We start from the raw sequence: 227734 nt of genomic DNA, 5'->3' as shown, positions 1-227734 counted from the left end.
GACCGTGCCGCGCTGCCTTGCCCGGACTTCGACGACGCGGACGAGTTCCTCGCCCCACGCACCGACCGGGAATCGGTACTGGCCAAGATCGTCGCCGAGATCGTCGGCGCCGACCGGATCAGCGTCGCGGCCGACCTGTTCGACATCGGCGTCAACTCGCTCACGGCCGCCCAGATCGCGGCTCGCGCCGAAGCCGCCCTCCAGGTGCGCGTCGGGGTCCGTGACATCTTCGAAGCCCTCACCGTCGGCGCGCTGGCCGAGCGGATCGCCGTGCGTGATCGCTACGCGGGCGTGCCGCTCGTGCGGCGCACCGACCTCGCCGAGATCCCCCTCGCGGCGGCGCAACGGCGCATCTGGATCCTCAACCAGCTCGACCCCACCTCCGGTGCCTACAACATCGGCTTCGCGGCCAGACTGACCGGACCACTGGACGTGGCGGCGCTGCGAGCGGCGATGGTCGATGTGGTCACTCGCCACGAAACCCTGCGCACCGTCTACCCCGCGGTGGACGGGCAACCGCGTCAGCTCGTCCAGGACAGCACGGTCGGCGCCGATATCGAACTCGCCGCCCTCGACGATCCGGCACAGCTGGCAGACCGCCTGCTCGAGACGGTGGAAGCGGGCTTCGATATCGCGACGAGCACACCGGTTCGCGCACGGCTCTATCGCACCGGCACCGAGGAACACGTATTGGTCCTGGTCGTCCACCACATCGCCGCGGATGGTGCGTCGATGGCGCCGCTGGCCCGAGATGTGTTCGCCGCCTATCGATCTCGTCGAACAGGTACGACACCAATGTGGCCCGCACTGCCCGTGGACTATGCCGATTACGCGGTCTGGCAGCGTGAGCTGCTCGGCGCCGAGGACGACCCCACATCCATGTCCGGCCGCCAAATCGCCTACTGGCAGCGGATTCTCGCCGACGCGCCCGAGCTGCTCGCACTCCCGACCGATCGCCCGCGCCCGGCGGTGCTGACCATGGATGGCGGCCGCGTCGGCTTCGCCGTCGAGCCGCGATTGCACGACGCCGTCGTCGAACTCGCCCGCCGCGAAGGCGTTTCGGTGTTCATGGTCCTGCACGCGGCGCTGGCGATCCTGCTCTCGCGCACCGCGCACAGCGACGACATCGCGATCGGCACCCCCGTGAGCGGTCGTGGTCGTCCCGAACTCGACGATCTGGTCGGCATGTTCGTCAACACGGTGGTCTTGCGGACGCGGGTCGAGGAGCAACTGTCGTTCCGTGAGTTCCTGGCGGAAGTGCGCGGCACGGACCTGGAAGGGCTCGCGCATGCGGACGTCCCGTTCGAGCGGCTGGTCGAGGTACTCGATCGGCAGGGCTCGACCGCGTATTCGCCGCTCTATCAGGTGATGCTCGGCTTCCGTAATGCCGACCCGACGCGCTTCGTCCTCGATGACATACGCGTCGATGTTCTCGATCCCGGTGTGGCACAGGCCAAAACGGATCTCACGTTCCTGCTGAACGAACGTGCCGACGGCGCGGGTATCGACGGCGAGCTCGTCTACGCCACCGACCTGTTCACCGAGGCCACCGCGACCCGCTTCGCCGACCGCCTGCTGCGCGTCCTCGAGGCGATCACCGTGCGGCCGGACACGACGATCGAGGCCATCGACCTGCTGAGCGCGGACGAGGCCGCGCACCTGCTCCCCGCCGGGCGCGAGAGCGCGGTGGTGCCGAAAACACTGCCCGCCCTGCTCGCCGTCGCCGCCGCCGACCCCGTGGCGACCGCCCTGATCGGTGACGACGAAACCCTGACCTACGGCGAACTCGACCGCCGATCCGACCGGCTAGCAGCACGGTTGTCGCAGGCCGGTGCCGCGCCGGGAACCTTTGTCGCACTGGCTGTTCCACGGTCGGTGGCCTTCCATGTGGCACTGTGGGCGATCACGAAAACCGGTGCCGCGTTCATGCCGATGGATCTGCGCTACCCCGCCGATCGGCTCGCCCACATGGTCGAGGACTCCGGGACCATGCTCGGCGTGACACTGAGCGCGGCCCGTTCGGCGTTGCCGGACACGGTCGACTGGGTGTGTCTCGACAACGACCAGTTGCTCGATGAAATGCCCACCGCGGAACTGTCTTTCCCCTCGGCGCGCCTCGACGACGCCGCCTACCTGGTGTACACCTCCGGCTCGACCGGCAAGCCGAAGGGTGTTGTCGTCACGCACGCGGGGCTGTCGGCGTTCGCGGCGGAGAAGCACCAGCACTACCAGGTGGATCGGCACTCGCGGGTGCTGCAGGTCGCCGCACCGGCGTTCGACGCGGTGATGATGGAATCGCTGATGACCTATGCGGCGGGCGCCACGCTGGTCGTTTCGCCCGCCGACGTCTTCGCCGGTGCGCAACTGACCGAACTCATTCGCACGCATCAGGTTTCGCACGCGTTCCTGACACCCAGCGTGCTCGCGACGCTGCGTCCCGATGGCCTCGACGCGCTCCGGATGCTGACTGTCGGCGGCGAGGCGCTCTCCGCCGAACTCGTCGCCGCCTGGGCGCCGGGACGACGCTTCCACAATGTGTACGGGCCCACCGAGGCCACGGTCGCGGTGAGCGTCAGCGACGAGTTGCAGCCCGGCGACCCCATCACCATCGGCGCGCCGATCCGCGGTGTGTACGCCGCCGTGCTCGACAGTCGGTTGCGGCCGGTGCCGGTCGGTGTGGTCGGTGAGCTGTATCTGTCAGGCAATGCGCTGGCCCGCGGGTACCTGAATCGACCGGGACCGACTGCGGGTGCGTTCGTCGCCGATCCCTACGGCAACCCGGGCACCCGGATGTACCGCACTGGCGACCTGGTGCGATGGAGTGCCGAGCACACCATCGAGTACGTGGGTCGCGCGGACTTCCAGGTCAAGATCCGTGGTCAGCGCGTGGAACTCGGCGAGATCGACGCCGCGCTGGTGGCCTGCCCGGACGTCGCCTCGGCGGTCACCGTGAGCAGACGCGGTCACGCCGGGCAACCGATGCTGGCCGCCTACCTCGTGCCCGACGACGGTGCGACGATCGACACCGCCGCGATCCGCGACCGGATCGCCGGTGCGCTGCCCGAACACATGGTGCCCGCGGTGATCACGGTCATCGACGAGATGCCGGTGTCCTCGACCGGCAAGGTGAACCGGCGCGCACTGCCCGAACCTGTTGCCGAGGTAGCTGATTCGGCGCCGAGCGGCGCGTCGACGGAGCTGGAAGCGACCATCGCGGGGGTCTTCGCCGAGGTGCTCGGTGTGGGCGCGGTGGGCATCGATGAGTCGTTCTTCTCGCTGGGCGGCGACTCGATCATGTCGATCCAGCTGGCCTCGCGTTTGAAGACCGCCGGTGTGGTCGTGACAGCACGAGACATCTTCCAGCACCGGACTGTTCGCGGACTGGCCGTCGTCGCGGAGGAGGCGGGGCGCGTCTCTCTCGACGAACTGCCCGGCGGTGGCATCGGGGCGGTCGCTCGGACACCGATCGTGTCCTGGTACCTGGACCGACCGGCCGGTGACCGGTTCGCGCAGTCGCTGCTGGTCGAGTTGCCCGGCGACGCACGGCCGACCGATGTGATCGCCACGGTCCGGGCTGTGCTGGATCGGCACGACATGCTGCGTGCGCGGGTCGTGCGCCCCGATGTGGCCCCCGGGGCGAGGTTCGGTGCGACCGGATCGTCCGCAGCGGGCGACCTCCCGGCGCGACCGTACCTCGACGACCTGGATGGGTTGTCGCAGGAACTCGGTGACTTCGCTTCGCCGCCAGCGGATTCGGTGGGTGCCGACGATGCAGTGGGCGCGCCGGGGTTCCCGTATCTTGAGGCGTTGCCGCGCGGCGCTGTCGATGCCGAGCGAATGGTGTCGGTGCGTATCTTCGGTGCTGAGAGTGCCCCCGGTAGTGCGGGTTTCACGTCACTGATCGAGGATTCCCTGGAAGAAGCGTCGGCCGCGCTGAACCCGGCGGACGCCGCCATGGTGCAGGTCGTGTGCCTGCTGCCGGAGCCCGGCGTGGTGTCGCGGGGCCGCGCGCTGATCGTGATCCACCACCTGGTGGTCGACGGTGTCTCCTGGCGCATTCTGATCCCCGACTTCGTGGCCGCGTGGCAGCAGGTCAGCGTAGGGCGAACGGTCGAACTGCCCGAGGTCGGCACGTCGATGCGCCGGTGGGCGGCGGCCGTGTCGACCGCCGCAGGCAGCCGGGCCGACGAGCTCGCGCTGTGGCAACGGATGGGGTCGCGCTCGGAGCCGCTGCTCGGGCGCGAACCGCTCGACCCCGCCGTCGACGTGCACGCCACCGTGGAACGGCTGACCGTGACGTTGCCCGTCGACCTGACGACCGCGCTGCTCGGCGCGGTGCCGCGAGCCGCACATGCGACCACCGACGACGCTCTGCTCGCGAGTCTTGCACTGGCACTCGGCCGTTGGCGTGCGCGTCGCGGAATCACCCACTCCGGTGCGCGCATTCTCCTCGAAAGCCACGGCCGCGAAGAACAACTCGCACCCGGCGCCGACCTGTCCCGCACCGTCGGCTGGTTCACCAGCGCTTACCCGGTCGACCTCGACCTCGACGGCACCGATCCGCGCGCGGCCGTGAAGTCCGTCAAGGAACAGCTGCGGGCCGTGCCCGACAAGGGCATCGGCTACGGCATGCTGCGCTACCTGAACCCGGAGACCGCCGACCAACTGGCCGCACTGCCCGCACCGCAGATCAGTTTCAACAACCTCGGCCGGGCGGGCGTCGACCTCTCCGCACTGTCCGGGATCGCTTGGATTCCCGCCGACGAGGAATTCGACCACCAGGGCTCCTTCGATCCGAACATGTCCGCAGCCGCCACGTTGACCGTCGACACCAGCATCATCGACACCCCCGCCGGTCCAACCCTCGCCGCGCAGATCGGGTACGCCGCAAGACTTCTCGACGGTGAGGACGTCCGCGAACTCATCGACGAGTGGACGTCAGCTTTGGTGGAGATCGCGAAAGCCGCCGCACGAGAAGAGGACTGGGGTCTGTCGCCATCCGACGCCCCGCTGGTCGCACTGACCCAGCAGGACCTGGACAACTTCACCGAACGCTACGGACCGATCGAGGCCGTGTGGCCGATGGCACCGTTGCAGGCGGGACTGCTGTTCCACGCCGAACTCGCGGCGGGCGAACTCGACGTGTACACCGCGCAATCCGAGATGAACCTGACCGGTCCGCTCGACGAGGCACGCCTGCGTCAGGCCGCAGCCGACCTGCTGCGACGGCATCCGAATCTGCGGGCCGCGTTCACCCGGACGATCGACGGTGTTGTCGCACAGGTTGTTCCGGTGAACCCACCGCTGCACTGGCGCCACGTCGAGGCTTCCGAGTCGGCACTGCCGGAAATCCTGACGGCCGAACGCGAGACGGCGTTCGACCCCGCGGATCCGCCCCTGGTGCGTTTCGTCCTCGCGGCCGTCGCACCCACCGAATTCCGGCTGATTCTGACCGCACACCACCTGCTGCTCGACGGCTGGTCGCTACCGCTGCTGCTGCGCGACCTGGTCGGGCTGTACGCGGCGGGCGCCGACGCGGGTCTGCTGCCGCCCGCGCCGTCCTACGGCGACTACCTGAGCTGGCTCGACCAGCGCGACACCACCGCCGGCCTCGGGATCTGGCGCGACACCATGGCGGGCTTCACCGAACCCACGCTGATCGCCGAGACCGTCGGCGAGGCCACCGTCGAGGTGCCGACCGACCTGAGCATCGACCTCGACGACGCCACCACCACCGCCCTGACCGAACTCGCCCGCACCTGCGGTGCCACGATGTCGACCATCGTGCAGTTCGCCTGGGCGACGGTGCTGGCCAACCAGCTCGGTCGCGACCGGGTCGTGTTCGGCGAGACCGTCTCCGGCAGGCCGGCCGAGGTGCCGGGCGTGGAGTCGATGATCGGGTTGTTCATCAATACGCTGCCGGTCCCCGTCCACGTGCGTGGCGACCGGACCATCGTGGCCGCGCTGGAACAGTTGCAGGCCGACAAGACTCGGCTGCTCGACCATCACCACATCGAACTGTCCGCCGTCATGGCCGCTGTCGGTGGCGGGCAACTCTTCGACACCCTGGTGGCCTACGAGTCCTATCCGGTGGACAGCAGCGGGCTCGGCGACGCCGAGATCGACGGTGTGCGGGTGACGGAGGTGGTCGGCACCGATGCCGCGCACTACCCGATCACCGTCCAGGCCCACCACACCGACACCCTGCACATTCGTGTGCGCTATCAGGCGGCCCGCGTCGACGCGGTGACTGCCACCGGGCTGGCGGATCGGATCGAGCGCGTCCTGCGCGCCATCGCCACCGACCCGTCGGCGCGTGTCGGTGCCGTCGACCTGTTGTCCGACGTGGAGCGCGCGGCGCTGGTCCCGGCCAGGGGCGCGGAGCGGGTGGCACCCGAGGCGTTGACGGATCTGTTGCGGCGCGGCGTGACCGAGCGGCCCGACGGTCCGGCGGTGATCTGCGGGTCCGAAACGGTGAGCTTCACCGAATTGGACACACGGGCACATCGATTGGCGCACTGGCTGATCGAGCACGGCGTCGACACCGGCGACACCGTCGGCGTGGTCATGCCGCGCTCGACCGCGCTGATCACCACCCTGTGGGCGCTGGCCGAGGTCGGCGCCGCCGCTGCGCTGCTCGACCCGCGTAACCCAGGGGAGCGGCTGGCGGTCATGCTGTCCGACAGCGATGCCCGTGTCGTATTGACCGTCGCGGACGTGAGTGCTGGTGTGCCGGAAGGGGAGTGGGAACGCCTTGTCGTCGACGAACCGGCAGCAGTGCGGCAGATAGCGAACCAGCCGGGCGACGCGATGCGACGGACGGTCCGCGACACCGACCTCGCCTACGTCATCTACACCTCCGGCACCACCGGCACCCCGAAGGGCGTCGCAGTCACCCAGGCCGGACTGGCGAATTTCGCTGGCGAGCAACGGGACCGATATGACGTCACCCCGGATTCGCGGGTGCTGCAGTGTGCCGCACCAGGATTCGACGCCGTCATGCTCGAAGTCCTGATGGCGCACCCGCACGGTGCCACGCTGGTCGTCTCGCCGCCCGATACCTACGCGGGCACCGAGTTGGCCGACATCATCCGACACCACGCCGTCACCCACGCCTTCCTCACCCCGACCGTGCTCGCGACCTTGACACCCGACGGGCTCGACAGCCTGGCGGTCCTGGTCGCCGGTGGTGAGGCAGTACCAGCCGAACTCGCCGCCCTCTGGGCACCGGGCCGCCGACTGTTCAACGGCTACGGCCCCACCGAGACCACGATCATGGTCGCCATCAGCGACCCGCTGACCCCGTCCGAACCCATCACGCTGGGCGGTCCGATTCGCGGAACCACCGCGGTGGTGCTGGATTCGCAGTTGCGCCCCGTGCCCATCGGGGTGACCGGCGAACTGTATGTCGGCGGTATCCAGCTGGCGCGCGGCTACCTCGGCCGCCCCGGCGCCACCGCCGCGAACTTCCTCGCCAACCCCTACGACCCGGGCACCCGCATGTACCGCACGGGCGACCGGGCGCGTTGGACCGCCGACCACACCCTGGACTACGTCGGGCGCACCGACCACCAGGTCAAGATCCGTGGCCAGCGCATCGAACTCGGCGAGATCGAGGCCGTGCTCGCCGAGCACCCCGCCGTGACCCACGCGGTGGCGCTGCTGCGGGCCGACGACAACGGCACCGAGCGCCTGGTCGGCTACCTCCTCGGCGACACGATCGACCCCGAGCAGGTTCGGGCAGCGGCCCGCCGCCGGCTCCCCGCCCATATGGTTCCCGACATCTGCGTTGTGCTGCAGCAGCTTCCACTGACCACCACCGGAAAACTCGACCGCGCCGCACTGCCGACACCGGCCTTCGCCGTCACCGGGTACCTGGCACCGAGCGATCCCACCGAGCAACTCGTCGCCGATATCTGTGCCGAAGTCCTCGACGTGCCCCGAGTCGGCATGCGCGACAACTTCTTCGACCTCGGCGGCAATTCACTGACGGCGACGAGATTGACCGCACGGTTGAGCTCGGCACTCGGCATCCGGGTCGCACTGCGCGACCTCTTCGACAATCCGACGATGGCTGATCTCGCCGCTCGGGTCACCGGCCGCGACCAGGTCGAACGCCCCGTCCTGACCAGGCGAACCGGCAACGGTCCGGTACCACTGTCACCGGCCCAGCAGCGCATGTGGTTCCTCAACCAGCTCGACGCGTCCGTCGGCGCCTACAACGTGCCGCTGGTGATCCGGCTGACCGGCGAACTGGACACCTGCGCGCTGCGCACCGCGTGCGCGATGGTGATCAGCCGCCACGAGTCGTTGCGCACGAAATTCCCTGTGGTCGACGGTGTTCCGCAGCAGGTGGTCGTCGACGCCGACGAGGTGCTACCCGACCTGGTCCCGGTCCACACAGAGGAATCGGTGCTGCCGAAAGCCGCCGCGGCGGTGCTGTCGGCCAGCTTCCAGGTCACCGAGGCGCCGCCGGTGCGGGCCGAACTGTTCGAACTCGGCCCCGACGATCACATGCTGGTGATCGCGGTGCATCACATCTGCGCCGACGGCCTGTCGATGATCCCCCTGGCCCGCGACGTCGCGGCCGCCTATCACGCCGTGACCAGCGCGAGCGAGCCCGAATGGCCGCCGCTGACGATCCAATACCCCGATTACGCACTGTGGCAACGTGATCTGCTCGGTGACGAGCACGATCCCGAGTCGCTGCTGTCGCGTCAGCTCGACTACTGGCGTGAGGCTCTCGCCGGGCTGCCGGAACTCCTCGAACTGCCCACCGATCTGCCCCGTCCGCCGGTCGCGTCGATGCGCGGTCGGATCGTCGACTTCACCATCGAGCCACGGTTGCAGGAGCGGATCGGCGCGGTCGCGCGGGCCGCCGGTGCGACGCCGTTCATGGTGGCTCACGCCGCGCTGGCGGTCCTGCTCGCCCGGCTGGCGGGCACCAGCGATGTCGCGGTCGGCACCCCGGTGTCCGGGCGCGGGGAACGCGAACTCGATGACCTGATCGGCATGTTCGTCAACACCGTCGTCCTGCGGACCGCGGTCCCCGCCGACAAGCCGTTCGACGCGCTGCTGGCCGATGTCATGGCCGCCGACCTCGCGGCTCTCGCGCACGCGGAGGTCTCCTTCGAACAGGTCGTCGAGGCACTGAACCCGCCGCGATCGACCGCGCACCTGCCGCTCTACCAGGTGACCATCGACTACCAGAATCTCGATCAGGTGGTCCTCGAACTACCCGGGATCACGGTGCAACCGGTCGAGGACTACGTCGAACAGGCGCAGTCGGATCTCAATGTGAAGCTGGTCGAGCGGTTCGACGCCGACGGCAATCCGCTGGGCACCCTGGGCCGATTGACTTACGCCACCGACCTTTTCGTCGAAGAGTCGATGGAACGGTTCGCACGCTGGTACCTGCGGATCCTGGAGGCCGTCACGGCCGATCCCCAGGCCGTCGTCGGTGACATCGAATTCATGGAACCGCAGCAACGCCACGAGGTGCTCGAGGCGGCCGGTGTGGCGGGTGCGCAGGTCCCCGAGGAAACAATCGGGGGATTGTTCACCCGGCAGGTCGAGGCCGCCCCGGACGCGGTCGCGGTAACCGATGGCGCGACAGTTCTGACTTACGGCGAACTGGCTCTGCGGGCCAAGGCGGTTGCCGCCCGACTGATTGCGTCCGGTGCCGGGCCGGAGACCTTGGTCGCCGTCGCGCTGCCGCGTTCGGCCGACCTGGTGGTCGGATTGCTGGCGGTGGTCATGTCGGGTGCCGGATACCTGCCGTTGGATGTGGCCTATCCGGCCGAACGGCTCCGCTTCGTACTCGACGACGCCCGACCCGTGGCCATGCTGACCGACGCGGCGATGGCATCGGAAGTCCCCGAATTCGCCGGGCCGACAGTCTATGTGGATGATGTTGACGTCGAGAACGGCCATGGCGTCGCCGCGCTGCCGGACAACATCGCCTACATGATCTACACCTCGGGCTCCACCGGGCGGCCGAAGGGTGTCGCGGTCACCCACCGCGACGTGGTCACCTTGCTCACCAACACCGCCGAGAAATTCGATATCGGACCCGACGACGTGTGGACGCTGTTCCATTCCTACGCTTTCGATTTCGCGGTGTGGGAGATGTGGGGCGCACTGCTCTCGGGCGGACGCCTGGTGGTCGTCGACTACGACACCACCCGCACCCCGGACGCCTTCGTCGACCTCGTCGCACGCGAACGGGTCACCGTGCTCAGCCAAACCCCGTCGGCGTTCTATGGTTTCGTCGATGCCGAACGCCGCCACCGCGGCGACGATCTCGTCCTGCGTTATGTCGTGTTCGGCGGTGAAGCGCTCGACCCGGCCCGGCTGACCGGGTGGTTCCTCGCGCATCCGGCGGGCACACCGCTCCTGGTGAACATGTACGGCATCACCGAAACCACAGTGCACGTCAGCTACGCCGAGGTCGATCAGGCGGGCACCGGCGGCATCGGGCGCGCACTACCCGGCATGACGGTCTACGTGCTCGACGGGCGGTTGCGGCCGGTCCCGGTCGGTGTCGCGGGCGACCTCTACGTCGGCGGCGGACAACTCTCGCGCGGCTATCACGGTGCCGGCGCGCTCACCTCGGGCCGATTCGTGGCCGACCCGTTCGGCGCGCCTGGCAGCCGCCTGTATCGGACCGGCGACCTGGGCCGCTGGCGTCGTGGCGGGCACGGACTGGAACTGGACTACCTCGGCCGTGCCGACGCGCAGATCCAATTGCGTGGCTTCCGTATCGAATTGGGCGAAGTGGAGTCGGCGCTGCTCGGCCATCCCGGTGTCGCCCAGGCGGCCGCCGCAGTGCACCGCCACGCCAAGGACGTCGATCAGCTGATCGGTTATGTCGTCCCCGTCGACGGTGGCGAACTCGACCCGGCGCAGGTGCGCGACACCGCCGCCGAACTGCTCACCGGGTACATGGTGCCCTCGGCCATCGTGGTGCTGTCCGAGCTGCCGGTGACAGTCAACGGCAAGCTCGACCGAAAGGCCCTGCCCGCACCCGACTTCGAGCGCACCGATGACGAATACCACGTGCCGCGAACACCTTCCGAGGTCGCGATCGCCGAGGTCTTCGCGAGCACCCTGAACGTGCCAAGGGTCGGCGCCGGTGACGGCTTCTTCGACCTGGGCGGCAATTCGCTCCTGGCAACCATGGCGGTCGCCGAACTCCACAACCGCGGCATCCCACTCGAGCTGCCGTGGATGTTCGACGACGCGACACCGCGGGCGCTGGCCCGCCGGGTCGACGAGTCCGAGGCCGACTCCGGTATGCAGGTGCTGCTGCCCCTGCGCCCCACCGGTGAAGCCACACCGCTGTTCGCGATCCACCCGGCGGGCGGGCTGGCCTGGTTCTACGGCGGACTCGTCGGCCATCTGCGCGGTGACCGGCCGGTCTTCGGCCTACAGGACCCGCACGTCGTCGCCGACGAACCCGTCGCCACCTCGATAGCCGAGCTCGCGCACCGCTACGTCGACGAGATCCGCCGCACCCAGCCCAGTGGGCCGTACCACCTGCTCGGCTGGTCGCTGGGTGGCGAGATCGCCCACGCGGTCGCGACGCGACTACAGGAGCGCGGCGAACAGGTCGCACTGCTGGCGATGATGGACAGCGCGGCAGGCGCACCACCGATCACCCCCGAGACCGGCTCGGCTCCGGGCGAGTTGATGGCCGACCTGCTCGGTGGCTGGCGGGAACTGTTCGACCTCGGCGACGCCGTCACCGCGAGCACCACCGAGCAGGCCTGGCAGGTGGTCCGCGATCAGATCACCGGCACCGGCTTGTTCAGCGCCGACCAGATCGACCGGGTGATGGAAAGTTTCGCCACCGCAGGCGAACTCGCCGACAACTACCGGCCGGGGACCTTCGACGGTGACCTGATCTTCTTCACCGCGGGCAAAGACCGTGACGACACCGATGCCATCGCGCAGACGTGGCAACCGCACATCACCGGCCGCATCCACAACACTGTGCTCGACGCCCGCCATCTCGAACTGACCCATCCGTCCGCGCTGGCCGTGATCGGCCCGATCCTCGAAGGATTCATGAACTGATGACTCAGCAGCAACTGCGCCTCGACGACGGCCGCACCGTCACCTGCACCAGCCCCGCCGAGGCCCGCATGCTCTGGAACGAGATGATCGCCGACGGGTACTACCGCCAGGCCGCCGCCACCCTGCGGTCCGGCGACCTCGCCGTCGACATCGGCGCCAATATCGGCCTCAGCGCGATGATGTTCGCCGAAACGCACCCCGGAGTCCGGGTGATCGCCGCCGAACCCGCACCCGCCACCTACGACTGCCTGCACCGAAACATGTCCGCGCACGTACCCGGCGGAGTCGCACTCGAAGTCGCGGTGGGCGCGGCGCCCGGGGTGCTGCCGTTCACGTGGTACCCCCGTGCCACCGCGAACTCGAGCCTCTACGCCGATCGCGAAGCCGACGACGACGCGACGAAAACCTTCCTGCGCAACAGCGGCCTACCCGACGACGCCATCACCCTCATCACTCGCGGACTGCACGACGGCGAGCAGATCGATGTGGAGGTCACCACGGTGTCGGCGATCCTGGCTCAGCAGGACCCGGCGGCCGAGATCGGGGTGCTGAAGATCGACGTGGAACGCGCCGAATTCGACGTCCTGCTCGGCATCACCGAATCCGACTGGTCCCGCATCCGCTCCGTCGTCGCCGAAGTCCACGACCGCGACGGTCGCCTCGCCGAATTCTGCGAGCTCCTCAACCTCCACGGCCTCACCCCACGCACCCGCCAGGACTCGTACCTGGCAGGCACCGAACTGCACGAGGTGTATGCCGTGCGGGCGTGAACGCGCGGTACGCGCAGGAGAACTCAGCTTTCTCGCGGTGTTCTGGCGAGCGCGGCGGCGACGTCCGCGGCGCGGCGGGCCTGCTCGGCGGTGACCGGTTCGTGGGTGATGAACAGCCGGTGGAACAGCGGTGCGATGGCGAGCCGGACGACTTCGTCCGCGTCGATATCCGGCTCGACCTCGCCACGCTCGACTGCTCGCGCCACGATCACCGCCGCCTCGTCATGACGCGCGGCATAGAAGCGGCGTAGCGCGGCGGCCGCATCAGGATGCTGCATCCCAGCCGTAACGAAAGCTGTTGCCACCGGGCCGGATTCGGGATCATCGAAACCCACGCGCACAAGCTCGGCTAGCCCACGCAGATCACCGGCGAGAGTGCCCGTATCCGGGATCGGCCACGGCTGTTCCGACGCGCGTTCGAGCGCATCCGCGACCAAGCCCTCCGGTCCGCCCCAGCGCCGGTAAACGGTGGTCTTGTGGACCCCGGCGCGCTGAGCGACGGAATCCACGTTGAGGCCCTGATAGCCCCTCTCCGCGAGTTCGGCGGTCGTCGCGTCGAGCACAGCTTCCCTGACCCGGGCACTGCGTCCGCCGGGCCGTCGTTGGGGTTCCAAAAACAACTCCTGTTGCGTTAGTTGAGGCGCGTATGTACTTTAAAGCTACATTAGTTGCGATTGGTGCACAGTTCGGCCACGCGACGGCCTTCCGGGGAATGGAGAACTTTGACTGAGATCGTGCAAGTACTCGACGTACCGGGGGCGCCGTACGGCGTGACAGTCGGACCCGACGGGGCGCTGTGGTTCACGCTGGTCGCGCAAGGGGTGATCGGACGATATGGGGACGGGGTCGTGGACACCTATCCGCTCGAACAGTCCGACGGACAGCCGACCGTGATCGTCGCAGGTGCCGACAAAGCGTTGTGGTTCACCGAGTTCCACGGGGGCAGACTCGGGCGGATCACCACGGAGGGAGTCCTCACCAGCAGGGAAATGCAAGGTCCCTACGGTGTCTGTGTCGGGTCGGACGGCGCGCTCTGGTTCACCGAATTGCAGGCGGGCAGGGTCGGGCGACTCGCCGCGGACGGCACCGTCACCGGCGTCGAGGTCGACGGTATGCCCTCGATGATCACGCCGGGACCCGATGGGGCACTGTGGCTTACGGTGAATCAGGGCAACGCGATCGCCCGCGTCGACACCGATCTCGCGCTCCGAGTCCATCTGCTCCCCACACCCGCGGCCGGTCCGGTCGGCATCACCGCGGGCCCCGACAACGCGTTGTGGTTCACCGAAATCGGTGCCGGTGCCATCGGCCGCATCGACCTCGACGGCAACGTCACCGAATTCGCCCTGCCGAACACCGAGGCCCGCCCGCACGCGATCGTGGCAGGTCCCGACGGTGCGCTGTGGTTCACCGAATGGGCGAGCTGCCGACTCGGCCGGATCAGCACCGACGGCGCGATCACCCACCTCGACCTACCAGGCGCCGAACCGCACGGACTCACCGTCGACGCTGCCGGATACCTGTGGGTCGCGATGGAATCCGGTGCACTGGTGAAGGTTTCGCTGTAGTGGGTCGCGGTTCCCGCCGGCGTGCCGCGGTCAAGGCGTGGTGAGTGCCTTGACCACCGCGGTGCCGAAGCCGAGGTCGTTGCTGGTCGGCATGCGGGTGTAGGTGCCGCCGGTTTGTTCGGCGAGAGTCTGCAGGGTCTGCGTGCCCTCGCCGCCGACCACGACGACGTCGATACGGACGGGCTTGTCGGACCTGGTCGCCGCGGTGATCTCGCTGACGAGCGCGGGGCCGGTCAGCGACGAATCGTCGTCGGGACCGTCGGTGATCAGCAGGATCGAATTCGTCCGGCCGGGGGAGTAGCCCGCCACGGCGGCACGGTAGGCGGCGAGCAGGCTCGGGTAGGCCTGATCGGCGACGACCTGGCTCGGCTTCACGGACGTGACCGCCGAGCCGACGGCGTTGCGCTGGGCATCGGTGAGCAGCTCGGTCTCCGCCTGCACCTTGTACGGGTTGGTGCCGTCGAGGTTCTTGCCGAACGTCCACAGGCCGAGCCCGAAGTCGGGCGGCATCACCTGCAGTGTCGAGGCGACGGCGGCGATCGCGTTCGACAGGCGGGTGGTCGAGCCCTCCGCGGTGCCCATCGACGACGACACGTCGAGCAAGACTGTGCCGTTCACGCCGAGGACCGGGTTCGCCAGTGTCGACTGCACCTTTTCCAGTGCCGCGCGGGGCGGATTCGCCGGTGCGGAGCCGATGGCGGGACCGAAGCCCGCGGTGGCGAGCGCGCCCGCCTGCTCGGGTGCGCGCAGGAAGTCGATGAACCGCGAGGCGATCAGATTCTGGGTCTTGTCGACCCACGGCCCCGACAGCAGCGCCGCCGGATAGTCGGCCAGCGGCGCGGTGCCGACGGGCCGGTACGCGGTGAGGCCACCGGTGCCGAGCTGCTGCTGGGTGGCGGCGACCGCGTGCACGTCGTCGCCGGCGGGATTGGCGCTGATCGCCGACTTGGCGGTCATCAGGTCGGCCGGAGTCTGGGCGTCCGCGGCGAGCCCGGAAATCGCGGCGACGACCTGACCGGAGCCCGCTGCCTGCTCGGTGAGCGGATCGGTTCCCGAGATCGCGGCACCGATCGATGCGGCGGCGGCGGTCGTGGCGTCACCGGCGGGCAGCGCCATCCGCAGCCCACCCCAGCCCGACAGACCGAGCTCGTCGAGCGAGCCCTGCTGCAGGCGCGGCAGGTCGGCCCAGGAGATCTGATGCTGCTCGAGCACTTGACGCAGGGCATCGGGCACGGCCAGCACGATCGGACTGGTGGCGATCGAGGCGGGCGTGCCCTCGATCAGGCCGGGCACCCGGACCAGCTCGATCGACCGGCTCGAATCGGCGATCCACAGTCCAGGCAGCGGACCCAGCGCCGGATCCCACTTCGCGGTATCGGCGAGACCTGCGACGAGCGCACTCGCCGGGTGAGCCGACACCGCCACCTGCGCGCAGTGGTCGCGCACCCGTGGCTTGGAGGCATTGAACCGGTCGGCCGCGGCCTGCACCGGGCCCGCGATCGCCGGGTCGACGGTGACATCGAGCTGCGCTGCGCCCTCGACACACTCGGCGGCGGCGGCCACGTCGGTCGAATCGGCGCGATCACTGAGCTGGAACCACGCGAAAACGGCGACGATCACCAGGACGAGTGCCGATGCCGCGATAACCGGACCCTTGCTGATACTTCGAGAACTGGTCCCGTTGCGATGCGTACCCACGCGGCAAGTTTAAGGACACCGGGCGCAACCGCAGCACAGCGCATACAGGTGCGCATCGCCGCAGGTCAGAACCGGTGAGGCGGCGCACGCAATCATGCAGTGTGTGCCGAACGCCGCAGAGCCGGGTGCCACAGTGGACACCCGGCTCCGCCGAACGTTGCGCGTCTGCGCCCTTTATGCGCGGATCACGCGGCCGCGGTCGTATTCACGACCACCCCACACCCCCGACTGACCCGTCTGCGCCGCATACTCGGTGCACCCCGCGAGCAACGGGCAATCGGCGCAGATCTTGCGGGCGTAGTCGAAGTCCTGCGACGGGTACGGAAACCACGCCTCGTGGTTGGGGTCACCGCGGCAGGCGGCGCGGTGCCATTCTCCGGAATCGGACAGGGTCAGCAGTTCGGTCAGTGCGAGGTCGGTGGTGGTCACGGCGCGTACTCCTTCCAGATCCGGCGCTGCTTGCGAGCGAGCGGGTCGGGAGCCTTGGGCTCCCACAACAGCCGCATCCCCGCCTCTTCCGGGGTGCGGTCGGCCTTGCCCGAATTGCACGGGGCGCAGCAGGCCACGAGATTGCTCCAGGTATTGGGCCCGCCCCTGGAACGCGGGCGGATGTGGTCGACGGTGTGCGCCCAGTCGGCGCAGTACCCGCACCGGTGCTTGTCGCGACGCAACACCCCGGCGAGGGTGGCGCGGCTGTCGTCACCGATCGGCCTGACATGCGCCAGGTACACGTACCGCACCAACCGGATGGTCTCGGGCAACCCGATGACGAGGTGCTGCGACCGAATGGGGAAGTGCGGGACCCGCTCGATGACCGTCTCCGCCGCACCACTGATCAGCAGTGTCACGGCCCGATCGGCAGTGATTTCATCGAGGGCCTCGTAGCTGGCGTTCAGCACGAGCACCCTCTGGTGTATCCAGTCCTCGGATGCGGGCACCGTCGAGTCGACGGCAGGACGAATCATCATGGGAATCACCATGTTTTCCAGAGAAGCGAACGTCGGAGGTGGAAGGGGCCGGTCAGGCCACGAACAGGAGACGGCCGAAGCCATCGATATCCAGGCGCATCGCGCTATGGACCGATTCCGCGCGGCGATATGTCTTATCCGAATCTCGCTGTGGCGCTTGTTGTTTCACGGCCGTCTCCTCCTCTCGATGCTGCTCGTCGGTTCCTCGCCCGATGCGGATCACCTGCTGAAATGATGGTGACATATCGCGCCCGAAATGTCGGCTGATTTATTTTCGGTGCGCACCGTGGGGAAACCCGGCGCGCGTTGTCATGCGGACCTGACATCCAATCGCGCACTCGTGACCTGGCTCTGATCTGTGTGCGATCGCGCCGCTCGAGGTGCTGGCGAAACTAGCTTCTCGGCCAACACATTGGTGCCAGACGAGGGATGCGGGAGCCGGAATGAGCTCGAAGGTCAGTGGATGGTCGGTGGCGTTCGTCGCCTGCGCGGTGGTCGTGGCCACGGGGTTGTCGGGTCATGCCGCGACCGCCGAGCCGGCGCCGACGCAGCAGCAACTGGCCGATCTCATTGCCGAGGGGCTGAAAGACCCCGCCGCGAAGCCGATCGTCGGTACCGGGTCGGCGTGCACCTCGGGCAGCGGTGCGGGCTCGGGCAACGGGTCCGGTGACTGCCTCGGCGGTTCCGGCTCGAGTTCGGGATCGTCGGGCGGGTACGCCTCCGACACCGTGGGCTTCGGACCGCATCAGACCTCCGGGCTGGCCGCGTTCGGCTACGGCCTGCTCAATCCGGAGGCGGCCCCCGCAGGCGCGAACGACTGGAACTGCCAACCCACCGAGCGCAATCCCGAACCGGTGGTGCTGTTGCACGGCACCTGGTCCAACGCCTACCTCAACTTCGCGTATATGGCCCAGCCCCTCCACGACGCCGGTCACTGCGTCTTCACGCTGAACTATGGGCAGGCAGGCCCCCTCGAAGGCGGCGGAGGCGGCTCGGTGCTGCCCTCGGTCAACGCCACCGGCTACATTGAGGAATCGGCCGCTCAGATCGCGGCCTTCGTCGACCGGGTGCTCGCCGCCACCGGGGCGAGCAAGGTCAATATGGTCGGCCACTCCCAGGGCGGCACGGTCGGACGGCAGTACCTGAAATTCAACGGTGGCGCGGACAAAGTCCAGCAGATGATCACCCTCGGTGCCACCAATCACGGCACCACGTTGCTCGGGATCGCGGCACTTGGCCGGGCGATCAACAACATGGGCATCGACATTCTCGGCTTCCAGGAAATCTTCATCGGCCACGCAGGCATCCAACAGACCGTGGGTTCGGACTTCATCAACCGCCTCAATGCTGGCGGCGACACGATGCCCGGCGTCGACTACACCGTGGTCGGCAGCCGCTGGGACCAGGTCTCCACCCCCTACGACCAGACGTTCTTGAAGGCGGGCCCTGGCGCCACCGTTCGCAATATCACCCTGCAGGACGGCTGTGAGCAGGACCTGTCCGACCACATCACGATGGCCTACTCGCCACGAGTGCTCTCGATCGTCCTCAACGCCCTCGACCCGGAGCAAACCCCCGCCCTAGCGTGCACCTTCCAGCCCTGGCTGCTGAGCGGGGTGTAATCGCTACACCCCGCTGACCAGATCATTCTCGAGCGGCAGCGACCAGTTCCGCGCAGCGTTCGCCGACGAGCATGACCGTGATGTTCGGATTGACCGTGGTGTGCTCGGGGAACACCGAGGCGTCGGCGACCCGCAGACCGTCGACGCCCTTGACACGCAGTTCCGGGTCGAGTGGGCTCATCGGGTCGTCGACCGCGCCCATGCGGACCGTGCCCGCCGGGTGGTAGACGGTGTTGTGGGTGCGGCGCACGTAGTCGGCCAGTTCGGCATCGGTCTGCACGTCCGGGCCCGGGTACAGCTCCCGCTCCACCCAGTCGGCGAGTGGCTCCGTCGCGGCGATCTCGCGGGCCTTGCGCAAGCCTGCGATCATCACGCGCATGTCGTGACCCTCGGGGTCGGTGAAGTAGCGGGGGTCCACCTTCGGCTTGTCGCGGAAGTCGCGCGAGCGCAACCGCACGGTGCCGCGGGAGCGGGCGTGGGTGACGTTCGGGGTGAGGCAGAAGGTGTTCTCGGCGGTCGGGTAGCCCTGGCGCAGGGTGTGCATGTCGAACGGGACGCTGCCGTAGTGCATCATCAGGTCCGGTCGGTCGAGACCGTCCTCGGTCGGGGTGAAGATCCCCGCTTCCCACCATTGCGTGGAGTTGTCGACCATCGGGCGGGTTGTCTCGAAACCGATCACGCTCTCCGGGTGGTCCTGCAGGTGCGCGCCGACCCCGGGGGAGTCGACCACTACGTCAATTCCTATCTCGCGCAAGTGATCCGCGGGTCCGATGCCCGAGAGCATGAGCAGTTTGGGTGAGTCGATGGCGCCCGCGGAGATGATCACCTCACGATCGGCACTGATCCGGGTGGTGCGGCCGAACGCGTTGTCGGTGATGTCGACTCCGACTGCCCGCCCGTTCTCGATCACGATCTTCTTGACCCACGCACCCGTCTGGATGGTGAGATTCGGGCGGTCGAGATTGGGGTGCAAGTAGCTGACCGAGGACGACGACCGCGTGCCGTCGGTGCGGCTGTTGATCTGAAAGAAGTTGGCGCCGTTGACAACCGTGCGTCCGGCATTGAACTCGGCGCGCGGAATGCCGACCTCCTCGCAGGCGTCGAGCAACGCGACACCGCACGGATCGTTCGGCGGCACCGTCATGATGTTCACCGGGCCACTGCGACCGTGATGCTCGCCGGGAGCGTCATTGGTTTCGATCCGCGGGTACAGCCGATACACCGAATCGGCGCCCCACCCGGTGGCACCGTGGTCGTTCTCCCACGAGTCGAGATCCTCGCGCGGTGCCCAGAACGCGATGCAGCTGTTGTGCGAGGAGCAGCCGCCCAGCACCTTGGCGCGGGCGTGGCGCATGAACGAATTGCCGTTCTCCTGCGGCTCGATCGGGTAATCCCAGTCGTAGCCCGATTCCAGGAGTTCCATCCACCGGTCGAGCTGCAGGATCGCCGGGTCGTCGACATCGGACGGTCCCGCCTCGAGCAGGCACACCGTCACCGACGGATCCTCGGACAGCCGTGACGCGACGGCCGCGCCCGCCGAACCGCCGCCGACAATCACGTAATCGTAAGTGGTCATCGCTGTCCCTCCCGAACGGTGAACCAGCCGGTGACCCCCGGCCGGAGATTCTCGTAGACGTGTTTGGCCTCGCGATACTCGTGCAACCCGGACGGCCCGAGCTCCCGGCCGACCCCGGAGCGACCGAAACCACCCCACTCGGCCTGCGGCAGATACGGCCCGAAGTCGTTGACCCACACCGTGCCGTGCCGCAACCGGGCGGCCACGCGGCGGGCGCGCGCGGCATCGCTGGACCAGACCGCGCCCGCGAGACCGTATTCGGTGTCGTTGGCGATCTCGACGGCTTCGTCCTCGGTGGTGAACGTCTCCACGGTCACGGTGGGCCCGAACGCCTCGTCGTGCACGCACGCCATCGCACGGGTCGCCTCGTCGATGACCGTCGGCAGGTAGAACCAGCCGTTGTCGAGATTGCCCGAGCCTTCGTCGCCGGTGGCGAAGGCACCGCCGGTGCGGATGACGGCACCGTCGGCACGGGCCTGTTCGACATAGGCATTCACCTTGTCGCGGTGGGCGGCCGAGATCAGCGGGCCGGCTTCGGTTCCTTCGGCGAAGGGCAACCCGAGCCGGATCTGCTCGGCGCGGCGGACGAGCTCGTCGACGAAACGATCGTGCGCTGATTCCTCGATCACCAAACGCGCACCCGCCGAACACACTTGGCCCGAGTGCAGGAAGGCCGCGTTCAGGGCGTTGTCGACACTGGCGGCCAGGCGTTCGGAGGTGTCGCAGGCGTCGGCGAAGATCACATTCGGATTCTTGCCGCCGAGTTCCAGGGCGACCTTCTTCACGGTGGCGGCCGCCTCGCGCGCGATGATCTTGCCGGTGGCCAGCCCGCCGGTGAACGACACCAGGTCGACATCGGGATGCTCCGACAGTGGCGCACCCGCGCTGGCACCCGCACCGAGCACCAGATTGGCCACTCCCGCAGGCACTTCGAGCTCGTCGAGCACCGACATCAACAGAATCGCGGTGTGGGGCGTCAGTTCAGCCGGTTTGAGCACGAAGGTATTACCCGCCGCCAGCGCGGGCGCGACCTTCCATGCCGCCTGCAACAGGGGGTAGTTCCACGGCGTGATCAGCCCGCACACCCCGACCGGCTCGTAGACGATTCTCGAGTCGATATCGGGCGAACCCGCGTCGACCACCCGGCCCGCGTCGTCGGCGGCGAGCTTGCCGAAGTATCGGAAGCAGTTCGCGATGTCGGACATGTCGATCTCGGACTCGTACGGCCGTTTGCCGGTGTCGAGAGTCTCGGCGTTGACGAATTCCTCCCGCCGATCATCGATCGCGTCGGCAACCTTGAGCAGCAGGTCACCACGCTCGGCCGCCGACGTCTCGCGCCACGGTCCGTGGTCGAAGGCATTGCGGGCCGCGGCAATGGCCGCGACAGTGTCCTCCGCGCTCGCCTCGGCGACGATTCCGACTACGGAATCATCGGCCGGACAACGTATTTCGCGGGTCTTCCCGGAGGCTGCTGCCCGCCAGGTTCCATCGATGTAGAGGGTCTCGCTCATGATGTCCCTTCACAGTTCGCTGTCGGTGCTCGCTTCGGGATCGTGGTGATCGGTGGCCGCGCGCCGCAGGTGCAGATAGCCGAGATGGCGTTCGTACTGGTCGAGAATGTCGCCGATTGTCTGTTCCTTGGTGTAGCCGTTGAGCGAGTACCCCTGCGAACCCTCCGAGAGGTAGACCTCGCACCGGAAATAGCGGTCGTCGGAGCGCTGGGCGAGCACCGCGTAACTCGGCGTGGGTGCCGAGACCGGATACACGCCGTATTCGAACCGGGGCTCATTGGCTTGATCGACGATCAGGCGCGGCGCGGGCAGCCCCTCGTTGAGATCGGTTTCGTCGACCGTGGCGGTGACTCCCATTTTCGCGAATTCGGCCGAGACGTCGTGCATCGCCGGAATGACGGTGTTGCTGACGAACTTTCGGGTGGCGGCCGGACCCGGATAGTGGATGGTGCCGATGAGCCTGCGCCGCCAACTGGTCTGTTCGCTGGGCCCGCGCCCCGCCGCGATGGCATTCGGCAGCGCCGCGCGGTAGCTGTCGATCTTGTACGACTCGTTGTGCAGCGAACGCAGCAACGCGACGCCGATGAGCGCCAGCACGAACGAGAACGGCAACCCCATGATGATGGTGGCGTTCTGCAGGGTGGTGATCGAACCGCCCGACCCCGCGAACAGCATCGACAGGGTCAGCACGCCGATCGCGACGGCCCAGAAGATGCGGGTGCCGCGGGCGCAGTCGGCCATCGGATCGGACAGTTTCGAGGTGAAATTGCCCATGACCAGTGATCCCGAGTCGGCGCTTGTCACATAGAACAGCAGTCCGGTGATGGTCGCGATACCGAGCAGGAAGGTCGCGCCAGGGTACTGCTCGAGCAGTGAGTAGAAGCCCAATTCGGCTCTGGCAGCGGTCTGTTCGGCGAATTCCTTGTCTTTCCTGGCGACCTCCAGGGCGCTGTTGCCGAAGACCGAAATCCACAACACGGTGAAACTGAACGGCACCACCAGCACACCGAAGATGAACTGGCGCAAGGTGCGTCCGCGCGAGATCCGGGCCAGGAACAGGCCCACGAACGGTGCCCAGGCCACCCACCACGCCCAGAAGAACAGGGTCCAGCTGTCGAGCCAGGTCGAGGGCTGGTTGGCTGTTTCCGGGTTGCGCTCCCACGCGAACGTGTTGAGCGTGCGGTCGAGGAAGGTCGAGATGTAGTCGCCTGCGTTCTGGGTGAAGCCGTTGAGCAGGAAGTCGGTGCGGCCGGCGAGCAGGATGTAGATCAGCAGCGCGATCGCCATGATCACATTGAGCTCCGACAACCGCCGGATGCCCTTGTCGACACCGGTGGTCGCCGAAATCGTCGTGATGACCACTGAGAGGGCGATCAGTCCGATCTGGGCGGCCTTGCCCTGCGAGATCCCGAACAGCTCGTGCAGCCCGTAGTTGAGCTGCACGATGCCGATGCCAAGCGAGGTGGCGATGCCGAAGATGGTGCCGAGCACCGCGGCTACGTCGATCGCGTCGCCCCACCGGCCGTGCACGCGCTTGCCGAAGATCGGGTACAGCGCCGCCCGGATCGTGAGCGGGAGATTGTGCCGGAACGCGAAATAGGCCAGCGCGCCGCCCATCAGCGCGTACATCGCCCAGCCGGTGATGCCGTAGTGGAAGATCGTCCAGGTCACCGCGTCGCGGGCGGTCTGATCGGTCTGCGCCGGGCCCGACGGTGGGTGCAGGTAGTTGTAGACGGGCTCGGCCACGGAGAAGAACATCAGGTCGATGCCGATACCCGCGGCGAACAGCATCGACGTCCAGGAGAACAGGCTGTATTCGGGCCTGGATTCCTCCGGCCCGAGCCGGTAGCGGCCGTACTTGCTCGCACCGAGGAAGACGACGAGTCCGAGAATGGCTGTGGCGAGCAGAAAGTACCACCAGCCGAACCAGGTCGAGATGAAGGTCTTCACCTCGCCGACCACCGTTTCGGCGCTCGACGGTGAGATCAGCGCCCAGATCGCGAACGCGAGCACGATCCCCGCGGCGGTGAGGAACACCGGTTTGTTGATCGAGCGCGCGTCCGCCACGGGGTGTGCCGGGACGGCGTCCTGCTCGGTCGTTCGGTCAGAACTCTTGTCGTGCCCGGCGCCACGCATACGAGGCAGGCTAGTTCCTGCACCGCCGCGGATCGTGGACCTTTACAGGTTGCCGACCTCGTGTTCGAGACGACGCGCGACCAGATCGCGCGCTTCCTCGCGCAGTGCGGGCCGGTAACCGCTGGGGTACACCGGATCGCCCGGGGTGTAGTTCTTGAGCACTTCCTTCGCGAGGGTGATCTTGTGGACCTCGGTGGGACCGTCGGCGATCGCCATGACCTCGGCGTAGGTGGTCATGTCGAGGAACGGGAGGTCGGTGCTCACGCCCATCGCGCCGTGCAGATGCAGTGCGCGGCGCGCGATGTCGTTCATGACGGTCGGCATGGCGATCTTGATGGCGGCGATGTCCTTGCGCACGGCGCGATAGTCCTGGGCCTGGTCGATGCGCCACGCGGTACGCAGGACCAGCAGCCGGAACTGTTCCATCTGGATCCAGCTGTCGGCGATGCGTTCCTGGGTCATCTGGAAGCCGCCGAGCACACCCTTGCGGGCCGGGCGCGACACCGCGCGTTCGCACATCATGTCGAAGGCCTTGCGTACCAACGCGACTGTGCGCATCGCGTGGTGCACGCGCCCGCCGCCGAGTCGGGTCTGCGCGACGATGAAGCCCGCGCCTTCGGCGCCGAGCAGGTGATCGGCGGGCACCCGGACATCGGTGAAACGCAGGTGCCCTTCGTGTTCGCTGAACCCGGGCACAGTGAAGTTGCGCACCAGCTCGAGCCCGGGCGCATCGGCGGGAACGATGAACATCGACAACCGCTGATGCGGTTCGGCCTCGGGATCGGTCACCACCATCACGATGTGGAAGGTGGCGAATTCGGCGGCGGAGTTGAACCACTTCTCGCCGTTGATGACCCACTCGTCACCGTCGCGGACCGCGGTCGTGCGGAACGCGGTCGGGTCGGAGCCGCCGGTGGGCTCGGTCATCGCGTAGCAGGAGCCGATCTCGCCGTCGAGCAATGGCTGCAGGTACTTCGCCTTCTGCTCCTCGGTGCCGAAGTGCGCGAGGATCTCGGCGTTGCCGGAATCCGGTGCCTGACAACCGAAGACGAGCGGCGCCCACATCGACGTGCCCAGCACTTCGTTCAGCAACGCCAGTTTCAGCTGCCCGAAACCGGGCCCGCCCAGCTCGGGACCGAGATGGCAGGCCCACAGGCCCTGCTCCTTGACCTGCTGTTGCAGCGGCCGCATCAGCGCCCGGATCTCGGGGTCGGCCCGGTCGTAGGGATTGGGGTAGAGCAGATCCAGAGGCTCGACCTCGGTGCGAACGAACTCCGCCACCCAGTCGAGCTTGCGCTGGTACTCCGGATCGGTCTCGAAATCCCAAGCCATGGTCAGCCTTTCGTGTTGTCGTCCGTGGCGATGAGCCCGGACAGGACGGTGTCGATGAGGATGTCGGCGATCTCGGCGGGGGAGTGGGTGCCGCGCTCGCGATACCAATAGCCCAGCGAATTGAGCATGCCGAGCAGGCCGTTGGTGACGATGTGGTCGGCGGTGCGCAGTTGCCCGGCCGCGTGGCCCGCGTCGATGACGTCCTGCCAGAGTCGCTGGATGCGGTCGCGCAACTGCTGCAGGACCACCGCGTGTTCGCGGGTGAGGGCGTCCGCGTCACGCAGGTGCACGGCCACCGCGCGACGATGGGTGACGATCAGTTCGACATGGCTGCGGGTGAGTCGACGCAAGGTTTCGACGGGGTCGGTGCCCGCGGCGACGATGCGTTCGGCGTCGGCGAGCAGCAGCCGGGTGTAGTCACGCAGGATCGCCCACAGCAGGTCTTCCTTCGAGCCGATGTGGTAGTACAGCGCACCCCGCTGGACGTCGGCTTTCGCGCCGATCTCGGCCACGCCGGTGGCATGGAAACCGCGTTCGGCGAACAGCTCGAGGGCCGCCTTGTTGATCCGCTCGCGGGTGTCGGCGCGCTCGGTGGCGCGGGGACGGCCGCGACGACGCATGGGAGCAACGGGTTCGGGTGTCACGGCGCCTCCGTTCGGTCCGGTCCGCGACTTAATGTTCCGGTCAGTACATTAATTGCCCGCGCACCTACAATCAAGGGAATGGTTCGAGCCCGCAGGGCGTTCGAACCCACACGAGGTGTCACCTCTACCCACGGGTAACATGACATCGACTTTTCCCACCCGGTTTTCACCAAAGTGAGGCAGTAGATGACAGAGCGGATTCAGGTCGGCGGGCTCCAGGTGGCGAGCGTTCTTCACGATTTCATCGAGAACGAGGCGCTCCCCGGTACCGGCGTAGATTCCGCCGCGTTCTGGGCCGGCGCCGAGCAGATCATCAACGACCTCGCCCCCCGCAACCGCGCGCTGCTCGCCGAGCGCGACGAGTTCCAGGGCAAGCTCGACGCCTGGCACGGCGAGAACCCGGGCGCAGGCTACGACAAGGCCGCCTACAAGCAGTTCCTGACCGAGATCGGTTACCTGAAGCCCGAGCCCGCGCCGTTCCAGATCACCACCGAGAACGTCGACACCGAGATCGCTTCCACCGCGGGCCCGCAGCTCGTGGTGCCGGTGATGAACGCGCGCTTCGCGATCAACGCCGCCAACGCGCGCTGGGGTTCGCTCTACGACGCGCTCTACGGCACCGACGCCATCCCCGAGGCCAACGGCGCGGAGAAGGGCAGCGGCTACAACCGTGTGCGCGGCGACAAGGTCATCGAGTGGGGCCGTAACTTCCTCGACGACGCTGTCACCCTGATCACCGGTTCGCACATCGGTTCCTCGTACTACAAGATCGTCGACGGCGAGCTCGAGATCGGCCTCGAAGACGGCACCGACATCGGCCTGGCCGACCCGTCGCAGCTCGTCGGCTACCTGGGCGACCCCGAGGCCCCGACCTCGATCCTGCTCAAGCACAACGGGCTGCACATCGAGATCCAGGTCGACGCCACCTCGCCGATCGGCTCCACCGACACCGCAGGCGTCAAGGACATCGTCCTCGAGTCCGCGCTCACCACGATCATGGACTTCGAGGACTCGGTCGCCGCGGTCGACGCCGACGACAAGGTCGTCTGCTACCGCAACTGGCTCGGCCTGATGAAGGGCGACCTGGCCGAGGAAGTCGCCAAGGGTGGCAAGACCTTCACCCGCACCATGAACCCCGACCGCGTGTTCACCGCGCTCGACGGTTCCGAGCTGGTCCTGCACGGTCGTTCGCTGCTGTTCGTGCGCAACGTGGGCCACCTGATGACCTCCGACGCGATTATCGACGCCGAAGGCAACGAAGTGCCCGAGGGCATCATGGACGGTCTGATCACCTCTCTGATCGCCGTGCACTCGCTCAACGGCGACAACACCCGCCTGAACTCGCGCACCGGCTCGGTCTACATCGTGAAGCCGAAGATGCACGGCCCCGACGAGGCCGCGTTCACCAACGAGCTGTTCGGCCGGATCGAGGACGTCCTCGGCCTGACCCGCAACACCCTCAAGGTCGGCATCATGGACGAGGAGCGCCGCACCACGGTCAACCTCGCCGCCTCCATCGAGGCCGCCAAGGACCGTGTCGTCTTCATCAACACCGGCTTCCTCGACCGGACCGGCGATGAGATCCACACCTCCATGGTGGCCGGGCCGATGGTCCGCAAGGCCGAGATGAAGGCCCAGACCTGGATCACCTCCTACGAGGACTGGAACGTCGACACCGGCCTGGCCAAGGGCCTGCCCGGCAAGGCGCAGATCGGCAAGGGCATGTGGGCCATGCCCGACCTGATGGCCGCCATGCTCGAGCAGAAGATCGGCCACCCCAAGGCCGGCGCCAACACCGCCTGGGTCCCCTCGCCGACCGCCGCCACCCTGCACGCCACCCACTACCACCTGGTCGACGTGTTCAAGCAGCAGTCCCAGATCGCCAAGGGCGGCCCGCGTGCCACCGTCGACCAGATCCTCGAGATTCCCCTTGCCCAGTCCACCGACTGGACCGAGGAGGAGAAGCGTCAGGAGCTGGACAACAACTCCCAGGGCATCCTGGGCTACGTGGTCCGCTGGATCGATCACGGTGTCGGCTGCTCCAAGGTGCCCGACATCAACGACATCGGCCTGATGGAAGACCGTGCCACCCTGCGCATTTCGAGCCAGCTGGTCGCCAATTGGCTGCGCCACGGTGTGGTGACCGAAGCCGACGTCATCGCGAGCCTCGAGCGGATGGCCCCGGTCGTCGACCGTCAGAACGCGAACGACAAGACCTACCGCCCGCTGGCCCCGAACTTCGATGACAACATCGCGTTCCAGGCCGCTAAGGAACTGGTCCTGGAAGGCACCACGCAGCCCAACGGTTACACCGAGCCGATCCTGCACCGGCGTCGCCGCGAGTACAAGGCTTCGCAGAAGTAGTGATGGCGAGTAGTTGAAAAGTAGCTCGTAGCAGTACTTTTCGTTCGAGTCCCCGCATCGGAGAAATCCGATGCGGGGCCTCTGCCGTCACCGGAGATCACCTCGGATACCGGCGCGTCACGCTCAAAACGGTCACATAAACGGTCACACAACGGAATGCGCTGACGGCGTCCACAGGGGTTGTCTACCAGCGGAATCGGCACCGTGGCAACCGGATCCGTGAGGGAGGCCGACCTCTTCTCGCTGACCTCTGCGACGAAGGCGATCTGGGAGCCTTCGCGGAACACGCTGTAGGGCAGGGAGTTCTCCACGAGGCGCTCAATGCGCTCGTCGACGCGCCATCCGGATCGAGTTCGACCCACCGGGCCGAGTCGGGCGCGTATCGGCGGCCGCATGTCAGGGTGCGTGGGCGTGGGCCGGGCCGCCGGCCACCTGTTCGTCGAACCTCATTGTCACGTTGCGACACTCGACCTGCTCGACGATGCTGAGACAGTAGCGTTCGCCCGTGCGGTCCGCTCGTCGGTCGGTGCGCTCCACGGGTTCTCGGGCCGGCCCCATGTCTTCACGTTCGCCAGACTTGAGCGCGGCGGGCGTCTGCGTGGCCCGCCTGACTCGGGTCGGTCGCGGGCTAGGCCACGGAGGCCGGGAACTGGGTCGTCGAGTCGGTGACAGCGTCCGTGAGCTGTTGCTCGCTGAGCCCAATCACGTCACGAAGGTCGGCGCCCTTCAAATTGGTTCCGATGAGCTTCGCGTCCGCCATCGCTGCGCCCCGCAGGTCTGCCGCCGAGAGATCGGCACCCGTGAAGTCGGCGCCGTTGAGCCGGGCATCATGGAAATTCGCTCCACGGCAGGTGGCAGGGCTACCCGATTCCCGCCACCACATCATCATCTTCGGCGACCACGACAACTACGACGGTGAACAAGCCCGCCGTGTGGACGATCGACGGCGAGGTCGGGGCGGAGGAGATCGCCGTGGCGGTCGAGATGGTTCTCGTCCCGCTCGAGACGTCGCTGGTCGCGGTCGACCGTGTCACCGGTCAGCAGCGGTGGCGTCGAGATCAGAAGATCGCCGATGCCGGTTCGTTCCGATACCGGATCCGTGGCGAGTTGATCGTGCTCTACGAGGGCAGGGCCGCATCCGATGACCCGATCTTGGTGGAAGTGATCGAGGCGGCCACCGGCCGCACCCGGTGGCAGGGGAGTTCCCATCGGGTGAATGTCTACGGCGACGCGGTGTACCAGACCGACTGCACGGGGTTGGGCACGCGGGATGTGCAGTGCACCACGATGCGTCGCGCTATCGGTGATGGAAAGCCGACGTGGCCGCACCCGGCGACCGGCACGCTCGGTGACGACGTGATCGGAAACTGGCACCAGCTGGCGCCACCGGAATCGGAGTATCTGCCTATCTGGTTGGGGCCATCGACCCCGGGTCCCAGTGATCGGCCCTGGGGTTTGGTTGCGGCAGCGACCGGCAGCGTTCTACCCGGACGCGGTCCAAGTCACGCCTGGTATGCGTTCGATGTCGGTGGCCGGTGTAACAATGCAGCCCAACAGGTTTCGAAGTTCATACGGTGGAGGACGGCTGTGGGGTTCGCCATTATCGCGGGCGCGATGTTCACATCGGTCATCGCGATTAGGGTAGTTACCGATGAAGGGTGGGGCGAGGGGTGGTCGTGCGTCGTGTTCGCGGCGTTCATGTGGCTGTTCGGCCTGCCCGCTCTTGATGAATGGTTCGCCCGTCCCAACGCTCGAACAAGTGCTCAGCCGACGGTCGTCCCCGTTCGTAGGGAGCCGACCGGGGATGCGGCCGCCGCTCTCGCTCGATTGACCGCCATGTTGACCGCCGACCCGTGGGTCGCGATGACGGCGGATCCTGTTGAGTTGATCCAGCGCCTCGGCCCGAACGGAATCGGACGCTTGGCGTGGGTCGACGGCGTCGACAGCATCGACGACCTACTGATCTCGCTCGCGTTGACCGACGGCTTCCCACCCGGAGTGTCCGACCAGCGGCTGCGCGCATCCCTTCGAGTCCTCGACTGGATCGACCCTGAGACAGGTGAAGTCGAGGAGATTCCCGATGACGCATGTCTCGATGAGGTCGCACTACAGCAGCTTCTGAGCGAGGTCGGGGCGTGCTGCCTCGAGTTCGGTACCGCAGCTGTGTTGCTCGGGGAGGTGGGTGAACGTGGTCTGGTATTCCTGTCGTACGAGCTGACCGATCAGTTCGAAAAACTGTCTGCGACAGCTGGATTAGCGGTCCAGCCGATAGGGGTCGAGCTGTGGCGACAGCGTGGCTGCCCGACGCAGCTTGCTGGTGAGACCGCAGATCTGATCGACGAGTTGGTCGATCTGTCCCTGTCTGGCGGTGAGTCGGCGCCGACTCGCTATGAAGACGAATGGTGTCCGCATCCATGGTGTTTCGCGCCCTGGCATGGCTTGCCCGCCACCTGGGCGATCCCCGCAAAGGAAGGCCATGAGGTAATTCTTTGTCCTGGGTCGACGTTCGTTGACGTGTTCACTCCGCCGACGGAACATGAACTGTGGCAATGGAGCGCCGCGAGGGAATACCGCAGGCGTGGCCGGACGGCGGTCCGTATCGGTGTCCGTCTGCTCGTTGTCGCCGTCGTTCTTGGATCCTTCGGTCTGCTCAACTGGGTGGCAACGGCCCGTGCGGCGGCCGTTACCGAGCGCCGCCGCGACTACGCGGCCTTTCTCGTCGTGATCGCGGCGAACGGATTCTTTTGGATTTCCGTGGCGATTGCTCCCGAGACAGACGCGTTGACAGAGTTTTGGAACATCCCCACGGTCGTGCTGGTCGCGACCACTGTCATCGGAACACTGCACTATCTTGTCGCCGATCTCTGTCATGCCTACCGCATAAAACGGACGCTCCGAACCCAGCCTCTCCCCGAACCCATGCTCGAGCCGCGCAGTTTGTCGGCGAGTTCGACGACCGTTGCGCCAGGCAGCACAGACGGTCGCCGATCCGCCGTTATCGACATCGCGTAGCCATATACCCCGACCTTCGAACACGACAGTGGCCGGAGATCGCCTCGGATATCGGCTCGTCGGGCGTTTCGCTCGTGAGGCGGAATATGGTCGGCCCACCAGTTGATAGAGTGGGAAACGCAATTTGTGTGTTGCTCGATCGTTTCGTGTGTTGTGTGAATCTCGGTGTCGGACTCCAGAGATCGGAACAGCTCGATATGCGACTGAATCCTTCGGATACGGAAAAGCTGCTGCTCAGCGTCGCGGGGATGGTCGCGCGCGACCGGCACCAGCGTGGCGTGAAACTCAACTATCCCGAGGCGGTGGCGTTGCTGTCGTGCTGGGCGATCGAACGCGCTCGCGACGGCAGGTCGGTGGCCGAGGTGATGAGCGCGGGTCGCCAGGTGCTCACTCGCGGCGATGTGATGGACGGTATCCCGGAGATGCTGGGCGACGTGCAGGTCGAAGCGACGTTCCGCGACGGTCGCAAGCTGGTCACCATCACCGAGCCGATCCGATGATCCCGGGCGAATACCGGTTCGGTGAGATCCCCTTGCCGGACGAGAGCGGTCGCGACCAACTCGACGTGGTGATGGTGAACACCGGGGATCGGCCGATCCAGATCGGCTCGCATCTGCACCTGCCCGAGGCAAACGCGGCGCTGGAGTTCGACCGCACCGTCACGGTCGGTTTCCATCTCGATATCCAGGCGGGCACCTCGATCCGATTCGAACCGGGGGTCAGCCGCAACGTGGCGTGCACCCGCTTCGGTGGCCGGGTGGGTCGGGAGATGATGCAGTGAACGCAATTTCACGGCATCGGTCGGCAGAATTGTTCGGGCCGACCACCGGCGATCAGATCCGGCTCGGCGACACCGATGTCTGGATCGAGGTCGAATCCGACCGCACCAACCGCTACGACGCGGTCGTCTTCGGCGGCGGCAAGACCATTCGCGACGGCATGGGCCAGGGGCGGGTCAGCCGGGAACAGGGCGCCCTGGATGTGGTGGTCACCAACGTTGTCGTGCTGGACCATTGGGGCATTGTCAAAGCCGATGTCGGGATCCGTGACGGGCGCATCGTCGCGGTCGGGCGCGCGGGCAACAGCGAGATCATGGACGGCATCGATGCGGGGATGGAGATCGGGCCGAGCACCGATGTCATCGCCGGGGAGGGCTGCATTCTGACCGCGGGCGCGGTGGACACCCATGTGCACTTCCTGTCCGAGGTCGAAGTTCGCGAGGGCATCGCGGCAGGCACGACCACCATGATCGGCGGCGGCGCCGGGCCGACGAAGGGCACGAAGGCGACCTCGGTGACGCCGGGTGCGTGGTCGTTGGCGATGATCCATCGCGCGCTGGACGAATTACCGGTCAACGTCCTGCTTTTCGGTAAGGGCAGCACCACCAGCACCGATGCGCTGCGGGAGGACGCGCTCGCCGGGGCCGGCGGCTACAAGATCCACGAGGACTGGGGATCGGCGCCACCGGTGATCGATGCGGCTTTGCGCGCGGCCGACGAGTTCGGTCTGCAGGTCGCCCTGCACAGCGACAGCCTCAACGAAACCGGGTACGTGCGCGAGACGATCGAGGCGATCGCCGGGCGCGGGATCCACGCGTTCCACTCCGAGGGCGCGGGCGGCGGCCACGCGCCCGACATCATGGTGTTGGCCGGTCAGCCCACTGTGCTTCCCGCGTCGACGAATCCGACGATGCCGTTCAGCGTCAACACCGTCGTGGAGCACCTGGACATGCTGATCGTGTGCCACGCGCTCAATCCGAAAGTGCCCGAGGATCTGGCGTTCGCCGAGTCACGCATCCGCGCCACGACCATGGCCGCCGAGGACGTCCTGCACGACATCGGCGCCATCTCGATCATGTCCACCGACGGTCAGGCGATGGGGCGCATCGGGGAGATGATCTGCCGCACCTGGCAGACCGCGCACGTGATGAAATCCCGCTTCGGACGCGGTGATTCGACGCTGCCCGCAGACAACGAGCGCGCCCGCCGCTATGTCGCCAAGTACACGATCTGCCCGGCGGTGGCGCACGGCATCGACCACGAGGTCGGGTCGGTGGAGGCTGGCAAGATGGCCGACCTGGTGCTGTGGAAACCGGCGTTCTTCGGGATCCGGCCCGAGGCGGTCATCAAGTCCGGTGCGGTGGTCGTCGCGCCGCTGGGCGACCCCGCCGCCTCGATCACCACACCTCAGCCGGTGCTGATGCGGCCCGGATTGGCCGCTCACGGTGCGGCGGCGGCATACCTGTCGACGACGTTCGTGGCGCCGATCGCCCTGGATACCGGCCTCGAGCAGCGGCTCGGTCTCACCCGCAGGCTGGCGGCGGTGCGTCCCACCCGCGACATCGGGAAGAAGGACCTGCCGCGAAACAACGCATTGCCGCGCATCGAGATCGACCCGGAAACCTTCATCGTGTCGATCGACGGAGATCCGGTGCCGCCGCAGCCCGCTGTCGCGCTTCCGCTCACCCAACGCTATCTCCTGTTTTGATCGGCGTAGTCGACCTGTTGCTGGCGGATGGGCGCCTGCCCGTGGGTGGTCACGCCCATTCCGCCGGGCTCGAACCGGCCTTGCGCGCGGCGATGCCACCGGCGCAGATCTCGGACTACCTGACCGCGCGCCTGCACACCGTGGGACGCGTGGAGGCCGCTACGGCGGTCCTTGCGCGGCGGGCAGCGCTCGGCGAGTTCACCGATCTCGATCAGATTCAAAGTGCGTATGCGGCAAGGACTTCCAGCTCGGCGCTGCGTGCGGCCTCGGTACAGCTGGGCCGGGGAATCGCCAGGCTCGCGCAGCAGTTGTGGCCCGCGGAACCCTCGGTGGCCGCATTCGCCACGATGGCGGCACCGTATCGCCCGGTCGCCTTCGGGGTGGTCGCGGCGGTCGCCGGACTCGATGACCTCCGAACCGCCCGCACCGCGCTCTACGACGATCTGCAGACCGCCGCCTGCGCCGCACCGAAGCTGATCGCCGTCGACCCGGTCGAGCCGGTGCGCTGGGTACTCGCACTGGCATCCACCGTCGAACGCATCGCCGACCTGGCCGTGACCGTCACCGGGTGTGCCGATCTGCCCGCGCTGACCGCACCACAGATCGAGCAGTGGTCCCTCGAACATGCGAACCGACACAGGAGGATTTTCCATGCTTGAAAACTCTGCCCCGGCAACACGTCCGTTGCGTTTGGGCGTGGCGGGGCCCGTCGGTACCGGCAAGAGCACGCTCATCGCCACCCTGTGCCGACGTTTGGCCGACGAGCTCGAGATGGCCGTGGTCACCAACGACATCTACACCGACGAGGACGCCCGGCTGCTGCGGGCCGCGGGGGTGTTGCCGGTGGAACGGATCGTCGCGGTGGAGACCGGCGCGTGCCCGCACACTGCGATCCGCGACGACGTGACCCCCAACCTGCTGGCGGTCGAGGATCTCGAAAGGCAGTTCGCGCCTTTGGATCTGGTGCTGGTCGAAAGTGGTGGCGACAACCTCACCGCGACGTTCAGCCCCGCCCTGGTCGACGCGCAGGTGTTCTGCATCGACGTCGCCGGTGGGGGAGACGTCGCCCGCAAAGGCGGTCCCGGCATCGAACGGGCGGATCTGCTCGTGGTCAACAAGACGGACCTGGGCCCGCACGTGGGGGTGGACCCGGATCAGATGGTGCGTGATGCCACCGCGGTGCGCGGCGGGTTGCCGGTGATCGCGTTGAGTCAGCGCGATCCGGCCAGTATCGACGAACTCGTCGACTGGGTGCGCACGGTACTGAGCGCACACCGCGGTGGCGGTTTGATCCCGGCGGATCCGGGTCCGATGGCGCCGCACTTCCACGCCGATGACGAGCCCGGCCACGTCCATGACCATCAGCACGCTCACCAGCACTGATACCGACTTCGCGCCGCAGCTGCCGACGCGGATCTCGGTGCAGCCCAGTGCAACCGGGGTCGTGGTCGAGGTGCTCGATCGAGGCGAGTTCCTGGCGCCGCGACTACTGAGCATCGATGGTCGACGGGTGCGGATCGCGCTGGTCGGCTGCTGTGCGATGCTCGTCGCGGGTGATCGGCTGGAGCTCGACATCGCGGTCGGCGCCGGTGTCGAACTCGAACTCGTCGAGCCCTCGGGCACCGTCGCCTACAACGCCCGCGGCGGGAACGCGAGCTGGACGGCCCAGGTGGCGGTCGCATGCGGTGGGGTATTGCGCTGGCAGGCAGCACCTTTGGTCATCGCCGAGGGCGCGGATCTCACCCGCTCCCTCACCATCGATTTGGCCGAGAACGCGCGTGCGGTGCTGTCGGAGGTCGTGGTGTTGGGGCGAAGTGGCGAGCCCGGTGGGGCGCTGCGTTCCACCCAGCACGTCACGTACGCCGCCGCACCCCTGCTGGTCGAGGAGCTGGACCTCACCGACCCCGAATTACGGTCTTGCCCCGGCATTCTGGGCGAGCACCGGGTTCTCGGAACCGTCGCGATATTCGGGCATCGGCCCGCCACACTGCCGAGTCCGACCGCCACCTACCTGGTCGGGCCGGGCGCGCTGGTTCGGGTGCTGAGCGATGCGGCCCATACGATCGAGCACGAGATGAACCACTGGTGGCAAGCCTGGCAACGGTGACTCGGGCACCGGACGACGCCCGAGTCAGGCCGCCGGTACCGGTTCGTCGGTGGTGCCGGGAGTGCGGCGCGGGTGGGCCAGGAACGCCGCGACCGGCGCCACCACCGCCGCGACCAGGCCGGCGGCGAATCCATTGCCGTAAAGGTTGAGCCCGACCACCAACACGCCGGTCACCTGAGCGGTCGAGGCGTGCAGGAATCCGGCAACCACCCCCCATTGCGGGCCGAACCGGCCCGAGATCGGTGCCAGACACGTGCCGAACAACGCGGCCCAGATCATGCCCGGATCGGTCAGCTCGAGCGGTTTGAGCAGCCCTGCCAGCACCACACCGACGACGATCGGAACGATGTTGAGCGCGTGCTTGCCGCAGGCACCGAACCCGATCACGCTGAGAATCCCCGCCACGACCGGACCGTTGAGCGGTGCGCCGATGACGAGCACATAGCCGGTGGCCAATGCGCCGATCACGGCGATGTTGAGCAGTACCGCTCCCGCACCGTAGTCGGCGAGGAAATCCGACGGTGCACGGCCGTCATTGCGCAGCAGCCGTGCGTAGGCCCCCCACGGCGAGCGGTCGCAGACGAACGCCGCGACCAGCATGGCAACCAGGCAGATCGTCAACAGGATGAGGATCGCGGTGTTGTGCCCGGAGGTCCACGCCATCTCCGGTTGCGGGCCGAGTCCGAAGGTCTGATAGACCGCCACGATCACCGCGCCGATGACCCCGGCGACGAACCCCATGTTGTACAGGCTGTATCCGGCGTGGGTATGGAACAGGCGCCGCGCGACCGGCGGCACCACGAAACCGATGAGCACCGACGTCGAGACGCCGAGCGCGATCCCGGCCCACACGGGAAGCGTTGTGGTGAAGGCCAGTACCGAGAAGATCGGCGACAGTGCGGTGGCGAAGAACGCCGTCGAAACATAGTCGGCGAACCGATCACCGCGAATCACGGCATACAGTGCGACACCCGCGATGATCGGCCAGATATTGAGCAGCGTCTTGCCGTACATGGCGGTGCCGAGCAGCAGCAGCAAGCAGGCCACCGCGTCCCCGTTCACCGGTGCGCCGGTGAGCCGAAACACCAGGCACGCCACCAACGTGACCAACCCCGCTTGGGCGAACGCGCCGCCGAGGCCGCCGACGCCGACGAAGTCGGTGATCACCAGATCGCGCGCGAACACGATATCGCCGATGCCGCGCACCACCTGTTCGGGTGTGTCGACGAGGAAACCGAACAGTATGAATGCCAGCGCCGTTGCCGTAATGATCAACGACAGCGTTTGTTGGTCACGTCGGCCGGTCGTCGAGTTCAACGAACTTCTCCTCGCTGTCGAGCAATTCGAGTCAATGCCGCGACAAACCGCGTAAGTCTTCGCAGCGATCAGAGGGCAATCGGTCATCGCGGGGAGATTCGATCGCGATGCTAGCGGATCCGGTGGCGCCTCCGGAGTGGACCGGGCGCATTCGGCGCGCCCTACTCGGCGGTGGTCACTGCCTGCACAGTCAGGTGATGAGACGCGACATTTCGTGCGAATGAGCCATCCGGTTCGCAGGCCGGGTGATATCGTCACGAATATTGCTATTCGGGCCTGCCTGCTCGGGTTTCGTTCGACAGGTTCATCTTTCGGCAACGATGTGGCATCCGTGATTGTCGGCGATGTTCAACGATTTGCCGGTGATCCGATTACAGAGGAACACCATGAATGACGTCGCAAGCAGTCGTGTTTCCGAGGCACCACGTCGGGGATTCTCCTTCGGTGGTGCGGTCGGCGTGCTGGTGTTGACCTGGCTGTCGTTGACGCCGTCGTTGTTGCCGCGCGGGCCGCTGTTCCAAGGCATTGTCACCGGCGCGGCAGCCGTACTCGGTTACGGACTCGGAGTAGCGGTCACCGCTGCGCTCGGATGGATGCTGGAACGTCGAATCGGGCCGACGCCGAAGGTGCTGCGTTGGGGTTTGACGGTAGTGGCGGTCCTCGGCACGATCGGAGTGCTGCTCTGGTATTCCGACTGGCAGAGCGAACTGCGTGCGCTGATGGGCGTGGAGGACCTGCCGTGGCACGCGTATCCGATCATCGTGGTGGTCGCCGTTGTCGTCTTCGCGATATTGCTCGCGGTCGTGCGTGTGTGTGCGGCGGCGGCTCGGTGGGTCGGTCGGCAATTGGGACGGGTGCTGCCCGCACGCGTTTCCGCGGTGGTGGGCGCGGTGGTGGTGGCGCTGATCTTGGTCGCGGCAGTCAACGGTGTGGTTGCCGAGGCCGGGATGTCGGTGCTCAATCAGTCGTTCAAGGCAGTCAACGAGCAGTCGCCGGACGACACTTCGGCGCCGACGCTGCCGCAGCGATCAGGCGGGCCGGGCTCGTTGGTGAGCTGGGATTCCCTGGGCAGGCAAGGGCGCATTTTCGTCAGCAACGGTCCGACCCCCGCCGACTTGACCGCGTTCAGCGGCAAACCCGCACCCGAGCCGATTCGCGTCTACACGGGTCTGGACTCCGCGGAGAACGTTCGCGCCGAAGCCGATCTCGCGGTCGCGGAGTTGCGGCGAGCCGGGGGATTCGACCGCGCCGTGCTCGGCGTGGCCACCACGACCGGCACCGGGTGGATCAACGAGTCGACCGCTTCCGCGCTGGAATACCTGGCCAACGGTGACAGTGCGCTGGTGAGCATGCAGTACTCCTTCCTGCCGAGTGCGCTGTCGTTCATCGTCGATCAGGAACGCGCACGCCAGGCCGGTCAAGCCCTGTTCGAAGCGGTGCACGCGGTGTGGGACACCCTGCCCGCCGACCAGCGGCCCAAGCTGGTCGTTTTCGGCGAGAGTCTCGGATCCTTCGGCGGTGAGGCCGCGTTCGCCAGCGTGCAGGACATCGCCGCGCGCACCGACGGCGCCCTGTTCGTCGGTCCGACCGGCCTCAACACCGTCTGGGGCGATGCCACCGCGCGCCGCGACCCGGGTTCGCCGGAAACGCTGCCGATCTATCGCGACGGACAGACCGTACGATTCGTCGCCGACGCTGCCGATCTGGCACGCCCCTCGGCCGCGTGGCCGAAGCCTCGGATGGTGTACCTCCAGCATGCCTCCGACCCCATCACGTGGTGGTCACCGCAGTTGCTGTTCCAGAAACCGGACTGGCTCGACGAGGAACGCGGCAGCGATGTCCTGCCCAGCACCCGCTGGATCCCCGTCGTGACGTTCCTCCAGGTCTCAGCGGACATGGCGGTCTCCACCGATGTTCCCGACGGCCACGGCCACACCTTCCACGGCGCTATCGCCGACGCCTGGGCGGCGATCCTCGAACCGCCGGAATGGACTCCGGCAGCTACTGAACGGCTTCGCGCAATTCTGCGCGGCGAAGGCTGAACGCGACGTCGACATGACTGATGACGGCGACGGAAACTATCGAGGAGACCTACGATGAATGCAGACGACAAACCCTCACTGCTGCATCGAGTATCGCCGACGCAATGGGTCGCACTCGGACTGAGCATCCTTGCGGTGATTTTCGTGCTGGAGAACCGCACCCACGTGTCGGTGGAGTTCCTGCTGATCACCCTCGGATCACCGATGTGGTTGATCCTGCTGGTGATGTTCGTGGTCGGCCTGATCACCGGTGTACTGCTGACCCGCCGCCGACACCGCTGACTGCTGTCGCCGACGAACCGCTCAGTGGCTACGACGCAGGACTGCCTCGTAGAAGCGGATGCCGTGTTCGAGGGCGTCGACGGAAAGCCGTTCATTGACGGAATGGAGCAGGCCACGGGCCTGTGCGTCGAGCTCGAACGGGTAGAAGCGGTAGACGTAGTCGCTGATCTGGGCGAGATGGCGCGCATCGCTGGCGCCGACGACGAGGAACGGGGAGATCACCGCGCCGGGAAACGTTTCGGCGACAGCCTCTTTGACGCGTTCGAACGCCGGACCGTCGGTGCGCGCCGCCGGGGTCGGTTCGGAGGCGTTGATGATCGTGAGCTCGATCTGCGGGTCGTCGATGACCTTGCGGACGCGGTCGACGGTGCCGGTGACGGTTTCGCCGGTGAGGATGCGGATGTTGAGCACCGCCGACGCGGATTCGGCCATGATGTTGGTGCCCTGGCTGCCTTCGAGCATCGTCGGCACCGCGGTGGTGCGGATCATCGCGTTCATCAGCGGCCCGGATCGTGGCATGAGGGTTGTGATCAGGCGCTGGAACCTGTCGGCGCGTGAGAGGACCGCGGCGAGGGGGCCGCTGGAGTGTTCGCCGATGATGGTGAGCATTTCCATGATCGGCGGGGTGATCTGGGCCGGAAAGTTGTAGTCACCCAGTTTCACCAGGGCGCGCGCGATGCGGGTCGTGGCCGGGTTCTTGCCGGGCATCGAGGCGTGACCACCGGGATCGACCGCGGTGAGTTGCAGGTCGAGCAACCCTTTTTCGGCCGTTCCGATCACGGCGACCTTCTCGTTGATCGGGAACAGATCCCCGGCCACGCCGCCGCCCTCGTCGATGACCAAGCCGGGCACGATCTGTTGCTCGCGGAAGTACTCCACCACGGTGGGGACGCCGATGCCCGCGACCTCCTCGTCGTGTCCGAACAGCAGATAGACATCGCGATCGGGTGTAAAGCCCTGGGCGAGAAGGTTTTCGACGGCATCACAAATGCAGACGAGCGGGCCCTTGTCGTCGATGGCGCCGCGACCCCAGATCACCCCGTCCGCGACAGCGCCGGAAAACGGCGGGTGGGTCCAGCTGTCCAGGTCGCCGGGGGCGACGACGTCCTGATGGGCCATGAGCACGATCGGGTCGGCGCTCGACCCGCTGTCCCAGTGGTAGACCAGGGTGTGGTCGGCGAAGATCTGCCGGCGCAATTTCGCGGTGATCAGCGGGTAGAGGGACTCGAGAGTCTCACGGAAGATCGCGAATTGCGCCCAGTCGGTGTCCTTCGCGTCCTGTGTGGTGACGGTCGGGATCTGCAGCAAGGTGGAGAGGCGCTTGACCGCGCCGTCCAGGTCGATGGTGCCCTCCGGCATGCCGCTGTCCTCTCCCGAGAAATGCACCTGCGGTGTGTCGATCCAGCTTCACAGCGTATACCTCTTCATCGCCTCCACCAGGCAGGATGGCTGGGCAAACAGTCCGAGGATTTCGCGGTTGCGGGCCCGGTCGGGGCGCTGTCGTTCTAGGGTGCTGATCATGTCGAAGGTGGGGACGTCCGGGGAGGTCGAGACGCCACGAGCGTGGCGACGGGCGATGTGGGCGACAACGGTGGTGGCCTGTCTCGGGATCGCGGTGCTGCTGTTCGAGGTGGTCACTGACTTCGATCTGCTCGCACTGTTGGTAGCTGGCGTACTGCTGCTCGTTGCCGGGGTGGCGTGGATGGTGCTCGGCCCGATCGGCTGTGCCAAGTATCGGGAGTATCTGGCGGTCGCCGCCGCTCCGATCGTGGTGGGTCTCGGTCTCGGACTGGCGTTTTCCGGGTTGCCGGACCGACTCGCCTGGCGGCTGTCGGAGGGGTCGATGACGCGGGCCGCACAGGAATGTTCGGACAGGGGTGGCTGGTTCGGTGTCATGCGCGTCGACAACGTCTATCGGACCGACGGTGGGTGCGTGTTCGCGATCTACGCCACCGACGGCGGCGTGGCCTACTTCGCTCCCGGAACAGCGCCACCGGACGGCCCACCGCAGCCCTACAGTCACGTGTACGAGCCGTTCGCCCCGAACTGGTATCGGTTCAGCACGCCGATCATGCACGACTGACCGGGCGACTGAATCGGCGAAATCCCCTGGGCGCGTTGGGCTCCAGGGGAATCGTCGTGGTACGTCAGGGCTGTCGGGTCAGTTCACGCGGCCGTCCTGCTCGTGCATACCGGCGAGCAGCCGAATGCAGATCACGGCCAGGATGGACAGCCCGATCAGCATCAGCGACAGAGCGGTCGTCGAGCCGGTGCGGTCGAGCAGTTCGACAGCGATCAGCGGTGTCGCGGCGCCGCCGATCACCGATCCCAGCTGATAGCCGAGCGACGCACCGCTGTAGCGGAGTTCCGGCGGGAACAGTTCGCCGAAGAACGCGGCCAGCGGCCCGTACATCATGGTCAGAAAGGTCGATCCCACGGCGAGACCGAGCGTCATGCCGAGGAAGGTCTTGGTGTCGATCAGCGTGAAGAAGGGGAAGGCCCACAGCGCGGTGAGTACCGCGCCCGCAGTGTAGAGCGGTCGACGTCCGATCCGGTCCGACAAGGCCGCGAACAACGGGATACACACGAGCAACAGCAGCGTCGACAGGCTGAGCGGCAGCAGCACATCGGCCATCTTCAGCTTCAGGGTCCGCGTCCCGTAGTCGAGCATGAAGGTGATGTAGAGGTAGAAGGTCGCGTTGACCACGATAAACGCGCCACCGGCCAGCAGCACTCGCTGCCAGTGGTTGCGCAGCACCTCGATGATCGGCGACTTGCTGATCGACGGCTCGGTCGCGGCCTTCTCGGCCGAGGCGCGCTGCAGGTTCTGGAAGGCGGGGGTTTCCTCCAGGCGGTGATGGACATAGAGGACGACGCCGACGAACAAGATGCTGATCACGAACGGAATTCGCCACCCGTAGCTGGCGAACGCCTCGGCGCCGAGGGAGACCGAGAGGAAGAAGTACGCCGACACACCGAGCAGGACGCCGATGGGGACGCCGAGCTGGGCGAAGCTTCCGTAGAACCCGCGTTTGTTCGCGGGCGCGGATTCGGTCGCCATCAACGCCGCGCCACCCCACTGGCCGCCCACCGCGAGACCCTGCGCGAACCGGAGCACCGTCAACGCGATCGGCGCCGCGATACCGATGCTGGCGTAGGTCGGCAGCAGACCGATCAGCGCACTGGCGACCGCCATCAGTCCCAGCGCGGCGACGAACGCCTTCTTTCGACCGACTCTGTCGCCGAAATGCCCCCAGATGATGCCGCCGACCGGCCGCGCGATGAAACCGATGCCGAAGATGCCGAAGGAGGCGAGCACCGCGGTGACGGGGTCGGTGCTGGGAAAGAACAGCTTGGGGAAGACCAACGCGGCCGCGGTACCGAAAAGGAAGAAGTCGAACCACTCGACACTGGCACCCACCAGGCTGACCAAAGCGACTTTGCGTACATCGGCCTCGCTCACGGTAGCTGGGCGCCCAGGGCTGATCGTCATAGCCCGTCTCCTTCGACTGCGTGCATCCACCCTGGGCGGATGCGGTTCCACTGATACCGCTGGAACGCTAGATTCTGCGGTCGCGCAGGTCAGTGGTCGCCGCGACACCGTAGGCGGCCCCGCAGTGTCGCCCGTCACACTCACGGATAAACTGGGCGGATGCTCAGCGCTGTCAGTTCCACGGATTCGGCCCTGGTGCAGGAGGTCGTCAGAAGAGTGCGGCACGATCTGCCCGCGATGGCCGATCGCGTCACCAGCCAGATGTTCGCCGAGGTGCCGTTCTACCGAACCGGTGGGGCGGGTGAGCACGCGGAGGTTCGGGCGCGTTTGCTGCTCAATCTCGAGGCAGCCCTCGCGGCGTTGCTCGGCGCCAGACACGCCCCGCAGGCGCCCGCGGAGACCGGGCGCTTACGGGCAAGACAGAATGCGCCGCTCGCCGACGTGCTGTGCGCCTATCGGCTCGGTTACCTGGCGATGTCGACGGCGCTCGTGGATGCCGGTGCGCAGATCCCGGTCGTGCCTGCCGCGGTCATCATCGAACTCATGCAGTCGGTGTTCCGCAATCACAGCCTCGACGCCGACGCGATGGTCGACGCCTACCGTGAGGAGGCGGATTACCTGCTGTCGCAGCGCGAGCGGGAGCGCGCCGCACTCGTCGACGTACTCCTGTCGGACGATCCGGGGTCGGCGATGCTGATCGATGTGGCACGCGCGCTTCGTCTCCCGATGGACGGGTCGTTCCTCGTTATCGCCACCGCGAGCGACCGTGGCCAGGACCCGATGCCACGGCTCGGGTCGGCGCTGGCGGCGATCGACGTGACGATGGTCTGGCGCGTCCGTTACGACACCGCCGTCGGCGTGCTCTCGATGCACCACCCCGCCCGCGCCGACCTGGCGATAAGCGTGCTGCGCAGACATGCGAGCGGTCCGGTCGGCATCAGCCCCGCCTTCGGGTCGCTGCGACAGACCGCCTGGGCACTCGACCTGGCCGAACTGGTGCGTGACGGTCTGCACGGCAGCCAGACCGTCGAACAATTCGAGAACACCCCGTTGAACATGCTCGTCGCCGGTGGCCGCGACGTCACGCGCGAGACTGCGCGAACCGTTCTCGGCGGGTTGCTCGACGCACCCGACGAGACACAGCAGACGTTGCTGCACACGCTGCAGATGTGGGTCACGTCGGCAGGTTCGGCGGATCGCACCGCCGAACGACTGCACTGCCACCCCAACACCGTGCGCAAGAGGTTGCGCCGACTCGAGGAACTCACCGGCCGCAATCTGAGTGAGCCGGGCGGAATCGCGGAGCTCGTCACCGCAAGCCACGCCTGGGCGCAACTCCGTCACTGAACGCCGTCCCGTTCTTTCCTGCATCTGGTTCTGATGAAAACCGCTGGGGGCCTGCGGGTTTCCGGTATCTATGTCTTCAGGTCGTCTTGGCCGACGGTAAGGTCCGAGAAGTGTCGACGATACGGGAACTGATCGCGATTCGACGATGGCGGATCGTGTTCGTATTCGGCAGCGCTGTGGCCACTTTCCGTCGGGGACGAACCCGCCCAGTCCCTCGCAACAGCGAGAGAGTCGCATCTTCTATAAGCCGTTCGACGGTGAGTGGTTCCGGTTCGAGGACGCGGGCGGGTACATCGACCGAAACGGGTGACAGCGCGCCTCGCTACCGCTCGTTCGTGTCGGTGGGTGTGGTTAGGGTCGGTGGCGTGTCTGTGAATGTCGGTGTCTTCGTGGAGATCTCCGGGTTGCGTGACGATCGGGAGCAGGTGGGGATGACCGCGCTGTTGACCGAGGTCGTGCGGGCGGAGGGGATGGAATACGAAGTGTTCGTGAGTATGTGGGGTGAGGGGTCGGATCTGGCCGTGCGCGCCGATTCCGGCGAGCACAAGGTGATCTTCAGCGGGTTCTTTCGCTGGCAGCCGGCCTTCGAGGAGCGGCTGACGGCGCGGGCTACGCAGTTGGTCCCGCACGCTCGGGTGCGGTTCGGTTGGGAGTACGAAGATGAGTTCTGATCCACGTCCGAACGAGGACCGGCTCCCAGATCCGGTGCCGGTCGTACACCGCAATCTCGATGTGCGCGTGGGCGGATGGGAGCTGACGACACTGACCCGCGACCACCTCGAGTACTGGGTGGGCTGTATCCCCGCGCAACACGGGAACACCTTCATGGTGGTCTCGCGTCAGGATCAGCCCGGATTCATTCAGACCTACCGCAACGGTCCCAACAACTACGATCTCGAGTTGTCCACCGCGCCACCAGAGATCGGCCGCACTGTCGTCGGTGACGAGGCACAGATCGTGGAGGTCCTGTGGGCGTGGCTGGAAGGTGATTCCGCGACGGTTGCCGCCTTGGACTGGGAACCCGCCGGTCAACTGTGACCGGCACGGTCCGGGTTCCGAAACCTGGATAGTGTGGGCGCATGACTACGGTGGGGGAGATTCAGCGACAGGCGCGACGACGTCCACAATCTTCCGGGTCGTGGACGTCGACGATGTGCGTGCTGTGCGTCGTCACGTGGTTCGCCGCCGTGACGATGGTGATCACCCAAGCCGTTAGTCCGAATTTGCTGGTCGTGTTTTACGGGATGGCGACAATCCTTGCAGCGGGCATAGTTTGGCTGTTCATGGCGTTGTTCGGCGTGATCAAGTACCAGGCGTTCGCGGTGTCGTCGATCCTGCCGGTTATCGTCGGGCTGACGTTCGTGGTGGGTGAGCAGCGATTTCCGGAACGGGCGGCGTGGAGAGTGTCGAAGGGGGCGCTGATAGACGCGGCGCCGCAGTGCGTCGAGCACACCCAGCCGCAGTGGATCGGCGTGTACTACGTCGAGTCGATGCACCGAAGTCGTGACGGTGCCTGCCTGTTCCAAATCGGCGACGGCATCGGGTCGAATGGATTCGCCTATTTCGCGCCAGGCACGGTGGTACCCGAGCGAAACCAATCCGAGGGTGCGACTTACTACATCCCGTTCGATCTCCCGTCCGACGGGTCCTGGCGCAGGTACGACTACAACTACTTCTGACGGCTGTGGGTACTTCTGACGGCTGTGGGTCGGTGCTCAGCCCGGAGGGTTCGGGGCGAGGAGGGATTCGGTGGTGGCGGTGTAGAGCCACTGCTGGTATTTGTCCCAGTCCCAGCCGCGGCGGTTGATCAGTCGATCGGCGAGTTCGGGGGCGGTGAGGGCCCACAGGATGTCGGCGGCGTCGGCGGGGGTGAGGCCGGGGCGCAGGCCGAAGCGGCTGTGGAGGTGGTTGGCGAGGTGGTTGGCGCCGAAGTTGCGTTCGTTCTCGGTGGTGTCGGTGAAGGCGCGTAGGTCGGGGTCGCCGGTCGCGGCCTGAGCCAGTGCCATCGAGACCAAGGGGAGCACGCGATGGGCGATGGTGCGGCCGATGGCGGTGTAGTGGGCGAGGCATTCGGTGGCGGTCTCGGCGGCGTGCATCGCCCGGAACTCGGGGCGGTCGATCATGGGGACGGGTTCGTCGTCGCCGGCGAGCATCGTGTCGTACACAGTCTTGAGCAGGGCGGGTTTGTTGCCGACGGTGTTGTAGATCGTCTGCACGCTGACCTGGGCGGATCGGGAGATGGCCGAGACCGTGGTGCCGAGGTAGCCGTGCTCGAGGAACAGGTCGCGGGCGGCGTCGATGATGCGGGCGCGGGCGAGGGCGGTCTGCTGGGTGCGCAGGGCCGTCGAGTATCGACGCTTTTCGGTCACCAGATCTCCTGAACCATTTTGGATGGAGCGCCGTTCTAACTAATAGAACTTCATTCATTCTAATCCTGGAAGGCGACCAACATGGCACGTGAGTACGGCGACATCGCAGACCTGGCGGTGCGGTCGATGCAGATCATGGCGACCGGCGAACCGTCTGATTTCGAGAAGCTGATCCACCCGGAGGCGGTCAACAGGGAAGGGGCGACGGAGCCGCCGGCGTGCCGAGGGCTCGGACCGGACGCGTTCTACGCCACCGCGTTGTGGTTGCGGCAAGCGTTCGAGGACCTCGCCTGGGACGTGCACACGGTCGTGACCGAGGGCGACACCGTCGTCGCGCATACCACGATGTCGGGCCACCAGATCGGGCCGTTCGTCGCCTATGACGCGGAAGGTGCTGTCGCGCAGGCATTCCCCGCCACCGGCAATCGGTTCGCGATCACCCAGACACACTGGATCCGGGTGGTCGACGGCATGGTCGTCGAGCACTGGGCCAACCGGGACGATCTCGGGATGTCGGTCCAGCTGGGCTGGAATCCGCCGACACCGCGCTACCTGCTGCGGATGCGCCGCGCGACCAAGCAGGCCCGGCGAGCAGAGGCTGCGGGATAGGTCACGCGCACTTGACCTGGCGAAATCCCCTGGGAACCGAAAATTTCCAGGGGATCACGCGGGTGCTAGGTGTTGCATGAGGGGTCGTGCGCGGCGAAAAGTCGAGACAGCGACGACTTCATCGCTTGCTGACCTGTGGGGCTCAATGCAGCGAGGAACTCCTCCTGAACCTGCTCCAGTTCGGTGAAAGCGTCTGTCAGGGTTTGCAATCCGAGTTCGGTGGGGACCACAACCTGTCGGCGCCGGTCGTCTCCGCGTTCGCGCACGGCCATGCCGAGTCGTTCCAATCGGTCGATCACGCCGACCATGGTGGTGCGGTCCAGACCTGTTGCCCGGGACAACTCCTGTTGGGAGTGGGCGCCGGTGCCGGCATAGGCGAGCGTGCGAAAGTCTTTGCCGCGCAGGCCATGGCGGTCCAGCGACTGTTCCACAGCATCGCGGGCGGCTTCGCCGACCCGGAACAACAGGAAGATCGGCGCCTGGGTGATCCGCTCTACTGGATTCGACTCTCGCATGGAGTCATTGTAGTCACGTACACTGATCGTCAGTACTGCTGATGATTGGAGTCTGCAATGTCTACCGATAGAGCCGTCAAGACAGCCCTCGTCGTGCTCGGTGTGATCACGATGACGCCGGTGCTCGCCCTGGTGAGCCCGGCTGCCCTCGAGTACTACGGGCTGACCCAGCTGAGCCCGATGGAAACCGCCTTGTTGCGACACCGTGGCGTGATGCAGGCCGTGCTGGGTGCCGCGCTGGTGTGGGCGGCGTTCGTTCCGGCGGTCCAGGTGCCGGTCGCGGTGGCCGCGATCACCACCAAGACGGCGAATCTTGTTCTGACCCTGTCGGATCCGGTTGCCCGACCGGATGCACCGCTGTTCAGCACGGTATTCGACACTCTGGCAGTGTTGATACTGATCGGGCTCGTCGCGTTCCGTCTGCGGCCCGCTCCGAGTCGCGCGATGGTCTGACGGGCAGCACAACGGTGTCTTCGGAGCAGATCGTCACCAGGTACCGTTGGGCGGTGAACCCAGCTGACGTGCGACTCCTCAAAGATGGTGACCTCGAGACCCGCGAGGAGAACCTGCGGCAACTGCTCGCGCAGGCCGAGGACGGCGACACAGCTGCCAAAGAAACATTGCGCGCGCTCGTGCGCGACTATCCCGACTACCACCGGTCGCTCTACAGCCGGGCGTTGAACCGCGCGGAGGTTTTCGGCGACGACACCCTGCGCGAACCTCTGCTCGCGTCACTCGCCGATACCCGCTACAACTGTCAGGCCTGGGCCGCGATGGGCTGCGCGGCCCTCGGCATCCGCGACGCGGTCCCCGGTCTCGTCGCGATGCTGGACCACCCGCAGGACATCGCCCGCGACCAGGCGGTGATCGCCCTCGGCGCGCTCGGCGACGAATCGGTCGTCCCGGCCCTCGCGCCCCTCCTGCAGGACCCGATCAGTGGAATGCGCGAACGCGCAGCCGAAGCCCTCGGCATGATCGGCGGCGACGCGGCCCTGGCCGCCCTCTGGGACGAATTCGAGAACCGCCGCTACTACCGCATCGGCTACATCGCCAGTGCACTGTCCGAATTCGCCCCCGACATCATCCCGAGACTGATCGAGGCCGCCTCGAGCGACGACCCGGACAAGCGATACTGGGCAGCCGTCGCACTCGGATCGACCGGCGACGACGGCGCTGTCCCGACCCTGGAACGGTTGATGGCCAACGACCGCGGATCGACCGTCTTCGACGGGATGGTGAGTGTCGCCGCGAAGAAAGGCCTGCGTACTCTCCGCCGCATCCAAGCCGCGATCGCCGCCCGGGAATCCTGATCGTTCACGAGCGGCCGCTCAACCAGTTCCGGTAGCGGCGGAGCGCCCCGCCCAAGGATTGCCTCGTCCAGAAGACGTTGCCGAAAACCTCAGTCCCGATAGGACTTCCGGTTACCGTCGGCATGGTGATCGGTTGGACGGCAGTAGAGATCGCGGCTGCGGTCAGGGCGGGCGAGGTTTCGCCGGTCGAGGTGGCGGAGGCGGCGCTCGCGCGCATCGAGGCAGATGTGTCGGTCAACGCCTTCTGCGCGGTGCGTCGGGAGCAGGTGCGCGCGGAAGTGGCGGCGTTGGCGCGGCGGCCCGACCTGGCGCTGCTCCCGTTGGCCGGGGTCCCGGTGGGGATCAAGGACCACGTCGATGTCGCGGGGTACCCGACCCGACACGGGACTGCCGCAACATCCGACGAGCCAGTCGAAGTTGACGACGAACTCGTCCGCAGGTTGCGTGCGGCGGGCGCGCTGGTGATCGGCAAGACCACTCTGCCGGAGCTGTGTCAGGGGCCGTTCACCGAAAGCGCCGCGTTCGGGGTCACTCGCAATCCGTGGAATCCGACCTACACGTCCGGCGGGTCGAGCGGCGGTTCCGCAGCAGCAGTCGCGGCCGGGATGGTGCCCTTGGCGCTCGCGTCCGGCGGCGGCGGGTCGATCCGGATTCCGGCTTCGTGCTGCGGTGTTGTCGGTCTGAAGCCGGGGCCTGGGCTGGTGCCGCGCACGGGGCCGGGCTGGCGCGGAATGTCGGAGCTGGGCCCGATCGCGACCACAGTCGCCGACGCAGCTCTGATGCTCGACGTGCTCGCCGCCACCGACTGTTACCGGAATTCGATGACTGTTCCGGATCGGGCGCTTCGCGTCGGTGTAACCGCAGTTCCGCCGATACGCGGAGTGCGCGTCGACCCGCAGGTTCGCACGGCACTCGAGGCGGTGGCGCAGACCCTGCGAGATGCCGGTCACTCAGTGGACACCGTGACGCCGCCCTGGCGAATCAGCGACCACCCCCGATACATCGCCCGCTATTTCGCCGGATCCGCCGATGACGCAGACGGATTCACTCTTCGATCGCTGGAGCGGCGCACCAGCGCGATAGTCCGGACCGGGCGAATACTGCGGCGGTTGCCCGTCGCCCGAGACAAAGTTCCTGCCGGGACCGCCGCGCGTTTCGCGGCGTGGTTCGCCGACTACGACGTCCTCATCACGCCGACATTGGCCGCTCCACCTCCACGTGCGGGTGGCTGGGCGAACGCCGGAATGATCCGCACTCATCTAGCCGCGAGCAGGCTCATTCCATTCCTGTTGCCGTTCAACCTAGTTCGGTACCCGGTGGTAACGGTGCCAGCAGGGCGGACTGTGGAAGGTCTACCCATCGGTGTTCAGGTTGCTGCCGCGCCCGGTGGCGAAGGATTGTTGCTTGCTGTCGCGGCTCAACTCGAGCGGATCCGGCCATGGCCACGGTCATGCGGGGCAGCGTTGTCATGATCGCAGCAGCAGGGAGCGGGCTGAGCTGACCTCGGGAATGCCTATCAGTCGTGCCGCGAGCAGGAAAACGGCGGCGCCGACCGCGGCTCCTGCGGTCACAGTGGCGAGGTGTTGGATGGTTGGCGGGTCGATCATCGAACGGAGGAGGGCGATGACCGCAAGGCCCGCGGCTCCGGCGAAAGCGGTCGCCCAGACGACTCGATGAGCGGTAGCGGCAACTGCGGAGAATCCGAGCAGGCCGTAGCGGCGGCGCAGCAGAACGTAACCGGCTACCGCTCCGACAATATAGGCGAATGAGCTTGCGACGCTAAGCATCACGATCACAGCGTGGTCGGACAGGACTGTCGCACCGATCGTCAGGGTCGTCACTTTGGTGAGGACCATGGCTACGTTGATGACCGTCGGGGTGCGAGTGTCGTTGTAGGCGTAGAACACTCGCATCTGCAGCATGACGAGCGCGAACGGTGCCAGACCGAATGCCGAACAGGCCACCGCGGTGCCGATCAACCGCGCCGCCTCGGGATCGACCCGGCCGGTGAAGACGAGCGCGGCGAATCCCGGGCCGAGCAGCGTCATCGCCATGGTCACCGGGATCAGCGCCGCGGACAGAAAGCGTGCTCCTCGCGACAGATCAGCGAGCACGGAGGCGTGGTCGCCGAGAGCTGCGGCACGGGAGATTCGTGGCATCAAGACGGTCAGTACCGACGCGGCGAGAATCCCGTACGGCACCTGGAACAGCAGTTCGGCGTAGGTGTAGATGGACACGCCACCGTGGTCGAAGGCGACGCGCATCGTGATCGCGACCCCGATCTGGCTGATCGCCGCATAGACGAGCAGCCAACCCAGGATCGGCAGGCCGGAGCGGACCGGACGCCAGGTGTAGGGCAGCGGTCGCACGCGCCAGCTCCACGCGAATCCGTTGCGTCGCAACGCCATCACCACCCACGCGGTCTGTCCGGCGATCCCCACGGTGGTGCCGACTCCGATGGTCAGCAGTTGGGCGGTGGTGATGGAAGTGGGCGTCAGCGTGACCGGACCCGGGAGGAGAACGAATACGCCGCAGGTCGTCAACACGATCAGATTGTTGATCACGGGTGCCCATCCCGCGGTGGCGAAACTGTCACGGACATTCAGTACCGCGCTGACCACAACAGCTACGCCGTAGAAGAAGATCTGTGGCAGCAGTAGATACGCCAACCAGGTCGCCAGCTGACGCTGGTCGGAGTCCGCGACGAACACCCGGACAATCAGTGGCGCGCAGGCAACGGTGAGCGCGGTGACCGCCGCCAAGACCACCACGGCCGCCACCATCACACGCTGGGTGAACTCACGAGATCGCTTGCGCCCCTGACGTCGGGCCCTGGTCAACAACGGGACGACGGCACTGGCCAGAACACTGCCCAGCAGCAGCTCGTAGAGCATGTTCGGCATATTGTTCGCCCCGTTGTACGCGTCACCGACTGCCGCGGTTCCGAGCACCGCGGCCAAGACGATCGTGCGAATGAAGCCCGTCAGCCTGCTGACCACTCCCGCGATGGCAACCTGCCTGCCCGCATGGGCGAGGCCATCCGTGCCGATCCCTTTGAGCTCGATGGATTCGGCAGCGCGTCGCGGTGACCGCTGAACTGGCAGTGGCTGAGTCGCGAAGCTGCCGTAGTCGTGCACGTTGTTCCCCCTCCGGACAGGTACCTGGTTCCGACCTGATCCAGGCTACGGACGAAGAACCCGTACTCGCGGAAACCGTGTCCTGGGACCGGGCCCTACTTCACCCTCGTACGGTGGTGCCATGGGCGAACGCATGGTGGTTGTCGGGGCGGATGCGACGGGGATGGCGGCGGCGTCGCAGGCTCGTCGGCTGCGCGGGGCCGAGGAGCTCGAGATCGTGGTGTTCGAGAAGGGGAATCATGCGTCGTATTCGGCGTGCGGGATTCCGTATTGGGTTGCTGGGGATGTGGCGGAGGCCGATGATCTGATTGCGCGTTCGGTGGCTGAGCATCGGGCTCGTGACATTGATCTGCGGATGCGGACCGAGGTGGTCGAGATCGACACGGGGCGCAAGCGGGTGCGTTCGCGTGATCTCGACAGTGGCGCCGAGGTTTGGACGAGTTACGACAAGCTCGTGATCGCTACGGGGGCGACGCCGGTTCGTCCGCCGTTGCCGGGGATCGATGCCGAGGGTGTCTACGGCGTGCAGACTCTCGATGATGGGCAGGCGCTCATCGAGGCGTTGGAGTCGGCGACCGGGCGGGAAGCTGTTGTGGTTGGCGCGGGGTATATCGGTGTCGAAATGGCGGAAGCGTTGGTGCGCCGGGGGTTCGAGGTCACCATGATCACCCGGGCTGCCGAGCCCATGGCGACCCTGGACCCCGATATGGGGGCGCTGGTGCGAGAAGCCATGGTGAGGATGGGAATTCGGGTCGTTCGCGATGCCGAGGTGACCGGAATGCGGACCGGTGAGGACGGGCGCGTGTGCGCGGTGACGACCGCCGACGGCGAGTATCCGGCGGCTGTTGTCGTGCTGGGGATCGGCGTGCGACCGGCCACCGATCTCGCCCGCGACGCCGGACTGCCGCTGGGTGAGAGCGGTGGGCTGCTCACCGATCTCGCGCAGCGGGTGCGCGGATATGACGACATCTGGGCCGGTGGTGACTGTGTGGAAGTGTTCGATCTGGTGTCGAATACGCTTCGCTACATTCCGCTGGGCACCCATGCCAACAAGCACGGGCAGGTGATCGGCTCGGGTGTCGGCGGCGGTTACGCCACGTTTCCCGGTGTGGTCGGTACGGCGATGAGCAAGGTTTGTGATCTCGAGGTGGCGCGGACAGGTCTGGGCGAGAAGGACGCTCACCGAGCCGGTCTTCAATTCCACTGCGTCACTATCGAATCCACCGGCCGTGCGGGGTATTTCCCCGGCGCGGAACCCATGACGATGAAGATGCTGGCCGAACGCCGCACCGGCCGACTGCTCGGCGTGCAGATCGTCGGACGCGACGGCGCCGCCAAGCGCATCGACATCGCCGCAGTGGCACTCACGGCCCGAATGACGGTGGAGCAGGTGACCGCCCTCGACCTCGGCTACGCCCCACCGTTCTCCCCGGTCTGGGATCCCATCCTGGTCGCCGCCCGCGCAGCCGTCCGCGAGGTGGCATCAGCACATTCGGGCGGTGCAGCGTGAGCGTTGAAAGGGCTGCGCGCGACAGGGCTGCGCGCGAGGCCAGAAAACGATTGCAAGACCCTGTGGTTGTAGCGGCTCGAAATCAGCGGATCAACCGGTTGAATACTGAATCACGTGATCTTCTCGAGCGTCTCGCCGATCGGTTGCCCCCCGAGGTTCTCCAGACGTATCGGACGTACATCGATGTAGGGGAGTGGGCTTCGCTGGTCGACGTCTTGTGCGCGACGCTCGTCAAATGTCAGATCCCCGTCACTGAGACAGAACGGGGAGAGTTGGCGAACGTACTCGGCCAATTCACCTTGCCGACGGATGGCTGGAACTACATCAACAACCCGGAATCCGTGCTGTCGCAGTTGAAGGTTGTGTCGGCATAGGTACCGAACTGGTCATCGTGGTGAGGCGGATCTGAGGTGTCTCACCAGAAACTCGGTGTCAGATTCCAGGAGTCGAGCTCGGCGGTCAGCAGTTCGCGGAGAGCGGTGCGGGTGGGGAAGTGGTCGGGGTCGGCGGCGGTTACGGCGAGGGTGATGGTGTGGCCGTCGGTGGAGAAGGAGAGGTTTACGCCTACTTCTACCTGGCGGAACATGGTGGTGTCGTTGGTGCAGACTACGGGGCGCATGAGGACTGCGGAGGCGTGGCGGGTGGCGAAAGCTGCTACGCCGGTGGCGGTTTCGCCGAGGTTGGTGCACAGGCATTCGGGGGCTTTGGCGGTGCGGGCGAAGTGGCGTAGGACGAAGCGGGGCAGGATCATTTGTAGCGGTTGGAGGTGTTGTAGGGCGGGGGTGGTGGCTGGGTCGCGGTAAGCGGTGGCGGCGCTTTTGACGGCAGCGCGGATGGTGGGGAGGTCTATGGGGGTGCCGGTGCGGTAGGGGACCGCGATGGGGAGGCCGGTGGTGGCGTTGGCTCGGGGGTCGTCGGGGGTGCGCATCGAGTGGGGGATGTCGACGCGGATGTCTGCGGTGTCGCCGACGCGGCCGCTGCGGCCGAGTAGGCCTGCGCCCAGGGCGATCAGGAGGCCGTTTGTGGTGCCGGAATGCTTGGCGGCGGCGGTGTTCCATTCGGTGAGATCGAGCTGGACCACCAGGTCCGATGGTGACCAGCGAGAAGGGAGCGGGAGCTCGGGGAGAGCGGGCCGAGGGTTGCGGTCCGGCTCGGTGACGCCGCGGGTGGCTATCGCCGCTCGGATCCCTTTCGCGACGGCACGGAGCTGTCGACCCGCATCGATGATGTTCGCGCCCAACGGGTTCCGTGGTAGCGCCCCGACGAGACTGCCCGAACCCGTGGCGAAGTCCGGACTCTCGTCGAGCCGAGCGAGCGCGTCGCCTACGGCGTACAACACCGCGCCGCCGTCGGATACCACATGCGAGGACACCAGCGAAACCAGTGTCCCGCCCGCAGCGGTCGGTGCCGTGGACAGCCGCCACACCCGGCCGGTTTCGGGGTCGAAATCGACCTGGCTCTGCGCGAAATACCAGTCCAGCACCTCGTCGTCGGCGACGGGCTCCGTATCCCAGCCAAGGGGAAGCGATTCCGTCGCGGGCAGCCAGTAGGGGCGGGCGAACGGTACCCGGGTGGGTTGGACTCTGCGAGCCAGGAAGCCCTGGGCCAACTGCGCGTGGAAGCGGGCGAGCAAATCATGGGGCAGGGGTTCGTCGAATCGCCAGGCGAGCTGGTTGACCAGCGCGTTGCCGTAGAGGCTGTGGAGCTTCAGGAACAGGTCGTCGTCAGCGGTGAGCCGGTTGACGGCGGCGGGCATGGTGGCGGGGGCGGTGAGTGTCATCGGAAACTCCTCAGCGGGCACGCAGGGTGCGGACGGTCAGGGGTGCGAAGACGGCGGCGATCACCAGCGAGGCAACTACCGACCACAGGGCGTCGGTGCCGACGACGCCGTCCTCGGCGAGCCCCCGCACGGCGGAGACGAGGTAGGACACCGGGTTGTAGTCGGAGATGTAGCGCAACCAGGTCGGCATCGCCGATTCGGGCACCAGCGCGTTGGACGCGAAGCTCAGGAAGGTAAGCACCAGCATCGACATGCCTTGCACGGCAGCGGGTCTCGACACGGTGACGCCGATGAACGCGAACAGCCAGCTGATCGCCGTGGTGGCCAGCACGACCAGTACCGCACCGGCGACGAACCCGACCGGATGATCGGGCCGATAACCCATCGAGAACCCGACGATCACCACGGTGGTCGCGGCGATCACGTACCGGGTGGCCCCGGCCAGCAGCGCCCCGGCGACCGGCGCCGACCGGGCGATCGGCATGGCGACGAACCGGTCGAACACCCCGGACCGGATGTCCTCCGACAGCTGGACACCGGTCGCGACCGAGGAGGTGAGCACGATCTGCACCAGCACGCCCGGAATGAGAATCGGCAGATACGCCTCGGTACTGCCCGCGATGGCGGTGCCGAAGATGCTGCCGAACAGCAGCGGCCCGACGATGGGCAGCAGGAGCGCGTCGTAGAGCAACTGCGGGCTGTGCCGGAAGGTCAGCAGACCCCGCCACGCCATCATCAGCGACTGGAAAAGCGAGGCGCGCAGGCTCACGTGGGTGATGCGTGGACGGCGGTCGATCGTCGCGGCGGGGCGCTCGACGGCGGTCTCGGCGAGAGTGACGGTCATGATGGCCTCGGTCTTTCGGATCAGGCGGCGACGCGGTCGGTACCGGTCAGAGCGAGGAACACGGCGTTGAGATCGGGGCGGTCGACGGCGAAACCACGCAGCCCGATCCCCGCGGCGCGGCAGGCGGCGACGATGTCGGCGGCGGTGCCCGCATCGGTCAGCGCGACGGAGAGCGTGCCCGCCGACGACCCCTCGGGGACCTCGCCGGTGAGCTCGGCGACGATGGACTCGGCGTGAGCGGACTGGGCCGCATCGACCAGATCCAGGCGCAGCACCTGGTCGCCGATGGAGGCCTTCAGTTCCGCGGCGGTGCCCTCGGCGACGATGGCGCCGCGGTCGATCACGGCGATCCGGTCGGCGAGTGCGTCGGCTTCCTCGAGGTATTGGGTGGTGAGCAGCACGGTCGCGCCACGGGCGACGAGCTTGCGGATGATGCCCCACATCTTGTCGCGGGTGTGTGGGTCGAGGCCGGTGGTCGGCTCGTCGAGGAAGATCAGCGGGGGATCGGTGATCAGGGTCGCCGCCAGATCCAGGCGTCGTCGCATGCCGCCGGAGAACTGGTTCACCGGACGGTCGGTGACCTTCGACAGCTCGAAATCTTCGAGGAGTTCGATGCTGCGGCGTGCGGCGTCACGACGGGAGAGGCCGAGCAGGCGGCCGAACAGGCGCAAATTCTCACCGGCGGTGAGGGTTTCGTCGACGGAGGCGTACTGGCCGGTGAGGCCGATCATCGAGCGTACGGCGGTCGCGTCGCGGGTGATGTCGTAGCCGAAGATCTCGGCGGTGCCGCGATCGGGACGGACCAGGGTCGCGAGCATCCGGACGGTGGTCGTCTTGCCCGCGCCGTTGGGGCCGAGCAGGGCGAAGACGGTGCCTGCTTCGATGGTGAGGTCGATGCTGCCGACGGCGGTGAAGTCGCTGTAGGACTTGCCGAGACCGGTTGTGCGGATGGCGATTTCGGTGCTCATGGCTGCCTCCCGGCGGTGTGGAACTGTGCGGTGTCGACGAGGGCTTCGATGGCGTCGGCGGTTCGTTCGACACCGTCGGTGGCGACAGTGATGGCGTAGGTTGCCGCGCGTGCGACTACGTCGGGATTCGCGACCTGATCGAGGAGGGCGTCGAGGCGTTCGGTGGTGAGGTTCTTGGCGGGCATCGTGGCTGCCAGTCCGAGTCGCTGCAACGCCTGGCCCCAGTACGGCTGATCAGCCTGGACCGAGCAGATCACTTGCGGCACACCGGCTCTCAGCGCAGCGGCGGTGGTGCCCGCGCCGCCGTGGTGCACGGCCGCGATACAACGGGGCAGGACCCGGGCGTGATCGACCTGGTCGACAATCGCGACGGAATCGTCGAATCCCGTAGGGATCGTCGCCCAGCCCGAGGCGAGCAACAGTCGACGCCCGCGCCGGGCGCACACCTCGCGCAGCATCGCGACGAAGGCGGCCGGGTCGCCGACATCCATGGAACCGAACCCGACATAGATCGGTGCGGTACCCGCATCGAGCCACGACTCCAGGGAGGTTGCAGACGATCGCGGGCGAGTCGACGGCGGGGGAGGGCCCGATGCTGCTGTCGTACTGAGGAATCCGTCCATGTCGATGAGAAATCCGGTGAACGGCCCTGGAAACTGTTGCCGCACACCGGCGAACAGTCGCGGGTCATAGGCCTGGATTCGCGTGGTCGCGGCGCCCTGTCGCGGCGTCGCCGGCAGAACGGGTGCCAACGCGGCTGCGCGCGCTCGGGCCAACGCCGACCAACCCCACCGGTGCACGAACCCGGGAACCCGGTACGCCCAACGCACCGGCACGACCGGGACCGCGCTGTTCGGCTGGATCGGGAAGAAATGCACCGCCGCGAACGGCAGACCGAGCGACCGCGCCACCGACTCGGCCACTTCCTCGCCGGCCATTCCCGCGACCACCAGATCGTGTCCGGGTGCCAGCGTGCGCAGGTCTTCGAGCTGCTCGGGCACGCCACGCCGTTGCAGCTCGAACAGTGCCCGTAGCCGGGCGCGCGGATCGCGGCTGGCGAAACGGTGGTCGGTGCGCTGCGCCTCGAGGAGGTCGGCGGTGTCGCGGCCGAACGGCACCGCCGCAACCCCGTGGTCGTGGGCGAAGGTGACGAGGTTCGGTGCGAGCGCCAAGGTCACGTCGTGGCCGCGCTCGCGCAGTGCACGAGCCAGCAGGATGCCGGGTTGGGCGTCGCCTCGGCTGCCGGTGAAGGCCAACAGTGCGCGCATTCGCTCATCCCGCCTGCACGGCGACGCGCAGAGTGTCCGGCTGCAGTGCACGTGCGTCGGCAGGCGTCTGCGTCGAGACGGACGGACGCGGCTCGGTCGCCGCAGGTACCGTGAGCTGAACCTCGTGACCTTCGTCGGCAGCCGGAACTGCCGCCGTGATCGACGACAGCGCATGACCGAAAGCGGTCAGGAACTCGTCCATCACCTCGGCGGGGAACCCCGCGGGATACCGGGTCGACACATACAAACCGTCAGCCGCTCGGACCACCCACAGGAACACCTCGTCGGGCGAGTACGACTCCGCCCGCAAAGTCCGTCCGCGCAGGTCAGCAACTAATTCATAGCCGGGCAGCACGCGAATATCGAGGAAGGAGATGCCGAAGCGCGGCGTCTCGGCGACCCCGAGTAGGTCGAGCACTCGGCACCAGGAAGCGTCATTGGCGCTGCGCGAACGACGCAGGGCGGCCCGCGCCTGATCCATGGCGCCGGTGATGCCGACGCCGGGCGCCACGTCGATATCGACCGGGACCACATTGACGAACCAGCCCATCGACTCCATCCACCGCAGGTCAGGACGCGTCGCGATCGGCATCACGGTCCGCATCCGGTCCACGCCGAACCGCTGCTGATTCGCCACGGCCAGCGCCGCGAACACGGCAACGGACATCCGGTGCCGCACCTGGTCCAGAGCAGCCTCGACCTGCTCGAGTTCGGCCAGATCGAGCAGCCGCCGCGACACACTGGGTTGCGGCAGTTCCGCACTCGCGGGCCGCTGCGCATGCGGGGCGAACCGTGGCATCGCACCGTCGGCGAGGAATTCGCGCCAGGTCGCGACCGCGGGGGAATCCAGCGCGAGTTCGGCCGCGCTCGCGCGTTCCAGCACGGCGAAGTCGGCCGCACTGCCGAAAGTGACCGACTCACGCGAAGGCTCACCGGCGGTCGCTTCGCGGTAGAGCGCGCGCAGTTCGAGGATCAGAATCGCCTGCGAATAGGCGTCCATCACGGAGTGATCGGCGGCGACGAGCACCGTGAAATCACCGGTGTCGGCATGCTCGACCGTGGCGGCGAGGCAGTGCGGCCACACCAGCGGCGACAACCGCTCTTCTAGTGTGCCGCAGAGGAATTCGTTGATCAGGGTGCCATCGGTGAGTCCGGCCACGGGGTCTTCGGTGATGTCGACGGCGGTGGGTGCGGCGACGAGCCGGCGCGGTTCGCCTGCGGACTCGGTGCTCACCGTGGTGCGCAGCCCCTCGTGCCTGGCGTGCCAGCGCCGCAGCGTCTCGCGCCAGGTGGGGCCGTCGAGCGGGGCATCCATCTCGAAAACGGTGCCGATCCAGCGTCCGCGCCCCGGCAGCGGATCAGTGGGATCCACGCTCGCGCAATAGCCGGCGTGCACGCTGGTCAGCGGGCGATCGTCGGGCTGCCAGGAATCGGCGGCGAGTTCGGGCGTCCACATCGACAAAGCGCCCGAACGGATATCGAATTCGGACAGGTGCGTGTATTCCATGACCGGGTTCACCTCGTGACGAATATTTGCCGAATCGGCGGACGGATGAGATCTGAGGAGAACACCGCACTGTGTTACCTGATGCTCTTGCGAGATTGATCGTATATGTGAATCCACTGAGAACGTTATCGTGACGGCCGTCACGGTCTTGTTGAACAAAACTCCACAGCCAGCGCGTTTGTCGATCGACTCCGTGGATTTGCTTGTCCTGCAGCAGGGTTCGCGCGGCGGCATTCGAGTACGTGACTGTCTGCCGATATTTTGTTCATTTCGGATGGAACGGTATTTGTCGGCACCATCACACTGTTGATGGGCGGTCGTCCAAGTGTGTTTCCCTCGCGTTCATCTGACGCAATTCGCATATGCCATTTGCAATATGACAACGGGCCCGCCGGGATATTCGGTCCGGGTAACCCGCCGCCGATCGGTCCGATGGCCGGGCGGGGGTCGTCGTCACGAACCAACGCGGCTGCCGTCATCTGTCCGTTATCACAACGTTGCTCAGTCGATGCCAGTTGCTATGGTGAAGAAGCGAAGTGTTCGTTCGGATGTGAAGGAAGACAATGGGAAGCACTGCCCTCGACGTCATGGCGTTGGTCCTCAACCGCGTCACCGAGTTCTGGAACTGGATGGCGACCGGGTCGTCGGGATTCCCGCCGCTGTGATCGGCTGACGTCACACTGTGTCCGTGAGACCCCTGAGAGCCATCGGCTTTCGGGGGTCTCGGCGTTCAGCGCCGCGCACGCGGCGATTCGTGTCGTACCCCGGCGTTACCGTTGTCGCACAACCCGAGTCGAGGGAGGGTGGCGATGACCGAGAGTGTGCGAGAACGTGCGCAGCGCCCGGAAGATCTGAGCCGACTGGTGGTCGAGCGGTTGAACGCCGGGGACGTGGACGGGCTGGTCGAGCTGTACGAGTCCGACGCGGTACTCGCGCTGCCCGATGGGGTCGTCGCGACGGGGGTCGACGAGATACGCGCCGCGTACACACGCCTGATCGCCGATCGGCCGGTGTTCCAACCCGGTCATCAGGCCCCGGCCTTACTCGCGGGCGACCTGGCACTGACCTCGTCGCGGTTACCCGGCGGTACCGGCGCGACCGTGGAAGTCGCGCGCAGGCAGCCCGACGGAAGCTGGCGCTGGATCCTGGATCAACCGAACGCCCCCTGGGTGGTCGGCGAACCGGCCGATCGGTCGAATGTGCCCGGGTGATCAGTTCGTTTGCAGGCCGGTCGCGAGCACGACGACGACCTTGTCGTCGGTCACCTCGCTGACCCGCACGTCCATGCCGTTGCTGGCCTGTGACTGACCCACCGGCACGGTGACCTGCTGGCCGCCGATGCTCAGGGTGACCAGGTCACCGTTCACGGCGACGAGTTCCGCCTCGATCCCGAGCACCGAGGCCTTGGCGCTCACGCCCCGCTCGAAGGTGACGGTGCAGCCGGTGACGGTGCATTCGGAGGTGGTGCCGGGTCCGGTCATGGTGCACGCGGACACAGCGAAGGGAAGCAGGAGGGCGAACGCGGAAAGCGTGATCAGCCGTCGAACAGGCATGGCGTCAGTGTAGTGCGTCGAAGACGCAACGGAACGGTCTCACCAGGTTGCTCGCCAATTACAGCGGGAATACCGTCGCTAGGAGGTAACCGGCTTCGATCGGGAGGTGGCGCACCATGTTCGCGAACGAAATGACCGTTGCCAGCCGCTGGTGGTGGCGTCCCGGGTGGACGCCGGGTCGTTCGTTCTATGACTGGCAGGTCGTGCCGACCCAACCGGTCGCCGACAAACTGGTCGAGATCTTCGCGCCGACACTGTCGAGCCTGCCCGGATTCGAGCAGGTCGACGCCGCGCGCCTGCGGATCGGTGTGCAGGGGATCGGGTTCGTCGACGGGGTGAAGGGCGTGCACCTGGCGGCACTGGTGGCCGGGGCGCGGACACTGCTCGCCGGGCACGCACCGTTCCAGATCACCTTCGGGCCGCCGGTGGTCGCCCACGATTCGGTGCGGCTGCCGATCGCGTTGCCGGAGGAGTTGCTGCGGGTGCGCGAGGATCTGACCAGCGCGCTGACCGAGGTGTGGATTCGCGAGCGGATCCCCGACTTCGGTGAGCCGCTGCACCCGTACCTGACCCTGGCACACGCCACCAGACCGACACCGGTGTGCGAGGTCAGCGACGCTCTGGAACAGGACGGGTTCAGCGATTTCACCATCGACGACACGGTGTCGGCGGTGTCGCTGGTCGAATTGCAGTGCGACAACGATCGTTACGACTGGGACGAGGTGAGCGCCGCCGACCTGCTGCGCGTCCCCGACCCGATCGTGGAACGCAATATCTTCGACGACCTGCCGCTCAGGACCTGAGCCGCGGCGGCGGCGTGCCGTGCGGCAGACTCGGGCCGACGGCCACCCGCGCACCCGGAACACGCCCGTGCCCCCACCCGAGCTTTTCGCGATATCCGCCGATGTGCTCGGTCGGCACGGTCGATTCCGGCGGCAACGCAGTCACCTCGGGGGCGACATAGAGAGCATCGGTCGGGCAGTACGCCTCGCACATGAAGCACGTCTGGCAGTCCGATTGCCTTGCGATGACCGGGATTCCGCTGTCGGTGCGGTCGAACACATTGGTGGGGCAGGCCAGTACGCATTTGTCGCAGCCGATGCAGTCCTGCGTGCGCAGCAGTTCGATCACGACGCCACCAGGCCCGAGTCGCGGGTACCCGCGGGATCGACCCACGGCTGGTCGAGCCCGCCGGAGTACAGGTGATGGTGCTGCCTCGGATCGAGATCGGGATGGTCCGCGCGTTTGCTCATTCCCCGAGTCTCGGTGCGCGCCAACGCGGATCGGTACATCAGTCGCCCGACGGCGGTGATGGCCGCGGCCTGTCGGGCCCTGACCCGCTCCTCGCCGGTCCCGCCGCCCAGACCGTCCGATGCGGCATCCCATAGTTCGTCGAGCCGGGCCAGCGCGGGTCGCAGCCGGGCGCCGTCGCGCAGATAGTTCTTCTCGAACGGGATGAGCTCGTCCTGCGCGGCGGCGACGACCTGCTCCGCAGTGATGGATCGTGAATCGCCGGGGCGCAACCCGACTCGGCCGATGCCGTGCACCGCAGCGTCGGATCGGCCGACAGCCATGGCGTGTTCGGCCGCGCCCGCCCCGGCCCAGCTGCCCGAGGACATCGCCCAGGCGGCATTGTGACTGCCACCGCCGGTGAAGCCGCCGCAGATCCGTTCGCGGGTGGCAGCGTCGCCGGCGACATAGAGCCCGGGAACCGTTGTGGCGCAGTCATCGTCGACGACATCGATGCCGCCGGTGCCGCGCACCGTGCCTTCGGCGAGCAGATCGATCTCGAAACGGTCGGTGAACGGATCGATCCCGCGACGATCGAACTGGAGGAAGAAGTTCGGCTGGCCGAGGCGCATCTGTGCCCGCACGGTCGGGTCCGCGCGATCCAGTTGTGCGAACACCTTCTCCTGCAACAGCGTTCGCGCGATCACCGAACGGCCCTTCGTCGAGCCCGCTTCCTCGAGTACGCGGCCGTCCTCGCCGAAGAAGGTGGCGTAGCCGTAGTAGGCGGTCTTGGTGATCGTGGCGCCCTTGGGGACGATGGCGTAGGCATTGGAGAACTCCATGCCGGAGAACCGCGCGCCCGCCTCGGCGGCCATCAGCGCGCCGTCGCCGGTGTCGACGTTGGTGCCCAGCGCCCGGGACAGAAACGCGCAGCCGCCGGTCGCGAGCACGACGGCGCCCGCGGTGATCCGGTAGTCGCGGTCGAGCTGACGCTGATAGCCCGCCGCGCCGCGCACCGCACCCGCGTCGTCGACGAGCAGTTCCAGCGCGGGAGAGTGGTCGTGGATCTGCACGCCGAGTCGCGTGAGCCAGGCGCGCATCCGGCGCATGTACTCCGGACCCTGCACACCGGTGCGCACGGGTTCGCCGGTGGCCGGGTCGGTGGGGAACGGGTAGCGGCCTTCGGTGGCGAGGCGGTTCATAGTGGCGTAGGTCCGGTCCAGGACGCGGTCCATCCAATAGTGGTCGGCGAGGTGGCCGCCGAGCGCTTCCCTGCTCGCTTTCGCGTTGGCGCGGGCCGTCGCCTCGGGGGCGACGTACCAGACGCCGGTGCCCGAAGGTGCTGTGGCGCCGCTTGTTCCGCAGTAACCCTTGTCGACCAGGATCACCTCGGCACCGGCGTCGCGGGCGTGGATCGCGGCCCAGCAGGCCGCGGGACCGCCGCCGATGATCAGCACGTCGGTCTCGGTGTGCCACATGTGTGCTCCTTTGTGTTCGTCGCGCGGATTCGGGTGCGGTGCCCGGCACGGATGTGCGGGCACCGCACCGGGTTTCAGGCTCCGGCGAACTTCGCGCCTGCGATCGAGGTGGAGGGTGCGCCGTCGACACCGACGGGGATGTCGCCCTCGAGGGTGGTGCGGTAGAGGACGCGGGTGACGTCGAGGTGGTCCAGGTCGCTCGGTGCGAGGTGGGCGGTGGCCCGGTTGTCCCAGAATGCGATGCTGCCGGAGTCCCAGCGGAAGCGGACGGTGTAGGCGGGCGCGGAGATCTCGTCGAAGAGCAGTTGCAGTAGGGCGTCGCTCTGCGGCGGGGTGAGGCCGAGGATCCGGGTGGTGAAGCCGGGATTGACGAACAGCACGCGCTCGCCGGTCACCGGGTGCACCCGGACCACGGGATGTTCGGTCACCAGCGGTGATGCGGTGATCTTGCGGCCGTAGTCGCTGTCGGCTTCCCACGGTGGAATGCGGCCGCCGAAACGGTGTTCGGCCCGCAGGCCGTCGAGGAAGGTGCGCAGGGATTGCGGCAGGCCGGCGTAGGCGGCGGCCAGGTTGGTCCACTGGGTGTCGCCGCCGGTCTCGGGGGCGATCTCGGCGCGTAGGATCGAGGCCGCGGGCGGATTGATCAGCGGGGAGACGTCGGTGTGCCACTTGTTGGTGTAGCTGAACTTCTTGCGCCCGAAACGCTTTTCGTAGAGGCGGCTGTCGACGGCGAGGATCTCCGGGTACTCGGTGGGCGCGTCGTCGTCGTACGGATGCGACGGGGTGACGGCACCGAAGCGGCGCGAGAACGCGATCTGTTCGGTGTGACCGATGTGCTGGTCGCGGAAGAACAGCACCTTGTGCCGGTGCAGGGCGGCGGTGAGTTCGTCGACCTGGGTGGCGGTGAGTTCGTCGCGCAGGTCGACGCCGGATACCTCGGCGCCGATGTGGCCCGCGACCGGGGCGATCGTGAGAGCGGTGACGCTGGGGCTTTCGAGGGTGGTCATGTCGGTGGTCCTTCGGGTGAATTCGGCGGTGGGAGTGCGGGTTCCGTCGGATCGGGACAGGAACTGCTCGCCACCCGCATGAACTCGATGTCGAGCCGGCGGGCGCGCATCAGGCGCTCGCCCGCGAATCCTGCTCGGCGAACTGGCTTTCCACCGGGGCGAGGCCGTAGTGGCCGCGCAGCGTGGTGGAGTCGTAGTCGGTGCGGAACAGGCCACGTTCCTGCAGGATCGGCACCACCCGGTCGACGAAAGTCTCCAGCCCGCCGGGCAGGTAGGGCGCCATGATGTTGAACCCGTCGGCGGCGCCCGCGTCGAACCAGCTCTGCAGCTCGTCGGCCACCTGTTCGGGTGTGCCCGCGAAGGTGCGGTGTCCTCGGCCGCCGCCCAGTTTGCCGATGAGCTGGCGCACGGTGAGCTCCTCGGTCTCGGCGAGGTCCTTGACCAGGGTGAACCGGCTCTTGCCGCCTTCGATCTCGGTCTCGGCGGGCAGCGGCGGCAGCGGTGCGTCCAGGGCGTGGGCGGTCAGATCGACACCGAGGATCGACGACAGTTGGCGTAGCGCGTAGTCGGGCGAGATCAGGTCGGTGAACTCCTGCTCGAGCGCCCTCGCTTCCTCGACGGTGTCGGCGATGAACGGCACCAGTCCCGGCAGCACCTTCAAGTCGTCCTGTGCGCGACCGTATTTCGCCAATCGGGACTTGAGATCGCGGTAGAACCGCACACCCTCGTCGAGGGTGCGCTGTGCGGTGAACACGGCTTCGGCACGATGCGCGGCGAACTCCTTGCCCGATTCCGACGACCCGGCCTGCACCAGCAGCGGCCGACCCTGCGGGCCGCGCGGCGAGTTGAGCGGGCCACGCACCCGGAAGCGCTCGCCCGCGTAGTCGAGGGTGTGTACCCGGGTCGGGTCGGCGAAGACGCCGGTTTCGGTGTCGAGGACGATCGCCTCGGCCTCCCAGCTGTCCCACAGCGCCACGGCCACGTCGACGAACTCCTCGGCCCGCTCGTAGCGGCGGGCGTGCTCGGGAATCGCGTCGAGCCCGAAGTTGTAGGCCTCGTCGACATTGCCGGAGGTGACGATGTTCCAGCCGGCCCGGCCCGCGCTGATGTGGTCGAGCGAGGCGAACTTGCGTGCCAGATTGAAGGGCTCGTTGTAGCTGGTGGAGGCGGTGGCGATCAGGCCGATGCGGTCGGTGACCGCGGCGATCGCCGACAGCAGGGTGATCGGTTCGAACACGGTGAGGGTGTTGCGTTCGATGCGCGGGCCGACGGCCAGGGTGTCGGCGAAGAACACCGAGTCGAGCTTGCCGCGCTCGGCGATCTGGGCGAGTTCCTGGAAGTGCCGCACGTCCAGGACGCGCTGTTCGTCGGTGCGCGGGTGGCGCCACGCGGCCTCGTGATGGCCGACACCCATCAGGAAGGCATTGAGGTGAAAAGTCTTGCGAGCCATGGTGTTCTCCTGATCAGGCGATGGTCGGTCCGGTGCGCCAGCGCGAGAGCCGGCGTTCCAGGGCGACGAGGGCGAAGTTGAAACCGAGGCCGATCAGCGAGATCGCCACGATGCCCGCGTACATCTGCGGGATCTGGAAGTTCTGCTGCGCGGCGGTGATGAGATAGCCCAAACCGGCTCGCGCGCCGATCATCTCGGCGGCGATGAGAACCAGGATCGAGCCCGCCGCCGCCATCCGGATGCCGGTGAAAATGGACGGGATCGCCGCGGGCAGGATGACCTTCTGGAACAGCCGCAGCGGCGAGAAGCCCAGCGAGACCGCTGATTTCACCAGCAGGGGGTCGACGGTGCGGACACCGGTGATGGTGTTGAGCAGGATCGGGAAGAAGGTGGCGTAGCCGATCAGCGCGATCTTCGACGTCTCACCGATACCGAGGATCAGGACGAACACCGGAAGCAGGGCCAGCGCGGCGGTGTTGCGGAACAGCTCCAGCACCGGGTTGAGGAAATCCGAGATCGGCTTGTACCAGGCGATGGCGATGCCGACCGGGACGGCGAGCACCAGGGCGAACGAGAAGCCGGTGACCGATCGGGTGAGGCTGGCCGAGGTGTGTTCGGCGAGTTGGCCGTTGCCCGCCAGCTCGACGAAGGCCTGCACCACGGTCGAGAAGGGCGGGAGGAATACCTCGTCGACCAGGCCGAACCGGGGTGCCAACTCCCACGCGCCGAGCAGTAGCGCGAAGGCGAGCAGTGGTTTGGCGATGCGAAGTACTGCGGACCCGACTGCTCGGGTGCGGGCGCTGGTCGCGGCAGGCACGGCGACAGGTGCGCGGGGGACCGTGAGCGGCTCGGCGGTGATCCGGGCGGGGCGTTCGAGGACGGGGACGGCGCTAGACATGGGCGGGACTCCTATCGGTGGGCGTGGCCGCCGTGCTGTCGTCGGCGGCGAGTTCGAGGCGCTGGGCCCGGCTCACCTCGCTCTGCAGCTCGGTCCAGATCCGGTGGCGGTAGTCGCGGAACTGCTCGCTGGAACGGACGTCGATATCGCCGCCACGGTCGATGTCGATATCGATCACGGCTTTGACCCGGCCGGGCCGCGAGGTGAGCACCGCGACGCGCTGGCCGAGATACACCGCTTCGTCGATGCCGTGGGTGATGAACAGGATCGTCTTGCCGGTCGTGCGCCAGATCCGCAGTAGCTCGTCCTGCAGTGACTCCCTGGTCTGGGCGTCGAGTGCCGCGAACGGCTCGTCCATCAGCAGCACCTCGGGGTCGAAGGCCAGGCTGCGGGCGATCGCCACCCGCTGCTTCATCCCGCCGGACAGTTCGTGCGGGTACCGGTCACCGAAGCCGGCCAGACCGACCAGCTCCAGGTAGTGCTCGGCGATCGCCCTGCGTTCCTTGCGGGCGACGCCCTTGGCCTCGAGACCGAACTGGATATTGGTGCGGGCGGTGCGCCACGGCAGCAGCGCGTACTGCTGGAACACCACGCCGCGATCGAGGCCGGGACCGGCGACCGGGGCGCCGTCCAGGAGAATCTGGCCGGAGCTGGGCTTGCTCAGTCCACCGAGCAGATCGAGCAGGGTCGATTTTCCGGAACCGCTGGGCCCCACGAGGACGAGGAATTCGCCCGCGCCGACCTCGATGGAGATGTCGTCGATCGCGGTGAACTTCTCGTCGGAGCCGCGCACGGCGAACTGCTTGCCCACCGAGCGTAAGGCGAGTTTTGCTGGGGTGCGGGTCATTTCGTGGCCACCACCTCTCCGGTCGGGCCGCTCGACGGCTGATAGGTGCCGTTGGCATAGGGGTTGTACTCGTTGGTGAACAATTCCTCGGCGGTGACCTTGCCCTTGGGCACTTCACCGTTGCGTTCGAGCCAGTCGATCCAGATCTGGATCTCCTTGTCCGCGATCACCGCGCCGGGCACGGGAATGCCGGGGCTGCGCCAGTAGTCGAGCAGCTTCAGGTTCTCGTTGCGGCCGCGCTTGTTGATGATCTCGGTGAACTTCGCGACGACCTCATCGCGCGGCGTGAGCTGCAACCACCGGGTCGCCCGCGCGGTACCCTGCACGAAATCCGCGACGGCATCGGAATTCTGGGCGAGGTAGTCTTTACGGAAAACGTAAGTGCCGTAATCGAATTCCCCGAATATGTCCTTGTCGGTGAACAGTGGGTGCAGACCACCACGCGACACTGCGGTCTCACGCTACACCGCGCCGAGCGCACCGACGTCGATCTGTCCGCTGCGCAGCGCTTCCTCGGTATTGACCGGTGGCACCACGATCAGCTGAACCTGCTTGATCTCGGCCTCGCTCAAACCCTGCTGGTGCAGCCATTCGCGAGTGACGAATTCATGATGTGCGCCAAGCGTATTGACGCCGACCTTCTTGCCGATCAGGTCGCGGGCAGTGGTGATGCCCGCGTCGTCGCGGACGAAATAGCCGGTGAACGATTTCGCATCGGAGCCATAGGAACTCAGCACCGACCGCACGGGCGCACCACCCGCGACGAGCTTGACCACCGCACCGTTGAACGCGCTACCGAATTCGACCTGCTTGGTGGCGGCCGCCTGGATATTGGCCGGGCCGCTGGTGGTGTCACCCTCCCGCTGGAGGCTGATCTTGCTGAAATAGCCCAGGTGATCAGCGAGTTCGTACGGGGTGACCTGGCCGGTCTGTCCCTGATAGCGCAGCACGGTCTTGCCGTCGGCGGTCGTCGCCGTGTCGGCGCCGCCGCACGCGGTGACGACCGCGAGGACGGCGGGCGCGACAAGGGCGGCGGCGAGCGCACGCAGCGGACGTCGTCGCAGTGTGAGGGAGAACATGTTTCGCGAATTCTTTCGACGGCGCGCGGGATCGCGCGGCGGGCACCACAGTGCGCACGCCGCGACAATCCGCATGCGAAGGGCGGATCAGAAAGTGGGGTTCGGCGACGGAGGGAATGTCGTCGCTATTTCAGCTGCGACAGGATCCGGGGGACAGGCGCATCAAGTCCACCGTTCGACGGCGGACGAGCGCGGGGGATTCCATCATGGCGAGACTTTCGGTGGGGTGCGACATCATTGTGATGTGGCCTCGAATTACATAGTGCGCCTGGGGATATCGGCTCGGCAATACTGTTTCCACATCGTGAAAATCAGGCTGCGCCGAATCCGTCACCAGCGGCGGCGGTGTGAAAATACGGACCGATGCGTACCGCGATCTGGTGCATGGCGGGAATGACGGCGCGCACCAGATCCTGATCCAGGCGCACGGCGCGCGCCTGCACGCCGAGCGCGCCCCACACCTGCTTGTCGGGTCCGAGTACCGGGACCGCGATCGCGCGGATCGGTTCGTCGCTGTCGATCTCCTCGACGGCGAACCCACGGCGACGGACGGTGTCGAACAGCGCGCCGTCGGCGGCGGTGGTGTGGGCGAGCAAGGCGTGCCCGACCGCACTGGAACGCAACGGTCTGCGCTCCTGCGGAATCTGGTTGTGGCAGAAGTGAATCGGTGGTCTGGCCTGGAAGAGCGTGAGCGCCTCGTCGGCATCGGGGACGCTGAGGCTGACGGTGATCTTGATGCCCGCCGCCAGCGCGTACAAGTGGGGTGCGGCGGCGTCAAGGCCGAGTCGCGACAGAGCGGGGCGCGCCAGGCACGCCAGGCCGTGCCCGATCCGGTAGCGATCCGTCGCGGGATCCTGCTCGAGCAACCGGCCACGCACCAGCGCCTGGGCCAGCCGGAACGTGGTGCTCACCGGGTACCCCGCGCGCTGGGCGAGCTCGCTGAGCGACAGTTCCGGGTCGCCACCCTGGAAGCAGTTCAGTACGTAGACGGCACGGTCGACGGCCTGCGCGCCGGAACGGGGTGGTTCGGTGCCGGTCATGGTGGCCTCCTGCTCGACGACGTGTCGAGAACTATGGCCACCCGCGCCCGTGCGCACAATGATTGTGCGCACGGGTGAGCGAAAAGTGCAGGTGCGTCAGTCGGCGTCGGTCGGCTCGACCGGACCGGACACGCGGATCACGCCGGCGTCCAGGTCGAGGTCGATGCGGGGTTCGTGGTTTTGGCCGTCGCTGTCGCCGCTGCCCTCGTTCTGCAGCTTCTTGCTCGGAAACATTTCGCCCATGATGCCCACGCCTCCACGATAGTCGCGGTCGCTACTCGGGGTGTTCGAGCAGGTCGACGAGGCGGTCGAGGAGTGCTTCCAGGCGGGGTTCGATGCCTGCGCCGTTGCGTGCGGACACCGTGAGCTCGGTGTGGGCGTCGAATTCGGTCAGGCCGAACAGCAGGGGCATGGCGACGCTGTGCTGGGGCAGGACGAACAGTCCGGTCGGGCGGAAGCCGGGGACCGCGAGTTCCTCGGTGGTGAAGCGGCCCATGTGCGAGACCGTGGCCGAGGCGAGATTGCGGCCGAAGCGGGCGCCGAGCCAGTTCGTGGTGCGCAGCACGCCCCGGTTGACCACGTCGGGGACGAGCGCGACCCGGGTGTTGGCGAGTTGGTTGAGCTCGCGACGGTCGTGAAGTCCCGCTTTGATCTGGTCCTTGACCGAGGTCCAGTCGCTGCCGGGTTCGATATCGAGGAACAGGGGTAGTGCGAGGTTCGCGGTGGAGCGCAGCGTGGGGTCGTGGCGGCGCAGGTCGACGGGCATCATGATGCGCGAGGTGCCAGGGGTCTCGGCGGCCAGTAGCGCGCAGACCCGGGCCAACGCGCCGGGTCCCGCGGCTTCGACGCGGCGGTGACGGAGCAGGTGGGGTGCGAGGTCGCGGCGCTGCCTGCCCCGACCGACGGCGGTGCGGTAGCGCGGTACCAGTGGGGTGGGTCTGCCGGGTGCGCCCACCTTCGCGACGAGTTCCTGGTCAGCGACCGGATCGGAGTAGGGAACCGGGTCCTCGCCGCGCAGTGCGCGCAGCACGTTCGTCGCCCAGGCCACCATGCCGATGCCGTCCATCACGCCGTGGAAGACGCGGAAGATCAGCGTCGTCGGCGCACCGGTGAGCAGTAGGACCTCGACGGTGGTGTCGGGTGTCGGTCCGATCGCGCTGGTGAGGACGGGGTCGGTCTCGAGGGCGGGATAGCTCAGACGGTGGTCGAGCACGCGTACGGCCGGTGTGATGCCGCTATCGATCCACTCGGTGCCGTGGCGGCGCAGTCGCGCGCCGGGGGTGGCCGCGGCGGCGGTGCTTACCGCTGTGCGCAATGCCTCCGGGTCGATGTTGCCCTCACCGGGAACCACGAGTTGCATGAGGAAGGGTGGGGCCAGCTCCCGCATCGGGAAGTACATCCGCTCGGTGGTGGTCACCGGGCGACGAAATACCTTGGGGCCGTTCATATCAGGACTCCTGGGATGCGTCACTGTCGACAACGGTTGGGCGCGTGATTACCGCAGGTCTTGGGCGAGAACCTCGATGCCGCCCTGGTCCCGAAGCCAGGCCAGGAATTCGGTGAGGCCGGTGTCGCGGTCGATGACGGGTGCGTAGCCGAGATCGCGGCGGGCCGCGCTCGTGTCATAGGTGGCGGTGCGGGTCATCAACGCGACCGCGTAGCGCGACAGGGGCGGCGACCAACGATTCGCCACAGCCGGTATGCGCCAGACGGTTTCGATCGTCGCGACCACCGCGGCGAGCACCCGGGGATTCGGTTGTCGCGTCGGTGCCGCGAATCCCAGCCGAGTGGCGACCTCGCCGAGAAATCCCCAGACATCGGTCTTCTCGGCGTCGGCGATGAAGTAGGCCTTGCCGCCCACCGCATCCGAGGTCAAGGCCAGCAGGCAGGCGTGCACGATATTGCCCACGTGGCACAGTGAGGCCTCGATGGTGCGCCCGTAGGACAGGTCGGGCAGCGCGCCGGTGGCCGTGCGGTCGAGCAGTCGAACGATCGGCCCGGAGCGGTCGCCTGCGCCCCAGATGGCCCGCGGACGCAATGCCACCGTGGTGAATCCCGGTGTGTCAGCGGCGAGTACGGCACGCTCGGCCGCGGCCTTGGTTTCGGAGTAGTGGTTGAGGTAGCTGCTCGGATACGGCAGTGACTCGTTCACGTCGACCTGGTCGCCACCGTCGCGCGCCATCAGGGCGCTCGGGCTGGAGATGAAGACGAACCGGCGCGCGCCACCGCGTCGCGCCGCGTCGAGGAGCAGTTCGGTGGCACGCACGTTCTCGGTCCAGAAACGCTCCCTGGTACCGCGTTCGTCGACCCGCGCGGCGCTGTGGATCACCGCGTCCATCCCCTGGGCGGCGTCGCTGAGTGAGGCGGCGTCGGCCAGATCGCCGTAGACCACCGTGACGTGCTCCACGGCGGGGCCGAGATCGTCGAGAACGCTGGTGCGGCGCACCAGGATCGAGACCTCGTGGCTGCCCTCGGCGACCAGCGCGCGCACGATGGCGCCGCCGAGGAATCCGGAGGCACCGGTGACCAGGATCTTCATCGTCGCGAGTCCAGTCTCTTCGTGGCCCAGCGGGCGAGTTGTTCGCGGCCGATCTTGGCATTGTGCCGGATATCGACGGGGAAGCGGGGGTGCACGAGGAACTCCGCGATCGGCGCGACAGTGCCGAATTCGGCAGCGCGCGTGCGCAATCGAGTGAGTACGGCCACCGCGTCGGCTCCGGGTGCGAGCTCCACGCACAGGACCGGCCGCTGCGCGCCGGGGGTACCTACCCCGACGAGTGCTGTGCGCGCGACCCCGCTCACCGCATTGAAGACCTGTTCGACCTGCACGGTGAACATCGGCCCGAGTGTGGTGATGATCCGTTGACTCTTGCGCCCGCAGAACCAGATTCGGCCCTGCTCGTCGAGCCGGCCCAGATCGCCGGTGCGATGCCAGATCTGCTCGCCGTCGGTGATCTTGCCCGCCGTGTTGGCGTGCGCGGGCCAGTAGTAGCGGGTGCTCACATTCGGGCCCGCCACTACGATCTCACCGACCTCGCCTGCGCCGGGTTGCACGGCGTCGTCCCAGGTGGCGACCGGTACGTCGGTGATGGCGAGCAGTCGGACCCGCACGCGGTCGGTAGGGCGACCGATGCAGGTGCCCTCGCCGCGCTTGGCCCGTTCGACCAAACCGCCGAGCAACTCCCGCGATTCGATCGTCGACATGGGCAGTGCCTCGGTCGAGCCGTAGCCCGCGTAGATCTCGACGCCGGGGTGCAGGACGTCGCGCAAACCGGCGATGCACCAGTGCGGAACGGGCGCGCCACCGGAGAAGATGCTCGTCAGGGATTTCAGCTCGACCGGATCCTCGCGCAACCATTCCAGGAGAGGAATGAGGACCGCGGGCGAAGCGAACATGGTGCGCACACCGAAACGCTGGATCGCATCGACCACATGGGCCGGATCGGTGGCGCCGACCTTGCTCGGAATCAGCGGCGGCAGTACGCATCTCGACCCGAGCAGTAGGTCGAGGACGCCGACCAGCGGCAGCGTCACGAGGGAGGTGTCCGGTGGTGTGTGCCCGCGGGCCGCGTGCACCTGCTCGACCATGGCGGCGAGATTGCCGTGGGTCAGTTCGACGGCCTTGGCGGGACCGGTGCTGCCCGTGGTGAACGCGATGATCAGCACCTCGCCCGGCTCGGCGGGCGCGCGCACGGGCAACGCGCCGACCGGGGTGCGGCGCCACGAATCCAGGGTCGGTCCACCCCAGAACCACCTGCGCCCCACCGTGAGCGTGGTGCGCACCCGCCGGAAACTGCGCGGGAAGAGCACCCGAAGGGCATGCGCCTGCGGGATGCCGATGAACGCCTCCGCTTCGACCGCGCGTAGGCAGTGCACCATGCGGCGCACGCCCATCCCCGGATCGATCACCACGGGCACGGCGCCGATCTTCAACAGCGCGAACAGGATCGCGTACAACTCCGGGCTCGGCAGCACCAGCACGATCGTGCGGGTGCCACTGCCGACGCCGGCGTCGGTGAGGTGTTCGGCGATGGCGTCGGACCAGCGGTCGAGGTCACGGTAGGTGATGTGGTGGTAGTCGGGGAGCCCCTCGGCGGTGATGCCGTCGGGGTAGATGACCGCCTCGCGGTCGGGCTCCTCACCGGCGAGCGCCCGGAACTGGTCGATAGTCTGCCAGTAGGTCGGCGTTGTCACGCGGTGGGCTCCGGGAGTCGGTACAGCGTCGCGGCAGCGGACGGGCCCGCGCCCGCCGCGACGAACAGCACGTGGGTGTAGCCGGCGAGCGTGCCCTCGGCGACCGCGCGGGCATAGGCCAGCGGCAGTGTGGCGGTGTGCGGGTCGCCGTCGGACAGATCGGGCACCCGCACCGCGTCCTGGTCGATACCCAGTGCGTCGGCGAGTCGCTTCGGGAACTGCGGGCTCGGCGTGGACGCGATCAGCGCGACGAAGGCGTCCTCGAAATCGGCGAGCGCGGCGTGGGCGACTTCGGTTGCCACCGTGAGGATTCGGTCCTCGAAGTCGGGGTCGCGCTCGACGGTCATGAGAGTTCGGCCGACGGTACCCATGGTGGCGGTGTCGACGTAGGCCTGGCCTGCGGGGGCGCCGGGGGCGGTCGCGGTGTGCACCGGGCCGAAGCCCTCGGGGCCGTCGACCTGCTCGAGCAACAGCGCGGCACCGGAAGTGGCATAAGGGAATTCGTCGTCGGCGCGCGACCTGGTCATCGATGGATGGGTGTCGCCCGCCACGATCAGGACGTGTTTGGTACTCGCGGTTGCCAGCACCGAGCCCGCCACCTGCACCGCGTTGACGACGCCGACCGCGCCGTTCATCAGATCGAAGGAGAAGGTCCGCGGATCTGTCTTGGTGTAGTCAAGGCCGATGCCCGCCGCCTTCTGGATCAGTGCGGACACCGCCGGTTCGACGGTGTTGGAGTCGCGGAAGACACCGGTATTGATGAGGACGCCGACCTGGTCGGGGCGGACACCGGCCTGCTCGAGGCTTTGCGCGGCGGCGCGACCGCTGTGCGCTACGACGCTGTGAGTGTCGGTAGACCTGCTGGTTCCGGTGGAGCGGATACGGATACCCATACGAACCTCAGAACTTCGTAGCGGAGACGTTGGCGGATCGGACAACTGTGCCCATGGGCGAACCTCAGACCTTCAGGGAGGAGATGGTGGTGGACAGGAAGCCGGCGACGACGCCCGAGGCGGCCGGGACCAGGAGCAGCTTCGATCCTGCCGCGATGTTGTCGTCGGCGAGCTGGTCGTGCAGCACGAGGAAATGCGAAGTGGTCGAAGTGTTTCCGTACTTCTCGATCACATTGAGGTCAGGGGGCATCTCCGCACCGAACTCGCGGGCGGCGACTGCGTTCATGTACGGCACGGCGGCGGCACCGAACTGGTGATGGATGACGTAGTCGAACTGCTCGCCCGCGAAGTCGCGGCCCTGCTTTTCGAGGAAGTCGCCCTGGGCGTCGGGCCACAGCAGGAACCGGGCTTCGTTGTGCATCTTGCGGTTGTCGGTGTAGAGCGCGACACCCGGCGACTTGTCGCTCGGCATGCCGAGGCACAGGTGCGAATGCTCTGCGGCGGTGAACAATTCGATGTAGTGGATCTTGTCGGCGTCGTCGACTGCCTGGTCGAGCACGATCGCGCACCCGGAGTCACCGACCGACAGCGAGGCGAACTGCAGATCGTATTTCTCGGAGATCTCGTTCACCGCGGTCTCGGCGATGGGGGTGATCGCCTCACCGCTGACCACCATGCCGTTGCGCACCATCCCCGAGCGGATCATCCGGTCGAGAATGTAAGTGCCGGTGAGCATTCCGGCGCAGGCATTGGAGACGTCGAAGGTGATGGCCTGCTCGGCGCCGAGGATCTTGGCGATCGTCGACGCGAACGACGGCTCCATGTAGATGCGGGTGCCGTCGTTGCTGCGGGTGATCGAACAGGAGATGATCACGTCCAGTTCGCCCGGCGCGTAGCGTGAACGGCTCAGACAGTCCCGCGCGGCGTGCACGGCGAGGGTGAACGAGTCCTCGATCGACTCGGGGCCGGTGTCGCGGACACGGCGTTCTTTCACGCCGGTGATGCGTTCCAGATCGAAAGTCGGCGGCGTTTTCAGCCGGGAGATCAATTCGGCGGTGGTCAGGATGTTCGACGGAAGATATGCCCCGATGGATTCGAAACGCGAATGCGACACGTGAGCTCCCGGATGCGGTCGAAGAATGGTGTTCCGGACGACTCGCGGTCGCCGGTGGAATTGAACCTTACCGGTCACCGCGATGCATGAGAGGTAGTGATTCGGCGCACTATTCGGCGCGATTTCGTATGTGCGACACCGTGTTGCGGGAATATCGGCAATCACGGTCGGTGTCACAGATTGCCTGGACAAGGGGTTGTCGCCAGAGGGTGGCAATAGCCGGGCTATCGGCTGGATCGGCCTCGCGACAGTGGTGTCGTGTTGCAAATCGGTGCTCACACAGTGAGTGACCTCACGATCGCCGAGTCGGTCGAATATATCCGGGTGGTAGCCGTCTTGTTTTCGGAGCAGAATCGCCCTTCCTGAATTTGTCGCAGGAGGGCATCGAGACAGCCTTCACCGATGACTTTCGCGCACTCGAAAAATCACGGTAGGCGCCCGCTCACGGAAAAGAGAGCATCGGCTCGACCGGCATGAGCTTCGCAAGGTTGGCCCGGCACCAACCCTGGACCAACCTTGCGCAACCATAGTGTCCCCCGAGCACGTTCACCGTCGAGAACATTGCGAGGAGTACACCCATGGTTCGACAACCCCACGGCCGTAAGGCCGATCATCGACACCGTGCCGTCGAGGCGAGCGACGACGCACTCGATGTGCTGCGGCTGCTGCTCGAGATGCACGGCCCCGTAGTCCTGTACCTCGCGCCCGACGCCGATGGCTACACCCCGGTCTGCCTGCCGCTCAGGGACTTCCGGCCCGGCCCAGGCGACATCCTCGCCGGGCAGACCGCGTGGCACACCCAGCTGTGGATGGCGGAACGGTTCCACGTCGGCTTCGACGAGCTCGACGTCAGGATCGAGGTGCGCAACCGCCCGCCGCGCGACAGTGCCTCACTGGAGGCCGCGTGCGGATTCCGGTTCGCCCTGCACATCGAAAAGGCCGATGAGGCGGGCGAATACGTCGAGGAAGCGTCCTAGCTCACCAGAACCGCGGAGTCAGCCCCCAGTCGGCGAACTCGGCGGCCAAGAGCTCACGCAGCGCGGCGCGGGTGGGGAAACGGTCGGGGTCGCCGCCGGTGACCACGAGGGTCACGGTGTCGTCGTCGCAGGAGAAGGCGAGGTTGACGCCGACCTCCACCTGGCGGAACAACTCGACCGGGCCGGGATTGACCACCGGGCGCATGATGACGTCGCGTGCGCGGTGCGTACCGAGGACCGCGATGTTCTGCGCCGTGCGACCCATATTGGTGCACAAGCACTCCGGCGCCTTGGCGGTGCGCGCGAACTTGTGCAGCACCACCTTCGGCAACAGCATCTGCACCGGCTGCAGGTGCTGAATCGGCGGGATGGTCTCGGGATTGCGGTAGGCAAGGCCTGCCGCTTTGAGCGCGGCGCGGACCGCGGGCAGATCGGCGCGTTCGCCCGCGCGGTAGCCGACACTGATCGGCAGCCCCGTCGTGGCGTTGGCGCGCGGGTCGTCGGCCTCGCGCATCGAATGCGGAATGTCGACGCGGACCTCGGCGCCGTCGGCGATGCGGCCGGTGCGACCGAGCAGGCCGACGGCGACGCCGATCAGCAGGCCGTTGGTGGTGCCGCCGTGCGCGGCCGCGACGGCGTCCCATTCGGCGAGATCGAGCTGAACGATGGACTCGGCGGCCTGCCAGGTCTCGGCATGCGGCAAGCGTGGCTCGGCCGGACGAGGGTTGCGCGCCGGTTCGCTGACCCCGCGTGCCCGGCGAGCCGCGCGCACTCCGCGTGCCACCGCCCGCAACTGACCGCGCGCATCGGCCAGGTCGGCAACGAAACGCCTGGCGCCCGCCACGGGCCCGACGAGTCGGCCCGCGCTCGCCGAACGATCGGGTGACTCGCCACGGTTGAGCCGGTCCAGGGAATCGACGATCGCGTGCATCATGCCGCCGCCGTCACACGCGACGTGCGAGGCGACCAGCGTGACCACCGTGCCACCGGATTCGGTCGGCGCCCCCGCGAGCTGCCACACCAGTCCGCGTTTCGGATCGAATTCCACGGCGGCCTGCTCGAGAAACCAGTCGAGTACCTCGTGGTCGGGAATCGGGGTGTCCGACCAGCGCAGCGGCAGCGACACGGTGGCCGGCTCCCAGTGCGCGCGGGCGATCGGGAAACGGGTGGTGCGGACTCGGCGGGCGATGAACCCGGTTGCCAGATGCGCGTGCCACTCGGCGAGCAGGTCGCGGCCGAGCACGGCGTCGAAGCGGTAGGCCAGCTGGTTGACCAGGGCATTCGGGTACAGGCTGTGCAGTTTGAAGAACAGGTCGTCGTCGGCGGTGATCCGGTTGAGGCCGGTCGGTCCGGTGGCCACCGCGGCGGCGGGGGAGGTGATGGTCATCGACAGACTCCTGATCAGCGGTTACGAAGAGTGCGCACGGTCAACGGCGCGAAAACGGCCACCACGACCACCGAGGCGACCAGCGACCAGCAGGCATCGGCGCCGACGGTGCCCTCGGCGGCGAGGGTGCGCACCGCCGAGACCAGATACGACACCGGATTCAGGTCCGAAACGTGCCGCATCCAGGTGGGCATGGACTCCTCGGGCACCAGGGCATTGGAGGCGAAGCCGAGGAAGGTGAGCACCAGCATCGACATGCCCTGCACGGCGGCGGGGCGGGCGATGGTGGCGCCGATGAACGCGAACAGCCAGCTGATCGCGGTGGTCGCGAACACGACCAGCACCGCACCGGCCAGGAATCCGGCGGTGTGCTCGGGCCGGTAGCCCATGCAGAAACCGACGATCACCACGGTGGTCGCGGCGATCAGATAGCGCACGGCCCCGGCCAGCAATGCTCCGGCAACCGGGGCGGAGCGGGCAATCGGCATGGCGACGAAGCGGTCGAACACCCCCGAGTGGATGTCCTCGGACAGTTGCACGCCCGTCGCGACCGAGGAGGTGAGCACGATCTGCACCAGCACGCCCGGGATCATGATCGGCAGGTACGCCGTCATGCTGCCCGCGATGGCGGTGCCGAAGATGCTGCCGAAAAGCACCGGGCCGACGATCGGCAACAGAATCGCGTCGTAGAGCAACTGCGGGCTGTGCCGGAAGGTGAGCAGCCCACGCCACGCCATCATCAACGAATGCTGCAGCGCGGCAAGGGGACTCACGCGGGTCACGCGTGGCTTGCGCACCACCTGGGTCGGCTTCTCGGCGGTGAGAGTCACTGTCGGCCTTTCGCGGAGGGTGGTCATGCCGCGTCCACGGCGCGTGCGTGTCCGGTCAGCGACAGGAACACCTCGTTGAGATCGGGCCGGTCCACCGCGAATCCGCGCAGGGTGATGCCCTCGTCGCGACAGGCGGCGACGATATCGGCACCGCGCGTGACGTCGTGCAACGCGACCGTCAACGTCCCCGTCGGCGAACCCTCCGGCACTTCGCCGGTGATGTCCTGGATCAACGCCTCGGCCCTGCGCAGGTCGGCGGTGTCGGGAATGTCGAGGCGCAGCACCTGTTCGCCGATGGAGGACTTGAGTTCGGCGGGTGTCCCGTCGGCGACCAGGGTGCCTCGGTCGATGACCGCGATCCGGTCGGCGAGCGCGTCGGCCTCCTCGAGGTACTGGGTGGTGAGCAGCACGGTGGCGCCGCGCGCGACCAGGCCGCGCACGATGCCCCACATGCGGTCGCGGGTATGCGGATCCAGGCCCGTGGTCGGCTCGTCGAGGAAGATCAGCGGAGGCACCGTGATCAGCGTCGCGGCCAGGTCGAGGCGACGCCGCATGCCACCGGAGAACGCGCTGACACTGCGGCGCGCGACGGCCGAGAGCTCGAACTCCTCGAGAAGCTCGTCGGCACGGGCTGCGGCTTCGCGGCGCGAGAGGCCGAGCAGCCGACCGAACAGCCGCAAATTCTCCCCGGCGGTGAGGGTTTCGTCGACGGAGGCGTATTGGCCGGTGAGGCCGATCATCGAGCGCACCGCGGTCGCGTCGCGCACCACGTCGTAGCCGAACACCTCGGCGCTGCCCCGATCGGGTCGCAGCAGCGTCGCCAGCATCCGGACGGTGGTGGTCTTGCCCGCGCCGTTGGGGCCGAGCATCGCGAGCACCGACCCGGCCTCGATGCTGAGGTCGACGCTGCCGACGGCGGTGAAATCACCGTAGGACTTGCCGAGTCCGCTGGTGCGGACGGCGATCTCGGTACTCACAGTGGCCTCCCGGCATGGATGGGAACTTGCGTCGGGAAGGGCACGGGGACAAGGGATTCCACCTCGTCGACCGCACGCGCCACCCCGTTGTCGGCGAACGTTCTCGCATAGGCGGCTGTCCGTGACAGCACCGCCGGGTCGGCCACCCGGTCGAGCAGGGTGGTGAGTTCGGCCTCGGTGAGATCGGCGGCGCGCATGGTGCCCGCCAGACCGAGCCTCGCCAGCGCCCGGCCCCAGTACGGCTGGTCGGCTTGGATCGCGCAGATCACCTGCGGTACACCGGCTCTCAGTGCGGCCGCGGTGGTGCCGGCGCCACCGTGGTGCACGGCGGCCAGGCAACGCGGGAAGACCGCCGCGTGATCGACCTGATCGACGATCGCCATCCCGGGCGTCAGCACGGGTTCGATGCCCGCCCAGCCGGCGGCCAGCAGGAGTCGGCGCCCGCGACGCGCGCAGACCGTGCGCAAGGTCGCCACCAGGGCGGCCGGATCATCGACCGCCATCGAGCCGAAGCCGACATAGATCGGTGCCGAACCGGCATCGAGCCACGCGGCGAGTGCGGGATCGTCTGCGGCACTGAGGAATCCGTCGGCATCGACGGCGAACCCGGTCACCGGGTGCCGATCCGGCAGCTCTGTGGCCAACCCGGGAAACAGGTCGACGTCATAGGCCTGGATCGAAACCCGCGCGGGCAGAGCGTGTTCGACGATGCCGAACTCGGACAGCGGTTGTTCCAGCGCGGCATCGCGCGCCCACCGCAGACCCGACCAGATCCGCCGGTTGAGAGCCCCGGGCAGCCGGTCGCCCCACGCGGTGGGAACGACCGGCACCGACCGGTTCGGGTGGATCGGAAAGAAGTGCACTGCTGCCAGGGGTAAACCGACTCGCCGCGCCGCCTTGTCCGCCGCCTCCTCGCCCGCCATCCCGGTCACGATCACGTCGTGACCAGGAGCCAGCGCAAGAAGATCGCGCACCGCCTCGACAACCCCGCGCCGCTGCAGATCCAGCACCGCACGCACCCGCTGCCGCGGATTCGCGCTGCGGAAACGGTGGTCCTCGTGCTGGGTGCGCAGCAGTTCGGCGCTGTCGCGGCCGAAGCCGACGGCGGCGATGCCGTGCGCGGTGGCGAAGCCGACGAGATTGGGCGACAGCGCGAGCGTCACCGAGTGCCCGCGAGCCAGCAGCTCGCGGGCAAGGAGGATGCCGGGCTGGGCATCGCCCCTGCTCCCGGTGAAGGCCAGCAGCGCACGCATGTTCAGCCCGCGCTCAGTGCTGCCGCGGCATCGATGACCGGCGCGGTCGCGACCTCGGCCATGGTCACCGAGTACATGGCCCTGGCGAATTCGGTGAGGAAGCGCTCCATGACCTCGCCGGGCAGACCCGCGGGGTGACGGGTGGAGACATAGAGGCCGTCGGGGCCGCGCACGACCCAGAAGTAGACCTCCTCGGTGGAGTACGACACCGCACGCAGGGTGCGTCCGCGCAGGTCGGCGACCAGTTCGTAGTCGGGGAGCATGCGGATGTCGAGGAACGACGCACCGTAGGTGGGGCCCTCCACCGCGCCGACCATCGCCAGCGAACGTCCCCAGGAGGCGTCGTTGCACAGGTGGGCGCGCTTGAGCGAGGCGCGGGTCGCGTCCAGCGCGACGGTCATGTCCGCGCCCGCGGGCAGGGTGATGTCGACCGGCACCACATTGACGAACCAGCCCATCGACTCGAGCCAGGTGAGGTCGGGTCGGGTCGCGATCGGCATAACCGTGCGGAATCGGTTGTCGCCGAAGGTTTCCCGCGAGGCTATCGCCAGCGCGGCGAACACGGTCACCGACAGGCGGTGCTTCATCCGATCAAGCGCCGCCTCGACTTCCTCGAGCTGTTCGATGGTGAGCAGGGTGCGCGAGACGCTGGGCTGGGCGTGTTCACCGTCGAGGACGGTGACCTGATCCGCGGCGAAGCGGGGCATGGGAGAGCCCGGGGCGCCGAGGAATTCGCGCCACACGGCGACAGCGGGGGAGTCGGGGGCGAGCTCCTCGGCGGCCGCGCGCTCGATGACGGCGTAGTCGGCCGGGCTGCCGAAGGTGGCCGAGTCGCGGATCTCGCCGCCGGTGGTGACCGCGGTGTAAAGGGTGCGCAGCTCGAGAATGAGCACGGCCTGGGAGTAGGCGTCGAGCACCGAGTGATCGGCGCCGACCAGGACGGTGAAGTCGTCGGTGTCGTGGGCGACCGTGGACACCAGTAGATGCGGCCAGACCAGGCCCGACAGGCGCAATTCCATTGCATCGCAGAGGTATTCGTTGATCTCGTCACCGTCGAAGAGATCGGTGACCGGGGCGCCGGTGACGCGAACAGTGCCGGGGGTGGTGCTCACGCGGTGGTAACCGCCGTCGCTGGTGGGGACGGCGGTGGTGCGGAAACCCTCGTGGCGGTCGTGCCACAGCCGCAGCGTCGTGGCCCAGGCCTCGGGCTCGAGCGGGGCGTCCATTTCGAAGATGGTGCCGATCCAGCGGCCGCGACCGGGGCGGGCGTCATCGGGATCGAGGAAGCCCAGGTACTGCTCGTGGACGCTGGCCAGTGGGCGATCGTCGTCGCGCCAGGAGTCGGACGAGACGAGTTCGGGGGTCCAGATCGTCAGGTCGCCGCAGCGAATCCGGAATTCGGAGAGATGGGTGTATTCCATGCCGAGCACCTCATGAGGAATGCAAGCCGAGAAACGGCGCGAAGGATTCGGAGATCGCGGGCGCGACACCGGGTGTTGCTCTGGATCCCCGCACCGGATGTAGCTGGCGAACCCTGGGCTATTTGCGAGTCTATAACTCTGAGAGTTTTCTGAAATATTGCTTAGTCACAATTAAGGGGTGTGAAGAAGCTCACTTTCAGAATTGTCACGAATCACAACCTAGAGCACGTGCCCCTGGAGTAAGGGGGTTTTTGTTCAGATCAGGGCACTGAACTCGGTCAGCACCGTACCGTGCCGGACGACACCGGACAGACCGGGCAATTCGGTCGGCGGTGACCAGGCGCGCCGGTGGTCAGGGGGTGGCGGGCTCGGGCTCGGGAACCGCGGTGTCGACCGGCAAGCGCAGGTCGACGACCAGGCCGATCAGGCCGATCGACAGACAGACGGCCGAGACGGTGATCGCGATCGGGTGGCTGTCGCCCGCGAGGGAACCGGCGAGCACCACCGTCGAGATCGTGCCGGGTGCCGAACCGGCGACCGTCGCGGCCAGGTACGGGCCCACCCGCACCGACGACAGTCCGCAGCAGTAGTTGACGATCGAGAAGGGTGCCAGGGGGATCAATCGCAGGGCGGCCACCGCGAGCCAGCCGCGGCGGGCGAGCCGGTCGTCGACCGCCCGCACCGCCGGATGCGTGAGGTGTTCGGCGACCCGGGCGCGGCCCAGTGCGCGCACGCCGAGCAGGGCGGCGGTCGCGCTCACGGCGGTCGCTGCCATGGCGATGACCGAGCCGAGGATCGGACCGAACAGCACGCCGCTGGTCACGGTCAGCACGGTGCGGGGCACCGGAAAGACGGCGACCACCGCATAGAAGAGGAAGAAGAACAGCGGCAACAGCGGCCCGGCCCCACCGGCCCACTCGCGGATCTGCTGCGGGCCCGGCAGCGGCACCAGCATCGCCAGCACGAACAGCGCGGCGAGCCCGGCCAGGGTGATGAGCAGGCGCGGGGAGCGGATCAGGCGGGACACCCGGGTAAGCGTACCGGCCGGTAGGGGATGGCCCCAGTGAGCGGACACCCTGTCACAGATAGCATCATGAGCGAACCGGACACATCCTGGTTCACCGTGATCCCCGTTGTGGGATGTCATGGATCGGCAGTACACCGGGGTGCGGTCGTCGAATGGAAGAGAGAACAGCAGCTATGCCGATTGGTTCAGAGTCCGGGGCGGGGCTCGCACCGGATCCGGTGCCCGAGTACGCCGCATGGCGCAAGGGCGTGGCGGGAGTGCTGGCGAAAGCGCGACGGGTCGAGGCTTCCGAGCTCCCCGCCGAACCGGAACATCTGCTCGACGAGACCACCTATGACGGGCTGAGGATCGCCCCGCTCTACACCCGCCGCGACGAGCTGCCCGAGCAGCCACTGCCCGGCGCCTTCCCCTATGTCCGCGGTGGTGACGCCGCGCGTGACCCGCAGCGCGGCTGGTTCGTCGGCGCGTTCGCCGGGGAAGACGACGCCGAGGCCACCAACCGGGCGATCCTGACCGGTCTGGAGAACGGTGTCAGCGCGATCTCGCTCGGGGTGGGTGCCTACGGCGTCGCCGTCGACGACATCCCCCTCGCACTGCGTGGCGTGCTGTTCGAGCTGGCCCCGCTGACGCTGGTGGCCGGTGCGCAGACCGGTGCCGCCGCCGAGCGGGTGTTCGACGTGTTCGACGGATACTCGATCGCCGATCGCGCGCAGATCCGAGTCGGCCTCGGTGCCGCCCCGCTGACCAGTGCTTTCACCGGTGCCGAAGACCTCGACCAGGCCGAGACCGTCGCACTGGCCGTGCGCGCGATCGCCCGGCCCGAGGCGGTCCGCGCCATCACGGTGGACGGCATCGCCTTCCACAACGCCGGTGCCGCCGACGCGCAGGAAGTCGGCGCCGCCGTCGCAGCCGGTCTGGCCTACCTGCGTCTGCTGACCGGTGCCGGGGTCGATATCGCCGACGCGTTCGGTCAGCTCGAGTTCCGTTTCGCGGCCACCGACGACCAGTTCGCCACCATCGTGAAGTTCCGGGCGGCCCGTCGACTGTGGGCGCGAGTCGCCCAGGTTTCCGGCGCACCCGCCTTCGGTGCGGCGCCGCAGCACGCGGTCACCTCGGCCGCCATGATGACCCAGCGTGATCCGTGGGTGAACCTGCTGCGCACCACCCTCGCCGCGTTCGGCGCCGGTGTCGGCGGCGCCGATTCGGTGACCGTGCTGCCCTTCGACGCGGCCCTGCCCGCAGGCGAACTCGGCGTCTCCACGACGTTCTCCCAGCGCCTGGCGCGCAACACCCAACTGCTGCTGCTCGAGGAATCCCACCTCGGACACGTGCAGGACCCGGCCGCCGGTTCCTGGTACGTCGACAAGCTGACCGACGAACTCGCCGCCAAGGCATGGGAATTCATGCAGGAGCTCGAGTCGGCGGGCGGCTACCTCGCCGCGCTCGACGCCGGTCTGCTCGCGACCCGCATCGCCGAGACCGCCGCCACGCGCGCCGCCGACGTGGCCCATCGCCGCACCGCGGTCACCGGCGTCAACGAATTCCCGAACCTCGCCGAGAAGCCACTGTCGGAGCAGGCGCGTGAGCCGGGCACGGTCGCACGCTACGGTGCCGCTTTCGAGGAGCTGCGTAACCGATCCGATGCCTACCTGGCTGCCAACGGCGCCCGCCCGAAGGCACTGATCGTGCCGCTCGGCCCGGTCGCCGAACACAACGCGCGCACCATCTTCACCGCGAACGTGCTGGCTTCCGGCGGCATCGAGTCGGTCAACCCCGGCCCGCTCACCGTCGACGGAATTGCCGCCGCCGCAACAGAATCGGGTGCGCGTATCGCGGTCCTGTGTGGTGCGGACAAGCGCTACGCCGAACAGGCGGGTGCCGCCACCGGCGCCCTGCGCGCCGCCGGAATCGAGACCGTGCTGCTGGCCGGAGCCGAGAAGTCGGTCGAGCAATTCAGCGGGACGCAGCGTCCCGACGGGTACCTTGCCCTGCGCATCGACGCGGTCGCGGTCCTGTCGCAGCTGCTGGAGAAGGTGGGAGCCTGATGACCACATCCGATATCGAGCACATCATCGGCAGTTTCGCCGAGGTGCCGCTCACCGACCACGCGCCCACGTCGGCCGAGGTCGACGCCGAGCAGGTGCGTGCGTTCGTTGCCGACGCCGCGACGGCGAATCACACCACCGCCGAGCAGCTGGTCTGGTCGACCCCGGAGGGCATCGACGTGCCGCCAGTGTTCACCAAGGCTGATCGGGATGCTGTTGTCGCGCAAGGCTATCCCCTGGACACGGTCCCCGGTGTGGCGCCGTTCCTGCGTGGTCCGTACCCGACGATGTACGTGAACCAGCCGTGGACGATTCGCCAGTACGCGGGCTTCTCCACCGCCGCCGACTCCAACGCCTTCTACCGCCGCAACCTGCAGGCGGGCCAGAAGGGCCTGTCGGTCGCCTTCGACCTAGCCACTCACCGGGGCTACGACTCCGACCACCCCCGCGTCCAAGGTGACGTGGGCATGGCCGGTGTCGCGATCGACTCGATCCTGGACATGCGCCAGCTCTTCGACCAGATCCCCCTGGATCAGGTGTCGGTGTCGATGACCATGAACGGTGCGGTGCTGCCGATCCTGGCGCTCTACGTCGTCGCCGCCGAAGAGCAGGGCGTGACGCCCGAGCAGCTGGCCGGAACCATTCAGAACGACATTCTGAAAGAGTTCATGGTCCGCAACACCTACATCTACCCGCCCAAGCCCTCGATGCGGATCATCTCCGACATCTTCGCCTTCACCAGCGCCAAGATGCCGAAGTTCAACTCGATCTCCATCTCGGGTTACCACATCCAAGAGGCCGGTGCGACAGCCGATCTGGAGCTGGCCTACACCCTGGCCGACGGTGTGGAGTACATCCGCGCCGGCATCGCGGCGGGCATGGATGTCGACAAGTTCGCACCGCGCCTGTCGTTCTTCTGGGCCATCGGCATGAACTTCTTCATGGAGGTCGCCAAGCTGCGCGCGGGGCGTCTGCTGTGGAGCGAGCTGGTGTCGAAGTTCGAACCCAAGAGCGCGAAATCGCTGTCGCTGCGCACACATTCGCAGACCTCGGGCTGGTCGCTCACTGCGCAGGACGCCTACAACAATGTGGCGCGCACCTGTATCGAGGCGATGGCCGCGACGCAGGGCCACACCCAGTCGCTGCACACCAACGCCCTCGACGAGGCTCTCGCGCTGCCGACGGACTTCTCCGCCCGCATCGCCCGCAACACCCAGTTGCTCATCCAGCAGGAGTCCAACACCACCCGCCCGATCGACCCGTGGGGCGGCTCGTACTACGTCGAGTGGCTCACCCACCAGCTCGCCGAGCGGGCCCGCGCCCACATCGCCGAGGTCGAGGCGCACGGCGGTATGGCGCAGGCGATTTCGGAAGGTATTCCGAAGCTGCGCATCGAAGAGGCCGCCGCGCGGACGCAGGCGCGCATCGACACCGGGCAGCAGCCGGTGATCGGCGTCAACAAGTACCAGGTCGAAGAGGACCACGCGGTCGAGGTGCTCAAGGTCGAGAACTCGCGGGTGCGGGCCGAGCAGATCGAAAAACTGGAACGGCTTCGCGCTGACCGGGATTCGGTCGCGGTCGAAAAGGCGCTTGCCGAATTGACCCGTGCGGCAGCGTCTTCCGAAGGCGGCATGGAGAACAACCTCCTCGCGCTGGCCATCGACGCCGCGCGCGCCAAGGCCACCGTCGGTGAGATCTCCGACGCGCTGGAGAAGGTGTACGGCCGTCATCAGGCCGAAATCCGTACCCTGTCCGGTGTGTACCGTGACGAAGCAGGCAAGGCATCCAACATCGGCGCGGCCATCGCGCTGGTCGAGGAGTTCGGCGAGGCCGAGGGGCGCCGTCCGCGCATTCTGGTCGCCAAGATGGGCCAGGACGGGCACGATCGCGGCCAGAAGGTGATCGCGACCGCGTTCGCCGATCTGGGCATGGACGTCGATGTGGGCCCGCTGTTCCAGACGCCCGAAGAGGTGGCGCGCCAGGCGGCCGACAACGACGTGCACATCGTCGGGGTGTCCTCGCTGGCCGCCGGTCACCTCACGCTGGTGCCCGCGCTGCGACAGGCACTGGCCGACGTGGGCCGTCCCGACATCATGGTCATCGTCGGCGGTGTGATCCCGCCCGGTGACTTCGACGAGCTCTACGAAGCCGGTGCCGCCGCGATCTTCCCGCCCGGCACCGTCATCGCCGACGCGGCGATCGATCTGCTGAAGAAGCTCGGCGCATCACTCGGGCACGAGATCGGCGGCGGCACACAGGCATGAGCGGTCAGCGCCCGGAGGCGGCAGCCTGCGTAACCACGGAGGGCGTCCGAGCATGCCGCATCGGAACAGTATGAGCGACGCCGCACAGGTAGCCGGGGGTGCCGACGCGCACCCTCGGCTCGGGACCACCGCGGGCGTCGGCTCGCCGCGCAACGAAGGACGCACCGCTGTGGGCGTCCGCCGCACGATCGATGTCGACGCGCTCGCCGCGCAGGTTCGGGCCGGTGAGCGGTCGGCGCTGGCTCGGGCGATCACGCTGGTCGAATCCACCCGCTCCGATCACCGGGAACTGGCGCAGCAGCTGCTGCTGAAGGTCGCGGCGGAACCGGGCAGTGTCGTCTCGAACCGGGTCGGCATCACCGGTGTTCCCGGCGTCGGCAAGTCGACCTTCATCGACGCCCTCGGTATGTATCTCCTGGACAAGGGGCATCGGGTCGCGGTTCTCGCGGTCGACCCGTCGTCGACCCGCACGGGCGGCTCGATCCTCGGTGACAAGACCCGCATGGCGCGGCTGTCGCTGGAAGCGGACGCGTTCATCCGCCCGTCGCCGACCGCGGGCACCCTCGGCGGCGTGGCCAAGGCGACCCGCGAGACGATCGTGCTCCTGGAATCCGCCGGATACGACGTGATCCTCGTGGAGACCGTCGGCGTCGGCCAATCCGAGGTGACCGTCGCCAATATGGTCGACGTGTTCTGCTTCCTCACCTTGGCCCGCACCGGAGATCAGTTGCAGGGCATCAAGAAAGGCGTGCTGGAACTCGCCGAACTCGTCGCCGTGAACAAGGCCGACGGCAAACACGAGATCGAAGCCAAAGGCGCTGCCCGCGAACTGGCGGGCGCCCTGCGCCTGATCCATCCGCACGATGCGCTGTGGAAGCCGCCGGTGCTCACCATGAGCGGTCTGGAAGGCGTCGGCCTCGACAAGTTCTGGGACACCGTTCTCGAGCACCGCCGAGTCCTCACCGACGCAGGCGAATTCGCCGAGAAGCGCCGCCGCCAACAGGTCGACTGGACCTGGACCATGGTGCACGACCAGATCCTGCGCCGCCTGGCCGACAATCCGAACGTGAAAGAGGTTCGCGCGCAGGTGGAATCGGCCGTCCGGGTCGGCGCGCTCACGCCCGCGCTCGCCGCCGAACAGATCCTCACGGCCTTCGACCGGAGTTGAGGTGCCAGTCGGTAGCTGATGTCGGCCTGGCTACGTCGTTTCGATAGTGGTCGCTCGGAATTATTAGCTCTCACATCGAAATTTTCGGATGATATTCCGATTCTCACCACTTTGCCAGCTGTTGTCTGAGCCGATTTCCGAGGATCCTCGGAGGTGGACGCCGAGAGTTGACGGCCGAGGAGGTAGTGATGACGATCTTCCGCACGAATCGGACCTTGAGCAGCGACAAGACGCCCGAACGGGCGATCCTCGGGGGCGACGGTCGCTGGCGGCTCACCTGGCTACCGGAATTCGGCCTGACGTCCGATCAGGCGATATCAGGACTGCGGCTGGACGAGATCCTCAGTGACCCGGCCCTGGTCAACGACCGGATGGCGCTCGCGGAAGCCACCACCTGCGCGGACCGCATCGGCATCATCCTCGAGCTCGCGATGGTGCGACTCTGGAAGCGGATGAGCACCGCCATCGCGCTCTGCGGGTTCGTCGCGACCCGATGGGGACGCCTGGCCTGAGGCGGTGTCACAACCAGCGGATACGGCGGAAGACGACGATCAGGGCGGCGCAGATGGCGACCATGACGAACATCGTGGCGGGATAACCCCAGGTCTGGTGGAGTTCGGGCATGTGATCGAAGTTCATGCCGTAGATGCCGGCGATCATGGTGGGCACCGCGAGGATGGCGATGGACGCCGAGATCTTGCGCATGTCGGTGTTCTGCTGCACGGCGATCTTGGCCACGGCCGCGCCGACCAGCGTGGTGAGGGTTTCGTCGAGGTCGTTGATGCGTTCGGCGACACCGCTGTGGTGATCGGCGACATCGCGCAGGTAGCGGCGCACTTCCTTGGGCAGGGGAGTACGCGGCGCGGTGAGGGTCTGCAGCGGGCCCGCGAGCGGGCGCACGGCACGACGCAGCTCGACGATCTCGCGTTTGAGCTGGTAGATCGCCTCGATGGGGATCTTGCTGCGCGGGCTGAAAAGCTCCTCCTCCATCGACTCGACATCGAACTCGACCGCCTGCGTGACGTCGATATAGGAGTCGACGACGTGGTCGGCGATCGCGTGCAGCACCACGCCGGGGCCGAGCGCGAGACGATCCGGTTCGGCTTCGAGCCGGTGCCGGACCGCGGTGAGTTCGTTGTGTTCGCCGTGGCGGACGGCGACGACGAAATCGGCGCCGAGGAGGACCATGATCTCGCCGGTCTGCACGATCTCGCTGACCGTGTGCATATCGTGCTCGACGTAGGCGACGGTCCGCATCACGGTCACCATGGTGTCGTCATAGCGTTCGAACTTCGGCCGTTGCCTGCCGGTCACCGCGTCCTCGACCGCGAGCTCGTGCAGTCCGAAGTTCCCGGCGATCTCGCCCATCTGATGCAGATCCGGTTCGAACAGCCCGATCCACACGAAACCCGCACCGCGACTGCGGATCTCGGCCAACGCGGACTCCGGGGTGAACCGGCCGGGCAGCCGCTTGCCGTCGACATAGGCCGCGCAGTCGATGATGGCACGCGCGGCCGGAACCGACGGCTTCGGCACGACCTCGACCCGGCGCCTGCTACGCGACAGAAGCGGCGAACCCGCCATCACCGCCCCGATGCTACGGCGAGGGGTGGTGCGTGACTCGTCCACCATCGTCCACCCCGCTCTCTTCGATCTCGGCGCAGCATCCCACAGCGGCGAATACCCACGCAACCGAACCAGGGGTTGCGCAGATCGCCGCGCTGCCGACGATCGTTCAACACCTGAAAGCGCTGGAAGCAGGTCGCCTCGTCAGTTCGGCGAAGATCGGCCGCGTGCGCACCTACCAACTGGTGCCCGATGCCTTCGGGACGGCGATCGACTGGCTGCACCGTCAACGTCCATCCGCGCAACGGCAAGTGGACCGGCTCACGGCACTACTCGTGGAATCAACCAAAAACCCAGAGGGAGAACAACAATGACCGACACCGTGACCCGCTCCATCAACCACGCCCAGTTCACCATCGAGCGCGAGGTGCCCGTCGCGCCCGCCGTCGTCTTCCAGGCCTTCGCCGACCCCGCCGTCAAGGCACAGTGGTTCGGCGGCGAGGAAGGCTGGGAGCAGGGCGAAGTCTCGGTCGACTTCGAGGTCGGCGGCCGCGAGATCAACGAAGGCACCTTCGAGAAGAAGATGACCTCCCGGTTCGTCGCCACCTACACCGACATCGTCGACAACGAACGCCTCGTCTACACCTACGACATGTGGATCAACGGCGCCCACATCTCCACCTCGGTGGCCACCTGGGAATTCGAACCGATCCCCACCGGCACCAAGCTCACACTCGTCGAATTCGGTGCCCACCTCGACGGTTTCGACACCGGTGCCCAGCGCGAGGAGGGCACACGCGACCTCGTCGAAGCCCTGGTGAACTACCTCGCCCAGGCCTGAGCAGGTCGCTAGCGGCCGACGCAGTCGATGATCGGCGGGGGATAGTCCGCCGGATCGACGTGCTGGCTCCACGGACGGTGAATACGCGCTCCGGGCAGGTGCGCCAGTTCGGGTAGCCACCGTCGGACGTAGGTGCCGTCGGGGTCGTAACGGGCGGCCTGGCGCAGGGGATTGAGTACCCGGTTGGGCCGGGTATCGGTGCCGGTGCCCGCGACCCACTGCCAGTTGAGCTGGTTGTTCGCGAGATCGGCGTCGACGAGCCAGCGTAGGAAATGTGCCGCGCCGACTCTCCAGTCCTGCTGGAGTGACTTGGTGAGGAAGCTGGCCGCGATCAACCGCGCGCGCCCCGGCATCCAGCCTTCGGTACGGAGTTGCCGCATCCCCGCGTCGACGATCGGGTAGCCGGTACGTCCGGCTTGCCAAGCGGCGACGGCCTTTTCGTCGTCGGGGCCGGGACTCACGCGGGTGCGGTAGTCCGACCACGCGGCATCGGGACGGGCGGCGAGCACCTGGTGGTGGAAGTCGCGCCAGGCCAGCTGCCGGACGAAGGCGAGGCCACCGTCGGTCGACGGATCGACTAGGCTCACCACCTCGGTGGGCGACACGCAGCCGAAGTGGAGGTAGGGCGAGAGCCGGGAGGTGGCGTCGGCGGCGAGCTGGTCGTTGTCGCGGGCGTAGTCGGCGATCGGGCCGTCGAGCCAGTCGTGCAGCAGCGCACGTCCGGTGGTCTCCCCGCCGACACGCAATTGTGGCGACGGCTCGCCCGAGCTCAGATCCTGTGCGGTCGGCAGCATCTCGCTCCGGATCTGCGGCACCACCAGTGATCGCGGCGCCGGGAGCGGGGTGCGGTGACGGTCCGCGCTCCAGCGCCGGAAGTACGGGGTGAAAACGGCGAAATGATCGCGGCCTGTCGACGGGACGAGCTCGGCGGAAGTGGCTGTGACGGAACCGGAATGGCACTGCACCCGGATATCGGGGAGCTGACGTAGCGCCTTCTCGCGCTCGCTGCTGTAGCGGCTGACATCCTCGGCCAGGTGCACGCTCGCGGCACCGGTCTCCCGCACCACTCGCGCGACTTCGTCGATCACCGCGCCGCGTCGCACGACGAGCGCACCGCCCAGCGCACGCAATTCCTTGTCGAGCTCGGCCAGCGCGGCGGCGAGGAAATGCGCGCGATTGGGCGGGCAGCGATCGGGCACCAGCGCCTCGTCGACGACGAACAGCGGTACCACCTGGTCGGCCTCGCGGGCGGCCGCGGTGAGCGCTGGATTGTCGCGCACGCGCAAGTCGCGAGTGAACAGAGCGACGGCGACGGTCATCGTGCGCACAGGGGCGCCACACCCTCGCGTCCGCCGGTCGTGGGTGAGGTGAGATAGACGCAGGGGTCCTGACCGGCGATCCTGATCGCCTCGTCGACTTGCTGCCAGGTGGCATCGTCGAGTGCCGGGGTGCGGGCGAGGACGAAACCGGAGAGCCTGCTCGGCGAGGTGACCAGCGCCCACGAATAGTCCGGGCCGAGCGCGGTCACGATGTAGTTGGTCGGTCCCTCACGCCCGTCCTGGCCGGGAACGCCCGGAAAGCTCACGTGCAGTTGGGCGTTCGTGGCGGGATCGTTCACGGTCGCGGTGCCGCGGATCTCGTCGACACCGCCGGTCCAGGTGTGGCAGCGGTTGTGGACGCCGACATCGCCGTGCGGGTCGAGGGTGTAGGTCGCGGTGGTGTCACGCGCGCAATTGAGGTTGAACGGCTGCGGCACCGCCGCGAGCTGATGCCATTCGCCGAGGTAGCGGTCGAGTTCTAGACCGGGCACCGGTGCGGGTGGTTCGGCGGCCGCGGTGCCCGTGACGGCGAAGCTGACGGTGATCAGCAGGGCGGTGGTCCACGGGCCGGGACGGGTGCGCACAGGAACTCCTCGCGATAGGTGGTGTTTCCCTCACGCTACCAGTAAACGATGCACTATTGATGCATTAATTGGTTCGGTGGGGCGTCGGCGTCGACGGAGGGCGCGTCCCGTCGACGCGCGCGGGCCGGGTTGTGACGCCCCCGTCATGGCATTCCGGGCAGAATGAGACGATGCCCGCCGGTTCCGCTCCCGAATCCCCCGCGGCCGGATTCACGGTGCGCGCGGTGGCCGACCGTCTCGGCATCCCGACCGCGACCCTGCGCAGCTGGAACCGCCGCTACGGCATCGGCCCCGCCCAGGACCGGCCCGGCCGCCACCGGCTCTACTCAGACACCGATATCGCTGTGCTCGAACACATGCTCGAGCTGATCGGCGGCGGCGCGAGTCCGGCCGGGGCCGCCGCGGCGGCGCGTGGGCCCGTGCCGGTTCTCGGTGACCGCGTGGGCCTGCTCGACGCGGCATTCGCGCTCGATACCGCCACCGTCTGTGCCCAGCTGGATGCGCATGTGCGGGCTCACGGCGTCGCGCAGACCTGGGAGACCCTGTGCCGCCCCGCCTTCGCCGATATCGTCGCGCGGCAGGGTGGCGGTGAGGGATGCATCGACGTCGAGCACCTGCTGTCGTGGTCGATCGCGTCGGTCATGCAACAGGTGAAACCGGCGCGCAGCAGTGCACCCGTGTTGCTCGCGTGTACGAGCGGCGAAACGCATTCGCTACCACTCGATGTGCTGCGCGCCGCCTTGGCGCAGGCCGGGGTGGGAGCGCGCATGCTGGGCGCCGACGTGCCGACCGCTGCGCTGTCGGATGCGCTCGCCCGGCATGCGGCCGACGCCGCGGTGCTGCTGTGGTCGCACCGCGAGTCGACCGCGTTGACCTCGGCGGTGCTGGCCTGCGCTGGCGCCGGTGCTCGGGTGCTCGTCGCGGGGCCGGGCTGGGACGCCGTGCTGCTGCCCGACGCGGTCGAGCGGATCGGTAGCCTGTCGGCCGCAGTCGACGCACTGCGCTGAATGCTTCTATGGCACAGCATGTTTGCGGCTGGATGCCGGTTCGCTGCCGGCTGTGTGAGACCTGGCAGGGTGCGTGCTCGAACACCCCCGTCCTGGCCGAACTGCCCGGTGTCAGTTCCCGGTTCGCCCGAGCAGGTGGCGCAGTGTCTGCTCCAGATCCTCCGTCCGGAAGGTGTGCCCAGCCTTCACCAGCTGGGTCGGCGTCACGCGCTGACTGGCCTCGGCGAGTTCGCGCGCACCCTGCTTGCCCAGTAGTACCGCGGGGCCGAAGCTCGGGACCGGCAGCAGTGCCGGGCGATGCAGCACTCGCGCCAGTACACGGGTGTACTCGCTGTTACGAACCGGCTGTGGCGCAACAGCATTGACCGGTCCGCGCAGAGTGTCGTCCCAGAGCGCGCGGTGGTAGATGTCGACGAGATCGTCGATGCCGATCCACGACAACCACTGTCGGCCGTCGCCGATCCGTCCACCGAGTCCGGCGCTGAACAACGGTCGCAGCAACCGCAGGGTGCCGCCGCTCGGAGACTGCACGATGCCGGTGCGCACCCGCACGACGCGGACGCCGCCCACCGCGGCGGGCTCGCACGCGTCTTCCCACTGCTCGACCACCTCGGCCAGGAACCCGTCACCGCGCTCGGAATTCTCGGTCAGCTTCTGGTCGCCGCGGTCGTATCCGTAGTAGCCGATCGCGGAAGCGCTGACGAAGGTGTCGACTCCAGCGGTGACGGCGAGCTCGGCGAGCCTGCGGGTCGGCTCGATCCGGCTGTCGGCGATCGCACGCCGGTGTGTGGTGGTGAATCGGCCCGCGATGGATGCCCCGGCCAGATGCACCACGGCGTCGATGTCGGCGAGCAGGTCGGCGGCGGGCGCGGCGGGGTCCCACTGTCGTTCGTCGGGATGACGTGGGGAATGGCGGACCAAACGCACCACACGGTGCCCACCGGTACTGAGGAAGGCGCTCAGCGCGGAACCGACCAGCCCCGACGCGCCGGTCATCGCGATCGTCGCCGACTGCCAACCGGACTCCGCCGCGCGCCGGTGGGCGGCCAGATCGTTGGTCAGCTGGCGGTAGCGATAGTCGAACATCGGCCGCAACGCCGACTCCGGAATCGGTGTCCGCACCCGATCGATGACCCGGGTGTGCACGTCGTCGACCTCGGCGAACTCGTGGATGTGCCGCCACGGCAGACGCGAGACCGGCCACGAGGCCGGTCCGTCCGTCGCGACGGCATCGGCGAACCGCTCCGGCGGACGATACTGCTCGGGGTCGTGCGCGGCGACCCAGCGCAATCCGCCGGGCAGACCGAGCACCGCCCGTCCGGTGGCCAGCGAATCGGCCTCGGCGAGCAGGGTGACCGGCTGCCACGGTGGGGCCAGGCGCGTGAACGCGCCGCGGCGAGCGAACCAGGCGAAGACCTCGGCCCTGGGTGTGGCGACGATGTCAGAACACTCGATGCCCATGACTCGACTGTAGTCACAAACCACGATCTGTGCATCGCTACTGCATCGAAGTGGATCAGTGGTGGCTCATGCCCGGCTGCGCGGTCATGTCCATCTGCATGGGAGCTGGCTGCTGGCCAGGGCCCAGGACGAGGAATTGGCCCATCATGCCCTTGTCCTCGTGGTGGAGCAGGTGGCAGTGGAACATGTACGGATAGGTGGGGTCGGTGTGGTCGGCGAAGTGCATGGCCAGGGTGTAGGTGACGTCGGGGGTGGTGTAGACGGTGTCCTTCCAGCCGGAAAGTGCTGGGGGAGGCGGGTTTCCGTCGATGGCCAGAATCTGGAACTGGACGTCGTGGACGTGGAAGTTGTGCGGCCAGTTGTCTTTGTTGCGGACGGTCCAGACCTCGGTGGTGTCGACGGGGATGGTCATGTCGATGCGGTTCATGTCCATGCGGCGGTTGTTGATCATGAACCACTGCAGCTCGAACGACCGGGTCGGTGGGGTGTTCGCGGCAGCGAGCGCGCGCATCGGGATCAGGGAAGCGGGGACGGCTGCCGAGGCGCGCAGCGAATCGGTGGCACGCAGTGTCAGGATGTCGAAGGTGTCGTCGAAACCGTATTCGGCGACATTGTCGACGCCGCGCCGTTCGGTGATCGGTAGGGAACGTAACGTGACGTTCTCGCCCGCGCGCACGGTGATCACCAGTTCCGCTCGTTCGCCGGGGCTGAGTTGAATCTCGGTCAGGGCAACGGGTTTCGTGAGCAATCCGCCGTCGCCGGCGATGAGCTGGAACTCTCTGCCGTCGGCGAAGGACAGGTTGTAGAGCCGGCCCGACGAACCGTTGAGGATGCGCAATCGGACCCGCTCGGTGGTGACGGGGAGGTGGGCGTCGGCGATGCCGTTGGTGATGATCGTGTCACCGAGCAGACCCATATCGGTGGTGTCGGTTTCGTTCAGGTTGCCGTCAGCGTGGAAGCGACGGTCCTGGATCACCAGCGGAATGTCGTCGACACCATAGTCTTTCGGCAGGTCGAGGGCGTTCGCCTCGTCGTCGTCGATCAGGAACAGGCCCGAAAGTCCACGGTTGACATGCTTTTCGGTGGCACCGTGTGGGTGGGGGTGGTACCAGAGCGTCGCGGCCTGCTGCTGGATCGTCCACGCCGGTTCCCATACGGCGCCCGGCGCGATCATCTGATGCGGGCCGCCGTCGAACTTCGCGGGCAGGTGCATGCCGTGCCAGTGCACCGAGGTGGCTTCGGGGAGATCGTTGGTGATGGTGAAGGCGACCTTCTCGCCGCGTCGAGCCCGCACGGTGGGGCCGAGGACCGAACCGCTGAAACCCCAGGTCGGGGTCTCGGAGCCGCGGACCATCTCGGTGACGCCTGTCTGGACCCGCAGGGTGAACCGGCGGACACCGTCGGAACCGACCCTCGACGGGGCCAACGGGGGGATCGGCAGGGGCCGTGTCGATGCCGAACCAGCCGAACCGGGTGCCGAGGTGCGGGCCGAACAACCGGCCGCGTACACCACCGGTGCGAGGGCGAGCCCGGTGAGAAAACCTCGTCGCGAGACCAACGTGCGCTCCTTGTCTGGGGGAACCTCCAGCCTCGCGGGCCCGGGTCCGGGTCGACTCCGCCGAACAGCCGGACCCCAGCGCCCGAATTCCACCCGCGCGACCCTTGCGGGCGCGCCGATCCCGTGCTAGGCGTCCTTCCTTGCGGCTGGGTCGGCGCGACTGTGCCGCTCCCGCGCGGACGCGCCGACGCGGTCCGAACCGCTCGGTCACCTACCGTGGGAACGTGATCGACATCCGTGCGCGCCGCGACTGGCGAGGGTTGCTGCGGTGGCTTCCGTTGGTGCTGATTCCGGTCCTGCTGCTGGCCAGCACGTACCCGGACCAGTACCGCGTGCCACCGCACTACTGGGTGCTGGCGATGACAGCCGGGGTGGTGTTCCTGGCCGGCTCGCGATGGCCCCTAGCAGTCTCGCTCGCGCTGTCGGCGCTGGCCGTGCCGATGCTGCGGACCGACGCCTGGGGCGTGTCGGGTCTGGTGCCCTACCTCGGGGCGGTGGCACTGGTCGACGTAGTGGCGCGCACGCATCGGTGGCAGACCGTGGCGGTGGCGACGGTGGGCTGGGCGGCGGCGGTGGCGCTCGGGCGGGTCGGTGTACACGACAACTCGATCGGCCGCGCGTCCACGCTCGTCGAGGCCGCGGCGTATGTGGGGCTGCCGCTGCTGCTCGGCTTGTATCTGCGCGGGCAGCGTGACCTGGCGGAGAACCTGCGAATCCGCGCCGTCGAAGCGCAGGCGCGAACCCGCCTCGATGAGCGCGCCGCGCTGGCCAGGGAACTCCACGATGTGGTGGCCCACCACATGGCCTCGATCATCCTGCGGATCTCGGTCGCCGGACATGTTGTGCGAGAGGCGGATCCGCGCGTGGTGACCGTCCTCGACGATGTGCGCGGCACCGCGGCCGACGCCCTCGCCGACATCCGCCGACTGCTCGCCGCACTGCGCGATCCGGCGCTGGGCACCGTCGCGCTGGTCGAGACCGACGCGGTCGAGACCGAGATCACGGCCGCGCTCACCCGGGTGCGCGCGGCCGGGTTCACCGTGGAGGCCACCGTGGAAACCCAGCTCGACCGGCTCGACGCCATCAGCAGGCTCACGCTGTTGCGCCTGGTGCAGGAATCGCTGACGAACGTGATGAAACATGCCGATCGTGGAGTGCCCGTGCGGTTCCGGGTCCACCGCAGGGACGGCGGCATCGCCCTGGAAGTCGTCAACGGTCGCCGGGAAACGGTAGCGCCGTCGGGACACGGCGTCGTCGGCATGCGGGAACGAGCCGAACTCGCCGGGGGAACACTCACCGTCGGCGCCGAGGAACGCACCTGGGTGGTGCGGGCGTGGCTGCCCGACAGCACGCGAGCGGAGGAGCTGTCGTGATCACGGTGCTACTCGTCGACGACCAGCGCCTCGTGCGCGCGGGCCTGCGCATGCTCATCGAGGACACCACCGACCTCGCCGTCGTCGGGGAAGCGTCCAACGGCGTCGAAGCGGTGCGGCGCTACGCCGAACTCACCCCCGACCTCGTCGTCATGGACCTGCGGATGCCCGGCCTCGACGGCGTCGCCGCGACCCAGCAGATCCTCGCGATGTCACCGCGCGCGAAAGTGCTCGTACTGACCACCTTCGACGATGACGAACACCTGTTCCCCGCCCTGTCAGCCGGGGCCGCGGGCTATTTCGTCAAGGACACCGAGCCCACCGTGCTACTCGACGCGATCCGGCGCACCGTGGAGGGCGACCTGCTGTTCTCGCCCGCACTGCTGCGTCGCCTGGTCGACCGGGCGCTCGCGGCACCGTCGACACCCGTTCCCGCGCCCGATCTGACGCCGCGCGAACTCGACGTCCTGCGCCTGGTCGCCGAGGGATACGGCAATCAGGAGATCGCCGACCGCCTCCACCTTGGCGTGAGCACCGTCAAAACCCACATCGCCAATCTGCTCGCCAAGACCGGCACCGACAACCGGGTCCGCCTCGCGGTGTACGCGGCCGAGGTCATCGGCCGCTGACCCGAACCACCAGCACGCCGAGATAATTCGCCGAACAGAAGGTATTCGGTGACGGATTGGTAAGTAATCGGTAACAACGATGTGACCCAGCCCGATATGTGATCAGCCGCACTGGGCGGTCGGTTATCGCATGGAGGTCGGATCGGTGAGGTACCGCAGCGCGGTTTCGGCGGTGCTCGTCGTCGTGGGCACGACCGTGACGGTCGTGGGCGAGGCGTATGCGCACGGGCCCGAACCTGTGGTCGCGGCGCCGAATCAGACCGTCGCCAAGGACGGTTCGTGGGCCGAGGTGACCGCGATCGACGGTCGGCAGGTGACGGTGCTGATCCACTCGGCCGCCATGGGGCGCGAGGTCTCGGTGAAGGTGCAGCGGCCCGCGGACACCTCGGTGCCGCGACCGTCGCTGTATCTGGTGAACGGGGCGGGCGGCGGCGAGGACACCGCCACGTGGGAGCAGCACACCGATGTCGTCGACTTCCTGGCGAGCAAGGACGTCAATGTCGTCATGCCGATCGGCGGCGCGTGGAGCTACTACACGGACTGGCGTGAACCGGATCCGATGCTGGGCGTGAACAAGTGGCGCACGTTCTTCCTCGACGAACTGCCCGCCCTCGTCGACGCCATGTTCGACACCACCGGCAAGAACGCGATCGCGGCCAACTCGATGACGGCGACCTCCGTGCTGCAACTCGCGATCGCCCGGCCCGGCCTGTTCCGGTCGGTCGCCGCCTACAGCGGCTGCGCCCAGATCAGCGACCCGGTCGGCAGGCAGTTCGTCAACGTCGTCGTCGGGACCGGCGGCGGTGACACCTCGAACATGTACGGTCCGCCCGGTGACCCGGCCTGGGTCGCCAATGATCCCCTGGTGAACGCCGAGGGACTGCGGGGGACGAAACTCTACGTGTCCAACGGCAACGGCCTGCCCGGCGAATTCGACACACTCGGTGACCCGCATCTGGTCACCTGGGGGCCGGTCGGGCTGGCCAATCAGGTCGTGGTCGGCGGTGTCATCGAGGCCGCGACGCGCTGGTGCACGATGAACCTGGAGCGGCGCCTCGACGATCTCGACATCCCCGCGACCTTCGACCTGTCGACCCAGGGCACCCACTCGTGGGGCTACTGGCAGAAGGCCTTCAAGAACTCATGGCCGCTACTGGCCGAAGGGATGGAGATCCCGGCGTGAGTGCCGAACGAACTCGGCATGGCTGTGTGAGCTGAAAATGGTGACCGGGTCGGCCTTTTCGGCGGCGAGGTTGCGCAGGGCCGCGAGATTCGCCTGTCGTCGCGTGCCGTCGGCCTGACCGAGGATCTGGAACACCTTGATTCCGGCAGGGCAGCTGGGCGGCGATGCCAGTTGTGTGTCGGCGTAATAGGCGTCGCCCGCGTGCAACAGCCAGCCCGTGCCGGTGTCGACTGCGACGCCGGTGTGTCCGCGGCTGTGCCCGGCCAGGGGGATCATCAGGATCTCGGCGGGTAGCCCTTCGATCTCGCGGACTGCGGTGAAGCCTCGCCACTCGGCTGCACCGTCGGCATTGTGCGCCCGCCAGCGGGGCTGGTGGCCGAACTGGCAGGGACGGTAGCGGTTTCGTTCGGCGAGGGTCGACGGGTGCGTGAGGGCGTCGAGTTCGTCGGTGCTGATGTGCACGGTGGCCGCGGGGAAGTCGGCGAGACCACCGGTGTGATCGAGATCGGCATGGGTCACGATGATGTCGCGGACATCGTCAGGGGAGTAGCCGAGGGCGACGACCTGGGCGCGGGCGGTTGTGGTCGAATCCAGTTGTGGATTCCAGACTTTCGTCCATCCTGTGCCGAGCCACTGGGAATCGGTCACGGCGCGGGTACCCAATCCCGTATCGACGAGCACCAGACCGGTGGCGCATTCGATCAACAACCCGTGGCAGGCCAGTGTCGCCCGCTGATACCAAGCGTGTTCGCCACCGTCCCAGAGTCGTCCGCCTCGCGGATTCAATGTAGCGAAATTGAGATGATGAACCCGCATGAGACAACTCTTTCCACCCCGGAAAACGCGATCGCGTTCGATCAGATTACGTCGACGCGCGCAGTGTTCGAGGGGGAGTTATTCAGTTGGAATCAGTGGGGGACTCGCGTCGCTGTGCTGCGCGGTGAGGGCGCGCATTGTCACAGGTCGAAGAGGGTAACCGCATTGTTGTGGCACACATTGCGAATCCACTCGGTGCCGAGTTCCAGTCGCTCGAGTGCGTTGATCGCCTCGGCGTAGGGGTAGGGGATATTGGGGAAATCGCTGCCGAAGAGAATGCGATCACCGAACCGGATCAACCGGTCGCGTTCCCTCGGAGGATACGGCGCGCCACCTTCGCTGAAATCGGTCCAGACCATCGTGGTGTCGAGATGGAGCTGAGGGTACTGCTCGGCGAGGTCGAGGAATTCGCTGTATTCCGGGGTGCCCATATGGGCGATGATCAAGCGCAGGGTCGGAAAGCGTTGCAGCAGTTCGGCAATGGGGGCTGGCCCGGTGAATTCGCCGGGTGCGGGGCCGGATCCGCAATGGATGAGGACGGGTGTGCCGGACTCGGCGAGGATCGCCCAGACGGGGACGAGTAGGGGGTCGAGGGGTGAGAACGCGCCGACTTGGATGTGCACCTTGAAGACTCGCGCGCCCGCCTCGATCGCCTCGCGCACATAGCGGGGTGCGTCCGGCTCGGGGTAGAAGGTGGCGGTGTGCAGACAATCGGGGGTGCGGGCGGCGAATTCGGCGGTCCACGAGTTCAGCCACTCGCCCATCCCGGGCTTGTGCGGATACACCAGCGAGGTGAAGGCGCGAACACCGAAGTCGCGTAAGGTCTTCAGGCGCACCTGCTCGTCGTCGCGGTAGGTGATCGGCCACGGGCGGCCGGTGAGCGGCCCGGCGGCGTCGAAATAGGCCCACACCTTGCGCATCACCTGATCGGGCATGAAGTGGGTGTGCACATCGACGATCGCGGGTAGGTCGTAGCGGGCGCGGAAGTCGGCGAGGTAGGCGACGGTGTCTACGGTCATGACAGCTCCGGGTAGAGGCGCCGCGCCATGGCGCCGACGCGGGTGACCAGGCGTTCGAAGAACACGGCGGGATCGGTCCCGATCACGATGTCGGCGTTGGGTTCCCGGCCCCACATGCCCGCCCAATCCGCGACGGTGGTGGCGCGGGTGATGGTGCCCGCCAGCTCCACGTCGACGGTGGCCGGGCGGGTGCTCGCCAGGGCGGGGTCCAGCGCGACCGCGGCGGCGAACGGGTCGTGCATGTGCGCCAGATAGCCCAGGTCGTACTGGTGGTGGAAGTCGAAATAGAACCGCACCGCGTCGGTGAGATAGCGGATGATCGGATTGCTTGCCGCGGAACGGAATTCGGGCGGATCGCCCGCACTCACCTGCTCGACCGGGGTGCTGTGTGCCGCCTGTGCCAGCAGCTCGAGGTGTTCGGGGAGCATCTCGATGGACTCGGTGATGTCGAGCGCGCAGACCAGCGGCCTGCGGTCCGGTGGCGCCGCCGAGAAGGCGTCGAACACCTCCTTGGCCGCTTCGGGGTCGACGTGGATGTTCCACTCGTTGGTGGGGGTGGTGTTGCCGGGGTGGTTGAACGCGCCGCCCATGATGACCAGGCGGCGCAGCAACAGCGGCAGTTCGGGTTCGATCCGCAGGGCCAGTGCGAGATTGGTCAGCGGACCGGTGGCCAGTCCGGTCACCTCGCCGGGGTTCGCGCGAACCAGGTCCACCCAGAGCTGAGCCGCCGACCGGGACGACAACGACCGTGGCGAGACCGGGAGCTCGGCATACCCGAGGCCCTGGGGCCCGTGGGTGTCTTCGGTGGTGCGCAGCGGGACGGCGAGGGGTTCGGCCGCGCCGAGCGCCACCTCGATCTCGGGCGCGCGGCCCAGGTCGAGCATCGCCAGGGTGTTCGCCGCGACCCGCGGCCCGTCGACATTGCCCGCGGTGGCGGCGATACCGATGATCTCGGCCTCGTCGCAGGCCAGCAGGTACAGGATGGCCAGGGAATCGTCGATCCCGGTATCGACGTCGAGGATGATCTTCTGCGGCACGTCATCGAGAGTAGCCGCGGGTGCGCGGGCGGTCGGCGAGTGGGATCAGTAGGTCGGGAGGGTGAATTCCTCGGTGTGGCCGAAGAAGATCTTCTTGGTGAGCGGGCGCATCGGCCGCGACATCATGAGCCGCACACTGGTCTTCGCCAGTCGCGTCGCCAGCGGGGACTTGGGAATCATCATCGCCATACCACCGCCGGGGATCTCCTTGGCTTTGTCGAGGAACGGCGAGATCTTGTCCTGGTAGCGCTGTTGGGCGCCGGCGAGATCATCAGGGGTGGCAGCGATCTCGGCGGCCAGGATGTAGGCGCCGACAATGGCCATCGCGGTGCCCATGCCGCTCAGCGGGGAGCCGCTGTAGCCCGCGTCGCCGATCAGCGTGACCCGGCCGACCGACAGTTCGGGCACGTCGACGCGGGCGACTTCGTCGAAATAGAAGTCGGGCGTGGAATCCATCGCCGCGAGGATGGCAGGGGCATGCCAGCCCGCGTCGGCGATGGCCTTCCTGATGAGTGCGCGCTGGGCGTCGACGTCGCGGCGTAGCGCGGGGTCCTTCTCGGTGCGCATCGTGATGATCGCCTTGGCGGTGCTCGGGTCGGCGTCGGGGCGGATGCCGAGCATGGCGCCGGGAATCAGGCGCATGCTGAACCAGCCGGGCTCCACATCAGCAGGCTTGGGCATGGTGAAGAAGGCGCCGTAGCCGCCGAGATTGGTGCTGAACTGCTCCTCGGGTCCGAAGACGAGTCGCCGGGTCGCCGAGTGGACACCGTCAGCGCCGATCACCAGGTCGAAGTGCTCGGTGCTGCCCGAGGCGAAGGTGACGTCCACGCCGGTGTCGTTCTGAACGACCGTGTCGATCCACTCGCCGTAGCGGTAGTCGAGCTGACCGTCGTCGTCGGCCGCCGCCACCGCGTCGAGCAGCACCTGGTTCAGGTCACCGCGGGTGATCTCGATCTCGGCGACAGCGCCCTGACCGTCGAAATCCTCCATAGCCATCCTGGCGTAGGTCTTGCCGCTGCCGTCGATGTAGTACATGCCGCGCTCGTCGAGCTGATACTTCGCGATGCCCTCCATCAACCCCATCCGCTCGGCGGCTTCCTTGCTCGGGCCACGCAGATCGACGGCCTGGCCGCCGGGGCGGGGGACTGCGGCGCGCTCGACGACGGTGGTGCGAATGCCGTTGCGCAGCAACTGGAGTGCGACCGCGTTGCCCGCGATACCGCCGCCGGAGACAAGAACGTGCAGGGGGCTGGTGGTGCTCATGATCGGGTTTCCCGTCTGATGTACGAATGTCTTAGACATATGTCTAACAGAGGTTGGCGCGGATGTCTAGAACAAATGTCTAAGACGGTCGGGTAAGCTGCTGAGCATGGGCAACAGAGAAGATCTACTGGCGGGGGCGCGCAAAGTGATTCTGGAGCGCGGCGTCGCGAAGACGACCGCGCGCGATATCGCCGCCGCGGCGGGGGTGAGCCTGGCCGCGATCGGCTACCACTTCGGGTCGAAGGATCGCCTCGTCACCGAGGCATTGAGCGAGGCGCTCGGCGACTCCATGGGTGAGTCGATGAACGAGCTGATCGCGGCGGGCGCGGGGAAGTCGCCGCTGGAAGGGCTGGCGCAGCTGTGGAACGGGATGCCGGCGGTGTTCGCCGACAATCACGAGGCGATGCTGGCCAGCCTGGAGAACATTGTGCGGATCGTGCGTTCCGAGGACGCGCGGGTCCAGCTGGGCGACCAGCTCGCCGGTGCGTACACCGACCTCGCGGCCAACGTCGTCGCGGCCCATCCCGAACTCGACCCGGAGCAAGCCGCTGCGATCGGGCGAATGTACTTCGTTCTCGCGCAGGGTCTCGCGATCCTGTGGTTGCTGGAGCCGGGCGCGGTGGCCGCCGATGGTGATCAGCTCGCGACGGCGGTTCGGGCGCTCGCGGGGAAGTGAACGCGGCTGGTCAGGCGGGGTGGTAGTGGTCGGGCGCTTCGACCCAGAACGGCTGTGCCGAGCCGTAAGGTGGTGCGGGCCAACGGTAGTCGTCGTAGTCGGCGAATGCCGGTGCGGCCGTGACCGATTCGCCGTGCGTAACGGTCGAGGTCGGATCGGGTGGTGTCGCGACGGGGTGATCGGGGGAGCGGCCGTCGGCGGCCAGCAGCCAGGATGCGGTGCGGGCCAAGGAAACCCGGACGGTTCGACCGAATCCGTCGTCCGCACGAGCCAGCAGGGCGTCCATGACGCCGGCGGCCAGGAGATAGCCCGAACCGTGGTCGAGGGCCTGGGCGGGTAACGCGCCGGGATGCTCCGGTGTGCCTTCGAGCAGCGAAATGCCGGATGCCGCTTGGACGATGCTGTCGAAACCGCGTCGGTCACCCCACGGTCCGCTCGTTCCCCATGCGGAGACGGAGGCCTCGACCAAGCCGGGACCGCCGTGCACACCGGCTGCGGCGAGCGCGCCCGGGCGATATCCGGTGACGAGCACGTCCGCCGCGGCGAGGAGGTCCTCGAAGGTGGCGAGGTCGGTGCGCAGGTCGAGCAGAGTGGAACGTTTGCCCTGGCAGGTATCGGCGAACTGCCAGTCGATCTCGGGGAGCTGCGGTGGGTCGATGCGCAGGACGTCGGCGCCGAGCAGGGCCAGCGTTCGGGTGGCGACCGGGCCCGCTAGGACGCGGGTGAGGTCGAGGACGCGAATACCGGTCAGCGGTCGGTCGGTTGTGGGGGCCGACGACGTGCCGAGTCGAGCGCCCAGCCCTCGACCCGGCTCGGACACCTGGGCTCGATCTTGCTCGCGCCCGGCGACGAACTCGGACGCTCCGAGTCGATCCGGCCCGTGCCCGGCTGCGAACGCCGTACCGGTGGTGGATCGGTGGTCGTCGCTCGCCGCGGTGGCCGGCCTGCGGTCCTCGCGCACGTGCATCGCGACCAGTGGGCCGACGGCAGCGGCACGGCCCATCGGACTGTTCGCCCATTCGTCCTCGGCGCGAACCCGGGCCGCGATCGCACCGACCGCGGCAGCCGCGTCTTCGACCTCGGCGCCCTTCATCGCGGACAGTCGTGCGCTGAGCTGGGCGGCGTCGCTGTCGATCGGCAGCTCGAGCGCCCGCAGGATCCGCTCGCGGTGATGGGGGTAATTGGCGTGCGTGCGAACCCAGCCGTCGGCAGTGCGGAAGAAACCCGAGAATTCGGCGAAGACCGATGGTGCGCTGCCGTCGCGGCGGAACAGGCGCTCGCTGCTGAATGCCGCGGTCACCCGGTCGGCATCGAGGCGGGCCGGACGGGTGGACAGGCCTTGCGCGGCCCGAACCCGGTCGGCGGCCGCGCTCGCCGCCGCGACCGAGCCCGCCGCGAGCGCCCACACCGGTAGGGTGGCCGCCAGTCGCGCATCGGGGTCCGGCACGTCGGCATCGCCGGACGGCGCGAGTCCGAGTCCCGTCTCGTAGGCGTGGACGAGCTGCTGCGCGGTGGTCACATCGACCAGCCTAGTTGCGGCGATGAACGTGAGGAGTGTGATGTGGGCGTGAATACGGCTGCGACGGAGTGGGTTCGGATCCTGCGACCCGGCACGGCGGCACGCGGTCAGCTGACGTGTTTTCCGCCGGGCGGTGGATCGGCGACCTTCTACCGGGAGCTGGCCCGGCACATCGGCGCGGGCATCGAAGTGACGGCGGTGCAGTATCCGGGTAGGCAGGATCGCCTCGATGATCCGATGATCACCGACTTGCAGGTGCTCGCCGACCGGATCGCCGCCGGCATCGCGCGCCGGCCGGGATCCCACCGTGTGCTGTTCGGGCACAGCATGGGCGCGACCGTGGCCTACGAGACCGCGCTGCGGCTGGCCGCCGCCGGACAACCGGTCGAGGCGCTGCTCGTATCCGGCCGTCCCGCACCGGAATTCGTCGAAACGGCCCGTCTGCACCAGGCATCCGATTCCGCTCTCATCGACGACCTCGAACGTCTCGCGAACGACCCGGCACCGGTCCGGTTGCTACGCACCGAACCGGGACTGGCCGATCTCGTACTGCCCGCCGTCCGCGCCGACTATCAGGCCGTCGAAACCTATCGGCACCAGCCTGGACCGCTACTGAGCTGCCCGGTTGTCGCGCTGGTGAGCACCGAGGACCCGACGACCACCGTGGCACAGGCCGAACAGTGGCGTGCGGTGACCGACGGGCCGTTCGGCCTGCGCACGTTCAGTGGCGGGCACTTCTATCTCGACGAACAGCACGCCGCGGTAGCGCAGGAGATCACGCGGCACGTGAACTGAGCCGGCGCTGGTGCAGGCGCGCGTAGCCGAGCCACGATACGAGCACCGTCAGCGCCGCGAGCGCGCGCACCAGGCCGACCGCGCTGTCGGGGTAGATCACCCCGGTCAGGTAGTAGTCGATGAAGCCGGCCTCGGGTAGCTCACTCACCCCGGCCTGTCTGCGCGCCCAGTTCTCGGCGAAGGTCAGCGGGCAGTGGAACCCGATCAGGACGGTGCCGAACCCCCACGCCACGGCCAGTGCATGCAAGCCGATGGTGCGCGGCCACCGCCACGCGAGGAATCCACCGGCGACCACGTACGCGATGAACGCGACGTGGGTGACGGCGAGAACATCGGCCAACACCCGGAACGGCACCTATTCAGAATATGTACCGGTTCCGCAGTCGCAATCATGATCATGGTTCCGGTTCGGCATCGCTTGGGTCACCAGGGCGAAGGCCGGTAGTCCTTCAGGAAGCAGCCGTACAGGTCAACGCCCGCCTCGCCCTGCACGATCGGGTCGTAGACGCGGGCGGCACCGTCGACCAGATCCAGCGGTGCGTGGAAGCCCTCCTCGGCGAGACGGACCTTCGTGAAGTGCGGACGCTCGTCGGTGATCCAGCCCGTATCGACCGCGGTCATCAGGATCGAGTCGGCCTCGAACATCTCCAGCGCGCTGGTGCGGGTGAGCATGTTCAGTGCGGCCTTGGCCATATTCGTGTGCGGATGCCCAGGGCCCTTGTAGCCGCGGCCGAACTGGCCTTCCATCGCGGAGACGTTCACCACGTACTTACGCCTGCCCGCGGCCGCGGCCAGCGCCGGACGCAACCGCGACACCAGGATGAACGGCGCGACCGAATTGCACAGCTGCACCTCGAGCAGCTCGGTGGCTTCGACCTCGCCGACGGTCTGCACCCAGCTGTTGGTGTGCGCGAGATCGGGAACGAGACCACCGGCGTCGATGGCCACGCCCGCCGCGATCCGCTCCGGGGTTGCCGAACCGGCGACCAGCGCGAGTTCGGCGACATCGACGGCCGACAGCGACGGCGTGAGCGAGGCGGTGAGCGCGGTCGGGTGGGCCTGCATGGTCTTGCCGAAGGTGACCATTTCCGGCATGACGCCCGCGGGCAGCGGCGCGGTCTCGGCGTCGACCAGGGCGCTGTAGGCACCGGCCGAGCGACGCACGGTCTGGGCCGCGTTGTTGATCAGGATGTCGAGGGGCCCCTGGGCGGCGACGTCGTCGGCCAGCGCGACGACCTGGGCCGGGTCACGCAGGTCGATGCCGACGATGCGCAGCCGGTGCAACCAGTCGGCACTGTCCTCCATCGCGGCGAAGCGGCGGATGGCGTCGTTGGGGAAGCGGGTGGTGATGGTGGTGTGCGCACCGTCGCGCAGCAGGCGCAACGCGATATACATGCCGATCTTGGCGCGGCCACCGGTGAGCAGGGCGCGCTTGCCGGACAGGTCGGTGCGGGCGTCGCGTTTGGTGTGGCTCGAGGCGGCGCACTCGGGGCACAGCTGGTGGTAGAACGCGTCGACCTGGGTGTATTTCTGCTTGCAGATGTAGCAGGGGCGCGCCTTGAGCAGGGTGCCCGCGCTCGCGCCGGAGGTCGACGAGCTGATCGGGATGCCCGCGGTCTCGTCGTCGATGCGCTGCGGGGATCCGGTCGCCGTCGCGGCGATGACCGCACGGTCGTTCGAGGAGATCTGCTCCCTGGCCTCGATGCGCCTGCGGTGCTTGAGCTTCTTGAACATGTGCCCGACCGCGCGCTGCACGGCGATGGAATCGGGGTGTTCCTTCTCCAGTTGCCCGGCGCGTTCCAGTACCCGCAGACAGGTCGCCAACTCATCCGGATCGATCATGTTCTCGGTCATCGGGGAGTGCGACATTCCTTCGTGCGACAGCGGTGGACGACATCTATTGTCGCATTGGCCGCGCGAGCGACCCGCTGGGTATCGTGATGGACCGTCGCCGCAACCGCGCGACGGCTTTCGACCTCGACGGAGCACCGCGATTTCCCCGCTGGACACCGACACCGCAGACGCGCCGCGCAGGCGCAGGCTCGAACCCGACGAGCGACGCGCGCAGATCCTGGCCTGTGCCATCGACATGTTCGGTGAGCGGCCGTACGCGGCGGTGTCGACCGCGGAACTGGCCCAGCGTGCGGGGGTGGCGCGCGGCCTGATCAACCACTACTTCGGCAACAAGCGCGACCTGTATCTGGCGGTCGTGCGGCGCATGGTGACCCTGCCCCGTCAGGACAAAGTGTCGATTCCCGACGGCACAGCGGGCGAGCGGGTCGACGCGATCGTGGGCTGGCTCCTCGACACCATCGCCGAACACGGCACCACCTGGGTGAAGGTCACCAGCCACGAGGGCGTCGGGGACGACCCCGAGGTGCAGCAGATCCTCGACCAGGCCGACGATGCCGCCGCCGAACGCATGCTGGTGATGATCGGCCGGGCCGATCTGGCAGACAGTGCGTCGTTGCGCGCGCTGGTCCTCGCCTACGCGGGCCTGGTGAAGGTCGCCGGACGCGAATGGATCACCCGCGCCACGCTCACCCGGGCGCAGGTCCATCAACTGCTGGCCGACACCTTGCTCACGATGATCACCGTGACGCTACCCAGCGTGCTGGCCGCCGAACCGAGCGAGCCCTAGGAATCGAGCGCGCGATCCGAGCGCGGCATCGCGACGGCGGCACTGTAGCGCTGTGGTCCGGCATGGCCCGGCGCGTGACCGGTGCGGCCGAGCGCCTGTTCGATCTTCTTCTCGCGGTGATGCTCGAACATCAACGCACCGACACCGCCGCCGATGAAGAGCAACGTCGCGATCCCGGCGACGACGGCCCACCCGGTGTGCTCGGTGCCCGCCGCGACGAGAGTGCAGGCGAGGCCGACGACGCCGATCGCGCACATGATGATGCCGGGGACGTTGTAATCGTCGGCCAGGAGATCACCGGCTTGGGCATGCCATGGTCGGTCTGCCGAAGGCGTGCTGGGGGACATGAGTTCTCCTCGCGAGCTCGGGGTGCGCGCAGTGGTTCACCTGATGATCAGCATGAACCCGTTCCGGCAGCAGGTGCAAAGGTGTTTGCCGGTTCGTTACTGGGGGAGATGAGGCAAGATCGCATGTTATGTCACTGTGACCCTATTTCGCGTTTGAGCTGCCATACCCGGCTCGGAGTCCCTATTCTCGTCGCGTAACCCGACGTCGCACCTGTTTCGTTGTGCGCGGCGGGAAGATCGGAGAGGGACCCGGGGTTGATGGCACGGTACGAGGAATGGGATGACGACCCCGAACTGGAATCCGATGATCGGCGGTGGGACGGGCAACGCTGGCCACAGGTGAGTAGCGACGGTGGGGCAGGCGGTCGCGGCCGGGACCAGCCGCGCGTGAATCCGTATGCGATGGTGGCGCTCGCCGCCGCGCTGGTGGTGCTGTTCCCGATCGCGATCGTGTTCGGGCTGTTGTCGTTCGGGCATCCGCGTGGGCGGGGGATCGCGGTGCTGGCCTTGCTGCTCGGCATCTCCGAGGCGGCGGTCGCGGTGGCGATCGGGCTCGCGGTGTTCGGTGGACTGGACGTGACCGTTCCGACGCTGGCGCAGACACAGTCGGTGACGACGACACCGTTACCGGTGTCGGTCACCTCCCACGGCACGCCGACGGCGACCGAGGCGGTCCCGGCGACGAGTCCCGTGGAGAAGGCCAGTGTTGTCGCCAAGGGCACGGAGTGCGCCGCGGAGAAGGCGGGTCTGCTCGGTGTCGCGGCAGACGGTGCAACCTTGCTGTGCCTGCAGGGGCCGAAGGGTTACACCTGGTCAGGGCCGTTCCGGGTGTCCGGTTCGTACTACACCGCGGGGGCGAGATGCGATCCGTCGGTGGACAAGTCGGGTCGCACCTCCGACAACCACGCGCTCGTGTGCGAGGGCAAGGGCAGTGCCGCGGTCTGGGCGCCCTGGACCAGCGAATAGGGTCAGTCCTTTTTCGCACGGCTCGGTTGCACGCGCGGCGGCTCGTTCGGCATCTTCGGGTACTGCGGCGGCCACGGTGCGTCCATGAGTCCCGCCGCCATATCGCGTTCCGACATTTCGAGCAGCGGCCGGATCGACTGCGGTGCCCGGTTCGCCCACGGATCACCCGATTCCGCGAGCCGTGCGGGCACAGTGGCGAGGGTGAGTTCGTCGGGGACCACGGTGTCGAGTTCGGCCCAGGTGATCGGCGTCGACACCTGACCGCCGACCTTCGGTCGCACTGACCACGCGCCGAACACGGTCTTGTGCGGTGCGTTCTGGTTGTAGTCGATGAACACCCGCGAACCGCGCTCCTCTTTCCACCACTGCGCGGTGATCTCCTCGGGGTACCGGCGTTCCAGCTCCCTGGCCAGCGCCACCGCGGCCGCCCGCACCTCGTAGCCGTCCCAGCGAGGCTCCAACGCCGAATAGATGTGCAGGCCACGCGAACCCGAGGTCTTGACCGACGAGTCGATGCCGAATTCGGCGAGCAGTTCGCGCGTGCGCACCGCCGCGTGCCGCAGATCGTCGAACGAGATACCGGGCGAGGGATCGAGATCGATCCGCAGTTCGTCGGCGATCCGCAGATCGGGCACGTGGTTGGGCCACACGTGAAAACCGAGGCAGCCCTGGTTCACCGCCCACAGGATGTGCGCGAGATCGTGAGCCACCAGCGCGTCGCTGGTGGTGCCGTTGGGCGTGGACACCTCGACGGTCTGCAACCAGTCCGGCGCCGACTTCGGCACCCGCTTCTGGAACCACGATTTCCCCGATGCCCCATCGGGATAGCGTTCCAGTAGCAGCGGACGGCCACCGATCACGCCGAGCAGCGGTTCGGCGACGGCGCGGTAGTAATTGACCAGGTCGAGCTTGGTCTCACCGCGTTTGGTGAAGTAGACCTTGTCGGGATTGCTGATCGTCAGCGCGCGGCCGTCGATGTCGAGTTCCACCGCCGCGCTCATCGGCCCGCTCCGAAGATCGCGTCGAGTTCGGCGGGTGCCACTTCGTCGAGTTGGGCGTAGGTACACGAATCCGGGGTGCGGTCGGCCCGGAACCGGGCCAGTCGCCCACCGTGACGGAAACGCCCGGACTGCACGTGCTCGTAGCGCACCTCCGCGACCAGTTCGGGCCGTAACGGTTCCCACGACAGGTCCTTGCCGCCGCTCCAGCGACTCTGCCCGCCGGGCATCTTGCCGTCGGCGTTCGCCTGCGCGGCGGCGTCGGCCCAGGTGCGCCATGGATGATCGTCGAGGGCGTTCTCGCGCAAGGGCGCCAGCTCACCCAGCAGTTCGCGGCGTCGCGCCGCGGTGAAACTCGATGCCACGCCGACGTGATGGAGGTTGCCCTCGTCGTCGAACAGGCCGAGCAGCAGCGATCCGACGCCCTCGCCGTCCTTGTGCATCCGGTATCCGGCGACCACACAGTCGGCGGTGCGTTCGTGTTTGATCTTGAGCATCACGCGCTTGTCCTGCAGATAGGCCAGATCGTCGGACTTGGCCATCACACCGTCGAAACCCGCGCCCTCGAACCGGGTGAACCAGTCCTGCGCCACGTCGGGATCAGCGGTGATCGGCGTGAGATGGATTCGGCCGGGCGCGGCCTCGAGCAACGACTCGAGCTCGCGGCGCCGCTGCGCGAACGGCTCGGCGGTGAGGTCGCGATCGCCGAGCGCGAGCAGATCGAAGGCGACGAAACTGGCGGGCGTCTCCACCGCGAGCTTGTTCACCCGGGAAGCGGCCGGATGCAACCGCTGCTGCAAGGTGTCGAAATCGAGCCCGTCGTCGGTGACGACCACGATCTCCCCGTCCACCACACAGCGATGCGGCAGCGCGGCTTTGAGCAGCTCGGCCAACTCGGGGAAATAGCGGGTGAGCGGGCGATCGTTGCGGGAGCCGAGTTCGATCTCGTCGCCGTCGCGGAACACGATGCACCGGAAGCCGTCCCACTTGGGCTCGTAGCTGAGCCCGGGTTCGCGCGGCATCGACGGCGTCGACTTGGCCAGCATGGGGCGCACTGGCGGCATCACCGGTAGATCCATCCGATCCTCCTCGCGGGTGTGTTCACCCGTATCGACGATGCGAGCACGCCCGATTCATCGGTGTGTGAGGCGATCGTAGGACGAGCCACCGACAGGTGCGCGGACATCGACTGTGTCGCGACTAGCTGTCCACGTGCACGTGCGGGCGGCGCCCCGGATCGGGTTCGGCGCGGCGGATGATCTCCCTGGTCACCGGTGCTACTTCACCTTCGCCGACGAACAGGAATCGCAGCAGGTTGACGATCGGATTGCCTTCGGTCCATTCGAAATACACGTGCGGTTCCAGCCCGGTCCGGTCGCGGATCGCGAACAGGATGGCCGCGACCGAGTTGGGCACGGCGGTGGCCTCGACGCTGAGAATGTGGTGGCGGCCCACCTCGACCGCGCTCACCCGCAGATCGGTGCTGAATTCGGAGGCATCCGCGACGATCACCTCGAGGAACAGGATCGAATCGGTGACCGGGATGTGGCTCTCCCAGCGCTGCACGCGTTCCTTCTCGTCGTACTCCTCGGGCCTGCGCTCGTCGACATCGTGGGTGACGATCCGGATGACGCCCGTCGCGGCCGCCCCATCGATCAACGCGCCCGCCTCGGCACTGAAACTCACCTCGATCGCCCGCAACTCGAACGCGCGATGCACCCGCGAAGCCAGCGACACCACGATCACGGCCAGGATGAACAACGACGCCAGGTGCACGCCCTCGGGCCGTTCGATGACATTGAGCACCGTGGTGTAGGTGAACACGATCGTGACCAGCCCGAACCCGATCGTCTTCGCGCGCTCGCGAGCGCGATGCGCCGACAGTGTCACCGCGACGGCGGCCGAGGTGATCAGCACCAGCACACCGGTCGCGTAGGCGGCGCCCTGCGCGTCGACATCGGCGTCGAAGTACCAGGTGATCCCGAACGCGATCACCGCGAACACCAGCACCAGCGGGCGCACCGCGCGCGCCCACTCCGGGGCCATGCCGTAGCGCGGCAGGTAGCGCGGCACCAGATTCAGCAGCCCGGCCAGCGCCGACGCACCGGCGAACCAGAGGATCGCGATGGTGGCGACGTCGTAGACGGTGCCGAACCCGTTGCCGAGGTATTCGTGGGCGAGGTAGGCCAGTGCGCGTCCGTTGGCCGAGCCGCCGGACTGGAATTCCTGCTCGGGAATCAGCACCACGGTGATGAAGCTGGACACGAGCAGGAACACGCTCATGATCAGTGCGGCGGTGGTGAGCAGCTTGCGGGCACCGACGATCCGGCCGCGCGGATTCACCGGGGTATCGCCCGGTGCGCCTTTGATCAGCGGCATCACCGCCACCCCGGTCTCGAAACCGGACAGCCCCAGCGCCAGCTTCGGAAACACCAGCAGCGCGACCCCGACCATCAGCCAGATATTGCCGTGCTCGGTCGTCATCGCGTGCGTCCAGTCGACGACCAGTCCGGGCGCGGTGAACACGTGCCACAGCCCGACCACGCCGACGATGGCGTTGAGCATGAGATAGACGGCCACCAGGAACACCGAGATACCGATCGCCTCGGCGAAACCTTTCAGGAACACCGCGGCGAGCAGCGCGAGCAACACCAACGTGATGATCAGCCGCTCGTCGTGCCAGCTCGCCGGCGTGAACGGGTTCTCCACGATGTGGGCGGCACCGTCGGCGGCCGACAGTGTCATCGTGATGACGAAGTCCGTCGCGGCGAACCCGAGCAGCACCAGAATGAACAGCTTGCCCGTCCAGCGCGGCAGGATATCGGCGAACATCGCCAGCGAGCCACCACCATTGGGGCTCTCCCGCGCCACCCTGCGATACACCGGCAGCGCGCCGAGCAGCGTCAACAGCACCAGGACCAGCGTGGCCAGCGGGGACAGGACGCCCGCGGCGACAGCGGCGATGCCGGGTTGGTAGCCGAGCGTGGAGAAATAGTCGACACCGGTCAAACACATCACCCGCCACCAGGATCGCTGATGCGGTTCGACGTGCTCGACCGTGCGCATCGGACCGGGCAGTTGCGCGTGGCCCGGTTCCTCGGTGCCGTCTAGCAGCCAGCGGGTGAAACCGGATCGCGTCACCGGGGCTCCTCAGCCTGATCGGTTCTCCGAACGCGAACCGCGCCCGGATCAGGCCGGAGTTTATGCGCTGACGGGCAATTCGCCCGGCAGGCGCGAGCTCAGCTGTCGAGCCAGCCGTGTTCGTCGGCGAAGGTGGTGAACCGGTCGCGGATGGTGATGATCTCGGCCGCGGTGAGCGCGGGGGAGGCCTCCAGTAGCAACTCGGTGATCTGCTGACGCAGTTCGTCGGGGCCCAGCCGGTCGCCGGACTTGCGTGCCTTCGGGGCGGCGGCAGTCTGGCCGACACCGGTCAGGTTGATCGCCTTGGGACCCCGATCGCCTTCGGTCACATCGAATTCGAACAGACGGCCCTGCCGCAGTTCGTCCTCGTCGAGGCCGATGTCGTTGACGTGCACGAACACATCGGGCCCGCCGTCGTCGGGCCGGATGAATCCGAAACCCCGTGAACCGTCGAACGACACCAATTTCCCGATGGACACCAACACACTCCTCGCTCCGCTTCCCGTCGCCACTCTAACGCGGCTTTTGGGCGTTTTCGCCCGGAAAGTGGAATTTCGGGGATTCGCGATGCGGTCGAGCCGACCGAGCACGGTCGCGATACGGTAACTGCGCGTTCATATCGAGTAGTTAGCGTTCCTCACCTGTCGAAACGGTGTGGAGGTTGTGGACGTGTGGTGAACCCCGGTGTGGGGACGAACTCGGGGGGATCGAACGCAGGGCGTGGTGTGCTGTCGGCGCGCACCGGAGGTATCCCAGTGTGTTCGCGGCCCGCCGCACCACCGGTTCTCGCGCCACGACCGCACCCGGACCGTGTGCCGCTCGCGCCCGCCCAGGAACGGATGTGGCACGCGGCGACGCGCGGGCGCTCGGCGGACTGGAATGTCGCGCGAGCCATCCGCCTGCGCGGCGCGTCCGTCGACGTCGCCGCCTTGCGTGCGGCACTGAAACTGCTTGCCGCGCGCCATGATCCGCTGCGCACGCGCTATCCGGCGACCGCGCGCGGCCCCGCGCAACAGGTGGTCGACCCCGACGACGTCGTACTCGACGTGGTCGAATGCCGCATCACCGAAGCCGAACTCGCGCCCGCGGTCGCCGCATCGGCGGAGCAACCGTTCGACCTCACCCGCGACCTGCCGATGCGGGCACGGCTGTTCGTGCTCGGCCCCGACGATGTGGTGCTCGCCCTTGTCGTGCACCACATTTCGGTCGACGGCCGCTCGATGGGCCCGCTGATCGGCGATCTCGTCACCGCCTATCTGGCCTGCTGTGCGGGTACCGCCCCGGGCTGGGCGCCGCTGTCGATCAGCTACGTCGACTACACCCTGTGGAAGCACGAGCAGCTCGGTGAGTTCACCGACGAGTGGAGCCGCGCCACCCATCAGCTGCGGTACTGGGCCAACGCGCTGGCCGGTCGCCCCGCCCTGCTCGATCTGCCCGTGCGCGCACAGCCGTCGACGCCGATCGACCCGGTTGCCGGTGCGCTGCTGCCGGTTTCGTTCGACGCCGCGACGCACGCCGGGCTGCTGCGGTTGGCGCAGGACGGGCGGGCGAGCCTGTTCATGGTCTTGCAGGCCGCATTCGCCCTCACCGTCGGCGCTTTCGCGCGCAGCGCCGATGTCACTGTCGCCACGGCGATTTCGGGTCGCGATCACCGGCGCCACGTCGCTGAACACCGTCCGCCGCGCCACCAGGGTGCTCGTCTGATCAGCCGCCGCGTTCCATGGCATAACCCGCGTCGCGCCACGCGACGATGCCGCCCGCGAGACTGAACGCGTCGTAACCGGCGCGGTGCGCGAGTGCGGCGAAACGCAGCGAGGTCTCACCCACCGGGCAGACGAACACGACCGGCCGCGACCGCGGGAACGGCACGCCCTGGGTGAGCATGTCGTCGAGCTGGTCGTCGCGGATGTTCAGCGCGCCGGGGACGTGTCCGACGCGGTAGGCCATCGCGCCACGGGTGTCGACGACGGTGGGTCGGCCGGTGCGGTCGAGTTCGGCCAGTTGCGTCGGTGTCAGGATGGGCGCGGTGTCGTCGGGGCTCGGCGGTGGCGGCGCGGTCGGCTTGCCGAACAGGTCCGGTCTGCGCTTGGCGAAATAGGACAGATACGGTTCGATCCGGTCGCACACGATCAGCACGGCAACCAGGGGTCTGTCTTCGGGTCGCGGGGCGGCGGCCAGGGTGCGTAACGCGGCGAAATAGCCCGCGCCACTGGTCGGTCCGGCGAGCACCCCGTAGCCGCGGACCAGGTCGAGGGTCGCCTCGATGGCAGCGCCGGAGTCGACGGTGACGATCTCGTCGTAGAAGTCCGGCCGGAACAGGCCGACGTCCCACATCTCGCGTTCGGAGCGGATGCCGGGGATGAAGTCGAACCGGTCCGACACCACCCCGACGGTGCGCAGCTCCGGATGGTGGGCCAGGAGGGCGGTCGCGGTGCCGCGCGTGGAACCGGTGGTGCCGAGCCCGCCGATCAGATAGTCGAGGTGGTCGATGCCCGCCTTCGCGAGGTCGGTGGCGATCTCGGTGCCGGTGCCGTCGTGGTGGGCCGCGATATTGCGCTCGTTCGTGTACTGCGAGGGGTGATACCAGCGGTCCGGTGCTTGACCGACGGTGTGTTCGATGACGGCCGAAACATCGTCGGCGGCATGCGGATCCGGGCATTCGGACAGGCCGGGAAGTTCCACGATCTCGGTGCCGAGCAGTTGCAGCAGTTGGCGCACCTCGCCCACCCTGATCCGATTGGTGACCGCGCGCAGCGGAATGCCGTGCAGCGCGCCGAGGACCCGCAGTGCTTTGGCGGTGTTGCCGCTCGATGCCTCGATGAACGACTGGCCGTCCGTGCCGATCCGGTCCAGGTCGTCGCGGATCATCGCCCAGGCGACGCGGTCTTTGACCGAACCGAAAGGGTTGTGCGACTCCAGTTTTGCGTACAGATCGACATCGGCCATTCCGTGAACGGCGGGATCGAGGCGCAGCAGGGGAGTATTGCCGATCAGCTCGGTGATGTGGTGGTAGACCATCACCGGTCACCGGGGCGATAGTCGGCGTCGGGACAGACCGCGAACCGCCCATCGTGGTGCAGCACAGCGACTTTCGGCGGTATCGGGTGCATGCCGGCCTGCGCGGCCGACAGATCCATGTGGTAGGCGGCGGTATTGGCGAAGACCACCGGATCGCCGGGGGAGGGCAACCGCTCGAGCCGCACCTGACGCTGGGTGATCAGGTCGCGCTCCAGGCAGAGCCGGCCCGCGAAAAACACGCCGACAGGACGGGTTTCGCCTTCTGTCGTCAGCACGATCGGATCGATGAGCACCTCCTGGTCGGCGGCGGTGACGGTATCGCGGCTGAGATCCAGATGCACCAGCGTCGTGCCGTTACCAGCGCGTTTGACGAATTCGACCTGCGCGACGGTGATGCCTGCGTGGTCGACCAACGCCTTACCCGGTTCGAGCCACAGGTCGAGCAGGTTGTCGGTGAGCACCGCCGCCAGAGCCCGTCCGCCGTGCCCGGGAAGCGGCGCGGCGAGTAGTTCGGCGAGGATCGTGGTGGCGGGTTCGGTGTTGGCGTACTTGTGGAACACCGGTCCGCCGTGCACCATTCCCTCCGCGACGTGATAGCCGAAAGTGTTGTGGCCCCAGTGCATCGCGGGCCCGCGCCCGAGCAGACCCGCCCGCAGCACACGGTCGTAGTCGTCGTACCCCGCGGCGTCGGCGGTGAAGACCTGGCGCAGGCCGCCGCCGATATCGAGCACGGTCGGCGCGAGACCGCGTGCGTAGGCGTGTTCGATCAGTTCGAGACAGTCACCGACGGCCTGCACCCGTTCGGTCGTCGCCGCGGTGTCGAGGTGAAAGGCGAAACCGAGCAGCCGCAACCGATCTCGGTGTCGAACGAGCAGATCGAGCGCCGCCGGGATCTCTGTCAGATCGATGCCGAACCGGCTCGGCGAGCTACCGGGAAAGCCGGAAACCCGCAGCAGTACGGGAACTTCCGAGCACGCGAGTTCGGCCAGCGTCGACAGTTCCCAGAGATTGTCCACGTTCACCGTCACCCCCGCCGCCACGACGGCCCGCAAAACCGCGCCCCCTTTGGGCCCGGTCATCTCGATCCGATCGGCCGGGAACCCTGCGGCCGACGCGGAACGCAACTCCCGCACAGACGCCACATCCACGGAAATCCCCGCGTGCGCGGCGGCACGGACGAACGCCGCGGACCGATTCACCTTGTGCGCATAGCAGATTCGATGCCGCAGACCCCGTTCGTCCAGCACGGCACGCAGTGCCGCGAGGTTGGCGGCGAAGACCTGCGGGAACACCAGGTGCAGGGGCGAGCCGTAGCGACGCAGCGCCGCATCCACACCCTCACGGTCGGCGAGGAACGCGGCGACGAGCGGATGCAGCGCGGCGGGAACGGCGGGCGGAATCATCCCACCGACGCGCCCGGCACCTGCGCGGGCACGTCGTCGACCGGGTTGTAGCCACCGTCACGCAAGGCCTCGAACACACGGAACCGGTTGCGCGGGCTCCGGATCCGAGCGATCACCCGCTTGGATTCCAGGTCGACCTCGACGACCGGGATCTCCATCGACTCGAGCAGTGCGGTGATCGTGCGGACACAGTGCCGACAACTCATATCGGGCACATAGAACACACCGTCGTCGTGCTCGGTGCCGGGCTGCGCCTCGCTCAGATCCTCGACCACTGTCACCGAGTTCGCCAGCACCGCGAACGTCTCGACGAACCGTTCGGCGACCGTGGCGAGTACGTGGACGCCCGCACCGTCGACATCGTGCTGCGTCGCGGCGAGACAGGTGGGGTGGACATCGGCGGGGAGCAGCGCGTACTGCCGTGAGATCAGGTCCAGGTCATCGTGGTATTTCGCGACGGCCGCCGCGGTGTCGAGGCCTTCCTCGGTCCTCGCGCGCAGCATCACCGCACGCGCGTCGGCGATGGTGGCGTCCTTCATCGCGCGCAGGACGGCAAGAGAATCGGCGGTGTAGCGCACGGACCCGTCGGGCTGGGCGGCCAAGCGCACCGGAATCATCCCGCGCCGGAACGTCGAGGCCTGTAACTCCCAGAACCAGCGGGTGGCCACGGCGGTGAAGATGCCGGAATCATGGATGCCCCTGGCGAATTCGACGACCCCGCGATAGGGAGTGTCGGCGGCGATCAGTCCGTGCTGGACCAGCGCGCGTCCGGTGGCCTCGATCCCGACCCGGAAGATCTCGTGCGGATCGTGATCGGTGGTGGTCGCGGCAAGGACAGCGTGATCGTGGGCGGGCAGGGCTTCGGCCCGCTCCGATAGACCGGAGGCGGCAAGGGAATGCCACAGTGCGAGAACGGTTTCCCGTGCGATCACCGCGAGCTCAGGGCCCGCGCCGGCGGTATGGAAGTACCCGGTGTTGGGGATGCCCGCGCTGTCGGTCCAGGTGAGGCGGTGGGTCGCGCTGGTCACCTGGTCGGGCCGGCACGGTCGCATGAACCGTTCCAGGTACATCCGCTGTGACTGCGTCGAGGTGGCACCCGGTTCCGGCCGTAATGCGGTGGCATGGAAAGAGATACGGACCGGAGGTGGCGGGTCGGTGGCGGCGAAGAGCCCGGGCGCGGCCAGTCGGGCCAGTATCCGGGACGCGGCGCGGCGATCGTGGTGCTGCACGGTGGGGGTACCCATCGTTCCTCCTCGGCGTCGGGGCAGGTCAGCGCCCGTGCCCGGCAATGCCGGACACACAGGCGAGGAATCGGTCGATCTCGTCGAGGGTGTTGTAGAGCTGCGTACTCACCCGCACCGAACTGCTCCCGGCATCGGCCGACGGCACACAGTGCGCACCGGTCCGCACCATGAATCCGCCATCGGCCAGCACGAACCCGAGATCGGCCGCGCTTATCCCGTCGAGAGTGAACGAGACGATCCCGTAGCCGACGGCGCACGGGGCATGCGCGGGCCCTGGCAGGAAATCGATCCCGGGAATCTCTCGCAGACCGTCGATGAGGCGCAGCGTGAGCACCCGGTTGTGCGCGGCGACAGCGAACCTGTCGAGTTCGTCGAGGAGATCGAAAGCCGGTGCGAGGGACAGTATTCCGGGAATGTTGTAAGTGCCGCCCTCGAGGAGTTCGGGCATCCCGGTGCCGACGAGACCGGCTTCGCTGATCCTGACCCCCGAGTGCCCGCCCGGCAGGAACGGGCGCAGCCTGTCGTGTACCCGGCGGTGGCAGTACAGCAGCCCCGTGCCGGGCGCGCCGAACATCTTGTGCCCGGCGAAGACCGCGAAATCGGCGCGCAAGTCGGTCACGTCGACCGGTAGGTGCCCACCGCTCTGCGAGCAGTCGAAGCACAGCAGGATCTCGGGATCGATCCGCCCGTGCAATTCTTCGAGCGTGGTGAGCCCGCCGTACACGTGATGCAGGTGGCTGGTGGTAATGAGGCGGGTACGCGGCCCGATCTGCGCGAGAATGTCCTCGACATCGGCCTCGCCGGTCGCGGTGCTTCGATAGGGGCGCAACACGATCCGACGGCCGAACCGGGCCATGGTGTCGCGCAGGTGGTGCCACGGCAGCACATTGGCGGCGTGATCATCGGGGTTGTAGAGGATCTCGTCGCCGTCGTCGAGCGCGGCCAGCCCCCAACTGTGCGCGATCGCGCCGAGCGCGGTGGTCGCGCCACCGGTGAACACGATCTCATCGGAACTCTGAGCGCCGACGAAACCGGCCGCGCGGGTACGGACACCGGCGATCTGCGCCGACAGCGACGTGGCCCACCCGTAGGCGCCCCGACCGGCATTGGCGGTCTGGCTGCGGTGGTAGTCGGTGACGGCCGCGATGACGGTATCGGGCTTCTGTGTCGTCGCCGCACTGTCGAGATAGACCACCGACGGATCGGCGAGGGCGGGAAACCGCGCGCGAATCGACGCGGGCACCGGGGTGGGCGCGTGCCGCATCACCGAGGCTGCGGCGAGCTCGGGCCGGGCGGGGTGCACCTGTTCAACGATACGCACCAGCGGTACGGCTCGCGAAGAATTCTCAGGCGCAACACATTTCGTCGGTTGCGCTCAGTAGTTGCCCTGCAGATACTCGACCAGGTGCTCGCGCTCGGCGGCCAGCTCGGTGATCTCGCTCTTCACCACATCACCGATACTGACGATGCCGATCAGCCGCTCGGACTCCACCACCGGCATGTGCCGGATCCGGTGCTCGGTCATCACATCGCGCAACGACGACACATCGTCGTCGGGCCCACAGGTGCGCACCCTGGCGGTCATGATGTCGCTGACCGGCCGATCCAGCAGCTCGGCACCGTGGGCGTGCAGATGACGCACCACATCGCGTTCGGACACGATGCCCGCGATCTGCCCACCGTCGGGAGACACCACCACCGCGCCGATATTGTGCGCGGCCAGCGCGGACAGGAGGTCGCGCACCGTGGTCTGTGGTGGCACCGTGGTCACCGTCGTGCCCTTATGACGCAAGATCTCCGATATACGCATCCGCGCACCACCTGTCCGGATCGGTCGTTGCTGCCGAGTATGACCGGTCAGCACCGGCCTGACCAGCACATCGACGTCACGACCGGACTATTCGTCGTCCAGCCCCGCGGACAGATACGCCGCTGCGGCCAACCACTGGCGACACTGCGGGCCGTGGATGTCGTGCTGGCGCAGCATCTCGCGCGCCTGACGGTAGGTGAGCCCGTTCGGCTCGTCGCTACACGCGGTGGGTACGCCCGCGACGGCGAGGTGTCGCTGAAACGGACTGCTCATCGAAGTCCCCTCCCATCCGGCGACGGGAGGTTCGGCCGGCTGGGAGAGCCGACGTGCCTCCCGATGATCTTGCGGCCTGAGTCTACGGGCGGTTCGTTTTCAAATGCAAGCACATCTGCACGTTCGTCGACGCCGTGTCGGGCCGCGATGGGTTGTGGCGCTGAGGAATTCAGGGGGCTGGACGAGTCTGCCGAAGCGTGCCCCCGGTCATGACATCGGGTAAGTACCGACCGGTGCGCGGTGGCGTTTCGCGTGTTAGTGTCCCCATCGCGCAAAGCAGATGCAAGAACGTTTGTGCGTGCATCTGCAATTTTCGTACCGTTGGGCACATTCGAGAACGAGGAGTGCGGAATGTCGGGAATGCAGCATGATCAGCGCGAACGCCCGGGACCCGGCGCGTGGCGCAAGAGCACCTACAGCAATCCGAGCGGAAACTGCGTCGAGGTCGCCGAAGCCGCCGACGGTTCGGTCGCCGTGCGCAACTCGCGCGACCCGCACGGTTCGGTGATCTTCTACACCCGGCCCGAGATCGACGCGTTCATCCGCGGCGCGAAGGCCGGAGAGTTCGACTACCTGACCGGGTAATCGGTAGCATCTGGGTCCATGACGGCTGAACCCGACGAGATCGGTCGCGTACAACCTGTTGTCGACCGTGGCCCCACCGTGTTGCGCATCGCACTCGGTGGTCAGTTGCGCAAGCTACGCGAGGGTAAGGGCATCACCCGCGAGGCGGCGGGCGACGCGATCCGCGGCTCGCACGCGAAGATCAGCCGGCTGGAGTTGGGCCGCACCGGGTTCAAGGAACGCGACATCCGGGACCTGCTCACGCTCTACGGCGTGCACGATCCCGTCGAGCGGACCGCGTTCTTCGAATTGGCCAGGCAGGCAAGCGAACCCGGCTGGTGGCATCGCTACAGCGATCTGCTGCCGTCGTGGTTCAGCACCTACCTCGGGCTCGAGCAGGCGGCCAGCCAGATCCGCACCTACGAGGCCCAGCTGGTGCCAGGCCTGCTGCAGACGCCGGAATACACCAGGGCCATCGTCACTCTCGGCGTCGACGACGCCGAAACGGACCGTCGTGTCCAGGTTCGGCAGAAGCGCCAGGACGTCCTGCGCCGCACCGACCCGCCGGTGGTGTGGGCGGTGATCGACGAGGCCGTCCTGCATCGGCCGATCGGTGGGCGCGAGGTACACCGGGCGCAGCTGCGCTACCTGGTCGAGCTCTCGGAGCTGCCGAATGTGACGGTGCAGGTGCTGCCGTACGCGGCCGGTGGGCATGCCGCGGCGGGTAGTTCGTTCAGCATCCTGCGTTTCGGGGAGCCGGAACTGCCCGACATCGTCTACCTCGAGCAGCTCACCAGCGCGCTCTATCTCGAGCGGCGCCAGGATCTGGCGCTGTACCTGTCGGTAATGGATCAACTCAGCGTGCAGGCACTGCTGCCGGACCGTTCGCGGGAAGTCCTGCTCGAATACGCCGAGAGGGACTGACCCGTTACCGGAGACTGACCCGTTACCGGAGACTGACCAGTAACTCAGTAGCGGATACAGCCGGCGGCGATGCGCCAGAAGGTATCGGGGGTCAGCATCTGCAGATCCCAATCGTCGGCCAGTTCGTGGGCGGTGCTCACGATCCGGTCGATATCGAAATCGTTGCGAGTCGCCGCGCCGGTGGATTCCACGGCATCGATGACGAAGGCGACCGCGCTTTCCCTCGACCATCGTGCGGTGCCGTGGGTCGTCACCGCGTGATCAGCGAGGCTGAAACGCCCCGTGGTGTTGTTCATGTCAAAGCCCCTGTGCTGCTCAGGCAGTGGCAAACTCGAGGCAATCGTCACCTCGGGTGCGCCGCTCGCGGCCTCCCCTTACTATCCCCTGAATTGTGTTGCGGCCCTGAGTTTAGGACGGAGTCACTTTCGGATGCAAGCACATCTGCACGATCGATTCCGTCTCGATGCGGTGCATTTCCCGGCTTCTGAGCGGCGAATTCGGGTTCATGTCACAGCCTCGGTCGCGGGCGGTGCTCGAAAAGTGGCGTGACCGGCGGCTCGCGGTGTTCACCGGATGGCGACGCCGGGGTGCGGGCCGGCGAAAATCGTACCCTACAAGCGAAATTGCCTGGAACAGTTAATTTCTGGTTATCGAATGTCGGCGACGGCGGACGCGATCGGCTGCGTTCCGGAAACCAGCTCGAGGGTGCGCCGAAAAGTGTTGTCCGCGACCAAGATCGACGCGAGCGTCGCGGCGACGTCGGCGCGCGGCACCGAGGCGCGCGGAATCGGCGGCGGTCCGAGCGTGATCAGACCGTTGCCTTCGGTGTCGGTGAGCAGGCCCGGTCGCAGGATCGTCCAGTCCAGATCGCGTGACCGCAGATCCTCTTCGGCGCGGGTCTTGGCGTCGATATAGGCGGCCCACACCTCGTCGGTCCCCGGTGCGGGCGGGCTGCCCGCGCCCATGGTCGAGATCTGCACGAACCGCGCGACGCCGGTGTGCTCGGCGGCGTCGGCCAGCTGCACAGAACCGTTGAGATCGACGGTGTACTTGCGCGCGGCACCGCTGCCAGGCCCGGCGCCCGCGGCGAACACCACCGCGTCCGACCAGGCGACCGCGGCCGCGAGGTCGGCGGGGGTGTCGCGCTCCATGTCGTAGATGACCGGGACGCCGCCGGTCGCGGCGATATCGGCGGCCTGACCCGGTTCGCGGATGAGCGCGTGGACCTGGTCGCCGCGCCGGGTCAGCAGCTGGGCAAGCAGTAGCGCGATCTTGCCGTGTCCACCAGCGATGACGATGCGCATGGGGTGCTCCTATCAGCGTTCGGGGCCGCCGGGATTGCAGTTCGCCGACACCGTGGCCTGATAGCCGACGTCGGGGCGCCACGGTTCGAGATTCCAGCTCGGTTTGTCGGGTGCCACCATCCTGGCCCACACCCAGTGGCAAAGGAACTGGTCACGCATGCCCGGCGCGTCGGCGTCGGCGTCGAGGGCGCGGACCTCCTGCCAGGCCAGCTCGTCGGTGCCGGGTGCGGCGGTTTTTCGCCCGGCCTGGGTGGGGAAGACGAGTAGGCGGGGGCCGTCGACGTTCTCGGTCCACGTCACGTGATCGATGAGCGGTAGACCCGCGTACGGATCGACCGGGGTTGTCCGGGGTGCGATGGTGGCGGGCACGCGCGTGGTGGTCGTTGTCGTCGTAGGAGGAGCGGTGGTGGGATCCGCGGTGTCGTCTGAGCCGCAACCGGTGAGGACGGCCGCCGCGGCGAGCGCGAGCCCGAATTGCCACCGTGCCAACGTTCGCCCTCTCTGTCACCGCGGGTCCGCGTGCGCCCGCCTCGCCAGCCTAGTGTGCTCGGCGGTGCGGCGCCGCGACCGTCAGTGCCACAGGGATCGACACGGCAGTCGGCGCAGGCCGGGGCCGACCTGTCCGTCGACGGTCACCAGCAGGCCGGAATGCACGGCCGCCGAGGTGAATTCCCATGCCTCGGCTTGAGTCGCCGCGTATTCCAGGACCAGTGCGTCCTCGGGCGTCGGGCCGTCGAAGTAGACCGTGATCCGCCGGGTCGGTATCTCGTTCGGGTCGATGCGGTGGAGGGTGGCGGCGATGTTCTCGTCGGTGGGAATCATGGCGTGCTCCTTTCGCCCCGGCACTGGTGAGCGCCTTCCTACTCGACGGTAGGTCTTGCACCATCGAGCGGAACACGTTCCGATTTCGCTTGGAGATCTCACAATCGGACTGTCGCCGTGGCGGTGCGTCCGCATATCGGAGCTCCCTGCTCCCGGTCACAACTTCGGATGGGCGAGGTTGTGAGCTCCGCCGATGTTCGGTGTGACCCGTCGACGAGGAGCCACGGTACCGGCGATGATCGCTCACGACAGCAGCGACACGGGAGGGACAGCCGCATGATCTGGGTTGCCGCGGCACGACATACTCGGCCGCGACGAACACTATTGGCCTGCCTGGCGGCAGCGGCGGTTCTCGCCGTCGGTTCCGCCGGGGCGGGACACGCAACACCGCTGTACCCGACTGCCGATTCCGACCCCTTCTACAGCCAGCCGGCCGATATCGCCGAGAGCAAGCCCGGCGATGTCCTCGGCGTGCGGGCGATGCCCCCACTGGCGATGTTCCCCGACACCACGATCACCCTGATCCAGTTCCGCTCCACCAATTCCGCGGGCGAGCCGATCGCCGCGACGACCACGGTGCTGCAGCCGAACAACCATCGCCCCGACGCCCCCGTGCTGTCCTATCAGCACATCATCAACGGTCTCGGCACGCGCTGCTCGGTGTCGAAGGTTCTCTACACCGACGACCCGGACCTGATGGTGCGCGAGGCGGTGGCCTGGAACTACGCGCTCAAACGCGGATGGACGATGGCCGTGCCCGACCACCTCGGGCCCAATTTCGCCTATGGCGCAGCCAAATTGGGCGGTCAGGTGACCCTCGACGGCATTCGCGCGGTGCGCCAGGTGGAGCAGTTGCGCGTGGCGGGCAGCCGGGTCGCGATGGCCGGGTACTCCGGTGGCGGCATGGCGACGGCGTGGGCGGCGGCACTGCAGCCCGAGTACGCGCCCGAATTGGAGATCGCGGGTGCGGCCATGGGTGGGGTGCCGATGAACCTGGTCTCGATGCTGGAGGGCCTCGGCTTCGGATCGCATCCGGTCTTCGGACTCGCGCTGGCCGCGGGGATCGGCCTGGAACGTGAATATCCGCAACGGTTTCCGATCAGCGAGCAGATGAACGCCAGCGGCCTCGCCGCCCGTGCTTCGATCCGCGACGCCTGCACCAACGACATTCTCGGCGCCGGCGCGGGCCGCGGCATCCTCGACTTCGCGGCCACGACCTCGCTGGTGGAGGATCCCGAAGCGCGCGCGGTGGTGGAGGAGAACAGCCTCGAGCTGTATCCCGGTGCGCCGACAATGCCTGTCTTCGAATGGCATTCGCCGATCGACGGACTCATCCCGGTCGAGGCGATCGACTCCACCATGGATCGGTGGTGTGCTGCGGGCGCGAAGGTCGTCAGCCAGCAGACACCGACCCCGGACCACCTGACCGCAGCTGTGCTCGGACTGCCTTCCGCGCTGAGTTGGCTCGAAGCCCGGCTGCAGGGGGAACCGGCACCCAGCACCTGCTGAGTTCGGTTCGTTCGACCCGGATCCGCACCCCCCGAGGCGGATCCGGGTCGAATCATGTCGGCACAGGCGATTCTTGTTGCGATACAGCAGCATTGCGCACACGACTCGAGCACAACGCCGAAGTTCTTTCACCGCTGCCCGTAGCGTGAAGGATCTGACGACGGCGCGGTGGGGGAGTTTCGGCGGGGGTCGGAGCACCGCATAGTGGCACGTCATCGACGAATCCGTTGCCACCCGAGGATGTGTGTGCCATGAGATCTGTTCGAGTACTCGTCTGTTCGATCCTGTTGCTGTTCCCGTTCGCGGCAGGCACCGCCGCCGCCGATCCGCCGCCGACCCAGGAATTTCCGGTCCCACAGCTGGGGACTCCCGGCTTCCTGCCCGATCTGCAGCGCTGGATCGACCAGGTGATTCCGTCGCCGATCCAGCCGAACGCCACCGATCCGGCCGCGGAACTCGCGGCACTGCACGCGGCGGTGCTCCCGTCGGCAGTCGGCGATCCGATCTTCGACGAGTGGCCCGCAGGCCTCGAGGGACTGTCGCCCGGTGACCTGATCGAAACCCGTGACATCACCGCGACCGCGGCCTGGCTCACCCTGGTGCCCATCCGCTCGGCGACCCTGCTGAAATTCCGCACCGACGATTCGCAGGGCAGACCGTCCTACTCCACCGCGACCCTCATCGTGCCCGCCACCGACTGGACCGGCCCCGGTGATCGTCCCGTGCTGGTGAACAACCTGCCCATCGACGCGCTCGGTCGCAAGTGCACGCCGGGTTACTCACTGGCACACGGGCTTTCGTCGCAATCCAGCGCCACCGAGTTCATCCCACCGACCACCCAGCTGGCGGTGTTGCGCGGGTACGCGGTGTTGGTGCCCGACCACCAGGGCCCGTGGATGGCCTATGCCGAACCGTATGTCGCCGGGCACGGGATCCTCGACGCGATCCGGGCGGTGCGCGGCCTCGACCCGGTCACCTACGGCGCGAGCCGCTTCGCGATGACCGGCTATTCCGGCGGCGCCATCGCCACCAACGGCGCGGCCAAGCTGATCGATTCCTATGCACCCGAACTGGCCGAGGTGATCGTCGGCGCGGCACTCGGCGGTGTCCCCGCCGATTTCGAAATGCTCTCTCGGACCATGAATGCCAACCTGGCCTCCGGAGTTTTTATGGCCGCGACCTTCGCGATCGGCCGGGAACGGCCCGAAATCCTCGCCGCGATGAACAATCTCGGGCGTTGGGTCACGACCTCGGTGATGAAAGATACGTGTCTGAGCATCTTCGCGATTCCGGGGATTCTGCATCTGCCCATCGATGTGGGCGCCAATATCGCCGACCCGCTGCGTTCGGAACTGGCCACCGACATCTACGAGGCCACCCGGATGCAGGGCATGCGCTCGGCCACTCCGCTCTATATCTACAACGGTGACCAGGAGTGGTGGATTCCCGCTGAAGGCGCGCGCAATCTGTACGCCGAGCAGTGCGAACTCGGTGCGACCGCGGTGTATCGGGGCGTACTTGGCGAACACCTCATCGGCGCGGCGACCGGTTACCCGGAGGCGATGCTGTGGCTCGACGAGCGGTTGCTCGGAATCCCCGCGCGCGGAGAATGCTGAACATTTTCCTGTGCGCTGTCATGGCAGTTTTCGAACAGGTGTGGTGACCTGCCCAGACCGGGCGTGACAATCGTCTCGTAATGAATTCCTCGGCTTATGTTTTGGGCGGTTTCGACAAGCCATTCGTTCTCCCGGCAGGAAAGGGCGACGAATATTCGAATCGCACAGGAAGACAAGTCAACACATGAATTCTCCCAGTCGCAGGCGCACGCTGCACACGGCGGTAGTCGCCGGAGTCGGCGCTCTCTCCATGGTGCTCACCGGGCCGGGGGCGAGCGCGGCTCCCACCGCGGCGCCGACCGAGCAGGATCTCGCCGCCATCATCTCCGAAGGCCGCCAGGTCGCCGGGACCGGTTCGGCGTGCGACTCCGGCAGTGGTGCCGGATCCGGTAACGGGTCCGGCGACTGCTACGGCGGTTCGGGTTCCAGCTCGGGTTCCTCGGGCGGCTACTCCTCCGACCCCGGTGGCTACGGGCCCGCGGCGACCTCGTTCCTCGCCGCGTTCGGTTACGGCCTGCTCAACCCGGACGCGGGTGCCCCCGGCACCAACGACTGGAACTGCAAGCCCACCGAGGCGCACCCCCGCCCGGTCGTGTTGTTGCACGGCACCTGGATGAACGCCTACAACGGCTACGCCTACATGGGTCAGCCGATCAAGGACGCCGGCTACTGCACCTTCACGTTCAACTACGGCCGTTCCAGCATGGTCGAAGGTGGCGGGCTCGGTGCGTTCCTGCCCGGTGTGATGGGTACCGGCTACATCCAGGACTCGGCCAAGCAGACCGCGGCGTTCGTCGACCGTGTTCTCGCGGCCACCGGCGCCGACGAGGTCGACATCATCGCCCACTCGCAGGGTGGGTCGATGGCGAACCATTACACCAAGTTCGAAGGCGGTGCTGCCAAGGTCAAGAACCTTGTCACCTACGGCGCGACCCACCACGGCACCAGCCTCGACGGCATCGGCGCTCTGGGTCGCATGATCAACAACCTGGGTATCGACATCCTGGGTCTGATCGAGATCTTCGTCGGGCACGCCGGCATCCAGCAGACCATCGGCTCGGATTTCGTCAACAACCTCAACGCCAACGGTGACACCATCGCCGGCGTCGACTACACCGTTGTCGGTACCCGGTACGACGAAGTGACCAACCCTTACGACCTGACCTTCCTGAAGGCAGGCCCCGGCGCGACCGTCAACAACATCACCCTGCAGGACGGTTGCGAGCAGGACATCTCCGATCACCTGACGATGATGTACTCGCCGCGTGCGCTGTCGATCGCTCTGCGGGCGCTCGACCCGGTGCAGAACCCGCAGTTGGCCTGCGCGTTCAACCCGTGGCTCGTCGGTGGCGGCGGCTCACTCTGACCCGCTGACCACGAAAGAAGGCGCTGTCCACAGTGTGGACAGCGCCTTCTTTGTGTCTGCGGTCAGGCCGCGGGAACCGAACGGTAGCTGCGCGCGACGAGCGCCGAACGCAGGTACCACAGCCCCGACGGCTGGGTGGGATCGAAGCCGGTGAGCTGGCCGATCCGCTTGAGCCGGTAGTCGACGGTGTTGGTGTGCACGTGCAGCACGCGCGCGGTGCGCTGGCGGTTGAGGTTGTTGGCGATGTGGCGCTGCAGGGTTTCGAGCAGCTCGGGGTACTGATCCAGCGGATCCAGCAGCGAGCCGAGGAATTCGCGGCCGGGGCCGGGGCGGGTCAGCTGGTATTCCAGGGCGAGCTCGTCGAACCGGTACAGACCCGAGGTGACCTCGAGTCGCTGCACCATATCGAGGAGTTCGTGGGCCTGGTCGGCGGCGTCGGGCACCCCGGTGGTGGACGTTTCGACCATCGCGGCGGTGATGCCGACTTGCGCGGCCTGCGACAGCTGCGCGACCAGGGCGACCAGCCCTTCCTTGTCGAAGGCGTCGGCGGGGATCAGCACGGTGCCGCCGTCCACGCTGAGCAGCGACAGCGCCGAGTCGCCGCAGCGTTTGGCCAGTTCGGCCTGCACTCGGCGCAACTTGCGGCGGGCGACGACCTTCGAATCCAGCGCCGGGTTGGCTTCCTCGCGGTGCTGCGGGATCGCCAGGGCGAAGACCGCGTAGGTCTCGGCGATGGTGATGCCGCATTCGCGGGCCATCGTCGAGGTGCTGTGGCCACCCAGCAGGGCGGAGGTGAGGGTGTGGACCGCGGTGTGGTGTTCGCTCACAACGCCGCGCAGCTCGCGCACATAGGCCATCGAGATCTGGGCGGTGATGGTGTCGAGCAGTTCCATCACGACCTTCACACCGCCGACGAGGCTGTCGAAGTCGTTGCCCGACGCGCTCGAGATCACCAGGTCCAGGCCCATTTTGAAGCCCTCGGCGATGGAGTGGTGGATCGTGTCGATCGGCACGCCTTCACGGGCCCACGCACTGGCCGCGTCCTGTAGGCGCTGCAGCTGGCTGGGGACGTCACGCCCGTCGAGCATGCCGACCGCGAATTCCAGGCAGATCCGGGTGATCGTGGTGACGTCGCCGGAGATGGCGTCGCCCGGCAGCGTGCCGCAGGGGGCGACGTTGGCGACGAAATGGCCGACCATCTGCCGAGACAGTGCGCGAACGTCTTTGAGTGGCAACGACATCGGTTTGCCCGAGACGGTCAACGACGGTCGGGGTGGATTATGGACGGACATCTGTGTTCCCTTCGCCAATTTTCGGCTGTACCCCCCGCTGTCCAGCGAACCTCACCCTAACGAACTACAAAGGAAACCGGAATGGATTGTCAGGTTCTGGGTACGCCGCGCACCGGCACGGGCTCCGGTAGTGACAGATCACAAGTCTGGTTCTTCGCTATCAGTGGTTGTAGAGTTCAGCGCCATGCGACCTCCCGTCCGTTGTCTGGTCTGGGAACTGGACGAGACCCTGTGGGAGGGTGTCGTCCACGACGAGACCGGCACCACGCTGCGCCCACCCGCACTGCGCACGCTGACCACACTGAGCGAGCGCGGTGTGCTGCACGCCGTCGCCGCACGCGGTGACCGAGCCAGAACCATGCGCACCCTCTATCGCCACGGCGTCTACGAGATGTTCTCCGCCGTCGAGGTCGGCTGGGGCCGCAAGTCCGCCTCGCTCGTCCGCATCGCGGGCACCCTCGGCCTCGGCCTGGACGCCCTCGCCTTCCTCGACGCCGAGCCGGTCGAACGGGCCGAGGTCGCCCGCGCACTGCCGATGGTCCGGTGCTACGCCGCCCGCAATGTCGACATGCTCCCGCTACTCCCGGACTTCCGCCACGACCTCACCTCCGGCCGAGCCCCCACCCCACCCCTCGGCTTCGCCCGCGTCCCCGCCCTCTGACCAGTACCAACGCGCCGATCCGGCTCGCCGACGAGGCGAATGCGCACTGTCCGCACATGTGCATCGAATGCCACAATGGCCGGAATCGGGTCATTACGTCGACGGCAGTAGCGACAGCGTGAGCGCACCCAACCGTTCCGGCGAGGCCACGACGTCGTAAGCCACGATCCGCCCCTCGTGCACAACGAACGTCACGGCGAACACCGGCCCGCTCGCTCCCGCCACCACCAGACCCGGTCGGCCGTCGACGAGTACCAGCACCGCATCCCGCGACCGCCGCCGCAGCGCGAGCGCGCCCTCGGCGACCGCGCGGGCTCCCCGCACGACCAGGGCCATCCCCGGCGAGAGTGCCGCCGGATCGGCCGTGCGCACCACCTCCGGCGCGAGCACCGCCAGCAGTCCGCCCAGATCGCCCACACGAGCAGCCCGCACAAAGGCCGTCACCGCAGCCTGATGCGCGGTCAGCTCGCTCGGTTCGATCCGGGCGGGCGCGTGCACTCGAAGCCGCGCGCGACTGGCGAGCTTCTTGGTCGTCGCGGGTGTGCGCCCCAGCATCGGCGCGATGTCGGCGAACGGCACGGCGAACAGATCGTGCAGCACGAACGCGACCCGTTCCTCGGGACCGAGTGTGCCGAGGACGACGAGCAGTGCCCGCCCTACGGAATCCGCTCGCAGCGCTTCGGCTTCGGGATCCACCCCGTCCCCGGTCGCCGCCTGCGCGGGAGTATCCGCAGACGCGACCTCGGCGCGACGGGTGCGGGCGCGCAGCATATCGAGGCAGATCCGCGACACCACCGTGGTGAGCCAGCCATCCAGATCGGCGATCTCGGTCTCGGTTCCGGCCAGCCGTATCCAGGCCTCCTGCACCGCGTCCTCGGCGTCGGCCGTCGAACCCACCATCCGGTAGGCGATGCCGCGCAGCCGATCGCGCCGCTGTTCGAACGCGCGCGCTGCGGCTTCGGGCCGATTTGCGCGCATCGGTCACCTTTCGCTCATGCCGGTCGTCCTTGGAGTGAACGGCACTCGCCGTCCGGCGGCTTCCACGATGTCAGAGGCGCCGATCACTCGGAACCGGAGGACCTGATCCCGATGCACACCACTTATCTCATCGTCACCGTGCTCGCCGCGGCAGCAGCGCTGGCGGCCGCGCTGATCGATGTCGTTCGTGCCGATTGGGTGCGCGAGAACATGCGCCAGTACGGCATCGCGCCCTGGACGCTCCCCCCGTTGGCCCTGATCAAGGCGGCGGGTGGGCTCGGTCTGCTCGTCGGCCTGGCCTATCGGCCGCTGGCGGTCGCCGCCGCTGCGGGGCTGGTGCTGTATTTCCTTGCCGCCGAATTCACGGTGCTGCGGGCGCGCCGGTACGGGGATCTGGGCTACCCGCTGCCCTATCTGCTGATCGCGGCAGCTTCGCTGGGTCTCGCGGCAGCGTGAAAAATGCTGGTGGCGCACCGTTTCCGGTGCGCCACCAGCGATCAGATCAGGCCTCGGACAGGATGAAGTCCGCTGCCTGTTCGCCGATGAAGATGGCGGGGGCGTTGGTGTGGCCGCGGATGATCAGCGGCATCACCGAGGCGTCGGCGACGCGCAGACCCTGGACGCCGCGCACCTTCAGATCGGGGGTGACGACGCTGGCGGCGTCGGTGCCCATCCGGCAGGTGCCGACCGGGTGGTAGAGGGTGTGCGAGAACTGTTCGATGGTCAGCGCGATGGCGGCCTCGAGATCCTCGGGTGCCTCGGGCGGGTAGATCAGCGCGCCGAGTGCGCTCTTGAGCGCGGGCTGCCCCGCGAGCCCGGCACACAGCCGCAGCCCGGCGGTCAACGCGGCCCGGTCGGCACCGTCGGCATCGGACAGATACCGCGGATCGATCACCGGCTTGGCGGCCGGATCGGCCGAGGCGAGACTGATCTTGCCGCGACTGCGCGGGCGAAGCAGAATCGCCCCGAGCACCACACCGTGCTCGGTGGCTTCGACCAGACCCTCGTGGTAGAACGGCGCGGGCGCGTAGATCAGTTCCAGATCGGGGTGCTCGAGCTCGGGCTCGCTGCGCACGAAACCGTACGCCTCACCGACATTGGAGGTGAGCATGCCGCGATGCCGAACCAGGTAGTTGATCAGCTCGAGTGGCTTCTCCGCGTCGAACAGCGAGTCGCCGTCCACGCTGTAGCCGAGCGCCGAGATCAGATGGTCCTGCAGGTTGGCGCCGACCTCGGGGGAGTGGGCGACCACCTCGATGCCGTGTTCATTGAGGTCGTCCTGATCGCCGATGCCCGAAAGCTGCAGCAGCTGAGGACTGTTCACCGCGCCACCGCACAGGATGACCTCGCGCTTGGCGCTCACCGTGCGGGTTTCGTCGCCACTGTGGTACTCGACACCGGTGGCCTTGGTGCCCTCGAACAGCACGCGGGTGGCGAGCGAGGAAGCCAGCACCGTCAGGTTCGGCCGCTTCATCGCCGGGCGCAGGTACCCGTCGGCGGTGCTCCAGCGCCTGCCGTCCCGCTGGGTCACCATGGTCTGCGTAAAGCCCTCGGGCGCAGGCCGATTCGCCGATTCCAGCTCGTGACCGGCCTGGCGGGCGGCCTCGAGGAACGCGTGCGTCGACGCGCGCGGACTGCGCTGACGCTGCACGTGCTGCGGACCTTTGGAGCCTTCGTCGGGAAACTGCGCGTCCTGGACGTTCTCGATCTTGCGGAACTGCTCCACCGCGGCGGCGAAGTTCCACTTCTCACCCGCCAGCAGCCCCCATTCCTCGTAGTCGGCGCGGAACCCACGCACCCACATCATCGCGTTCATCGACGACGAGCCACCGAAGGTCTTGCCGCGCGGCCAGTAGATCTGCCGGTCGCCGAGCTCGGCCTGCGGCTCGGTCAGATAGTCCCAGTCACGCTCGCTGCGAAACAGTTTCGAGAACGCGGCCGGAATATGGGCGAACTTTTCGTCGTCGGCCGGGCCGGCTTCCAGCAGCACGACCGTGGTGCCCGGGTCGGCACTGAGCCGATTCGCGAGCACCGCCCCCGCGGATCCGGAGCCGACGATCACGTAATCCGCGGACGTCCCACCTGCTTGCACTGTCCAACTCCGATCTGCACTGCGTCTGTCGTTCGGCGCGCCTGCCCACGGGTGTGAAAAGCCCGTGGGCGCAGCCGGACTCGTCGTCGGGCGTGGCGCTGCAAGCAGAGTACTGACAGAGTGCGCCCGGTGGGTCCCGCGCGGCTCAGCCCGCGGCGGCGGCCTTCCCGGCGCGACGACCATAGAAGCTGCCGTCACCGAGCGAGGCCCCGCTGACATACCCGTACGCGCACAGCCCCGACGTGCAGCGACCCGCCGCGAACAGCCCGGCGATCGGCTCACCGCTCACGTGCAGCACCCGCGAATCCAGGTCGGTGTGCAGCCCGCCGAGGGTGAATCCGGCGGTGAATCCACGCAGGTCGAAGCAGGCGAGCGCCCCGGTGAGCGGTCGCACCCACTCGGGTTTCTTACCGAGCAGCGGGTCGGTGCCGTGCGCGGCGTGCTGGTTGTAGGTGGCGACAGTGGTCTGCAATGTCTGTGCGGGCAACCCCATTTCGGCCTCGAGCTCGGCGACCGTCTCGGCGACCCACTTCGGCTGGAACCGGAAGAACGGGGTGGCGCTCTCGGTTGCCAGGGCCTCCTTGAGGGAGGTTTCGTCGATGATCAGGAAGGCCTGATTGTCGTTCTGCAGCAGTGTCGCCTGTCCGATCCGGCCGGGGTAGGTGTCCTCGGTGACGTAGCGCTGGCCGCGTCCGTTGACGAGGATGCCGCGCGCCATCATCTGCGGATCGCCGAAGATGGCCACCTCGCTGGCATCCATATGCGCGAGCTCGGCGCCGAGTGCCTGAGCCAGCCGGATGCCGATCCCGTCGTGTTCCTCGATCGCCGCGCCCGGCCTGCCGCTCAGCCGCGGGGTGTAGCGGTCGATCATCTCGGTGTCGTAGGCGAAACTGCCCGTCGCCAGCACGACGCCGCGCGCGGCCCGCACGTAAACCGGCTTGCCGTAGGTGGTCGCCAGCACGCCGACCACCCGGTCCTCCTCGTCGACGACGAGCCGTCGGATGCGGGTGTCGTATTCGACGTCGACGCCGAGTTCGGCGACGGTGTCCGCGAGGGGTTTCATCAGCATGTACCCGCCGCTGCGCTCACCGATCTACTTACTCGCCAACTCCGGAACATGGCCGCGCGGGGCGGGTTCGGCGATGTCGAGGAACGGCGCGGCATTCTCCCCACCGGAATACATCAGGCCCTCGTCGTGTGGGGGCTCCCAGCCGGGCTCACCCCAGAACGATTCCTTGAACGGCACACCGCAGTCGACGAGCCAGTTGTAATGCTCGACGCTGCCCGCGCAGTAGTCGTCGATCTTCGCCTGGTCGACCCCGGGCCCGAGCGCCGCGGTGAGAAAGGCCGCCATGTTCTCCGGGGTGTCGTCGAAACCGAGCGCCTTCTGCAACGGTGTGCCCCCGCCGAGATAGACGAACCCGCCCGCCAGCGCCGCCGCCCCACCCCAGCCGCCGGTCCGTTCCAGGATGAGCACCTTCGCACCGGCCCGCGCGGCTTCGATCGACGCGCACACGCCGGCGATGCCGAATCCGGCCACCACGACATCGGCCTCGAAATCCCAGTGCATCACCTCGCTCGCGCGCAGCGGGCGGACGGTGTCGATCCGATGGGGCAGTTCGCTCACAGTGTTCCTCCGGTGCTCGGGCGTCGTCGCCACTACTGGAATGGTGCCGTCAACCGCGCCACAAAACAAGAACGTGTTACAGATTCTTCCGTCAGGCGGGACGCTGGCTGCCTCCGGTACGGTGGCGGGCGACAGCGACATCGACGAGATCTGGTGGTGATGTGATGAGCGCGAACATCCGAGACATTGCGGTGCAAACCCTGGCGGGCGAGGACACCACGCTGGGCGAACTGGCGGGTGAGCGGGCGGTGCTGCTGGTCAACGTGGCGTCCAAGTGCGGCCTGACCCCGCAGTACGGCGCCCTCGTGGAACTGCAGAAGACCTACGGCGAGCGCGGTTTCACCGTGATCGGCTTCCCGAGCAACCAGTTCATGGGCCAGGAGCCGGGCAGCGCCGAGGAGATCCAGGAATTCTGCTCGGTCACCTACGGCGTCGACTTCCCGCTACTCGCCAAGGCCGATGTCAACGGCGACGGCCGGCACCCGCTCTACGCCGCGCTGGTCGAGACCGCCGATGCCGACGGCGCGGCGGGCGATGTGCAGTGGAACTTCGAGAAGTTCCTCGTCGGTCGCGACGGCACGGTCGCGGGCCGGTTCCGCCCGCGCACCACCCCCGACGCCGCCGAGGTCGTGCAGGCGATCGAAGCTCAGCTCTGAGAGTTCGCCAGCAGCGCGTACTGTGCCGCCGCCTGCTGGCGAACCCCCGCCGGTTCGGCGCCGCTGACGAAGGCGCCGTAGCGGCGGTAGCTGACATAACACCGGGTCAGGGCAGGTGCACTGCCCGCCCGACGTTCCGCGCATCGCGCCTGCGGCACATCTTCCGGCGCTGCGACGGGATGCGCGGCGGCGCTGAGCGTGTCCTGCCAGGTACTGCCGAAATCAGTAGCCGCGGCTTCGTCGCGGAACCGGAACAGCGTGGTGCTGTAGGAATGCGCGACGCCGTCCACCCCGCCGCGATCCCATGCCGCGCCGAGCTCGGCAGGTTCGGCGGGGCGAAAGTGCAGGCTCGCGCGCCCCGGCCACGGGGCGAACTCGCGTGAGGAGATGGCGATCTGCTGATTGGCCGGGCCGGGAATCAAGGTGCGGCGCAACAGATCATCGGGGTCGCGGGGGAGTTCTGCGATCTGGTCGGGTGCGGTCGGCGTGAACCCGTCGAGCAGCGGAATCTGGGCGTCGAGGACCGCCGCGACGCGCTTGGCGAGAGCGTCGATATCGGGGGAGGGATGCTGCAGGAACATGCTCACCACGATCTCCCCGTGGGCGAAGGTCGCGCCGATCGTCTTGATGCCAGGTCGCCAATGTGCGTGTGCGGCAGGGTAACCGGGAATCGCCACCGGCTGGTTGTCCGGGCTCACCCCGAAATCGGTTGCCTCGAGCTCGCGCGCCGCCTCTTTCGCGGTCGCGGCGCCGGGGAACCTCAACAGCACGATCCTGGTGATCCGCGCATCGGTCTCGATCGCCGGCTTCGCCTTGTCGAACGCCTGACTACCCTCGGCGATATCGAAGCCGACGATCATCCGGTGTCGTTCCAGCACAGGCAAATTGACATTCGAGATGGCCGAGACCTCCGACGTTCGCCGCGGCGTGTCCAAGACATCGGTACCCCAGTTGTAGGTCAGCGCCGGATCGATCTCGTGCGGAAAAACCACCACCCCCGCCATCCGCAAACCTTCCAGAATCGGCCCGTCCGTTGGCTTTCGCCCCGCGTCGATATCGGCGGGCGCGGTCGTGTAACTGCCCACGTCGAGGGACCGAACGTCGATCTCACCGGGTAGCGCGGCACCCTCGACGGTGCCGCAGCCGACGAGCAGAACCGCCAACGCGCCGAGTGCGAGGCGCGCGGTCACAGGGGTGCGGTACTCAACCATTGGTCGATCATCTCCTGATGAGTGTGGCCCTTCCAGTACACCTGGAGCAGCACAGTCGAATACGGTGCGGCATCGAACCGCACCAGCAGCCAAGGTCCGGTGGAGCCGTTGAAACTGTGCACGATCAGCGGCCTGCCGTAGCGCGACCGCAGCTGCTGGGTCGGCCCGGCGGGCAAGGTCGCGACGAACCGATCGACGGTCTCGGCGTCGGAGTGCGCGAGCAGCTGTAGTTGCAGTCCCTCGCGATCGGTGCAGTCGAAACCGGTGTCCCACACCGCATCCGCGTTCTTCGTCGCGAAACTGCACCGGAACCCCCGATATCCTTCGCTGTCGGGATTCGCGGGCAACAGGTCGGGGAACATGGCGATGGTCGGCCGCGCTGCCGCCCAGGCGTCGACCGTGGTGGTCGGCGTGCCGGTCGTTGTCGTCGGAACCGCACCGTTGTCGCCTGATCCCCGGTTCACGAGCACGGCAGTCGCGATCGCCAGCACGAGCACCAGCCCGCCGACGCCCACTGTCCACCACACTGCCTTACCGCGACGCGTGGTCCCGTCCGGTTGCGCCCGACTCTCGACACCGAGCGCACGCTCATCCGGAGCGCCGATTCCCGGTGCGGCCCAAGCCGATCCGCTCGGCCCCGCGTCTTGCGGACGCGGACTGCCCTGAGTGCCGGGCAACGGCTGAGCTGGGCCACCGGTGAACAGCGTTGCCCCACTGCCCGACTCGGTGAACGGTCGCGTCGGAGCGATTCCGCTCGTCAGCGCTGTAGTGGCCGCCGCCACCATCTCCGAGCAGTTGGCGAACCGGTGCCCGGGATCCTTGGCCAACGCCCGCTCGAACACCGGGTCGGCCGCGGCCAGACCGGGCACCACCGTGCTGATCCGCGGCACCGGTTGCATCAGATGCGCAGCCACCAACGCGCCCGCACTGGTAGCGGTAAACGGCGGACACCCCGCCAACAGGTGAAAAAGCGTGCACGCCAACGAATACTGATCCGAACGCGGACTCGCACCGCGCCCGTCGAGCTGCTCGGGCGCCGCGTACCGCAGTGTCGCCACCAGCGACCCGGTCTCGGTCAGCGCCGTGCCCTCGTCGACCGCCTTGGCAATACCGAAATCGGTGAGCAGCACCCGCTGACCCCCGCCGATCGCGCTCTCGCTGAGCAGAATATTGGCCGGTTTGACGTCGCGATGCAGCAACCCGGCCGCGTGCGCGTAATCGAGCGCATCCGCCGTCGACCGCGCGATATGCAACGCCCGCTCCGGCGCCAAAGCCCCCGCCCGCACCGCCGATTCCGCATCGGAGCCCGCGACATACTGCATCGCGATCCACAGCCGACCGTCCTCGCTGCCCCGATCGTGGATCGCCACGATATTGGGATGGTCCAGCCGCCCCGCCAGGTCGGCCTCCCGCTCGAACCGCCCACGGAACACCGGATCCGCCGAGTAGGAGGAATGCAGCAACTTCACCGCGACCAATCGCGGCAACCTCGGATGCCGGGCGGCGAACACACTGCCCATCCCGCCCGACCCGAGCACCCGCTCGATGCGATAACCGGCGAAGATGTCACCGGCCCTGAGCTCGTGCATGGTGCCACGCTAGCCCAGGACCGGCGTCCTCGCGATCGTTCAGCGGCGGATCCGGCGCACGGCGATCGTCGCCGAGACAGCGGCGACGAGGGTGGTCGCCGCGCAGATCAGGTGCACGGCTGCCACCGCGTCGGCCGTCGATGCCGTGGTCGTCCCCGCGAGTTCGAAGAACACCGAACCGATGCTCGCGATCCCGACGACGATCCCCATCTGCACACCGGTCACCAGAATCCCGCTGGCATCGGCAGCGAGCGTGATCGGCACTGCGGCCAGCGCCCGTGTCATCAACGGACTGAATGCCAGCCCGTTGCCGAGCCCGTACAGACCGAACGCGATCGACGCCGCAGGCCCCACACCCGCACCGTCACCCAGCAACCACGCAAGCCACCCCAGCGACACCGCGCTCGCGACCAGTCCGAACGGAATCATCAGCGTGTGCCACCGCGCCGGAACGCGCTGCCAGTACAGCCCCGCCACCGCGAACGCGACGCCCATCGGCAAGAACTGCACGCCGGCCCGCAGCGCGCTGTAGCCGAGATCGCTCTGCAGGTGAATCGCGCTCACGAACAGCCACCCGCTGAAGGTCCCCATCACCAGCAACAGCGTCGCGGCCGTGGCGATCAGCCCGGGCGCCCCGACCACCTGCGGCGCGAACAGCGGATCGCGACCATGGCCGGCAACCGCGCGTTCGATCAGTACGAACACCACCAGTCCGAGCACACCCGCGCCAAGGCACAGCCACGACCATAGCGGAAAGCCGAGTTCACGCCCCAGCACCAGCGGCACGACCAGCAACAACACCGTCGCCGTGAGCGTCACCAGACCCGGCCCGTCGACCGTCCGATCCGTGCGCCCCGCGGTCACCGGCAGCACCCGTGGCGCCAGCACCAGCAGTGCGAGCCCGAGCGGCACGTTCACCAGGAACACCGCACGCCAACCACTGCCCGCCACATCCGCGTCGACGATCAACCCACCGAGAATCTGCCCGGTCACCACGCCACCGGAGACGATCGCCGCATAAATACTCAGCGCCCTTGCCCGTGCGGCCCCGGCGAAAGTGCGCTGGATCAACGTCATCACCTGCGGCACCATCGCCGCCGCACCCACCCCCTGACCGAAACGGAACAGGATGAGCGAGGCCTCGTTCCACGCCAGCCCACAGGCCAGCGAGGTCAGCGTGAACACGACGAGCCCCGCGATGAACACACGACGCTGAGTGAAGCGGTCACCCAGTCGCGCACCACCCACCAGCAGCGCCGCGTACGCGATCACATACCCGGCGACGATCAATTGCATTGCGGCGCCGTGGGCGTCGAGGTCGGAGCGAATGGACGGGATGGCGACATTGACGATGGAACCGTCGAGCACCGCCATGAACTGGGCGGTGAGGATGACGACGAGCAGGGCGATCGAACGCCTGCCCGCCGCAGGTTCGGGCACTGGTGCCGGTCTGAGCATCTGGATCATCCACTGATCGTCGGCCGGTCGACGTGGCGTGAATAGGAGCCCACCGATACGGGTACTCCGAATACCCGACTACGCGACCGAGCCGGGCTGGTGTCGGAATAGCTTGTCCAACAACGCAACCGATGATCTAGGCTGAAATTCGTCCACTCGGTTCGATGCCCGAAAGGCGCCCCCGATGTCTTCTGCCGCTTACCCCAGCGCTGTGCCGGTCGGGGTCGACATCACCCGTGCGAGCATCGCGCGTGTCTACGACGCCGCCCTCAACGGCAAGGACAACTTCGACGTGGACCGCGAGGTACTCGACCAGGTCCGCACCGTCGCCCCGCAGGTCAACGACCTCGCCTGGGCCAACCGCGACTTCCTGATCCGGGTCTGCCGCTTCCTCGCCAGGGCGGGCATCGACCAGTTCCTCGACCTCGGATCTGGCCTGCCGACCGCGGAGAACACCCACCAGGTCGTCCAGCGGGTCAACCCCCAGTCCAAGGTCGTCTACGTCGACAACGACCCGTCGGTCCTCGTCCACGCCGCCGCACTGCTGGCCAGCAACAGCCGCACCCGCATCGCCGAAGCCGACATCTTCCGCCCCCTCGAGGTCCTCGGCAACGAAACGGTCCGCCGCGAACTCGACTTCACCCGTCCCGTGGCCCTGTTCCACATCGGCACCCTGCACCACTATCTCGGCGAAGACGGCCCCGCCCTGATGCAGACCTACATCGACGCCCTGCCGTCCGGTTCGTTCGTCGCCATCGCCCACTTCCACGACCCCGAGACCGCCGAATACAGCGACCTCGCCCAGAAGATGGAAGAGAAGTTCATCCACAGCCCGATGGGCAGCGGCCGCTTCCGCACCCGCGACGAGATCCAGGCCATGTTCGGCACCCTCGACATGGTCGAACCCGGCCTCGTCCGCTGCGACGACTGGTGGCCCGACGGCCCCCACCTCACCCCGCTGTCCGACGTCCGCCACTGCATCGTCGGCGGCGTCGGCCGCAAGCGATAGCCGAACCCACAGTCCCCGCCGACTCCGGCATCACCGCAGGCCGCGCCTCGAGGCAGAATGTAGAGGTGAGTGCTAGACCGAAGCCGAGGTTCGCCGGTGCGGCCGTCGCTGTGGAGCGTTGGAAGTGAGAAGACAGTGAAGCCCGCCGATGACGGTTCCGGCGCGGCGGAAAAAGGCAAGTCGAACGTCGTTCGGCTACCGAAGCGACCGCGCCGCGGCCGAGACGACATCGACGAACTGCGCCGCCGCCCCTGGCTGGCCGACCCTGTTCAAGACCCGGCACCGACGCGCCCGGTAACCCGCGCGGAGCTGCAGGGCCAGACGGGCTCGTGGCCGGCCGACGCACCTCCACAGCCGGCCGCCGAGGCCGACCACGAGAACGTGATCGACCTGGTCGCCACCCGCTGGAACCGTGCCAGTACAGACGCTCCTGCCCGCACCGGTCGCCCAAAGGTGAAGCCGCGCCGAATCAGCTCACGGGAGCGAAACCCGGACGACACCACTCCGTCATTGCCGGACACTTCGAGCTGATCCGCTAGCCCGAAGCTAAGCTCGAGCTTTTCCTCGGCCATCACACTCGCATTGTTCGAGAGAGGGCATTCTGAGATGAAGGCGTTTCTTGTCGAGTCCTACGGTGAGGGTGGACTACGGGCGGCGGATGTTCCCGAGCCGACGGTAGGTGCGCGTGACGTTCTGGTCCAGGTTCGCGGCGCCAGTATCAACCCGCTGGACAAAATGGTTCGTAACGGCGAGTTCAAGCAGTTGCTGAAGTACAAGTTCCCGTTCATTCTGGGGCATGATGTCTCCGGTGTTGTGACCGAAGTCGGCGCGAACGTTCGTGGATTTCAGGTGGGCGATGAAGTCTATTCTCGGCCGAGGGATCTCAGGATCGGAACCTTCGCCGACTTCATCGCGATCGACGAGGACGATGTAGCGCTCAAACCGCGATCGCTGTCGTTCGACGAGGCCGCTGCGGTCCCGCTGGTCGCGCTGGCCGCTTGGCAACTTTTAGTCGATCTCGCACACGTCGAGCCGGGTCAAAAAGTCCTCGTCCACGCCGGTGCGGGCGGCCTCGGCTCGACCGTTATCCAGGTCGCCAAGTATCTGGGCGCGTATGTGGCCACCACTGTGAGTACCCGCGACGTCGAGAAGGCGCGCCTCTTGGGCGCGGATGAGGTGATCGACTACAAGAAAGAGAATTTCGCCGAGATCCTGACCGGATACGACGTCGTCCTCGACTCGCTCGGTGGCGCCAACCTGGAAAAGTCATTGACAGTTCTCCGGCCCGGCGGGCTCGCGATCAGCGTGGTCGGCCCGCCCGACTCCTCCTTCGCCCGCCAACTCGGCCAACCCCTGCTCGCCCCCGTGCTGGCGCTGCTGAGCCTCAAAATTCGCTGGAAGGCGAAGAAACTGAAAGTGCGGTACTCCTTCTTCTTCATGAAGGCCGATGGCGCACGCCTCGCGGAACTGGCCGCACTCTACGACAACGGAACCTTGCGCCCGGTTCTCGACCGCACCTTCCCGTTCGATCAGACTCTCAAGGCTATGGCCTACGTCGAGCAGGGTCACGCCAAGGGGAAAATCGTCGTCAAACACTGATCGGGGGCACACCGATGAGTTCGACACAGGCATCATGGGCCGACGGAACGCGGCTCTACGAGTTCGTCGATTCGCCCTCGCGCAGCGTTTCGCTGGCGAACGACCCCTGGTCGTGGTCGGTGCCCCCGGACACGAGATCCTGCACCACATCGGGTTGGCGCACTATCTGGATACTTTCGACCTTGATCCGGCGCTGATCGTGCACCTGGGCGCCAATGTCGCACTCGGAGTGCGGAAAACGCCGGAGGCCCCGCTCGAACTCGCACCGCCGGTGACCGATCCACACCACATTCCGCCAGTCGGGCGTTCCTTGTTTGTCAGAATGGAGCGAACCGATACGGCCCGGTCGAAAAGGTGCTCGCCACCGCCGGATTGGCACCGATCCTCAACCCGCCCAAGTGGTTCGGTGAAGGCGAACTGTGGGCCGACGCGAGCCCGGCACCGCTGATGTCCTTCGTCGGAATCACTCCGGCCTTCCACACCCCCCGCCGACACTCCCCACAACACCACCTCACCCGAAGCGCTGGCCACCGTGGCCCACGCCGTAGGCACGGACGTCGGGCACTACCTCGACCAGGGTTGATTTGGCCCCCGCCGGGTTGTCGATGATTCCGATTCTGCCGCAAGGAGATTCGGATGGAACGCCGACCGTGGGTCCGTACTTCGCCCTGTCGGCGTCGCGGCTAGCTCGGCTGGGGTTCGACCGCTAGTGTCGGCTGGACTGCGGGGAGCGCGTATTTCCGCAGTCGACGCCGGGGTCCGTACCCGACGGAAGAGTTGGTCCGCGGTGCATCGACACGATGCGCATCTCAGAATCGTCAGAAGGCTACGATGAGCACGATCCCCGTCCACCTGCCGCTTCCCACCGAAATTCGCCGGAGGTGGACGGCGTCAGCGCTGATCCAGCACGCGCTCGGTTTCGGCGACGACATGATTTCGATGCACCGGACACGGTCGGCGACAGTGTGGACATTCGACGACGGTGGTGGCAACTGGGCACAGCTGACCTGCCTGGGCGATGGCCGCGCCGCTATCTGTGGCAATGACCACGAGAGTTCCGAGCGGCAATTTGTGCTGCCATGGCCTGCGGCGGAAGTTCCGGTTCAAGTCACCGGGATACCCGAGTGGTGGATCGAGTCGCTGAGCGAGGTGTCGAGTCAGCACCGTCCGGTCGGGTTCGTTTACGGATTCGATGATTCCAGTTGGCGCCGTGCCTCCTACGAGCACGACGACGGCGCCCAGTATCTGCTCGAGTCGGTGATCTCCGACGCGGGGACGATTCGCGAGGCCGTCGAAGCTTTGGACCTCGCCTTCCAGGATGTCATCGACGATCTCGCCGAAGAGTCGATCGACGACGAGGACTGGGCGGAACCCGAATACACCCCGGACCTCGGAGCTCTGACCGCACTCGTCGCGGCCGGTGCCGCTGCCACCGTGGATATGGTTCGTGCCGCATGCAGCCCGGTTCCGTGCGCGGAGGACGCTGTCGCCGAAGCGTTGGAAGCCTTCGGGTAGCCTGAGGTACTCCGGTAGATGTCGGGTCCCTGTGCGGGACTTGCTCAGTCGCGAGTGCTGGACACACCGCGTCGATCCGGGTACCAGCACCACCTGGATACCAGGATCGACATCGGCGACGATTATGTGATGAGTGATCTGGTCGACCTACGCTCGGTGCGCACCGAGCGCCGAGCCCAACTCGGTGCGTTCCTGAAATCGCGTCGCGCCAAGGTTACCCCGGCCGACGTCGGGTTGCCATCCGGTTCACGTCGCCGCACGCCTGGGCTGCGGCGTGAGGAAGTCGCCCAATTGTCGGGAATCGGGACAACCTGGTACACGTGGCTCGAGCAGGGCCGTCGGATCAACGCCAGCACTCAGGTTCTGAACGCCGTCGCTCGTACGTTGCGTCTCGATCCGACGGAGAAGGCGCATCTGTACCGACTGGCTGATGTGCCGACGGTGCAATCGGCGCAACAGTCCGAGATGCCACCGGGCCTCGCCGCGATTCTGACGCAGTTGAATCCGCTGCCTGCGGTGCTACTCACCGCGAAATACGATGTGCTGGCCCATAATGACGCCTACGCGGCTCTGTGTCCGGGATTCGCCCTGACGACGAAAAATGTGTTGCGTCAGGTCTTTCTCACCCCCGATTGCTGTAACCCGTACGTGCACAATTCCCATGATCTGCGGCGGATGGTCGCTTATTTGCGTGGCGCCTACGTCAAGTATTTCGGGGATCCGGGCTGGCAGTCATTCGTTGATGAGATGTGTAGCAAGAGTGCGTTGTTCGCCGAGTTGTGGGCGAGCAACGATGTCGCAGTGCCGACAAACCTGGTAAAGGTGATCCAGAACCTGGCTGTCGGTTCGGTCGCGATGCACATGACGAGTATGTCGTTGCCGGTCATCGACGGGGCGTGGGTGCAGGTCTTCACCCCGGTCGACGATACCGAGTCAGCCAAGCTGACGGCATTGCTGGCGATGACTCCCGAGCAGCGTGGCGCGTCGTGGCAGGCGCATGTCGCTGACGCGCATCCAGGTGGTTGAAAGTACTGGCCAGGGACCGCAGTGGCGGGCTAGATCTGCTGCGGCTCGAGGACATCATGAACGTGGTCTACGTTGCGTTCAGGCAACGTCGGATTCGGGCCGGTGGTCGCGGCGACTGTCAGACTGGCTGGATGAAACCTGATGGACGGGCACGGGCACTGTCCTCGTTGCGTGGTTTGGCGGTAGGTGACGCGTTCGGGGCATGTTTCGACGACGCGATCAATCGTGGCGCGTTGCGGTCGCGAACCGTGTTGCCCGGGCCGTGGTTGTGGACCGACGATACGCAGATGGCGTGCTCGATTTTCGCTGTGCTCAACGCCCACGGTCGCATCGATCAGGAGGCGCTGGCCGGTTCCTTCGCTGAGCATTACGACCTCTATCGCCGATACGGGCCCGGGACGAGCCGGATCTTGCGGCTCATGCGCCAAAAGGGCTATCACTGGCGTGAACTCGCTCAACAGGCACGTGAGGGGCGGGGTTCCTGGGGCAATGGTGCCTCCATACGGGTGGCACCGCTGGGTGCGTGGTTCGCTGATGACCTGGACCGGGTCGTCGATGAGGCGGCAGCTTCGGCGGTGGTCACCCATACCCACCCCGATGCTGTAGCCGGTGCGGTCGCGGTGGCTGTTGCTGCTGCCTGTTCTCGACGCAACCGCAGCTACGTCGTAGTCAGTTTCTCGAAACTGTCGCCGCCTGGACGCCAACCGGCCCTGTCCGAGACAAGATCACCAATGCCGAGGATGTTCGCGATGCTGTCACTGCGGCTGCGGAGCTGGGAGTCGGACACGACACCTCCGCGCTCGATACTGTCCCGTTCTGCCTCTGGGTCGCGGCTCACCACGGCCATGATTTCGCCGACTCGTGCTGGACGGCCGCCTCGGCAGGCGGTGACAGTGACACCACGTGCGCAATCATCGGCGGAATTATCGGTGCCGGCCCCGTCCGCGAGATCGTGCCGCCCGAATGGTTCGCGAGCTGCGAGCTGCTACCTGAATGGGCAACCGCGGCTATACCGCTTGCCTGAAGACGCGCTGTAATGCCGCTGGGCGCGCGGTCGCGGTGACAGATGTCGTGATCAAGTGACGCCGAGCGCGATCGCGACAGTGGTCCGCCGACGATGAGAGTGGCAAGCAGCTCGACGGGTGCTACCAGGTACCAGGGCTTTTCACGTCCCACGACAGCCGGATCTGAGGTTTGGTCTGCAGTGTCACAGGCTCGTTCGTGAGATCCTGAAGCCACAGCCGCGGACCTTCGTAGTCGGCCGGGCCTCTGTCGATGCTGAGTCGATCCACTGGGCGAAGACGGCCCAAGTGTGTGTGCTCTTGCTCGCCCGTGTAGATGCTGACGTAGGCCTCGCCTGCGACGGGGTCCAGGGAGACCGAACGGTCTGCGCTCCTCGGGTCAGCTGGAACGAGTGCAATCCGACGGGCCACAGGAGATCATCGAACTGCCGTGTCGGCTCGTCCTCGAAGAGCCAGATGAGATCGGCGAGCTCGGGAATCCCCATGCGTTGACAGTAGCGGCGGGTCCAGGGTCTGGAGTTCAGTGGCGGCCGACGTTCATGTTTATCGGAGGCGCCCGAGGTTTCGCGGCGACAGATCTCCAGCCTCCGGAGGTGTCGGTGGCCGAACGTACTGAATTGCCGGTGGGCGCGCAACCACGAACGTCCGCATTTGCCGATGAGCGTGAGCATCGGTCCCGCCGCATACGATGCCGTCGTGAGTGATCAACTTTTGGCCGAAGCACATCGATTCCTCGACTGGGCCAGAGGAGAAGGTGCCAACCTCGACGGGACCGATCCGAGCGTCTTTTTCGTTCAGGGAGTCGTCGAATCGATGGCCGAGGACCCCGACGAAAAACCTTCCCTCCGCGCGGTCAAGGTGTTGGCTTACTCGGTGTACCTTGCCGAGCTACTGGCCAAGACATGCACCGGTGTCCGGTGCGTCATCGATGGCGAAAGTATGCGTCTCGATGACGTCCGCGCAGTCAGTGACACCGGAGTCACACAGTTCACGCTGAACTGGATCTACAACTGCCTCGAGGACCCGGATGCAGACAATCTCGGGTTCAAGCTCGCCGGTGCGCTTCGTGACTTCGGCGAGCAGGACCGCGCCCACTACTTGACCGAGCTACTCGACTACCACGGTTGAAATCTCGACTCTCGGGTCAGGACTTTCAAACGTCAGCTCATGCCGCGTACCCGACTCACTGCGAGAACTGGCTGATCCGGGTGTTCTGGAAGGTGGTGAACAGCCAGGTTCCTGTGTGGCGCACCGCGACTCGGGTTTGGACGGACCGGGAATCGGGTGGCGCGGGCACGCCCGGGGGCATGGGGCGATCACCCACGGTGATCAGCACCGCGACATTCGGTGCCGGGAAACGCAGCGTGGTGGTTTCGGGTTCGGCCATGCGGGTGCCCCTCATGAACCCGTCGAAGCCCTCCTGCATGACGGTGGCGAGTTCGGTCCGGCCCTGGATGCGTTCCCCGATCACCGAGACGAAATCGGCGTCGGGGGTGAACGTGGCGGCGAAGGCGGTGCCGTCACCTGCGGCCCAGGCGTCCATCTGCGCGCGCAGCAGAGCGAGGATGGCGGTTTCGTCGGTCACGACGTCACCGGTCCCCGGCGACGCAGGCCCACGAACTCGAGGACGGCGAAACTCGCGACAAACGTTGCGCCCGCGAGCAGGAAGACCCGGCCCCCATTCGTCAGCGGAATCACGTCGATGACGGCGAGCTCGACCATGAGCACCGCCGACAGCGCGTTGACCGCGACTACGACGGCAGCCAGACGAGCCGGTGGCCGCGAGTGGCGCGCGATGAGCAGCAGCACAGCGGCGCCGCCCAGCATTCCGACGCCGAAGGGGATCGACCAGGAGGTCGGCAATCCGAGCGGATCGCGCAATAACGGGGCCGTGGCCAGCAGAAAGGCGCCGAAGACGCCGGTGCTCCAGCCGTCTACCCGCAACGCGGTGCGCAGGCCGGGGCCCGATTCGAAGATGGTCGTCGTGGTCATGACGTCGACGTTGCCAGCGGCCGGTCATCGTCTCAATGACCTCGGAGGTCATGGCATCCGGTCGCACCGGACCGATAGCGTGGCTGGGTGACGCGTTCGATGCAGGAATCCCCCGTCGGCACACTGCTGAGAGATTGGCGGCAGCGGCGGCGGCTGAGTCAGCTGGAGCTGGCGCTGGCCGCCGACAGTTCGGCACGACACCTGTCCTGCGTGGAGACCGGGAAGGCCCAGCCGAGCCGGGCCATGGTGCTCAAACTCTGCGGTGTCATGGAAGTTCCGCTGCGCGAACGCAATACGGTGTTGCTCGCGGGTGGATTCGCTCCGGAGTATCGAGAGAGCAGCCTGGACGACGCCCATCTCGCCGCTGCCAGGACCGCGCTGGACACCATGCTGACCGCACACGAACCGTATCCGGCGGTCGCGGTGGACCGGTACTGGAATGTCGTAGCCACCAATCGCGCGATGGGCCTGTTCTCCAACGAGGTCGACGAGCAGCTGATGGAACGGCCCAACGTCTACCGCCTGGCCCTGCACCCCGGCCCGCCCGATGCCGCCACACACATGATCAACCACGGTCAGGTCCGGGAATTCCTCCTCGAACGGCTGCTCCACCAGGTGCGGGCGACAGGCGACCCGATTCTGCGCGCCCTGTACGACGAGGTCTCGCAGTACCCGGTCCCAGCGCACACCGAACCCGACCCCGGTGCGCCGACGCCGTTCGCGGTGCCGCTGCGCATCGCCACCCCGGTAGGCGAGCTACGCATGTTCAGCACCATGGTCACCTTCGGCGCACCCTCGGACGTCACGCTCGCGGAATTGGCCATCGAATTGTTCTATCCGATGGACGAATTCACCGCGGACACGCTGCGCACGCTCTTCACCGCAGGTGCCCGAACCTGCCCCTGACCGCTCGCACCGTGGTGGAGTTCGCCAGGTGCGGGCGGCTGGAATCATGAGCCCGCGCTGAACGCCTCGGCGCGCAAGGATCGAATACGTGCCTAACGCACGCTCACGCCGCGACCCGGTGGATCCCGAGGCCGCGGCACCAGTCGCCCAACGCACTCTTCTGCCGATGAGCGGGCATCGCCCCAGATCGTCCGAGGTACCAACTCGGGCGGGCGCTACCACCGCCGCACCATAGAGCGATAGCGGGCAAACGATGGTATGCATGGCAGGAGGTCGGTCCTTGCGTCAGGCTAGGGCCACAGGTATGGAGAGCTATGACCGCGATAGCCAGGTTCGGTGCGATTGCGCTTGACAGCCGGGACGCCCGACGCCTTGCCCAGTTCTATCGAGCGTTGCTGGATTTCGAAATCCGGTACGAGTCCGACGATTTGGTGGTGCTCCGCGGATCGGGGGTGATGCTGACGATCGAACGCGTGGAGGACCACATACCGCCGGAGTGGCCCGGCAATCGGGTACCGAAGCAGATGCACCTTGATCTGTTCGTTACCGATCTCGATGTTGCGGAGGGGGCGGCGATCGGCTGTGGCGCGGTCAAGGCGCAGTTCCAGCCCGCACCGGATCGCTGGCGCGTGCTTCTCGACCCGTCGGGACATCCGTTCTGTCTCACGGTGCCGCCGGGTGCCGCGTAGGTCCGCCGGGTCCAATCAGACGTACTCACGTGCCGCTTATCGAGCGGTTGCGTGCATGGTGTCAGTTGCTCGGACAATCGAGCCAGAGCCTATCGGCGCGACTGTAGGCGTGCAGCCGCATCAGTCGAAGTCCTGACCGTCCAGTGCTCAGGGGGTGCGCTGGGCGGGGTCTTCGATGGCCAGGTGCATGTACCAGAGGTCGTCGCTCCAGTCCGCCAGGTCAGGCAACGGATTCGAGCGACGAAGTCGTTGATGTCGTCGACATCGGCCGACCCCGCCATCAAGTGCAGGTGACGCCAAAGTCTCAGGCGCCCTTCAGATTCAGAAGATCGCCCGAAGGCGCCCTCGCCGCCCAAGATACTGAGTAACGTGGGGTAGGCATCGGAAAAATCGATCGTCGCCGCTTGTGCCGGTTCTTCCGGTTGTTCCGAACCGTTGATCGTGAGCTGGTGGGCAATGGCTTCCTCTTCTCCCACTGTGCGCCAATGGTTTCGGCATGCCACTACGTTGCCTCGGCGATCGCGAGGCCGTGATACTGGGCGGATGTGGTGGATTCGTGACTACTAAGCGGACGAGGACATCTGGCTCCTCCTCGAAATCGATGACGATGGTCGGCTGAACCGGCAGGTCGATCTGCGAGGTTCAGACGGCGAACCGGCCACCGCCGCAGCGTTGGACGAGGTGATGCGCGCACGGGATCACGGCGGAATCCGCGCGGTCAACGCATACGAGAGCAAGTATGGCGCCCTCTCGGAATCCAGCACCAATGATTGGCACGTCGAGGTCTCCTCCCTCGAAGTGATAACTGCTGAGCAGTTCCAAAGAGCTTGGGCGAAGGCTCGTTCCACGATCGAACTCCGATGGTCCAATGGGGCACCCGAGGCTTGAATGCGGAAAGGTAGTAGGCCTGCAGCCCGTGAGAACGGCCTCGCTGCCGTGCGACGCCGGCCCGTCGGGAGCTCGCTGCCATTCATCTGGCCGGATCTGATCGAGTTCGGTTACGGGGCGGGTGTTGGCTTCAAAGTTCGGTGCGGCTCTGGCTGGCCGATGGTGCCGCGAGAAAATTCGTTGGCCAGTGCGTAGTACTGGGGTATCGGGTCGTCATGAGACTTGTGGGGGAAGGCTGATCGGGCCGGCGCCCATAGTGTCGGGCGCATGAAGAACGCAACGATTTTCGGGCTGATCATCGCAGGGGCGGCGGCACTGACCGTGGCGTGTGGCACCGAAGCCGAATCGGTCGACGCGGCTGTGGTGCAGGTGGAATCCGGGGCGGTGCGTGGCAGCGTCGCCACCGAACACCGTGTGTTTCAAGGGATCCCGTACGCCGCTGCGCCGACCGGCGACTTCCGTTGGGCCTCGCCGCGGCCGGTGCCGGGGTGGTCGGGCATCCGCGACGCCGCTGTTCCAGGGCCCGCGTGCCCACAGGTTCCGCAGAACCCACTCAGCGTCGCGAGCGAGAACGAGGATTGCCTCTACTTGAACGTCACGGCGCCGACGGCCGCACAACGGTCACCGGTTCTTGTCTACATACACGGCGGCGACAACATCTTCGGAACCGGAAGCACCTACGACGCGACACGACTCGCCACCCAGGGCGATGCCGTTGTTGTCACTCTGAACTACCGGCTAGGGGTGCTCGGCTACCTGGCGCACTCGGACGGACTCTCCGGGGACTACGGGATGCAGGACCAGCGCGCGGCACTGCGGTGGGTGCGCGACAACATCGCTGCCTTCGGAGGCGATCCCGGCAATGTCACACTCTTCGGTCAGTCCGGCGGCGGCTACGCGACCTGCGCGCACCTGGCCTCCGACGAGTCCGCCGGGTTGTTTCACCGGGCGATCATGCAGAGCAGTCCCTGCCTCAACCTGCGGCCGGGCAGTCCCGAGCCGGCGGGAAGTGGACCCGAACAACCACGCGATCGGCAGGCAGCGCGGCGGCAGGGCTTCGCGATAGCCGACCGGATGGGCTGTCCGGCAACGGCCGGTGCGCTGAACTGCCTGCGGCACAAGGACGTTGCCGAGTTGCTCGAGGTGACCGCAGAGGAGCGGTTCGCCTCCGTTGTCGATGGCGCGGAGCACGCGTTTGTCGACGGAAAATTCGCGCGGGTGCCGGTCCTGTTGGGGATCAACAAGGATGAGGAGCGGTTCCGAGCGTTCGCGATCGAGCTGCAGAACGGTCACCCTCTCACCTTGCAGGAGTACCGCGAACAGCTCACCCAATTGTTCGGCGACCGAGCCGACCGAGTAGCGGCGCAATATCCGTGCGACGGAGACAACTGCTCTGCGGCCTTGGGCGATTCGATGACCGACTACGCCTGGGCTCGCCCGGCTGGCGACACCTTCGCAGCATTGGCCCACCACACCCCGACCTACGCGTACGAATTCGCCGACCGCGACGCGCCATGGTTCGCTTCGGCCACCGGTCAGCAGCTTCCCAGTCCGAGCTTCGACGTCGGCGCCTACCATATCGCCGAGCTGCCGTACCTGTTCGATGTTGCGTACTCGCAACCGCTGCCCGAAGTATCGCGGGATCTGTCCGATCAGATGATCGCCTACTGGTCCCGCTTCGCCCACACCGGCGATCCCAACGCTGTCGGTTCCCCGCCCTGGCCGAAGTTCGATGGTACGACCAAGTATGTGCAATCCCTGGCGCCGAATACGATCTCGCGCGTCGACTTCGACGCCGAACACCGCACCTGGTTCTGGCGTTCGTTCGAGTGATCAATACCCTCGGATACGCAAACGACAACGGGGAGCCTCACGGGGCCGACTTCAGTAGCAGAAATGCTCTGCCATTCAAAGGTCCCATTGCCGGGGAGTCGGGCGGGCGGTCTCGAACATCCGCATCTGCCGATGAGCGAGTGCTCAAACCGCGTCGGAGGTCCGAATGCTGACGATCGCACCCGCTGCGCGCAGTGCAATCGCCAGAACCTCCATCTCGACCCTGGTTCCTTCGAGCCCCCTGTCACAGAGTTCCTCGGCCATCGCGCGGGCTTCGGTGAGCGACAACGCACTGACCTTGCGAAGCGCCTGCATCACCACCACTGGCGTGGCGCTACCCGCAGCAAGCACGAGAGCGGACGGGCCGTTCGCGTCCAAGATTGCCGTGCGCATACCAGTAAGCGGCGTCAGATAGCCGCATTCGTTCCAACGGCACCCGCACTCGGGGCAGTCACCTTCGATGTCCCATCGATGCGTACCGGCCGTGAGCACCTCGACGATCGTGACTCCGATCAGCGACCCACATTCGATGCACTCGGTCGTGTAAGGCGCGGATTCGAGCACGGTGTTCATCTGTCGAATAGTAGATTTGATGTTGCGAGGCGTGCCGACAACGCACGCACATGCCGCCCACCGGGCGACGGGCCAGCCTCCGACACCTGCGCGCGGCCTTGATCGGCTGACCGGCTGGGTGGTGGGGCTGAGCGAGGTGTTCTGCTCGCGACAAAGGGGAGGTGATCCAGTATCCCGCTGTCGGCGACCTCCCGATGAGGGCACTGCTCGAGACCGACGGCGAGTGGATCGAGATCTTCACGCCGGTCGATGAGCACCGGCGGCGGGTGCACGCGGTCGGCTGAACGGGGAGAACAGGGTGTCGATTCGGGCGATTGATACCTGAAATACATAGTGCGACCAGAGGGTTCGCAAATCGAATTCCTCGGGTACTATCGCCGACGGGGGAGCACGAGATGTCCGATGGTCTGCACGGCATGGCGCAGGCGGCGGCAGCTACGGCTGCCCCTCCACAGCGATATACGACCATCTCCAGGGGATGAAACTTGATCGACATGACACCGAACCCCACCTCGCGTCGGCGCTTCGCGCGACGTTCCGGCATCACTTCGGTCGTCGCGGTGGCGGCGGTCTGCGCGGCTCTCGTAACCGGCTGCACCAAAGACGATTCGGCCACCACGGCGGGCCCGGCGCCCACCGGCGCGCTGCCTGATGGCGCCCAGATCGTGAAGGAGTCGGCCAAGACCACGCAGACGCTGCACAACGTGCACCTGAACATCGACGTCAAGAACCTGCCCGAGCTGCCGGTGGAGTCGGTGTCCGCCGACGTCACCAACGAGACCCAGGGCTCGGGTGCGGCGATGGGTGACGCGAAGGTCAAGCTCACCCCGGAGGCGTCCTTCACCGAGGCGAAATTCCTTGTGGTGGACAAGACTCTGTACACCCAGGCCGGTGGCCGTTACGTGCCCGCGGGTCCGGCCGAGAAGGTCTACGATCCGGGCGTCATCCTGGACAAGGACAAGGGCATCGCGAACGTGATCGCCAATATCCAGAACGCGAAGACCGAGGGCCGTGAGGTGATCGACGGCATCAACACCGTCAAGGTCTCCGGCACCATCGACGCCGCCGTGATCGACCCGATCGTGCCGCGCATCGGTCAGAACGCGGGCACCATGCCGATCACCGTGTGGATCCAGGACACCGCCCCGCCCGCATCGGATTCCACCAAGCCCTCGGATGCGCCGTCCACCGGCGACGGCCCGAATCTCGTTCGCGCCGTGGTGAAGAAGGACCAGGGCGAGGTCACCGTCGGCCTGTCGAACTGGGCCAAGCCGGTCAACATCGTCAAGCCCGCCGGCTGACATTCGCCGGTAGTACCGGATCAACCACACCGGTCCGGGGTCAGTGGAGCCTGGCACGCAGTGCCCTCCCACGGCCCCGGACCGGTGTGTCGTCTGGGTGTCGCTCGCGGTAAACGAATCATGAACGCACGAATGCGCATCCAATAAGAGAATGTTCAGCGAGATGCAAGGCGCCACAAGGACTATACGTGTCGGGACGCTGGTCGGCAGGCAACACGCATCGGACGCCGATCGGACACGGAGGAAGAACTAATGACGATCGATGATCGACCTGATGAAGCGGAGCGCGAGCTCCCGCCACCACCCGGCCCGGGGGGTCGGCCTCCCGTCAACAACGTATGGGTGTATAACGGCAGAGCCTACGACCTGAGTGAGTGGATTTCCAAGCATCCAGGCGGTGAATTCTTCATCGGCCGCACGAAAAATCGCGACATCACCTCGATCATCGGTTCCTACCACCGTGATCCGGAAAAAATCGCGCGGATGATCGAGCGTTACAGTCTCGATCGCGCTGCCACGCCCGAGGACATCCATCCGAAGAACAACGCCCCCGACTTCCTGTTCAAGGACGGCTTCAACAGCTGGGACGACACCCCGAAGTACAAGTTCGACAACAAGGACGACCTCCTCCACAAAGTCAAGGCCCGGCTCAAGGAACCCGAGCTGGCCGCGCGCCTGAAGCGGATGGACCGCGCGTTCAACATCGTCGTCGGCGTGCTGATCTTCGCCTACATCGCCGTGCAGGCGCTGCGTCTCTACGACACGAGCTGGATGCCGTTGCCCGCCTTCGTGATCGCGATGGTGCTGCTGCGCAGTTCGCTGGCAGGCTTCGGCCACTACGCGATCCATCGCGCGCAGAAGGGCTGGAACAAGTACGCGGTGAACGCATTCGACATGAACTATGTCGCACTGTCTTTCGTCACCGCCGACGGCCACGCGCTGCTGCACCACCCGCACACCCAGAGTGAAGTCGACATCAAGAAGAACGTCTTCACGATGATGATGCAGATCCCGCGCCTGTATCGGGTGCCGGTGCACACGGTGCACAAGTTCGGACATCTGTTGACGGGCATGATCATTCGGCTCCTCGACGTCTGCCGGCTCACCCGCAAGGTGGGCATCAAGGACATGTACGGCAGCTGGCGTGGCGCGCTGCCGCACTTCATCGGTTCGTTCGGGATGCGGTTCCTGCTGGTGGCCGAGTTCGTGGCCTTCGCGTTCGCGGGCGATCTGCTGGCCTGGGGCCTGCAATTCGTGATCACGCTGTGGATCAGCACCTTCATGGTGGTGGCCAGCCACGACTTCGAGGTCCCGATCGAGGAGCTGCACGTCGAGACCGAGGACTGGGCGGTGAACCAGCTCGAGCAGGCCTACGACCTGACCGTGGTCGGCAACAAGTACGTCGACTGCTTCCTGTCGGCCGGCCTGAGTTCACACCGTGCCCATCACGTACTTCCGTTCCAGCGCAGCGGTTTCGCCAATATCGCGTCGGAGAACGTGGTGCGTGAGGAAGCCGCGAAGTTCGGGGTGGAGTGGCTGCCCGCCAAGAGCTTCTTCGGAGATCGTTTCCCCAAGCTGTGCCGGACCTACCTGCTCGCGCCTTCTCGTGAGGCCGAGGAGAACCGGTGGGGAATCGTGCGCGAACACCTCGCGCCGACAGCGTTGAAGACCTGTGTCGTCTACACCGCGCAGGGCTTCTCCGGCATCGGAACCGTCTGACCCGGCCCGCTGCCACATCTCATCTGTCTCGAAAGGAACTGTGCCCGTGTCTATCTCCTTTGACCTGCTCCGCACGCCCGAGCACGAGCGCGGGCACGACCTGCTACCTCCCACGCCCCCGACGACTGTGGGCGTGATCGAAGCGGTCGCCACCGGCTCGCCGTCGCTGGTCGTCGATCAGGCCGTCAACGCGGGCCGGGTTGCCGAACTGTTCTCCGATCCCGTTCAGCGCCAGCGTATTCCGCGGATCTACGCGAAGACCCGGATCGACACCCGCCACCTGGCGATCGACCCGCTCGATCCGGAGTTCCTCGAATTCAGCCGCAAGCCCGGCACCATTCGGGAGCGGATGAACCTGTTCTTCGAGCACGCGGTGCCGCTCGCCGTGGACGTCGCTCGGCGCGCGGTCGCGGGCCTGGAGAACCCGGCCGAGGACATCGGCCAGCTGATCTTCGTGACCAGCACCGGCTTCATCGCCCCCGGCGTCGACGTCGCGGTCGTCAAGCAGCTGGGGCTGTCGCCGAAGGTCGGTCGGATGGTCATCAACTTCATGGGTTGCGCCGCGGCCATGAACGGCATCCGCGCCGCCGTCGACTACGTCCGGGCACACCCGGACAAGAAGGCGATGGTGCTGTGCATCGAATTGTCCTCGGTGAACGCGGTTTTCGACGACGACGTCAACGACGTGATCACCCACAGCCTGTTCGGTGACGGGTGCGGTGCGGTGGTGATCGGCGCCAACCAGGTGCAGCAGCCGCTCGCGCCAGGCAGCGTCGTGATCCGCGACAGCTTCAGCCACCTGTTCGACGACGCCGAGGACGGCATCGTGCTCGGCGTGAAGGACGCGGGCATCACCTGCGAACTGGCGACCAGCCTGCCCGACTACATCTACCGCGGCGTCGACCCGGTGGTCTCGGAAGTGTTGGCGCGCAACGGACTCGACAAGTCCGATATCGAGTTGTGGGCGATCCACCCCGGTGGTCCCCGCATCATCGAGGAGTCGGCGCACTCGCTCGGCATCCCCGCTGAGCTCGCGGCGCCGAGCTGGGCGGTGCTCGCCGAGCACGGCAACATGCTCAGTGTCTCGCTGATCTTCGTGCTGGAGCGGATGATCCGCGACGCACAGACCACGGCACCGATCTCTACCGGTGTGGCGTTCTCGTTCGCACCCGGTGTCACCCTCGAGGGCATCGTCTTCGATGTCATCCGCAGCTGAGAGCCGTCCATCATGCATTTGCTCCGTTTTCTCGCCGCGCTGTCGCCGGCCAGGATCGCGGCCGTCGTCGTCGCGGGTCTGATCTGCGGCGCCGCCAACACCTACCTGGTCACACTGATCAACGCGGTCGTCTCACCCCGCCCGCAACCCGACAACCTGCTGCTCCGTTTCGGGGCGACGGGTCTGGTGATCCTCGTCAGCGGTGTGCTGTCGCAGGTGCTGCTGATCCGCCTGTCGCAGGAGGCGATCTACCGGCTGCGCAGTGACCTGAGCTCCGGAATCGTCTCCGCCCCACTGGAACACCTCGAACGGCTCGGTATGCACCGTCTGATGGCGACGCTCACCGAGGACGTGCGTTCGCTGTCGCAGGCCGTCACCGCTATCCCGTCGATCTGCGTGGATGTGGCGACCATCGTCGGCTGCTTCGTGTTCCTCGCCGTGGTGTCGGGACCGATCTTCGCGATCACCGTCGCGGGCACATTGGTCGGAATCGCCTGTGTCGAAATGGTTCTCAAGCGAGTGCGCGGTATCTACCGTGAAGCCCGCGAGAACGAGGATGCGCTGCTGCGATCGTTCCAGGCCGTCACCCTCGGCATCAAGGAACTGAAGCTGCACCGTGGCCGTCGCCGCGACTTCATGGACCGCCACCTGCTCGGATCGGCGGGCACACTGCGCGATCAGAACACCGACGCGGGCTCGAAGTTCTCCTACGCTCAAGGCTTCGGCCAGGCGCTGCAGTTGGGCACGATGGCGCTGATCCTGTTCGGCATCGCGGCCGCACTGAATCTGCCGCGCGAGACGATGGTCGGGTACGTGCTGGTCACGACGTTCCTGGCGATGCCGATGCAGAACTTCATGCACCGCATCCCCGATCTGCTGCGAGGTGATGTGGCGCTGGACAAGATCCGCGCGATGAACCTGTCGATGACGACGCTGCACGACGAGGAGTCGCTGCCGTATGTGGAGCGTCCGGCGGTGGGGGAGGCCAAGCTGGAGCTGAGCAACGTCAGTTACGTCTATCGGTCGGAGGCGCCTTCCGCGGTGCCGCCGCCGCCCGGGTCGCATCCTGGTGGGCCGGGTGGTCCTGGTGGGCCGCCGCCGCGTCCCGGTATGCCGCCGCACAACGGCAGGCACCCGCACCCCGCGCATCCCGGTGCGCATCAGGGCGGCGCGGTGGATGTGAACGGCAAGAAGTGGGTCGACCACGGTGGCGCCGATGTGCGCCCACTGGCACCGCCGCCCGGGCTCGACGATTCCGAGGACGCCGGCTTCCGGCTGGGGCCGATCGACCTGGTTTTCGAACCGGGGCAGATCACGTTCATCGTCGGCGGTAACGGCAGCGGGAAGTCGACGCTCGCCAAGCTGATCACCGGTCTGTATGTGCCACGCTCGGGTTCGTTGTCGCTCAACGGGGAGAGGATCGACCACGACAACATCGAGTGGTACCGGCAGAATTCCTCGGCGGTGTTCACCGACTTCCACCTGTTCGAGGACTACCTGGGCTTCGACCGTCCCGGCATCGACGCCGAAGTCCAGCGGTATCTCGACGAGCTGCAGATCTCGCACAAGGTGACGGTCAAGGACGGACGCTTGTCGACCGTCGACCTGTCGCAGGGTCAGCGCAAACGCCTGGCTCTGCTCACGGCCCTGCTCGAAGACCGCCAGATCTACGTCTTCGACGAATGGGCAGCCGACCAGGAACCGCGCTTCCGTGAGGTGTTCTACCGCGAGATCCTCACCGATCTGAAGCGGCGCGGAAAGACGGTCATCGTGATCACCCATGACGATCGATACTTCGACTGCGCCGACCAGTTGGTGAAGCTGGACTTCGGTCTGGTCGCTGTCTGACGCGTAACGCCGGTTCCTTTCGGGGGACCGGCGTTTCAGGCGATGTGACGATACTCGGTGACGTTCCGCATCGGGGGACGGTCGGCGAGGCTGACTTCGGAAGATGTTCGCCGCCAACCTGATTCGTCGGGCAGGAACTGGACCAGGCCGACCCCGGAGTCGCGGATGCCGAGTCGGTCCAGGAGCGTCGCCACGACCTGGCGGCTCATCACCGCGAGCTCGTGCGTCGGCCGACTGCGGTGCAGCCTGATTCCGAGGTCCACCTGGGCAATGGCGGCGAGGCCGCGCCGCTGCCAGCAATCCATCAGAATCCCGATCTCCGCGCCGTAGCCACTGGCGATGGAGATCTGCCCGAGAAACCCACGGGTGGCGGCACATTCACCGCCGAGCGGCTGAATGATCTCCGACAGGGCGGGCGCCAGCGCGGTGAGCAGCGGCCGCGCCACCAGCTGCGTCACTCGGCCACCACCGTCGGCGTCCTCGATCATCGGCCTGCGGTAATAGCCCTTCACCAGCGCAATGCCCGAATCGGTGAGCAGCGGTGCGAGCAGCGTGGGCACGAACTGCGGATCGGGTTCGACGAGATCGGCATCGAGGAAAACGATCAGATCACCGGTACACACCGCCATCGACCGCCACAGCACCTCACCCTTTCCCGGCCGCACGGCGACCTCGGGCAGCGCCTCCTCGCGCGTATAGACCGCCGCCCCGGCGGCCCGCGCTCGCGCAATGGTGCGGTCGGTGGACCCGGCGTCGAGCACGATCAGCTCGTCGACCAGCCCGCCGAGCAACGGTCGAACAGAGGCGACCACTCCGGCGACGGTGTCCTCGTCATCGAGCGCAGGCACCACCACCGAGACCCGTCGACCCCATTTCCGGTCGGTCAGTTCACGGACGTCCATCCGGCCAGTCAACGACACCGTCCCCATACCCGCCACCGATGCGCGCCGATCCTGTGACCGAGCCCAATGATTCTCCGATCGCGCTGGTCCAACCTATGGATGGGTGGTGAACAACGGTGCTTTGACGACGAACAGAATCGCGAGCACACCGACCACGGCCATCGCCACCGCGAGCCCGAAGACAGCGGCCAACGCGCCGATCAGCACCCCTTCGAGGGCGATTCCGGTGTAGGCGACTCGGTTGAGCTTGCCGAGTGCCTGTTCCTCGCCGCCGGAGTCGACGCTGTGGCCGACCGATCCGGTGCAGAACGGGTGCAGATTCGCCAAGCCGATTCCGCTGACAACCGCTGCCACCGCCAGCGCCGCGCTTCCGGTCGTCGAGTGGGTCACGATTCCGGTGATCCCGACGATGACGAGCAGACCACTGATGCGCACCGACCACACCCGATCCAGATGGCGGCTCAGCGGTCCGAATGCCAGCCGGCCGAGACAGATGGAGCCGATGAACAGTGTCAGGGCGAGGGTGGCCGCGGTCAGGGATGCGCCCGAGTGCACCGCGAGGATGGCGAGCCAGTTGGTGAGCATTCCCTCCAACAGCAGCGCGGAGAAGCTCATCGCGGTCAACCAGCGCAGCGAGGGCGGATATGCCATCCGGATCCGCTCGAGCGGGCGAACCCTCGGCGAAACCCGCGTAGGGGCCACGTGTGGGAAAGTGTGGCCCACTTCCGTTGGCGCAGTAGCTGTATGGAAGCGGCGGAGGATCACGAATACAGCCGTGGTGCCGACGATGCCGACAGCGGTGAGTGTGATGAAGGACTGCAGCAAGGGAATACGTCCCGCCGTCACCAGCCCGAAGCCGGCGCCGAGAGTCCCACCGACCGCTTGGAACCCTTCCAGAGGCGAGAGCAAGCTGTTCGCACGCGCGTCCGTGACCGCGCTCATGCGAACCTTCTCCAGGCGAACCGCGAGCACGTTCTGCCCGATATCCAGCAGCGCGTTGAGCGTCCCGGCGACAAGCAGCCACCCGATCGTCGCCCACAGACCGAACCCCATCCCCGCCAGCCCGATTCCGGCCAGATACAACCCCGCGGCGACAGGTGCGGCGCGCGCCGCCCCGAATCGGCGCACGATCTGGGGCGCCACGAACATCGTCGCAGTGAGCCCGACGACGAACCCGATCCGCGCGAACCCCATCTGCGCATCCGAAAGCCCGTATCGCTCTTGCAGTTCCGGCAACCGCGACGCCAACGCGGCATAACCGAGCCCGTTGAGCAGAAACAACCCCATGGCCGCCCAGACCACCGGCTGCCGCCACGCAGCGCCGCGCATTTCGCCGACCATCGAGGAAGACCGCGCACGCATCGGCACCCCCTCTCGACACGGACAAGCGTTCCACAAGCACTCAGCGGGCACCGAAACAACGGACGAACAACGCGTAGACAGGCAATACCTTCACCCGATGCGGCTGTCGAGGTAGCTGATTGTTTGCGCGACTCGCCGTTGGGACGGGCGGATCAACCCATAAATGGCGCGCCCGCGCGAGGGTGAAAGCATGAAACTCATCAAATTGATGTGTGTCCTCGGCGCCACCGCCGCTTTGCCTGCAGTGCTGGCCGGCCCTGCGAACGCCGCATCGTGGACAACCGATCAGATGGTGGCTTATTTCTGCACCGAGGCGCACGATGCCGCCTTCTATCGTGATTACGCCGAAGTCGAGAAAATGGATATGTGGACGTTCAACGGTGACATTGTCCCCGAGGTGGAAGCCCGCAAAATGGTCTTCGGCACCGGCGAGCTCAACGACACCACCCGTGCGGGTCAGTGCGGTGAGAAGAAGGACGAGTTCTACGACGCCGTCGTTCGGATCACCAAGCGGGACAGAGACACGATGCGCGAGGAGTTCCGGAGTAACAACGACGCGGTCAAAGCCTTCCCTGGCAAGAAGCTCGCTGCCTTCAGCAAAGCCGGCCAGTCGGAGATGCAGCGTAAGAACGAGAAATACCCGCAGTGAGCCGATCTCGGCGGTGAGGGGCTGGCAACGGTGCGGGTAGCCTGGCACCCAGTCGGCTGATGGAGGGGCAGGGTTCATGAGTGGGAGAGCGGCAACGATGGTCGAGGTGGTCAAAGGATCCAAGACGGATCTCGTCGACGGGCAGTACACGGTGCGCCTGGATCTCGACAGTCCGGCCGGTACCGTCGACATTGCCGCGGTGCTGCTGACCGCAGACGGCAAGGTGCGCTCCGACGCGGACTTCGTCTTCTTCAACAATCCGTCGGCACCCGGGGTTCAGCTGGAGTCCGATGCTGTTGTCGCGGTGGATCTTTCGGCCTTGCCATCTGATATCCATCGTGTCGTGATCACCGGAAGTACCGAGGCGCAGGGTATTCGGTTCGGCGCGATCGCCGGGCTGCGGGTTTCTGTCGTCGGGGCGAGTCAGTCGGTGAGTTTCGTGCCGCCCGGGCTGGATTCCGAGACGGTGCTGCAAGCTGTCGCGTTGTATCGGCGGGGGAGTGGATGGCGGCTCGATGCGATCGGGCAGGGATATAGCGCCGGTCTGGCAGCGTTCGCGACGGACCATGGAATTGTTGTCGATGCGGAAGAAGAGTCCGCCGAAGTAGTTGCGCCGCAGGCTGTTACGCCCGCGCCGCAAGCTGTGACACCTGCGCCGTCCGTCGATCTGCGTAAGGTCGACGTCGTCCTGACCAAAGATTCCCCCGATCGCCGCGCCACCATCGACCTGCGTAAGGGCGACCCCGGCTATGTACTGACCGTCGGCCTCGAATGGGACGGCCGCGGTGCGGAGTACGACGACTACGGCCGCTGCACCAAGCGCGGAGTCGGCGACCTCGACGTCTACTTCTTCTGCCGCAACGAGATCACCGGCGACTACGTGGTCTTGAGCGGCGAAAAAGGCCACCAGGGCGACATCGCGAAATGGCCGTTCATCCACCACCAGGGCGACTCCCAAGGCCCCGGCGTGAACAACCAACCCGCCCGTGAACAAGTCATCGTCCGCCCCACCGAAAACGGTGACCTCCTCCTCAACGTGTATCAATCCGTGGACAACGGTGCGGGAGCCATCGACAAATTCGGCAAACCCCGCGTCCGAGTCCGCTACGGCCGCCCCGGCCCCGACGGTCTCCCCGGTGAGGACGCCGACCAGATCACCGTCGTCATCGGCAACGGAAAGAGTTCCTTCTGGGCCACCGTCGCCCACATCGACGTCCGTGACGGCATCCTCACCGTCGACGGCACCATCCATTACAGCCGCGCGTTCAGCGAACGCATGCCCGTCCTCGATACCAACGGCACCTGGGTGCGCTCGGCCAAGAACGGCCCCGTCGGTCGCAGCAAAAAGGCCAACGGCCTCGGCCTGAGCCGTTACGAAGGACAGTGCCCGACTCCGCGCTGAATCGGTACCTGGAAGCCACCGATCTTCCGCTCGAGCAGCTCGGCCAGCAGCAACGGTGTGCGGTCCTCGAACATCGGGCCGATGAGCTGCACTCCCACCGGCAGGCCCTCCGGCGACCGGCCCGCGGGAATGGCGGTGGCGGGCAGGCCGGGCATGGTTGCCACGCCGGCCCAGACGAGCTGGTCGAAGTACGGATAGTCGACGCCGTCGATGTCGATGCGCCGGGTCTCCAGCGCTCCACGGTGATCGTGGGGGAAGGCGGGGGTGGGCGTGATGGGGCAGACCACGGCATCGAATTCGGCGAACAGTTGCCGCCAGCAGTGGCGGTGGAGTTCGCGGCGGTTGTTCGCCTCGACCCAGTCGCGGTGGCTGAGCGCCATGCCACGCAGCCGCGCCGCATCGAGACTCCGATCGTCCGCGCTCAGGGTGGCGGCGTCGGTCTGTAGCTGCTCGTAGATGTCGATGGGCAGACCCGCGGCGGCGTTCGACAGCATCAGCTGCATGTAGAGCGTCGCCGCTTCGGTGAGATCGGGCAGCAGTGGGCTCTGTCGCTCGACGCGGGCGCCCTCGTCGACGAGCGCCTCGGCGACCCGGTTCACGCCCGCCCACACCGCCGATCCGGTCGGAATAAGTGGATGGTCGTCGATGATCAGGACCCGGAAGTCGGACAGTCGCTCGCAGCGCGCGGGTGGCAGTGCGACGCCGCGGGTGAGCGGCTCCGGTTCGGCCATCACGTCGAGCAGCAGCGCGAGGTCACCGGCGGTGCGCGCCATCGGGCCGACGACGGCGAGGTCGAGGTCGACCGGCAAGGCAGGCGCGGTCGGCACGACCATGCCGCGGGTCGGCGCCAACCCGACCGTCGGCTTGTGCGCGTAGACCCCGCAGAAATGCGCGGGCGTGCGCAGTGAACCGGCGAGATCGGACCCGATCGACAGGGCGCCGAATCCCGACGCCAGCGCCGCCGCGGACCCACCCGACGAACCACCCGAGGTGCGGGCGTGATTCCACGGATTATTGGTGGTGCCGTAGATCTCGTTGAAGCTCTGGATATCTCGCAGCATCATCGGCACATTCGTCTTACCGAGCACCACCGCGCCCGCCGCCCGCAATCGCGACACCTGCACCGCGTCCTCGGCCGGCACATAGTTCGCATGCTGCGGCATGCCCCAGGTCGTAGGCAGCCCTGCCATGTTGAAGGACTCCTTGACTGTCACCGGAATCCCGAGCAACGGCCGATCCTCGCCGCGCGCACGCGCCTGATCAGCCCGAAGCGCCGCGTCGCGCGCACGCTCGAAATCCGGCACACAGATCGCGTTGATCACCGTGTCCTCGCGCTCGATCCGACCGATCGCCCCCTCGGTCAATTCCACCGATGTCACCTCACCGGCCCGCAAAGCGGTCGCGAGTTCTTCCGCCGACTGAAAGTCCCAATCCATGAATCCGACGCTATCGATGCTCTACCGGAGCCATAAAATGCTATTTCGCACAATTGGGCCAACCGGCCTGGCCTTCGAGCGCGGCCCATCACGCTGGCATTTTGTGATCCCACCAGGTCACATATATCGAAGCGCACGGAATCCGCTGGGGCCGGGCATGAAATATACCTTCGCGCAACGGGATTCATGTCTCAATTAGCCAGCCGTATTCGATAGATCCACGACTGATCGAAGTTCGCCCGATCAGGCCGGACGGCAGCATCGTGGTCGAGCTTCCGCCACAGCCGTGGCAGGTGCTGGATCGGGGTCACCATTCTCGAATTCGGCGGACAGAAATCGGGCTTGCACCTGACGTAAGGTCAGGTCCTACCGTCGACAACACCGGCGCACAGTGCGCTGGTGGAAGTGGGATGAAACGGATGGACCTGCGCGAAACCGGGCGTGTGTGGAAGGTCGGCGAACTCGCGGACGAGGCCGGGCTGACGGTGCGGACGCTGCACCATTACGACCGCATCGGGTTGGTACATCCCGCGGAGCGGACCAGCACTGGCCATCGGCTCTACACCGCGAGCGATGTCGAGCGCCTCTACCAGGTGCTGGCCCTGCGTCAACTGGGCCTGGGCCTGGACCAGATCGCGGACCTGCTCGAGGGTGCCGTGCCGATGGCGCAGGTGCTCACCGCTCATCGCGACTATCTGGCCGCACAGCTCGCCGCGACCCGGGACCTCCACGCCTTGGTCGACGCACTGGCCACCACGGTGCAGAGCAAGCCGGAAACATCCACAGACCACTTCCTGGAACTGATCAGGAGGACCGTCATGGTCGACGACACCATCAAGACATACTTCACCGAGAATCAACTGGCGCAGCTCGCCGAGCGTCGGGAAGAGTTGGGGGAGAAGCAGATTCAGAAAGCCGAAGCCGACTGGGCTGAGCTGATCCCCCAGGTCGATGCGGCGATCGCAGCCGGAATGGACCCGACCACACCCGAGGCGCAACGAATGGCCGCGCGGTGGATGGCGCTCCTGGAAGAGTTCCACGGCGGCGACGAAGGCCTGCGCGACAGCATGTACCGAATGCAGGCCGAGGAGTCCGCCCGAATCGAAAGTGAGTACTGCGGACCGTCGCCCGCGCAGATCGCGTTCATCACGGCCGCGAATACTGCACGGGAGTAACGGGATCGGAGTCCGAACATCGCGCAGTAACGACTGAGGTAGTGCGTGCGCGTGGTGCGGGGGATGATTCCTGCGCGCCACGGCCGCCGCCTGAAACCCGGGCAGGGTGCGGTCTTCTCGGGAAGGACCCGAACATCCACGGGCACAGGAGTCTGCGGCATAGGCTTGACCGATGAATGCAGCCCCACCCTTGACGGTGTCGCAGCGGACGGGATACATCTGCAGCGCGGTGGTCTGGCGCTGTGATCGGTTGACGACTTGGGCAGCGGTGGCGTGGTGATATCCGACCCGACACGCGACCCTGCGTCGGTCGAGATCGGCAACTTCCTTGCCCATGCGCCGTCCGACGTGTGGCACGCGCTCACCGATCCGAGTGTGGTGCAACGGTGGTTGATGCCGTCAACCGGATTCGTCGCATCAGTGGGAACCCACTTCGTCTTCACCGTCCCGCCACAGCCATCGTCGGCGGCCAGGCGGCAAGCGACCTCTGTCGGTGAGATCGCCTGCGAAGTTCTGACAGCCCGTCCGAGTGAGCAGCTGACCCTGAGCTGGGTCGACTTGCGAGCAGAACGGCCGTCCCGCTGGGTTATCGACTGGACATTGTTGTCGCAGGGGCGTGGCACTCGATTGTTGTTGACGCACAAGGGATTCGATATCGAAGACCGCCGACAGAAGATGGCGCGCAACGGAATGGAACGGATGTGGCACGGCAGGTTGTCGCGGCTGCGCGACGTGCTCGACATCGGCCACCAGAACCACTTCTAGTTGGATCGCCACGGCTATGGAGTGGGAACCGCGCTGGTGACGACTGTTCCGCTGAGACCTGCGGCCAGAGGGATTCGCGGATTGCGTCACTGGCTGTCGGTATTCCAGGGTGCCGCCCGCATGTCCTCGATCGAGAGCCGCTGTCCCCGGCGCGGTTCACCGAGCGGAACTCCGACGGCGATCATCGACATCACCACCCATCCGGCGTCCGGCGCGAGGTCGGTGGTGACGGCGTCGAGGTCGAAGGCGCGGAATTGGTGGCAGGCGAGGCCGATGGCCTGGGCTTGGATTGTCAGATGGGCGACGGCTTGGCCGAGATCGTAGTCGGCGAATTCCGAGTACGGGATGCGGGAATCGTCGACGAATCTGTGCGTCAACGTGACGATCAACAGACCGGCGTCCAACGCCCACCGAGCTGAACTGGGTGCCAGATGCATCGCGATCCGCTTGTGTTCCACCTCGCCGGGCCGGACCGGATAGAAACTCCACGGCTGCGAATTCCCCGCCGACGGCGCCCACCGCGCCGCCTCGAGCAGCAGTTCGACCGTCGCGTCGTCCACTGTCGCCTCGGGATCGAACGCGTGCGGACTGAATCGCCCGGCCAGCAGTGGGTGGAGGCGGGGCCGACCCGCAGGGATGAACACTCCTGTCCCAACCGGAATGCGGTGCGGAATATGCCTGCTCCACGAGTTTGCGAAGGCCATGGCAAGGGCGAGACTTCGTTCTAGGTGATCGGGCGGCGGTCGCCGAGTAGGTCCTCGCGAAGGTCGCGGACTGTTGTCCGTAGGGCCTCGACGACGGCAGCCACCTCAGGTCGGCGGAGGGTTTCGGGACGGATGACGAGCCAGTAGGTGAGTTGGACGCGGACCTCGTCGGGGAGGACGCGGACGAGGTCGGGGTGGCGGTCGGCCATGAAGCAGGGGAGTAGGCCGATGCCCGCGGCGGCTCGGGTGGCTTCCACGTGGACGAAGACGTTGGTGGAGGAGACCGAGCGGCGCATGGCGGGGGCGAAGGCAAGGGCGAGGTCCAGGTCGTCGACTTGGAGGATGGATTCGATGAAGTAGACCAGGGGGTAGTCGGCGAGGTCGGCGATGGTGGTGGGGGTGCCGTGTTCGGCGAGGTAGTCGCGGGAGGCGTAAAGGCGTAGGCAGTAGTCGCCGAGTTCGATCGCTTCGGCGCGATGGACTTGGGGTTTGCCGACCACCACCTCGATGTCGAGGCCGGTTCGCTGGGTGGATGCTCGCCGGGTCGCGGCGATGATGTCGACGGCGATACCGGGGTGTCTGCGTTGGACGCGGGCGGCCGAGGGTGCGGCCAGGTAGGCGCTGAAACCATCGGTGGCCGAAATACGCACCACACCTTCGAGCGTGCGCGCACCCGCGGTCGAGCCCAGCGATCTGACCGCCGCCTCCACCGCTTCGGCCGCGGTCAGCGCCTCGCGACCCAGATCGGTGAGCTCCCAGCCGCCGCTGACCCGGGTCAGCACCCGCCCACCCATGGCGTGTTCGAGGGCCGCTATGCGCCGCGAAATCGTCGTGTGGTTGATGCCCAATTCTTCGGCGGCGGTGACATAACGCCCGGACCGTCCGACGGCGAGTAGCACCAGCAAATCGTCAGCGCTCGGCCTGCGCCCCGACGTCGAAGAAGAATGGCTCACGTCTGCAGTTTCGCAGATTGCCGCTGCGAAACTGTCCATTGTCACCGAGACGCATCTGCACGAATACTCTCCTCACAGCTTGTGGGCTGCATCACAGTTACAGCGTGATGTGACCTGGAACATCGAAGGAGTAGCGCGATGAGTGTGCGCAGCACGACCCGACCCACCGACCCGGACGAAGCCCCCACCGGACTGCGGCGGGTCGTCGCCGCGTCGATGGCGGGCACGGTCGTCGAATGGTACGAATTCTTCCTCTACGGCACCGCCGCGACCCTGGTGTTCAGCAAGGTGTTCTTCTCCAAGGACACCAGCGACCTCGACGCGATCCTGGCCGCCTTCGTCACCTACGCCGTCGGTTTCGCGGCCCGCCCGCTCGGCGGCATCGTCTTCGGCTACTTCGGTGACCGCTACGGCCGCAAGCAGTTGTTGCAGGTGAGCCTGGTGCTCGTCGGCGCGGCGACGTTCCTGATGGGCTGTCTGCCCACCTTCGCCCAAATCGGTTACTGGGCACCGGCGATGCTGGTGACACTGCGCTTCATCCAGGGCTTCGCGATCGGCGGTGAATGGGGTGGTGCGGTGCTGCTGGTCGCCGAGCACAGCCCGAGTCGCAGTCGCGCCTTCTGGTCGAGTTGGCCGCAGGCCGGGGTGCCTGCGGGCAATCTGCTCGCCACGGTCGTGCTGCTGGTGCTGACCTCGACCCTGTCGGACGAGGCGTTCCTGAGTTGGGGCTGGCGCGTGGCGTTCTGGCTGTCGGCGGTGGTCGTGCTGGTGGGCTACTACGTGCGCACCAAGGTTACCGACGCCCCGATCTTCCTGGCGGCGCAGCAGTCGATGGACCAAGCCAAGGCCGCCTCGTTCAGCCCGTTCGAGGTGCTGCGCAAGTACCCGCGAGGAGTGTTCACCGCGATGGGTCTGCGGTTCGGCGAGAACATCATGTACTACCTGGTCGTCACGTTCTCCATCACCTATCTCAAGGTGCACGTGCACGCCGACACCACCAACATTCTGTGGTGGCTGCTCATCGCCCACGCCGTGCACATCATGGTGATCCCGCTGGCAGGCAGGCTCGGTGACCGCGTCGGTCGCCGCCCGGTCTACCTGGCCGGTGCCGTCGCCGCGGCCACCTGGGGCTTCTTCGCCTTCCCGATGATGGACAGCGGCAACCACCTGATCATCTTGTCCGCCATTGTCATCGGACTGGTGTTCCACGGGCTCATGTACGCCGGTCAGCCCGCGATCATGGCCGAGATGTTCCCGACCCGGATGCGGTACTCGGGTGTGTCGATGGGCTACCAGGTCACCTCGATCGTGGCGGGTTCGCTGGCGCCGATCATCGCGGTGAAGCTGCTGTCGGAGTTCGGTTCCTCGGTGCCGATCGCCTGGTACCTGGCTGTGGCCGCGAGCGTCACCATCGTTGCGGTGTTGTGCGCGAAGGAAACTCGCGGGATCGACCTGGAATCTGTTGACCTCGCTGATGCTTCGGCCACGAAAGGTGTTGCCTGATGGCGGATCTCACCGGGCGTAAGGCGCTGGTCACCGGCGCTGCGAGCGGGATCGGCGCCGCCTGTGCGCGCGAGCTCGCTGCACGCGGGGCCGAGGTCACCGTCGCCGATATCGACGGAGACCGTGCGAAAGCGGTGGCGCACGAAATCGGTGGACACGCATGGAGCGTCGACCTGCTCGAGGTCGACGCGCTGGCGGAGTTGCGCCTGGAGACCGACATCCTCGTCAACAACGCCGGCGTGCAAAGCGTCAGTCCCATCGAGGATTTCGAGCCGCACCGGTTCCGCACAATGCAGACGCTGATGGTCGAAGCACCGTTCCTGCTGATTCGCGCGGCACTCCCGCACATGTACGCGCGGGGTTTCGGGCGGATCGTCAACATCTCGTCGGTGCACGGGATTCGCGCGTCGCAGTTCAAGGTCGCGTACGTGACCGCGAAACACGGACTGGAAGGGCTGTCGAAGGTGACCGCGCTCGAAGGCGGTCCGCACGGGGTCACCAGCAACTGTGTCAGCCCCGGCTATGTGCGAACACCGTTGGTGGACAAGCAGATTGCCGATCAGGCCGCCGTGCACGGGATTCCGGAGCAGGAAGTGCTCGAGAAGGTGCTGCTCACCGAGAGCGCGATCAAACGGTTGATCGAACCGGAAGAGGTTGCGGCATTGGTCGGTTGGCTCGCCTCCGATCACGCGGGCATGGTCACCGGGTCTTCCTACGTGATGGACGGAGGGTGGAGCGCCCGATGAACGCAGCGGGGTAGGCGGCCTCGGTGGCGTTTCAGGTCGTGGGAGGCGGGTCGGCTTCAGGGGAGTGAATGGACCGGTTTGAACGGTGCCGACCCGCCTGCAACCCATTCGTTGACGTCGACGGTCCGGATGGGGAGAGGATTCGGACGAGGGTCTTCAGTCGGTGCGGCGGGTCAGCCAGACCGCGCACGCTGCGCAGAGGGCGGCGGCGATCAAACCCGGGACGATCAGATCCGGACGCGGTTCGAAGGCATGTGGTGGTGCCTGAGCCGTGAGCTCCGCATGCAATCTGAACGGCGAAGCGGAGTCGTACGAGTCCGCTGTCACGCCAACCCACGCCGGCACCGCACCATCGGTACTCGTCGGCAGCTCCCGCGCGGTCAACGACGCGAGCACCGGCAACACGGTCCAACCGGCGAGCAGCGAAGGCGCGAGCGGAAGCGCGGACCCGCCCGCCATCGCCGCCGCGAAGAGCAGCACCGCACCCGCGACAATTCGAACCCAGCTCGCGTCGGACACGAAGGACAGCGCGCCAACCAACGCCGCACCGGCGCACACACCGACCGCGAGTCCGGCTCGACGCAGATGAAGCCCGACCACGAGGCCGCCGATCACTGCGGCGCTCCCGGCAACGAGCGTGACAGTCGACGGTTCGCGATCCAGTCCGGGCTCGATGACAAGAACGGCTGCCGCGGCAGTCAGCGCGGCCAACGTCGCCAACGACTCCCGCGGCAACCACCGAACACCCGCCACGAATATCGCCAGCACCAGCAACACTGCTGCGAAAGGAAGCCAGCTGGTCTCGATCGACAATCGTGCGAGCAATCCGGACGTCAATGCGAGCGTGGCGCCGAACGCCACAGTCCGTCCGGACAGGTCGAGGTCGACGTGGTCGGCTCGCCGCCACCACATCACCGTCAACAAGGCGGCCGCCGATACGACCACCACTGCCACCTGCCACGTATGCACTGGTGGGTCGATGGAGCCGGGGTAGCGGAGGTGGTCCACGCCGAGCAGGTTGTCCCACTGATACCCGAGCACTCCCGCCGCGATGAGTCCGCCGAAGAACCACACCTGAACCGTCGCCGTCAGCAGCACGGGCACCATCAACAATCCGACCGCGACACCGAGCGCGACGGGCAACTCGTTCCACTCACCCGGCGCCGGGAGCGCGTTGACCGCGCCCACGATCGCCAGCCCTGCCAGGCCGACCCCGTAAACCACGGGGTAGCGGACCCGACCCCAGCTGAACAGACTCACCGCGCCAATCGCGACCAACGCCGCAAGCACTGCCATCGTCATCGCGGCGGTCCCGAAAATCTGCGTTCCCTCAACAGTGCCCGCGATGCGCTGAACCACATAACTTGAGGTCAGGCCGATCAGCGCCCCAACAGCAGCGTTCACCGACGCCGTTCCACTCACCTACAGCACTCCTCGCTGCGCACGACCCGAATTGATGTCCTCAACCAGGACTTTGTCGGCTACGGTGATCGGTTCGTTACCCGCGGTCATAGTGGATGAATTGTCTGATCTACGCAAAGTTCGCGGGCGAAGACCCTTGTTGTGGACGTTTGATCATGTTGTAATCCAGATGTTTGCTGGTGGCTGTCGGTGGCGGCCTGCCAACCGCTCGAATGATGTGGGGGACCAGATGACGTTGAGTATGGAGAACGGGCCGGAGGCGGTCCCGGCGGAGCTCCCCTCGGTCGACATCGCGGACAGTCCGTTGACCGCGGACCGCGTCGGCCGCTTGAGCCAGGCAGCTCGCCACCGGATCGCGGCGTTCGTGCACACCACTCTCGCGGATCTGGACGAGCTGCCCGAACCTTGGGTTCCCCCGATCGGGGTGACGGAGATCAGCGGAAGAGGGCAGTGACGTCGACGGTCGCCGCCATCGCCGCGGCGCCCGCGTCGTTGAGGTGCATGCCGTCGCCGCTGTCGAATTCGGGGCGGATGTAGTCGGGTCGCTCGGGGTCGGCCACGGCGCGATCGACATCGAAGATCGAGTCGAAAAGGGTTGTGGTGCGCAGCCATTCGTTGACGGCGTGGCGGGTCGGCTGGGTTTCCAGTAGGGGCATGCCGGGGAAGACGCAGCCGGCGTAGGGGCCGATGGTGGCGGCGTGGATGCGCAGTCCGGCGGCGTGGGCACGCTCGGCCAGGTCGGTGAATCCGGCGATCAGTTCTTCGGTGGTGGCGGAGGGCTGGCCGCCCATCGCGCCGAGGATGAGGTCGTTGATGCCGAAGTTGATCAGGATGTCGGTGACGCCAGGGACCTGCAGCGCGTCGGAATCGAAACGGCGCACCCCTGATTCGCCGATCTCCTCGGCGGTGAGGCGGTTGCCCGCGATGCCGCTGTTGACCACCCAGCCCTGGCTGAGTCGGGTATTGAGGACGTCGACCGAGCGGCGATTGGTGCTGGGCGTGGTGCCGACACCTTCGAACCAGGAGTCACCGAACGCCACCGCGACCGGCGATTGTTCGCTGACCCGCACGTCGATTCCGGTGACGAAGAATCGGAACGGAACCTCCACGGCGTCGATGAGTTCCACCTCCGCGGTCTGATCGCCTGCCACGATGTAGGAGATCTCGCCGGGCTGGTGGGAGAAGGTGGCCAGGCCGGTCGATTCCGGCAGGTAGAGGCTGAGCAGCAGATCTTCGCCCGCGGCGACCGGCAATTCGATCGGATCACTCACCGAGTCGGCGCCCGCGTCGATGGTGACCGCCGCCGCGCCGCCGAAGGTGACCGCCCGGTCTTCGATGAACGCCGATCCGGCCTTGCGCCGGGCGATCCGCACGGCGCCGATCCTCAGCGGTGCGACGCCGTACCGGTTGGTCAGGCGCACGCGCACCGCGTCGCCGCCGCCTGTCATGTGCAGGATCTGGCGCACGGTCTCGTTGCCGAACTCGCGGGATTCGGCGAGTTTGATCTGCTCGGTCGGGTCGATGACGCCGGTTCGGAAGCCCGCGACCCAGGTGTTGTTCTGCATGATCTCTCCAGTAGTTGCTGTGCGGAATAATGCGTCGACATAGGTCTACGGGAAAGTATTCCGCGTGTCAACTATCCGCATGGCAAGTATGGGCTAGGCTGGCGTTATGTCCGATCTGTTCGACGACCCCCGCTTCACCATCTCCGGCTTGCTGTTCGAGGCGCACAGCGGTTTGCTCGCCAAGCTGGAGCCGACCTGGAAGGCGCACGGGCTCTCCGGCCTCGACCTCAATGCCCTGCTGCGACTGAGCCGTTCACCGGGCCGCCGCCTGCGGATGTCGGACCTCGCCACCCAGACCGAGCTGTCCACCAGTGGTGTCACCCGACTGGTCGACCGGCTCGCGGGTGCGGGCTTGGTCGAACGCCAACTCGACCCGGCCGACCGCCGCAGCGCCTACGCGGCCCTGACCGACGGTGGCGTGCAGCGCCTCGAGGAGGTTTTGCCCGACTACCTTGCGGCCCTGGAGCAGTGGCTCACCGGACAGCTGACTCCCGAGCAACTCGACGGCTTGGTCACGGGTCTGCGCGTCATCCGTGACGCCACGAACCCGGCGGCTACCGCGCTGGCTGATCGGTCCTGACCGCAGGATTCCGAAAGCGCCCCGCCAGTCGCAGCTGTCAGGGTGTGGTTGTGCCGCTCGGAAACCGCAGCGGCCGACCACGAGAGGACCGAGAGCGTGAAGATCCCATTGGCGGTACTGGTAGGCGCCGTCCTGACCATCAGCGCATGCACGATGCAGCCCGCATCCAGCAAAACCGACTCTGCGCGAACGGAATCCGGCCTCGACCCGGCTGCGCTGCAATCCGCGTTGGATGCCGTTCGCGACGCCGGGATGGTCGGAGTGTTCATGGAAGTGCGCGATGGCGAGCGGGTGTGGAGTGGTGCGTCGGGCGTCGCCGATGTCGCCTCCGGTGAGCCCATCCGGCCCGGCCTGGTCCACCGGATGGGCAGCATCACCAAGACGTTCGTCGCGGCTGCCGTCATGCAGCAGGTCGAAAAGGGGCGGATCGGGCTCGATACCCCCATCGCCGACTACCTGCCGCAGCTGGTCCCCGGCGAGCGTGGCACGGAGATCACGGTGCGCATGTTGCTCAACCACACCAGCGGTCTGGCCGAGCACCTGCCCTACTCGTTCCCTTCTCTCTCAGCCTTTTTCGGCGGAACGCAACTGTCCGCGGAGAGCTTGGACAAGCACCAGTTCACTGAGTTCGACCCCATCGAGTTGATCAGAATGGGCGTTGACGCGCCCGCCACCGGTGCGCCCGGCGCGACCCCCGGCGTGTACTCCAACACGAACTACTTCCTGCTGGCCCAACTGCTGCAGAAGGTGACCGGAAAACCCTTCGCGACCTCCATCGCCGAGAACGTGATCCGCCGAGCCAACCTCGAAAACACCGCGTTTCCGGACCAGCCGACCCTGTCGGCTCCGCATCCGCGACTGTACGAAGGCCTGTTCGGCATGATCGACCCACCACGCGACTACAGCGTCTACAACATGTCCTGGACGATGCCCGGCGCCGGCATCGTCTCGACCACGGCGGACCTGAACCGCTTCTACCGCGCACTGCTCGCGGGACAGATCGTGAGCCCGGAATCCTTGGCGCAGATGCAGCGCACCGTGCCCGTCATTGCCCTGGACGGCAAGCAGATCGAATACGGCCTCGGCCTGCACCGTGTGCAAACCGCGACCGGCGAAACCTTCTGGGGCCACGACGGCAGCGCCTTCGGCGCCCTGGCAATCTCGCTCACCAGCGCCGACGGCACCCGCCAGATGTCGGTCGCGATGAACTACGCACGCTGGAACGAACTGGGCCCCGACCGCAAGCCGAAACCCCACCCCATCGACGCCGCCCTCGACAACCTCTACCGAATCGCGATGGGCGACAAGTAGTTCCTTCGGCCACCCTGCGACACCGCCCGCCTGAGCTCGGATGTCGAAGTCTCGCACCGCATTCCCCGCAACGCTGAGTCGTCGAGTGCAACATTCCGGGCGCGGTGAACGATGCGAAGCGCATGCAGGGGATGACACAGGTCGACAGTCAGCAGCAAACGGCCGGGTTCGGCGCGTACACCGTGGTCGATGTCGAGACCTCCGGGTTACGGCCGCACCAGCATCGGGTGCTGTCCGTCGCGGCGGTGACATTGGACGGCACCGGCCGGGTGCTGCGGGAATTCCACACCCTGGTCGATCCGGGGTGCGATCCGGGCCCCGTGCACATCCACGGGCTGACAGCGGACGTACTGCGAGGTTCGCCCGAGTTCGGCCAGGTGCGCGACCAGCTGTCCACGATGCTGGACGGCCGGGTGATGGTGGCGCATAACGCGCTGTTCGACTACGGGTTCCTCGTCCAGGAGTTCGCCCGGGCAGGCGGCGCCCTACCGGTCCAGCGTCGGCTGTGCACATTGGCGCTGGCCCGGCGCATCGCGTTGCCGACACCCGACTACAAGCTGGGCACGCTGGCGACGTACTACGGTGTGCCGCAACAGAAAGCGCATGATGCGCTCGACGACGCCCGGGTACTCGCCGATGTCCTACGGGCGTTGGTCGCCGATGCCGCCCATCTCGGTATCGCACCACCGTTGCTCGACTGTGCACCGGATTCGGCCAGGTCGATGCAGTCCCGGTGGCCCGTCGAACGTCGTGGCCCGAAACGGCCGTGCGACTTCGTGTATCCCGGGAAGTTGGCGATGGGCGGTCGTCTGCGCCAGGGTATGAAGGTAGCGGTGACCGGCGAGACTCGAATCGAACGGGAAGTGCTCGTCGCCCGTGCGGAAGCGGCGGGACTCGACGTCACCAGCATGGTGAGCAATCGAACGAGTGTTCTGGTCACGAACAATGCGGCTACGGGAACGGGCAAGGCGCGCAAGGCGTTCGAGTTCGGAACGCCGGTGATCGACGAGGCCCGGTTCGTCGAACTGCTGGAGTCCGTTGAACCGGGGCACGTGAAAGGGACTGTGGCCCCGAAGGTTCCGGTACACCGTCAGCCGAAGGCGCCCGCCCGGAAGGTGTCGGGTCCGCTGTCCGGTCGGCGGATTCTGGTGCTCGGCGGAACCCACGGCCAGTCTGCGGCAGCACGATCACGGATCGTCGAGCTCGGCGGTTCGGCCGCGGTAAATCTCTCGGCGACAGTGACAGATCTACTCCTTCTCGCAGGCGGGGAAGCAGACCGGCGTGCTCGAAAGGCCGACGAACTCGCGCTGGCGGTCCACGGACCGGAACTGCTCGAGCACGGTGCGATAGCGCCCGCCGTACCGGCCGACCCTCGTCCAGGCGAAATCCGGGCTGTGGAGGCCGCAGTGTTGTCACGAGGCCAGGTGGTCGACGTGCCGATCGCCGAGGGCGGCACCACGTGGACTCTGCGGGCAACCTGGAGCCAGCTCAGTGCCGCGACGGTGGATCTCGTCGCGTTCCTGGTGGGCAGCGATGAGCGAGTGAACGACTCCGACGACTTCGTGTTCTACAACCAGCCAGAACGGCAGGGCGCCAAGCTTTCCGAAGACGGTCCGAACGAGCAGTCGATCACCGTGGACCTCGACGACCTGCCCGAACACTGCACCCGTATCGTCCTCGCCGCCGCCCTCGACGGCGCCGATCTCACCTTCGGCGATGTCGGCGCAATCGAACTGGACGTCGCGTCCGGCACGGAATCGAGCGCAGCGGTGCGCGCCACACTCGATGCTGCAACCGTGGAACGCACGCTGCTACTCGCCGAACTGTATCTGCGCGGCGAAGATTGGCGGCTGCGCGCGGTCGGCCAGGGTTACGAAACCGACCTCGCCGAATTGGCCAGGCGGTACGGGGTCGAGGTCGACGAGTGACGCCGACCGGGCCGCTGGCAGGGGTGATCAGGTGGTGCGTCGACCGGTGAGGACGTTCAGATCGATGGTCAGGGGGAATGGTTCGTTCACGTGCACCGTGTCGGTGGCGCGAGGAGTGATCCGGTAGTCGCCGTCGTCGTCGAGTGTGTAGATCGTGAGGCCGACCGATTCGGCGTCGATGAGGTCGATCACCCAGTAGTGGGCGATGCGATTGGCGGCGTATTCGCCCGCCTTGATGGAGTAGTCGCGCACCGCTGACTCGCCGGATGAGGCGACCTCGACTGCTAGCGCGATCTGGTCGCTGCGAATTCGGGCTTGTTCGTCGATCTCGACTGGCCCGACCACTACATCCGGCACGCGCCGGGGGGACTTGCCGCTGAGTTCGGCCTCGATTTCCGCGAATGCCTCCCAACCGCTCGGGAGCTGGCCGTTCAATTGGACGAGCAAGCGTTGGATCGCGCGACTGTGCGGTGGAGCCGGGCGAGCGTTCACGAGCAAGAGTCCGTTCTCGATCTCGTAACGTTGGCTGGTGTCGGTCGGCAGAGCGTCGAACTCGGCGACGGTGATCGGTCGCCCGCGCGGGCTCGGCACCATCTCGACCGTCATCCTCAGCCTCCGCATGCTCGTCCACTGCGTCCTGGTGCCATTGTCGCACGTTGAGCCAGTCGGGTCGCGTGTGCCGTGGGTAGTGCGCACGAGGCGGTTGCCGGCTCGTGCGCTGTCAATTCGCTGCCGAGTGGCGCAGCTGGAAGCGCGGCTTCGCAGCGATTCGATGTCAACGGCGACATCGAATCGCCCGCGGATCGCGTCTATCCGATGACCGTCGATGGCGAATGTTCGGGGTCAGCTGCTGAATCGTTCGACGACGATTTCCTCCGTCAGGCCGTAGTCGGCGAGGGAGTAGTGGTGGGTGGGTTTGCGGGCGCCGGTGCGGCTTTCGTTGTCGAGGGTGGTGATGGCGGTGCGGGCTTCGGGGGTGAGGGGGGTGCCGATGCGGGTGTAGATGGTGTCGACGACGTCGAGGGGGTTGGTGCGGAGGTCGTCGAAGTCGACGTCGATGAAGGTGGCTTCGGGGTGGCGGGTGCGGGCGGCGGTGAATTCGGCGAGGCCGCGCGACCACAGGTCGAGTTGGGTGCGGCCGATGGTTTCGCCGGTGAAGACCGTGGACCAGCCTCGGCTGGCGTGTTCGTTGAGGCTGCAGACCGAGGGAATGATGGTGGCGGGGTCGCGGTGGGTTTGGATGACGACGGCGTCGGGGTAGGTCGCCAGGAGTGCGTCGAGGCAGAACAGGTGGCTGGGGTTCTTGAGGACCCAGCGGCGGGTGTCGTTCATGCCGATGAGCTGCAGGTTGCGGCGGTGTCGGGCGTAGGCGGGGGTCCAGTCCTGACCGGCCAGCCACTGCGAATAGCCCGGGACGTAGGCGAGGCATTCGTAGGAATGCGACATGCCCGACTGGCGCAGCAGTTGCCAGCATTCCTCCACGTCGGAAGCGCTCATGTAGTGCAGGCCCATGAATTCGGGATTCTGCACCTGGTGCTGTCGCAAGCCCGCGTCGATCTGCTGGTAGGCGGGGTTGTCGGCCCAGGTGTCGCGCGGCGGGCGGGGCTGCGGGAAGTCGGTCAGCCACATCTCCAAGCCCTGATTGGCGGGATCGGTGGCCAGTAACCGGTGCAGTGCGGTGGTGCCGGTACGGGGCAGGCCGGTGACGAAAATCGGTTGGGTGACCGGTGTTTCGATGTATTCGGGGTTTGCCGCCCACGCGGCTTCGCTCAGCGCTCTGGCGACCAGCGTGCCCCGCAGGAAGAAGCGCGACATCTTCGAGCCCAGTTCGGTGAGCCCGGCCTCGTCGCGATACGAGTCGAGCAACACCTGCAACGCCTCGGTGTAGTCGTCTGGGCCGAAATCGGTGAGGCCGGTGAGTTTGGTGGCGGAGGCGTGCAGGTCGGCCACGGTGCCGACATCGGTGCGCACAGTCATCGTCGAAAGCTCCTAGTTGTGGTATTCGCCGCAGTTGACGTCGAGGGTCTGACCGGTGATCGCCGACGACCACCCGGAAGCGAGAAACACGACAGCACGGGCGATTTCGTCGGGTTCGGGCAGGCGCTTGAGATCGGATTTCGACGCGGTCTGCTCGTAGACCTGCTCGATGGTGATGCCGTACTTCTCGGCGACCTGGCCGAAGTACCACTTCAGCTGGTCGGTCCAGATGTAGCCGGGCAATACGCTGTTGACCCGCACACCCTTGCCGCCCAGTTCGGTGGCCAAGGTTTGCGACATGGCCAGCAGCGCGGCCTTGGTGAGTTTGTAGCTGCCGTACCGGGGCTCGGAATGGCGCACGACCATCGAATTGATCATCACCACAGCACCTTTGGACTCGGCGAGAGCGGGCGTGAACGCCTGCGTCATCCGCAGACCACCGAGCACCGTCATGTCGAAACTCGACCGGATGTGGTCGAAGTCGGTGCGGTCGAGGGGTTTCATCGACGGCACCGAGAACGCGTTGTTCACGAGCGCGTCGACCCGCCCGAAGGTGTCGACCGTGCGCGCCACGAGATTCTGGACCGCAGCAGCATCGGTGATGTCGGTGGGCACGCTCAGCGTGGCGCCCCCCGTGGCCTCGATTTCGCCGGCCACCTCGAGTAGACGGGATTCGGTGCGCGCCGCGAGCACGACCGTGGCCCCCGCCGCGGCCGCCTCCAGGCAGATCGACCGGCCCAGACCCGGTCCGACCCCGGAAACAACGACAACTTTGCCGTCCAACAGTGCCCCGCTCATCCCAGCATCCTTTCGGCGAAAGCCCGCTGCCGGGCCGAGATCCGGTCGCGCCAACCCGCGGCGTCGATCCGGTTGTGTTCGAAATACGGAAGGTGTTGCGCGACTTCGCCGATCGGCACTACGGCAACGGTCGGACCGTCGGCCTCGGTCATCGGCCGATCCGTGCGCTGCCACCGGAACTGCAGGATGCCGCGCGTGCGGCCGGTGGTCTCGATCCAGTTCGCGATGCCCGGATCCTGCTTGCTCACCACCATCCGGATCATGCCGTCCGAATCCACCTGCGCCTGAGCGTGATTGAGGCTGGTCTGATGGTTGACGTAGTCCAGGGAGATGTACCAGAGGCTGCCCAGCTGGAAACCCTGATACGGCGCATCCGACTTCGGGACGGTGATCACCAGCGCCTGATCGTCGGCGAGATCGAAATGTCCGACCGAGGAGTACTGGGTGCTCAGTCCGCCGGGGGTGAGCCGGGGTGCGGTGAGGGTGTTCACCGGCAGGTCGAGATAGAACCACTTCGGGAAGTTGAACCAGGTGTGCACCCGCGTGAGCAGCATTTTCGCTGCCGCGCCGTAGCGTTTGCGCAGGCGCGCCAGGTCCGGTTCGACGGGTGCGGTGCCGATGGTGTCGACGCGTTCGATCCGAATCGAGCCCTTGCGCTCGGACCAGTCGCTGTAGACCTCCCGCACGGCCAACATGGACGCACCTTCCCCGAGCGGGAAGTAGTCCGGGCCTGCGTCAGGTTTCAGGGGTCCGAAGCGAAGGGAGAAGCTGCCGTCGGCGGCGATCGGAATGCGCCGGTCGTCGAACGCGTCGGCACCGCCGGGCACGTCCGTCGCGGTGTAATCCCCTTTGAGCACTTGGAAACTCAGGTCGACGGTGCTGCCACGGACCCCGCTCACCACGTACTCGGCCGTGGGTTCGATATTGGCGTGGTAGTAGAGGGTGTCCGGGTTGTCGAGGCCCATCTTGGCGTACGGCCCGGTCGAGGACACGAAGTAGGGATGCGACGTGCCATGGGCGCCCGAAAGACGAAGGCAGGCAGCGATACTCGCGGCGAGATAGTCGTAGCCCTCGGCGAGATCCTGGTCGCTGCGGACGAATTCTGCTCCGGCGATGAGTGTTTCGGCCTGGGCGACGGCGGCGAGGAACGGTGCGGTCAGCGGTGGCGGTCCTGAACTGCTGGTATCTGCTTCGGTGGTGGTACTGGAATGGGTCAACGGTCTGCGATTCCTAGTTCTCGGAGAATGTGGGCGGCGATGTCAGATGGGGACCCGAGGTCGGGTGTGATGACGAGGTCGGCGTGCTCGGGGCGTTCGTACGGCGAGCCGATTCCGGTGAAGCCGGGCAGTTCACCGGCACGGGCCTTGGCGTAGAGGCCCTTCGGGTCGCGGCGTTCGCATTCCGGCAGCGGGGTGTCGACGAATATCTCGTGGAAGGGCAGTTCCCGGTCGGCATGGATGAGCCGGGCGTTGGCTCGCTGGGCGGCGAAAGGACTGATCGCCGACACGATCGCCGCGGTGCCGGAATCGGCGAACAAGGCGGCCGCTTCGGCGACCCGGCGAACGTTCTCGTCCCGGTCGGCAGGGGAGAAGCCGAGGCCTGCGTTGAGACCATGCCGCAGATTGTCCCCGTCGAGCAGGTAGGCGGGGCGGTTGGCAGCGACCAGCTGGCGCTCCAGTTCGACCGCGATCGTCGACTTCCCCGAGCCGGACAGTCCGGTCAGCCAGATCGTGGCGCCGAGGTGGGCCCGCTCGGTGCGCTCCACCGCGGACCGATGCCACACGACGGACTGGCGTAATCGCACAATCGGGCTCGTTTCAGTCAGAATATTGACTGAAAGCGGCTCGATTGCGTGATTATGCCGGTCGACCTGCGCTCCACCGGTCTCCCGGCCGGTCACCATCCCCGCGGCGACGGTCTGATCGGTCACCGGATCGATCAGGATGAAACTGCCCGTGCGCCGATTCTCCTGATATGGATCCGACAGCAAGGGATGACGGCTGCGCAACCGAATGCGCGCAATGTCGTTGAGCGAGAGGGACTCCACGTCCGCCACCCGGTGCAGCGTGTTCACGTCGAGGCGGTAGTCGATCGCCGTGACCTGGGCGGAGGAGGTCTGCGCGGCGGTGCGCACCAGGTACTGGGCACCCTCGCGCAACTGCGAAGTCTCCGAGAACCAGCACACCATCGCATCGAGCTCGACGCCGATATGCGGACGGTTGCCCGGTCGGGCAAGCAGGTCCCCGCGCCCCACATCGAGGTCGTCGTCCAGCGTGAGCGAGACGGCCATTCCGGTGAACGCCTCGTCGACCTTGGTCCCGCCCGGACCCCAGATCTCCCGGACATGCGAAGACCGACCGGCAGGTAGTACCACCACTTCGTCGCCGGGCTTGAAGATGCCGCCCGCGACGGTGCCCGCGTAACTGCGGTGGTCGAGTCCCCGGATGACGTACTGGATCGGCAGCCGGGCATCGATCAGATTGCGGTCCGAGGCGATGTGCACATCCTCGAGGTGGCGCAGCAGCGGTGGCCCCGGATACCAGGCCATGTGTTCGGAGCCGTCGACCACATTGTCGCCGAGCAGCGCCGAAACGGGCACGAAGCTCAGGTCGCCTACGGTCAATTTGGCGGCGAACGCGGCGAATTCGGTGCGGATCTCCTCGAAACGCTCTTGCGACCAGCCGACCAGGTCCATCTTGTTCACGCACACCACCAGGTGCGGTACGCCCAGCAGCGTCGCGAGGAACGCATGCCTGCGGGTCTGCTCGGAAACGCCGGTGCGGGCGTCGACGAGGATCAGCGCGAGGTCCGCGGTGGACGCGCCGGTCACCATATTGCGCGTGTACTGGACGTGGCCGGGGGTGTCGGCGATGACGAACTTTCGGCGCGGCGTGGTCACGTAGCGGTAGGCGACATCGATGGTGATGCCCTGCTCGCGTTCGGCCCGCAGGCCATCGGTCACCAGTGCGAGATCCGCTGCCGCGCCACCACGTTCGGTGCTGACACGTTCGATGGCGGCGAGTTGGTCGTCGAACAGGGACTTGGAGTCGTAGAGCAAGCGGCCGATGAGGGTGGACTTACCGTCGTCGACGCTGCCCGCGGTCGCCAGTCGTAACAGGTTGCGGCGCATCAGAAATAGCCCTCTCGCTTGCGGTCTTCCATGCCGGTCTCGGAGATCCGGTCGTCGGCACGCGTGGCGCCGCGCTCGGTGAGCCGGGTGGCGGCGGTCTCGGCGATCACCTTCGCCGGGGTGTCGGCGGTGCTCTCGACACAGCCGGTGCAGGTCGCGTCGCCGACCGTGCGGAAACGGACCGTGGCCTCGAAGGTGCGTTCGCCGGGCGCCGGGGAGACGAATCGTGTTGCGGAGAGCAGCATTCCGTCGCGTTCGATGACCTGACGCCGGTGCGCGTAGTACAGCGACGGCAGCTCGACGGCCTCGCGATCGATGTACTCCCAGATATCGAGTTCGGTCCAGTTCGACAGCGGGAACACCCGGATGTGTTCACCGGGCTGGTGGCGGCCGTTGTAGAGGTTCCAGACCTCGGGCCGCTGCGCGCGCGGGTCCCATTCTCCGAAACTGTTGCGGAAGCTGAATACTCGCTCCTTGGCTCGGGCCTTCTCCTCGTCCCGGCGCGCACCGCCGAACGCCGCGTCGAACCGGTGTTCGCCGATGGCGCGCAGCAAGGTGGTGGTCTGCAACGGGTTGCGGGTGCCGCCGGGGCGTTCGACCGCGCGGCCCGCGTCGATGTCGTCCTGGACCCTGGCGATCTCGAGGCGTGCCCCGGTGCGCTGCGCGGTGCGATCGCGGAACTCGATCACCTCGTCGAAATTGTGGCCGGTGTCCACGTGCAGCAGCGGAAACGGCAGCGGCGCGGGCCAGAACGCGCGCCGCGCCAGGTGCAGCAGTACGGCGGAATCCTTGCCGCCGGAGAAGAGCAGGGCCGGTCGCGCGAGAGTGGCCGCGACCTCCCGGAAGATGTGCACCGACTCGGCCTCCAAGGCTGCCAGATGCGATAACTCGTACCCCGCTTGCACTGCTCACCCACTTCGTTTCGCCGGGAATCCTCCCGACGGGTTGCGGTGTCGAATATTCGACGTTATTGTTCGGTATTGTGACACCGACGATAAGCCGGGCCGAGCGCGCCGGTCAAGAGGTGACCCCGGATTCGATGGGCGATGCCGAAATCCCCGGCGCGGCATCACCGCCGACGCAGCGGGTGGTGAAGGTGCTCGAGCTGCTGTCGCGGCGGGCAACCGAACGGCTGTCGCTGGCCCGGATCGTGCGCGAGTCGGGACTGTCGCGCGCCACCGCGCACGCCGTGCTCGCGCAGCTCACCGCCGACGGGTGGACGGTGCGCGACGAGGACGGTTGCTATGGCATCGGGTTGCGGTTGTTGACGGTGGCACGGCGTGCCGAAGCGGCGTTTCCGTTGCGGCGCACGGCTGTTCCGCATCTACGACTGCTGTCCGAAGAGGCCGGGGTGCCGGTGTTCCTCGCCGAGCGCGCCGGTGACAGCATCGTGGTCACGGAAGTGGTCGGGGATCCGTCGGCAGGCTGGATTCGTCCGGGTCGTCGCCTCCCGCTCGCTCCGCCGGTCTGTCGCGAATTCGTCGCCTGGGCACCGGAATCCGCGCAGAAGGCATGGCTCGCTGCCGCAGATCCGGCCCACCGGGAACGCCTCGCCCGTGTGCTCGCCGAGATTCGCACCCGCGGCTATTCGGTCGAACGCCTGGTCGACGATTCGGCCCCCATGCTGGAAGTCTTGGCGGGCCTGCGAGATTCGCCGGTCACCGCAGCGCTGCGGGCCCAATTGGGCTCGGTCATCACCGAACTGATCACCATCGACTACCTCCCCGACGAACTCGGCTCCGAGAACGCCGTCGTCACGCTGGCCGCCCCCGTTCGCGACCGCAACAGTGCGGTCGTCGCGGCGGTCGTCAGCTGCCCCGACACTCGTCTGTCCACTCGGGCTTTGGGGGAACTGGGGTGGGCGACAGTCGCCGCGGCGGAGCGAATCACCGTCGGCGAACCGGGGGAGTGACGTCCGTTGGGGCGGGCCGAGTCTCGGTCGGCGGACTGGGGGTGACGTCCGTTGGGGGCGGAGCGAATTGCCGTCGGATGTCTCGGTCCCGTCGGCCTCGGCTCCGCTGCGGGGACCGAATCACCGTCGCCGAGCTGGGGAGTGGCGTCGGCTGTGGCGCTCGGGGGTCGGAGTTGCGCTGGGGGACCGACGTCTCGCCGATGAAAGCGGCGGGCGATCTGGGGCGGAGTGTGTCGTCGCTGTCCGAAATCGCAGAACTTCGAGGGGCTCGTGTCCGTCCGCGGGGTGTGCTCTCGAACGCCTATCGCACCGAACAGGTTTCGATGGCGCTGTTTCGAGTACTCGGTAGCGGCTCCTGGCCATTACGCTGACGGGTGGATCTGACCGAACGCGACCCGTGCTCGACGGTCGTGGCGTCAGAGGGCGAGGAAGGACTACGGACGTGGCAAACGACGCCGATCGGTGGTGGGAGGCACCCGGACTGTCGGGCCCCACCCCGGACCCCGCCGACCGACCCTCCGCCGACCCCACCCTCCTGCGGCAGCCCAACGACCAGGCTGCCCGACCACAGGACGGCGCGCCGCCCACCCCGGAGTCGACGCCGACCCCGCCCGGCAGCGGGCAACACCCCATCGCGCCGCCGACCGTCTTCGCGCAACCCACCGGCCAACAGCCAACCTGGCAACCACCACCGGCCCAGCCCAACAGCGGACAGCACCCGCCCGCGGACCCCACCGTTTTCGGTCAGCAGCCGTTCGGACCGCAGGGAACCGGGCAGCAGTGGCAGCAGCCGGGACCGGGGCAGCCTGGCAGTGGCCAGCATCCGTTGCCGGGACAGTCGGCGTCGGGGGTGCAGCCGCTCGCGGATCCGACCGTGTTCGGGCAGCAGCCGTTTGGGCCGTCGGGTACCGGGTCGCAGTGGCAGCAGCCGGGACCGGGGCAGCCCGGTAGTGGGCAGCATCCGTATGCGCCGCCGGCGGGCGGGCAGCCGTGGACCGGGCAACAACCGTACGGGCAGCCCCCGACGGGTCAGGGTCCGTACACAGGGGCCGGCCAGCAGCCATACGGGCAGCAGTTCGGACCGGGACAGCAACCATTCGGCGGGCAACCGGCGTACGGCCAGCCTCAGTACGGCTATTCCGGTGCGCCGCAGCCGTATTCGCCGCCACCACCTCGCAAAGGTGGCAAAGGCGTGATCATCGCGGTGGTCGCCGTGATCGTGGTGCTGGCGGTGGGCGTGGCAGTCGCACTGGCGTTCGCGGGCGGCTCCTCCGACGAAACCTCGGCCGCGCCGAGTTCGACAGCCATCACGACGACAAAGGCCGCTCCGTTGTCGGGCACCAGCACCGCGCCGATCGCGCCGGGCTCGAAAGGCGTGTTGATCCCGACCTATCGCGTCGCCTACGACGTGCCGACCGCCTGGACGATCCACGCCGCAACAGATCCGCTGGAGATCACCAACAACTTCGCCACGATCGACGGGCGCGGCCAGGCCACCGAGGGCCGAGCCTACTGCGCGGGCTCGGCGTATCGAGCCATGGCCGCGGTCACCTCGAGCACCGAGAAGGATCTGGCGGCCGCCGCCACCGCCATCGCGAAAAGCTCCGCTGAGGGCGGCTATTCGGACCGGACCGGCGGCAAGGTCACGGCGGCGACCTCGATGAAAACCCAGAGCGGCATCGAGGGTCAGTTCGTGGAATCCTCGGGTCCCTGGACCCCTGCGCTCCCTGGCTGTACCGCGAACGCGTACTCCATCTACACCTTCGGCTTCCGCAATGCCGCGGGCGCCGTCCTGGTGCTGACCATCCTCGTCGACCGCAACGCCGTCGACGAACTCACCGCGGACCAGGCCAAGAAGATGATCAACAGCCTGCGCCTGGTCTAGCGGCGGCAAACCCCGCGCCGTCGGTGTTCGTAGACTCGACTCATGACGGCCGCATCGAATTCGACCGACCTCCCGGCGAGTCTGGTGGAGATGACCGCCGAACACGTGCGCGCGGTGGTGCTCAGCGGTGCCTTGGCGCCGGGGGAGCGGGTCGGCGAGGAAGCGCTGTGCGCGCAGTTGGGTATCAGCCGCGCGCCGGTGCGGGAAGCGTTGCGCCGCTTGGCCGAACAGGGCCTTGTCGAACATCTGCCGCGCCGCGGGTATCGCGTGGTGGTGTGGTCGGCACACGACATCGTGCAGCTGTTCGAAGTGCGGCGGGCCCTGGAACAGCACGCGCTGTCCGTCGCGCTCCCGAGCGAGGACCTGCGGCTGGGGCGCGTACGCACCGCCCTCGCGGAGCTCACTGCCACCGACCGGCGCAAGGACTGGGTCGCTCGGGATGACGCCCACCGCCGCTTCCACGCCGAGATCGTCGCGCTGGCAGGCAATCGGCAGCTGGACCTGGTGTACGAACAGATCCTCGTGAAGCTACAGCTCGCGATGGCACGCAATCTGCGTGAGGAAAGCGAGGTGGGCGCCCGGCGGGAAGGGGTGCGCAGGCATCAGGAGTTGCTCGCCGCGCTGGAGACCAACGACCCGCTCCGGGCGGAGGCCGCGCTCCGCCGCCACGGCGAGCAAACATACCTGAAACTCGGTATCTCCTAACACATCCGAAACACACGGAGCCCACCGCCGTCACGCATTCTGTCGACAATCGACAACATGACAGGCTCTACGGTCACGGAAATCCTCGCCCAGCATCAGGGCGGCACAGGCTCCCCGACCAGAACCGCGGCGCGGGTGGCCGACGCGATCGCCGCGCGCGGCGACGACGGCACCTGGATCACGCCGGTGCCCCGTGCCGAATTGCTCGCGGCCGCAGCGGCTATCGAGCGGATGCCAGGCGCACGAACGCTGCCGCTGTACGGCGTGCCGTTCGGAGTGAAGGACAGTATCGATGTCGCCGGCTACCCGACAACGCTGGCCTGCCCCGACTACGCCTACCTCGCCACCCGCACCGCGCCGGCGGTGCAGCGTCTGCTCGACGCGGGTGCGCTGTTCGTCGGCAAGACCAATCTCGACCAGTTCGCGACCGGCCTCAACGGCACCCGTACCCCATACCCGGTGCCGCGCAGTGTCTTCGGCGGCGACCTGATCTCCGGCGGTTCGAGTTCCGGATCGGCGCTCGCGGTCGCACTCGGCCAGGTGCCGTTCTGTGTGGCCACCGATACCGCGGGTTCGGGCCGGGTGCCCGCCGCGCTCAACGGCATCGTCGGCTGGAAGCCGTCACGTGGCCTGATCAGCACCGTCGGGCTCGTGCCCGCGTGCAAGTCGCTGGACTGCCTCACCCTCATGGCGAGCACCGTCGAGGACCTGGACCTGGTCGCCGATGTGATCATGGCGATCGATCACGAGGACCCGTGGACCCGCGCCAGGGGAGGGCGATTCCCCGGCGGTCCGATCCGCCTCGGACTACCGGCGCCGGACGAACTCGAGTTCTTCGGTGACGACGCCATGCGCGCGGCCCACCTCGGCGCGCGGGACAGGCTGCCCGGCAAGGGATTCAGCTGCGTCGACACGACACTCACACCGTTCCTGGCGGCGGGCGCGCTGCTCTACCAAGGCCCGTGGGTTGCGGAACGCCTGGTCGAATTCGAGGAGTTCCTGACCGAACGCCCCGACTCGATCCTGCCTGTGATCCGGGAAATCCTCGACAGCGGACGGCGATTCAGCGCGGTGGACGTGTTCCGCGCCCAGCAACGATTGCAGGAACTGCGTGCCGAGGTGGCCCGGATCTGGGACGAGGTCGACGTGGTCGTGGTGCCGACCATCGGCACCACCTTCACGGTGCCGGAGGTACTGGCCGACCCCATCGCCACCAACACCGTCCTCGGCCACTACACCCACTTCGGCAACCTCCTCGACTTGACCGCGATCGCGGTCCCCGCAGGCACCACCCGCGACGGCAGGCCGGTCTCGCTCATGGTTGTCGGCCCGGCACTGGCCGACGACATCGTTCTCGCCGCCGCCGCACGGCTCCTGGACGAACCCCGCACCGCGGCGCTGCCCCACCACCTCGGCCCGGTATCTCTCCAGGAGCGACGATGACCGAAATTCCCGCCACCCCAGGCCCGTTCACCTTCGAAACCACCACGACCGCGCTCATCATCATCGACATGCAGCGAGACTTCTTGCTGCCCGGTGGCTTCGGCGAAAGCCTCGGCAACGACGTGGCGCTCTTGCGCACCGTCATCGAACCCCTCGCCGCCCTGCTCGCATCCGCCAGGGCCGCGGGCATGACGGTGATCCATACCAGAGAGGGTCACCTGCCCGACCTCTCCGACTGCCCTTCATCGAAACTGCAGCGCGGCAACCCGTCTCAGCGCATCGGCGACCCGGGCCGCTTCGGGCGCATCCTGATTCGCGGCGAATACGGGCACGACATCATCGACGAGCTGGCACCGGTCGCCGGCGAGACCGTCATCGACAAACCGGGCAAGGGTGCCTTCTACGCGACCGAACTCGCCACTGTGCTGCAACAGAATTCGATCACCACCCTGCTCGTCGCCGGTGTCACCACCGAGGTCTGCGTGCACACCACCGTCCGCGAGGCCAATGATCGCGGCTACGAATGCCTCGTCGTCGCGGACTGCGTCGGCTCGTACTTTCCCGAATTCCAGCGCGTCGGACTGGCGATGATCGCGGCCCAGGGCGCGATCTTCGGCTGGGTGGCCGACTCCGCGGATGTCATCGCCGCACTCGGCACCACCGTCACGGCCTAGCGAACAGGATCCACCATGTCCGTCGACACCTCGAAAACGACCACCACTCCGGAACAACCCGCACCACTGGCACTTCCGTGGTGGACCAGGGGAGACACCAACGCCTTCTTCGGGCTGGCGTTCAACATCCTGGTCAACGTCCTCACCCTGACCACCCTCACCATCGCCGTGGTGAAGATCCCGAGCACCGATGTCCTCGGCACGGTGCTGCCCGCCCTCGGTATCGCCCTCGTACTCGGCAACCTCTACTACATGCTGCTCGCGCGGCGCCTGGCCCGCCGCGAAGGACGCACCGACGTCACCGCACTGCCCTACGGGCCGAGCGTGCCGCACATGTTCATCGTGGTGTTCGTGGTGATGTTGCCGATCTACCTGGCGACCGGAGATCCATTGCGGGCGTGGGCAGCTGGGTTGGCCTGGGCTTTCATGATCGGCGTGATCGTGATGATCGGTGCCTTCGTCGGCCCCTACATCCGCAAGGTCACCCCGCGGGCGGCGATGCTCGGCACCCTGGCCGGAATCTCGATCACCTTCATCGCCATGCGCCCGGCCGCGCAGATGTGGGAGGTGGCCTGGATCGGGCTGCCGGTGATGGCCATCATCCTGATCGGCTTCTTCACCGACATCAAGCTGCCGGGCAACATCCCGGTCGGCTTGGTCGCGCTGCTGGTCGGCACGGCGATCGGCTGGATCGGCGGGTACATGTCAGCACCCGACGTCGCCCAGGCAGCACACGACATCGCGCTCGGATTGCCGGATCTGCGCCTCGGCCTGCTCTTCGACGGCCTGAGCAACCTTGCTCCGCTGCTGGCGACCGCCATCCCGCTGGGCATCTACAACTTCACCGAAGCCATGAGCAATGTGGAAAGCGCCGCGGCGGCCGGCGACAACTACAACCTGCGCAGCGTGCTGCTGGCCGACGGCTTCGGCGCGGTGATCGGCGCGGGCTTCGGCTCCCCGTTCCCGCCGGCGGTCTACATCGGCCACCCCGGATGGAAGGACGCGGGCGGGCGCACCGGCTACTCGCTCGCCAGCGGCCTGACCATCGGAATCATGTGCCTGCTCGGCCTTTTCGGCATTCTCGCGACGCTGCTGCCGATTCCGGCGATCGTCCCGATCCTGCTCTACATCGGCCTGCTGATCGGTGCGCAAGCGTTTCAGGCGGTGCCGCGCATCCACGCGGTCGCGGTCGTGGCCGCCCTGCTGCCCAACCTGGCGGAGTGGGCCGTCACCCAGATCGACAACGCGCTGTCCGCGGCGGGGACCTCGGCGGCGAAGGTCGGGTCCGACGCGCTCGGGCAGGCGGGTGTGGTCTATGACGGGCTGAAGGTATTCGGCTCCGGTGCGGTGCTGGCCGGTCTGGTGCTAGGTGCGATCGTCACGTTCATTCTCGACAAACGATTCCGGGCGGCGGGAGCGGCGGCGCTCATCGGTGCGGCACTGAGCTGGATCGGACTGATCCACGCGCACGCGGTGGAATGGGCTGCCGCGCCCGGTGTGGCACTGGGATACCTGTTCTTCGCGCTCGTGTGCCTGGCCTACTCGCTGCTGCCTACCGCCGAGATCGCGGTAGAAGACAGCGAACCTCGATAGCCGGGGTCAGCAATTCGCCACGCCGACACGCCCGCCAGGCGTGTCGGCACGCGCGTCGATGCACGAACGGCCCGATGGGGTGGTGGAATCAGCGCGTGCGCGTATCGAGTGGAATCGCAGCCTGTGTCACGGTCGTGGCGCTGGGGTTGCCCGTAGGCCCGGCAGCGGGCGCGGTGCAGGACACCGCGTGCGGATCGACCCTGTCACAGACCGACATCGCCGAGCTCGCGCGGTTGTCCGACACGTCGGCGATCGACGGCGCCGACAGCTTGGACCGGCTCGACGACGCGGTGGCACGCCATCATCGAATCACCGAGATCCTCGTCGAACATCGTGACCTGCGTGGACTGTTCGCGATCGGGCTCGACGGCGTCGAATACGCCGCGGTGATGCCGATGCAGCGCGACCCCGCCGCCTTCGTCAACCGCGAGTACGCCCACGCGATCAGCCTCGACCTGCTGCGTCGATTCCTCGACAACCTGCATGCCGAGTTCACCGGCGGCATCGCGGAACCTCAATGGGCGCATTACTTTTCGCTCGCCAAGGACTGCGGCGCATCCCGTGCTCGCACGGCCATGGCCGGTTACAACGCACATCTGACCGTCGACCTGACGTATGCGGTGGCGGCGGTCGGTAGCAAGCCCGAGAACGCACCGGACTACTTCAAGATCGTGGCAGGCATCGCCTCGGTCGGCGACGTGATCATCGACCGAACGAAGGCGGCCTACGGCGCCGACCTCGGACCGCTGTGGCGGTTCTACTTCGTCGGCGAGGGCCTCGACCAGCTGTTCGGCGCCGGAGTCGCCACCGAGCAGATGCTCATCGCCGCCGACCTCGGCGCCAACACGGTGATCTTCACCAACGGCCTCGCCCTGCAGGACCCAGCCCTCGCGCCCGCTGTCCGCACCGAGATCTCGGCGTTGTGGCAGGCGGGCGATCTGGCCTTCGAAGCGCTGGCCCGCATCAACGCACTCTGATCGAGTCGGCGTCAGGAGCGGTCGAACCGGAAATCGGCAGCGAGCGAATCACGACCGATGTCGTCGAGCGCAAGAATCTGGTGGATCCAGGTCGGCGCCGAGACCGGATTGCGGATCAGCGCGCGAACCGTGATGGCGGCGATCACGGCCGTCGCCAGTGATTGCCCACGCCCGCTCGCGGACCTGGTCGAGCCATCCGCCGCGCGGGCGAGCGCCACCCAGCAGTACCGCCATCGCAGGCCTCCCCGCCGACAGCACCGATAGTACGTGGCCGGGAAACGAAACAGCCCCGGCTCGCGGTGGGTAACCGCAAGGCCGGGGCCGTCTTTCGTCGAATCAGCCTGCGGTCTTCTCCGAACTACGGATCTCGACGATCGGCAGCACCAGCGCGGCAGGCGCACCGGCGGGCACGACCGGCTGGACCGGGCGGACCGGGGCGATCTTGGTGTAACCGGCGCTCTGCTCGGGACGGGTGTCGACCTCGCCCTTGTTCGGCCAGTACGCGGCCGCGCGCTCGGCCTGGGCGGTGATGGTGAGCGACGGGTTGACGCCGAGGTTGGCCGACACGGCCGCACCGTCGACGACGCTGAGCGTCGGGTAGCCGTACACGCGGTGGTAGGCGTCGATCACGCCCTGCTCACGGTCGGCGCCGATCGCCGCGCCGCCGAGGAAGTGCGCGGTCATCGGCACATTGAACACATCACCCCAGGTGCCGCCGGCGACGCCGCCGATCTTCTCCGCGACCCGTCGCGTCACATCGTTGCCCGCCGGGATCCAGGTCGGATTCGGTTGGCCGTGGCCCTGTTTGGAGGTCAGCTTGCGCCCACCGAACAGTCCGCGCTTGGTGTAGGTGGTGATCGAGTTGTCGAGGTGCTGCATCACCAGCGAGATGATCGTGCGCTCACTCCAGTTCTTCGTGCTCAAGAAGCGGAGGAAGGTCAGGGGGTTGGTCAGCACGAGGCCGAGGAACCGCAGCCACCGCGGCCACCGTCCGCCACCGTCGACCATGAGCGTCTGCAGCATGCCCATCGAGTTCGAGCCCTTGCCGTAGCGAACCGGCTCGACGTGGGTGTCGGGCGTGGGGTGGATCGACGAGGTGATCGCGACACCCTTGGTGAAATCCTGATCCGGGCCTAGCGTCCTGGTCGCCGCGCCGACGATCGACTCGGAGTTGGTGCGGGTGAGCAGGCCGAGCTTGTCCGACAGGTTCGGCAGCGCACCTTCGTCGCGCATCGCGTGCAGCAGCTTCTGCGTGCCGAGAGTGCCCGCCGCGAGCACCACGTGCTTGGCGGTCAAAGTCTTGGGCGCCTTGCGCACCCAGGCACCGGTGCGCTCGGTGGCAACATCCCATGTGCCGTCGGGCAGCGGCCGCAACGCCGACACCGTGGTCATCGGAATGACCTGCACCCCAGCCTTTTCCGCGAGGTACAGGTAGTTCTTCACCAGGGTGTTCTTGGCGCCGAACTTGCAGCCGACCATGCAGTCGCCACATTCCACGCAACCGGTCCGCTCGGGACCGGCGCCGCCGAAGTACGGGTCGGCCTCGGTCTCGCCCGGGGTTCCGAAGAACACGCCGACGGGCGTCTGCACGAAGGTCTCGCCCACACCCATGTCCTCGGCGACAGATTTGAAGATCTCGTCGGCCGGCGTCATATGGGGATTTGTCACCACACCGAGCATCTTCTTCGCTTGCTCGTAATAAGGGGTCAGCTCGGTGCGCCAGTCGGTGATCTCGCGCCACTGCGGGTCCTGGAAGAACGGCTCCGGCGGCACGTAGAGAGTGTTGGCGTAGTTCAGCGAACCACCGCCGACACCGGCGCCGCCCAGGATCAGGACGTCGCGCAGCGGGTGGATGCGCTGGATGCCGTAGCAGCCGAGCTTGGGCGCCCACACGAATTTGCGCAGGTCCCAGCTGGTTTTGGGCAGTTCGTCATCGGCGAAGCGGCGACCGGCTTCGATGACGCCGACCTTGTAGCCCTTCTCCACCAGGCGCAGTGCGGTGACACTGCCACCGAAGCCTGAGCCGACGATCAGAACGTCGAAATCGGTGGTGCGCTCGGGCATGGGGGAGCTCCTCGATCGGTGTCGACAGTGACGCGGGTAACGCTAACGCCGACAGCCAGAGCTGTCAAAGTAGGTTTTCGGCTCGCCCTATGCTGGTCGGGTGGCCCGATACACCCGAGCGGAACTCGCCGACGTCAGCGGCGTGGCGTCGCGCACCATCCGCTATTACCACTCCCTCGGCGTGCTGCCGAAACCCAGCCGCGCCGGCAAGGAAGTCGTCTACTCCGACGAGCACCTGGACCGATTGCGTGACATCGTCGCCATGCAGGCGCGCGGGCTGCGCCTCGACGCCATCCGCGAGGTCTTCGACACCGAACCGCAGACCGGTGACTGGCGCGCGCTGTTCGATCCGCGCGCGAGCCAGGCCGTGGAGCGCGCTTCTTTCATCGATGACGCCGAACTCGTCGTGCTGCTGGGTGACCGCGGTGCCGACGTACTCACCGAACTCGTGTCGGCCGGGTATCTGGAACGCCGCGGCGCGCGCTGGTTCGTCGGGGACCACTCGATGTTCAAAGCCGCGCTCGTCCTCTACGACGTCGGCATCGACATCACGCTCAGCGGGGTACTGCGGACCATGATCCAATCGCGCATCGCCGTGCTCGCCGACGAACTGGTGCACACGGTGCGTGACGCTGCGGGTACCGGCTACGGCGGCGAGGGAGTCGGTGTCGACCTGAGCCGCTTCCGCGACCCCTTGCTCGCGATGGCATGGGAGGTGGGCGGGGCGACGCTCGCCGCGGAGGTCGAACGGGCCGCCGCCGAAGACGACACCACGGCCCGCCGTGCGCCGGCCCGCGCCGCGAGTGGGCGATGATGCGACGATGAGCTCCGATCAACCAGGTCCGCGCGCACTCGCCCGCGCGCAGACGATCGCCGACATCAAACGCATCGGCCGCGAGCACCTCGCCACCCACGGCGCCGCGGCACTGTCGCTGCGCGCCGTCGCCCGCGACCTCGGTGTCGTGTCCTCGGCGGTGTACCGGTACGTCCGCAGCCGTGACGAACTGCTGACCCTGCTGGTGGTCGACGGTTACAACGCACTCGGCGACGCCGTCGACACGGCACTGCTCGAGGCACCCGTTGACCCCGCGTCCCGCTACCGGGTGACCGCGCGGGCCGTGCGCGAATGGGCACTGGCCGAGCCCGCCTGGTACGGCCTGCTCTTCGGCACACCCGTCCCCGGCTACGCCGCACCCGCCGCCGACACCGAGGCGCCGGGCGTGCGGGTGATCGCGACCCTGCTCGGCATCATCGACAGCGCCTACCGTCAGGGCCAGCTCAGCGTGTCTGCATCCGGCCCGGCAATCACCCCGCGTACCGCCGCCGATTTCGCGACGATCCGAGAGCAGTTCGGGCTCTCCGCTCCCGATCGGGTGATCGCGGTCGCCCTCACCGCCTGGACCACGCTGTTCGGCGCCGTGAACTTCGACGTGTTCGACATGTACGGCCGCGACACCTTCGCCGATCGCGCCGAGATCTTCGACCTGAACGTCGACCAGCAACTGCATCTGCTCGGCTTCGTCGTGCCGCGCCCGGATGATGTGGACCGGTCGGTACGGTAGCGATCTGAAGAGTTCCCGCGGTATGTGGGGAGAGGTATGCGTGAACGGCGGCGCGGGTGTCGCCACAAGAAGGAGAGTGCGGCGAGTGAATTCCCGCGAGGAGATCTTGCGCCGGGTCCGTGACGGGCTGCTCGACCTGCCCGAGGACGAGCGTCGGGTACCCATGCGCCGGTCGACGGGTCGGCATGCGCTCGTGGATCCGGCCGAGCGGGCCGAGGTGGTTGCCCGGTTCGTCGAACGGGTGCGCGAGCACGGTGCGGTGGTGCGCACCGTAGACGTCGCCGGCCTGCCCGCTGCGGTCGCCGACGTCCTCTACGGCATGAGCGTGCAAACGGTGCTCGCCGCGGTCGAACCCGGACCGGCGTGGCTGGACCACTGGGCAGGCGCGCCCGGACACCTGGTCGTACACAGCGGTTCGGACTCGGTCGAGCGCGGCGAGGCGGTGGTGCGCGACGCGGTCGCCGGTGATGCGTCTACCGGGTCGCTGGCCCTCGATGTCGACGGTGGGCCCGACGTCTCCGAGCCCGTTCCCCAGGTGTGCGTCGTACGCGCCGACCGCATTTTCGCCTCGCTTCCCGAAGCGCTGGACCACCTCGACCAGCGCCGCCCCTTGATCTGGCTCGGTGGCCCCGGCGACGTCGATCTGGCTCGTCAGTTGGTAGTTCTGCTCGTCGAATAAGTCCAGTTCAGGGGGATGATTCGGGCCGAATATCCGTGGCGCGAAAATTTATCGCGTCAGACTTGTGTGGGACTGGGCGTCTCAGTTATTCTTGGTTAACGGTGTGACGGCGCTAACAGTGCTGGGCACATCGTCACGCGCAACTGAGGAGGCACCGATGTCGCTGACTGAATCGAGCCGTGGCGGACTCATCACCGAGGAGTACCGAGAGGCGTTGGCAACCCTGTCGCAGGGGTCTGTCGACCGTCACTTCGATCCCTACCTCGATATCGACTGGGATTCGCCCGAGCTCGCCCTTGACCCGAACGATGTGCGGTGGGTTCTCTCACCGGAGATCGACCCCCTCGGCGCGACGCAGTGGTATCGCGACCAACCTCTCGAGCGGCGCATCGAGATCGGCAAGTGGCGCACCGCCAACGCGATCAAGGTCGGCGCCGCCTTCGAGAGCGTGCTGATCCGCGGCATGATGCAATACATCATGAAGCTGCCGAACGGCTCGCCCGAGTTCCGGTACTGCTTGCACGAGATGACCGAAGAGTGCAACCACATCCAGATGTTCCAGGAACTGGTCAACCGGATCGACGTCGATGTTCCCGGCATGCGGCCGCTGTTCCGGGCACTGTCGCCGCTGATCGGCGTCGCGGGCGGCTACGCCCACACCATCCTGTTCATCGGCATCCTCGGTGGTGAGGAACCGATCGATCACTACCAGAAGGCGATGATCCGCGAGGGCGCGTCGCTGCCGCCGATGGTGTTGCGCACCATGCAGATCCACATCGCCGAGGAGGCGCGCCACATCTCCTTCGCCGGAGATTTCCTGACCGCCCACATCGGCCGGATGGGCAAGTTCAATCGCGGCGTCTGCTCGGTGGCGTTCCCGATCGCGATGCGCTGGCTGGCCGGCGAGATCATGGCACCGCCGCGTTCGTTCGAGCGCGAGTTCGATATTCCCCGCGAGGTCATCGAGCAGGCGTTCTGGAAGTCGGATCATTCCCAGCAGATCCTGTCCGGCTACTTCGGCGACATGCGCAAACTGGCCACCGACCTCGGTCTGATGAACCCGACCGCCAAGTGGCTGTGGCGGAAATTCGGAATCGACGGGCCGGTGTCGCGCTATCGCAGCGAGCCCGAACGCAGCGCGCGTCGCGTCGCGTGAGCCGACTCCGGTTCAGGCGCCGGCGAGCAACTGCGTGATGACCTCGGTCAGCTGCTGATCGGGGTTGAGCGTCAGGCCGTGGCGGCGGGCGACACCGTCGACCACGTGCCAGGCGTAGGAGGCGACCTCCTCGATCAGCTGATCCCTGGACAGAGCGGGGTTCGGGTCGTTGGCCCACCGGGTGACGGTGGCCTCGGTCATCGACACGATGGCGAAAGTCATCGTGTCGGCCGAGGCCTCGTCGGTGACACCGACAACCCCGGCCAAACCGGTGACCAATGCTCTGGTCGACCCCGCGATGGTGGTGATGAGCGCGCTCATCGCATCGATATCGGGGTCGGCTTCCGACGGGCCGGTCCGCAGGAAGTCGCGTAATCGCGGATGGTCCTGGATCCAGGTGACGACACCGCCGATCGTGCGCACCAGGATCTGGTGGATCGAACCTTCGGCGATGTCGAGCGCGTCTTCGATGTCGGCGACGAAGCGGTCGGCGATCTCGCTCCTGACCCGGCGATCCAGCTCGTCGCGACCCGCGAACTGCCGGTAGACCACTGATTTCGCCAGACCCGCGTGTTCGGCGATCTGCACGATCGGCACCTCGACACCGGCGGGCGCCAGCTCGATCAACTCGACCGCGGCCAGCACGATCCGCTCGCGGCGGCTGTCGTTGTGCGGCTGCCACCGGGCCTGCCTGCCGCTCACGGCGTTGGAGGGGCGTGACGCTGCGCTGGACACCCGCCCGAGTGTAGAGCAAGCAACGGTGCTTCAAACCGCTACTGAGGCACCGATACCGGATTCGTGCAACTGGTGAGTCCGTCGACGAGCGAACACGGCGCCACGGGTCGTGTCGGTCGGTAGTCGGGGGCCACGCCGCCGGTCGTTGTGATCGCCCGGTAGGCCGCGACCGCGTCGGTCGGCGTGCGGGTGAGCGTCGGGTCGGTCAGCACATCGACGGTGTAGAGGCCGAAACGTGGTGTGTAGGAGCCCCATTCGTAGTTGTCGGTGAGGCTCCAGTAGTTGTAGCCCATCAGCGGGATGCCGTCGGCGACCGCGCGCTGTAGCCAATAGACGGTGTCACGCAACGAATCCGCTCGGGTGTAGCCGTCGGCGCGGGGCCGTCCGTTCTCGGTGGGGATGCCGTTCTCGACGATGTAGAGGGGCCGACCGGGGAACTTTCGCGCGTAGTGGTCGAGCGCGTAGTAGATCCCTTCGGGCTGCAGTGGCATCGTCCAGAGTTTGTCGGGATCGGGGATCTGGAGCTGGGTGGGGGACAGGCCGTAGTAGTAGTCGATGCCGATGTAGTCCAGGCGCGCCGAGATCCGGTCGAGCAGTGGTCCGCTGATCGCGTCGTCGACGCCGGGGATGTAGGCGACGTTGCTGGTCACCTGCGCGCCCGGGTGCACGGCGTGGATGTAGTCGTAGATGCTGTTGTGCGCCTGGGTGATTCGTTCGCCCATGGAGAGGACGTCGGCGACACCGATCCCGCCGTGGCGCAGCTCGTTGACCAGATAGAACGTCGGCTCGTTGAACGTCACCCACAGCGGGTCGACGCCGGCGAACCGGTCGACGACGAGACGGGCGTTGGACAGCCAGTTTTCGACGATCGCCGGATCACGCCACCCACCCCGGTCGGCCGCCCAGCCCGGATACACCCAGTGATCGAGCGTCAGCATCGGCCGCATCCCGGCCTCGGTGATCGCGCTGACCACGTCGTCGTAGAACGTGAGCGCCGCCTCGTCCCACACGCCGGGCTGCGGTTGCACCCGCGCCCACTCGATGCCGATGCGGTACACGCGCACACCGAGTTTCACGGCCAGGGCGATATCGGAGCGGTAGCGGTTGCGGAAGTCGACCGAGTTCAGATACGGGTCTGCGGTGGAACCGGATTCGGCGTAGCGACGCCAGTTGCTGTCCGGCGCATCACCTTCGGCTTGAAACCCGGAAGCTGCCACGCCCCAGAGAAATTCGGGCCCTAGGGGTGCCACATGGACCGGCGCCGGTGGTCGAGCAAGAGCAGGGGAGTGGCTGGTCGCGAGCAGCGCCGCAGCCGCCAGAGCGACCGTGGCGAGGAAGCGGCGACCACTGGGGGAGGGCATGGCGCTCCTGGCGGCTAGGGGAGAGGGGGAGTGGGATCAGTGTGCGACATCGCGGTGACTGTGCGGGGGAATTGGAACGGAGCGGCGGACTTGGAACCAGTCACAACTATTACATGTAATTACGTAGATATGCGCATCTAAACATGTATCCGCTCAGTCGACCACACCCACATCACAACTCCCAACATGTCCGCACGACACAACTGCTTACCAGCACAGACCGGGAAGGGTCGTCCGTCACGCAGGCGCGCTCGGCAGGGGAGTGAGTTCTCTCTCAGCGCACGGTGGTGAGTGGGCGAAACCGGTTCACTCGAGCCAGGATTCGGAGATGGTTCGGAATCCCTCGCAGCGCCTCGCGCGTCTGATCGCCGTGCAACCCTGGGCGATGCGTGGTGCAGGAGTCGTGCTGCCCGCCGAGCGGATGCTGCGCAGGCTCACGGGCGGGCGGCGTGGGGTGCTCGATCTGGCCGGGTTGCCGTCGATCGAGATCACGGTGGTCGGGCGCAAGTCCGGTCAGCCGCGCACCACCTCGCTGCTGTGTGTGCCCGACGGCGGCGGCTTCTACCTCGTCGGCTCGAACTGGGGCAAGCCGCAGCATCCGGCGTGGTCGGCGAACCTGCGCGCGGCGAGCACCGCGACGGCCCGTTTCAACGGCAGCTCCGCGTTCCCGGTGTCCGTCGCTGAAGTCACCGGTGTCGATCGCAAGCGCGTGTGGGACCAGGTCGTCGAGTTCTGGCCCGGGTACGAGATGGAGTACAAGCTCGCCGCCGGTCGCGAGTTCCGGATCTTCCGGCTCGACCGCATCGCCTGATCTACAGGCCGAGTTTGGTGACCGCGTTGTCTTCGAGCGGATTCGCGGTGCGGATGTAGCCGTGGACGGTACGCGGGTTGGCCCAGCGGCCCTGGCGCATGATCTCGCGGTCGCTGGCGCCGCCGAGTGCGGCTTGGGTGGCGAACCCGGCGCGCAGGGAGTGCCCGGAGAACAGATCGGGATCGAGGCCGGCCTTGGCGGCATAGCGCTTGACCAGTTCGGCCACGGCTCGGCCGGACAGCGCGGTGGCACCGATCGAACCGTGCCGGTTGATCGTGGGGAACAGTGGGCGGTCCTCGTCGGCGCTGAGCCGGGTTCCGGTGAAGCCGTGGCAGCGGTGAATCGTGATGTCGGCGAGGTCGTTGGTCGCCCAGGATCGTGCGCCCGCGTCGCCTGTGTCGGCGTGGACTTCCAGTAGCCGGACCCAGTCGGCGAACGCGCAGACCGGGCAGGTGCGCGGATGTTTGCCGCGAGGCAGGGCGATGCGCTGCTCGGCGACGCCGGTCGGATCGGTTTTCGTCGTCGGCAGGTGCACGACGAGCAGCGGTTCGCCGGTGGTGTGATCGGTGCGCACGTGCACGTCGGTGATGCGCAGTCCCGCGAGTTCGCTACGCCGAAGTGCGCCGGCGAAACCGACCAGCAGTGCGAGTGCGTCTCGACGGCGAGCGGGTTCGGTGGGCCACTCGGGTGCGGGAAGTTCGGCGAGGAGTTGGTCGAGGGTGTGCAGCAGTACCGGTCGTTTGCGAGTGGGTGGGGTGCGGCGGGTGCGGCGGATGCCGCGCAGAGTCAACCGAACCACGTCGGAGCGTGTGGGCGAGGGCAGTCCGTTGGCGGCGTGAACGGCGGCGATCGCGGCGGACTTGCGATCCAGGGTGGCCGGGCTGAACGCCCATGCGCCGCTTTCGCGTCGGGCGTCAGCGGAGGCGGCCAGGTAGACCGCCACGTCGAGTGGATCCGCGGGCAGCGCCTGCCGCTGTTCCACCGCACACCAGCCTGCCCACGCGATCCAGTCCGTTCGATAGGCGCGCAGGGTGTTCGCCGACTGGGACGCTTCGAGGTAGCGGCGCAACGCGCCTGCCTGGTTGTCGTCGAAGCGTTCGCGGACCAGTCGCAGGGCGGCGGTGTCGACGAGGACGCTGCGCACCCCACGGCGCAGTTCGGTGCGTACCTGTTCGGGAAGCACGACCGATGCGTCGCTCAAGCTCGCCACTCCTCGCGTGAATCGCCTCTGCCGCCGATCATTGCCCGGCGTCGCAGCTTAATTCACCGGCGTGGTGTCAGGGCATCTCTTCGAGTTCGGCGAGCTGGGTGTGGATGTAGGCGGCGAGCCGATGCCGGGCCGCTCCGGTGAGGAAGCTGGTGTCGCCGAGGCGCGGGAAGGCGTCGTCGGCCTCCTCGGTCGGCGCCGCGGCGGTGACGGGGGTTTCGGTGACGAGTTCGAGATGTGCCGGATGCTGTTGGGGCGCAGGAACATTCGGTTCGTACGGCTCTGAGGGTGCTGCTCCGGTACGTACCATGGTCGAAGCCTAACGTTTTGGTTACGGCGGTTGCCAACATGACGCGGCAAGTAGTGATTACCGCCACGTTTTGTTCGATATAGTTCATGACGCCGGGTCTGGGCCATGATGGAGCGATGCGAGTGGATATCGCCGACGCGGACATCCGGTTTTTCGCGTATCCTTTCGCGGGCGCGACGGTCTATCCCGACGGAGCGATCGCGGTGTCCGAGATCGCCTGTGCCGACCCTCCGCGATCCCGCCGCAGCTGCGCACCGTCACCGGCGAGACATTGTTCGTCCTCGCCGCGGACAGACCCGCACTCGACGAATTCTGCCGCCGCAACAGGATCGAAGTGCGTGCCGATCCCGATATCTGGGGCGACCTGCTCGAGCCGTTCCTCGACACCTCCTTCGACGACGAACATCAGCGCAGAACCGAGACACGTCTGCGTCGAGCGGGGGTGTCGGCAGAGGAGATCGTCGAGATCCGTGGGCGTGTGGAGCGGGCGATGCTGTCGTACAACTTCGACAGCATGCTGTGGGATTGGACCTATCTGGGCCTGTACGACCTGCTGTCCGCGGCGAACGGCGTTCTCGCGCGGCCTGCGGCACGGGCGAAGCTGGGGGATCCCGCGCAGTTTTATCACTGGGCGATGCGGATCGCCGTGCGCACCGGCGAGTAGTTCTCACGATGCGCGCGCTGCCGTCTCCGGTCGAGCCGCCTCGGCGACATATCCGGCGACCGGGCTGAGCTGGAGAACAGCCGGCATGCGACGGGTGAGCGCGGGCGGACCCACGAACGTGACCCGCCCCGTGCGCTGCGCGTGGGTGAGCGGCATGCGCCCCAACCACACCTCGTACAGCCCGGCGACATCGGCGCTGATGGTGACGTCGACGGGATAACCGGGGTCGGTCTCGCACACCGACGGCACCGCGGCCTCGACCACGATCCAGAACCGGCGCACATCGTCGGTGAACCGCACCTGCAACACCTGCCGGCGCCCGGGCAGCATCGAAGTGTCGACGCGCGAATGCATCCACCACACCAGCAGCGCCGCGTCGAGTTCCTCCTCCTGCGGTGCGCCGAAGGTCCAGCGTGCGCCCCATTCGCCGAGGCCGAACAGGATCGGTTCGAGTTGGCTGCCCGCTTCGGTGAGCAGGTGTTCGGCGCCGAGTTTCTCGATGAGTCCGGCGCGTTCGAACTGGCGCAGGCGCTTGGCGAGCAGGCTGCGCGACAGGCCCGGTAGGCCGCGGGCGAGGTCGTTGAACCGGGTGGTGCCGACGAAAAGGTCGCGCAGGATCAGTAGCGACCACCGTTCGCCGAGCACGTCGAGTGCGCGCGAGATGGGGCAGTACTGGCCGTAGCCTGCGATCGTGGTTGTCATGGTCACCTCACCGACGGGGTCCATTCTCTGGACCGGGGGAGTCCACTTTCTGGACTATCTGGTTATCGCGGCGCTTCTTACCTTCGAAACATGACTTCGACACTTTCTGACACCACGTCCAGCACCGACCGGGTTTCCCTCGCCCGCGAGATCGGTGAAACCTTGCGCCCGGAGGTTCCCGAGCGCGACCGCACCGGCGAGATCTCCGTCGCCGCGTTCGACCGTTTGCGGTCGAGCGGGCTCTCGGCGGCGCTCGTGCCGGTCGAGTTCGGCGGCGGGGGTGCCTCGCATCGGGAGATGGGGGAGATCCTGCGCGAACTCGGCAGGCACGATCCGTCGACGGCGGTGGCGTTCGCGATGCATTCGCATCTGGTGGCCGCGCAGGTGTGGCGGCACAACCACGGGGTGGACGCCTCGGCGGTGTTCGCGAAGGTGGCAGGCGGGGCGATTCTGGTCAGCACCGGCGCGTCGGACTGGGTCGATTCCAACGGGCACGCCGAGCGTGTCGAGGGTGGGTATCGGGTGAGTGCGCGCAAGGCGCCCGCAAGCGGATGCGAGGTGGGGGACGTGCTGGTCACCAGTGTCCGTTTCGGCGGTGAGGTGCTGCATTTCGCGATCCCGCTGTCCGCGCCCGGCGTGAGCATCGACAAGACCTGGGACTCGTTCGGTTTGCGGGCGAGCGGTTCACACACGGTCGTGCTCGACGACGTGTTCGTCCCTGATGCCGCGATCTCGCTGACCCGCCCGGCCGGTCCGTGGCCGCCGGTGCTGAATGTGGTGATCGGCGCGGCACTTCCGCTGGTGCTGGCCACCTACCTCGGTGTCGCGGACACTGCCGTCGAGCTCACCGCGCACTTGCTGGAGGGCCGCTCGGAAACCCATACCATCCAATCAGCAGGCGAAATGCTCAACGCCTACACCACCGCCACCGACCTCATCACCGCGATGTTCACCGACTCCGAGAACCTGACCTTCCCCAACACCGACATCTACGCCGCCCGCACCCTCAGCCGCAAAACCGTCGCCGCCGACGCCCTCATCACCACCATCCGCCTTGCCATCGAAACCACCGGCGGCGCAGGCTATTCCCGCACCTGCGACCTCGAACGCCTCTACCGTGACATCCACGGCGTCCAATTCCACCCCCTGCCCCGGGCCAAACAGACCCACTTCACCGGCCGAGTCCTGTTGGGCCACAACCCCCTCGACTGAGCTCAGCGGGGCCATCGTCTACGGATGGCCCCGCCGGCTTACCTGTACAGGTGGGCGGTGACGGTCGGGTCGTTGGCCAACACGAAGTCAACGACCCGACCGTCACCGCCAGACGAGGATGGGCCAGCCCGTCCTCACGCGAGAGCACCACGCCGTGGAGTTCACCGGCAGATCCGTCCAGGCACGCCTGAACAAGGGTCGCCGCAGGGAGCGGATTGTTCTGCACCGGCCCGACCCGACATCCGAAAGTCACATGGTCATCAGCACTGCCGGAATCCCAGGTCCCGAGGATCACGTCGATCCAGGTGTCATGGTCTTGATCCGCGTGGTGGTAGCTGTTGGCGAAATACGCCGCATAGCCACTCCCGTCGCGAGTGATCATGTTCCAGGTCCGCTCGATCGGCTTGTTGCAGCACGGACACTCGCACCGCGCGATCTGACGTTCCGCTGGATCGGCGGCCAGTTCGTCGGTCGACATTTCAGGCAGCCGCCAGAGCGGAGGGCTTGGTCAAGTAGGAAATGGCCTGTTCGCGGCGGGTTTCCTCAGGTGTGGACAGGCTCCAGTACGCGCCGAACAGGCCCCTGCGCTGATAGCGGGCACGTCGTTCGAGGTCGAACAGCGGATTGAGGAATTCACGTCCCATTACCGTCGCGAGGCGTGCGTCCGCGCGGTAGACGACGCGGCGCCACCAGGCTGCCATGCTCGCGAGATAGCCGACCGTGTACAGGGAGATGACGATGGTCAGGTTCGGAACAATCGAGACAGACAGTTCGAACAGGGCGCACTCCAGCGCGAAAACGGGCGCGCTGAGCACGACGAAGGCGACGACGTACTTCCACATCGATGCCCGGACCATCTCCGCTCGAGCCACCGCGGCCGCGAGCGCGCAATCCTGTTCGGCTTCGGTCAGGTCGTCATATCCGGCACCGATGGTCACGACCGGGCGCCACACCAGCGCCCGCGTCCCTACTCCGTCCGGAAACCAGCACCGCGGCAGTCGCGTCACCTTCACCCGCGGTGTCCGTACCTCGAGTTTGCCGGCGAATTCCGCCGCCCGAGCCCTCAATAGATCTTGATTCACCGCCATATGATCCGCTATGGCGGTGAATTTCGCATGACCGAGGGTATGTCAACGTGGTTCAATCGCCGGGTGATGATCTTCGCGCAGTTGTGGTGGCCGCTGACCAGCGGCTGACCGAGTTGTGCACGGCCGCCTCTGGGGTGGCCAGGTCTGTTGTGACGACATCTGTTCCGGCCCTGCGGGTGGTCCCGGAATGGAAGGACGATCATGGTCGACAACCACACGTCAACGGGTACCGGCGGGCTGGGCGAGATTCTCGTCAGCTCCCGCTCACTCGCCGAGTATCAGGCGATGTTCGCGCTCACCGAAGACGACCTCGGGCGCAGAATTCTGGACTGTCCGGGTGGTGCGGCGGGGTTCACCGCTGAGGTGAGCGGTCGAGGTGGCGACGTAACTGCTTGCGACATCGCCTATTTCGACGACGGACTCGAACGCGTTGCTGCGACCGCGGTGGCCGAAGCGGACCGAGGCAACAGATATATCCGTGAGCGCGCGGATGCCTACCGCTGGACATTCTTCGCCGACCCGGACGACCACCAGCGCGCCCGTCACCGGTCCGCACAACAGTTCGTCGCCCACACCCGCACCTCCCCGCAGCACTACATCCCGGCTCGACTCCCCGCACTCCCGTTCCCCGACAACAGCTTCGACCTCGTCCTGAGTTCACACCTGCTGTTCAGCTACGCCGACGACCTCGACTACGACTTCCACCTCCAAGCGATCACCGAGTTAACCCGTGTCGCCGTAGCCGAGGTCCGCCTGTTTCCGTTGATGCCGGTCGGTTCTTCGGTGCGGTACCCGCGGCTCGAGGAGCTGATGGACGAGTTGTCGCGGTGGGGTATCCGGAGTCGAATCATGAAGGTGGACTATGAGTTCCAGATCGGCGGGGACGAAATGCTGGTGTGCCGGATCGGCCGCTGAATTGACCTCCCGGCGGTAGCGGCGGTGATCAGGCACCGTTGGAACGAGTGATCGCGAGAAGCGATTCCGCGAGTTCGGTGACCAATTCAGTTGCCCGTGCCGGTGGCGTTTTGTCCTGGAGGAGGTGGGGTCTGACCACGGCCAGCGGCAGGTCGATGAGGGCGAACGTGATGTGGTCGTGGGGATGGCCGGTGCGTGCGGCGATTGTTTGCACGATGGTCGTCCTTCGCGGATTCCGATGGTGGGTGCTCGCCGGCCTGCTGGATCGGTCGTTCACGGCACGCGTGAGCGCGGGCATGCCACTGGGGGTCGGCGGCGCGGTTCCTGATCCGAAAACCATGCTTGTGAACGTGTGGGGCGCCGTGTCCGTCGAGTACGACGTCGCGCCCTATCCCGAGGAGTTCGTCGACGTGGACCGCGAACGGGTCAGCGTCTTCGGGGCCTACCGGGGGACCGCCCGGCGCCATAGGCACTTCCTGACGGCCGTTCTCTGTGCGCGCGGACAGGCGGAGAGGCTACCGTCGATGGTGTGAGCGACACGCAGTGGAAGATCCTCGGCGAGCACCTGGTGGACGAGAACCGCCATATCCAACTCAAGACCGTCGACATCGAACTTCCTGATGGGGTGAGGTTCACGCAGTACGTGGCGAAGATGCCGAGGTGTGCGATGACGTTGGTACTCAACGACTCTCATCAGGTATTGCTCATGCGCCGACACCGATTCATCATCGATCAGTGGGTGTGGGAGGTGCCCGGCGGCTACGTCGATAATGCGGAGGATGTCGCCGTGGCGGCGGCCCGTGAGGTGGAAGAAGAAACCGGCTGGCGGCCGACGTCGATGGAACATCTCGTCACCTATCAGCCTGCGATCGGCACGCTCGACCAGCCGCAGGAGATCTATCTCGCCCGCGGGGCGACGTCGACCGGTTCGGTGCCCGACATCAACGAAGCAGAGGAGGTCCGGTGGTTCTCACTCGGCGAGGCCGAGGCGATGATCGGGCGCGGTGAGATCATCGGCGCCGCGACAGTAGTCGGGATCTACCGAGCGCTGGCGCTCGTCTGAGTCATGACCCGTCGACGGAACTCCGCCACTTCGGGGATTGTGTCGTGGGCCGCGAGTCGGGCGCGGACGTCACGCAGGTACGCGACGGTCCGCCTCGACTCGACCTCGACGGACAGGGTGAGCGCCTGCTCGCCGATCTCGGCTGCTGCGCGAGGGTCGTCGCCTGCGAGACAAGACGCGAGTAGGCACAGATTGAACGTGCGTCCACGCTGGTAGCCGTCGCTCATGTTCAGCGAATCGAACGCCAGGCCGGATGCGCGTTTGTGGTCACCCAGGTCTCGGAAACAGTGCGCTGCCTTGGCCGACATGTACGCCGTGTCGAGGTAGCTCAGCCACCTCGGTCGATGCGTGTCTGTGCGGGCGAATGCCCGTTCGGCGGACACGAGAGTGGTGGCGCAGGTCGACCGATCGGAGCGGGCGGCGTGACCATGCGCTTCGACCATCAGGCACCCAGCCTCCAGCATCGGCGATCCCGCAGTGCGAGCGGCGATCTGAGCCGCTCGCGCCAGATCCACTGCATCGCCTGCACGGCCGACGTAAACCGCCTGGTGCGACATGGCGCCGAGAATCTCCGCGCTGAGCGCGGCATCTCCAGCGGCCCGAGCCTGACGAAGCGCCTGAATCAGGTAGCGCTGGGCGAGTCCGTGCTCCTCGAGGTCGTAGGCCGCCCACCCCGCAAGCTTGGTCAACTCGGCTGACGCTGCGTAGAGTCGGCGCCCCACCTCTTCGGTGTAGGTCCCGTGCAGCATCGGCGCAACCGATGTGTGCAGGTAATGCACCACGGTGGAGCGAACACGTCCACCGCCGACCCGGTTGTCCAGCTCGACGAACGCGGTAGTCATTGTCCTGACCGCGTCGACGTCGGCTTGGCCGACTCTCCGGAATCCGGTCGAGGACGCCGGGCGTTCAGGTCCGGGCAACGTCAGCCACCGCATCGAAGCAGCCGGGTAGACCGCCACTGCGTAGGCAGAATCCCGCAGGAATCGCCTGCACTCGACATCGCTACGCCACAGGGCGGTCGCGGCTGCGGTTGCTTCCGCGAGCGACAACGAGAACTCCAGACCGAGGTCGGCTGAATCGGATCCGATCATCCCGCAGTCGGCTGGCGTGATGCGTCGACCGGTCAACTCACCCATCACCTCAGCGATGAGCGACGGCACAGGGGCAGTGGGTTGCTCACCGGCGAGCCACCGGCCGACGGATGTGTGGTCGTATGCGAGGTCTACACCGACGGCCCGACCCCGATCGACTACGCGGCGGGCCAGGCTCTTTCTCAGCACACCCGTTTCCTCGACCAGATCCTGCAGCTGGCGGTTGGGCTGCTTCGGCTTGCGTCCCATGATTGGAGTGTGGCATGGGACGAATCTCGCGGCTACGTATTGCCTCCTGTGCACACCCCCTCTGCACACATGCGCCCGCTACGCGCGTCTTTCGAGGAAACAGCCGTCACGGTGTGCTTGGTTTCGACCCCCGCAAACGCGGGGCGATTGATCTACCTACAGGGGTCACCACGATGAACGTCCTCTTGTTCTGCAACCGCGACCCTGGCCCGCTCACAGCAGAGAATGCTCACAAAGTGATGCAGGTCCACTTGGAGTGTGAAGTCGACACCTGCCGGGCGCGGCGACGTGCCCGAAACACATTGGTGGAGCAGAAGCGAATGGTGCTCGACGAACGTGCGCGGCAAGTCGGAGGCCGACGATGAACGACAACTCCTCGGAATTGACGAAATGCGAGCGTTTGGTACTCGCCGCTGTTGCTTTGTGGGACAAGCCCATCGCAGGATGCAGTACCGAAGAGCTCGCAAAAGCCTTGCAGCACAACGAGCCTCGCACGGAGCAGTACCTAGCCCAGCTCCATGGGAAAGGGATGATCCGTCGTCGGCACGGGCCGCGCTCAGACCGGTGGTGGCCGACGCTGCGAGGTATCAACGCCTTGGAACCGCTCGAGCTGTGATCGAAGATTCGGTGACGAACCCGGCGGAAATCGTCAGGTTCGTGATCGTCGCGGCCACATCGGGGCACCTTGCCGAAGGTCGGTGTTGCTCATCCCTGTTGGTGGTGGGAGAGCAGTCGGGTGAGTAGATCGGTGAGTGTTCGTCTGTCCTCGGCCGGAAGTGGTTCGAGTAGGTCGCCCTGCACTTTGTCGAGCGCTCGGTCCAGGTGTTGTAGTTGCCGGACGCCGGACTTGGTCAGAGTCACTGTGTTGCGTCGTCGGTCCTGGGGGTCCGGTGTTCGTTCGACGAAACCCCCTTCGGCCAGTTCGTTGATCGCTGCCACGACGTCGCTGCGGTCCATGTTGCATCGGCGGCCGAGTTCGGTCTGGCTGGCTGGGCCGAACTCGGCCAGGGCGGCCAGGATGCGGTAGTGGTAGCCGCGCGCGCCGACCTCGCCGAACCCGTCGGATGCCAACCGGTGGGCGTGTACTGCCAGCTGGGTGAGTAGCCAGCTCGGCTTGGCGGTGAGGCGTGCGGGGGTCTGTTCCACGACAGTCACACTACATCGTTGGCGTGACCAATGAATCTGCGTATAGTCGGCGAAGTAAACGTTGGCGACACCAATAAATAAGGAATTGGACCATGATCGAACCGTTGCGCATCGACATCCCGCAGGCCGATATCGACGACCTGAACGACCGACTCGCCCGGACCCGCTGGCCCAACGAGATCGCCGACGCCGGTTGGGATTACGGGTTTCCGCTAGCACGGCTGAGGGAGCTCGCCGAATACTGGCGCACGACCTACGACTGGCGCGCACACGAGGCGAAGCTCAACGAACTCGCGCACTTCACCACCGAAATCGACGGCCAGAACATCCATTTCGTGCACGTGCGGTCCACGGATCCGGACGCGCTGCCGCTGATCCTCACCCACGGCTGGCCCGGATCGTTCCTCGAGTTCCTCGACGTGATCGAACCGCTCTCGCGCGACTTCCACCTGGTGATCCCGTCCATCCCCGGCTACGGCTTCTCCGGGCCGACCCACGAGCGCGGCTGGGATATCGCCAGGGTCGCGCGCGCCTGGGCCGAGCTGATGCGCCGGCTCGGCTACGACCGCTACGGCGCGCAGGGCGGTGATTTCGGTTCGGGAATTTCGCAGGCGCTCGGTGCGGTGGCGGCCGAGCATGTCGTCGGAGTCCACGTCAATTACCTGCCGACTCGCCCGAACCCGGAGGTCGAACTCTCCGGGGCGGATCAGGCGCGACTCGACAAGGTCAAATGGCTGATGGCGAATCGTCCGCCGTACCAAGCACTTCAGGCCGCCACCCCGCAGACCATCGGCTACGCGCTCACCGACTCGCCGGTCGGCCAGCTCGCCTGGATCGCCGAACGCTTCGCGCAGTGGACCGACCCGCGCACGCCGGTCAGCGACGACCGGATGCTCACCGACGTCTCCCTGTACTGGCTCACCGCCACGGCGGCGTCCTCGGCGCGCCTGCATCGCGAGTCCGCGCGGGGCAGTGAGCCGTGTCCGGTCCCGCTCGGCGTTGCGGTGTTCGCCCACGACATCATCCAATCGGTACGCCCGCTCGCCGAACGGCTCTACGACGTCAGGCACTGGTCGGAGTTCGATCGTGGTGGGCATTTCGCTGCGATGGAGGTGCCGGAACTGCTCGCGGGCGACATCCGGGAGTTCTTCCTCGGCCTCGAGTGAGAACCGAGGGAAAGTTGACAGAAGATGTCACGTTTGTGGGCGAGGATGGATTCATGCGCGAAACTCCAGAAGATCTCGCCGAGCTGCAGGCACTGCTCGACTCCTCTCTCACCGGCGCCACGTCGCATCTGCGCTCGATCATCGATCACGAAAACACCATGACCGCAACGGAACTCACCCAGGTCCTCACCGGGATGTGCACCCTCGCGCTGTCCACGGTGACCGCGAAGGGTGAACCGCGGATCAGCGCGGTGGACGGCCACTTCCTGCGCGGACGGTGGTATTTCGGCACGGCTCGTAACGCCGCGAAGGCACGCCACCTCGCGGCGCGGCCTGCGGCGAGCGTCGCACACCTGCGAGGCGAGAGCTTGGGCGTGTTCACCCACGGCACGGTCGAGACGCTCAACCCGCTGGGCGGCGAGCCTGCTGCGGACTGGCCGGAGGCGCTCGCGTACTTCCAGGACTTCTACGGCGACGACGCCTTCGACTGGGGCACCGAGGTGATCTACTACCGGCTGCGTCCGCACTGGATGACGGTCTACGCCCCCGACGTCGCGCGGCTTGCTCCGTCCTGATCTACGTGCCGGCGCGCAATCAGGGGTTGCGCTATACGTATACATCTACTTATAGTGAGAGCATGCAATGTACGTATACATCTACGTATAGCCAACCTGGGAGTTCAAATGGCCACTTTCCAGACCCCGCAGCCGATCACCGTCGCCCTCGATGTGCCCTGCGGTGACGTCACCGTGATCGCCTCGGACCGCACCGTCACGGTCGTCGACGTCCACCCGGCGGATTCGTCCAGCAAGGCGGATGCGCGTGCGGCACAAGAGGTTCAGGTCGAGTTCGTCGGTGGCAAACTGACGGTCAAGACTCCGAAGAAGGTCTTCGCGCCGTTCAGCGGCAAGTCCGCGCTCTCGGTGACGGTCGAGGTGCCGACCGGGTCCGCGCTCGACGCGACCCTCGCGATGGGCCGCCTGGTGAGCGTCGGCGAATTCGACCAGTGCGACCTGGACGTATCCGCCGGCGACATCGCCGTCGAGCACCCGGGAGGTTCGGTAACCGCGAAAACGGCCAAGGGCAACATCCGCGTCGACGAGGCCTCGCACGGGGTGCTCCGACTGGAGACGTCCATGGGTGACCTCGACGTGGGGATCCGTCGTGGCAGCGCGGCGCAACTGGACGTCAACGCGATGTACGGCACTGTGCGGAACCTGATGGATCCGGTGGACCCGTCGCAGGGGAGCGAGGATTCCGTACAGGTTTTCGCGCGCAACCTCTACGGCAACGTCGTCGTCGGACACGGAGCTATCGCGTAGGGAGCGATCAAAGCCGTTGGGCACCAACCATCTTCGCCTGCCATGGCAGATCGGTAGCCGATGGTGACAATCACGCATTCCGACAGCCGCAGACCATCCCCGGATGATCTGCGGCTGTCGTGCAATCAGGACCAGCGCCACCTGAGGTCTGTGATGTCACAGTCAGCGATTCGGTCGAGTTCGTTTGCTTTGTTGTCTAAAAGGCAAGTTCGAGGGCCATCAGGATGTCGTCCACGTAGTGGTCCTGGATCAGAAACTGACCGACGAGCCTGCCTTCGATGCGGTAGCCGTGCGCGCGATAGATCGCCTGAGCACGCCTGTTGCTGCCTAGAACGATGCAGGCATCGGAGACGGCCGCAGCTTCACGTAACCCAGAACGTAACCGGATTCTCGGGCGACCAGGACGTTTTCCGGCGATGTCTGATCATTGAAGAAGGAGGTGTCCGGCGGCCACGGCGGGCCGGGATCCACCTGCGGCGACCAGGTGGAGCGGTCGATCGCGGCTAGTGTCCGTTCGTCGTTTTCGGTAAGGTCATGGCCGATCCGGAGGGCAACGAGTTCTGCGTCCTCGGCGGGCCTGAGTGAATCAGGTCCAGACATACCGGTGCGGGTCCATTCGCCGCCAGGCGCGTCCCATCTTGGCGTAAGCGGCTCGGCGGTAGTGGGTCCAGGTGTAGCCGCCGGCGCGCAGCGCGCGGTGGTGGCCTGCCCACACCAGGAGCATGACGACGAGAAACAGGGTGCGGTGGGCGAGCATCGTGAGGTGGAATCGGGTGCGGGAGCGGTTGTGTAGCAACACCGCGATTCTCTCGCACTGCAACTGCACGTGAGGAACCTCGTCGGCGAGGATCTGGGCGCAGACCGCGCGCAGGACCGCTGAGCCGGTGGCGCGGCGGATCGCGTTGTAATAGATCATCGCCAGGACTTCGACCATGACGACGGGGGTAGTCCACACCTCGATGTCGGTGATGCTGTGTCGGAGACGGCGAAACAGGGTGTCACCCCAATCAGCTTGTCGCCGTGGGATTCCCGCATCATCGAGAATTCGACCCAGTAGTGCGCCGTGCTCTTGCTCTTCCCGGATGAACAGGTCGATCACGTCGCGATAGGCGGGGTCCTCGGTGTCGGCGGCGAACCGTGCGGCCGCTGCGGCCAGATGCCGTCCGTCGGAAGTTTCGCCGAGTTGCCAGGCCTGCAGGGAGCGGCGGAGAGGTTTCATCTCCGCCGAACTCGCTCCCATCCCGTTCGTTTGCCACGGAATCGGCCGCCGCTGAATTGCATTTCGCTGGAAGTAGTCGAGCCATTCCTGAGTGGTCCGCACGCGCCGCTCTCCTACGCGCGCACCCGTCGCCGACAGACTGTTTCGTTCCCCCACAATTTCCCCCTGTGTAGACCTCCACTCGTACCCGAACTACGAGGTCCGCGCCACCCACCCGGCTGGTGGTGTTCATGCTGGAAGAGTTCGTTAACAGCCGCTCCGCCAGCCGCGATTCTCTAAATAGGTTCCTGTTGAACAGGAGGAAGCCATGAGTTCCATCTCGTGGCGCGCCCAGCGATGACCTCGCGGCATTCGACGAAGGTCGCATGGGTGGGCCTCGGCCTCGGCACAATGCTGGCTGCCGCCGGGCTGGTGGACGCAGTGATCGCGGCGGCCGTGGTGTTCGGTGCCGTGGCTGTGTGGTGCGGCTGGGTGCTCGCGAAATCCGGCCGTCGCGCTCTTGCGTCCCCTGCGGTACCAAGTGCGGCTTACGCCGACCCGCGGCATCAGGCATGGATTCGAGGTGCCCCCGGCGGTGTCGACAATCGACGTGAGCGGGCGGCGTCGAGCAGAGGAAAGGCCGTCGCTGCGGTGGCGGGTGTTGCGGCACTCGCTGGTGTCGGCCTGGGGCTGGCACCGGACCCGCAGCCGACCCCGACGGCGAACCAGATCCCGAATTCGGTTCAGATCCCCACGTCGGAGCGGGCAACCACGGGGCCATCGAGCTCCGAAGCCAGCTCGCCCACCACTGTGTCGGCAGCCCCGGTCACGGCGGAAAAGGACCGGTCGAGCGTGCCACCATCGGTACCGGCAGACGCCCAGAATGCCGTCGTCAGCCGCATCATCGATGGTGACACGCTCGCAGTCGCTGCTGTCGCCCCCGGAGCGGTGCTCGATTCAACGAGCACGGTGACGGTGCGGCTGTTGGAGATCAATACGCCGGAGACGAAAGACCCGAACGAACCAGTTCAGTGCTTCGGTTCCCGGTCGGCTCGACGGTATGGGTGGAGCGCGACGAGGAGTTGGTCGACGGGTCCGGCCGTCACCTGCTGTACCTGTGGAGCTCCGGCGGCGAGTTCGTGAACTTGGCGTTGGTTCGGTCCGGACATGCGGAGGCGGTGCTGTATCCGCCGAACGACAAGCACTGGGCGGTGATCAGCGCTGCCGAGACGGGTGCGAAGTCGTCGAACTCTGGTGTGTGGGGTGCGTGCCCGGGGTTCGGTGAACCGACTCGCGAAGTGCCGCCACCATCGGCCACTCCGGTGCCTACTCCGCCGCATGTGCCGGAACCTGACCCGTTGCCGCCGCCGACCAAGCTGCCCGCACCGACCGAGGCGCCCCCGGACCGTTCTGGTCTGCCGCCTCAGAGGATGGGTGCCGATACCGATTGCGCCGACTACCCCGGACCGGTCATCGTTGCGCCCGGCGACCCGCACAGGCTCGACGCGGATGACGATGGCGTCGGATGTGACGCCAACTAGCCGCACGGATCAATGAGCGTGGGCACCATCCTGTGCCGTGTGCGTTCGATCACTTGGCGTCGCGGATCGGTGCGCTCCTGGCTCCGGCCGAGATCGCACAGGCATAGCGTCTCAGCATGACCGGGTCGTCACCAGTGAATCCGCACTACACGCTGCCCAACGAATGGGATTTCGCTGACGAGCGCCTTGCGCTGCTCGGTGCCGCCTACGACCCGGACAGCATCGCGCTGGCTCGGCGGCTGGGCGTAGGTGCGGGATGGCGGTGTTTGGAAGCGGGAGCCGGCGGTGGGTCGTTCGCGCGATGGTTGTGCGGTGTCGCGTTGCCGGGTGGTCGGGTGCTCGCGGTGGATGCTGACCCGCGCCATCTGACGGACCTGCCCGAGCGTGGCGGCGAGGTTGCGCAGATCGACCTCGTCACCGACGAACTGCCCACAGGCGCATTCGATTTCGTTCACACACGATTCGTGCTGCTGCACATTGCTCAACGAGACATCGTCTTGGAGCGCCTGGTTCGGGCGCTGGCACCAGGCGGTGTCCTCCTGCTCGAGGAAGGCGACGGGCTCGGCGTCCTCCATGAAATGCCGGGCGCATTCGGGGAAGTGTGGCGAGCCTTTGCGCGGGCGACCGAGACCGCGGGTGCGGATCAAGCCTGGGCCCGGAACCTACCCGCGCACCTCGAGACGCTCGGACTCCTCGACGTCCACGCCGAGGCGCAGATCCCCATGTTTCGCGGAGCATCGCCGATGGCGCGCATGTGGAATCTCACCTGGGCGCAGACCTCCGAAACGTTGGTAGCGCAAGGGGTTGCACGCGAGGTCATTGCCGCCGCGCAGTCCGAGTCGCGGGACGAACAGCGGTGGTTCTATGCTCCGCCCACTGTCCGCGCGTGGGCCCGCGCCCCGGTTGCCCCGTAAATGGTTGGACGTGGTTCGGATCCGGTTGCTAGCGTGCACCGGACCGTGACAGGACGCGAGGAGGTGAGACCCGTGAACGCAGTAACCATGTGGGTGCTCCCACTCGTGTGCACGGTTCGGCGATCGATGTAGGTGTCGCCGGGAGCGCCTGAACCAGGCACCTCCGAAAGGCAACACCATGCACTTCACCTCTGAGACATCGTCGAACGGTGTGATCGAACGTCATTTCCTGCTGGGCGAGATCACCGGCGTGCTGTGGTCTCCGGAATCCGGAACGTCCGGTGCACCGCTACTGCTGCTGGGTCACTCCGGCGGCATGCACAAGAAGGCGCCCGGCCTGGTCGCCAGTGCACTGCACAGCGTGACCAACCACAAGTTCACCATCGCCGCCATCGACGCGCCCGGACACGGTGATCGGCCGCGAAACTCTGAGGATCAACGCTGGGTCGAGGCGATTCATCGCGCCAGGGCCGCACGCGAGCCGATCGCCCCGATCGTCATCGACTTCAACATGTCGGTGGCCGAACGTGCGGTGCCGGAGTGGCAGACAACGCTGGACGCCCTGCAAGCGTTGCCCGAGATCGGCACCGAAACGCCGATCGGCTACGGCGGCGTCTCGTTGGGAGTCGTGACCGGGCTGCTGTTGACGGCAGTCGAATCCCGGATCGCCGCGCTGAGCTTCGGCGGGGTATTCGTGGACGACGCTCTGATCGGGGCGGCGCGAAAGGTCACAGTCCCTGTCGAATATCGAATTCCGTGGGACGACAAGGAATTCGACCGCACATCGGGGATCGCGATGTTCGACGCCTTCGGCTCGAAGGACAAGACATTGCACGCCTCCTCCGGCAGGCGCTACCCGGTGCCCGAGTACGAACGCGACAGCTCGGCGCAATTCTTCGCCTATCACCTCGGCCGTGCGGCTGCCACGGCTTCGGACTGACGTGAACGGGGTTCTGCGTCCGGCCCTGGACGCAGTACCCCCGTACTGACCCACGTGGATCAGTCGCGGCGAGTGCGCCGCAAGAGACCGAATACGGTGGCGCCTATCGACCATATCGTCGCTCCGATGCCGACGGTGATGACCGTTCCCCACAGCATGATGAACGGCCCGAATTCCGCGACGCTGGCCCAGTATCCGCAGGGGCCGACATCTTGCGGGATGGTCGCGCATTCGGGGTGGCCGATGGCAGCGAAAGCCAAAGCGGCGAGGATCGGAACCGTGACGGCGATGACGAGGATGATCGCCAGGCTTCCGACAAGGCGGGAGAAAACTGCCATGCGATCAGACCCTACTGTGCGGGGCTATTTCCAGGACGGTAGGCAGCCCGCGGCGCGCAGGCGGGACGCGAGACCGGTGTCGACGCTGCTGCTCGATCCGCTGGCGGACCCGGTGGTGGTTCCGGTGAACGCGGCGGCGAGTTCACCGCCGAGCCCTGCGCCGATCGAGCACCCGAGCAGATCGAGGTCGATGGTGATGATCTCGTTGGGTTCCGCGGGGTTGTCGGCGGCACCTGCTGGTCCGGCGAGGCAGGCGGTGGAGGCGGCGATAGCGACCGCGACGGCACCGGCTTTGACTGAACGCATATTTCTCCTGGCGATTGGTTCGGTGAACTCCCCTGAACTACTACCCACCAGGTGAAGTGTCGAAAACTCGGTTTGTCGAGACGCCGATCGGAGGATCGCGGATCAGTTCAGGTGGGCCGCGAGGTGGGGGACGGCGTCGACGACGTGCTCTGCCTCGATGGGCTCGGCGATGAGGGTGAACTCCCAATCCCTGTGGGCGCGATCGAGTTTGCCGAGTACGAGGCCGGTGTGCCTGCGGGCGATCGCGAGGTCTATGCGTGCGAGTTCGGTGCCGGTGACACTGTCGACGACACGGGTGAACGCGTTCTCGATCCGCTCGAATTTCTGGCCGGTGTAGCAGGTGATGAGGAGCACGACGGTGGTGACCTCCGATGCCAGCCGGGTCAGGTCGAGGACCATGATCTCGTCGTCTCCGGGGCCGACGCCGTCCAGGCTGTCACCCAGGTGACGGATGGCGCCGTCGCGTGAGGTCAGTTGTTCGTGAAAGGCGATGTCGGCGAAGCGGGTTCCGCTGAACGACAGCGCGGCCACGTTGAGATCGATATCTTTCGGGCGCCGTCCGAACTTGCCCGCGCGCACGGGATCCCAACCCAGGCCCACAGTGATATGGGTCAGTGCGGTGTGGGGGACTGCTTCGGGCATGTGTTGCTCCTGGTCGAGTTTGCTCGGGACACATGATCGCCCGAGTGCTGCGATCATCGTGTCGCCTTCAACTCCTACCCGAAGGGCGCCGACTCCGTCAGGTGGATTACTCGCGGCGAGGGCGTAGTGCCGAGAAGAGACCCAATACCGCAACAACTACCAGCCACATCGCCGCTCCGAGACCGGCGGTGACGACCGTCCCCAACATCATGATGATCGGCCCGTACTCCGCAACGCGGGCCCAATATCCGCAGGGACCAACGCTGTCCGGGATGAAGGCGCATTCGGGATGGGCGTCAGCGGCGAAGACCAGGGTCGCGATGATCGGAATCGTGACGGCGACAGCGAGGACGATCGCCAGACTTCCGATGGGGCGGGAGAGAACGGCCATGCGATCAGACCCTACTGGGTGAGGCAGTCCCGCATCGACCTGTCGCCAGGAATCGGTCAGTGGTGCGCCCGTGCAGACGAGCACAGTTTTCGGCCGGTTCCGTCGCCATTACGTTACGTTGGTGTGACCAAACGGAAACGAAAATCAATCAAGGTCGTTCGGTGTGAGCCTGAGTTCTGACCACCGATAATGTTCACTTATCGGAGGTCAGAACCCGAATGCTCGGAATCGACTCCCGCAGGGGCGACACAGGATTCGTTTCGTCTGATACGTAACCAAATGACGAAACCAACGCTACGATTCTCCCGTGTCGAGCGTCTGCAACTATCCGGGCTGTGCCCGCACCATTACTCGCGCCGGTGGGCCGGGGCGTCCCTCTGAGTACTGTGATCACCCGGATCACACTCGGTGGCGTGCCTGGCGGGAAAGGCAACGGCAGCAACAGGAGTCGGAGAGTGCGGCGAGTACCGTCACTGTGACGGCTCAGGGGCCGGTGACGGTGGCGCGGTTGCGGGCCGATGAGCTGCTCGGACAGTTTCGTGGGCTGGCCGAGCAGTTGGGGACCACGTTGAATGCGGCGGTGGCCGAGCTGCAGACGATCGGGGATCCGTCGGTTGCGGAAGCGCAGGTGCAGGCCGTGCAGGCCGATGCTGCTCACAGGATCGCTGAGGCGGAGATGGCGACGGTGGCGGCCGAACAGTCGCGGCGGGAGGCCGAGGAGGCTCGCGCGCTGGCGGAATCGGTGGCCGAAGAGGCGGTGGGGGCTGCGGAACAGGCCGAGCAGGCGGTGGGGGAAGCGCTCGCGGCCAGGGATGAAGTGGTTGCCTCGGTGGACAAGCTCACCCGACAGGCCGCTGAAGATGTGTTCGCGGCACGCAGTGCGGCCGAGGAACAAGTTCGTGCGGCGCAACGACAAGCGGCCGACGACATCGAGAAGGCCAAGCAAGAAGCCGATGAGGCTGTTGCCCGCGCCGAACAGCGCGCCGACACCGAGATCGCCCACCACCGCCGCGACGCCGAAGCCCGGGTAGCCGCCGCCAACGCGGAACGCGATTTGGCAGTTCAGCGGGCCGCCGATGCCGACCGCGCCACCGAACGCGCCGAACAGGCAACAGCCGAACGTGTCGAGGCCGCCGCCGAAGCCCGCGAGGAATGGCGCCGGGCCCGCACCGAACTCGACACCGCGCGCAGCGAACTCGACCGCACCCGAACCGAACTCGCCGAACTGCGCCGCACCACCATCGCCGACGCCCAGCTCCGCCGCGACGAAGCAGCGGCCACCCTGGAACAGGTCCGCGCCGAAGCCGCCGAACGGTGGGCCGCCCTCGACGACGCCCGCAAACAGACCTTGGCCCGCGCCGAACGCGCCGAAGCCCAGCTCGACGAACTCCTCGCCGCCAACCGCACCCCGGTGTCACCGATCTGAGTGGGGGTATCGGAGGCGGCGAACGATGCGCTGGACTACCGTCACGCACATGACCGAGCAGCCCGGCCCTCTCGAATCGACGCGTGAGTTCGCCGCCATCGACATCGACGACATGCTGAACGCCGACGACGAGCCCTACACCGGCCCGTCGTCGCGAATGCGACTGATCGCGATCCTGGTGGTGGCGGCACTGGTCCTGAGCGCCGGTGCCACCACCCTCGCGATCCTGCTGGCCTGACCGCTCAGGCGGGCCGGGCCAACGGGGTGTCGGGGTCGCCGGAATTGCGGAGCGCGACGATCTGGTCGGGCACCCAGTAGATCCGGCCGAACTCGAACGCCTGGTAGACGCCGTCGTCGTGGGCGGTCTCGTCGGAGGCGGGCCAGCCGAGCTCGCCGTTCTGGTAGCCGGCCGCCGCCCAGCGCGAGCCGATCGCGCCGTGCACCCAGTAGGCGGGTTGGTTCGCGCGACGGTAGACCGTGCCGCCCTGGAAGGCTTGCGTCACACCGGGGCCGGTGCCGCGCGGGTCGGGCAGTTCGGCGTGTTCGGCGACCGGGTAGCCCAACGGGCCTGTCTCCCAACCCAACTCCGCGTATTTGGTCATGACCGCGGTCGGGATCGCGTGGGCGTCGGTGGCCGGGTGCCAGTAGACGTAGCCGTGCTCGAATTCGGCGAAACGACCGACACCGTCGGCGGTGGCGAGTTCGCCGTCGGTGCGCCGTGCACCCAGCCACGGTGACGCGGCCGCTCGCGCGTCGATCGCGTTGTGTCCGCCTCCGACGAACGACATGACGTGCGCGGTGAACACATCCCAGGGAAAGTTCGGGCCGACGTCGGTGTGGGTGCCGATACCGAGTGCCCTGGTGACGTACTGGTGGTCGGAGATGCCGTCGGCGACATGGTAATCGGGGGCGATCACCTCGGTCGAGTACCCGTGCCGGTGTGCGCTGCGCACCGCGAGATACGCCGCGATCCGCAGGTCACCGTCGATGGCGAGCCACTGTTCCCGCGACCACGCGACCCGGCTGCCCGCGAAGCACAGGTTCACGGTGAACGGGTTCGCCGACAGCACCGACCACGCAGCGAGCTCTTCGGGCACGACCCGCACCACCACCGCATCACGCAAGGTGTAGTGATAGGACACTCCGTTGTCCGGGTTGTTCAGGTATGCGGCAAGCGATTCGGCGGTGCCGTTGCCTTCCTGGGTGTGCAGCAGGAAATTGGTGACCCTGGAGCCGCCGCGCGGGGAGTGCGAGGGCCCGAGGCGGTCGATCTCGGTGAACGGGGGGATCGCCGACACCGGGCGGTCCAGGCTCCACTGCCCGAAATCGGGGGCGAGGATGTCGTTGACGTCGACCCGGGTGCCGTCGATCAGCGGTCCTGGGTTGCTCGGGGTGTCGATCACCCGCTGGTAGAGCACCGCGCGCGGTTCCCTTTCGGTCCCCGACCAGGCCCGGGTCTGCCATGCCCAACTGAAGTCCCCGCGCGCGCCGATCACCCCGTCCTCGATCGCCCAGGCGCACACGCGCGCATGCCCGTAGATCCCGGTCCATGCCGTGCCGAGCACCGAGTTGACACCGCGGAAGTACTCGACGGCCGTGTTGTTCCACTGCGAGAGTGAGATGTCCTCGTCGACGGCGAAGAAGATCGGTGCGTGTCGCGGTGCGCCCACGCTCAGGTGGGTCGCCAGCGCCTGTTCGGCCATCCGCCTGCCGCCGTCGAAACCGGTGGTCCAGTCCGAGGGGGTCGCGTCGCCGGGTTTGCCGTATTGCCAGATGGAGACGATCTCGAGCCCGGCGGCGGTGAGCGCGCGGGCGTAGTCGGCGGTGATCGGTTTGGCACCGAAGTTCGCGCCCGGCCTGCTGGGCGAGATGTAGGCGAGAACCGCCGAATGACCTGCGGCGGCAATGGCCCGCGGATCGATGAGCCTGGCCGCGAAATCGACAGCTGTGGACATGATTGACCCCCTGTATGACTGCGTATCGATGGAATTCCGAGATGGTGGAACTATCGAGATGACTTACGCGGGGCACCCGAGGAGCGGTACCCGGGTGAGAAACTCACCCTGTCTCATTCTATGTGAAACACTCACTCTCGCATCGTCGTTCGCCGACGAACAGGGTAGTACCCGAACTCGGGCGTATTTCAACCCACATACTTTCCCAGGGTCCGGGCCAGGGGCGAGACGCCCTGGCATCGAGTGTCATCGGACACCGTTCAATGCGCTGGTGAGTGCCCGGACGACTTCCGCTGCGAGCACGGCCTGACCCGCCGAGGCCAGGTGAATCCGGTCGGCGCTCAAAAGATCTGGACGCTCGTTGATGGGATGGTCCCAGGTGTCGATTACGACGGCGCCGTGTTCGGTCGCGAGTTGTCTGGTGATGGCGTTGACGCGGCTGACTCGCTCGGCGAAGTCGGGGATGCGCGGGACGACGAAGCGCTTGA

General features: G+C 66.9%; 213 protein-coding genes and 3 pseudogenes (2 of these 216 running past the window's edge). 104 read left to right on the top strand and 112 right to left on the bottom strand.

Annotation, left to right across the window (positions count from 1 at the left end):
- A protein-coding gene (locus tag ACFWUP_RS01380) for a non-ribosomal peptide synthase/polyketide synthase (RefSeq protein WP_379229668.1) crosses the window boundary here: on the top strand, positions 1 to 12078 show its 3' portion. It extends 12390 nt beyond the left edge of the window; 12078 of the gene's 24468 nt are visible here — the last part of the coding sequence; its start codon lies off the left edge, out of view; it ends in the stop codon at positions 12076 to 12078.
- Positions 12078 to 12848, top strand: coding sequence for an FkbM family methyltransferase (locus ACFWUP_RS01375; RefSeq protein WP_379229667.1), 771 nt, complete (start codon positions 12078 to 12080; stop codon positions 12846 to 12848). The genes ACFWUP_RS01380 and ACFWUP_RS01375 overlap by 1 nt, the downstream gene beginning before the upstream one ends.
- 23 nt (positions 12849 to 12871) lie before the next feature.
- Here ACFWUP_RS01375 and ACFWUP_RS01370 read toward each other — a convergent pair whose 3' ends face one another.
- Positions 12872 to 13462 carry a TetR/AcrR family transcriptional regulator gene (locus tag ACFWUP_RS01370; protein WP_379229666.1) on the bottom strand — a complete coding sequence of 197 codons (591 nt, stop codon included), beginning with the start codon at positions 13460 to 13462 and terminating at the stop codon, positions 12872 to 12874.
- Positions 13463 to 13570: 108 nt separating this feature from the next.
- Here ACFWUP_RS01370 and ACFWUP_RS01365 point away from each other — a divergent pair, with 108 nt between their 5' ends.
- On the top strand, positions 13571 to 14416 hold the full coding sequence (locus tag ACFWUP_RS01365) for a virginiamycin B lyase (protein WP_379229665.1): 846 nt from the start codon (positions 13571 to 13573) through the stop codon (positions 14414 to 14416).
- A 30-nt stretch (positions 14417 to 14446) separates the two neighbouring features.
- On the opposite strand, the gene ACFWUP_RS01360 is transcribed toward ACFWUP_RS01365, so the two are convergent.
- The 3 genes from ACFWUP_RS01360 to ACFWUP_RS01350 all read right to left on the bottom strand — a co-directional run bounded on the left by ACFWUP_RS01360 (position 14447) and on the right by ACFWUP_RS01350 (position 17082).
- Positions 14447 to 16114 carry a VWA domain-containing protein gene (locus ACFWUP_RS01360; protein ID WP_379229664.1) on the bottom strand — a complete coding sequence of 556 codons (1668 nt, stop codon included), beginning with the start codon at positions 16112 to 16114 and terminating at the stop codon, positions 14447 to 14449.
- 174 nt (positions 16115 to 16288) lie between these two features.
- A complete protein-coding gene (locus ACFWUP_RS01355; protein ID WP_379229663.1) occupies positions 16289 to 16543 on the bottom strand; it encodes a WhiB family transcriptional regulator in 255 nt (84 codons plus the stop codon).
- Positions 16540 to 17082, bottom strand: a complete 543-nt coding sequence (locus tag ACFWUP_RS01350; RefSeq protein ID WP_379229662.1) for an HNH endonuclease — start codon at positions 17080 to 17082, stop codon at positions 16540 to 16542. The genes ACFWUP_RS01355 and ACFWUP_RS01350 overlap by 4 nt, the downstream gene beginning before the upstream one ends.
- Here ACFWUP_RS01350 and ACFWUP_RS01345 point away from each other — a divergent pair.
- Together ACFWUP_RS01345 and ACFWUP_RS01340 are read left to right on the top strand one after the other, a co-directional pair.
- Entirely contained in the window at positions 17081 to 17317 is a 237-nt protein-coding gene (locus tag ACFWUP_RS01345; RefSeq protein WP_379229661.1) for a hypothetical protein, read from the top strand. The two genes, ACFWUP_RS01350 and ACFWUP_RS01345, sit on opposite strands and share 2 nt — an antisense overlap.
- 208 nt (positions 17318 to 17525) lie before the next feature.
- Complete coding sequence (locus ACFWUP_RS01340) at positions 17526 to 18704, top strand: esterase/lipase family protein (protein ID WP_379229660.1); 1179 nt, start codon at positions 17526 to 17528, stop codon at positions 18702 to 18704.
- A gap of 22 nt (positions 18705 to 18726) precedes the next feature.
- On the opposite strand, the gene ACFWUP_RS01335 is transcribed toward ACFWUP_RS01340, so the two are convergent.
- From ACFWUP_RS01335 to ACFWUP_RS01315, 5 genes are read right to left on the bottom strand one after another with little or no spacing between them, the layout of a single operon-like run.
- Positions 18727 to 20280 carry a GMC family oxidoreductase gene (locus ACFWUP_RS01335; RefSeq protein WP_379229659.1) on the bottom strand — a complete coding sequence of 518 codons (1554 nt, stop codon included), beginning with the start codon at positions 20278 to 20280 and terminating at the stop codon, positions 18727 to 18729.
- Complete coding sequence (locus tag ACFWUP_RS01330; protein ID WP_379229658.1) at positions 20277 to 21791, bottom strand: aldehyde dehydrogenase family protein; 1515 nt, start codon at positions 21789 to 21791, stop codon at positions 20277 to 20279. The genes ACFWUP_RS01335 and ACFWUP_RS01330 overlap by 4 nt, the downstream gene beginning before the upstream one ends.
- Before the next feature lie 9 nt (positions 21792 to 21800).
- The gene (gene betT / locus ACFWUP_RS01325; RefSeq protein WP_379229657.1) at positions 21801 to 23927 is read right to left on the bottom strand and encodes a choline BCCT transporter BetT; all 2127 of its coding nucleotides are present in this window, start codon (positions 23925 to 23927) and stop codon (positions 21801 to 21803) included.
- A 42-nt stretch (positions 23928 to 23969) separates the two neighbouring features.
- On the bottom strand, positions 23970 to 25259 hold the full coding sequence (locus tag ACFWUP_RS01320; protein ID WP_379229656.1) for an acyl-CoA dehydrogenase family protein: 1290 nt from the start codon (positions 25257 to 25259) through the stop codon (positions 23970 to 23972).
- A 2-nt stretch (positions 25260 to 25261) separates the two neighbouring features.
- Positions 25262 to 25879: a TetR/AcrR family transcriptional regulator gene (locus ACFWUP_RS01315; RefSeq protein WP_379230913.1), complete on the bottom strand. Its 618-nt coding sequence runs from the start codon at positions 25877 to 25879 to the stop codon at positions 25262 to 25264.
- Positions 25880 to 26089: 210 nt separating this feature from the next.
- On the opposite strand from ACFWUP_RS01315, the gene ACFWUP_RS01310 reads away from it, so the two are divergent.
- Positions 26090 to 28267, top strand: coding sequence for a malate synthase G (locus ACFWUP_RS01310; RefSeq protein ID WP_379229655.1), 2178 nt, complete (start codon positions 26090 to 26092; stop codon positions 28265 to 28267).
- Between the two features lie 628 nt (positions 28268 to 28895).
- On the opposite strand, the gene ACFWUP_RS01305 is transcribed toward ACFWUP_RS01310, so the two are convergent.
- On the bottom strand, positions 28896 to 29174 hold the full coding sequence (locus tag ACFWUP_RS01305) for a pentapeptide repeat-containing protein (protein WP_379229654.1): 279 nt from the start codon (positions 29172 to 29174) through the stop codon (positions 28896 to 28898).
- A 65-nt stretch (positions 29175 to 29239) separates the two neighbouring features.
- Between ACFWUP_RS01305 and ACFWUP_RS01300 the strand changes: the two genes are divergently transcribed.
- The 7 genes from ACFWUP_RS01300 to ACFWUP_RS01270 all read left to right on the top strand — a co-directional run bounded on the left by ACFWUP_RS01300 (position 29240) and on the right by ACFWUP_RS01270 (position 35873).
- Positions 29240 to 31279, top strand: coding sequence for a hypothetical protein (locus ACFWUP_RS01300; RefSeq protein WP_379229653.1), 2040 nt, complete (start codon positions 29240 to 29242; stop codon positions 31277 to 31279).
- Between the two features lie 197 nt (positions 31280 to 31476).
- Positions 31477 to 31779 carry an urease subunit gamma gene (locus ACFWUP_RS01295; protein ID WP_379229652.1) on the top strand — a complete coding sequence of 101 codons (303 nt, stop codon included), beginning with the start codon at positions 31477 to 31479 and terminating at the stop codon, positions 31777 to 31779.
- Positions 31776 to 32060 (top strand): urease subunit beta, encoded by a 285-nt coding sequence (ureB, locus tag ACFWUP_RS01290; RefSeq protein WP_379229651.1) that lies wholly within the window; start codon positions 31776 to 31778, stop codon positions 32058 to 32060. The genes ACFWUP_RS01295 and ureB overlap by 4 nt, the downstream gene beginning before the upstream one ends.
- The gene (locus ACFWUP_RS01285; RefSeq protein WP_379229650.1) at positions 32057 to 33766 is read left to right on the top strand and encodes an urease subunit alpha; all 1710 of its coding nucleotides are present in this window, start codon (positions 32057 to 32059) and stop codon (positions 33764 to 33766) included. The genes ureB and ACFWUP_RS01285 overlap by 4 nt, the downstream gene beginning before the upstream one ends.
- Positions 33763 to 34425, top strand: coding sequence for an urease accessory protein UreF (locus ACFWUP_RS01280; RefSeq protein ID WP_379229649.1), 663 nt, complete (start codon positions 33763 to 33765; stop codon positions 34423 to 34425). Before ACFWUP_RS01285 ends, ACFWUP_RS01280 begins: the two co-directional genes overlap by 4 nt.
- On the top strand, positions 34418 to 35149 hold the full coding sequence (gene ureG, locus ACFWUP_RS01275) for an urease accessory protein UreG (protein ID WP_379229648.1): 732 nt from the start codon (positions 34418 to 34420) through the stop codon (positions 35147 to 35149). Before ACFWUP_RS01280 ends, ureG begins: the two co-directional genes overlap by 8 nt.
- Positions 35121 to 35873: an urease accessory protein UreD gene (locus ACFWUP_RS01270; protein WP_379229647.1), complete on the top strand. Its 753-nt coding sequence runs from the start codon at positions 35121 to 35123 to the stop codon at positions 35871 to 35873. The genes ureG and ACFWUP_RS01270 overlap by 29 nt, the downstream gene beginning before the upstream one ends.
- Before the next feature lie 24 nt (positions 35874 to 35897).
- Here the strand turns inward: ACFWUP_RS01270 and ACFWUP_RS01265 are convergent, their stop codons facing one another.
- On the bottom strand, positions 35898 to 37190 hold the full coding sequence (locus ACFWUP_RS01265) for a DUF1576 domain-containing protein (protein ID WP_379229646.1): 1293 nt from the start codon (positions 37188 to 37190) through the stop codon (positions 35898 to 35900).
- Between the two features lie 220 nt (positions 37191 to 37410).
- On the opposite strand from ACFWUP_RS01265, the gene ACFWUP_RS01260 reads away from it, so the two are divergent.
- Genes ACFWUP_RS01260 through ACFWUP_RS01250 form a run of 3 tightly spaced genes read left to right on the top strand, consistent with a single transcriptional unit; the run spans position 37411 to position 39514 of the window.
- Positions 37411 to 37584: a hypothetical protein gene (locus ACFWUP_RS01260; RefSeq protein WP_379229645.1), complete on the top strand. Its 174-nt coding sequence runs from the start codon at positions 37411 to 37413 to the stop codon at positions 37582 to 37584.
- Positions 37577 to 39232, top strand: coding sequence for an alpha/beta hydrolase (locus ACFWUP_RS01255; protein ID WP_379229644.1), 1656 nt, complete (start codon positions 37577 to 37579; stop codon positions 39230 to 39232). Before ACFWUP_RS01260 ends, ACFWUP_RS01255 begins: the two co-directional genes overlap by 8 nt.
- A gap of 54 nt (positions 39233 to 39286) precedes the next feature.
- A complete protein-coding gene (locus ACFWUP_RS01250) occupies positions 39287 to 39514 on the top strand; it encodes a hypothetical protein (RefSeq protein ID WP_379229643.1) in 228 nt (75 codons plus the stop codon).
- A 21-nt stretch (positions 39515 to 39535) separates the two neighbouring features.
- On the opposite strand, the gene ACFWUP_RS01245 is transcribed toward ACFWUP_RS01250, so the two are convergent.
- Positions 39536 to 40900, bottom strand: coding sequence for a M20/M25/M40 family metallo-hydrolase (locus ACFWUP_RS01245; protein ID WP_379229642.1), 1365 nt, complete (start codon positions 40898 to 40900; stop codon positions 39536 to 39538).
- A 133-nt stretch (positions 40901 to 41033) separates the two neighbouring features.
- Between ACFWUP_RS01245 and ACFWUP_RS01240 the strand changes: the two genes are divergently transcribed.
- Entirely contained in the window at positions 41034 to 41597 is a 564-nt protein-coding gene (locus tag ACFWUP_RS01240; RefSeq protein ID WP_379229641.1) for a hypothetical protein, read from the top strand.
- Between the two features lie 78 nt (positions 41598 to 41675).
- On the opposite strand, the gene ACFWUP_RS01235 is transcribed toward ACFWUP_RS01240, so the two are convergent.
- Entirely contained in the window at positions 41676 to 43007 is a 1332-nt protein-coding gene (locus tag ACFWUP_RS01235; protein WP_379229640.1) for an MFS transporter, read from the bottom strand.
- A gap of 159 nt (positions 43008 to 43166) precedes the next feature.
- Between ACFWUP_RS01235 and ACFWUP_RS01230 the strand changes: the two genes are divergently transcribed.
- The 4 genes from ACFWUP_RS01230 (at position 43167) to ACFWUP_RS01215 (ending at position 46033) form a co-directional block, all read left to right on the top strand.
- Positions 43167 to 44354, top strand: coding sequence for a PucR family transcriptional regulator (locus tag ACFWUP_RS01230; RefSeq protein WP_379229639.1), 1188 nt, complete (start codon positions 43167 to 43169; stop codon positions 44352 to 44354).
- A 365-nt stretch (positions 44355 to 44719) separates the two neighbouring features.
- A complete protein-coding gene (locus ACFWUP_RS01225) occupies positions 44720 to 45025 on the top strand; it encodes a hypothetical protein (RefSeq protein ID WP_379229638.1) in 306 nt (101 codons plus the stop codon).
- Positions 45015 to 45392, top strand: a complete 378-nt coding sequence (locus ACFWUP_RS01220; protein WP_379229637.1) for a hypothetical protein — start codon at positions 45015 to 45017, stop codon at positions 45390 to 45392. Before ACFWUP_RS01225 ends, ACFWUP_RS01220 begins: the two co-directional genes overlap by 11 nt.
- A 41-nt stretch (positions 45393 to 45433) precedes the next feature.
- The gene (locus ACFWUP_RS01215; protein ID WP_379229636.1) at positions 45434 to 46033 is read left to right on the top strand and encodes a hypothetical protein; all 600 of its coding nucleotides are present in this window, start codon (positions 45434 to 45436) and stop codon (positions 46031 to 46033) included.
- Between the two features lie 36 nt (positions 46034 to 46069).
- Here ACFWUP_RS01215 and ACFWUP_RS01210 read toward each other — a convergent pair whose 3' ends face one another.
- Positions 46070 to 46723, bottom strand: a complete 654-nt coding sequence (locus ACFWUP_RS01210) for a TetR/AcrR family transcriptional regulator (RefSeq protein ID WP_379229635.1) — start codon at positions 46721 to 46723, stop codon at positions 46070 to 46072.
- Positions 46724 to 46804: 81 nt separating this feature from the next.
- Here ACFWUP_RS01210 and ACFWUP_RS01205 point away from each other — a divergent pair, with 81 nt between their 5' ends.
- Positions 46805 to 47332, top strand: a complete 528-nt coding sequence (locus ACFWUP_RS01205) for an ester cyclase (RefSeq protein WP_379229634.1) — start codon at positions 46805 to 46807, stop codon at positions 47330 to 47332.
- 65 nt (positions 47333 to 47397) lie between these two features.
- On the opposite strand, the gene ACFWUP_RS01200 is transcribed toward ACFWUP_RS01205, so the two are convergent.
- Positions 47398 to 47847 (bottom strand): MarR family winged helix-turn-helix transcriptional regulator, encoded by a 450-nt coding sequence (locus ACFWUP_RS01200; RefSeq protein WP_379229633.1) that lies wholly within the window; start codon positions 47845 to 47847, stop codon positions 47398 to 47400.
- A gap of 57 nt (positions 47848 to 47904) precedes the next feature.
- Here ACFWUP_RS01200 and ACFWUP_RS01195 point away from each other — a divergent pair, with 57 nt between their 5' ends.
- The 3 genes from ACFWUP_RS01195 to ACFWUP_RS01185 all read left to right on the top strand — a co-directional run bounded on the left by ACFWUP_RS01195 (position 47905) and on the right by ACFWUP_RS01185 (position 50629).
- Positions 47905 to 48300 (top strand): hypothetical protein, encoded by a 396-nt coding sequence (locus ACFWUP_RS01195; RefSeq protein WP_379229632.1) that lies wholly within the window; start codon positions 47905 to 47907, stop codon positions 48298 to 48300.
- Between the two features lie 53 nt (positions 48301 to 48353).
- Positions 48354 to 49157, top strand: a complete 804-nt coding sequence (locus ACFWUP_RS01190) for a HEAT repeat domain-containing protein (protein ID WP_379229631.1) — start codon at positions 48354 to 48356, stop codon at positions 49155 to 49157.
- Between the two features lie 122 nt (positions 49158 to 49279).
- On the top strand, positions 49280 to 50629 hold the full coding sequence (locus ACFWUP_RS01185; protein WP_379229630.1) for an amidase: 1350 nt from the start codon (positions 49280 to 49282) through the stop codon (positions 50627 to 50629).
- Here ACFWUP_RS01185 and murJ read toward each other — a convergent pair.
- Complete coding sequence (murJ, locus tag ACFWUP_RS01180) at positions 50624 to 52294, bottom strand: murein biosynthesis integral membrane protein MurJ (protein WP_379229629.1); 1671 nt, start codon at positions 52292 to 52294, stop codon at positions 50624 to 50626. The two genes, ACFWUP_RS01185 and murJ, sit on opposite strands and share 6 nt — an antisense overlap.
- Positions 52295 to 52415: 121 nt before the next feature.
- On the opposite strand from murJ, the gene ACFWUP_RS01175 reads away from it, so the two are divergent.
- A complete protein-coding gene (locus tag ACFWUP_RS01175; RefSeq protein ID WP_379229628.1) occupies positions 52416 to 53804 on the top strand; it encodes an FAD-dependent oxidoreductase in 1389 nt (462 codons plus the stop codon).
- Positions 53801 to 54178: a MafI family immunity protein gene (locus tag ACFWUP_RS01170; protein ID WP_379229627.1), complete on the top strand. Its 378-nt coding sequence runs from the start codon at positions 53801 to 53803 to the stop codon at positions 54176 to 54178. The genes ACFWUP_RS01175 and ACFWUP_RS01170 overlap by 4 nt, the downstream gene beginning before the upstream one ends.
- A 41-nt stretch (positions 54179 to 54219) precedes the next feature.
- Here ACFWUP_RS01170 and ACFWUP_RS01165 read toward each other — a convergent pair whose 3' ends face one another.
- Genes ACFWUP_RS01165 through ACFWUP_RS01145 form a run of 5 tightly spaced genes read right to left on the bottom strand, consistent with a single transcriptional unit; the run spans position 54220 to position 60171 of the window.
- Complete coding sequence (locus tag ACFWUP_RS01165) at positions 54220 to 55584, bottom strand: hypothetical protein (protein WP_379229626.1); 1365 nt, start codon at positions 55582 to 55584, stop codon at positions 54220 to 54222.
- Positions 55585 to 55594: 10 nt separating this feature from the next.
- Complete coding sequence (locus tag ACFWUP_RS01160; RefSeq protein WP_379229625.1) at positions 55595 to 56428, bottom strand: ABC transporter permease; 834 nt, start codon at positions 56426 to 56428, stop codon at positions 55595 to 55597.
- Positions 56429 to 56448: 20 nt separating this feature from the next.
- Positions 56449 to 57396: an ATP-binding cassette domain-containing protein gene (locus tag ACFWUP_RS01155; protein WP_379229624.1), complete on the bottom strand. Its 948-nt coding sequence runs from the start codon at positions 57394 to 57396 to the stop codon at positions 56449 to 56451.
- Positions 57393 to 58664, bottom strand: a complete 1272-nt coding sequence (locus ACFWUP_RS01150; RefSeq protein ID WP_379229623.1) for a glycosyltransferase — start codon at positions 58662 to 58664, stop codon at positions 57393 to 57395. The genes ACFWUP_RS01155 and ACFWUP_RS01150 overlap by 4 nt, the downstream gene beginning before the upstream one ends.
- Before the next feature lie 4 nt (positions 58665 to 58668).
- A complete protein-coding gene (locus tag ACFWUP_RS01145; protein ID WP_379229622.1) occupies positions 58669 to 60171 on the bottom strand; it encodes a condensation domain-containing protein in 1503 nt (500 codons plus the stop codon).
- Positions 60172 to 60980: 809 nt separating this feature from the next.
- Between ACFWUP_RS01145 and ACFWUP_RS01140 the strand changes: the two genes are divergently transcribed.
- Positions 60981 to 61382: a YybH family protein gene (locus ACFWUP_RS01140; RefSeq protein ID WP_379229621.1), complete on the top strand. Its 402-nt coding sequence runs from the start codon at positions 60981 to 60983 to the stop codon at positions 61380 to 61382.
- On the opposite strand, the gene ACFWUP_RS01135 is transcribed toward ACFWUP_RS01140, so the two are convergent.
- Complete coding sequence (locus ACFWUP_RS01135) at positions 61383 to 61724, bottom strand: hypothetical protein (RefSeq protein WP_379229620.1); 342 nt, start codon at positions 61722 to 61724, stop codon at positions 61383 to 61385.
- A 116-nt stretch (positions 61725 to 61840) separates the two neighbouring features.
- Between ACFWUP_RS01135 and ACFWUP_RS01130 the strand changes: the two genes are divergently transcribed.
- Positions 61841 to 62527, top strand: coding sequence for a 2'-5' RNA ligase family protein (locus ACFWUP_RS01130; protein WP_379229619.1), 687 nt, complete (start codon positions 61841 to 61843; stop codon positions 62525 to 62527).
- On the opposite strand, the gene ACFWUP_RS01125 is transcribed toward ACFWUP_RS01130, so the two are convergent.
- From ACFWUP_RS01125 to ACFWUP_RS01060, 14 genes and pseudogenes are all read right to left on the bottom strand, one after another.
- Entirely contained in the window at positions 62517 to 62855 is a 339-nt protein-coding gene (locus ACFWUP_RS01125; RefSeq protein WP_379229618.1) for a 4Fe-4S dicluster domain-containing protein, read from the bottom strand. The genes ACFWUP_RS01130 and ACFWUP_RS01125 overlap by 11 nt on opposite strands.
- On the bottom strand, positions 62852 to 64432 hold the full coding sequence (locus ACFWUP_RS01120) for an FAD-binding protein (protein ID WP_379229617.1): 1581 nt from the start codon (positions 64430 to 64432) through the stop codon (positions 62852 to 62854). Before ACFWUP_RS01120 ends, ACFWUP_RS01125 begins: the two co-directional genes overlap by 4 nt.
- A 74-nt stretch (positions 64433 to 64506) precedes the next feature.
- On the bottom strand, positions 64507 to 65439 hold the full coding sequence (locus tag ACFWUP_RS01115) for a TauD/TfdA dioxygenase family protein (RefSeq protein ID WP_379229616.1): 933 nt from the start codon (positions 65437 to 65439) through the stop codon (positions 64507 to 64509).
- Between the two features lie 109 nt (positions 65440 to 65548).
- Complete coding sequence (locus ACFWUP_RS01110) at positions 65549 to 66889, bottom strand: LLM class flavin-dependent oxidoreductase (protein ID WP_379229615.1); 1341 nt, start codon at positions 66887 to 66889, stop codon at positions 65549 to 65551.
- A 13-nt stretch (positions 66890 to 66902) separates the two neighbouring features.
- A complete protein-coding gene (locus ACFWUP_RS01105; protein ID WP_379229614.1) occupies positions 66903 to 67787 on the bottom strand; it encodes an ABC transporter permease in 885 nt (294 codons plus the stop codon).
- Positions 67780 to 68634: an ABC transporter ATP-binding protein gene (locus ACFWUP_RS01100; protein ID WP_379229613.1), complete on the bottom strand. Its 855-nt coding sequence runs from the start codon at positions 68632 to 68634 to the stop codon at positions 67780 to 67782. Before ACFWUP_RS01100 ends, ACFWUP_RS01105 begins: the two co-directional genes overlap by 8 nt.
- Positions 68631 to 69713, bottom strand: a pseudogene (locus ACFWUP_RS01095) (ABC transporter substrate-binding protein). The gene ACFWUP_RS01100 and the pseudogene ACFWUP_RS01095 overlap by 4 nt, the downstream one beginning before the upstream one ends.
- Before the next feature lie 311 nt (positions 69714 to 70024).
- Positions 70025 to 70753, bottom strand: a complete 729-nt coding sequence (locus ACFWUP_RS01090) for an IclR family transcriptional regulator (RefSeq protein ID WP_379229612.1) — start codon at positions 70751 to 70753, stop codon at positions 70025 to 70027.
- Positions 70754 to 70849: 96 nt separating this feature from the next.
- The gene (locus ACFWUP_RS01085; RefSeq protein WP_379230970.1) at positions 70850 to 71005 is read right to left on the bottom strand and encodes a hypothetical protein; all 156 of its coding nucleotides are present in this window, start codon (positions 71003 to 71005) and stop codon (positions 70850 to 70852) included.
- Between the two features lie 22 nt (positions 71006 to 71027).
- Positions 71028 to 72200: a peptide synthetase gene (locus ACFWUP_RS01080; protein WP_379229611.1), complete on the bottom strand. Its 1173-nt coding sequence runs from the start codon at positions 72198 to 72200 to the stop codon at positions 71028 to 71030.
- A gap of 48 nt (positions 72201 to 72248) precedes the next feature.
- Complete coding sequence (locus ACFWUP_RS01075) at positions 72249 to 73292, bottom strand: NAD-dependent epimerase/dehydratase family protein (protein WP_379229610.1); 1044 nt, start codon at positions 73290 to 73292, stop codon at positions 72249 to 72251.
- A complete protein-coding gene (locus tag ACFWUP_RS01070) occupies positions 73289 to 74947 on the bottom strand; it encodes a fatty acid CoA ligase family protein (protein ID WP_379229609.1) in 1659 nt (552 codons plus the stop codon). Before ACFWUP_RS01070 ends, ACFWUP_RS01075 begins: the two co-directional genes overlap by 4 nt.
- On the bottom strand, positions 74944 to 75840 hold the full coding sequence (locus tag ACFWUP_RS01065) for a hypothetical protein (protein ID WP_379229608.1): 897 nt from the start codon (positions 75838 to 75840) through the stop codon (positions 74944 to 74946). The genes ACFWUP_RS01070 and ACFWUP_RS01065 overlap by 4 nt, the downstream gene beginning before the upstream one ends.
- Before the next feature lie 64 nt (positions 75841 to 75904).
- On the bottom strand, positions 75905 to 76954 hold the full coding sequence (locus tag ACFWUP_RS01060; RefSeq protein ID WP_379229607.1) for a 3-oxoacyl-ACP synthase III family protein: 1050 nt from the start codon (positions 76952 to 76954) through the stop codon (positions 75905 to 75907).
- A gap of 578 nt (positions 76955 to 77532) precedes the next feature.
- Here ACFWUP_RS01060 and ACFWUP_RS01055 point away from each other — a divergent pair.
- Entirely contained in the window at positions 77533 to 77931 is a 399-nt protein-coding gene (locus ACFWUP_RS01055) for a DUF779 domain-containing protein (protein ID WP_379229606.1), read from the top strand.
- A 1-nt stretch (position 77932) separates the two neighbouring features.
- Here the strand turns inward: ACFWUP_RS01055 and ACFWUP_RS01050 are convergent, their stop codons facing one another.
- The 6 genes from ACFWUP_RS01050 to ACFWUP_RS01025 all read right to left on the bottom strand — a co-directional run bounded on the left by ACFWUP_RS01050 (position 77933) and on the right by ACFWUP_RS01025 (position 84826).
- Positions 77933 to 79318 carry a hypothetical protein gene (locus tag ACFWUP_RS01050; protein WP_379229605.1) on the bottom strand — a complete coding sequence of 462 codons (1386 nt, stop codon included), beginning with the start codon at positions 79316 to 79318 and terminating at the stop codon, positions 77933 to 77935.
- 14 nt (positions 79319 to 79332) lie between these two features.
- Positions 79333 to 80175, bottom strand: a complete 843-nt coding sequence (locus ACFWUP_RS01045) for an ABC transporter permease (protein WP_379229604.1) — start codon at positions 80173 to 80175, stop codon at positions 79333 to 79335.
- Positions 80172 to 81125, bottom strand: coding sequence for an ATP-binding cassette domain-containing protein (locus ACFWUP_RS01040; protein ID WP_379229603.1), 954 nt, complete (start codon positions 81123 to 81125; stop codon positions 80172 to 80174). Before ACFWUP_RS01040 ends, ACFWUP_RS01045 begins: the two co-directional genes overlap by 4 nt.
- Positions 81122 to 82378, bottom strand: coding sequence for a glycosyltransferase (locus ACFWUP_RS01035; RefSeq protein WP_379229602.1), 1257 nt, complete (start codon positions 82376 to 82378; stop codon positions 81122 to 81124). The genes ACFWUP_RS01040 and ACFWUP_RS01035 overlap by 4 nt, the downstream gene beginning before the upstream one ends.
- 2 nt (positions 82379 to 82380) lie before the next feature.
- A complete protein-coding gene (locus ACFWUP_RS01030) occupies positions 82381 to 83799 on the bottom strand; it encodes a condensation domain-containing protein (protein WP_379229601.1) in 1419 nt (472 codons plus the stop codon).
- A 352-nt stretch (positions 83800 to 84151) separates the two neighbouring features.
- Positions 84152 to 84826, bottom strand: coding sequence for a TVP38/TMEM64 family protein (locus ACFWUP_RS01025; RefSeq protein WP_379229600.1), 675 nt, complete (start codon positions 84824 to 84826; stop codon positions 84152 to 84154).
- A gap of 173 nt (positions 84827 to 84999) precedes the next feature.
- On the opposite strand from ACFWUP_RS01025, the gene ACFWUP_RS01020 reads away from it, so the two are divergent.
- From ACFWUP_RS01020 to ACFWUP_RS01005, 4 genes are all read left to right on the top strand, one after another.
- On the top strand, positions 85000 to 86871 hold the full coding sequence (locus tag ACFWUP_RS01020) for a methylmalonyl-CoA mutase family protein (RefSeq protein ID WP_379229599.1): 1872 nt from the start codon (positions 85000 to 85002) through the stop codon (positions 86869 to 86871).
- Positions 86871 to 89135: a methylmalonyl-CoA mutase gene (gene scpA, locus ACFWUP_RS01015; protein ID WP_379229598.1), complete on the top strand. Its 2265-nt coding sequence runs from the start codon at positions 86871 to 86873 to the stop codon at positions 89133 to 89135. Before ACFWUP_RS01020 ends, scpA begins: the two co-directional genes overlap by 1 nt.
- A gap of 70 nt (positions 89136 to 89205) precedes the next feature.
- A complete protein-coding gene (gene meaB / locus ACFWUP_RS01010; RefSeq protein ID WP_379229597.1) occupies positions 89206 to 90303 on the top strand; it encodes a methylmalonyl Co-A mutase-associated GTPase MeaB in 1098 nt (365 codons plus the stop codon).
- A 188-nt stretch (positions 90304 to 90491) separates the two neighbouring features.
- Positions 90492 to 90815, top strand: coding sequence for a hypothetical protein (locus tag ACFWUP_RS01005; protein ID WP_379229596.1), 324 nt, complete (start codon positions 90492 to 90494; stop codon positions 90813 to 90815).
- A 7-nt stretch (positions 90816 to 90822) separates the two neighbouring features.
- Here ACFWUP_RS01005 and ACFWUP_RS01000 read toward each other — a convergent pair whose 3' ends face one another.
- Positions 90823 to 91887, bottom strand: coding sequence for a magnesium and cobalt transport protein CorA (locus tag ACFWUP_RS01000; protein WP_379230911.1), 1065 nt, complete (start codon positions 91885 to 91887; stop codon positions 90823 to 90825).
- A 32-nt stretch (positions 91888 to 91919) separates the two neighbouring features.
- Here ACFWUP_RS01000 and ACFWUP_RS00995 point away from each other — a divergent pair, with 32 nt between their 5' ends.
- Entirely contained in the window at positions 91920 to 92243 is a 324-nt protein-coding gene (locus ACFWUP_RS00995) for an ArsR/SmtB family transcription factor (RefSeq protein ID WP_379229595.1), read from the top strand.
- Positions 92240 to 92710: an SRPBCC domain-containing protein gene (locus ACFWUP_RS00990; RefSeq protein WP_379229594.1), complete on the top strand. Its 471-nt coding sequence runs from the start codon at positions 92240 to 92242 to the stop codon at positions 92708 to 92710. The genes ACFWUP_RS00995 and ACFWUP_RS00990 overlap by 4 nt, the downstream gene beginning before the upstream one ends.
- A gap of 8 nt (positions 92711 to 92718) precedes the next feature.
- On the opposite strand, the gene ACFWUP_RS00985 is transcribed toward ACFWUP_RS00990, so the two are convergent.
- The gene (locus ACFWUP_RS00985) at positions 92719 to 94029 is read right to left on the bottom strand and encodes a cryptochrome/photolyase family protein (protein WP_379229593.1); all 1311 of its coding nucleotides are present in this window, start codon (positions 94027 to 94029) and stop codon (positions 92719 to 92721) included.
- On the bottom strand, positions 94026 to 94613 hold the full coding sequence (locus ACFWUP_RS00980) for a lipocalin family protein (RefSeq protein WP_379229592.1): 588 nt from the start codon (positions 94611 to 94613) through the stop codon (positions 94026 to 94028). Before ACFWUP_RS00980 ends, ACFWUP_RS00985 begins: the two co-directional genes overlap by 4 nt.
- 170 nt (positions 94614 to 94783) lie before the next feature.
- Between ACFWUP_RS00980 and ACFWUP_RS00975 the strand changes: the two genes are divergently transcribed.
- Positions 94784 to 95620, top strand: a complete 837-nt coding sequence (locus ACFWUP_RS00975; RefSeq protein ID WP_379229591.1) for a MerR family transcriptional regulator — start codon at positions 94784 to 94786, stop codon at positions 95618 to 95620.
- A gap of 111 nt (positions 95621 to 95731) precedes the next feature.
- Here the strand turns inward: ACFWUP_RS00975 and ACFWUP_RS00970 are convergent, their stop codons facing one another.
- Positions 95732 to 97081 carry a TIGR01777 family oxidoreductase gene (locus ACFWUP_RS00970; protein ID WP_379229590.1) on the bottom strand — a complete coding sequence of 450 codons (1350 nt, stop codon included), beginning with the start codon at positions 97079 to 97081 and terminating at the stop codon, positions 95732 to 95734.
- 55 nt (positions 97082 to 97136) lie between these two features.
- Entirely contained in the window at positions 97137 to 98639 is a 1503-nt protein-coding gene (locus tag ACFWUP_RS00965; protein ID WP_379229589.1) for a multicopper oxidase family protein, read from the bottom strand.
- Between the two features lie 224 nt (positions 98640 to 98863).
- Between ACFWUP_RS00965 and ACFWUP_RS00960 the strand changes: the two genes are divergently transcribed.
- From ACFWUP_RS00960 to ACFWUP_RS00950, 3 genes are all read left to right on the top strand, one after another.
- A complete protein-coding gene (locus tag ACFWUP_RS00960) occupies positions 98864 to 100012 on the top strand; it encodes a sensor histidine kinase (protein ID WP_379229588.1) in 1149 nt (382 codons plus the stop codon).
- Positions 100009 to 100641 (top strand): response regulator, encoded by a 633-nt coding sequence (locus ACFWUP_RS00955; protein WP_379229587.1) that lies wholly within the window; start codon positions 100009 to 100011, stop codon positions 100639 to 100641. Before ACFWUP_RS00960 ends, ACFWUP_RS00955 begins: the two co-directional genes overlap by 4 nt.
- 130 nt (positions 100642 to 100771) lie before the next feature.
- A complete protein-coding gene (locus ACFWUP_RS00950) occupies positions 100772 to 101824 on the top strand; it encodes an alpha/beta hydrolase (protein ID WP_379229586.1) in 1053 nt (350 codons plus the stop codon).
- Here the strand turns inward: ACFWUP_RS00950 and ACFWUP_RS00945 are convergent.
- From ACFWUP_RS00945 to ACFWUP_RS00930, 4 genes are all read right to left on the bottom strand, one after another.
- On the bottom strand, positions 101792 to 102640 hold the full coding sequence (locus tag ACFWUP_RS00945; protein ID WP_379229585.1) for an MBL fold metallo-hydrolase: 849 nt from the start codon (positions 102638 to 102640) through the stop codon (positions 101792 to 101794). The genes ACFWUP_RS00950 and ACFWUP_RS00945 overlap by 33 nt on opposite strands.
- A 140-nt stretch (positions 102641 to 102780) precedes the next feature.
- A complete protein-coding gene (locus ACFWUP_RS00940) occupies positions 102781 to 103659 on the bottom strand; it encodes an amidohydrolase family protein (RefSeq protein ID WP_379229584.1) in 879 nt (292 codons plus the stop codon).
- Entirely contained in the window at positions 103656 to 104696 is a 1041-nt protein-coding gene (locus ACFWUP_RS00935) for a nucleoside hydrolase (protein ID WP_379229583.1), read from the bottom strand. The genes ACFWUP_RS00940 and ACFWUP_RS00935 overlap by 4 nt, the downstream gene beginning before the upstream one ends.
- Before the next feature lie 45 nt (positions 104697 to 104741).
- On the bottom strand, positions 104742 to 105959 hold the full coding sequence (locus ACFWUP_RS00930) for an FAD-dependent monooxygenase (protein ID WP_379229582.1): 1218 nt from the start codon (positions 105957 to 105959) through the stop codon (positions 104742 to 104744).
- Positions 105960 to 106065: 106 nt separating this feature from the next.
- Here ACFWUP_RS00930 and ACFWUP_RS00925 point away from each other — a divergent pair, with 106 nt between their 5' ends.
- Positions 106066 to 106635 (top strand): TetR/AcrR family transcriptional regulator, encoded by a 570-nt coding sequence (locus ACFWUP_RS00925; protein WP_379229581.1) that lies wholly within the window; start codon positions 106066 to 106068, stop codon positions 106633 to 106635.
- 10 nt (positions 106636 to 106645) lie between these two features.
- Here ACFWUP_RS00925 and ACFWUP_RS00920 read toward each other — a convergent pair whose 3' ends face one another.
- On the bottom strand, positions 106646 to 108154 hold the full coding sequence (locus ACFWUP_RS00920; protein ID WP_379229580.1) for a CoA transferase: 1509 nt from the start codon (positions 108152 to 108154) through the stop codon (positions 106646 to 106648).
- A 42-nt stretch (positions 108155 to 108196) separates the two neighbouring features.
- Here ACFWUP_RS00920 and ACFWUP_RS00915 point away from each other — a divergent pair, with 42 nt between their 5' ends.
- The gene (locus ACFWUP_RS00915) at positions 108197 to 108949 is read left to right on the top strand and encodes a thioesterase II family protein (protein ID WP_379229579.1); all 753 of its coding nucleotides are present in this window, start codon (positions 108197 to 108199) and stop codon (positions 108947 to 108949) included.
- Here the strand turns inward: ACFWUP_RS00915 and ACFWUP_RS00910 are convergent.
- Positions 108930 to 109304, bottom strand: coding sequence for a DUF2784 domain-containing protein (locus tag ACFWUP_RS00910; RefSeq protein WP_379229578.1), 375 nt, complete (start codon positions 109302 to 109304; stop codon positions 108930 to 108932). The genes ACFWUP_RS00915 and ACFWUP_RS00910 overlap by 20 nt on opposite strands.
- A 68-nt stretch (positions 109305 to 109372) precedes the next feature.
- The gene (locus ACFWUP_RS00905; RefSeq protein WP_379229577.1) at positions 109373 to 110803 is read right to left on the bottom strand and encodes an SDR family NAD(P)-dependent oxidoreductase; all 1431 of its coding nucleotides are present in this window, start codon (positions 110801 to 110803) and stop codon (positions 109373 to 109375) included.
- Positions 110804 to 110951: 148 nt separating this feature from the next.
- On the opposite strand from ACFWUP_RS00905, the gene ACFWUP_RS00900 reads away from it, so the two are divergent.
- Complete coding sequence (locus ACFWUP_RS00900) at positions 110952 to 111590, top strand: TetR/AcrR family transcriptional regulator (RefSeq protein ID WP_379230909.1); 639 nt, start codon at positions 110952 to 110954, stop codon at positions 111588 to 111590.
- Here the strand turns inward: ACFWUP_RS00900 and ACFWUP_RS00895 are convergent.
- Entirely contained in the window at positions 111587 to 111937 is a 351-nt protein-coding gene (locus tag ACFWUP_RS00895; protein WP_379229576.1) for a hypothetical protein, read from the bottom strand. The two genes, ACFWUP_RS00900 and ACFWUP_RS00895, sit on opposite strands and share 4 nt — an antisense overlap.
- Before the next feature lie 258 nt (positions 111938 to 112195).
- On the opposite strand from ACFWUP_RS00895, the gene ACFWUP_RS00890 reads away from it, so the two are divergent.
- Positions 112196 to 112903, top strand: coding sequence for a hypothetical protein (locus ACFWUP_RS00890; protein ID WP_379229575.1), 708 nt, complete (start codon positions 112196 to 112198; stop codon positions 112901 to 112903).
- A 2-nt stretch (positions 112904 to 112905) separates the two neighbouring features.
- Here the strand turns inward: ACFWUP_RS00890 and ligD are convergent, their stop codons facing one another.
- From ligD to ACFWUP_RS00870, 4 genes are all read right to left on the bottom strand, one after another.
- Positions 112906 to 113904 carry a non-homologous end-joining DNA ligase gene (ligD, locus tag ACFWUP_RS00885; protein WP_379229574.1) on the bottom strand — a complete coding sequence of 333 codons (999 nt, stop codon included), beginning with the start codon at positions 113902 to 113904 and terminating at the stop codon, positions 112906 to 112908.
- Positions 113901 to 114980, bottom strand: coding sequence for an ATP-dependent DNA ligase (locus tag ACFWUP_RS00880; protein WP_379229573.1), 1080 nt, complete (start codon positions 114978 to 114980; stop codon positions 113901 to 113903). Before ACFWUP_RS00880 ends, ligD begins: the two co-directional genes overlap by 4 nt.
- A gap of 121 nt (positions 114981 to 115101) precedes the next feature.
- Positions 115102 to 116967: an amino acid transporter gene (locus ACFWUP_RS00875; protein ID WP_379230907.1), complete on the bottom strand. Its 1866-nt coding sequence runs from the start codon at positions 116965 to 116967 to the stop codon at positions 115102 to 115104.
- A gap of 173 nt (positions 116968 to 117140) precedes the next feature.
- Positions 117141 to 117527, bottom strand: coding sequence for a cold shock domain-containing protein (locus ACFWUP_RS00870; RefSeq protein ID WP_379229572.1), 387 nt, complete (start codon positions 117525 to 117527; stop codon positions 117141 to 117143).
- Between the two features lie 270 nt (positions 117528 to 117797).
- Here ACFWUP_RS00870 and ACFWUP_RS00865 point away from each other — a divergent pair, with 270 nt between their 5' ends.
- A complete protein-coding gene (locus ACFWUP_RS00865; protein WP_379229571.1) occupies positions 117798 to 118811 on the top strand; it encodes a condensation domain-containing protein in 1014 nt (337 codons plus the stop codon).
- Here ACFWUP_RS00865 and ACFWUP_RS00860 read toward each other — a convergent pair.
- From ACFWUP_RS00860 to ACFWUP_RS00835, 6 genes are all read right to left on the bottom strand, one after another.
- Entirely contained in the window at positions 118747 to 120060 is a 1314-nt protein-coding gene (locus ACFWUP_RS00860; RefSeq protein ID WP_379229570.1) for a pyridoxal-phosphate dependent enzyme, read from the bottom strand. The genes ACFWUP_RS00865 and ACFWUP_RS00860 overlap by 65 nt on opposite strands.
- A complete protein-coding gene (locus ACFWUP_RS00855) occupies positions 120060 to 121463 on the bottom strand; it encodes a decarboxylase (RefSeq protein ID WP_379229569.1) in 1404 nt (467 codons plus the stop codon). Before ACFWUP_RS00855 ends, ACFWUP_RS00860 begins: the two co-directional genes overlap by 1 nt.
- Entirely contained in the window at positions 121460 to 122707 is a 1248-nt protein-coding gene (locus tag ACFWUP_RS00850) for a heavy-metal-associated domain-containing protein (protein WP_379229568.1), read from the bottom strand. Before ACFWUP_RS00850 ends, ACFWUP_RS00855 begins: the two co-directional genes overlap by 4 nt.
- A 25-nt stretch (positions 122708 to 122732) precedes the next feature.
- Positions 122733 to 124028, bottom strand: a complete 1296-nt coding sequence (locus ACFWUP_RS00845; protein ID WP_379229567.1) for an aminotransferase class V-fold PLP-dependent enzyme — start codon at positions 124026 to 124028, stop codon at positions 122733 to 122735.
- A gap of 54 nt (positions 124029 to 124082) precedes the next feature.
- Positions 124083 to 124517, bottom strand: coding sequence for a CBS domain-containing protein (locus tag ACFWUP_RS00840; protein WP_379229566.1), 435 nt, complete (start codon positions 124515 to 124517; stop codon positions 124083 to 124085).
- An 87-nt stretch (positions 124518 to 124604) separates the two neighbouring features.
- Positions 124605 to 124790, bottom strand: coding sequence for a hypothetical protein (locus ACFWUP_RS00835; protein WP_379229565.1), 186 nt, complete (start codon positions 124788 to 124790; stop codon positions 124605 to 124607).
- Between the two features lie 351 nt (positions 124791 to 125141).
- Between ACFWUP_RS00835 and ACFWUP_RS00830 the strand changes: the two genes are divergently transcribed.
- Entirely contained in the window at positions 125142 to 125375 is a 234-nt protein-coding gene (locus tag ACFWUP_RS00830) for a DUF397 domain-containing protein (RefSeq protein ID WP_379229564.1), read from the top strand.
- An 18-nt stretch (positions 125376 to 125393) separates the two neighbouring features.
- The gene (locus ACFWUP_RS00825) at positions 125394 to 126278 is read left to right on the top strand and encodes a helix-turn-helix domain-containing protein (protein WP_379229563.1); all 885 of its coding nucleotides are present in this window, start codon (positions 125394 to 125396) and stop codon (positions 126276 to 126278) included.
- Between the two features lie 44 nt (positions 126279 to 126322).
- Here ACFWUP_RS00825 and ACFWUP_RS00820 read toward each other — a convergent pair whose 3' ends face one another.
- From ACFWUP_RS00820 to ACFWUP_RS00805, 4 genes are all read right to left on the bottom strand, one after another.
- Positions 126323 to 126574: a hypothetical protein gene (locus ACFWUP_RS00820; RefSeq protein ID WP_379229562.1), complete on the bottom strand. Its 252-nt coding sequence runs from the start codon at positions 126572 to 126574 to the stop codon at positions 126323 to 126325.
- Positions 126575 to 126925: 351 nt separating this feature from the next.
- Positions 126926 to 127582, bottom strand: a complete 657-nt coding sequence (locus tag ACFWUP_RS00815) for an NAD(P)H-binding protein (RefSeq protein WP_379229561.1) — start codon at positions 127580 to 127582, stop codon at positions 126926 to 126928.
- A 12-nt stretch (positions 127583 to 127594) separates the two neighbouring features.
- Positions 127595 to 128071, bottom strand: a complete 477-nt coding sequence (locus ACFWUP_RS00810) for a DUF2599 domain-containing protein (RefSeq protein ID WP_379229560.1) — start codon at positions 128069 to 128071, stop codon at positions 127595 to 127597.
- Positions 128072 to 128152: 81 nt separating this feature from the next.
- Positions 128153 to 128404, bottom strand: a complete 252-nt coding sequence (locus ACFWUP_RS00805) for a hypothetical protein (RefSeq protein WP_379229559.1) — start codon at positions 128402 to 128404, stop codon at positions 128153 to 128155.
- Between the two features lie 276 nt (positions 128405 to 128680).
- Between ACFWUP_RS00805 and ACFWUP_RS00800 the strand changes: the two genes are divergently transcribed.
- From ACFWUP_RS00800 to ACFWUP_RS00790, 3 genes are all read left to right on the top strand, one after another.
- Positions 128681 to 129913, top strand: a complete 1233-nt coding sequence (locus ACFWUP_RS00800; protein ID WP_379229558.1) for a lipase family protein — start codon at positions 128681 to 128683, stop codon at positions 129911 to 129913.
- A 251-nt stretch (positions 129914 to 130164) separates the two neighbouring features.
- The gene (locus tag ACFWUP_RS00795; protein ID WP_379229557.1) at positions 130165 to 131529 is read left to right on the top strand and encodes a lipase family protein; all 1365 of its coding nucleotides are present in this window, start codon (positions 130165 to 130167) and stop codon (positions 131527 to 131529) included.
- Between the two features lie 184 nt (positions 131530 to 131713).
- The gene (locus ACFWUP_RS00790; RefSeq protein WP_379229556.1) at positions 131714 to 132895 is read left to right on the top strand and encodes an esterase/lipase family protein; all 1182 of its coding nucleotides are present in this window, start codon (positions 131714 to 131716) and stop codon (positions 132893 to 132895) included.
- Positions 132896 to 132957: 62 nt separating this feature from the next.
- Here the strand turns inward: ACFWUP_RS00790 and ACFWUP_RS00785 are convergent, their stop codons facing one another.
- Positions 132958 to 134187, bottom strand: a complete 1230-nt coding sequence (locus ACFWUP_RS00785) for a PucR family transcriptional regulator (RefSeq protein WP_379229555.1) — start codon at positions 134185 to 134187, stop codon at positions 132958 to 132960.
- Positions 134188 to 134371: 184 nt separating this feature from the next.
- Here ACFWUP_RS00785 and ACFWUP_RS00780 point away from each other — a divergent pair, with 184 nt between their 5' ends.
- On the top strand, positions 134372 to 134848 hold the full coding sequence (locus ACFWUP_RS00780) for an HAD-IIIC family phosphatase (RefSeq protein WP_379229554.1): 477 nt from the start codon (positions 134372 to 134374) through the stop codon (positions 134846 to 134848).
- Between the two features lie 93 nt (positions 134849 to 134941).
- Here the strand turns inward: ACFWUP_RS00780 and ACFWUP_RS00775 are convergent, their stop codons facing one another.
- The gene (locus ACFWUP_RS00775; RefSeq protein WP_379229553.1) at positions 134942 to 135826 is read right to left on the bottom strand and encodes a sigma-70 family RNA polymerase sigma factor; all 885 of its coding nucleotides are present in this window, start codon (positions 135824 to 135826) and stop codon (positions 134942 to 134944) included.
- A gap of 111 nt (positions 135827 to 135937) precedes the next feature.
- Between ACFWUP_RS00775 and ACFWUP_RS00770 the strand changes: the two genes are divergently transcribed.
- The gene (locus ACFWUP_RS00770; protein WP_379229552.1) at positions 135938 to 136282 is read left to right on the top strand and encodes a DoxX family protein; all 345 of its coding nucleotides are present in this window, start codon (positions 135938 to 135940) and stop codon (positions 136280 to 136282) included.
- Between the two features lie 46 nt (positions 136283 to 136328).
- Here the strand turns inward: ACFWUP_RS00770 and ACFWUP_RS00765 are convergent, their stop codons facing one another.
- Together ACFWUP_RS00765 and ACFWUP_RS00760 are read right to left on the bottom strand one after the other, a co-directional pair.
- Positions 136329 to 137918, bottom strand: a complete 1590-nt coding sequence (locus tag ACFWUP_RS00765) for a GMC family oxidoreductase (protein ID WP_379229551.1) — start codon at positions 137916 to 137918, stop codon at positions 136329 to 136331.
- Positions 137919 to 138063: 145 nt separating this feature from the next.
- Positions 138064 to 139488: pseudogene (locus tag ACFWUP_RS00760) on the bottom strand (FAD-dependent oxidoreductase).
- A gap of 221 nt (positions 139489 to 139709) precedes the next feature.
- On the opposite strand from ACFWUP_RS00760, the gene ACFWUP_RS00755 reads away from it, so the two are divergent.
- A complete protein-coding gene (locus tag ACFWUP_RS00755; protein ID WP_379229550.1) occupies positions 139710 to 140201 on the top strand; it encodes a glutathione peroxidase in 492 nt (163 codons plus the stop codon).
- On the opposite strand, the gene ACFWUP_RS00750 is transcribed toward ACFWUP_RS00755, so the two are convergent.
- Genes ACFWUP_RS00750 through ACFWUP_RS00740 form a run of 3 tightly spaced genes read right to left on the bottom strand, consistent with a single transcriptional unit; the run spans position 140192 to position 144468 of the window.
- Entirely contained in the window at positions 140192 to 141391 is a 1200-nt protein-coding gene (locus ACFWUP_RS00750) for a hypothetical protein (protein ID WP_379229549.1), read from the bottom strand. The two genes, ACFWUP_RS00755 and ACFWUP_RS00750, sit on opposite strands and share 10 nt — an antisense overlap.
- Positions 141388 to 143001, bottom strand: coding sequence for a serine/threonine-protein kinase (locus ACFWUP_RS00745; RefSeq protein ID WP_379229548.1), 1614 nt, complete (start codon positions 142999 to 143001; stop codon positions 141388 to 141390). The genes ACFWUP_RS00750 and ACFWUP_RS00745 overlap by 4 nt, the downstream gene beginning before the upstream one ends.
- Positions 143002 to 143040: 39 nt before the next feature.
- Positions 143041 to 144468, bottom strand: coding sequence for an MFS transporter (locus ACFWUP_RS00740; protein WP_379229547.1), 1428 nt, complete (start codon positions 144466 to 144468; stop codon positions 143041 to 143043).
- Positions 144469 to 144643: 175 nt separating this feature from the next.
- Here ACFWUP_RS00740 and ACFWUP_RS00735 point away from each other — a divergent pair, with 175 nt between their 5' ends.
- The 3 genes from ACFWUP_RS00735 to ACFWUP_RS00725 all read left to right on the top strand — a co-directional run bounded on the left by ACFWUP_RS00735 (position 144644) and on the right by ACFWUP_RS00725 (position 147067).
- Complete coding sequence (locus ACFWUP_RS00735; RefSeq protein ID WP_379229546.1) at positions 144644 to 145468, top strand: SAM-dependent methyltransferase; 825 nt, start codon at positions 144644 to 144646, stop codon at positions 145466 to 145468.
- A 135-nt stretch (positions 145469 to 145603) separates the two neighbouring features.
- A complete protein-coding gene (locus tag ACFWUP_RS00730) occupies positions 145604 to 145999 on the top strand; it encodes a hypothetical protein (protein WP_379229545.1) in 396 nt (131 codons plus the stop codon).
- Positions 146000 to 146074: 75 nt separating this feature from the next.
- Positions 146075 to 147067, top strand: a complete 993-nt coding sequence (locus ACFWUP_RS00725; protein WP_379229544.1) for an NADP-dependent oxidoreductase — start codon at positions 146075 to 146077, stop codon at positions 147065 to 147067.
- 55 nt (positions 147068 to 147122) lie between these two features.
- Here ACFWUP_RS00725 and ACFWUP_RS00720 read toward each other — a convergent pair whose 3' ends face one another.
- Positions 147123 to 147272: a hypothetical protein gene (locus ACFWUP_RS00720; protein WP_379229543.1), complete on the bottom strand. Its 150-nt coding sequence runs from the start codon at positions 147270 to 147272 to the stop codon at positions 147123 to 147125.
- 626 nt (positions 147273 to 147898) lie between these two features.
- Here ACFWUP_RS00720 and ACFWUP_RS00715 point away from each other — a divergent pair.
- From ACFWUP_RS00715 to ACFWUP_RS00700, 4 genes and pseudogenes are all read left to right on the top strand, one after another.
- Positions 147899 to 148582 (top strand): hypothetical protein, encoded by a 684-nt coding sequence (locus tag ACFWUP_RS00715; protein WP_379229542.1) that lies wholly within the window; start codon positions 147899 to 147901, stop codon positions 148580 to 148582.
- A gap of 129 nt (positions 148583 to 148711) precedes the next feature.
- A complete protein-coding gene (locus tag ACFWUP_RS00710; protein ID WP_379229541.1) occupies positions 148712 to 149608 on the top strand; it encodes a helix-turn-helix transcriptional regulator in 897 nt (298 codons plus the stop codon).
- Positions 149609 to 149664: 56 nt separating this feature from the next.
- Positions 149665 to 150632, top strand: a pseudogene (locus ACFWUP_RS00705) (ADP-ribosylglycohydrolase family protein).
- A 655-nt stretch (positions 150633 to 151287) separates the two neighbouring features.
- Positions 151288 to 151758, top strand: a complete 471-nt coding sequence (locus tag ACFWUP_RS00700) for a hypothetical protein (protein ID WP_379229540.1) — start codon at positions 151288 to 151290, stop codon at positions 151756 to 151758.
- A 55-nt stretch (positions 151759 to 151813) separates the two neighbouring features.
- Here the strand turns inward: ACFWUP_RS00700 and ACFWUP_RS00695 are convergent, their stop codons facing one another.
- Positions 151814 to 152215: an SgcJ/EcaC family oxidoreductase gene (locus tag ACFWUP_RS00695; RefSeq protein ID WP_379229539.1), complete on the bottom strand. Its 402-nt coding sequence runs from the start codon at positions 152213 to 152215 to the stop codon at positions 151814 to 151816.
- Positions 152212 to 152622, bottom strand: coding sequence for a hypothetical protein (locus ACFWUP_RS00690; RefSeq protein WP_379229538.1), 411 nt, complete (start codon positions 152620 to 152622; stop codon positions 152212 to 152214). The genes ACFWUP_RS00695 and ACFWUP_RS00690 overlap by 4 nt, the downstream gene beginning before the upstream one ends.
- Positions 152623 to 152709: 87 nt before the next feature.
- Here ACFWUP_RS00690 and ACFWUP_RS00685 point away from each other — a divergent pair, with 87 nt between their 5' ends.
- The 3 genes from ACFWUP_RS00685 (at position 152710) to ACFWUP_RS00675 (ending at position 156938) form a co-directional block, all read left to right on the top strand.
- Positions 152710 to 153528 carry a helix-turn-helix domain-containing protein gene (locus ACFWUP_RS00685; protein WP_379229537.1) on the top strand — a complete coding sequence of 273 codons (819 nt, stop codon included), beginning with the start codon at positions 152710 to 152712 and terminating at the stop codon, positions 153526 to 153528.
- A 314-nt stretch (positions 153529 to 153842) separates the two neighbouring features.
- Positions 153843 to 154217, top strand: a complete 375-nt coding sequence (locus tag ACFWUP_RS00680) for a VOC family protein (RefSeq protein ID WP_379229536.1) — start codon at positions 153843 to 153845, stop codon at positions 154215 to 154217.
- A 1155-nt stretch (positions 154218 to 155372) separates the two neighbouring features.
- The gene (locus ACFWUP_RS00675) at positions 155373 to 156938 is read left to right on the top strand and encodes a carboxylesterase/lipase family protein (protein WP_379229535.1); all 1566 of its coding nucleotides are present in this window, start codon (positions 155373 to 155375) and stop codon (positions 156936 to 156938) included.
- A gap of 144 nt (positions 156939 to 157082) precedes the next feature.
- Here ACFWUP_RS00675 and ACFWUP_RS00670 read toward each other — a convergent pair whose 3' ends face one another.
- Entirely contained in the window at positions 157083 to 157511 is a 429-nt protein-coding gene (locus ACFWUP_RS00670) for a hypothetical protein (protein WP_379229534.1), read from the bottom strand.
- A gap of 161 nt (positions 157512 to 157672) precedes the next feature.
- Here ACFWUP_RS00670 and ACFWUP_RS00665 point away from each other — a divergent pair, with 161 nt between their 5' ends.
- The 5 genes from ACFWUP_RS00665 (at position 157673) to ACFWUP_RS00645 (ending at position 163595) form a co-directional block, all read left to right on the top strand.
- Positions 157673 to 157795: a hypothetical protein gene (locus ACFWUP_RS00665; protein WP_379229533.1), complete on the top strand. Its 123-nt coding sequence runs from the start codon at positions 157673 to 157675 to the stop codon at positions 157793 to 157795.
- 210 nt (positions 157796 to 158005) lie between these two features.
- The gene (locus ACFWUP_RS00660; protein ID WP_379229532.1) at positions 158006 to 158812 is read left to right on the top strand and encodes an LppX_LprAFG lipoprotein; all 807 of its coding nucleotides are present in this window, start codon (positions 158006 to 158008) and stop codon (positions 158810 to 158812) included.
- A gap of 252 nt (positions 158813 to 159064) precedes the next feature.
- A complete protein-coding gene (locus tag ACFWUP_RS00655; RefSeq protein ID WP_379229531.1) occupies positions 159065 to 160531 on the top strand; it encodes a fatty acid desaturase in 1467 nt (488 codons plus the stop codon).
- A 46-nt stretch (positions 160532 to 160577) separates the two neighbouring features.
- Positions 160578 to 161747, top strand: coding sequence for a type III polyketide synthase (locus tag ACFWUP_RS00650; RefSeq protein ID WP_379229530.1), 1170 nt, complete (start codon positions 160578 to 160580; stop codon positions 161745 to 161747).
- A 12-nt stretch (positions 161748 to 161759) separates the two neighbouring features.
- Complete coding sequence (locus ACFWUP_RS00645) at positions 161760 to 163595, top strand: ATP-binding cassette domain-containing protein (protein WP_379229529.1); 1836 nt, start codon at positions 161760 to 161762, stop codon at positions 163593 to 163595.
- 35 nt (positions 163596 to 163630) lie between these two features.
- Here ACFWUP_RS00645 and ACFWUP_RS00640 read toward each other — a convergent pair whose 3' ends face one another.
- Together ACFWUP_RS00640 and ACFWUP_RS00635 are read right to left on the bottom strand one after the other, a co-directional pair.
- Positions 163631 to 164497 (bottom strand): glucosyl-3-phosphoglycerate synthase, encoded by an 867-nt coding sequence (locus ACFWUP_RS00640; RefSeq protein ID WP_379229528.1) that lies wholly within the window; start codon positions 164495 to 164497, stop codon positions 163631 to 163633.
- A 93-nt stretch (positions 164498 to 164590) separates the two neighbouring features.
- Positions 164591 to 165859 (bottom strand): MFS transporter, encoded by a 1269-nt coding sequence (locus ACFWUP_RS00635; RefSeq protein WP_379229527.1) that lies wholly within the window; start codon positions 165857 to 165859, stop codon positions 164591 to 164593.
- 190 nt (positions 165860 to 166049) lie between these two features.
- Between ACFWUP_RS00635 and ACFWUP_RS00630 the strand changes: the two genes are divergently transcribed.
- Together ACFWUP_RS00630 and ACFWUP_RS00625 are read left to right on the top strand one after the other, a co-directional pair.
- Positions 166050 to 166508, top strand: a complete 459-nt coding sequence (locus ACFWUP_RS00630; RefSeq protein ID WP_379229526.1) for a hypothetical protein — start codon at positions 166050 to 166052, stop codon at positions 166506 to 166508.
- A 76-nt stretch (positions 166509 to 166584) separates the two neighbouring features.
- The gene (locus tag ACFWUP_RS00625; RefSeq protein ID WP_379229525.1) at positions 166585 to 167910 is read left to right on the top strand and encodes a TerD family protein; all 1326 of its coding nucleotides are present in this window, start codon (positions 166585 to 166587) and stop codon (positions 167908 to 167910) included.
- Here the strand turns inward: ACFWUP_RS00625 and ACFWUP_RS00620 are convergent.
- Positions 167880 to 169346: an amidase gene (locus tag ACFWUP_RS00620; protein WP_379229524.1), complete on the bottom strand. Its 1467-nt coding sequence runs from the start codon at positions 169344 to 169346 to the stop codon at positions 167880 to 167882. The genes ACFWUP_RS00625 and ACFWUP_RS00620 overlap by 31 nt on opposite strands.
- A 410-nt stretch (positions 169347 to 169756) precedes the next feature.
- Between ACFWUP_RS00620 and ACFWUP_RS00615 the strand changes: the two genes are divergently transcribed.
- A complete protein-coding gene (locus ACFWUP_RS00615; protein WP_379229523.1) occupies positions 169757 to 170521 on the top strand; it encodes a MerR family transcriptional regulator in 765 nt (254 codons plus the stop codon).
- 273 nt (positions 170522 to 170794) lie between these two features.
- A complete protein-coding gene (locus tag ACFWUP_RS00610; protein ID WP_379229522.1) occupies positions 170795 to 171286 on the top strand; it encodes an SRPBCC domain-containing protein in 492 nt (163 codons plus the stop codon).
- An 86-nt stretch (positions 171287 to 171372) separates the two neighbouring features.
- Here ACFWUP_RS00610 and ACFWUP_RS00605 read toward each other — a convergent pair whose 3' ends face one another.
- Together ACFWUP_RS00605 and ACFWUP_RS00600 are read right to left on the bottom strand one after the other, a co-directional pair.
- The gene (locus ACFWUP_RS00605; RefSeq protein WP_379229521.1) at positions 171373 to 171990 is read right to left on the bottom strand and encodes a nitroreductase family protein; all 618 of its coding nucleotides are present in this window, start codon (positions 171988 to 171990) and stop codon (positions 171373 to 171375) included.
- Between the two features lie 20 nt (positions 171991 to 172010).
- Positions 172011 to 172982: a LysR family transcriptional regulator gene (locus ACFWUP_RS00600; protein WP_379229520.1), complete on the bottom strand. Its 972-nt coding sequence runs from the start codon at positions 172980 to 172982 to the stop codon at positions 172011 to 172013.
- A gap of 99 nt (positions 172983 to 173081) precedes the next feature.
- Between ACFWUP_RS00600 and ACFWUP_RS00595 the strand changes: the two genes are divergently transcribed.
- A complete protein-coding gene (locus ACFWUP_RS00595; RefSeq protein WP_379229519.1) occupies positions 173082 to 174446 on the top strand; it encodes an MFS transporter in 1365 nt (454 codons plus the stop codon).
- Positions 174446 to 175192 carry a 3-hydroxybutyrate dehydrogenase gene (locus ACFWUP_RS00590; protein ID WP_379229518.1) on the top strand — a complete coding sequence of 249 codons (747 nt, stop codon included), beginning with the start codon at positions 174446 to 174448 and terminating at the stop codon, positions 175190 to 175192. Before ACFWUP_RS00595 ends, ACFWUP_RS00590 begins: the two co-directional genes overlap by 1 nt.
- Positions 175193 to 175348: 156 nt before the next feature.
- Here the strand turns inward: ACFWUP_RS00590 and ACFWUP_RS00585 are convergent, their stop codons facing one another.
- Positions 175349 to 176614, bottom strand: coding sequence for a hypothetical protein (locus ACFWUP_RS00585; RefSeq protein ID WP_379229517.1), 1266 nt, complete (start codon positions 176612 to 176614; stop codon positions 175349 to 175351).
- A 229-nt stretch (positions 176615 to 176843) separates the two neighbouring features.
- Here ACFWUP_RS00585 and ACFWUP_RS00580 point away from each other — a divergent pair, with 229 nt between their 5' ends.
- Positions 176844 to 177068, top strand: coding sequence for a hypothetical protein (locus ACFWUP_RS00580; RefSeq protein ID WP_379229516.1), 225 nt, complete (start codon positions 176844 to 176846; stop codon positions 177066 to 177068).
- Here ACFWUP_RS00580 and ACFWUP_RS00575 read toward each other — a convergent pair.
- Positions 177049 to 178179: a GDSL-type esterase/lipase family protein gene (locus ACFWUP_RS00575; RefSeq protein ID WP_379229515.1), complete on the bottom strand. Its 1131-nt coding sequence runs from the start codon at positions 178177 to 178179 to the stop codon at positions 177049 to 177051. The two genes, ACFWUP_RS00580 and ACFWUP_RS00575, sit on opposite strands and share 20 nt — an antisense overlap.
- A gap of 106 nt (positions 178180 to 178285) precedes the next feature.
- Here ACFWUP_RS00575 and ACFWUP_RS00570 point away from each other — a divergent pair, with 106 nt between their 5' ends.
- The 3 genes from ACFWUP_RS00570 (at position 178286) to ACFWUP_RS00560 (ending at position 181998) form a co-directional block, all read left to right on the top strand.
- On the top strand, positions 178286 to 178759 hold the full coding sequence (locus tag ACFWUP_RS00570) for a MarR family winged helix-turn-helix transcriptional regulator (protein ID WP_379229514.1): 474 nt from the start codon (positions 178286 to 178288) through the stop codon (positions 178757 to 178759).
- A gap of 96 nt (positions 178760 to 178855) precedes the next feature.
- Complete coding sequence (locus ACFWUP_RS00565; RefSeq protein WP_379229513.1) at positions 178856 to 180070, top strand: serine hydrolase domain-containing protein; 1215 nt, start codon at positions 178856 to 178858, stop codon at positions 180068 to 180070.
- A gap of 104 nt (positions 180071 to 180174) precedes the next feature.
- Positions 180175 to 181998, top strand: coding sequence for an exonuclease domain-containing protein (locus tag ACFWUP_RS00560; protein WP_379229512.1), 1824 nt, complete (start codon positions 180175 to 180177; stop codon positions 181996 to 181998).
- Between the two features lie 27 nt (positions 181999 to 182025).
- On the opposite strand, the gene ACFWUP_RS00555 is transcribed toward ACFWUP_RS00560, so the two are convergent.
- The 6 genes from ACFWUP_RS00555 to cysD form a co-directional block, all read right to left on the bottom strand.
- Positions 182026 to 182604 (bottom strand): Uma2 family endonuclease, encoded by a 579-nt coding sequence (locus ACFWUP_RS00555; RefSeq protein ID WP_379229511.1) that lies wholly within the window; start codon positions 182602 to 182604, stop codon positions 182026 to 182028.
- 237 nt (positions 182605 to 182841) lie between these two features.
- A complete protein-coding gene (locus ACFWUP_RS00550; RefSeq protein ID WP_379229510.1) occupies positions 182842 to 183975 on the bottom strand; it encodes a sulfotransferase family protein in 1134 nt (377 codons plus the stop codon).
- 12 nt (positions 183976 to 183987) lie between these two features.
- The gene (locus tag ACFWUP_RS00545; protein WP_379229509.1) at positions 183988 to 184773 is read right to left on the bottom strand and encodes an SDR family oxidoreductase; all 786 of its coding nucleotides are present in this window, start codon (positions 184771 to 184773) and stop codon (positions 183988 to 183990) included.
- Positions 184770 to 185990, bottom strand: a complete 1221-nt coding sequence (locus tag ACFWUP_RS00540; RefSeq protein WP_379229508.1) for a hypothetical protein — start codon at positions 185988 to 185990, stop codon at positions 184770 to 184772. The genes ACFWUP_RS00545 and ACFWUP_RS00540 overlap by 4 nt, the downstream gene beginning before the upstream one ends.
- On the bottom strand, positions 185987 to 187903 hold the full coding sequence (gene cysC, locus ACFWUP_RS00535) for an adenylyl-sulfate kinase (RefSeq protein WP_379229507.1): 1917 nt from the start codon (positions 187901 to 187903) through the stop codon (positions 185987 to 185989). The genes ACFWUP_RS00540 and cysC overlap by 4 nt, the downstream gene beginning before the upstream one ends.
- Entirely contained in the window at positions 187903 to 188808 is a 906-nt protein-coding gene (gene cysD / locus ACFWUP_RS00530) for a sulfate adenylyltransferase subunit CysD (RefSeq protein WP_379229506.1), read from the bottom strand. Before cysD ends, cysC begins: the two co-directional genes overlap by 1 nt.
- 77 nt (positions 188809 to 188885) lie before the next feature.
- Between cysD and ACFWUP_RS00525 the strand changes: the two genes are divergently transcribed.
- The 7 genes from ACFWUP_RS00525 (at position 188886) to ACFWUP_RS00495 (ending at position 197092) form a co-directional block, all read left to right on the top strand.
- Complete coding sequence (locus tag ACFWUP_RS00525; protein WP_379229505.1) at positions 188886 to 189815, top strand: IclR family transcriptional regulator; 930 nt, start codon at positions 188886 to 188888, stop codon at positions 189813 to 189815.
- Between the two features lie 442 nt (positions 189816 to 190257).
- Positions 190258 to 191700 (top strand): hypothetical protein, encoded by a 1443-nt coding sequence (locus ACFWUP_RS00520; protein WP_379229504.1) that lies wholly within the window; start codon positions 190258 to 190260, stop codon positions 191698 to 191700.
- Positions 191701 to 191742: 42 nt separating this feature from the next.
- Positions 191743 to 192405, top strand: a complete 663-nt coding sequence (locus ACFWUP_RS00515; protein ID WP_379229503.1) for a GntR family transcriptional regulator — start codon at positions 191743 to 191745, stop codon at positions 192403 to 192405.
- A gap of 57 nt (positions 192406 to 192462) precedes the next feature.
- Positions 192463 to 193848, top strand: a complete 1386-nt coding sequence (locus tag ACFWUP_RS00510) for an allophanate hydrolase (RefSeq protein ID WP_379229502.1) — start codon at positions 192463 to 192465, stop codon at positions 193846 to 193848.
- Positions 193845 to 194522: a cysteine hydrolase family protein gene (locus ACFWUP_RS00505; RefSeq protein WP_379229501.1), complete on the top strand. Its 678-nt coding sequence runs from the start codon at positions 193845 to 193847 to the stop codon at positions 194520 to 194522. Before ACFWUP_RS00510 ends, ACFWUP_RS00505 begins: the two co-directional genes overlap by 4 nt.
- A gap of 15 nt (positions 194523 to 194537) precedes the next feature.
- Positions 194538 to 196115: a regulator gene (locus tag ACFWUP_RS00500; protein ID WP_379229500.1), complete on the top strand. Its 1578-nt coding sequence runs from the start codon at positions 194538 to 194540 to the stop codon at positions 196113 to 196115.
- A 95-nt stretch (positions 196116 to 196210) separates the two neighbouring features.
- Positions 196211 to 197092, top strand: a complete 882-nt coding sequence (locus ACFWUP_RS00495) for a DUF5995 family protein (protein WP_379229499.1) — start codon at positions 196211 to 196213, stop codon at positions 197090 to 197092.
- A gap of 11 nt (positions 197093 to 197103) precedes the next feature.
- Here ACFWUP_RS00495 and ACFWUP_RS00490 read toward each other — a convergent pair whose 3' ends face one another.
- Together ACFWUP_RS00490 and ACFWUP_RS00485 are read right to left on the bottom strand one after the other, a co-directional pair.
- Positions 197104 to 197310, bottom strand: coding sequence for a hypothetical protein (locus tag ACFWUP_RS00490; RefSeq protein ID WP_379229498.1), 207 nt, complete (start codon positions 197308 to 197310; stop codon positions 197104 to 197106).
- A gap of 118 nt (positions 197311 to 197428) precedes the next feature.
- Complete coding sequence (locus tag ACFWUP_RS00485) at positions 197429 to 199156, bottom strand: GMC oxidoreductase (RefSeq protein ID WP_379229497.1); 1728 nt, start codon at positions 199154 to 199156, stop codon at positions 197429 to 197431.
- A gap of 100 nt (positions 199157 to 199256) precedes the next feature.
- Between ACFWUP_RS00485 and ACFWUP_RS00480 the strand changes: the two genes are divergently transcribed.
- From ACFWUP_RS00480 to ACFWUP_RS00465, 4 genes are all read left to right on the top strand, one after another.
- Positions 199257 to 199970 (top strand): MerR family transcriptional regulator, encoded by a 714-nt coding sequence (locus ACFWUP_RS00480; RefSeq protein ID WP_379229496.1) that lies wholly within the window; start codon positions 199257 to 199259, stop codon positions 199968 to 199970.
- Between the two features lie 7 nt (positions 199971 to 199977).
- The gene (locus tag ACFWUP_RS00475; RefSeq protein ID WP_379229495.1) at positions 199978 to 200718 is read left to right on the top strand and encodes a TetR/AcrR family transcriptional regulator; all 741 of its coding nucleotides are present in this window, start codon (positions 199978 to 199980) and stop codon (positions 200716 to 200718) included.
- An 85-nt stretch (positions 200719 to 200803) separates the two neighbouring features.
- A complete protein-coding gene (locus ACFWUP_RS00470; RefSeq protein ID WP_379229494.1) occupies positions 200804 to 201397 on the top strand; it encodes a hypothetical protein in 594 nt (197 codons plus the stop codon).
- 157 nt (positions 201398 to 201554) lie between these two features.
- Positions 201555 to 202553, top strand: coding sequence for a diiron oxygenase (locus tag ACFWUP_RS00465; RefSeq protein WP_379229493.1), 999 nt, complete (start codon positions 201555 to 201557; stop codon positions 202551 to 202553).
- A 12-nt stretch (positions 202554 to 202565) separates the two neighbouring features.
- Here the strand turns inward: ACFWUP_RS00465 and ACFWUP_RS00460 are convergent, their stop codons facing one another.
- Positions 202566 to 203288 (bottom strand): TetR/AcrR family transcriptional regulator, encoded by a 723-nt coding sequence (locus ACFWUP_RS00460; protein WP_379229492.1) that lies wholly within the window; start codon positions 203286 to 203288, stop codon positions 202566 to 202568.
- Positions 203289 to 203326: 38 nt separating this feature from the next.
- Complete coding sequence (locus tag ACFWUP_RS00455; protein WP_379229491.1) at positions 203327 to 204649, bottom strand: family 1 glycosylhydrolase; 1323 nt, start codon at positions 204647 to 204649, stop codon at positions 203327 to 203329.
- 328 nt (positions 204650 to 204977) lie between these two features.
- On the opposite strand from ACFWUP_RS00455, the gene ACFWUP_RS00450 reads away from it, so the two are divergent.
- Positions 204978 to 205460 (top strand): nitroreductase family deazaflavin-dependent oxidoreductase, encoded by a 483-nt coding sequence (locus tag ACFWUP_RS00450; protein WP_379229490.1) that lies wholly within the window; start codon positions 204978 to 204980, stop codon positions 205458 to 205460.
- Position 205461: 1 nt separating this feature from the next.
- On the opposite strand, the gene ACFWUP_RS00445 is transcribed toward ACFWUP_RS00450, so the two are convergent.
- Complete coding sequence (locus ACFWUP_RS00445; protein ID WP_379229489.1) at positions 205462 to 206661, bottom strand: site-specific integrase; 1200 nt, start codon at positions 206659 to 206661, stop codon at positions 205462 to 205464.
- A 76-nt stretch (positions 206662 to 206737) separates the two neighbouring features.
- The gene (locus tag ACFWUP_RS00440; protein ID WP_379229488.1) at positions 206738 to 206977 is read right to left on the bottom strand and encodes a hypothetical protein; all 240 of its coding nucleotides are present in this window, start codon (positions 206975 to 206977) and stop codon (positions 206738 to 206740) included.
- Positions 206978 to 207311: 334 nt separating this feature from the next.
- On the opposite strand from ACFWUP_RS00440, the gene ACFWUP_RS00435 reads away from it, so the two are divergent.
- On the top strand, positions 207312 to 207641 hold the full coding sequence (locus ACFWUP_RS00435; protein WP_379229487.1) for a hypothetical protein: 330 nt from the start codon (positions 207312 to 207314) through the stop codon (positions 207639 to 207641).
- A 3-nt stretch (positions 207642 to 207644) separates the two neighbouring features.
- Here ACFWUP_RS00435 and ACFWUP_RS00430 read toward each other — a convergent pair whose 3' ends face one another.
- Entirely contained in the window at positions 207645 to 208343 is a 699-nt protein-coding gene (locus ACFWUP_RS00430) for a winged helix-turn-helix transcriptional regulator (protein WP_379229486.1), read from the bottom strand.
- 90 nt (positions 208344 to 208433) lie between these two features.
- Here ACFWUP_RS00430 and ACFWUP_RS00425 point away from each other — a divergent pair, with 90 nt between their 5' ends.
- Entirely contained in the window at positions 208434 to 209555 is a 1122-nt protein-coding gene (locus tag ACFWUP_RS00425; RefSeq protein WP_379229485.1) for an acyl-CoA dehydrogenase family protein, read from the top strand.
- A 479-nt stretch (positions 209556 to 210034) separates the two neighbouring features.
- Here the strand turns inward: ACFWUP_RS00425 and ACFWUP_RS00420 are convergent, their stop codons facing one another.
- Complete coding sequence (locus ACFWUP_RS00420; RefSeq protein WP_379229484.1) at positions 210035 to 210493, bottom strand: hypothetical protein; 459 nt, start codon at positions 210491 to 210493, stop codon at positions 210035 to 210037.
- Between the two features lie 351 nt (positions 210494 to 210844).
- Here ACFWUP_RS00420 and ACFWUP_RS00415 point away from each other — a divergent pair, with 351 nt between their 5' ends.
- Complete coding sequence (locus tag ACFWUP_RS00415; protein WP_379229483.1) at positions 210845 to 211558, top strand: class I SAM-dependent methyltransferase; 714 nt, start codon at positions 210845 to 210847, stop codon at positions 211556 to 211558.
- 28 nt (positions 211559 to 211586) lie between these two features.
- Here ACFWUP_RS00415 and ACFWUP_RS00410 read toward each other — a convergent pair whose 3' ends face one another.
- Positions 211587 to 211772: a hypothetical protein gene (locus ACFWUP_RS00410; protein WP_379229482.1), complete on the bottom strand. Its 186-nt coding sequence runs from the start codon at positions 211770 to 211772 to the stop codon at positions 211587 to 211589.
- A 1-nt stretch (position 211773) separates the two neighbouring features.
- Here ACFWUP_RS00410 and ACFWUP_RS00405 point away from each other — a divergent pair, with 1 nt between their 5' ends.
- Positions 211774 to 212091 (top strand): hypothetical protein, encoded by a 318-nt coding sequence (locus tag ACFWUP_RS00405; RefSeq protein WP_379229481.1) that lies wholly within the window; start codon positions 211774 to 211776, stop codon positions 212089 to 212091.
- A complete protein-coding gene (locus ACFWUP_RS00400; RefSeq protein WP_379229480.1) occupies positions 212088 to 212621 on the top strand; it encodes an NUDIX hydrolase in 534 nt (177 codons plus the stop codon). Before ACFWUP_RS00405 ends, ACFWUP_RS00400 begins: the two co-directional genes overlap by 4 nt.
- Here ACFWUP_RS00400 and ACFWUP_RS00395 read toward each other — a convergent pair.
- Positions 212597 to 213961 carry a hypothetical protein gene (locus ACFWUP_RS00395; RefSeq protein WP_379229479.1) on the bottom strand — a complete coding sequence of 455 codons (1365 nt, stop codon included), beginning with the start codon at positions 213959 to 213961 and terminating at the stop codon, positions 212597 to 212599. The two genes, ACFWUP_RS00400 and ACFWUP_RS00395, sit on opposite strands and share 25 nt — an antisense overlap.
- Before the next feature lie 361 nt (positions 213962 to 214322).
- Here ACFWUP_RS00395 and ACFWUP_RS00390 point away from each other — a divergent pair, with 361 nt between their 5' ends.
- Positions 214323 to 214577 (top strand): hypothetical protein, encoded by a 255-nt coding sequence (locus tag ACFWUP_RS00390; RefSeq protein WP_379229478.1) that lies wholly within the window; start codon positions 214323 to 214325, stop codon positions 214575 to 214577.
- 89 nt (positions 214578 to 214666) lie between these two features.
- Here the strand turns inward: ACFWUP_RS00390 and ACFWUP_RS00385 are convergent, their stop codons facing one another.
- On the bottom strand, positions 214667 to 215107 hold the full coding sequence (locus tag ACFWUP_RS00385; RefSeq protein WP_379229477.1) for a MarR family winged helix-turn-helix transcriptional regulator: 441 nt from the start codon (positions 215105 to 215107) through the stop codon (positions 214667 to 214669).
- Positions 215108 to 215199: 92 nt separating this feature from the next.
- Between ACFWUP_RS00385 and ACFWUP_RS00380 the strand changes: the two genes are divergently transcribed.
- From ACFWUP_RS00380 to ACFWUP_RS00370, 3 genes are all read left to right on the top strand, one after another.
- Positions 215200 to 216273: an epoxide hydrolase family protein gene (locus ACFWUP_RS00380; protein ID WP_379229476.1), complete on the top strand. Its 1074-nt coding sequence runs from the start codon at positions 215200 to 215202 to the stop codon at positions 216271 to 216273.
- Between the two features lie 53 nt (positions 216274 to 216326).
- The gene (locus ACFWUP_RS00375) at positions 216327 to 216848 is read left to right on the top strand and encodes a pyridoxamine 5'-phosphate oxidase family protein (protein ID WP_379229475.1); all 522 of its coding nucleotides are present in this window, start codon (positions 216327 to 216329) and stop codon (positions 216846 to 216848) included.
- Positions 216849 to 216956: 108 nt separating this feature from the next.
- Positions 216957 to 217595 carry a DUF4097 family beta strand repeat-containing protein gene (locus tag ACFWUP_RS00370; RefSeq protein WP_379229474.1) on the top strand — a complete coding sequence of 213 codons (639 nt, stop codon included), beginning with the start codon at positions 216957 to 216959 and terminating at the stop codon, positions 217593 to 217595.
- Positions 217596 to 218181: 586 nt separating this feature from the next.
- Here the strand turns inward: ACFWUP_RS00370 and ACFWUP_RS00365 are convergent.
- Both ACFWUP_RS00365 and ACFWUP_RS00360 read right to left on the bottom strand, forming a co-directional pair.
- Positions 218182 to 218916 carry a ferritin-like domain-containing protein gene (locus tag ACFWUP_RS00365; protein ID WP_379229473.1) on the bottom strand — a complete coding sequence of 245 codons (735 nt, stop codon included), beginning with the start codon at positions 218914 to 218916 and terminating at the stop codon, positions 218182 to 218184.
- Positions 218917 to 219536: 620 nt separating this feature from the next.
- Complete coding sequence (locus tag ACFWUP_RS00360; protein ID WP_379229472.1) at positions 219537 to 219788, bottom strand: hypothetical protein; 252 nt, start codon at positions 219786 to 219788, stop codon at positions 219537 to 219539.
- 36 nt (positions 219789 to 219824) lie between these two features.
- On the opposite strand from ACFWUP_RS00360, the gene ACFWUP_RS00355 reads away from it, so the two are divergent.
- The 3 genes from ACFWUP_RS00355 to ACFWUP_RS00345 all read left to right on the top strand — a co-directional run bounded on the left by ACFWUP_RS00355 (position 219825) and on the right by ACFWUP_RS00345 (position 222188).
- Complete coding sequence (locus ACFWUP_RS00355) at positions 219825 to 220334, top strand: thermonuclease family protein (protein ID WP_379229471.1); 510 nt, start codon at positions 219825 to 219827, stop codon at positions 220332 to 220334.
- Between the two features lie 116 nt (positions 220335 to 220450).
- Positions 220451 to 221248 carry a class I SAM-dependent methyltransferase gene (locus ACFWUP_RS00350; RefSeq protein ID WP_379229470.1) on the top strand — a complete coding sequence of 266 codons (798 nt, stop codon included), beginning with the start codon at positions 220451 to 220453 and terminating at the stop codon, positions 221246 to 221248.
- Between the two features lie 178 nt (positions 221249 to 221426).
- On the top strand, positions 221427 to 222188 hold the full coding sequence (locus tag ACFWUP_RS00345; protein WP_379229469.1) for an alpha/beta hydrolase: 762 nt from the start codon (positions 221427 to 221429) through the stop codon (positions 222186 to 222188).
- Positions 222189 to 222247: 59 nt separating this feature from the next.
- On the opposite strand, the gene ACFWUP_RS00340 is transcribed toward ACFWUP_RS00345, so the two are convergent.
- The 4 genes from ACFWUP_RS00340 to ACFWUP_RS00325 form a co-directional block, all read right to left on the bottom strand.
- Positions 222248 to 222526, bottom strand: coding sequence for a hypothetical protein (locus ACFWUP_RS00340; protein ID WP_379229468.1), 279 nt, complete (start codon positions 222524 to 222526; stop codon positions 222248 to 222250).
- Between the two features lie 24 nt (positions 222527 to 222550).
- Complete coding sequence (locus ACFWUP_RS00335) at positions 222551 to 222832, bottom strand: hypothetical protein (protein ID WP_379229467.1); 282 nt, start codon at positions 222830 to 222832, stop codon at positions 222551 to 222553.
- Positions 222833 to 222934: 102 nt separating this feature from the next.
- The gene (locus ACFWUP_RS00330; protein WP_379229466.1) at positions 222935 to 223474 is read right to left on the bottom strand and encodes a TerD family protein; all 540 of its coding nucleotides are present in this window, start codon (positions 223472 to 223474) and stop codon (positions 222935 to 222937) included.
- Between the two features lie 106 nt (positions 223475 to 223580).
- Positions 223581 to 223865, bottom strand: coding sequence for a hypothetical protein (locus ACFWUP_RS00325; protein WP_379229465.1), 285 nt, complete (start codon positions 223863 to 223865; stop codon positions 223581 to 223583).
- A gap of 475 nt (positions 223866 to 224340) precedes the next feature.
- On the opposite strand from ACFWUP_RS00325, the gene ACFWUP_RS00320 reads away from it, so the two are divergent.
- Together ACFWUP_RS00320 and ACFWUP_RS00315 are read left to right on the top strand one after the other, a co-directional pair.
- Positions 224341 to 225291, top strand: coding sequence for a hypothetical protein (locus ACFWUP_RS00320; RefSeq protein ID WP_379229464.1), 951 nt, complete (start codon positions 224341 to 224343; stop codon positions 225289 to 225291).
- Between the two features lie 49 nt (positions 225292 to 225340).
- Positions 225341 to 225529 (top strand): hypothetical protein, encoded by a 189-nt coding sequence (locus ACFWUP_RS00315; RefSeq protein ID WP_379229463.1) that lies wholly within the window; start codon positions 225341 to 225343, stop codon positions 225527 to 225529.
- A gap of 4 nt (positions 225530 to 225533) precedes the next feature.
- Here the strand turns inward: ACFWUP_RS00315 and ACFWUP_RS00310 are convergent, their stop codons facing one another.
- Together ACFWUP_RS00310 and ACFWUP_RS00305 are read right to left on the bottom strand one after the other, a co-directional pair.
- The gene (locus ACFWUP_RS00310; RefSeq protein WP_379229462.1) at positions 225534 to 227246 is read right to left on the bottom strand and encodes a glycoside hydrolase domain-containing protein; all 1713 of its coding nucleotides are present in this window, start codon (positions 227244 to 227246) and stop codon (positions 225534 to 225536) included.
- Positions 227247 to 227492: 246 nt separating this feature from the next.
- Positions 227493 to 227734: the final stretch of an SGNH/GDSL hydrolase family protein gene (locus ACFWUP_RS00305; RefSeq protein WP_379229461.1), read on the bottom strand. It continues 448 nt past the right edge of the window; the window shows 242 of its 690 coding nt (coding positions 449-690); its start codon lies off the right edge, out of view; it ends in the stop codon at positions 227493 to 227495.

The organism is Nocardia sp. NPDC058658 (genome assembly GCF_042716665.1).
Classification (GTDB): Bacteria; Actinomycetota; Actinomycetes; order Mycobacteriales; family Mycobacteriaceae; genus Nocardia.
The sequence above is the reverse complement of the archived record's forward strand: the minus strand, read 5'-3'. Positions and strand labels throughout refer to the sequence as shown.

Excerpts from the sequence above, each read along its gene's own strand:
- ACFWUP_RS01375 (WP_379229667.1), top strand. The coding sequence starts at position 12,078 with ATGACTCAGCAGCAACTGCGCCTCGACGACGGCCGCACCGTCACCTGC.
- ACFWUP_RS01345 (WP_379229661.1), top strand. The coding sequence starts at position 17,081 with ATGGGAATCACCATGTTTTCCAGAGAAGCGAACGTCGGAGGTGGAAGG.
- ACFWUP_RS01350 (WP_379229662.1), bottom strand. The coding sequence starts at position 17,082 with ATGATGATTCGTCCTGCCGTCGACTCGACGGTGCCCGCATCCGAGGAC.
- ACFWUP_RS01340 (WP_379229660.1), top strand. The coding sequence starts at position 17,526 with ATGAGCTCGAAGGTCAGTGGATGGTCGGTGGCGTTCGTCGCCTGCGCG.
- ACFWUP_RS01335 (WP_379229659.1), bottom strand. The coding sequence starts at position 20,280 with ATGACCACTTACGATTACGTGATTGTCGGCGGCGGTTCGGCGGGCGCG.
- ACFWUP_RS01330 (WP_379229658.1), bottom strand. The coding sequence starts at position 21,791 with ATGAGCGAGACCCTCTACATCGATGGAACCTGGCGGGCAGCAGCCTCC.
- betT (WP_379229657.1), bottom strand. The coding sequence starts at position 23,927 with ATGCGTGGCGCCGGGCACGACAAGAGTTCTGACCGAACGACCGAGCAG.
- ACFWUP_RS01320 (WP_379229656.1), bottom strand. The coding sequence starts at position 25,259 with ATGGCTTGGGATTTCGAGACCGATCCGGAGTACCAGCGCAAGCTCGAC.
- ACFWUP_RS01315 (WP_379230913.1), bottom strand. The coding sequence starts at position 25,879 with ATGCGTCGTCGCGGCCGTCCCCGCGCCACCGAGCGCGCCGACACCCGC.
- ACFWUP_RS01310 (WP_379229655.1), top strand. The coding sequence starts at position 26,090 with ATGACAGAGCGGATTCAGGTCGGCGGGCTCCAGGTGGCGAGCGTTCTT.
- ACFWUP_RS01295 (WP_379229652.1), top strand. The coding sequence starts at position 31,477 with ATGCGACTGAATCCTTCGGATACGGAAAAGCTGCTGCTCAGCGTCGCG.
- ureB (WP_379229651.1), top strand. The coding sequence starts at position 31,776 with ATGATCCCGGGCGAATACCGGTTCGGTGAGATCCCCTTGCCGGACGAG.
- ureG (WP_379229648.1), top strand. The coding sequence starts at position 34,418 with ATGCTTGAAAACTCTGCCCCGGCAACACGTCCGTTGCGTTTGGGCGTG.
- ACFWUP_RS01270 (WP_379229647.1), top strand. The coding sequence starts at position 35,121 with ATGACCATCAGCACGCTCACCAGCACTGATACCGACTTCGCGCCGCAG.
- ACFWUP_RS01260 (WP_379229645.1), top strand. The coding sequence starts at position 37,411 with ATGAGCCATCCGGTTCGCAGGCCGGGTGATATCGTCACGAATATTGCT.
- ACFWUP_RS01255 (WP_379229644.1), top strand. The coding sequence starts at position 37,577 with ATGAATGACGTCGCAAGCAGTCGTGTTTCCGAGGCACCACGTCGGGGA.
- ACFWUP_RS01250 (WP_379229643.1), top strand. The coding sequence starts at position 39,287 with ATGAATGCAGACGACAAACCCTCACTGCTGCATCGAGTATCGCCGACG.
- ACFWUP_RS01240 (WP_379229641.1), top strand. The coding sequence starts at position 41,034 with ATGTCGAAGGTGGGGACGTCCGGGGAGGTCGAGACGCCACGAGCGTGG.
- ACFWUP_RS01235 (WP_379229640.1), bottom strand. The coding sequence starts at position 43,007 with ATGACGATCAGCCCTGGGCGCCCAGCTACCGTGAGCGAGGCCGATGTA.
- ACFWUP_RS01230 (WP_379229639.1), top strand. The coding sequence starts at position 43,167 with ATGCTCAGCGCTGTCAGTTCCACGGATTCGGCCCTGGTGCAGGAGGTC.
- ACFWUP_RS01220 (WP_379229637.1), top strand. The coding sequence starts at position 45,015 with ATGAGTTCTGATCCACGTCCGAACGAGGACCGGCTCCCAGATCCGGTG.
- ACFWUP_RS01215 (WP_379229636.1), top strand. The coding sequence starts at position 45,434 with ATGACTACGGTGGGGGAGATTCAGCGACAGGCGCGACGACGTCCACAA.
- ACFWUP_RS01205 (WP_379229634.1), top strand. The coding sequence starts at position 46,805 with ATGGCACGTGAGTACGGCGACATCGCAGACCTGGCGGTGCGGTCGATG.
- ACFWUP_RS01200 (WP_379229633.1), bottom strand. The coding sequence starts at position 47,847 with ATGCGAGAGTCGAATCCAGTAGAGCGGATCACCCAGGCGCCGATCTTC.
- ACFWUP_RS01195 (WP_379229632.1), top strand. The coding sequence starts at position 47,905 with ATGTCTACCGATAGAGCCGTCAAGACAGCCCTCGTCGTGCTCGGTGTG.
- ACFWUP_RS01185 (WP_379229630.1), top strand. The coding sequence starts at position 49,280 with ATGGTGATCGGTTGGACGGCAGTAGAGATCGCGGCTGCGGTCAGGGCG.
- ACFWUP_RS01175 (WP_379229628.1), top strand. The coding sequence starts at position 52,416 with ATGGGCGAACGCATGGTGGTTGTCGGGGCGGATGCGACGGGGATGGCG.
- ACFWUP_RS01165 (WP_379229626.1), bottom strand. The coding sequence starts at position 55,584 with ATGACACTCACCGCCCCCGCCACCATGCCCGCCGCCGTCAACCGGCTC.
- ACFWUP_RS01160 (WP_379229625.1), bottom strand. The coding sequence starts at position 56,428 with ATGACCGTCACTCTCGCCGAGACCGCCGTCGAGCGCCCCGCCGCGACG.
- ACFWUP_RS01155 (WP_379229624.1), bottom strand. The coding sequence starts at position 57,396 with ATGAGCACCGAAATCGCCATCCGCACAACCGGTCTCGGCAAGTCCTAC.
- ACFWUP_RS01150 (WP_379229623.1), bottom strand. The coding sequence starts at position 58,664 with ATGCGCGCACTGTTGGCCTTCACCGGCAGCCGAGGCGACGCCCAACCC.
- ACFWUP_RS01145 (WP_379229622.1), bottom strand. The coding sequence starts at position 60,171 with ATGGAATACACGCACCTGTCCGAATTCGATATCCGTTCGGGCGCTTTG.
- ACFWUP_RS01140 (WP_379229621.1), top strand. The coding sequence starts at position 60,981 with ATGACCGAGAGTGTGCGAGAACGTGCGCAGCGCCCGGAAGATCTGAGC.
- ACFWUP_RS01135 (WP_379229620.1), bottom strand. The coding sequence starts at position 61,724 with ATGCCTGTTCGACGGCTGATCACGCTTTCCGCGTTCGCCCTCCTGCTT.
- ACFWUP_RS01130 (WP_379229619.1), top strand. The coding sequence starts at position 61,841 with ATGTTCGCGAACGAAATGACCGTTGCCAGCCGCTGGTGGTGGCGTCCC.
- ACFWUP_RS01120 (WP_379229617.1), bottom strand. The coding sequence starts at position 64,432 with ATGTGGCACACCGAGACCGACGTGCTGATCATCGGCGGCGGTCCCGCG.
- ACFWUP_RS01115 (WP_379229616.1), bottom strand. The coding sequence starts at position 65,439 with ATGACCACCCTCGAAAGCCCCAGCGTCACCGCTCTCACGATCGCCCCG.
- ACFWUP_RS01110 (WP_379229615.1), bottom strand. The coding sequence starts at position 66,889 with ATGGCTCGCAAGACTTTTCACCTCAATGCCTTCCTGATGGGTGTCGGC.
- ACFWUP_RS01105 (WP_379229614.1), bottom strand. The coding sequence starts at position 67,787 with ATGTCTAGCGCCGTCCCCGTCCTCGAACGCCCCGCCCGGATCACCGCC.
- ACFWUP_RS01100 (WP_379229613.1), bottom strand. The coding sequence starts at position 68,634 with ATGACCCGCACCCCAGCAAAACTCGCCTTACGCTCGGTGGGCAAGCAG.
- ACFWUP_RS01090 (WP_379229612.1), bottom strand. The coding sequence starts at position 70,753 with ATGACCGGCACCGAACCACCCCGTTCCGGCGCGCAGGCCGTCGACCGT.
- ACFWUP_RS01080 (WP_379229611.1), bottom strand. The coding sequence starts at position 72,200 with ATGAACGGCCCCAAGGTATTTCGTCGCCCGGTGACCACCACCGAGCGG.
- ACFWUP_RS01075 (WP_379229610.1), bottom strand. The coding sequence starts at position 73,292 with ATGAAGATCCTGGTCACCGGTGCCTCCGGATTCCTCGGCGGCGCCATC.
- ACFWUP_RS01065 (WP_379229608.1), bottom strand. The coding sequence starts at position 75,840 with ATGGGTATCCGTATCCGCTCCACCGGAACCAGCAGGTCTACCGACACT.
- ACFWUP_RS01055 (WP_379229606.1), top strand. The coding sequence starts at position 77,533 with ATGGTTCGACAACCCCACGGCCGTAAGGCCGATCATCGACACCGTGCC.
- ACFWUP_RS01050 (WP_379229605.1), bottom strand. The coding sequence starts at position 79,318 with ATGACCATCACCTCCCCCGCCGCCGCGGTGGCCACCGGACCGACCGGC.
- ACFWUP_RS01045 (WP_379229604.1), bottom strand. The coding sequence starts at position 80,175 with ATGACCACCCTCCGCGAAAGGCCGACAGTGACTCTCACCGCCGAGAAG.
- ACFWUP_RS01035 (WP_379229602.1), bottom strand. The coding sequence starts at position 82,378 with ATGCGTGCGCTGCTGGCCTTCACCGGGAGCAGGGGCGATGCCCAGCCC.
- ACFWUP_RS01030 (WP_379229601.1), bottom strand. The coding sequence starts at position 83,799 with ATGGAATACACCCATCTCTCCGAATTCCGGATTCGCTGCGGCGACCTG.
- ACFWUP_RS01020 (WP_379229599.1), top strand. The coding sequence starts at position 85,000 with ATGCCGATTGGTTCAGAGTCCGGGGCGGGGCTCGCACCGGATCCGGTG.
- scpA (WP_379229598.1), top strand. The coding sequence starts at position 86,871 with ATGACCACATCCGATATCGAGCACATCATCGGCAGTTTCGCCGAGGTG.
- meaB (WP_379229597.1), top strand. The coding sequence starts at position 89,206 with ATGAGCGACGCCGCACAGGTAGCCGGGGGTGCCGACGCGCACCCTCGG.
- ACFWUP_RS01005 (WP_379229596.1), top strand. The coding sequence starts at position 90,492 with ATGACGATCTTCCGCACGAATCGGACCTTGAGCAGCGACAAGACGCCC.
- ACFWUP_RS01000 (WP_379230911.1), bottom strand. The coding sequence starts at position 91,887 with ATGGCGGGTTCGCCGCTTCTGTCGCGTAGCAGGCGCCGGGTCGAGGTC.
- ACFWUP_RS00990 (WP_379229594.1), top strand. The coding sequence starts at position 92,240 with ATGACCGACACCGTGACCCGCTCCATCAACCACGCCCAGTTCACCATC.
- ACFWUP_RS00985 (WP_379229593.1), bottom strand. The coding sequence starts at position 94,029 with ATGACCGTCGCCGTCGCTCTGTTCACTCGCGACTTGCGCGTGCGCGAC.
- ACFWUP_RS00975 (WP_379229591.1), top strand. The coding sequence starts at position 94,784 with ATGCCCGCCGGTTCCGCTCCCGAATCCCCCGCGGCCGGATTCACGGTG.
- ACFWUP_RS00970 (WP_379229590.1), bottom strand. The coding sequence starts at position 97,081 with ATGGGCATCGAGTGTTCTGACATCGTCGCCACACCCAGGGCCGAGGTC.
- ACFWUP_RS00950 (WP_379229586.1), top strand. The coding sequence starts at position 100,772 with ATGGAGGTCGGATCGGTGAGGTACCGCAGCGCGGTTTCGGCGGTGCTC.
- ACFWUP_RS00945 (WP_379229585.1), bottom strand. The coding sequence starts at position 102,640 with ATGCGGGTTCATCATCTCAATTTCGCTACATTGAATCCGCGAGGCGGA.
- ACFWUP_RS00940 (WP_379229584.1), bottom strand. The coding sequence starts at position 103,659 with ATGACCGTAGACACCGTCGCCTACCTCGCCGACTTCCGCGCCCGCTAC.
- ACFWUP_RS00930 (WP_379229582.1), bottom strand. The coding sequence starts at position 105,959 with ATGAGCACCACCAGCCCCCTGCACGTTCTTGTCTCCGGCGGCGGTATC.
- ACFWUP_RS00925 (WP_379229581.1), top strand. The coding sequence starts at position 106,066 with ATGGGCAACAGAGAAGATCTACTGGCGGGGGCGCGCAAAGTGATTCTG.
- ACFWUP_RS00905 (WP_379229577.1), bottom strand. The coding sequence starts at position 110,803 with ATGACCGAGAACATGATCGATCCGGATGAGTTGGCGACCTGTCTGCGG.
- ACFWUP_RS00895 (WP_379229576.1), bottom strand. The coding sequence starts at position 111,937 with ATGTCCCCCAGCACGCCTTCGGCAGACCGACCATGGCATGCCCAAGCC.
- ACFWUP_RS00890 (WP_379229575.1), top strand. The coding sequence starts at position 112,196 with ATGGCACGGTACGAGGAATGGGATGACGACCCCGAACTGGAATCCGAT.
- ligD (WP_379229574.1), bottom strand. The coding sequence starts at position 113,904 with ATGAGCGCGGCGGTGGAACTCGACATCGACGGCCGCGCGCTGACGATC.
- ACFWUP_RS00880 (WP_379229573.1), bottom strand. The coding sequence starts at position 114,980 with ATGGATCTACCGGTGATGCCGCCAGTGCGCCCCATGCTGGCCAAGTCG.
- ACFWUP_RS00875 (WP_379230907.1), bottom strand. The coding sequence starts at position 116,967 with ATGCGCACGGTCGAGCACGTCGAACCGCATCAGCGATCCTGGTGGCGG.
- ACFWUP_RS00860 (WP_379229570.1), bottom strand. The coding sequence starts at position 120,060 with ATGGTCTACCACCACATCACCGAGCTGATCGGCAATACTCCCCTGCTG.
- ACFWUP_RS00855 (WP_379229569.1), bottom strand. The coding sequence starts at position 121,463 with ATGATTCCGCCCGCCGTTCCCGCCGCGCTGCATCCGCTCGTCGCCGCG.
- ACFWUP_RS00850 (WP_379229568.1), bottom strand. The coding sequence starts at position 122,707 with ATGGGTACCCCCACCGTGCAGCACCACGATCGCCGCGCCGCGTCCCGG.
- ACFWUP_RS00840 (WP_379229566.1), bottom strand. The coding sequence starts at position 124,517 with ATGCGTATATCGGAGATCTTGCGTCATAAGGGCACGACGGTGACCACG.
- ACFWUP_RS00835 (WP_379229565.1), bottom strand. The coding sequence starts at position 124,790 with ATGAGCAGTCCGTTTCAGCGACACCTCGCCGTCGCGGGCGTACCCACC.
- ACFWUP_RS00830 (WP_379229564.1), top strand. The coding sequence starts at position 125,142 with ATGTCGGGAATGCAGCATGATCAGCGCGAACGCCCGGGACCCGGCGCG.
- ACFWUP_RS00825 (WP_379229563.1), top strand. The coding sequence starts at position 125,394 with ATGACGGCTGAACCCGACGAGATCGGTCGCGTACAACCTGTTGTCGAC.
- ACFWUP_RS00820 (WP_379229562.1), bottom strand. The coding sequence starts at position 126,574 with ATGAACAACACCACGGGGCGTTTCAGCCTCGCTGATCACGCGGTGACG.
- ACFWUP_RS00815 (WP_379229561.1), bottom strand. The coding sequence starts at position 127,582 with ATGCGCATCGTCATCGCTGGTGGACACGGCAAGATCGCGCTACTGCTT.
- ACFWUP_RS00805 (WP_379229559.1), bottom strand. The coding sequence starts at position 128,404 with ATGATTCCCACCGACGAGAACATCGCCGCCACCCTCCACCGCATCGAC.
- ACFWUP_RS00800 (WP_379229558.1), top strand. The coding sequence starts at position 128,681 with ATGATCTGGGTTGCCGCGGCACGACATACTCGGCCGCGACGAACACTA.
- ACFWUP_RS00795 (WP_379229557.1), top strand. The coding sequence starts at position 130,165 with ATGAGATCTGTTCGAGTACTCGTCTGTTCGATCCTGTTGCTGTTCCCG.
- ACFWUP_RS00790 (WP_379229556.1), top strand. The coding sequence starts at position 131,714 with ATGAATTCTCCCAGTCGCAGGCGCACGCTGCACACGGCGGTAGTCGCC.
- ACFWUP_RS00785 (WP_379229555.1), bottom strand. The coding sequence starts at position 134,187 with ATGTCCGTCCATAATCCACCCCGACCGTCGTTGACCGTCTCGGGCAAA.
- ACFWUP_RS00780 (WP_379229554.1), top strand. The coding sequence starts at position 134,372 with ATGCGACCTCCCGTCCGTTGTCTGGTCTGGGAACTGGACGAGACCCTG.
- ACFWUP_RS00775 (WP_379229553.1), bottom strand. The coding sequence starts at position 135,826 with ATGCGCGCAAATCGGCCCGAAGCCGCAGCGCGCGCGTTCGAACAGCGG.
- ACFWUP_RS00770 (WP_379229552.1), top strand. The coding sequence starts at position 135,938 with ATGCACACCACTTATCTCATCGTCACCGTGCTCGCCGCGGCAGCAGCG.
- ACFWUP_RS00755 (WP_379229550.1), top strand. The coding sequence starts at position 139,710 with ATGAGCGCGAACATCCGAGACATTGCGGTGCAAACCCTGGCGGGCGAG.
- ACFWUP_RS00745 (WP_379229548.1), bottom strand. The coding sequence starts at position 143,001 with ATGCACGAGCTCAGGGCCGGTGACATCTTCGCCGGTTATCGCATCGAG.
- ACFWUP_RS00740 (WP_379229547.1), bottom strand. The coding sequence starts at position 144,468 with ATGATCCAGATGCTCAGACCGGCACCAGTGCCCGAACCTGCGGCGGGC.
- ACFWUP_RS00735 (WP_379229546.1), top strand. The coding sequence starts at position 144,644 with ATGTCTTCTGCCGCTTACCCCAGCGCTGTGCCGGTCGGGGTCGACATC.
- ACFWUP_RS00725 (WP_379229544.1), top strand. The coding sequence starts at position 146,075 with ATGAAGGCGTTTCTTGTCGAGTCCTACGGTGAGGGTGGACTACGGGCG.
- ACFWUP_RS00715 (WP_379229542.1), top strand. The coding sequence starts at position 147,899 with ATGAGCACGATCCCCGTCCACCTGCCGCTTCCCACCGAAATTCGCCGG.
- ACFWUP_RS00710 (WP_379229541.1), top strand. The coding sequence starts at position 148,712 with ATGAGTGATCTGGTCGACCTACGCTCGGTGCGCACCGAGCGCCGAGCC.
- ACFWUP_RS00700 (WP_379229540.1), top strand. The coding sequence starts at position 151,288 with ATGAGCGTGAGCATCGGTCCCGCCGCATACGATGCCGTCGTGAGTGAT.
- ACFWUP_RS00690 (WP_379229538.1), bottom strand. The coding sequence starts at position 152,622 with ATGACCACGACGACCATCTTCGAATCGGGCCCCGGCCTGCGCACCGCG.
- ACFWUP_RS00680 (WP_379229536.1), top strand. The coding sequence starts at position 153,843 with ATGACCGCGATAGCCAGGTTCGGTGCGATTGCGCTTGACAGCCGGGAC.
- ACFWUP_RS00675 (WP_379229535.1), top strand. The coding sequence starts at position 155,373 with ATGAAGAACGCAACGATTTTCGGGCTGATCATCGCAGGGGCGGCGGCA.
- ACFWUP_RS00670 (WP_379229534.1), bottom strand. The coding sequence starts at position 157,511 with ATGAACACCGTGCTCGAATCCGCGCCTTACACGACCGAGTGCATCGAA.
- ACFWUP_RS00660 (WP_379229532.1), top strand. The coding sequence starts at position 158,006 with ATGACACCGAACCCCACCTCGCGTCGGCGCTTCGCGCGACGTTCCGGC.
- ACFWUP_RS00655 (WP_379229531.1), top strand. The coding sequence starts at position 159,065 with ATGACGATCGATGATCGACCTGATGAAGCGGAGCGCGAGCTCCCGCCA.
- ACFWUP_RS00645 (WP_379229529.1), top strand. The coding sequence starts at position 161,760 with ATGCATTTGCTCCGTTTTCTCGCCGCGCTGTCGCCGGCCAGGATCGCG.
- ACFWUP_RS00640 (WP_379229528.1), bottom strand. The coding sequence starts at position 164,497 with ATGGACGTCCGTGAACTGACCGACCGGAAATGGGGTCGACGGGTCTCG.
- ACFWUP_RS00635 (WP_379229527.1), bottom strand. The coding sequence starts at position 165,859 with ATGCGTGCGCGGTCTTCCTCGATGGTCGGCGAAATGCGCGGCGCTGCG.
- ACFWUP_RS00630 (WP_379229526.1), top strand. The coding sequence starts at position 166,050 with ATGAAACTCATCAAATTGATGTGTGTCCTCGGCGCCACCGCCGCTTTG.
- ACFWUP_RS00625 (WP_379229525.1), top strand. The coding sequence starts at position 166,585 with ATGAGTGGGAGAGCGGCAACGATGGTCGAGGTGGTCAAAGGATCCAAG.
- ACFWUP_RS00620 (WP_379229524.1), bottom strand. The coding sequence starts at position 169,346 with ATGGATTGGGACTTTCAGTCGGCGGAAGAACTCGCGACCGCTTTGCGG.
- ACFWUP_RS00615 (WP_379229523.1), top strand. The coding sequence starts at position 169,757 with ATGAAACGGATGGACCTGCGCGAAACCGGGCGTGTGTGGAAGGTCGGC.
- ACFWUP_RS00605 (WP_379229521.1), bottom strand. The coding sequence starts at position 171,990 with ATGGCCTTCGCAAACTCGTGGAGCAGGCATATTCCGCACCGCATTCCG.
- ACFWUP_RS00600 (WP_379229520.1), bottom strand. The coding sequence starts at position 172,982 with ATGGACAGTTTCGCAGCGGCAATCTGCGAAACTGCAGACGTGAGCCAT.
- ACFWUP_RS00595 (WP_379229519.1), top strand. The coding sequence starts at position 173,082 with ATGAGTGTGCGCAGCACGACCCGACCCACCGACCCGGACGAAGCCCCC.
- ACFWUP_RS00590 (WP_379229518.1), top strand. The coding sequence starts at position 174,446 with ATGGCGGATCTCACCGGGCGTAAGGCGCTGGTCACCGGCGCTGCGAGC.
- ACFWUP_RS00580 (WP_379229516.1), top strand. The coding sequence starts at position 176,844 with ATGACGTTGAGTATGGAGAACGGGCCGGAGGCGGTCCCGGCGGAGCTC.
- ACFWUP_RS00575 (WP_379229515.1), bottom strand. The coding sequence starts at position 178,179 with ATGCAGAACAACACCTGGGTCGCGGGCTTCCGAACCGGCGTCATCGAC.
- ACFWUP_RS00570 (WP_379229514.1), top strand. The coding sequence starts at position 178,286 with ATGTCCGATCTGTTCGACGACCCCCGCTTCACCATCTCCGGCTTGCTG.
- ACFWUP_RS00555 (WP_379229511.1), bottom strand. The coding sequence starts at position 182,604 with ATGACGGTCGAGATGGTGCCGAGCCCGCGCGGGCGACCGATCACCGTC.
- ACFWUP_RS00550 (WP_379229510.1), bottom strand. The coding sequence starts at position 183,975 with ATGACTGTGCGCACCGATGTCGGCACCGTGGCCGACCTGCACGCCTCC.
- ACFWUP_RS00545 (WP_379229509.1), bottom strand. The coding sequence starts at position 184,773 with ATGAGCGGGGCACTGTTGGACGGCAAAGTTGTCGTTGTTTCCGGGGTC.
- cysC (WP_379229507.1), bottom strand. The coding sequence starts at position 187,903 with ATGCGCCGCAACCTGTTACGACTGGCGACCGCGGGCAGCGTCGACGAC.
- ACFWUP_RS00515 (WP_379229503.1), top strand. The coding sequence starts at position 191,743 with ATGACGGCCGCATCGAATTCGACCGACCTCCCGGCGAGTCTGGTGGAG.
- ACFWUP_RS00510 (WP_379229502.1), top strand. The coding sequence starts at position 192,463 with ATGACAGGCTCTACGGTCACGGAAATCCTCGCCCAGCATCAGGGCGGC.
- ACFWUP_RS00505 (WP_379229501.1), top strand. The coding sequence starts at position 193,845 with ATGACCGAAATTCCCGCCACCCCAGGCCCGTTCACCTTCGAAACCACC.
- ACFWUP_RS00500 (WP_379229500.1), top strand. The coding sequence starts at position 194,538 with ATGTCCGTCGACACCTCGAAAACGACCACCACTCCGGAACAACCCGCA.
- ACFWUP_RS00485 (WP_379229497.1), bottom strand. The coding sequence starts at position 199,156 with ATGCCCGAGCGCACCACCGATTTCGACGTTCTGATCGTCGGCTCAGGC.
- ACFWUP_RS00475 (WP_379229495.1), top strand. The coding sequence starts at position 199,978 with ATGAGCTCCGATCAACCAGGTCCGCGCGCACTCGCCCGCGCGCAGACG.
- ACFWUP_RS00465 (WP_379229493.1), top strand. The coding sequence starts at position 201,555 with ATGTCGCTGACTGAATCGAGCCGTGGCGGACTCATCACCGAGGAGTAC.
- ACFWUP_RS00455 (WP_379229491.1), bottom strand. The coding sequence starts at position 204,649 with ATGCCCTCCCCCAGTGGTCGCCGCTTCCTCGCCACGGTCGCTCTGGCG.
- ACFWUP_RS00450 (WP_379229490.1), top strand. The coding sequence starts at position 204,978 with ATGGTTCGGAATCCCTCGCAGCGCCTCGCGCGTCTGATCGCCGTGCAA.
- ACFWUP_RS00440 (WP_379229488.1), bottom strand. The coding sequence starts at position 206,977 with ATGGTACGTACCGGAGCAGCACCCTCAGAGCCGTACGAACCGAATGTT.
- ACFWUP_RS00430 (WP_379229486.1), bottom strand. The coding sequence starts at position 208,343 with ATGACAACCACGATCGCAGGCTACGGCCAGTACTGCCCCATCTCGCGC.
- ACFWUP_RS00425 (WP_379229485.1), top strand. The coding sequence starts at position 208,434 with ATGACTTCGACACTTTCTGACACCACGTCCAGCACCGACCGGGTTTCC.
- ACFWUP_RS00415 (WP_379229483.1), top strand. The coding sequence starts at position 210,845 with ATGGTCGACAACCACACGTCAACGGGTACCGGCGGGCTGGGCGAGATT.
- ACFWUP_RS00405 (WP_379229481.1), top strand. The coding sequence starts at position 211,774 with ATGGTCGTCCTTCGCGGATTCCGATGGTGGGTGCTCGCCGGCCTGCTG.
- ACFWUP_RS00395 (WP_379229479.1), bottom strand. The coding sequence starts at position 213,961 with ATGGGACGCAAGCCGAAGCAGCCCAACCGCCAGCTGCAGGATCTGGTC.
- ACFWUP_RS00390 (WP_379229478.1), top strand. The coding sequence starts at position 214,323 with ATGAACGACAACTCCTCGGAATTGACGAAATGCGAGCGTTTGGTACTC.
- ACFWUP_RS00380 (WP_379229476.1), top strand. The coding sequence starts at position 215,200 with ATGATCGAACCGTTGCGCATCGACATCCCGCAGGCCGATATCGACGAC.
- ACFWUP_RS00375 (WP_379229475.1), top strand. The coding sequence starts at position 216,327 with ATGCGCGAAACTCCAGAAGATCTCGCCGAGCTGCAGGCACTGCTCGAC.
- ACFWUP_RS00370 (WP_379229474.1), top strand. The coding sequence starts at position 216,957 with ATGGCCACTTTCCAGACCCCGCAGCCGATCACCGTCGCCCTCGATGTG.
- ACFWUP_RS00350 (WP_379229470.1), top strand. The coding sequence starts at position 220,451 with ATGACCGGGTCGTCACCAGTGAATCCGCACTACACGCTGCCCAACGAA.
- ACFWUP_RS00345 (WP_379229469.1), top strand. The coding sequence starts at position 221,427 with ATGCACTTCACCTCTGAGACATCGTCGAACGGTGTGATCGAACGTCAT.
- ACFWUP_RS00340 (WP_379229468.1), bottom strand. The coding sequence starts at position 222,526 with ATGGCAGTTTTCTCCCGCCTTGTCGGAAGCCTGGCGATCATCCTCGTC.
- ACFWUP_RS00335 (WP_379229467.1), bottom strand. The coding sequence starts at position 222,832 with ATGCGTTCAGTCAAAGCCGGTGCCGTCGCGGTCGCTATCGCCGCCTCC.
- ACFWUP_RS00330 (WP_379229466.1), bottom strand. The coding sequence starts at position 223,474 with ATGCCCGAAGCAGTCCCCCACACCGCACTGACCCATATCACTGTGGGC.
- ACFWUP_RS00325 (WP_379229465.1), bottom strand. The coding sequence starts at position 223,865 with ATGGCCGTTCTCTCCCGCCCCATCGGAAGTCTGGCGATCGTCCTCGCT.
- ACFWUP_RS00315 (WP_379229463.1), top strand. The coding sequence starts at position 225,341 with ATGACCGAGCAGCCCGGCCCTCTCGAATCGACGCGTGAGTTCGCCGCC.
- ACFWUP_RS00310 (WP_379229462.1), bottom strand. The coding sequence starts at position 227,246 with ATGTCCACAGCTGTCGATTTCGCGGCCAGGCTCATCGATCCGCGGGCC.